General features: G+C 60.1%; 222 protein-coding genes, 5 tRNA genes, 1 other RNA gene, 12 pseudogenes and 1 riboswitch (1 of these 241 running past the window's edge). Of the genes and pseudogenes, 130 read left to right on the forward strand and 110 right to left on the reverse strand.

Annotation, left to right across the window (positions count from 1 at the left end):
- Positions 1-254 precede the first annotated feature (254 nt).
- From FEV16_RS07275 to FEV16_RS07295, 5 genes are all read left to right on the forward strand, one after another.
- A complete protein-coding gene (locus FEV16_RS07275) occupies positions 255-995 on the forward strand; it encodes a DUF268 domain-containing protein (RefSeq protein ID WP_138166969.1) in 741 nt (246 codons plus the stop codon).
- A gap of 39 nt (positions 996-1,034) precedes the next feature.
- On the forward strand, positions 1,035-1,781 hold the full coding sequence (locus FEV16_RS07280; RefSeq protein ID WP_138166970.1) for a class I SAM-dependent methyltransferase: 747 nt from the start codon (positions 1,035-1,037) through the stop codon (positions 1,779-1,781).
- A 3-nt stretch (positions 1,782-1,784) separates the two neighbouring features.
- Complete coding sequence (locus FEV16_RS07285) at positions 1,785-2,999, forward strand: glycosyltransferase (protein WP_138166971.1); 1,215 nt, start codon at positions 1,785-1,787, stop codon at positions 2,997-2,999.
- A 571-nt stretch (positions 3,000-3,570) separates the two neighbouring features.
- Positions 3,571-4,458: a glycosyltransferase family 2 protein gene (locus FEV16_RS07290; RefSeq protein ID WP_138166972.1), complete on the forward strand. Its 888-nt coding sequence runs from the start codon at positions 3,571-3,573 to the stop codon at positions 4,456-4,458.
- Positions 4,459-4,809: 351 nt separating this feature from the next.
- A complete protein-coding gene (locus FEV16_RS07295; protein ID WP_138166973.1) occupies positions 4,810-6,114 on the forward strand; it encodes a nucleotide sugar dehydrogenase in 1,305 nt (434 codons plus the stop codon).
- A 169-nt stretch (positions 6,115-6,283) separates the two neighbouring features.
- On the opposite strand, the pseudogene FEV16_RS17185 reads toward FEV16_RS07295, so the two are convergent.
- Positions 6,284-6,473: pseudogene (locus tag FEV16_RS17185) on the reverse strand (hypothetical protein); the annotation flags it as partial.
- A gap of 201 nt (positions 6,474-6,674) precedes the next feature.
- Between FEV16_RS17185 and FEV16_RS07300 the strand changes: the two are divergent.
- Both FEV16_RS07300 and FEV16_RS07305 read left to right on the forward strand, forming a co-directional pair.
- Positions 6,675-7,235 (forward strand): sugar transferase, encoded by a 561-nt coding sequence (locus FEV16_RS07300; RefSeq protein ID WP_138166974.1) that lies wholly within the window; start codon positions 6,675-6,677, stop codon positions 7,233-7,235.
- Positions 7,236-7,252: 17 nt separating this feature from the next.
- Positions 7,253-9,205 (forward strand): nucleoside-diphosphate sugar epimerase/dehydratase, encoded by a 1,953-nt coding sequence (locus FEV16_RS07305; RefSeq protein ID WP_138166975.1) that lies wholly within the window; start codon positions 7,253-7,255, stop codon positions 9,203-9,205.
- Between the two features lie 50 nt (positions 9,206-9,255).
- Here the strand turns inward: FEV16_RS07305 and FEV16_RS07310 are convergent, their stop codons facing one another.
- From FEV16_RS07310 to FEV16_RS07320, 3 genes and pseudogenes are all read right to left on the reverse strand, one after another.
- Positions 9,256-10,644, reverse strand: coding sequence for an O-antigen ligase family protein (locus tag FEV16_RS07310; RefSeq protein ID WP_138166976.1), 1,389 nt, complete (start codon positions 10,642-10,644; stop codon positions 9,256-9,258).
- A gap of 195 nt (positions 10,645-10,839) precedes the next feature.
- A pseudogene (locus FEV16_RS07315) lies at positions 10,840-11,849 on the reverse strand (IS3 family transposase).
- A gap of 90 nt (positions 11,850-11,939) precedes the next feature.
- Positions 11,940-12,788, reverse strand: a complete 849-nt coding sequence (locus tag FEV16_RS07320) for an NAD(P)-dependent oxidoreductase (RefSeq protein ID WP_210234869.1) — start codon at positions 12,786-12,788, stop codon at positions 11,940-11,942.
- Between the two features lie 410 nt (positions 12,789-13,198).
- Between FEV16_RS07320 and FEV16_RS07325 the strand changes: the two are divergent.
- Positions 13,199-13,414 (forward strand): annotated as a pseudogene (locus FEV16_RS07325) (ISKra4 family transposase); the annotation flags it as partial.
- Here FEV16_RS07325 and FEV16_RS07330 read toward each other — a convergent pair.
- The 8 genes and pseudogenes from FEV16_RS07330 to rfbB all read right to left on the reverse strand — a co-directional run.
- A pseudogene (locus FEV16_RS07330) lies at positions 13,405-13,601 on the reverse strand (transposase); the annotation flags it as partial. The pseudogenes FEV16_RS07325 and FEV16_RS07330 overlap by 10 nt on opposite strands.
- Positions 13,602-13,871: 270 nt before the next feature.
- Positions 13,872-14,744 carry a glucose-1-phosphate thymidylyltransferase RfbA gene (gene rfbA, locus FEV16_RS07335; RefSeq protein ID WP_138166979.1) on the reverse strand — a complete coding sequence of 291 codons (873 nt, stop codon included), beginning with the start codon at positions 14,742-14,744 and terminating at the stop codon, positions 13,872-13,874.
- Positions 14,745-14,751: 7 nt separating this feature from the next.
- Positions 14,752-15,009, reverse strand: coding sequence for a sugar nucleotide-binding protein (locus FEV16_RS17190; RefSeq protein ID WP_348639971.1), 258 nt, complete (start codon positions 15,007-15,009; stop codon positions 14,752-14,754).
- A pseudogene (locus FEV16_RS17195) lies at positions 14,987-15,169 on the reverse strand (sugar nucleotide-binding protein); the annotation flags it as partial. The gene FEV16_RS17190 and the pseudogene FEV16_RS17195, both read right to left, overlap by 23 nt.
- 10 nt (positions 15,170-15,179) lie before the next feature.
- Complete coding sequence (locus FEV16_RS17425; protein ID WP_348639976.1) at positions 15,180-15,371, reverse strand: sugar nucleotide-binding protein; 192 nt, start codon at positions 15,369-15,371, stop codon at positions 15,180-15,182.
- A gap of 109 nt (positions 15,372-15,480) precedes the next feature.
- Positions 15,481-15,555: pseudogene (locus tag FEV16_RS17430) on the reverse strand (hypothetical protein); the annotation flags it as partial.
- A gap of 92 nt (positions 15,556-15,647) precedes the next feature.
- A complete protein-coding gene (gene rfbC / locus FEV16_RS07345) occupies positions 15,648-16,202 on the reverse strand; it encodes a dTDP-4-dehydrorhamnose 3,5-epimerase (protein WP_138166980.1) in 555 nt (184 codons plus the stop codon).
- 19 nt (positions 16,203-16,221) lie between these two features.
- Positions 16,222-17,277 (reverse strand): dTDP-glucose 4,6-dehydratase, encoded by a 1,056-nt coding sequence (gene rfbB / locus FEV16_RS07350; protein WP_138166981.1) that lies wholly within the window; start codon positions 17,275-17,277, stop codon positions 16,222-16,224.
- A 945-nt stretch (positions 17,278-18,222) separates the two neighbouring features.
- Between rfbB and FEV16_RS17200 the strand changes: the two are divergent.
- Positions 18,223-18,459 (forward strand): annotated as a pseudogene (locus tag FEV16_RS17200) (IS630 family transposase); the annotation flags it as partial.
- A gap of 159 nt (positions 18,460-18,618) precedes the next feature.
- Here FEV16_RS17200 and FEV16_RS07365 read toward each other — a convergent pair.
- The 5 genes from FEV16_RS07365 to FEV16_RS07385 all read right to left on the reverse strand — a co-directional run bounded on the left by FEV16_RS07365 (position 18,619) and on the right by FEV16_RS07385 (position 21,673).
- Positions 18,619-18,694 (reverse strand) — tRNA-Lys (locus FEV16_RS07365).
- Between the two features lie 139 nt (positions 18,695-18,833).
- On the reverse strand, positions 18,834-19,070 hold the full coding sequence (locus FEV16_RS07370) for a DUF1467 family protein (RefSeq protein ID WP_138166984.1): 237 nt from the start codon (positions 19,068-19,070) through the stop codon (positions 18,834-18,836).
- Positions 19,070-19,474 carry a methylmalonyl-CoA epimerase gene (gene mce / locus FEV16_RS07375; protein ID WP_138166985.1) on the reverse strand — a complete coding sequence of 135 codons (405 nt, stop codon included), beginning with the start codon at positions 19,472-19,474 and terminating at the stop codon, positions 19,070-19,072. Before mce ends, FEV16_RS07370 begins: the two co-directional genes overlap by 1 nt.
- 55 nt (positions 19,475-19,529) lie before the next feature.
- Positions 19,530-20,846, reverse strand: coding sequence for a winged helix-turn-helix domain-containing protein (locus FEV16_RS07380; protein WP_138166986.1), 1,317 nt, complete (start codon positions 20,844-20,846; stop codon positions 19,530-19,532).
- A gap of 254 nt (positions 20,847-21,100) precedes the next feature.
- Positions 21,101-21,673, reverse strand: coding sequence for a hypothetical protein (locus FEV16_RS07385; RefSeq protein ID WP_138166987.1), 573 nt, complete (start codon positions 21,671-21,673; stop codon positions 21,101-21,103).
- Between the two features lie 143 nt (positions 21,674-21,816).
- Between FEV16_RS07385 and FEV16_RS07390 the strand changes: the two genes are divergently transcribed.
- The gene (locus FEV16_RS07390; RefSeq protein ID WP_138166988.1) at positions 21,817-22,164 is read left to right on the forward strand and encodes a hypothetical protein; all 348 of its coding nucleotides are present in this window, start codon (positions 21,817-21,819) and stop codon (positions 22,162-22,164) included.
- A 30-nt stretch (positions 22,165-22,194) separates the two neighbouring features.
- Positions 22,195-22,770 carry an NnrU family protein gene (locus tag FEV16_RS07395; RefSeq protein ID WP_138166989.1) on the forward strand — a complete coding sequence of 192 codons (576 nt, stop codon included), beginning with the start codon at positions 22,195-22,197 and terminating at the stop codon, positions 22,768-22,770.
- Between the two features lie 18 nt (positions 22,771-22,788).
- Here FEV16_RS07395 and FEV16_RS07400 read toward each other — a convergent pair whose 3' ends face one another.
- Both FEV16_RS07400 and gltX read right to left on the reverse strand, forming a co-directional pair.
- Entirely contained in the window at positions 22,789-23,181 is a 393-nt protein-coding gene (locus FEV16_RS07400) for a DUF1622 domain-containing protein (RefSeq protein WP_138166990.1), read from the reverse strand.
- A 13-nt stretch (positions 23,182-23,194) separates the two neighbouring features.
- A complete protein-coding gene (gene gltX / locus FEV16_RS07405; protein ID WP_138166991.1) occupies positions 23,195-24,547 on the reverse strand; it encodes a glutamate--tRNA ligase in 1,353 nt (450 codons plus the stop codon).
- A 244-nt stretch (positions 24,548-24,791) separates the two neighbouring features.
- On the opposite strand from gltX, the gene FEV16_RS07415 reads away from it, so the two are divergent.
- On the forward strand, positions 24,792-25,934 hold the full coding sequence (locus FEV16_RS07415) for a ceramide glucosyltransferase (protein WP_138166993.1): 1,143 nt from the start codon (positions 24,792-24,794) through the stop codon (positions 25,932-25,934).
- Positions 25,935-26,057: 123 nt separating this feature from the next.
- On the opposite strand, the gene FEV16_RS07420 is transcribed toward FEV16_RS07415, so the two are convergent.
- Positions 26,058-27,437: a 3-deoxy-7-phosphoheptulonate synthase class II gene (locus FEV16_RS07420; protein WP_138166994.1), complete on the reverse strand. Its 1,380-nt coding sequence runs from the start codon at positions 27,435-27,437 to the stop codon at positions 26,058-26,060.
- Positions 27,438-27,629: 192 nt separating this feature from the next.
- On the opposite strand from FEV16_RS07420, the gene FEV16_RS07425 reads away from it, so the two are divergent.
- On the forward strand, positions 27,630-28,844 hold the full coding sequence (locus tag FEV16_RS07425) for an acyltransferase (protein WP_138166995.1): 1,215 nt from the start codon (positions 27,630-27,632) through the stop codon (positions 28,842-28,844).
- On the opposite strand, the gene gor is transcribed toward FEV16_RS07425, so the two are convergent.
- From gor to FEV16_RS07440, 3 genes are read right to left on the reverse strand one after another with little or no spacing between them, the layout of a single operon-like run.
- Positions 28,841-30,214: a glutathione-disulfide reductase gene (gene gor / locus FEV16_RS07430; protein WP_138166996.1), complete on the reverse strand. Its 1,374-nt coding sequence runs from the start codon at positions 30,212-30,214 to the stop codon at positions 28,841-28,843. The two genes, FEV16_RS07425 and gor, sit on opposite strands and share 4 nt — an antisense overlap.
- A complete protein-coding gene (rpiA, locus tag FEV16_RS07435; RefSeq protein WP_138166997.1) occupies positions 30,211-30,933 on the reverse strand; it encodes a ribose-5-phosphate isomerase RpiA in 723 nt (240 codons plus the stop codon). The genes gor and rpiA overlap by 4 nt, the downstream gene beginning before the upstream one ends.
- A gap of 28 nt (positions 30,934-30,961) precedes the next feature.
- Positions 30,962-31,336, reverse strand: a complete 375-nt coding sequence (locus FEV16_RS07440; RefSeq protein ID WP_246657216.1) for a hypothetical protein — start codon at positions 31,334-31,336, stop codon at positions 30,962-30,964.
- A gap of 144 nt (positions 31,337-31,480) precedes the next feature.
- On the opposite strand from FEV16_RS07440, the gene FEV16_RS07445 reads away from it, so the two are divergent.
- From FEV16_RS07445 to FEV16_RS16855, 4 genes are all read left to right on the forward strand, one after another.
- Positions 31,481-32,185: an HAD-IA family hydrolase gene (locus FEV16_RS07445; RefSeq protein ID WP_138166999.1), complete on the forward strand. Its 705-nt coding sequence runs from the start codon at positions 31,481-31,483 to the stop codon at positions 32,183-32,185.
- Positions 32,186-32,248: 63 nt separating this feature from the next.
- The gene (locus tag FEV16_RS07450; protein ID WP_246657217.1) at positions 32,249-32,791 is read left to right on the forward strand and encodes a phosphohydrolase; all 543 of its coding nucleotides are present in this window, start codon (positions 32,249-32,251) and stop codon (positions 32,789-32,791) included.
- A gap of 102 nt (positions 32,792-32,893) precedes the next feature.
- Positions 32,894-32,968, forward strand: a tRNA-Val gene (locus FEV16_RS07455).
- A 153-nt stretch (positions 32,969-33,121) separates the two neighbouring features.
- Positions 33,122-33,298 carry a hypothetical protein gene (locus tag FEV16_RS16855; protein ID WP_171015161.1) on the forward strand — a complete coding sequence of 59 codons (177 nt, stop codon included), beginning with the start codon at positions 33,122-33,124 and terminating at the stop codon, positions 33,296-33,298.
- Between the two features lie 824 nt (positions 33,299-34,122).
- Here FEV16_RS16855 and FEV16_RS07460 read toward each other — a convergent pair.
- The 4 genes from FEV16_RS07460 to FEV16_RS07475 form a co-directional block, all read right to left on the reverse strand.
- The gene (locus FEV16_RS07460; RefSeq protein ID WP_138167001.1) at positions 34,123-34,782 is read right to left on the reverse strand and encodes a 3-oxoacid CoA-transferase subunit B; all 660 of its coding nucleotides are present in this window, start codon (positions 34,780-34,782) and stop codon (positions 34,123-34,125) included.
- Positions 34,782-35,435 (reverse strand): 3-oxoacid CoA-transferase subunit A, encoded by a 654-nt coding sequence (locus FEV16_RS07465; RefSeq protein WP_138167002.1) that lies wholly within the window; start codon positions 35,433-35,435, stop codon positions 34,782-34,784. Before FEV16_RS07465 ends, FEV16_RS07460 begins: the two co-directional genes overlap by 1 nt.
- Before the next feature lie 9 nt (positions 35,436-35,444).
- Entirely contained in the window at positions 35,445-36,281 is an 837-nt protein-coding gene (gene fabI / locus FEV16_RS07470; protein WP_171015162.1) for an enoyl-ACP reductase FabI, read from the reverse strand.
- Positions 36,282-36,381: 100 nt separating this feature from the next.
- Positions 36,382-37,170: a 3-hydroxybutyrate dehydrogenase gene (locus FEV16_RS07475; protein WP_171015175.1), complete on the reverse strand. Its 789-nt coding sequence runs from the start codon at positions 37,168-37,170 to the stop codon at positions 36,382-36,384.
- Between the two features lie 224 nt (positions 37,171-37,394).
- Between FEV16_RS07475 and FEV16_RS07480 the strand changes: the two genes are divergently transcribed.
- Genes FEV16_RS07480 through FEV16_RS07490 form a run of 3 tightly spaced genes read left to right on the forward strand, consistent with a single transcriptional unit; the run spans position 37,395 to position 42,396 of the window.
- Positions 37,395-38,819 (forward strand): bifunctional enoyl-CoA hydratase/phosphate acetyltransferase, encoded by a 1,425-nt coding sequence (locus FEV16_RS07480; RefSeq protein WP_138167004.1) that lies wholly within the window; start codon positions 37,395-37,397, stop codon positions 38,817-38,819.
- A 4-nt stretch (positions 38,820-38,823) separates the two neighbouring features.
- Complete coding sequence (locus FEV16_RS07485; RefSeq protein WP_138167005.1) at positions 38,824-40,011, forward strand: acetate/propionate family kinase; 1,188 nt, start codon at positions 38,824-38,826, stop codon at positions 40,009-40,011.
- Positions 40,012-40,026: 15 nt separating this feature from the next.
- A complete protein-coding gene (locus FEV16_RS07490; RefSeq protein ID WP_138167006.1) occupies positions 40,027-42,396 on the forward strand; it encodes a DUF3141 domain-containing protein in 2,370 nt (789 codons plus the stop codon).
- Between the two features lie 42 nt (positions 42,397-42,438).
- Here the strand turns inward: FEV16_RS07490 and FEV16_RS07495 are convergent, their stop codons facing one another.
- A complete protein-coding gene (locus FEV16_RS07495; RefSeq protein ID WP_138167007.1) occupies positions 42,439-44,022 on the reverse strand; it encodes a DHA2 family efflux MFS transporter permease subunit in 1,584 nt (527 codons plus the stop codon).
- A gap of 112 nt (positions 44,023-44,134) precedes the next feature.
- Positions 44,135-44,195: riboswitch (Fluoride riboswitch) on the reverse strand.
- 81 nt (positions 44,196-44,276) lie between these two features.
- Between FEV16_RS07495 and FEV16_RS07500 the strand changes: the two genes are divergently transcribed.
- From FEV16_RS07500 to FEV16_RS07510, 3 genes are all read left to right on the forward strand, one after another.
- A complete protein-coding gene (locus FEV16_RS07500; protein WP_138167008.1) occupies positions 44,277-45,452 on the forward strand; it encodes a cation:proton antiporter in 1,176 nt (391 codons plus the stop codon).
- Between the two features lie 20 nt (positions 45,453-45,472).
- Complete coding sequence (locus FEV16_RS07505) at positions 45,473-45,895, forward strand: universal stress protein (RefSeq protein WP_138167009.1); 423 nt, start codon at positions 45,473-45,475, stop codon at positions 45,893-45,895.
- Positions 45,896-46,069: 174 nt separating this feature from the next.
- Entirely contained in the window at positions 46,070-46,318 is a 249-nt protein-coding gene (locus FEV16_RS07510; protein ID WP_138167010.1) for a hypothetical protein, read from the forward strand.
- 52 nt (positions 46,319-46,370) lie between these two features.
- On the opposite strand, the gene FEV16_RS07515 is transcribed toward FEV16_RS07510, so the two are convergent.
- A complete protein-coding gene (locus FEV16_RS07515) occupies positions 46,371-47,939 on the reverse strand; it encodes an NAD(P)/FAD-dependent oxidoreductase (RefSeq protein ID WP_138167011.1) in 1,569 nt (522 codons plus the stop codon).
- 123 nt (positions 47,940-48,062) lie between these two features.
- Here FEV16_RS07515 and msrB point away from each other — a divergent pair, with 123 nt between their 5' ends.
- From msrB to FEV16_RS07590, 14 genes are all read left to right on the forward strand, one after another.
- Positions 48,063-48,464: a peptide-methionine (R)-S-oxide reductase MsrB gene (gene msrB / locus FEV16_RS07520; protein WP_138167012.1), complete on the forward strand. Its 402-nt coding sequence runs from the start codon at positions 48,063-48,065 to the stop codon at positions 48,462-48,464.
- Positions 48,465-49,148: 684 nt separating this feature from the next.
- Positions 49,149-50,882 carry a formate--tetrahydrofolate ligase gene (locus tag FEV16_RS07530; protein ID WP_138167013.1) on the forward strand — a complete coding sequence of 578 codons (1,734 nt, stop codon included), beginning with the start codon at positions 49,149-49,151 and terminating at the stop codon, positions 50,880-50,882.
- A 61-nt stretch (positions 50,883-50,943) separates the two neighbouring features.
- A complete protein-coding gene (locus tag FEV16_RS07535) occupies positions 50,944-52,137 on the forward strand; it encodes an aminotransferase class V-fold PLP-dependent enzyme (RefSeq protein ID WP_138167014.1) in 1,194 nt (397 codons plus the stop codon).
- Between the two features lie 99 nt (positions 52,138-52,236).
- Positions 52,237-53,178, forward strand: coding sequence for a D-2-hydroxyacid dehydrogenase (locus FEV16_RS07540; RefSeq protein WP_138167015.1), 942 nt, complete (start codon positions 52,237-52,239; stop codon positions 53,176-53,178).
- Positions 53,179-53,305: 127 nt separating this feature from the next.
- Positions 53,306-54,166, forward strand: coding sequence for an NADP-dependent methylenetetrahydromethanopterin/methylenetetrahydrofolate dehydrogenase (locus tag FEV16_RS07545; RefSeq protein WP_138167016.1), 861 nt, complete (start codon positions 53,306-53,308; stop codon positions 54,164-54,166).
- Between the two features lie 12 nt (positions 54,167-54,178).
- The gene (gene fchA, locus FEV16_RS07550) at positions 54,179-54,811 is read left to right on the forward strand and encodes a methenyltetrahydrofolate cyclohydrolase (protein ID WP_138167017.1); all 633 of its coding nucleotides are present in this window, start codon (positions 54,179-54,181) and stop codon (positions 54,809-54,811) included.
- Positions 54,812-54,846: 35 nt separating this feature from the next.
- Positions 54,847-56,019 carry a malate--CoA ligase subunit beta gene (locus tag FEV16_RS07555; protein WP_138167018.1) on the forward strand — a complete coding sequence of 391 codons (1,173 nt, stop codon included), beginning with the start codon at positions 54,847-54,849 and terminating at the stop codon, positions 56,017-56,019.
- Positions 56,020-56,036: 17 nt separating this feature from the next.
- Positions 56,037-56,924, forward strand: a complete 888-nt coding sequence (gene sucD / locus FEV16_RS07560; RefSeq protein ID WP_138167019.1) for a succinate--CoA ligase subunit alpha — start codon at positions 56,037-56,039, stop codon at positions 56,922-56,924.
- A gap of 79 nt (positions 56,925-57,003) precedes the next feature.
- On the forward strand, positions 57,004-59,757 hold the full coding sequence (locus tag FEV16_RS07565) for a phosphoenolpyruvate carboxylase (protein ID WP_138167020.1): 2,754 nt from the start codon (positions 57,004-57,006) through the stop codon (positions 59,755-59,757).
- 22 nt (positions 59,758-59,779) lie between these two features.
- Entirely contained in the window at positions 59,780-60,754 is a 975-nt protein-coding gene (locus tag FEV16_RS07570; protein ID WP_138167021.1) for a CoA ester lyase, read from the forward strand.
- A gap of 162 nt (positions 60,755-60,916) precedes the next feature.
- Positions 60,917-62,191, forward strand: a complete 1,275-nt coding sequence (locus tag FEV16_RS07575) for a glycerate kinase (protein ID WP_138167022.1) — start codon at positions 60,917-60,919, stop codon at positions 62,189-62,191.
- Between the two features lie 108 nt (positions 62,192-62,299).
- On the forward strand, positions 62,300-63,151 hold the full coding sequence (locus FEV16_RS07580) for an NADPH-dependent oxidoreductase (RefSeq protein WP_138167023.1): 852 nt from the start codon (positions 62,300-62,302) through the stop codon (positions 63,149-63,151).
- Positions 63,152-63,174: 23 nt separating this feature from the next.
- On the forward strand, positions 63,175-63,882 hold the full coding sequence (locus tag FEV16_RS07585; RefSeq protein WP_138167024.1) for a class I SAM-dependent methyltransferase: 708 nt from the start codon (positions 63,175-63,177) through the stop codon (positions 63,880-63,882).
- A 3-nt stretch (positions 63,883-63,885) separates the two neighbouring features.
- Positions 63,886-65,214, forward strand: coding sequence for an MFS transporter (locus FEV16_RS07590; protein WP_138167025.1), 1,329 nt, complete (start codon positions 63,886-63,888; stop codon positions 65,212-65,214).
- Here FEV16_RS07590 and FEV16_RS07595 read toward each other — a convergent pair.
- The gene (locus FEV16_RS07595; RefSeq protein WP_138167026.1) at positions 65,147-65,641 is read right to left on the reverse strand and encodes a VOC family protein; all 495 of its coding nucleotides are present in this window, start codon (positions 65,639-65,641) and stop codon (positions 65,147-65,149) included. The genes FEV16_RS07590 and FEV16_RS07595 overlap by 68 nt on opposite strands.
- A 73-nt stretch (positions 65,642-65,714) precedes the next feature.
- Positions 65,715-67,523, reverse strand: coding sequence for an ATP-binding cassette domain-containing protein (locus FEV16_RS07600; RefSeq protein ID WP_138167027.1), 1,809 nt, complete (start codon positions 67,521-67,523; stop codon positions 65,715-65,717).
- 99 nt (positions 67,524-67,622) lie between these two features.
- Between FEV16_RS07600 and FEV16_RS07605 the strand changes: the two genes are divergently transcribed.
- The gene (locus FEV16_RS07605; protein ID WP_138167028.1) at positions 67,623-68,297 is read left to right on the forward strand and encodes a class I SAM-dependent methyltransferase; all 675 of its coding nucleotides are present in this window, start codon (positions 67,623-67,625) and stop codon (positions 68,295-68,297) included.
- Here the strand turns inward: FEV16_RS07605 and FEV16_RS07610 are convergent.
- The 3 genes from FEV16_RS07610 to FEV16_RS07620 form a co-directional block, all read right to left on the reverse strand.
- A complete protein-coding gene (locus tag FEV16_RS07610; RefSeq protein ID WP_138167029.1) occupies positions 68,286-69,923 on the reverse strand; it encodes a L,D-transpeptidase family protein in 1,638 nt (545 codons plus the stop codon). The two genes, FEV16_RS07605 and FEV16_RS07610, sit on opposite strands and share 12 nt — an antisense overlap.
- 221 nt (positions 69,924-70,144) lie before the next feature.
- A complete protein-coding gene (locus FEV16_RS07615; protein ID WP_138167030.1) occupies positions 70,145-72,508 on the reverse strand; it encodes a UvrD-helicase domain-containing protein in 2,364 nt (787 codons plus the stop codon).
- An 82-nt stretch (positions 72,509-72,590) separates the two neighbouring features.
- Positions 72,591-73,586: an HAD family hydrolase gene (locus tag FEV16_RS07620; RefSeq protein WP_348639972.1), complete on the reverse strand. Its 996-nt coding sequence runs from the start codon at positions 73,584-73,586 to the stop codon at positions 72,591-72,593.
- A gap of 152 nt (positions 73,587-73,738) precedes the next feature.
- Here FEV16_RS07620 and FEV16_RS07625 point away from each other — a divergent pair, with 152 nt between their 5' ends.
- Positions 73,739-75,313, forward strand: a complete 1,575-nt coding sequence (locus tag FEV16_RS07625; protein WP_246657218.1) for an arylsulfatase — start codon at positions 73,739-73,741, stop codon at positions 75,311-75,313.
- A 121-nt stretch (positions 75,314-75,434) separates the two neighbouring features.
- Here the strand turns inward: FEV16_RS07625 and FEV16_RS16860 are convergent, their stop codons facing one another.
- The 7 genes from FEV16_RS16860 to FEV16_RS07660 all read right to left on the reverse strand — a co-directional run bounded on the left by FEV16_RS16860 (position 75,435) and on the right by FEV16_RS07660 (position 78,823).
- Positions 75,435-75,641 (reverse strand): ribbon-helix-helix domain-containing protein, encoded by a 207-nt coding sequence (locus FEV16_RS16860; protein WP_171015176.1) that lies wholly within the window; start codon positions 75,639-75,641, stop codon positions 75,435-75,437.
- Between the two features lie 150 nt (positions 75,642-75,791).
- The gene (locus FEV16_RS07635; protein WP_138167034.1) at positions 75,792-75,986 is read right to left on the reverse strand and encodes a DUF4169 family protein; all 195 of its coding nucleotides are present in this window, start codon (positions 75,984-75,986) and stop codon (positions 75,792-75,794) included.
- A complete protein-coding gene (locus FEV16_RS07640; RefSeq protein ID WP_138167035.1) occupies positions 75,986-76,600 on the reverse strand; it encodes a ClpXP protease specificity-enhancing factor SspB in 615 nt (204 codons plus the stop codon). Before FEV16_RS07640 ends, FEV16_RS07635 begins: the two co-directional genes overlap by 1 nt.
- A gap of 101 nt (positions 76,601-76,701) precedes the next feature.
- Positions 76,702-77,060: a transfer-messenger RNA gene (gene ssrA, locus FEV16_RS07645) on the reverse strand.
- An 84-nt stretch (positions 77,061-77,144) separates the two neighbouring features.
- Positions 77,145-77,366, reverse strand: coding sequence for a hypothetical protein (locus tag FEV16_RS07650; protein ID WP_138167036.1), 222 nt, complete (start codon positions 77,364-77,366; stop codon positions 77,145-77,147).
- 132 nt (positions 77,367-77,498) lie between these two features.
- Complete coding sequence (gene pth, locus FEV16_RS07655; RefSeq protein ID WP_138167037.1) at positions 77,499-78,104, reverse strand: aminoacyl-tRNA hydrolase; 606 nt, start codon at positions 78,102-78,104, stop codon at positions 77,499-77,501.
- Positions 78,105-78,169: 65 nt separating this feature from the next.
- Complete coding sequence (locus FEV16_RS07660; RefSeq protein ID WP_138167038.1) at positions 78,170-78,823, reverse strand: 50S ribosomal protein L25/general stress protein Ctc; 654 nt, start codon at positions 78,821-78,823, stop codon at positions 78,170-78,172.
- A 188-nt stretch (positions 78,824-79,011) separates the two neighbouring features.
- Between FEV16_RS07660 and FEV16_RS07665 the strand changes: the two genes are divergently transcribed.
- A complete protein-coding gene (locus tag FEV16_RS07665; protein ID WP_246657219.1) occupies positions 79,012-79,374 on the forward strand; it encodes a PepSY domain-containing protein in 363 nt (120 codons plus the stop codon).
- A 107-nt stretch (positions 79,375-79,481) separates the two neighbouring features.
- On the opposite strand, the gene aspS is transcribed toward FEV16_RS07665, so the two are convergent.
- Together aspS and FEV16_RS07675 are read right to left on the reverse strand one after the other, a co-directional pair.
- Positions 79,482-81,263: an aspartate--tRNA ligase gene (gene aspS, locus FEV16_RS07670; RefSeq protein ID WP_138167039.1), complete on the reverse strand. Its 1,782-nt coding sequence runs from the start codon at positions 81,261-81,263 to the stop codon at positions 79,482-79,484.
- A 117-nt stretch (positions 81,264-81,380) separates the two neighbouring features.
- Positions 81,381-81,572, reverse strand: coding sequence for a DUF1192 domain-containing protein (locus tag FEV16_RS07675; protein ID WP_138167040.1), 192 nt, complete (start codon positions 81,570-81,572; stop codon positions 81,381-81,383).
- A gap of 166 nt (positions 81,573-81,738) precedes the next feature.
- Here FEV16_RS07675 and ppdK point away from each other — a divergent pair, with 166 nt between their 5' ends.
- Positions 81,739-84,417 carry a pyruvate, phosphate dikinase gene (gene ppdK / locus FEV16_RS07680; protein WP_138167041.1) on the forward strand — a complete coding sequence of 893 codons (2,679 nt, stop codon included), beginning with the start codon at positions 81,739-81,741 and terminating at the stop codon, positions 84,415-84,417.
- A 157-nt stretch (positions 84,418-84,574) separates the two neighbouring features.
- Here ppdK and FEV16_RS07685 read toward each other — a convergent pair whose 3' ends face one another.
- Complete coding sequence (locus FEV16_RS07685) at positions 84,575-85,246, reverse strand: cyclic nucleotide-binding domain-containing protein (protein ID WP_138167042.1); 672 nt, start codon at positions 85,244-85,246, stop codon at positions 84,575-84,577.
- A gap of 109 nt (positions 85,247-85,355) precedes the next feature.
- Here FEV16_RS07685 and FEV16_RS07690 point away from each other — a divergent pair, with 109 nt between their 5' ends.
- Together FEV16_RS07690 and FEV16_RS07695 are read left to right on the forward strand one after the other, a co-directional pair.
- Positions 85,356-85,772, forward strand: a complete 417-nt coding sequence (locus tag FEV16_RS07690) for a secondary thiamine-phosphate synthase enzyme YjbQ (protein ID WP_138167043.1) — start codon at positions 85,356-85,358, stop codon at positions 85,770-85,772.
- Between the two features lie 159 nt (positions 85,773-85,931).
- Positions 85,932-87,194, forward strand: a complete 1,263-nt coding sequence (locus FEV16_RS07695) for a cell wall hydrolase (protein WP_246657236.1) — start codon at positions 85,932-85,934, stop codon at positions 87,192-87,194.
- A 192-nt stretch (positions 87,195-87,386) separates the two neighbouring features.
- On the opposite strand, the gene FEV16_RS07700 is transcribed toward FEV16_RS07695, so the two are convergent.
- From FEV16_RS07700 to FEV16_RS07715, 4 genes are all read right to left on the reverse strand, one after another.
- The gene (locus tag FEV16_RS07700; protein WP_138167045.1) at positions 87,387-87,959 is read right to left on the reverse strand and encodes a hypothetical protein; all 573 of its coding nucleotides are present in this window, start codon (positions 87,957-87,959) and stop codon (positions 87,387-87,389) included.
- A gap of 5 nt (positions 87,960-87,964) precedes the next feature.
- Complete coding sequence (locus tag FEV16_RS07705; RefSeq protein WP_138167046.1) at positions 87,965-88,435, reverse strand: hypothetical protein; 471 nt, start codon at positions 88,433-88,435, stop codon at positions 87,965-87,967.
- A gap of 204 nt (positions 88,436-88,639) precedes the next feature.
- Positions 88,640-89,305 (reverse strand): aminotransferase class IV, encoded by a 666-nt coding sequence (locus tag FEV16_RS07710; protein ID WP_138167047.1) that lies wholly within the window; start codon positions 89,303-89,305, stop codon positions 88,640-88,642.
- Positions 89,254-90,438: an aminodeoxychorismate synthase component I gene (locus FEV16_RS07715; protein ID WP_138167048.1), complete on the reverse strand. Its 1,185-nt coding sequence runs from the start codon at positions 90,436-90,438 to the stop codon at positions 89,254-89,256. Before FEV16_RS07715 ends, FEV16_RS07710 begins: the two co-directional genes overlap by 52 nt.
- 122 nt (positions 90,439-90,560) lie before the next feature.
- On the opposite strand from FEV16_RS07715, the gene FEV16_RS07720 reads away from it, so the two are divergent.
- Both FEV16_RS07720 and FEV16_RS07725 read left to right on the forward strand, forming a co-directional pair.
- Positions 90,561-91,403, forward strand: a complete 843-nt coding sequence (locus FEV16_RS07720; protein WP_138167049.1) for a TIGR00282 family metallophosphoesterase — start codon at positions 90,561-90,563, stop codon at positions 91,401-91,403.
- A gap of 94 nt (positions 91,404-91,497) precedes the next feature.
- Positions 91,498-92,394 carry a neutral zinc metallopeptidase gene (locus FEV16_RS07725; protein ID WP_138167050.1) on the forward strand — a complete coding sequence of 299 codons (897 nt, stop codon included), beginning with the start codon at positions 91,498-91,500 and terminating at the stop codon, positions 92,392-92,394.
- Between the two features lie 2 nt (positions 92,395-92,396).
- Here the strand turns inward: FEV16_RS07725 and FEV16_RS07730 are convergent, their stop codons facing one another.
- Entirely contained in the window at positions 92,397-92,912 is a 516-nt protein-coding gene (locus FEV16_RS07730) for a transposase (protein ID WP_138167051.1), read from the reverse strand.
- A 119-nt stretch (positions 92,913-93,031) separates the two neighbouring features.
- On the opposite strand from FEV16_RS07730, the gene FEV16_RS07735 reads away from it, so the two are divergent.
- The 3 genes from FEV16_RS07735 to FEV16_RS07745 all read left to right on the forward strand — a co-directional run bounded on the left by FEV16_RS07735 (position 93,032) and on the right by FEV16_RS07745 (position 97,072).
- Positions 93,032-94,570, forward strand: a complete 1,539-nt coding sequence (locus FEV16_RS07735; protein WP_138167052.1) for an NAD(P)H-hydrate dehydratase — start codon at positions 93,032-93,034, stop codon at positions 94,568-94,570.
- Between the two features lie 250 nt (positions 94,571-94,820).
- Entirely contained in the window at positions 94,821-95,462 is a 642-nt protein-coding gene (locus FEV16_RS07740; protein WP_138167053.1) for a carbonic anhydrase, read from the forward strand.
- Between the two features lie 44 nt (positions 95,463-95,506).
- The gene (locus tag FEV16_RS07745; RefSeq protein WP_138167054.1) at positions 95,507-97,072 is read left to right on the forward strand and encodes a SulP family inorganic anion transporter; all 1,566 of its coding nucleotides are present in this window, start codon (positions 95,507-95,509) and stop codon (positions 97,070-97,072) included.
- Between the two features lie 28 nt (positions 97,073-97,100).
- Here FEV16_RS07745 and FEV16_RS07750 read toward each other — a convergent pair whose 3' ends face one another.
- Positions 97,101-97,868 (reverse strand): glycerophosphodiester phosphodiesterase family protein, encoded by a 768-nt coding sequence (locus FEV16_RS07750; RefSeq protein ID WP_138167055.1) that lies wholly within the window; start codon positions 97,866-97,868, stop codon positions 97,101-97,103.
- Positions 97,865-98,344, reverse strand: coding sequence for a RidA family protein (locus FEV16_RS07755; protein WP_138167056.1), 480 nt, complete (start codon positions 98,342-98,344; stop codon positions 97,865-97,867). Before FEV16_RS07755 ends, FEV16_RS07750 begins: the two co-directional genes overlap by 4 nt.
- A 106-nt stretch (positions 98,345-98,450) precedes the next feature.
- Between FEV16_RS07755 and FEV16_RS07760 the strand changes: the two genes are divergently transcribed.
- The 9 genes from FEV16_RS07760 (at position 98,451) to FEV16_RS07800 (ending at position 109,738) form a co-directional block, all read left to right on the forward strand.
- Positions 98,451-99,272 carry a cell envelope integrity EipB family protein gene (locus FEV16_RS07760; RefSeq protein WP_138167057.1) on the forward strand — a complete coding sequence of 274 codons (822 nt, stop codon included), beginning with the start codon at positions 98,451-98,453 and terminating at the stop codon, positions 99,270-99,272.
- Between the two features lie 54 nt (positions 99,273-99,326).
- Complete coding sequence (locus FEV16_RS07765) at positions 99,327-99,896, forward strand: arginine decarboxylase, pyruvoyl-dependent (protein WP_138167058.1); 570 nt, start codon at positions 99,327-99,329, stop codon at positions 99,894-99,896.
- The gene (gene speB, locus FEV16_RS07770) at positions 99,893-100,801 is read left to right on the forward strand and encodes an agmatinase (protein ID WP_138167059.1); all 909 of its coding nucleotides are present in this window, start codon (positions 99,893-99,895) and stop codon (positions 100,799-100,801) included. Before FEV16_RS07765 ends, speB begins: the two co-directional genes overlap by 4 nt.
- Before the next feature lie 120 nt (positions 100,802-100,921).
- The gene (locus tag FEV16_RS07775) at positions 100,922-101,488 is read left to right on the forward strand and encodes a hypothetical protein (protein ID WP_138167060.1); all 567 of its coding nucleotides are present in this window, start codon (positions 100,922-100,924) and stop codon (positions 101,486-101,488) included.
- Between the two features lie 449 nt (positions 101,489-101,937).
- The gene (locus FEV16_RS07780) at positions 101,938-102,957 is read left to right on the forward strand and encodes an efflux RND transporter periplasmic adaptor subunit (RefSeq protein ID WP_246657220.1); all 1,020 of its coding nucleotides are present in this window, start codon (positions 101,938-101,940) and stop codon (positions 102,955-102,957) included.
- A complete protein-coding gene (locus FEV16_RS07785) occupies positions 102,950-106,114 on the forward strand; it encodes a CusA/CzcA family heavy metal efflux RND transporter (RefSeq protein ID WP_138167062.1) in 3,165 nt (1,054 codons plus the stop codon). The genes FEV16_RS07780 and FEV16_RS07785 overlap by 8 nt, the downstream gene beginning before the upstream one ends.
- A 10-nt stretch (positions 106,115-106,124) precedes the next feature.
- Positions 106,125-107,678, forward strand: a complete 1,554-nt coding sequence (locus FEV16_RS07790; RefSeq protein WP_138167063.1) for an efflux transporter outer membrane subunit — start codon at positions 106,125-106,127, stop codon at positions 107,676-107,678.
- A 39-nt stretch (positions 107,679-107,717) separates the two neighbouring features.
- Positions 107,718-109,169: a pyruvate kinase gene (locus FEV16_RS07795; RefSeq protein WP_246657221.1), complete on the forward strand. Its 1,452-nt coding sequence runs from the start codon at positions 107,718-107,720 to the stop codon at positions 109,167-109,169.
- Positions 109,170-109,258: 89 nt separating this feature from the next.
- Entirely contained in the window at positions 109,259-109,738 is a 480-nt protein-coding gene (locus FEV16_RS07800) for an NUDIX domain-containing protein (RefSeq protein ID WP_138167065.1), read from the forward strand.
- A gap of 291 nt (positions 109,739-110,029) precedes the next feature.
- Here the strand turns inward: FEV16_RS07800 and FEV16_RS07805 are convergent, their stop codons facing one another.
- Together FEV16_RS07805 and FEV16_RS07810 are read right to left on the reverse strand one after the other, a co-directional pair.
- Entirely contained in the window at positions 110,030-110,455 is a 426-nt protein-coding gene (locus FEV16_RS07805) for a hypothetical protein (RefSeq protein ID WP_138167066.1), read from the reverse strand.
- Between the two features lie 127 nt (positions 110,456-110,582).
- Positions 110,583-110,672: transfer RNA gene (locus FEV16_RS07810), tRNA-Ser, on the reverse strand.
- A 46-nt stretch (positions 110,673-110,718) separates the two neighbouring features.
- On the opposite strand from FEV16_RS07810, the gene FEV16_RS07815 reads away from it, so the two are divergent.
- Genes FEV16_RS07815 through FEV16_RS07830 form a run of 4 tightly spaced genes read left to right on the forward strand, consistent with a single transcriptional unit; the run spans position 110,719 to position 113,179 of the window.
- Positions 110,719-111,171, forward strand: a complete 453-nt coding sequence (locus FEV16_RS07815; protein ID WP_138167067.1) for a gamma-glutamylcyclotransferase family protein — start codon at positions 110,719-110,721, stop codon at positions 111,169-111,171.
- On the forward strand, positions 111,168-112,025 hold the full coding sequence (gene panC, locus FEV16_RS07820) for a pantoate--beta-alanine ligase (RefSeq protein WP_138167068.1): 858 nt from the start codon (positions 111,168-111,170) through the stop codon (positions 112,023-112,025). The genes FEV16_RS07815 and panC overlap by 4 nt, the downstream gene beginning before the upstream one ends.
- On the forward strand, positions 112,022-112,321 hold the full coding sequence (locus FEV16_RS07825) for an acylphosphatase (RefSeq protein WP_138167069.1): 300 nt from the start codon (positions 112,022-112,024) through the stop codon (positions 112,319-112,321). Before panC ends, FEV16_RS07825 begins: the two co-directional genes overlap by 4 nt.
- A gap of 15 nt (positions 112,322-112,336) precedes the next feature.
- Entirely contained in the window at positions 112,337-113,179 is an 843-nt protein-coding gene (locus tag FEV16_RS07830; RefSeq protein WP_138167070.1) for a shikimate dehydrogenase, read from the forward strand.
- A 54-nt stretch (positions 113,180-113,233) separates the two neighbouring features.
- On the opposite strand, the gene FEV16_RS07835 is transcribed toward FEV16_RS07830, so the two are convergent.
- Positions 113,234-113,689 (reverse strand): phasin family protein, encoded by a 456-nt coding sequence (locus FEV16_RS07835; protein WP_138167071.1) that lies wholly within the window; start codon positions 113,687-113,689, stop codon positions 113,234-113,236.
- A gap of 14 nt (positions 113,690-113,703) precedes the next feature.
- Positions 113,704-114,057: a phasin gene (locus tag FEV16_RS07840; RefSeq protein ID WP_138167072.1), complete on the reverse strand. Its 354-nt coding sequence runs from the start codon at positions 114,055-114,057 to the stop codon at positions 113,704-113,706.
- A gap of 312 nt (positions 114,058-114,369) precedes the next feature.
- Here FEV16_RS07840 and FEV16_RS17435 point away from each other — a divergent pair, with 312 nt between their 5' ends.
- From FEV16_RS17435 to FEV16_RS07860, 4 genes are all read left to right on the forward strand, one after another.
- Positions 114,370-116,622 (forward strand): ATP-binding protein, encoded by a 2,253-nt coding sequence (locus FEV16_RS17435; RefSeq protein WP_138167073.1) that lies wholly within the window; start codon positions 114,370-114,372, stop codon positions 116,620-116,622.
- Between the two features lie 453 nt (positions 116,623-117,075).
- The gene (locus FEV16_RS07850; RefSeq protein ID WP_138167074.1) at positions 117,076-117,852 is read left to right on the forward strand and encodes a 5-oxoprolinase subunit PxpA; all 777 of its coding nucleotides are present in this window, start codon (positions 117,076-117,078) and stop codon (positions 117,850-117,852) included.
- 5 nt (positions 117,853-117,857) lie between these two features.
- A complete protein-coding gene (locus FEV16_RS07855; protein ID WP_138167075.1) occupies positions 117,858-118,595 on the forward strand; it encodes an allophanate hydrolase subunit 1 in 738 nt (245 codons plus the stop codon).
- The gene (locus tag FEV16_RS07860; protein ID WP_138167076.1) at positions 118,592-119,590 is read left to right on the forward strand and encodes a biotin-dependent carboxyltransferase family protein; all 999 of its coding nucleotides are present in this window, start codon (positions 118,592-118,594) and stop codon (positions 119,588-119,590) included. The genes FEV16_RS07855 and FEV16_RS07860 overlap by 4 nt, the downstream gene beginning before the upstream one ends.
- Here FEV16_RS07860 and FEV16_RS07865 read toward each other — a convergent pair whose 3' ends face one another.
- The 3 genes from FEV16_RS07865 to gloB form a co-directional block, all read right to left on the reverse strand.
- The gene (locus FEV16_RS07865; protein WP_138167077.1) at positions 119,591-120,430 is read right to left on the reverse strand and encodes a DUF5765 domain-containing protein; all 840 of its coding nucleotides are present in this window, start codon (positions 120,428-120,430) and stop codon (positions 119,591-119,593) included.
- 85 nt (positions 120,431-120,515) lie between these two features.
- Entirely contained in the window at positions 120,516-120,953 is a 438-nt protein-coding gene (locus tag FEV16_RS07870; RefSeq protein ID WP_138167078.1) for a cupin domain-containing protein, read from the reverse strand.
- Positions 120,950-121,726 (reverse strand): hydroxyacylglutathione hydrolase, encoded by a 777-nt coding sequence (gene gloB, locus FEV16_RS07875; RefSeq protein WP_138167079.1) that lies wholly within the window; start codon positions 121,724-121,726, stop codon positions 120,950-120,952. Before gloB ends, FEV16_RS07870 begins: the two co-directional genes overlap by 4 nt.
- A gap of 109 nt (positions 121,727-121,835) precedes the next feature.
- Here gloB and FEV16_RS07880 point away from each other — a divergent pair, with 109 nt between their 5' ends.
- A complete protein-coding gene (locus FEV16_RS07880; RefSeq protein WP_138167080.1) occupies positions 121,836-122,591 on the forward strand; it encodes a methyltransferase domain-containing protein in 756 nt (251 codons plus the stop codon).
- A 644-nt stretch (positions 122,592-123,235) separates the two neighbouring features.
- Here FEV16_RS07880 and FEV16_RS07890 read toward each other — a convergent pair.
- Positions 123,236-123,919: a phospholipase gene (locus FEV16_RS07890; RefSeq protein ID WP_138167081.1), complete on the reverse strand. Its 684-nt coding sequence runs from the start codon at positions 123,917-123,919 to the stop codon at positions 123,236-123,238.
- 577 nt (positions 123,920-124,496) lie between these two features.
- On the opposite strand from FEV16_RS07890, the gene FEV16_RS07895 reads away from it, so the two are divergent.
- Complete coding sequence (locus FEV16_RS07895) at positions 124,497-124,697, forward strand: DUF2905 domain-containing protein (RefSeq protein ID WP_138167082.1); 201 nt, start codon at positions 124,497-124,499, stop codon at positions 124,695-124,697.
- A 57-nt stretch (positions 124,698-124,754) separates the two neighbouring features.
- The gene (locus FEV16_RS07900; protein ID WP_246657222.1) at positions 124,755-125,543 is read left to right on the forward strand and encodes a DUF4239 domain-containing protein; all 789 of its coding nucleotides are present in this window, start codon (positions 124,755-124,757) and stop codon (positions 125,541-125,543) included.
- Positions 125,544-125,549: 6 nt separating this feature from the next.
- Here FEV16_RS07900 and FEV16_RS07905 read toward each other — a convergent pair.
- Positions 125,550-125,626, reverse strand: a tRNA-Arg gene (locus FEV16_RS07905).
- A gap of 417 nt (positions 125,627-126,043) precedes the next feature.
- Between FEV16_RS07905 and FEV16_RS07910 the strand changes: the two genes are divergently transcribed.
- The 9 genes from FEV16_RS07910 (at position 126,044) to FEV16_RS16865 (ending at position 134,344) form a co-directional block, all read left to right on the forward strand.
- Entirely contained in the window at positions 126,044-126,943 is a 900-nt protein-coding gene (locus FEV16_RS07910) for a LysR family transcriptional regulator (protein WP_138167084.1), read from the forward strand.
- 126 nt (positions 126,944-127,069) lie between these two features.
- Positions 127,070-127,543 (forward strand): formate dehydrogenase subunit gamma, encoded by a 474-nt coding sequence (locus tag FEV16_RS07915; RefSeq protein WP_138167085.1) that lies wholly within the window; start codon positions 127,070-127,072, stop codon positions 127,541-127,543.
- The gene (locus tag FEV16_RS07920; protein ID WP_138167086.1) at positions 127,543-129,093 is read left to right on the forward strand and encodes an NADH-quinone oxidoreductase subunit NuoF; all 1,551 of its coding nucleotides are present in this window, start codon (positions 127,543-127,545) and stop codon (positions 129,091-129,093) included. The genes FEV16_RS07915 and FEV16_RS07920 overlap by 1 nt, the downstream gene beginning before the upstream one ends.
- Positions 129,094-129,103: 10 nt before the next feature.
- On the forward strand, positions 129,104-131,983 hold the full coding sequence (fdhF, locus tag FEV16_RS07925) for a formate dehydrogenase subunit alpha (RefSeq protein WP_138167087.1): 2,880 nt from the start codon (positions 129,104-129,106) through the stop codon (positions 131,981-131,983).
- Positions 131,980-132,807, forward strand: a complete 828-nt coding sequence (fdhD, locus tag FEV16_RS07930) for a formate dehydrogenase accessory sulfurtransferase FdhD (protein WP_138167088.1) — start codon at positions 131,980-131,982, stop codon at positions 132,805-132,807. Before fdhF ends, fdhD begins: the two co-directional genes overlap by 4 nt.
- Positions 132,797-133,069, forward strand: coding sequence for a formate dehydrogenase subunit delta (locus FEV16_RS07935; protein ID WP_138167089.1), 273 nt, complete (start codon positions 132,797-132,799; stop codon positions 133,067-133,069). Before fdhD ends, FEV16_RS07935 begins: the two co-directional genes overlap by 11 nt.
- A 27-nt stretch (positions 133,070-133,096) precedes the next feature.
- The gene (locus tag FEV16_RS07940) at positions 133,097-133,612 is read left to right on the forward strand and encodes a YchJ family protein (RefSeq protein ID WP_138167090.1); all 516 of its coding nucleotides are present in this window, start codon (positions 133,097-133,099) and stop codon (positions 133,610-133,612) included.
- Between the two features lie 120 nt (positions 133,613-133,732).
- Entirely contained in the window at positions 133,733-133,933 is a 201-nt protein-coding gene (locus tag FEV16_RS07945; RefSeq protein WP_138167091.1) for a CsbD family protein, read from the forward strand.
- Positions 133,934-134,173: 240 nt separating this feature from the next.
- Positions 134,174-134,344: a hypothetical protein gene (locus FEV16_RS16865; RefSeq protein ID WP_171015164.1), complete on the forward strand. Its 171-nt coding sequence runs from the start codon at positions 134,174-134,176 to the stop codon at positions 134,342-134,344.
- Positions 134,345-134,444: 100 nt separating this feature from the next.
- On the opposite strand, the gene FEV16_RS07950 is transcribed toward FEV16_RS16865, so the two are convergent.
- Positions 134,445-134,657 (reverse strand): hypothetical protein, encoded by a 213-nt coding sequence (locus FEV16_RS07950; protein WP_138167092.1) that lies wholly within the window; start codon positions 134,655-134,657, stop codon positions 134,445-134,447.
- A 178-nt stretch (positions 134,658-134,835) separates the two neighbouring features.
- Here FEV16_RS07950 and FEV16_RS07955 point away from each other — a divergent pair, with 178 nt between their 5' ends.
- Positions 134,836-135,642, forward strand: a complete 807-nt coding sequence (locus FEV16_RS07955; protein ID WP_138167093.1) for a Ku protein — start codon at positions 134,836-134,838, stop codon at positions 135,640-135,642.
- Here the strand turns inward: FEV16_RS07955 and ligD are convergent.
- From ligD to FEV16_RS08000, 9 genes are all read right to left on the reverse strand, one after another.
- The gene (gene ligD, locus FEV16_RS07960; RefSeq protein WP_138167094.1) at positions 135,639-138,197 is read right to left on the reverse strand and encodes a DNA ligase D; all 2,559 of its coding nucleotides are present in this window, start codon (positions 138,195-138,197) and stop codon (positions 135,639-135,641) included. The genes FEV16_RS07955 and ligD overlap by 4 nt on opposite strands.
- Positions 138,198-138,203: 6 nt before the next feature.
- Complete coding sequence (locus FEV16_RS07965; protein ID WP_138167095.1) at positions 138,204-139,061, reverse strand: Ku protein; 858 nt, start codon at positions 139,059-139,061, stop codon at positions 138,204-138,206.
- A 42-nt stretch (positions 139,062-139,103) separates the two neighbouring features.
- On the reverse strand, positions 139,104-139,601 hold the full coding sequence (locus tag FEV16_RS07970; protein ID WP_246657223.1) for a phage holin family protein: 498 nt from the start codon (positions 139,599-139,601) through the stop codon (positions 139,104-139,106).
- A gap of 9 nt (positions 139,602-139,610) precedes the next feature.
- Entirely contained in the window at positions 139,611-139,931 is a 321-nt protein-coding gene (locus FEV16_RS07975) for a hypothetical protein (protein WP_138167096.1), read from the reverse strand.
- Positions 139,932-140,262: 331 nt separating this feature from the next.
- Complete coding sequence (locus FEV16_RS07980; protein WP_138167097.1) at positions 140,263-140,649, reverse strand: CsbD family protein; 387 nt, start codon at positions 140,647-140,649, stop codon at positions 140,263-140,265.
- A 153-nt stretch (positions 140,650-140,802) separates the two neighbouring features.
- On the reverse strand, positions 140,803-141,360 hold the full coding sequence (locus tag FEV16_RS07985; RefSeq protein WP_138167098.1) for a carboxymuconolactone decarboxylase: 558 nt from the start codon (positions 141,358-141,360) through the stop codon (positions 140,803-140,805).
- Between the two features lie 10 nt (positions 141,361-141,370).
- A complete protein-coding gene (locus FEV16_RS07990; protein WP_138167099.1) occupies positions 141,371-143,095 on the reverse strand; it encodes a thiamine pyrophosphate-binding protein in 1,725 nt (574 codons plus the stop codon).
- Between the two features lie 225 nt (positions 143,096-143,320).
- Positions 143,321-144,109: an ethanolamine ammonia-lyase subunit EutC gene (gene eutC, locus FEV16_RS07995; protein ID WP_138167100.1), complete on the reverse strand. Its 789-nt coding sequence runs from the start codon at positions 144,107-144,109 to the stop codon at positions 143,321-143,323.
- Between the two features lie 3 nt (positions 144,110-144,112).
- Entirely contained in the window at positions 144,113-145,492 is a 1,380-nt protein-coding gene (locus FEV16_RS08000; RefSeq protein WP_138167101.1) for an ethanolamine ammonia-lyase subunit EutB, read from the reverse strand.
- Between the two features lie 160 nt (positions 145,493-145,652).
- On the opposite strand from FEV16_RS08000, the gene FEV16_RS08005 reads away from it, so the two are divergent.
- Both FEV16_RS08005 and FEV16_RS08010 read left to right on the forward strand, forming a co-directional pair.
- Positions 145,653-146,543, forward strand: coding sequence for a choline kinase family protein (locus tag FEV16_RS08005; protein WP_138167102.1), 891 nt, complete (start codon positions 145,653-145,655; stop codon positions 146,541-146,543).
- Entirely contained in the window at positions 146,540-148,987 is a 2,448-nt protein-coding gene (locus FEV16_RS08010) for an FAD-dependent oxidoreductase (protein ID WP_138167103.1), read from the forward strand. The genes FEV16_RS08005 and FEV16_RS08010 overlap by 4 nt, the downstream gene beginning before the upstream one ends.
- Before the next feature lie 9 nt (positions 148,988-148,996).
- On the opposite strand, the gene rocD is transcribed toward FEV16_RS08010, so the two are convergent.
- A complete protein-coding gene (gene rocD, locus FEV16_RS08015; RefSeq protein ID WP_246657224.1) occupies positions 148,997-150,241 on the reverse strand; it encodes an ornithine--oxo-acid transaminase in 1,245 nt (414 codons plus the stop codon).
- 127 nt (positions 150,242-150,368) lie between these two features.
- Between rocD and FEV16_RS08020 the strand changes: the two genes are divergently transcribed.
- The 10 genes from FEV16_RS08020 to FEV16_RS08065 all read left to right on the forward strand — a co-directional run bounded on the left by FEV16_RS08020 (position 150,369) and on the right by FEV16_RS08065 (position 164,818).
- Positions 150,369-151,907, forward strand: a complete 1,539-nt coding sequence (locus FEV16_RS08020) for an aldehyde dehydrogenase family protein (RefSeq protein ID WP_138167105.1) — start codon at positions 150,369-150,371, stop codon at positions 151,905-151,907.
- A gap of 78 nt (positions 151,908-151,985) precedes the next feature.
- Positions 151,986-153,437: a VOC family protein gene (locus tag FEV16_RS08025; RefSeq protein ID WP_138167106.1), complete on the forward strand. Its 1,452-nt coding sequence runs from the start codon at positions 151,986-151,988 to the stop codon at positions 153,435-153,437.
- Between the two features lie 47 nt (positions 153,438-153,484).
- Positions 153,485-154,477, forward strand: a complete 993-nt coding sequence (locus tag FEV16_RS08030; protein ID WP_138167107.1) for an NAD-dependent epimerase/dehydratase family protein — start codon at positions 153,485-153,487, stop codon at positions 154,475-154,477.
- Complete coding sequence (locus tag FEV16_RS08035) at positions 154,455-155,771, forward strand: aminotransferase class I/II-fold pyridoxal phosphate-dependent enzyme (RefSeq protein WP_138167108.1); 1,317 nt, start codon at positions 154,455-154,457, stop codon at positions 155,769-155,771. Before FEV16_RS08030 ends, FEV16_RS08035 begins: the two co-directional genes overlap by 23 nt.
- A gap of 2 nt (positions 155,772-155,773) precedes the next feature.
- Entirely contained in the window at positions 155,774-157,090 is a 1,317-nt protein-coding gene (locus FEV16_RS08040) for a cystathionine gamma-synthase family protein (protein ID WP_138167109.1), read from the forward strand.
- A gap of 76 nt (positions 157,091-157,166) precedes the next feature.
- Positions 157,167-157,499 (forward strand): STAS domain-containing protein, encoded by a 333-nt coding sequence (locus FEV16_RS08045; RefSeq protein WP_138167110.1) that lies wholly within the window; start codon positions 157,167-157,169, stop codon positions 157,497-157,499.
- 22 nt (positions 157,500-157,521) lie between these two features.
- Positions 157,522-157,947, forward strand: a complete 426-nt coding sequence (locus tag FEV16_RS08050) for an ATP-binding protein (protein WP_138167111.1) — start codon at positions 157,522-157,524, stop codon at positions 157,945-157,947.
- A gap of 109 nt (positions 157,948-158,056) precedes the next feature.
- Positions 158,057-161,371, forward strand: a complete 3,315-nt coding sequence (locus FEV16_RS08055; RefSeq protein ID WP_246657225.1) for an NAD-glutamate dehydrogenase domain-containing protein — start codon at positions 158,057-158,059, stop codon at positions 161,369-161,371.
- A gap of 4 nt (positions 161,372-161,375) precedes the next feature.
- Positions 161,376-163,973, forward strand: coding sequence for a PAS domain S-box protein (locus tag FEV16_RS08060; RefSeq protein WP_138167113.1), 2,598 nt, complete (start codon positions 161,376-161,378; stop codon positions 163,971-163,973).
- A 533-nt stretch (positions 163,974-164,506) separates the two neighbouring features.
- Entirely contained in the window at positions 164,507-164,818 is a 312-nt protein-coding gene (locus FEV16_RS08065; RefSeq protein ID WP_138167114.1) for a hypothetical protein, read from the forward strand.
- A 71-nt stretch (positions 164,819-164,889) separates the two neighbouring features.
- On the opposite strand, the gene FEV16_RS08070 is transcribed toward FEV16_RS08065, so the two are convergent.
- From FEV16_RS08070 to FEV16_RS08080, 3 genes are all read right to left on the reverse strand, one after another.
- Positions 164,890-165,783: an OmpA family protein gene (locus tag FEV16_RS08070; protein WP_138167115.1), complete on the reverse strand. Its 894-nt coding sequence runs from the start codon at positions 165,781-165,783 to the stop codon at positions 164,890-164,892.
- Between the two features lie 8 nt (positions 165,784-165,791).
- A complete protein-coding gene (locus tag FEV16_RS08075; RefSeq protein ID WP_138167116.1) occupies positions 165,792-166,613 on the reverse strand; it encodes a hypothetical protein in 822 nt (273 codons plus the stop codon).
- Between the two features lie 105 nt (positions 166,614-166,718).
- Entirely contained in the window at positions 166,719-167,183 is a 465-nt protein-coding gene (locus tag FEV16_RS08080; RefSeq protein ID WP_138167117.1) for a VOC family protein, read from the reverse strand.
- Positions 167,184-167,356: 173 nt separating this feature from the next.
- Between FEV16_RS08080 and FEV16_RS08085 the strand changes: the two genes are divergently transcribed.
- The 8 genes from FEV16_RS08085 (at position 167,357) to FEV16_RS08120 (ending at position 172,245) form a co-directional block, all read left to right on the forward strand.
- Positions 167,357-167,830 (forward strand): MarR family winged helix-turn-helix transcriptional regulator, encoded by a 474-nt coding sequence (locus FEV16_RS08085; RefSeq protein WP_138167118.1) that lies wholly within the window; start codon positions 167,357-167,359, stop codon positions 167,828-167,830.
- Entirely contained in the window at positions 167,827-168,315 is a 489-nt protein-coding gene (locus FEV16_RS08090; protein ID WP_138167119.1) for a VOC family protein, read from the forward strand. Before FEV16_RS08085 ends, FEV16_RS08090 begins: the two co-directional genes overlap by 4 nt.
- A gap of 208 nt (positions 168,316-168,523) precedes the next feature.
- Positions 168,524-169,567 carry a signal recognition particle-docking protein FtsY gene (gene ftsY, locus FEV16_RS08095; RefSeq protein WP_138167120.1) on the forward strand — a complete coding sequence of 348 codons (1,044 nt, stop codon included), beginning with the start codon at positions 168,524-168,526 and terminating at the stop codon, positions 169,565-169,567.
- A 6-nt stretch (positions 169,568-169,573) separates the two neighbouring features.
- Positions 169,574-170,176 carry a septation protein A gene (locus FEV16_RS08100; protein ID WP_138167121.1) on the forward strand — a complete coding sequence of 201 codons (603 nt, stop codon included), beginning with the start codon at positions 169,574-169,576 and terminating at the stop codon, positions 170,174-170,176.
- Between the two features lie 127 nt (positions 170,177-170,303).
- Positions 170,304-170,447: an oxidoreductase gene (locus FEV16_RS08105; RefSeq protein ID WP_138167122.1), complete on the forward strand. Its 144-nt coding sequence runs from the start codon at positions 170,304-170,306 to the stop codon at positions 170,445-170,447.
- A 49-nt stretch (positions 170,448-170,496) separates the two neighbouring features.
- Positions 170,497-171,450 carry a tyrosine recombinase gene (locus FEV16_RS08110; protein ID WP_138167123.1) on the forward strand — a complete coding sequence of 318 codons (954 nt, stop codon included), beginning with the start codon at positions 170,497-170,499 and terminating at the stop codon, positions 171,448-171,450.
- Positions 171,451-171,534: 84 nt separating this feature from the next.
- Positions 171,535-172,122, forward strand: a complete 588-nt coding sequence (locus FEV16_RS08115; protein ID WP_138167124.1) for a polymer-forming cytoskeletal protein — start codon at positions 171,535-171,537, stop codon at positions 172,120-172,122.
- Positions 172,123-172,169: 47 nt separating this feature from the next.
- Positions 172,170-172,245 (forward strand) — tRNA-Glu (locus tag FEV16_RS08120).
- Positions 172,246-172,536: 291 nt separating this feature from the next.
- On the opposite strand, the gene FEV16_RS08125 is transcribed toward FEV16_RS08120, so the two are convergent.
- A complete protein-coding gene (locus tag FEV16_RS08125) occupies positions 172,537-173,493 on the reverse strand; it encodes an outer membrane beta-barrel protein (protein WP_138167125.1) in 957 nt (318 codons plus the stop codon).
- 197 nt (positions 173,494-173,690) lie between these two features.
- Positions 173,691-173,912 carry a hypothetical protein gene (locus FEV16_RS08130; RefSeq protein ID WP_138167126.1) on the reverse strand — a complete coding sequence of 74 codons (222 nt, stop codon included), beginning with the start codon at positions 173,910-173,912 and terminating at the stop codon, positions 173,691-173,693.
- Positions 173,913-174,988: 1,076 nt separating this feature from the next.
- Here FEV16_RS08130 and FEV16_RS08135 point away from each other — a divergent pair.
- Positions 174,989-175,627 (forward strand): hypothetical protein, encoded by a 639-nt coding sequence (locus tag FEV16_RS08135; RefSeq protein ID WP_138167127.1) that lies wholly within the window; start codon positions 174,989-174,991, stop codon positions 175,625-175,627.
- Between the two features lie 332 nt (positions 175,628-175,959).
- Here the strand turns inward: FEV16_RS08135 and FEV16_RS08140 are convergent, their stop codons facing one another.
- A complete protein-coding gene (locus tag FEV16_RS08140) occupies positions 175,960-176,754 on the reverse strand; it encodes an outer membrane beta-barrel protein (RefSeq protein ID WP_138167128.1) in 795 nt (264 codons plus the stop codon).
- 80 nt (positions 176,755-176,834) lie between these two features.
- Between FEV16_RS08140 and FEV16_RS08145 the strand changes: the two genes are divergently transcribed.
- Positions 176,835-177,278, forward strand: a complete 444-nt coding sequence (locus FEV16_RS08145; RefSeq protein WP_138167129.1) for an SOS response-associated peptidase family protein — start codon at positions 176,835-176,837, stop codon at positions 177,276-177,278.
- Here FEV16_RS08145 and FEV16_RS16870 read toward each other — a convergent pair.
- The 3 genes from FEV16_RS16870 to FEV16_RS17220 form a co-directional block, all read right to left on the reverse strand.
- Positions 177,184-177,423 (reverse strand): hypothetical protein, encoded by a 240-nt coding sequence (locus FEV16_RS16870; RefSeq protein ID WP_171015150.1) that lies wholly within the window; start codon positions 177,421-177,423, stop codon positions 177,184-177,186. The two genes, FEV16_RS08145 and FEV16_RS16870, sit on opposite strands and share 95 nt — an antisense overlap.
- A 1,095-nt stretch (positions 177,424-178,518) precedes the next feature.
- A complete protein-coding gene (locus FEV16_RS17215) occupies positions 178,519-178,788 on the reverse strand; it encodes a thermonuclease family protein (protein ID WP_246657237.1) in 270 nt (89 codons plus the stop codon).
- The gene (locus FEV16_RS17220; RefSeq protein WP_246657238.1) at positions 178,730-179,020 is read right to left on the reverse strand and encodes a hypothetical protein; all 291 of its coding nucleotides are present in this window, start codon (positions 179,018-179,020) and stop codon (positions 178,730-178,732) included. Before FEV16_RS17220 ends, FEV16_RS17215 begins: the two co-directional genes overlap by 59 nt.
- Positions 179,021-179,100: 80 nt before the next feature.
- Here FEV16_RS17220 and FEV16_RS08155 point away from each other — a divergent pair, with 80 nt between their 5' ends.
- Positions 179,101-179,307, forward strand: coding sequence for a hypothetical protein (locus FEV16_RS08155; protein ID WP_138167130.1), 207 nt, complete (start codon positions 179,101-179,103; stop codon positions 179,305-179,307).
- 164 nt (positions 179,308-179,471) lie between these two features.
- On the opposite strand, the gene FEV16_RS08160 is transcribed toward FEV16_RS08155, so the two are convergent.
- Entirely contained in the window at positions 179,472-179,915 is a 444-nt protein-coding gene (locus FEV16_RS08160; RefSeq protein WP_138167131.1) for a hypothetical protein, read from the reverse strand.
- Positions 179,916-180,025: 110 nt separating this feature from the next.
- Here FEV16_RS08160 and FEV16_RS16875 point away from each other — a divergent pair, with 110 nt between their 5' ends.
- Positions 180,026-180,202, forward strand: coding sequence for a hypothetical protein (locus tag FEV16_RS16875; protein WP_171015165.1), 177 nt, complete (start codon positions 180,026-180,028; stop codon positions 180,200-180,202).
- A 133-nt stretch (positions 180,203-180,335) separates the two neighbouring features.
- On the opposite strand, the gene FEV16_RS16880 is transcribed toward FEV16_RS16875, so the two are convergent.
- From FEV16_RS16880 to FEV16_RS08175, 4 genes are all read right to left on the reverse strand, one after another.
- Entirely contained in the window at positions 180,336-180,482 is a 147-nt protein-coding gene (locus FEV16_RS16880; RefSeq protein WP_171015166.1) for a hypothetical protein, read from the reverse strand.
- Entirely contained in the window at positions 180,479-180,748 is a 270-nt protein-coding gene (locus FEV16_RS08165) for a hypothetical protein (protein WP_138167132.1), read from the reverse strand. Before FEV16_RS08165 ends, FEV16_RS16880 begins: the two co-directional genes overlap by 4 nt.
- On the reverse strand, positions 180,745-181,188 hold the full coding sequence (locus FEV16_RS08170) for a hypothetical protein (RefSeq protein WP_138167133.1): 444 nt from the start codon (positions 181,186-181,188) through the stop codon (positions 180,745-180,747). Before FEV16_RS08170 ends, FEV16_RS08165 begins: the two co-directional genes overlap by 4 nt.
- Before the next feature lie 90 nt (positions 181,189-181,278).
- Complete coding sequence (locus tag FEV16_RS08175; protein ID WP_138167134.1) at positions 181,279-181,548, reverse strand: hypothetical protein; 270 nt, start codon at positions 181,546-181,548, stop codon at positions 181,279-181,281.
- Positions 181,549-181,615: 67 nt separating this feature from the next.
- On the opposite strand from FEV16_RS08175, the gene FEV16_RS17510 reads away from it, so the two are divergent.
- The 6 genes from FEV16_RS17510 to FEV16_RS08205 all read left to right on the forward strand — a co-directional run bounded on the left by FEV16_RS17510 (position 181,616) and on the right by FEV16_RS08205 (position 185,123).
- Positions 181,616-181,894, forward strand: coding sequence for a helix-turn-helix transcriptional regulator (locus tag FEV16_RS17510; protein WP_348639973.1), 279 nt, complete (start codon positions 181,616-181,618; stop codon positions 181,892-181,894).
- A 159-nt stretch (positions 181,895-182,053) separates the two neighbouring features.
- Positions 182,054-182,632: a hypothetical protein gene (locus FEV16_RS08185; protein WP_138167135.1), complete on the forward strand. Its 579-nt coding sequence runs from the start codon at positions 182,054-182,056 to the stop codon at positions 182,630-182,632.
- Between the two features lie 212 nt (positions 182,633-182,844).
- The gene (locus tag FEV16_RS08190) at positions 182,845-183,105 is read left to right on the forward strand and encodes an SOS response-associated peptidase family protein (protein ID WP_138167136.1); all 261 of its coding nucleotides are present in this window, start codon (positions 182,845-182,847) and stop codon (positions 183,103-183,105) included.
- A 53-nt stretch (positions 183,106-183,158) separates the two neighbouring features.
- On the forward strand, positions 183,159-183,647 hold the full coding sequence (locus tag FEV16_RS08195) for a nucleoside deaminase (RefSeq protein ID WP_210234870.1): 489 nt from the start codon (positions 183,159-183,161) through the stop codon (positions 183,645-183,647).
- 179 nt (positions 183,648-183,826) lie between these two features.
- The gene (locus FEV16_RS08200; RefSeq protein ID WP_246657226.1) at positions 183,827-184,693 is read left to right on the forward strand and encodes a FecR family protein; all 867 of its coding nucleotides are present in this window, start codon (positions 183,827-183,829) and stop codon (positions 184,691-184,693) included.
- A gap of 136 nt (positions 184,694-184,829) precedes the next feature.
- Positions 184,830-185,123 (forward strand): hypothetical protein, encoded by a 294-nt coding sequence (locus tag FEV16_RS08205; protein WP_171015167.1) that lies wholly within the window; start codon positions 184,830-184,832, stop codon positions 185,121-185,123.
- Here the strand turns inward: FEV16_RS08205 and FEV16_RS08210 are convergent.
- Positions 185,120-185,476, reverse strand: a complete 357-nt coding sequence (locus tag FEV16_RS08210; RefSeq protein WP_138167138.1) for a hypothetical protein — start codon at positions 185,474-185,476, stop codon at positions 185,120-185,122. The two genes, FEV16_RS08205 and FEV16_RS08210, sit on opposite strands and share 4 nt — an antisense overlap.
- Positions 185,477-186,223: 747 nt before the next feature.
- Between FEV16_RS08210 and FEV16_RS16885 the strand changes: the two genes are divergently transcribed.
- Positions 186,224-186,385, forward strand: coding sequence for a hypothetical protein (locus FEV16_RS16885; RefSeq protein WP_171015168.1), 162 nt, complete (start codon positions 186,224-186,226; stop codon positions 186,383-186,385).
- Positions 186,386-186,496: 111 nt separating this feature from the next.
- On the opposite strand, the gene FEV16_RS08215 is transcribed toward FEV16_RS16885, so the two are convergent.
- Positions 186,497-186,832, reverse strand: a complete 336-nt coding sequence (locus tag FEV16_RS08215; protein WP_138167139.1) for a hypothetical protein — start codon at positions 186,830-186,832, stop codon at positions 186,497-186,499.
- A gap of 527 nt (positions 186,833-187,359) precedes the next feature.
- Between FEV16_RS08215 and FEV16_RS08220 the strand changes: the two genes are divergently transcribed.
- On the forward strand, positions 187,360-187,569 hold the full coding sequence (locus tag FEV16_RS08220) for a TOBE domain-containing protein (protein WP_138167140.1): 210 nt from the start codon (positions 187,360-187,362) through the stop codon (positions 187,567-187,569).
- A 164-nt stretch (positions 187,570-187,733) separates the two neighbouring features.
- Here FEV16_RS08220 and FEV16_RS08225 read toward each other — a convergent pair whose 3' ends face one another.
- Together FEV16_RS08225 and FEV16_RS08230 are read right to left on the reverse strand one after the other, a co-directional pair.
- Entirely contained in the window at positions 187,734-188,882 is a 1,149-nt protein-coding gene (locus tag FEV16_RS08225) for a cupin domain-containing protein (RefSeq protein ID WP_138167141.1), read from the reverse strand.
- Between the two features lie 173 nt (positions 188,883-189,055).
- The gene (locus tag FEV16_RS08230; protein ID WP_138167142.1) at positions 189,056-189,298 is read right to left on the reverse strand and encodes a hypothetical protein; all 243 of its coding nucleotides are present in this window, start codon (positions 189,296-189,298) and stop codon (positions 189,056-189,058) included.
- 536 nt (positions 189,299-189,834) lie between these two features.
- Here FEV16_RS08230 and FEV16_RS08235 point away from each other — a divergent pair.
- Positions 189,835-190,944 carry a hypothetical protein gene (locus FEV16_RS08235; RefSeq protein WP_171015169.1) on the forward strand — a complete coding sequence of 370 codons (1,110 nt, stop codon included), beginning with the start codon at positions 189,835-189,837 and terminating at the stop codon, positions 190,942-190,944.
- A 155-nt stretch (positions 190,945-191,099) separates the two neighbouring features.
- Here FEV16_RS08235 and FEV16_RS08240 read toward each other — a convergent pair whose 3' ends face one another.
- The gene (locus FEV16_RS08240; RefSeq protein WP_138167234.1) at positions 191,100-192,254 is read right to left on the reverse strand and encodes an AI-2E family transporter; all 1,155 of its coding nucleotides are present in this window, start codon (positions 192,252-192,254) and stop codon (positions 191,100-191,102) included.
- Positions 192,255-192,701: 447 nt separating this feature from the next.
- Here FEV16_RS08240 and FEV16_RS08245 point away from each other — a divergent pair, with 447 nt between their 5' ends.
- The 6 genes from FEV16_RS08245 to FEV16_RS08270 all read left to right on the forward strand — a co-directional run bounded on the left by FEV16_RS08245 (position 192,702) and on the right by FEV16_RS08270 (position 196,295).
- Entirely contained in the window at positions 192,702-193,121 is a 420-nt protein-coding gene (locus tag FEV16_RS08245) for a GcrA family cell cycle regulator (RefSeq protein WP_171015170.1), read from the forward strand.
- Positions 193,122-193,419: 298 nt separating this feature from the next.
- Positions 193,420-193,908 carry an invasion associated locus B family protein gene (locus tag FEV16_RS08250; RefSeq protein WP_210234871.1) on the forward strand — a complete coding sequence of 163 codons (489 nt, stop codon included), beginning with the start codon at positions 193,420-193,422 and terminating at the stop codon, positions 193,906-193,908.
- Between the two features lie 136 nt (positions 193,909-194,044).
- Positions 194,045-194,371 carry a hypothetical protein gene (locus tag FEV16_RS08255; RefSeq protein ID WP_138167146.1) on the forward strand — a complete coding sequence of 109 codons (327 nt, stop codon included), beginning with the start codon at positions 194,045-194,047 and terminating at the stop codon, positions 194,369-194,371.
- A gap of 195 nt (positions 194,372-194,566) precedes the next feature.
- A complete protein-coding gene (locus tag FEV16_RS08260; RefSeq protein WP_246657227.1) occupies positions 194,567-195,295 on the forward strand; it encodes an SOS response-associated peptidase in 729 nt (242 codons plus the stop codon).
- A 119-nt stretch (positions 195,296-195,414) separates the two neighbouring features.
- Positions 195,415-195,612 carry a hypothetical protein gene (locus FEV16_RS08265; RefSeq protein ID WP_138167147.1) on the forward strand — a complete coding sequence of 66 codons (198 nt, stop codon included), beginning with the start codon at positions 195,415-195,417 and terminating at the stop codon, positions 195,610-195,612.
- A gap of 503 nt (positions 195,613-196,115) precedes the next feature.
- Positions 196,116-196,295 (forward strand): hypothetical protein, encoded by a 180-nt coding sequence (locus FEV16_RS08270; RefSeq protein WP_138167148.1) that lies wholly within the window; start codon positions 196,116-196,118, stop codon positions 196,293-196,295.
- Between the two features lie 55 nt (positions 196,296-196,350).
- On the opposite strand, the gene FEV16_RS08275 is transcribed toward FEV16_RS08270, so the two are convergent.
- Positions 196,351-196,965 carry a ParB-like protein gene (locus tag FEV16_RS08275; protein WP_138167149.1) on the reverse strand — a complete coding sequence of 205 codons (615 nt, stop codon included), beginning with the start codon at positions 196,963-196,965 and terminating at the stop codon, positions 196,351-196,353.
- 232 nt (positions 196,966-197,197) lie between these two features.
- Positions 197,198-197,482: a hypothetical protein gene (locus FEV16_RS08280; protein ID WP_138167150.1), complete on the reverse strand. Its 285-nt coding sequence runs from the start codon at positions 197,480-197,482 to the stop codon at positions 197,198-197,200.
- A gap of 699 nt (positions 197,483-198,181) precedes the next feature.
- Here FEV16_RS08280 and FEV16_RS17225 point away from each other — a divergent pair.
- A pseudogene (locus FEV16_RS17225) lies at positions 198,182-198,280 on the forward strand (integrase core domain-containing protein); the annotation flags it as partial.
- Between the two features lie 210 nt (positions 198,281-198,490).
- Here FEV16_RS17225 and FEV16_RS08285 read toward each other — a convergent pair.
- Complete coding sequence (locus tag FEV16_RS08285) at positions 198,491-199,507, reverse strand: hypothetical protein (protein WP_138167151.1); 1,017 nt, start codon at positions 199,505-199,507, stop codon at positions 198,491-198,493.
- Between the two features lie 695 nt (positions 199,508-200,202).
- Here FEV16_RS08285 and smbP point away from each other — a divergent pair.
- A complete protein-coding gene (gene smbP / locus FEV16_RS08290) occupies positions 200,203-200,541 on the forward strand; it encodes a small metal-binding protein SmbP (protein WP_138167152.1) in 339 nt (112 codons plus the stop codon).
- 1,329 nt (positions 200,542-201,870) lie between these two features.
- Here the strand turns inward: smbP and FEV16_RS08295 are convergent.
- The 3 genes and pseudogenes from FEV16_RS08295 to FEV16_RS08305 all read right to left on the reverse strand — a co-directional run bounded on the left by FEV16_RS08295 (position 201,871) and on the right by FEV16_RS08305 (position 203,224).
- The gene (locus tag FEV16_RS08295) at positions 201,871-202,074 is read right to left on the reverse strand and encodes a hypothetical protein (protein WP_138167153.1); all 204 of its coding nucleotides are present in this window, start codon (positions 202,072-202,074) and stop codon (positions 201,871-201,873) included.
- Positions 202,074-202,991, reverse strand: a pseudogene (locus FEV16_RS08300) (IS1595 family transposase). The gene FEV16_RS08295 and the pseudogene FEV16_RS08300 overlap by 1 nt, the downstream one beginning before the upstream one ends.
- 35 nt (positions 202,992-203,026) lie before the next feature.
- On the reverse strand, positions 203,027-203,224 hold the full coding sequence (locus FEV16_RS08305; protein WP_138167154.1) for a hypothetical protein: 198 nt from the start codon (positions 203,222-203,224) through the stop codon (positions 203,027-203,029).
- A gap of 169 nt (positions 203,225-203,393) precedes the next feature.
- Here FEV16_RS08305 and FEV16_RS08310 point away from each other — a divergent pair, with 169 nt between their 5' ends.
- From FEV16_RS08310 to FEV16_RS08320, 3 genes are all read left to right on the forward strand, one after another.
- Positions 203,394-204,596 (forward strand): MFS transporter, encoded by a 1,203-nt coding sequence (locus tag FEV16_RS08310; protein ID WP_138167155.1) that lies wholly within the window; start codon positions 203,394-203,396, stop codon positions 204,594-204,596.
- A 195-nt stretch (positions 204,597-204,791) separates the two neighbouring features.
- Positions 204,792-205,028 carry a hypothetical protein gene (locus FEV16_RS08315; RefSeq protein WP_138167156.1) on the forward strand — a complete coding sequence of 79 codons (237 nt, stop codon included), beginning with the start codon at positions 204,792-204,794 and terminating at the stop codon, positions 205,026-205,028.
- Positions 205,028-205,234 (forward strand): hypothetical protein, encoded by a 207-nt coding sequence (locus tag FEV16_RS08320; protein ID WP_138167157.1) that lies wholly within the window; start codon positions 205,028-205,030, stop codon positions 205,232-205,234. Before FEV16_RS08315 ends, FEV16_RS08320 begins: the two co-directional genes overlap by 1 nt.
- Positions 205,235-205,264: 30 nt before the next feature.
- Here the strand turns inward: FEV16_RS08320 and FEV16_RS17050 are convergent, their stop codons facing one another.
- Positions 205,265-205,570 carry a hypothetical protein gene (locus FEV16_RS17050; protein WP_210234872.1) on the reverse strand — a complete coding sequence of 102 codons (306 nt, stop codon included), beginning with the start codon at positions 205,568-205,570 and terminating at the stop codon, positions 205,265-205,267.
- A 92-nt stretch (positions 205,571-205,662) separates the two neighbouring features.
- Between FEV16_RS17050 and FEV16_RS08325 the strand changes: the two genes are divergently transcribed.
- Positions 205,663-206,091 carry a hypothetical protein gene (locus FEV16_RS08325; RefSeq protein WP_138167158.1) on the forward strand — a complete coding sequence of 143 codons (429 nt, stop codon included), beginning with the start codon at positions 205,663-205,665 and terminating at the stop codon, positions 206,089-206,091.
- Positions 206,092-206,485: 394 nt separating this feature from the next.
- Here the strand turns inward: FEV16_RS08325 and FEV16_RS08330 are convergent, their stop codons facing one another.
- Complete coding sequence (locus tag FEV16_RS08330) at positions 206,486-207,061, reverse strand: NAD(P)H-dependent oxidoreductase (RefSeq protein WP_138167159.1); 576 nt, start codon at positions 207,059-207,061, stop codon at positions 206,486-206,488.
- A 581-nt stretch (positions 207,062-207,642) separates the two neighbouring features.
- Between FEV16_RS08330 and FEV16_RS08335 the strand changes: the two genes are divergently transcribed.
- Entirely contained in the window at positions 207,643-207,873 is a 231-nt protein-coding gene (locus FEV16_RS08335; protein WP_138167160.1) for a hypothetical protein, read from the forward strand.
- 118 nt (positions 207,874-207,991) lie between these two features.
- On the opposite strand, the pseudogene FEV16_RS08340 reads toward FEV16_RS08335, so the two are convergent.
- Both FEV16_RS08340 and FEV16_RS08345 read right to left on the reverse strand, forming a co-directional pair.
- Positions 207,992-208,120, reverse strand: a pseudogene (locus tag FEV16_RS08340) (IS1595 family transposase); the annotation flags it as partial.
- Positions 208,121-208,160: 40 nt separating this feature from the next.
- Positions 208,161-208,421, reverse strand: a complete 261-nt coding sequence (locus FEV16_RS08345; RefSeq protein ID WP_138167161.1) for a GlsB/YeaQ/YmgE family stress response membrane protein — start codon at positions 208,419-208,421, stop codon at positions 208,161-208,163.
- Positions 208,422-208,556: 135 nt separating this feature from the next.
- Here FEV16_RS08345 and FEV16_RS08350 point away from each other — a divergent pair, with 135 nt between their 5' ends.
- A complete protein-coding gene (locus FEV16_RS08350) occupies positions 208,557-208,832 on the forward strand; it encodes a hypothetical protein (RefSeq protein WP_138167162.1) in 276 nt (91 codons plus the stop codon).
- A gap of 236 nt (positions 208,833-209,068) precedes the next feature.
- Positions 209,069-209,182, forward strand: a pseudogene (locus FEV16_RS17230) (DNA primase); the annotation flags it as partial.
- Between the two features lie 99 nt (positions 209,183-209,281).
- Here the strand turns inward: FEV16_RS17230 and FEV16_RS08355 are convergent.
- From FEV16_RS08355 to acsA, 5 genes are read right to left on the reverse strand one after another with little or no spacing between them, the layout of a single operon-like run.
- Positions 209,282-209,548, reverse strand: a complete 267-nt coding sequence (locus tag FEV16_RS08355) for an acyl carrier protein (RefSeq protein WP_138167163.1) — start codon at positions 209,546-209,548, stop codon at positions 209,282-209,284.
- Positions 209,545-210,714 carry a dihydrolipoamide acetyltransferase family protein gene (locus FEV16_RS08360; protein WP_138167164.1) on the reverse strand — a complete coding sequence of 390 codons (1,170 nt, stop codon included), beginning with the start codon at positions 210,712-210,714 and terminating at the stop codon, positions 209,545-209,547. The genes FEV16_RS08355 and FEV16_RS08360 overlap by 4 nt, the downstream gene beginning before the upstream one ends.
- Positions 210,711-211,718 (reverse strand): alpha-ketoacid dehydrogenase subunit beta, encoded by a 1,008-nt coding sequence (locus FEV16_RS08365; protein WP_246657228.1) that lies wholly within the window; start codon positions 211,716-211,718, stop codon positions 210,711-210,713. Before FEV16_RS08365 ends, FEV16_RS08360 begins: the two co-directional genes overlap by 4 nt.
- Complete coding sequence (pdhA, locus tag FEV16_RS08370; protein WP_138167165.1) at positions 211,715-212,701, reverse strand: pyruvate dehydrogenase (acetyl-transferring) E1 component subunit alpha; 987 nt, start codon at positions 212,699-212,701, stop codon at positions 211,715-211,717. The genes FEV16_RS08365 and pdhA overlap by 4 nt, the downstream gene beginning before the upstream one ends.
- The gene (gene acsA, locus FEV16_RS08375) at positions 212,698-214,476 is read right to left on the reverse strand and encodes an acetate--CoA ligase (protein ID WP_138167166.1); all 1,779 of its coding nucleotides are present in this window, start codon (positions 214,474-214,476) and stop codon (positions 212,698-212,700) included. The genes pdhA and acsA overlap by 4 nt, the downstream gene beginning before the upstream one ends.
- Before the next feature lie 516 nt (positions 214,477-214,992).
- Here acsA and FEV16_RS08380 point away from each other — a divergent pair.
- Positions 214,993-215,811 (forward strand): ROK family protein, encoded by an 819-nt coding sequence (locus FEV16_RS08380; protein ID WP_138167167.1) that lies wholly within the window; start codon positions 214,993-214,995, stop codon positions 215,809-215,811.
- 15 nt (positions 215,812-215,826) lie between these two features.
- Here the strand turns inward: FEV16_RS08380 and FEV16_RS08385 are convergent, their stop codons facing one another.
- Both FEV16_RS08385 and FEV16_RS08390 read right to left on the reverse strand, forming a co-directional pair.
- Entirely contained in the window at positions 215,827-217,056 is a 1,230-nt protein-coding gene (locus tag FEV16_RS08385; protein ID WP_138167168.1) for a glycoside hydrolase family 15 protein, read from the reverse strand.
- A 301-nt stretch (positions 217,057-217,357) separates the two neighbouring features.
- Positions 217,358-219,127 (reverse strand): ABC transporter ATP-binding protein/permease, encoded by a 1,770-nt coding sequence (locus FEV16_RS08390; RefSeq protein ID WP_138167169.1) that lies wholly within the window; start codon positions 219,125-219,127, stop codon positions 217,358-217,360.
- A 260-nt stretch (positions 219,128-219,387) separates the two neighbouring features.
- Here FEV16_RS08390 and FEV16_RS08395 point away from each other — a divergent pair, with 260 nt between their 5' ends.
- The 3 genes and pseudogenes from FEV16_RS08395 to FEV16_RS17240 all read left to right on the forward strand — a co-directional run.
- The gene (locus FEV16_RS08395; RefSeq protein WP_246657229.1) at positions 219,388-221,289 is read left to right on the forward strand and encodes a glycoside hydrolase family 3 N-terminal domain-containing protein; all 1,902 of its coding nucleotides are present in this window, start codon (positions 219,388-219,390) and stop codon (positions 221,287-221,289) included.
- On the forward strand, positions 221,244-221,477 hold the full coding sequence (locus FEV16_RS17235) for a fibronectin type III-like domain-contianing protein (RefSeq protein WP_246657230.1): 234 nt from the start codon (positions 221,244-221,246) through the stop codon (positions 221,475-221,477). The genes FEV16_RS08395 and FEV16_RS17235 overlap by 46 nt, the downstream gene beginning before the upstream one ends.
- Before the next feature lie 276 nt (positions 221,478-221,753).
- A pseudogene (locus FEV16_RS17240) lies at positions 221,754-221,974 on the forward strand (SAM-dependent methyltransferase); the annotation flags it as partial.
- Between the two features lie 494 nt (positions 221,975-222,468).
- Here the strand turns inward: FEV16_RS17240 and FEV16_RS08405 are convergent.
- From FEV16_RS08405 to FEV16_RS08415, 3 genes are all read right to left on the reverse strand, one after another.
- A complete protein-coding gene (locus FEV16_RS08405; protein ID WP_138167170.1) occupies positions 222,469-222,654 on the reverse strand; it encodes a hypothetical protein in 186 nt (61 codons plus the stop codon).
- A gap of 585 nt (positions 222,655-223,239) precedes the next feature.
- Positions 223,240-223,755 (reverse strand): hypothetical protein, encoded by a 516-nt coding sequence (locus FEV16_RS08410; RefSeq protein ID WP_138167171.1) that lies wholly within the window; start codon positions 223,753-223,755, stop codon positions 223,240-223,242.
- 177 nt (positions 223,756-223,932) lie between these two features.
- On the reverse strand, positions 223,933-224,365 hold the 3' portion of the coding sequence (locus FEV16_RS08415; RefSeq protein ID WP_138167172.1) for a DUF3617 family protein. Its footprint extends 14 nt past the window's final position; only the last 433 of its 447 coding nucleotides appear in the window; its start codon lies off the right edge, out of view — the gene reads right to left on this strand; the stop codon is at positions 223,933-223,935.

Below are 224,365 nucleotides of genomic sequence, written 5' to 3' on the forward strand. Positions count from 1 at the left end.
ATCGTCGCTATTGATTGTCAGTTCAAATCAATAATTGTTCCGACATCGGAAATTGGACCATGTTCACATACGAAGACAACAGATGCGCACCCTTCGGACAAACCGTTTCAACAGTTGCGGCACACATTCGACGCAGCAACCGAGCCTGTTCGCCAATTCTGGCCCTGCGGATGAAGATCGATACGTATCAACAATGAGCTTTTCTTCGGTTGGTCGTCTCGCGCCGGACCCACAGTGAGGTCGATTGATTTGTGATGATGGATTTTGCCAAGCGCTGGGTCGGCGCGGTTGTGGACTGGCGCCGCCTGGTCTCGGTGCGATATCTGCCGCGCTATGTGTCGGACTGGCTGGCGTTTCGCCGATGTGCAGGATCGTGGTCGGTCGCAGTTGCCGACAGTTATCCCTGCCTCACGGACCAGCTGCCGACCACCCCGTTCGATCCGCATTACTTCTATCAGGGAAACTGGCTTGCCCGGCGGCTTGCGGAAGCCAAACCGCGACAACATATCGACATCGGGTCGAGCGTGCTGACCGTGGGCGTGCTCTCCGCCCATGTACCGACAATCTTCGTTGACTACCGGCCGCTGGTCGTCCGGCAAAGCGGGTTGAGCTGCGTGGCGGCGGATATCAATCGTCTGCCGTTTGCGGATCGGTCAGTGGCGAGTCTGTCTTGCCTGCACGTTATTGAGCACATCGGGCTGGGGCGATATGGCGACCCCATCAATGCCGACGGGGCCCGGCTGGCCGCTGAGGAGTTGCAGCGTTTGGTCGATCAAGGCGGAACGCTCTATCTGTCGACGCCGATCGGACGGGAACGGGTGTGCTTCAACGCGCATCGCGTGTTCGCGCCGCCGACGATCCTATCCTGGTTTTCGCAGCTGCAACTGAAAAATTTTTCCTTTGTGTCGGACGACGGTAAGCTGCATGAGGACGTGTCTCCCGCGCTGGTTCCGGAGCTCGACTACGGCTGCGGCTTTTTCGAATTTTGTCGGTAACGCTGGTCGCTTGCCGTCGGTCTCAGGTGTGTGCCTTCAATGTTATCAGGTCTACGACGCCTCTTCGCCGCCAGCGACCTACTTGCCTTCAATGTGCGCAATCGCGACAGGTGGATCGCGGAGCAGGCGGCGGGCGTGCCTGCCGGATCGAAGGTGCTCGATGTCGGGGCCGGATCGGCGCCCTATCGCTCGCTGTTTGCCCATTGCGAATACAAAACCCAGGATTTCGCGCAGCTAAAGGATGATCAGTTGCGGCACGGCGGCTATGCGCCCATCGATTTTGTTTCAGACGCGAACGCTATCCCCGTTTCCGATGCGAGTTTCGACGTAGTCCTCTGCACCGAAGTGCTCGAGCATGTTCCGGAGCCGATTGTCGTCGTCCGGGAATTCGGCCGCATCGTCGCGCCAGGCGGTCGCCTGATCCTGACTGCGCCGCTGGGTTCAGGCATTCATCAGGAGCCGTTCCATTTCTATGGTGGTTTCACGCCCTACTGGTACGAGCGTTTCCTCGCCGCCGCCGGGTTCGAGGCCATCACGATGACCGCGAACAATGGCACGCTACGCCATGTCGGCCAAGAAACCATCCGCTTCGCGCGCATGACGCGACCCTTTAGCTTCGCCGCGCCGGGATTGACGCACCTCGTGTGGCTGCCGGCGTGGCTCTTGCTCGCCCCCATTCTCCTGCTTGCTGTGCCGCTCGCGGCCAAATGGCTCGACGCGACTGATCGAGAGCGGCGCTTCACCGTCGGCTATCACGTCACTGCCACGCGGAAGGCCGAGCCCTGAGCCATGAAGGTGCTCTGTGTCCTCAGCCGCTATGCCTATGGCCTACCTGAGCGCGGCGAGAATTACGACTATATCCACTTCGTGCCGGCCTTCGCCCGGCTAGGGCATGAGGTTGAGCTGTTCGATTCCGGTGATCGCTCGCGCCATCGCGACTTCGCCGCGCTGAATCTCGCGCTGCTCGCAAAGGTGATCGCATTCCAGCCCGACGTCGTGTTCTGCGTACTGACGCATTACGAAATCTGGTTCGAAGCTCTCGACCTGATCCGTAATCGCAGTCCGGCGCTGATCGTGAACTGGGGAACTGATGATTCCTGGAAATTCGAGCAAGCGTCGCGCTTTTTCGCTGGCCATGTCGATCTCCATGTGACGACCGATCCCACTGCCGCGGCGGCGGCCGCCGCACGGGGGCAAGGCAATGTGTTTTTGTCGCAATGGGCGGCCTCAAGCGCCACTCTCGCCGCCCCCTGTCCAGCGTGCGATTGCCGCTACGACGTGAGCTTCGTCGGCAGCATCTATGGCGCGCGCGCGACCTGGATTTCGGCCCTGCGCGCGAGTGGTGTTAAGGTCTCGTGCTTTGGTCATGGCACGGAACGTGGTGTCGTTAGCGCCGACGAGATCCCCGAAATCTACCGGACTTCCCGTATCTCGCTGAATTTTTCCGGCTCCGGTCAGCGCAACGCGCGCGGGACTGGCGCGCATCAGATCAAGGCGCGAACTTTCGAAGTTCCGGGGGCGGGTGGCTTTCTGCTTACCGAAGAAGCTCCCGAGCTCGAGCGCTATTTCGGCGTAGACCGCGAGATCGTGACCTTCGCATCGCCAGAAGACCTTGTTATAAAGACGCGCTATTTTCTCGCTCACCCCGAGTTGCGTGACAGCATTGCGCGTGCTGGGCACTACCGCGTTCGCGCCGCTCACACATATGAACAACGCCTCGCGGAGATTCTCGATCGGTTGCGCGTGGTCGGTGACACGCGGACGGCGCAGCCGTGGCTGCTCTCGGTCGAGGCGCTGGCGGACGCCGTCGCGCGCCATCGCAGCAGAGCTTTCGTGAGTTTCATCCGCACGGCCCTCGTGGTTCCGTTTAGCCTCATGTTCGGCAGGCAACGTGGGCCGCGCGCTGCGCGGCGATTGCTCTATGAATTGTCATGGCGCCTGCTGGGGGCGGCGACGTACCAGGCGTGCGGCCTGCCGGGCCGTCTTTTCTATCGCGAGAGCTGACGTTGGCTGCGCAACCGAATGAGACACATAAAAGCAAGAGCGTTGCGTTGCGAGAGCGGTCATCCGCGTGTCTCCGTCATCACGGCTGTACGCCATAACGCCGCCACGTCGGCGCGGCGGCGTTATGGCAGAGACAAATTGTGCTGGATAGCGACGTGAGAGTGTACCAGTCGGGTTGGGAGAAAACGGCTGCGAAGCCCCCGTGTTTGTCTTTTTTCCGCGCACATTGGGGCGAGCATCGCGCCGGAGTGGTAGGAGCTGCTTCGCGATATCCCCGACGTCTGGGTAGACAAGCCCGCGAAGTTGCGGCAGAAGGATCGGGACGCGCGTCCGACTGTGAAGTTACCAAGGCCAAGCGGAGCGAGGACGGCTTAACTTTGATAGAGGTGGTGTCCGGGCGTTGAAGTCGGAGTAGACATTGCGGGACGGGCAACTCATCGCGTTCGACGACAGACTGATTGGGAACGGGGTGCGCGAGCGGCGGCGTACCGTACTTCTGATGCCTACAGGAGCGCGGGCGCACAGACATATCGCTGCAGGACTTCCAGGTCGCTTTTTTCGTGAAAACTGATTGTTCGAACTTATGATTGATGGACAGCCGCTTGTCTCGGTCATAATGGCGATGCGCAATGCGTCCGCAACTGTGCGCGATACGATTCGCTCCCTGCAATGGCAAACGTTGAGCGATTGGGAGCTTATTCTGCTCGACGATGGCTCTGTCGATAGCAGTGTAAGGGTCATCGAATCCTTCAATGATCCCCGAATTCGCTTGTTTGTCGACGGTCGGCGTATGGGGCTTGCGGCTCGTCTGAATCAGGCGGTTGGCACAGCGCGTGGTCGGTTCATCGCGCGAATGGATGCCGATGATGTCTGCTTTCCGCTACGTCTTGAAAAGCAGGTTGCATTTCTTGAGGCTCATCCTCAGATCGATCTGATGGCGTCGAGTGCCGTGGTATTTTCCGGTGATGAACAGGTTGGTCTGCTTCCCGTGAGTCTCAATCATGATGACATTGTCCGTCACCCATTTCGGGGGTTTTCCTTTCCTCACCCGACATGGTGTGGTCGCGCGGAATGGTTCCGAACGAACCCGTATGATGGGTCATTGGGAACAGCGGAAGATCAGGATCTGCTGCTACGCAGCTATGGACACAGCAAATTTGCCGGTATAGGCGATGTCTTGATCGGATATCGGCAGCCGCGGTTGGAAATCGGAAAACTCTTGCGTGGCCGATTGGTATTCAGTCGGTCTGTATGGCGCCATGCCGGGGCGATCGGGCCGTTTGTATCCGGGATCAATGGAATTTTGTCACAAGCTGTCAGGGCTACTGTGGATATTGTGACAATCGGGCTTGGCTTGAATCGATGGTCACAGCGACGGCGTCTTCACGCCGTTCCGCGTGACGTTTACGATGCCTGGCTAACACTCCGCGCCAGACTGCAATGCAATCAAGGGACCTAATTTCGGATGTGCGGAATCTCGGGTATCATTGAAACCTCTTGGTCGGGAAAACCGAGACGACAATTTGGAGTTCATCTCCAGTCCTGTCGCGTGGCGGCGGAGCCGCTTGTGCGAAACCATAGGGCTTCGTACGAAAGTGATCCGATCGATTGAACCCCTGCTTCCCTGAAGCATGAATGCAAAATGCTCATCTTTTTCAAGCGCTCCGCGTTTGAAGTCCCTCGTGAAACGCCGGCGAACGGTGCGTTATCTCGATGCAGCGGTGAAGTATGCGACTTCACCCGAATGGCGGGTAGCGTGGAAAAATAGTATTTTTGCCGCGTCGCTCTCGCAATAATAGAGGCTACTTAGGTGGAAGCTGATTTGTTAGAAAAACTGCGCGATAAACGCGCTGTTATAGGAATTATTGGTCTAGGATATGTGGGCCTGCCCTTGATGCTTCGTTATTGCGAGGTAGGCTACAAGGTTATCGGCTTTGACATCGATAAGGCAAAGATCAATGCCTTGTCGCAAGGCGCAAGTTATATAGAGCACATTCCAGCAGCCTCTATCAGGCGAGCGCTTGAAGCGGGTTTTGAGGCGACAAACGATTTTTCTCGCGCTTCCTATGTCGATGCCATAATTCTTTGTGTGCCAACTCCTCTAAATAAATCCCGTGAGCCAAATTTGGGTTTTGTATTAAATACAATGGATGCATTGCTTCCATTTTTGCGATCTGGTCAACTTGTCTCATTGGAAAGCACGACTTATCCCGGAACAACGGATGAAGAGCTCTTGCCGCGGATCGAGTCTTGTGGGCTCAAAGTAGGGCGCGACGCCTTTTTAGTTTTTTCTCCTGAGCGGGAAGACCCAGGAAATCCCAATTTTACCACTAAAACAATACCAAAAATCTGTGGTGGCTCGACAGAAGCTTGTCTGAAACATGGTATAGCGCTTTACGAACAGGTGATCGATGTTATTGTTCCTGTAAGCTCGACAAGAACAGCTGAGCTGACTAAGCTACTGGAAAATATACACCGAGCAGTAAATGTTGGCTTGGTAAATGAAATGAAAATCGTCGCCGATAAGATGGGTATAGATATTCATGAAGTTATCCGAGCTGCTGCAACTAAACCGTTTGGATTTGTGCCTTACTATCCTGGGCCTGGATTAGGAGGGCATTGCATTCCAATTGACCCATTTTATCTTACCTGGAAAGCGAGAGAGTATGGTGTTCACACCCGTTTTATAGAACTAGCGGGTGAAATTAACTCTTCGATGCCAGATTATGTCATTTCCAAGGTAGTATCAGCACTAAACTCGGTCAAAAAAGCAATCAATGGCAGCCGTATTCTAGTCTTAGGAATCGCTTACAAGAAGAACGTGGACGACATGCGAGAATCCCCTTCCGTCATTATAATGCAAAAACTACTTGAATTAGGCGGGGATGTCGCATACAGCGACCCACATATTGCTAAGTTTCCAAAAATACGCAATTATTCCTTTGGGCTTTTCAGCGTACAACTAACAAGAGAAAATATTCAAAAATATGACTGCTTGGTGTTAGCGACAGATCATGATAAATTCGACTACGAAATGATTAAGAATAACGCGGCGCTGATCGTTGATGCGCGCGGACGATACTTGGAGGCAGCCGCTAATATTATAAAGGCATAAGTATTAAAATGTAGAGACTACCGTTGCAGATAGAAGGGGTTAGTTTCGCGGTTATTGGGATACGGACGTATGGCCAAAAATCATGCTCCGTCTTGAATAGCACGCAAGCCGCGCGGAATAAGTTGGCAATTTGGAATATTTCAGCGAAAATTTTGGAAGCAAGCGCATTTCAAGATGCCCCTTGGAGACGGACCGCTGAAATCGTTGTTTTAACGATGTCGGGGGCATGGGTTCGCGCGATCTTTGAGAAGCTTGCCGGCGCTGTGGCGGTCCATTGGTAAAGGCTTCGATATCTTGTTATGGGCTTTGATGTAGCGACTGATGGCGTCTTCGAGATCCGCGACGGATTCGAAAACGCCGCACCGGTCGCCCGGTATCCATCGATGTTGGGCGCGGCGAATTGCGCGGACCCAGAGCGCCTTTGTCAAACTCGCCATGATCCGACTCACGACGCGCAGAATCGCAAGACTTTCAATTTCACCATGAAATCGCCGGACCGGCTCTCAGAAAACTCTGTAGTCAATCGTGAAGTCTTGGTCCAGACTCTGGAATATTAAAAAATGAACCGCTTGTGCAATCTTGGTATCGCAATCATCGCGACAATACTTTTATTTCTTCCCATTCTGGTGATTGGGATTTTTGTCAGAAGAACCTCGCCAGGGCCAGCTCTCTATTGGTCGGATCGTGTAGGATGTAATAACAAAATTTTCAAAATGCCCAAATTCCGTACGATGCGCGTCGGCACGCCGGCGGTCGCCACCCATATGTTGACAGATCCTGCGATTTTCCTCACTCCGATCGGCTCATTTCTACGCACGACCAGCCTCGACGAATTGCCTCAGCTCTGGAGCATTCTGAAAGGTGATATGAATTTCGTCGGTCCGCGCCCCGCGTTATTCAACCAGACCGATCTCATTGCCCTGCGCACCCTGCAGGGGGTACATAAACTCGTCCCGGGGCTGACCGGATGGGCGCAAGTAAATGGCCGAGACGAACTGCCGATCTTGGATAAGGTCAAGCTAGATGCCGAGTATTTGCGCCGACGTTCGTTCTGGTTTGACCTATGGGTCCTTTGGCTGACCTTCGTGAAAGTCCTCCATCGTGATGGAGTGTCCCACTAGCTCTCAATGGTGTTTGGATGCTTTTGAATAACTTGGCGTTACCGATATTGGCCCTGCCGCGCGCTGCCAAACGGCTAGTCGTTGCGGCAGTAGATTTCAGCCTTTGCGTGCTCACAATTTGGTTCGCCTTCTATCTCCGATTGGGAGAGTTTATCGAACTGAGCGGCCCATCCTTGTGGGCGGTGATGGCCTCTGTGTTGATCGCCCTGCCGATATTCGCGGTTTTCGGGCTTTATCGAGCAATTTTCCGCTATTCGGGTTGGCCGGCCTTAATGACAGTGACCAAGGCGATCGGAGTATATGGCCTAATCTTTGCGGCCATATTTACCGCCATCGGAGTACAGGATGTGCCGCGCACGATCGGTTTAATCCAACCGATTTTGTTGCTTTTGTCGGTAGGCGCCTCGCGAGCGGTTGCCCGTTTTTGGCTGGGCGGCTTGTATGAAAGACAGCTCAAGCTGGCGACTTTGCCTAAGGTGCTGATTTATGGTGCCGGAAGCGCCGGACGTCAGTTGGCGGCGGCGATGGCGAACAGCCATGAGATGAGAGTAATCGCATTTCTGGACGATGACGACCGTTTGCAAGGCCATGTGGTTAACGGCTTGCCCATCCATAGTCCGGATGATTTGTCTCATTTGGTGGAGACGCGTGACATCAGCACGGTATTGCTAGCATTGCCTTCGGCTGGTCGCAAACGGCGTAATGAAATCCTGAACCAGATGTTGCACGCCAAGGTGTCGTTGCGCACGTTACCGAGCTTCTCTGAGCTCGCGAAGGGCACGATCACAGTTTCGGATTTGCAGGACCTAGACATTGACGACCTATTGGGACGCGAACCGGTCATGCCTGATCATGCACTGCTCGAGAAAGACATCATAGGCAAAGTAGTTCTGGTCACAGGGGCAGGCGGCTCTATCGGCAGCGAATTGTGTCGCCAGATTATCCAAGTCGGGCCAGTTGCTCTCTTGCTGGTCGATCATAGCGAGTTCGCGCTCTATCAAATCCATCAGGAGTTGCAGGCAAAACTTGTGGGAACCGCGGTCAAGCTGGTTCCCTTGCTCGCTTCGGTGCGTGATGAGAGACGCACCAACGAGATCATGTCGACATGGAGGCCCCATACCGTCTATCACGCCGCCGCATACAAGCACGTGCCCTTGGTCGAGCATAACCCGTCAGAAGGCGTCAAGAACAATGTGTTTGGCACGTTGACGGCGGCAAAGACGGCTGCTGCGCAAGGTGTGGCGAATTTCGTGTTAATCAGCACAGACAAAGCGGTCCGGCCAACCAATATCATGGGCGCCAGCAAACGCTTAGCGGAGATGGTGTTGCAAGCGTTGGCGGCGGCCTCGCGAAACACAAAATTCTCGATGGTCCGCTTCGGCAATGTGCTGGGGTCGTCCGGTTCGGTCGTCCCCAAGTTTCGCCAGCAGATCCGGGATGGAGGACCGATTACCCTGACCCACCCGGACATCACCCGTTATTTCATGACAATCCCAGAAGCTACTCAGCTAGTCATCCAGGCCGGGGCGATGGCCATAGGGGGAGACGTGTTTGTGCTGGATATGGGACAATCAGTCAGAATCATGGATCTGGCGCGCCGAATGATCGAACTCTCTGGCCTAACGGTGAAGGATGAGATGGATCCGGATGGCGACATCGATATTGAAGTCGTTGGACTGCGACCTGGCGAGAAACTTTACGAGGAACTTTTGATTGGTGACAATCCTCGGCCCACACTGCACCCACGGATCATGAAGGCGCATGAAGACTTTTTGCCTTGGGCGGTCCTTGAGGAAAAGCTCAATGCCCTCGAGCATGCCCTGAATGTGAACGATATCGACCGCATACGCTTGATGCTGGAACAGTTGGTCTCAGGCTACACACCTGAAGACGAGATTGTGGACTGGGTACACATGGAGCATGAAGCAGGGGTAGCTGACGCGTTAGACGCCGCAACAGTTCCGAGTTGAGCCCCGCGAGGGAAGAACGGCGGTAAACAGGATCAAGCGTCGTGACGCAACTACAGTGATCCCAGAGTTTTCATGCTTCCAAGCGCTTTGGTTTGTCCCTTGCGCAGGGCGACATCGGACCCGATGCAGAGGCCGAAAGGGAGCCAGAACGTGACCCAGTACCAGTTTGCAAAAGACGTTTGAACTTCGTAATCGACCAATCCGGCGATGCTCAATGTCAAAAGAACGCACAACGGGGCTGGGTTCCCGCCGGCGCGATAGTAACTGAACGTCGAGCGCACACCGCCAAGAAGAAGCACCAACATTGCTAAGCCTGCGCCCAAGCCGCCGCGGATTTGAGCTGCCAAAACCATGTTGTGGGGATGAAGTATTCTTTCACCATTGCTGACCGGGACGCCGAATATGATCCTTTGTCCGTATCCGCTAAACGGCTGCTCTAAAGCCATCGGAATGAATTTACTCCAGATTTCCAATCGGAGCCCGTCACCCCTCCTCAGAGCCAGGTCACGAAAATGGGGGATAATTATAACTAAGAACGCAGTTATTGCGGCGAAAAGAATAATCGCCTGTCGTATGCGTCGTGACGATATTAGGGAATAAACGCACAAGCTGCCAACTGATCCGACAAGAGCGCCGCGCCCCTGCGTGAGCAGGATCGCTATGAAGAGGACAAGAGCTGAGAGGAGGAGCAGAACGCGTCTCCAGTTCGACTCTAGGATAGAGGCAGTCGCGACAGAGGCGACGAAAAACATCGCGTATGTCAGACTGGCGTTCGTCGGCCAAAAGGCGGTGGCAAGGCCGTAGGTTGGATAAAGCCGATTGTCGACGATTGATGCAAGATCAGGCAATCCTTTGACAAAAACAACCAAATTTGCGGCTGCGTTGAGCGCAACGGTCGGTGCCAGGATAGTGTAAAACGCATCGAAAAAATTATGATAATCGACTACCAGTCGTGCCGTTACGAGTAGAAAGAGCAGAACCGGAATCATGAGTAGCATTTGTTGTATAAACGATAGCACGTCAGGTTCGGGATGCACCCAAGAACTCGCCGTAATGCACACCGTATAAAGCACGGCCGCTCCAAACATGGGCGAGCGCGCCATATGCAGCGTGCGTGCGGTGTTCTGTGCAGATATGGCGATTGGCAAGGCCAGAGTCCGCCATCTGAACCGGAACTGCGCTATGTGAAAGGGTAGGAACGCTAACGGAAGAACCGCATACAGGAACAGCTCGTGCCCCAAAAAAAAATTATTCGATAGGAACATCGAAGCGATGAACACGATGTAGGCTGCAAAGAGATACGTTACATTAGCTGATCGCTCAGATGCCGGGTTCGGCGCAGCGCATGCTTCTTGCTGAGTTGCACCAGAAATAACGTCGATCAATCGCCGAATGACGGGCACAAAAGAAAATATAACATCTTCTTTAAAGCCTGACATATTGAAAGCCCCTGTGTCGGTTCACACCGATCGATTTTTCTCTATCGTTCATAGCTCGTGAACCGCCCCATCGAGTGGTCCACACTGAAGCTATGGACTGCGCCGTTCTGAAGCGCTTTTTGCATTACTGCCTTTTCCGTTCCGCCGCAACAGATCTGACTGGCCCCTAAGGAGTGGTCCGATTTCAATGTTAGTTCATAGCTGGCCACGCGATGAAGTCGGGCACGAATGTTTCCGGGCCGGGGCAGGGTAATTCAACGAGGCGTGCGGGCGCATCGTGTTAAAGTGACGCCGCCAGCTGTCGATGATGATCTGGGCCTTGCACAGTGTGTAGAATATTTCGCCGTCGAGCAGTTCGTCGCGTAAGCGAATTCCGGTCCATAGTCTGAACGCACATGGCCGGGAACGCCGCGACAGGATGAAGAGATCGGAGAGCATGTCGATGACATCGACGGATTTCAGCCTCCGATCGATTCTTATGGCCAGACATTCATGCGGGAACTCATCGACGATGTTCAGTATGCGGTATTTCCTTCCGTCATGCGTGCGGTCCTCGACGAAGTCGTAGGACCAGACGTGATTGCGGCGTTCCGCCCGCAGGCGCGCGCATGATCCGTCCGCGAGCCAGAGTCGCTCACGCTTGTGTTGCTTCGCAGGAACCTTCAATCCTTCGCGCCGCCAGATGCGCTCGACGCGTTTGTTGTTGACTCCCAGCCAGCTCGGCGCGGTAGTTCGGCGATCTCGCGATAGATGTAGTGGCCGTATTGACGAGCGAGTTCGACGGTGTCAGGGGTCAGCCGTTCCTCATCCTTAAACCCCCCGGCGCCTTTGCGCTGCGTCGATCGATGCTCTCCGAGCGCCGCACAGCGCCGCGACGCTCGGACACATGCAACGCAGACCGATCACCAGACGGCGGCGGGCGGGGCTTAAAAGTTTCCCTTGGCAGCCTCTGAAGGATCAACTTGCCGAGCGTCAGATCGGAAACCGCCCTGCGAAACCGGGCGTTGTCTTGCTCAAAGTCCCTCAGTCGTTTGAGTTGGTCACCCTTCAATCCGCCGTATTCTTGCTGCCACCGGTAGTAGGTCACTCTCGGTCACGCCAATCTGACGAACGGCGTCGGCAACGTTCTGCCCTTGCGAAAGCAGGAAATCGACTTGCCGCAACTTCGCGACGATCTCTTCCGGCTTGTGGATTTTCCTCGGGATTTTGGCCCTCCTCGTCATTTCAAAAGATATACATCAGGTCGGACCACTCCCTGGGGGCCAGTCAGTGCCGCGCCGCCAACGACCGGCGCGTCACAAGTCGGTTGCGCCGACGTCTTGGGCGGAGACGCGGAATGGGCGCGGACGAAAGTAAAGGTCCCTCTCGGCATCGGAATGGTCGAACACCATGTCCTGGTTCATGCGCTCCGCCATGCTCGGCGACCAGTGGCGGAAGCGTGGCAGGAGCTGAGCCAGTGCAACGCCAGCCCTGACGGCCGTCAACGGGACAGACACGAGCCGCTCTGTTCGATCCAAGGCCTTAAACACGCGGGATGCCATGTCGCGATAAGAAAGGACCTCGCCGCCCGAGATGTTGTAGGCGCGAACGACCGCCGCCGGAGCGGCAAGAGCGGCCACGCAGGCGGCGGCGACGTCTTCGACATGGACCGGCTGGCGCAGGCCGCAGGCCGAGCCGAGCACAGGGAAAAAACCAAAACGCCGGATAAACGCAGCCATTTCCGCGATGTTTCTGTCGCGGCCGCTGCCGTAAATTAGCGTAGGGCGCAGGATTGTACACGCGACATTTCTGCGGACGGCCCAGTCGGAGACCGTCTCTTCCGCCGCGGCCAAGCGTTTGGCGAGGATGCGCTCGTTGGAGTCCGAGGAGCCGATCTTAGTGAAGCGGCTTGTCGAGGAGAGTGCGACAATACGTCTTACGCCGTGGGCCTCGAGCATGCGAAGGCGGTCGGGGAGCACCCAGATAGGGGAGAGGAAGATCCAGGAAGTGATCGCAGTGTCGATCATGGTCAAGGGCAGTGGTGCGTCCGCGCATACCGGGGTCGGAAGAACACGCCAAGTCACATTACCATTGTTGTTACCGTAGCCGACGTGCTGACGGGAAAACGCGGTCACCTGCCAGCCGTCGGCGTTCAGCGCGTTCACAAGGCTGTCGCCTATAGGACTTCGTGCACCAACCACACCTACAATGCCCTTACTGCCTGAGGTTCGCATCCTTCCCCCTGCCCGCCGCGGGTCCCGACGGCATCGGCTTGGTAACCGGACTCGCTCAATTTATGTGCGTCGACCGCGGCTGTGGTTTCGGTGCAGCAATCCCACGCGAAATTCAAGTCTAGTTTGACTGACCTTGCCTCCAAAGCAAGTGACGATGCCGAGGCGCCACTCTTGATATGCCGGAAACACGGCCAAGAGTCATCAGCGCTATGGCCTTGCATCACCCTGGGCGGCCTTTGATGGGACCGTTGAATTAACTGGGGTATGCTTGTCCATGGACCCTTAACGCCCGTTAAGGAAAAGAGTTGCCGACTCAAAGGGAGACGGCGATGCGATGAACGATAACGATCGAAGGCACGGACGAATTGGGCGCTGCACATCTGTCTGAATTAGCGCTAGAAAAAATTTGAACAGACTGACGTCCGGATGCGTGGGTTTTTCCATCGCGGACAACGAGGCGATCATGGCTCACCTGCAGCAGGTCATCGTTAAACAGCAATACGAGGCCTATGTTCTGGGCGCGTCGTTCTTGCGCGGATTGCGGGCGCTTTCTGCGCGCCGCCGCGTCGAGCATCTGGTCGGCCAGCAGCTTCTTCAGGCCATCCAGCGGAACTTGACTTTCCAGTTGTGAAGCGTCGTCTCCGAAACCGCGTATTTACGCACAGGATCGGCAGCCTTCGCCGCCACCTCCTGCTCTCGCAAAATCCCGAGGATCCGATCGTCCGTAAACCGTTTCTTCTTCATCGTGTCCGACGTGCAATAGGCCGGACACTAATCGATGCTGGAGGAATTTCTCAGGGGCAGGCCAGCAGCGTGACAGTCGCCGTCTGATCGTAATTCACGTCCCCCGACGTCCGGCGCTCGTGAAGACTTCGATCCGTCGCGTCGGGGACAGTTCGATCTCCGACACGTGTTTATGCTCTGAAATCGACATGTGTCGGAGCCCTTCGTCGCTCCGATTATCGTCGCTGATGCTTCCAACCGCTCCACATATAAATCGGGGCATGAGAAGCTCTACTCGCGCTCCTTGAGTAGCGATGCTAGATACGCCCTGTAGGCGCTCTTGGCCATTCCGTTGATGATGCGCCTCAAATCCGAGTCAGATATCCAGCCCGCCGCCAAGGCGATCTCCTCGGGACAAGCGACGCTTTGGCCTTGGCGCGTTTCAATGGTCCTGATGAACTCTCCGGCTTCCATCAAGGAATCGGGAGTGCCGGTATCCAACCAAGCGAAGCCCCTACCCATCTTTTGGACGTATAATTCGCCGAGCGCAAGATAAGCATTGTTAAGGTCGGTGATCTCAAGCTCGCCCCGCGGAGAGGGGTTCAGTTTAGAGGCGAACTCGGGCGCTCGTCCATCGTAAAAATAGAGGCCTGTCACCGCCCAATTCGACCGCGGAGTTTTTGGCTTTTCTACTAATGTTCGCACACGATTGTTGTGGCCGAACTCGACAACGCCGTATCGCTCGGGATCTTTGACGTGGTACGCGAAAACTGTCGCGCCGGTTTTCGTCTCTGCGCCGGATTTCAAAAGATCTGGCAGACCATGACCATAGAATAAGTTGTCTCCTAAAATGAGGACGGAATTTTGGCCTCTCACGAAGTCGGCGCCAATGATGTAGGCTTGTGCTAATCCTTCCGGCTGAGATTGTTCGGCATATGTCAGCTTGATGCCCCACTGCGATCCGTCGCTGAGAAGCCGCTGGAAAAGTGGCCGGTCGCTCGGCGTGGAAATGATCAAAATCTCCCGAATATCAGCGAGCATCAAAGTCGACAATGGATAGTAGATCATCGGCTTATCATAAACAGGCAGAAGTTGTTTGGACACGACGTACGTCATCGGATGCAATCTGGAGCCGCTGCCGCCAGCCAATATAATGCCGCGCATGAGGTGTTCACCTATTTTTGAGCAATCGTGCGACGACGCCAGGAAGAGAACTTCGCCACGAAGGAAGAATGACACCGTATACGGTCGCGAGCTTATGTGTGTCGAGTCGCGAATTCGAGGGTCGTCCCGCGGGGGTTGGATATAGGCGTGTGGCTAGGGGCGTAACCGCGACTGGCCGGCGGCCGTGCTTGGCGGCCTTGGCGAAAGATCGCTTCGGCAAAATCCGCCCAATCCGCCGAGCCGCCCGCCAAGTGAAAAATTTCAAGAAGACGCTTGTCTCGGAGGTGGGCTCTCACCGCATAGCAAAAGTCGAAAATCGCGTCCGCGATGTCGAGAGCACTCATAGGCTTGCCTGTTTGTTCGGCCACGATGTTCACATTATCCCGTGTCTCGCCGAGGCGTAGCATGGTTCGTACAGAATTCATGCCGAATGAATCAGTTAGGCCCGTGAGTCCTGAGGGTCACATGGCGCAGGTGCGCAGCTTTTACCGCATGCTCCTCCAAGAGTTTGGATCGTCCGATATCCCAAAAGAGCGCCGTGGGGGCGTCCGCGCGATAAGGGTGATTGGAGCTTCCCTCGAATATGTAGTCCGTCGAGAGCTGATGATCGGAGCGCCCATACGAGATGTGGCGAAAGCCACGGTGCTGGCCCCATCGCTATCGATCCGTGTTGCGCAAGCCCCTCGCCTTCAGCCTTGTCTACAGCAATGTAAGCGCCGGCATTGACGACTACGTCGGGCGCGATGGATTCGATTGCGGGGATGAGAGATGTCGGTTCAGCGAGATCGAACTGCGGGCATGCAAGTGCCACTATTTCAACGCCATGCGTTGATGCGCTCAGGAAGCGATTGAGCAATTTGACCTTGCGATCCAGTGACGGCTACCCGCATATCAGTATATCAATTAAAAAATTGTCGGCAGATCAGCAAGGCATGGATGCTTGCGGTCCTTATCCGAAAGAATTGCTCGATTGGAGGCGATTCCCCAGTTTATGCAAAGCGCAGGATCATCCCAGGCGAGTCCGTGCTCGTACCTCGGCGCGTAATATTCGGTCACTTTATAAAGCACTTCAGTATCTGGTTCGAGAACCACATAGCCGTGGGCAAATCCGATCGGCACGAGGAGTTGTCTCCAGTTTTCAGCAGAAAGCTCTGTACCGACATGCATACCGAAGCTCGGCGATGATCTGCGCAAATCAACGGCGACGTCGAGGATGCGGCCGCGCGCCACGCGCACCAGCTTATGCTGGGCGAAAGGCGGTGATTGGAAATGAAGCCCACGTACCGTTCCAACGATAGCTGATAATGCGTGATTATCCTGAACGAAATCCAGATCAACGCCCGCTTCAACGTAGGAGCGGCGCGAATAAACTTCGGAGAAAAAACCCCGCTGATCCCCGAATTTCGTGGGCGTAATGATCTTGACGTCGGGGATGTCAGTCGCTTCTATCTTCAGCATTGTCCAACTATTCTTGCCACTAGACCGCCGCGCCCATCCGCTCGCCGTCATAGGAGCTCAAGCGGATCGCCTCCCACCAATCGCGATTGGCAAGGTACCATTCGACGGTCTTTCGTAAACCCGACTCAAAACTGTGTCTTGGTCGCCAGCCCAAATCGTCTCGGATCCTGCTCACGTCGATCGCATAGCGCTGATCGTGTCCTGGGCGATCGGCGACGAAAGTGATGAGCCTACGTCGAGATCCGCCATCGCTGCTTGGGGAAAGCTCATCCACGAGGTCGCAGATCGCTTCAACCACTTCGATGTTACGCCTTTCATTGCAGCCTCCTATATTGTAGTTCGCTCCCGGCGCTCCGTTCTGCGCAACCAGCAAAAGCGCTTCGGCATGATCCTCGACAAAGAGCCAGTCGCGGACATTGTCTCCGAGACCGTAAACGGGCAAAGGGCGTCCTTCGAAAGCGTTGATGATCGTCAGGGGAATCAATTTTTCTGGAAAGTGATAGGGCCCATAATTGTTCGAACAATTCGTCAGAACGGTCGGGAGCCCATAGGTATGGTGCCAAGCGCGCACCAAGTGGTCGGAGCTTGCTTTTGAAGCCGAATATGGCGAACTTGGAGCATAGGGCGTCTCTTCGGTGAAAAAGCCGGTCTCGCCAAGCGAACCATACACCTCGTCCGTCGAAATATGATGAAAACGAAATTTGTCGCGCCGATCAGCCGGCAGATTGCGCCAATATCCGAGCGCCGCCTGAAGGAGCACGTAGGTGCCGACCACATTAGTTTGAATAAATTCGCCGGGACCATCGATGGACCGATCGACGTGGCTCTCAGCCGCCAAATGCATGATGACGTCGGGTTGGAAATCAGACAGCGCGGCCGTCACCAAGCCTGCGTCGCAGATGTCGCCCTTTCGGAAGGAATAGCGGGAGTTTTGCGCGATAGACGAAAGAGAGGCGAGGTTCCCAGCATAGGTCAGCTTATCGAAAACCAGGGCTCGATGGCCGGTTTCATCAATAATCCTCCGAGAAACGGCGGACCCGATGAATCCGGCCCCTCCTGTCACCATAATGCGCATGGAGTTCACACTGAGCAATTTGAAAAGCCCCTATCACTTTAAAAGCAACTGAGCTCATCTTAAGGCAAGAACTGGCACATTATCGCGTCAGCTGCAATCGGAACAAGTAGGTCGCGGCGGCCCGGCTTGATCTCGCTAACGCGTTCGTAGCGATCGGGAAACCGACATGGAATGCGCACGCTTGGCGGGCGTGACGGGCATCTTAGTCGAGAACCCGTGTGGAGCGATTTAGTCCGGCCACGCCAGTGTCTGCGTTCGCGATCTTTCGAACGCAGCCTCGTTTGTCATAGGGCGGCGGGCGGGGCTACATGACGGACTTCTGATGACCCGACGGATGATCGGGAGATTTTTCTAATGTTGATGTTCTTCCGGAGCTGGCATTCGTCTGCACGGCCTCGGCCGTCTTTAGCATTTGTGGGATTCCGTATTCAGGCGTTGAACGAGGTCGAGTCCCGCTAGAGCGCGTTCGTTATTTTCGGATTCCGCAGGGATTCTCGAAATCGGTTGGTATCTGATTCCTTGGTTGCGAGAGCGACGGAGGAGGAGCATGGCGCGGGCGAAAGCCAGGATTTGCCTGACTGAGTGATCGACGAAGCGTTGGGGGATGCTGGCGTGCGTCACACGGCGGCGCACCCGGGGTTGGCGACGCTATGGCGATCGTATGGGTGCGACGCGCCTGTCAGACTGGCGGACGGACGCCGCGTTAGAAAAGCCAGCCACAAACTTCGAAGCTCGATCCGCGCCGCGATTAATCTGCTCGCGCTGATTGCGGCGATGCCGGAATTGACGATCGGCGAATTATTGGAGCGGCCACTGGCCGAGCGCGGGGTGATGGCAAGTCGTGCGACGCGGTGAACGTTTCTTGACCGCTACGGTCTCACGCTCAAAAAAAGACCGCCCATGCGAGCGAGCAGGACCGACCCGACATTGTGGGGCGATGTTAAATGGTTTAGCGGTCAGCTCGATCTCGACATCGAGAGGCTCGTCTTCATCGACGAGACTTGGGCGACGACAAACATGGAGCGCAAAAAAGGCCGCGTGCCCCAAAGGCGAGTGGCTGCGCGTCCGTCCTCATGGCCATTGGAAAACGACGATCTTTGTCGCCGGATTACCGCTGACCGGGGTGGCACGATGGTCCTCGATGGCCCGATCAGCAGCCTATGGTTCCGGGCCTATGTCGATTACTCGGCCGCGCCCTCACTCTCGCTTCCGCAGGCGATTCCATTGCGCCACGTGAAGCCGGAATCATCCCAAGAAAAATTTTGCGCAACAACTGGTCACCATGTGGTCACCAAGAGCCTGCGCGCGACGACATTCAAGACCGTATGTTATTGATTTATTTGGTGAGCGCGCCGGGGCTCGAACCCGGGACCCCCTGATTAAAAGTCAGGTGCTCTACCGACTGAGCTACGCGCTCGCTCCAGAAGCGGCGGGCGAGGCCGCCGAAGTCGACTGAGCGGGTCGGTCCGTTCGGCCGCGCGGGATCTATCCCCCGCGTCTTGCGATCAACTACCGGCGGGCGGGGAGCCGGTCAACCCCTGGCGGCCGCTCGGCGCCTACGCCGTCATCTTGGCGAAAAGCGCCACCGCGCCGAAGATTATCGCGGACACCACCGTTGTTATCGCCGCTTTTTTCAAGAGATCGGGCGAGGCTGGAGCGCCCCGATCGGCGCCTTCGGGAAGCTCTTCCTCGGCCTCTTCGGATGAGCGGACGCCGAGCGGCAGCACGGCGAACAGCACGATCCACCAGATCGTCAGATAGATCGCCGCGGCCAGCGGTAGTGAAAAGGGCATCAGGCCTGCTCGAGTTCGATCAGCGCGCCGGAGAAATCTTTTGGGTGCAGAAAGAGCACCGGCTTGCCGTGGGCGCCGATTCTTGGCTCGCCATCGCCGAGCACGCGCGCGCCGGAGGCCTTGAGCCGCTCGCGCGCCTCGAGGATGTCATCGACCTCGTAACAGATATGGTGAATGCCGCCCGATGGGTTTTTGGCGACGAAGCCCGCGATCGGCGAGTTTTCCCCGTAGGGCTCGAGGAGCTCAATCTTGGTGTTCGGCAATTCCACGAAAACGACCGTTACGCCATGCTGCGCCAGTCTCTCCGGCGCCGAGACCTTCGCCCCGAGAGCGTCGCGATAGACGGCGGAAGCCTTTTCGACGCTATCGACGGCGATGGCGACATGGTTCAGACGGCCGATCATTTTCACCTTCCGGAAGAATGCTGTGCAGCGCCAATAAGCGCAGAAGCGAGCAATTTCAACCGGAGGGGCGCACCTCGTCGGCCTGCTGCGTGCGGCCCATCCCGTCGATCGCGCTCCGCAAGGGAACGAAGCGTGGATCGAGACGGACGAAAGAGCTCCAAGGGCAGCCGTCGGCAATGCCTCGGCGAATGGCTTCGAGCGCTTCCGCGCGCTTGCCCAGAGCAAAAAAGGCGGCGGCGAGGAAGCACGGCGGCGCGTAAAGCTTGGCGTCCTCGGCGAGTCTCGCAATAAGCGCTTCGGCTTCCTCGTAGCGGCTGGCGCGCGCGAGCGCATAGGCGAGCACGGTCAGTTGGAAGGGATCGTCCGGGCTCCAGGAAACGGCGCGGCGCGCCGCGCTCACCGCCTCCTCGTGGAAGCCTTGAAGGCTATAGGCGATGGACATCACGAGATGGAGTGTGGCCGCGTCAGGCCTCAAATCGAGTCCGTCGCGCGCATAGCGGCGCGCCCGCTCAAGATCGCCGGCGCAGAGAATGAACCAGGAGCGCAACGAAAGCAGCGCCTGATCATGCGGCGAGTTGATGAGGCCCTCTTCGCAATCGACGAGCGCCTCTTCGAGGCGACCTGCAGCGGCGAACAGCCAACTGCGGTAGACGCGCGCCTTGCCATAAAGAGGATCATCGGCGACCGCCTCATCGAGAAAGCCGAGGCCCTCGGAAATCCTTCCTCTCAGAGCGCCGCGCGCCCAGCCGAGAACAGCGCGCGCCGGCGTATGATCGGGCGCGACGCCAAGCGCGCGGCCGGCGAAGTCTTCGATCATCGCCGCCGCTTCGGCGGGTCGCAGAAATCCGCGAACGGCCCTGCCAGCGGCGATGTCGGCGGCGAGCGACCACACCGACGGGTTGTTAGAGTCGAGCTGAGCGGCTGAAGCGATCGCCTCCTGCGCGCGGGCGAAGCCGTCCCTCGTCCGGTCGCCGGCAAGTTCATAGGCCGTCTGCCAGAGATCGAGGATATGCGGCTCTGTCGACGGCGCGAACCGCAGCGGTTGCGCTGCGACTTCGTCGACGATTTCCACCGAGGCGCGCAGCGACAATCCCCTGCCATAGGCGGTGGCGATCAATTCCTCGCCGCCGGCCTCCCGCAGCGGCTTTCTCAAAAGATAGGCGCAGCGGTCGATGGAATCGTCGGAAACGGCGCGACCTGGCCATAGTCGCGCCGCGATTTCGCTTTTGGTGACGAGAGTCCCCGACGATTCAAGCAGCATTTCAAGGAGTTGACGCGCTTGTGGGCCGAGATGGATGCGTTTGCCGTCGCGTTGTAGGCCGCCTTGGGCGCTGTAATTGAAGCCTGAAAATCGCCTAATCAACTCGCCCATGGTGGTCCCCTTGCCGATAATCGCAACACCATGCGATTTCGGCAAGGCCATAATATGGTTTAAGTATAAAAGATTACATGGTTTTTCGACGCGGTGGCTCCACGCGGCCACTCCTCGGGGCTGTAAAATAAAAAACGCCGGACGTACCTCCGGCCCGGCGTTTGAGCTTTCCAGATACGCAGAACGTCGGAAGGCTCCGCGCAGTCTATGCTCGTCGAAATTGACGCCCGCGTGACGACGACGGCGTCTTGCGCTCAGGCGCGGCGCGCGTTCTGCTCTTCCTTGCCCCAGGCGAAAAGCGTCAGCGCCAGCACGCCGGCCGCGGTGATCAGAAAGTAAGGCATTCGCGCAGAGAAGGGCCGGCCGCCGACGGTGAAGGGGAACCGCGACACCCAGTGCTCGCCGTTCGGCCCGTCGACGGTGACGATCCCGACAAACTCGCCGGGCTCCTTGAACACATGTTCGAAGTTGAGCGTCCCCCCCGGATAAACCCTTGGCGGCAGATAGGCGACCGTGATGGCGTCGAGGCGCTGTTGCTCCTGCTGCTCGCCGACGTCGCGGATGATGCGAAAGTCTGTCGACATTCCGCGCATCTCGTCCTGAGCGTAATCGAAAACGAAGATTGTATCGCCGACCGTAGGAATGTCGTCGCAGAACCTGTTTCGTGACGCCGCTGGCTGATAGCCGGAGAAATACATGACATCCGGCCCGATTTTCAGCGGACAAGCGTTTCGCTGGCGCTGATTATGCGCGAAGGCGCTCGATCCAAACCCACTGACGAGCGCGGCCGTCGCCAGCAAGCAAATTGCATTCGGGGACTTCGACATGCCGTCCTCCCTAATCAGAGGCTGGGCGACTCCACTTTGAGAAACTCAGCTTGCGTGTCTCGTCTTCGTTCAATACCGGTTCGTGGCGTCGTCCACGCGCGTGCGATAGGTTATCCAGAAAGAACGCGTTAGGAACGAAAAAGATGCGCGCCATATCTAAATTCCTCTTTGTAGGGCTGCCGCCGCTCCTCTGCGGTTCAGCCTGGGCTGCCGATCTCAACGATTATCCGACCGCCGCCCGCGCCGATTACGTCTTTGGCTGCATGAAGGCGAATGGCGATACGCGCCTCTCGCTGGACCAGTGCTCATGCTCCATAGACGTCATCGCGACCATTTTGCCTTATGAGCGCTATGTCGCTGCCGAAACGGTTGCGAGCGTCAATCAGCAGGCGGGGCAGGTGGGCGCGCTGATGCGCAACACGGACGCGGCGCGGGATGTGCTTCAGGAGTTGCGCCGCGCTCAGGCTGAGGCGCAGGTGCGGTGCTTTTAGAAGCCAATCGATGCAACAGCTGGAGAGGCCATGCTTATTCTTATTCTCGGCATTGTCGTTTTTCTTGGCGTCCATACGCTCACGGCGTTTCGCGAAACGCGCATGAGCCTGATCGAGCGCTATGGGCTGCAGACCTATAAGGGCGCCTATGCGCTGGTCGCCGCCATTGGTCTCGCGCTCATCGTCTACGGCTTCATTCGCTATCGCGCCGAGGGGCTCATCCAAATTTGGACGCCGCCCCTATGGATGCATTATCTCGCGCCGCCGCTCGTCTGGTTCGCCTTTGTCGCGATCGTGAGCCGTCGCGCGCCCCCAGGGCGCATTCGCGGCTGGCTGCGCCATCCAACGCTCGTCGCGGTGAAAAGCTGGGCGCTCGCCCATCTTCTCGTCAATGGCGATCTCGGCGGCATGATCCTGTTCGGATCTTTCCTCGCCTGGGGGGTCTTCGACCGCATCGCCGTTAAGAAGCGCGGCGACGAAGGCGCGCCGCGGATTTCGGAATTCACGCGGGGCGACGCCATCGCGGTCGGCGTCGGGACGGCGCTGTTCCTGATCGTGCTCTATTTGCACCCGTGGCTGTTCGGAGTGCCGGCCGTGCTTGCGTAAGGCGACCAAGCGCCTCGTCTATGACTGCGCAGATTCGTCCTCGCTTGGCGCTTGCATCTCCAGGGTTCGACCCTGCCATGGCCAGCGGCCTTCGAGCTCCACCTCCATCGTGAAGCTCATCGCCGTTCGGATCATCACGATCAGGCCGAGGACGAAGACGTTCTCAAGGCTTGGATGTTCGACCGAGACCGTTCGGATGATGTCGCCGCCGACGAGGAACTCCAGTCCGAGCAAAATCGATCGGCCGACGTCCCTTCGGTAGCCTCGATAGGTGAGAGCGTCCTTTCTCCAGCGCGCCAGATAGGCGAGAGTCGACAGGGTTGCGCCGATGACGATGATCAGCACGCCGGTTATGTCGAGGATCAGGCCCGCGATATTGATAATCTGATGGATGTTCGCGAGGTAAGGCACTAGCGACTCGCTTTCATCCGCCGGCGCCGACGAGTCGCGACAGTGCCTCGGCGTGGCCGATGAGCGGCAGCAACGCGGCGAGCTCCGGCCCGCTCTCGGCGCCGGTGAGCGCCAGCCGTAGCGGATGGAAAAGCGCTTTGCCCTTCCTGCCTGTGGCCGTCTTGATGTCGCTCGTCCAGGCTGACCATGTGGTCTCGTCCCATGGCTCCGACGGCAAAAGTTGCGCCGCGTCTTTTAAGAATGACTCGTCCTCGCGTATCGGCGCGATCTCGCCGTCGACGACGCGCCACCATGTCAGAATATCATCGAAACGCGCAAGATTGCCGCGCGCCGCGCGCCATAGGGGCTCCGCCTTGCGGCCGACAATCGTCAGAGCTTCGAGCCGCTCGCGCACGTCATCAAATTCATAGAGCGCAAGAGTCCGATGCGTCAGAGTCTCGAGATCCGCCGGATCGAACCGCGCCGGATTGCGCGAAACATGCGAGAGATTGAAGCTCTTTGCGAGCTCCTCCAGCGAGCATACGGCGTGGATGTTGTCGGAAGAGCCGGTCAGCGTCGCGAGGGCGGCGACGGCCATTGGCTCGTAACCTTCTTCGCGCAGCGAGGCGATCGAGAGCGATCCGGTTCGCTTTGACAAGGCCTCGCCGCTCGCGCCGATCAGAAGATTGTGGTGCGCGAAGGTCGGCGTCGGTGCCTGAGGCGCGAGCGCGCGGATGAGCTGTAGCTGAACGGCGGTGTTAGTGACGTGATCTTCGCCGCGGATGATGTGGGTGATCTTCATGTCGATGTCGTCGACGACCGATGGAAGCGTATAGAGAAAGCTGCCGTCCTCGCGGATGAGCACCGGGTCTGAGAGCGCCGAGCAGTCGATATGCGCCGGCCCGCGAACGAGATCGTTCCATTCGACGACCTCTGGCTCGAGCATGAAACGCCAGTGTGGCCGCCTGCCTTCGGCTTCGAGCGCCGCACGGTCAGATGCGTTAAGGCGCAGAGCCGCGCGATCATAGACCGGCGGCAACCCGCGCGCCTGCTGCATCTTGCGGCGCTTCTCCAGCTCTTCCTGAGTTTCGTAGCATGGGTAGAGACGGCCCGTTCCGCGCAGGCGGTCGGCGGCGTCCTCATAGAGCGCCACACGCTGCGACTGCCGGAAAACTGCGTCCGGAACGATGCCGAGCCAGGCGAGATCGACCTCGATTCCGTCCGCAAATTCCTCGCTAGATCTAGCGAAATCCGTGTCATCGAACCGTAGCGCGAATCGTCCATGGTGGGCGACGGCGAACAGGAAATTGAATAGCGCGACGCGCGCGTTGCCGATGTGAATGCGGCCGGTCGGCGAGGGCGCGAAACGAACGATCGGAGAGGTCATGAGGAAGCTTCGTAAGGAGTTTCGGGAAGGGGGGCAGCAGCAAGGCTTTCAGCAGCAGTTCTCCTCTGCCTCGCGCCGGGAGAAGATTCTCGCGCCACCGTCCTTTTGCCAAGAGGCTGCGTCTTTGTCAGGCGGAATATCGAAATGGCCGCGTCCCGGCGTTGCGCGCCGGAAGCCAGGCGATTCCGCCAGCGTCCGGCGTCGCGATTCTCTGCGTTACGACTCTTAGGAAAAAGCGCCATTCATGATCTTGGCCTATATCTGCGCCGGCTGGTGCGCCGTCATTCTCATCCTCAATTACACAAGCGTGGGCCTGATGTCCCGGAAATGCCGGGCAAGGGCGCGTAATCTGCCGCCGCCCGAAGACGCGCCGCCGGTGAGCATCGTGCGCCCGTTGCGGGGGCTCGAGACTTTCAGCGAGGAGACGCTCGGCGCGACCTTCGATCTCGATTATCCAAACTACGAGATCGTGTTTTGCGTGCAGTCGCCAAACGATCCGGTAATTCCTCTCGTCGAGCGGCTGATGGCGGCGCATCCGGAGCGAGAAGCGCGGCTGCTTGTCGGCGACGATTACGTCAGCGCCAATCCTAAGCTCAATAATTGCGTCAAAGGGTGGGAAGCGGCGCGGCATCATCATGTGATCCTGGCCGACTCCAACGCGCTGCCGCCACGCGACTATATCCAGACGATGCTCGCGGCTTTCCGCGACAATACGGCGATGAGCGTTTCAATGCCGATCGGCTCGCGGCCAGCAGGCTTTTGGGCGACGGTCGAATGCGCGATCCTCAACACCTTTCAGGCGCGCTGGCAATATGGCGCAGAGGCGATCGGAGCCGCCTTCGCTCAGGGCAAGAATATGATGTGGCGGCGGGACGTGCTCGATAGGGCGGGCGGCATTCGCGCGCTGGCGAGCGAAATCGCCGAGGACGCCGCGTCCACCAAGGTCATCCGCGCACAAGGCATGGACGTTCGCCTGGTCGACATGCCTTTCGAGCAGCCGCTGGGAAAACGCACCGCGCGCGAGGTGTATTCGCGGCATGTGCGCTGGGCGCGGCTGCGGCGGGCGACCTTTCCCGCGCATTACGTTCCAGAATTCATGAACGGCAGTTTCGCGGCGATCGTGCTCGGGGCCTATGCCGCCGTTCAGCTCGACGGATCGATTTCGACCGTCGCGCTGGTTACGACGCTGATTGTCTTCTCTCTGCATGGCGGCGAAATTTGGCTCGCGCGCGTCTGCGGCTTTCCGCTCGACTGGCGGACGCCTTTCGCGCTGATCGTGCGCGACCTCATGCTGCCGGTGATGTTTATCGACGCGCTGATATACGATGATTTCGTCTGGCACGGCGCCGAGATGACGGTGCGCGAGGCGGAAGAGACGACAGGCTAGAGCGCGGCTCGGCGAATAAAGTGGAGCCCGGCTTTTCGCATAGAGCGCGCTCGAAACTTTTGAGGTCGATCACGTTATCTGCATTTGGACTATTTCGCCCAAATGCAGCGTGATCTGCGCGTATCACTCCGCCGCGTGCTGCTCCGGCAGGCCGCGGGCGAGGCGTTCCGCCTTCAAGAGCTCGGCTACCAGGAAAGCCACTTCGATCGCCTGTTCAGCGTTGAGGCGCGGATCGCAATAGGTGTGATAGCGGTCGCGTAGATCGCTCTCCGAGATCGCCCGCGCGCCGCCCGTGCATTCAGTGACGTCCTTGCCGGTCATTTCGAGATGAATGCCGCCGGCGTAGGTCCCTTCCGACTGATGCACGGCGAAGAAGCTGCGAATCTCCGACATGATCCGATCAAACGGCCGCGTCTTATAGCCTCCGGCGCTGACCGTATTGCCGTGCATCGGGTCGCAGGACCAGACGATGTTGCGGCCCTCGCGCGTCACCGTCCGCACTAGGCCCGGCAGCGCATCGGCGATCTTGTCCGCGCCGAAGCGGCAGATCAGCGTGAGCCTGCCCGGTTCGTTCTCTGGATCCAGCGCGTCGATGAGGCGAAGAAGCGCGTCAGACTTCAGGCTCGGACCGCACTTCAATCCCAGCGGATTTTTGACGCCGCGCACGAATTCGATATGCGCGCCATCCTCCTGGCGGGTGCGGTCCCCGACCCAGAGCATATGGCCGGAAGTAGCGTAATAATCGCCTGTCGTTGAGTCGACTCGGGTGAGCGCCTGTTCGTAGCAGAGCAGCAACGCCTCATGCGAGGTGTAGAAGTCTGTGCCGCGCAACTCCGGGTGATGCTCCGGATTGAGGCCGATCGCGCGCATGAAGCCTAAGGTTTCAGTGATCTGATCGGCGAGCTTCTGGTAACGCTCAGACTGTGGGCTGCTTTTGACGAAGCCGAGCATCCAGCGATGGACGTTCTCAAGATTGGCGAAGCCGCCCGCCGCAAAAGCGCGGATGAGGTTCAGCGTCGCCGCCGACTGTCGATAGGCGAGGAGCTGGCGTTGCGGGTCCGGCTCGCGCGCCTTGGCGGTGAAGGCGAGGTCGTTGATGATGTCGCCGCGATAGCTCGGCAGTTCGAGGTCGCCCTGCTTTTCGACCGGAGAGGAACGCGGCTTGGCGAATTGGCCGGCGATACGCCCGACCTTCACCACAGGCGAAGCGGCGGCGTAAGTCAGCACGACAGCCATCTGGAGAAAGACGCGGAAGAAGTCGCGAATGTTGTCCGCCGAATGCTCCGAGAAGCTCTCGGCGCAGTCTCCGCCTTGCAGCAGGAAAGCCTTTCCTGCTGCGACATCGGCTAGCTGACGCTTCAGATTACGCGCTTCGCCGGCGAAGACCAGCGGAGGGAAGCCGGCGAGCTGACGCTCGACATCGGCGAGCGCCGCCTGGTCGCGATAGACCGGCGTCTGCTCAATCGGCAAATTCCTCCAGCTCCTCGGCGACCAACGTTCCACTTCATAAAACTCCGCAAAATCAACGCCTCGATGGGCGCTGGGGTCGTCTCGCAGCGACGCCAGCGGCGCTTATAGAGGATAATAGCCCTAAATGCGACCCTTCGGCCTATCCCGTGATTTGGCGAAGCCAGCGGCAACCGGCTATAAACTAGCGAGACACGAGCGCGACCGAGCGGGGGACAAATCGGGGCGATGCCGTTTATTTTATCGCAATTCCTCGAAGCATCTCGCTGGCTCGGCGCCCTTCTGGTGCTTGCCGTCCACACATCCAACCTCTTCATCAACATAGCAGACATCATGAGCGCGCCCCACGCGCCGCTTGCCTACGCCTGGTGGTTCTATGCGGCGTTCGAGCTGGGACATCAGGCGGTAGTCGCCTTCTTTGTGATGTCAGGCTATCTCGTTGGCGGCGCGGTGTTGGCGCATCTGCGCAAGAACCAGGACTTCCTGCGCGAATATTTCATTCATCGCATCTCCCGGATCTATCTGGTCGTGCCTGCCGCGGTCACGGTTACGCTCGTTCTGGATACGCTTGGTAGATCAATGTTTGCTAACAGCGGCGTTTACGATTGGCCGTTTTTCAAGGGCCATTTTTCCATGCTGCTGTTTTTTACAAGCCTTCTCAATCTGCAAGGCATCGCCTTCGACTATTTCGGAACCAACGGGCCCCTGTGGTCCCTCGCCTGCGAGTTCTGGTACTACGTCACCTTTCCGCTGCTGCTGCTCCCCTTCGCGCGCAATTACCCGCTCGCGATGCGCTGGGGAGGTTTCGCGCTTGGCGTGGCGCTGGTTCAGGCGCTCTCCACGCCGCCGAGCTGGTTTACATTTGGATTCATTCTTTGGGCCGCCGGCGCGTTCGCCACGCTGATTCCGCGCCCCCCTATTCAGTCGCGCTGGAGGGCGCTTCTCCTCTACGCCATCGTCGTTGCGATAATTCGCCTTGTCGTACGCGGATCGATCGTGCAGGCGCATCCCTGGCTTATGAACGCGGCGGATCTCGTCGGCGCAGGGCTTTTCCTCGTCGTGATGCTTGCCTTCCGCTACGGCCCGTCCGAAGGCTTTTCGCTGCTGCGTCCGAAATTCCACAAGACGCTCGCCGATTTTTCCTTCTCGCTTTACAGCATCCACATGCCGATCTTGATCTTCGCGCGCGCGGCGGTCAGCAGCCTAATGGGAGAAGACTGGGCGACGCAGCTGGCGACGCCAGGGAATTATGCGGTGGGCTTTTCGGTGATGGGGATCGCCATTGTCTCCGGCTATTTGTTCTCTCGCGTCACCGAGGCGAAAACAGGCGCCGCGCGTCGTAAACTGCGCGCCCTTCTGGACAAATGGTGGGCGCCGACCCCGCCCGTTCCGGCGCCGCAGCCGGTTCCGGCGCAACAGGCCCGTCAGCGCATCGAAGCTTAGGCCTGCGGCCTGAGCAGCCGCGACGGCGCGCGCATCGTTACGAGCTCTTCCGCCATTGTCGGATGCACAGCCATGGTGGCGTCGAAATCGCTCTTCGTCGCTCCCATGCGCAAGGCGATGGCGACAAGCTGCGCCATCTCGCCGGCCTCGGGACCGAGAATATGCGCGCCAAGCACGCGCCCATTCGAGTTGTCCACGATGAGCTTCATGTAAACGCGTTCGGCGCGCCCCGAGAGCGTCGCGCGCAGCGGACGGAATTGCGCTTCGTAGATATCCAGCGCCCCATGGCGTGCGAGCGCCTCGCATTCGGTCAGTCCGACCGTTCCAATTTCTGGCGTCGTGAAGACGGCGCTCGGCGTATGCTCATAATTGATCGTCGTCGGCGTCTCGCCGAAGACGCTGTCGGCGAATGCCTGACCTTCGCGAATGGCGACGGGCGTAAGATTGACGCGATCAGTGACGTCGCCGACTGCGTAGATGGACTCGACGCTGGCGCGCGAATGCGCATCGACCGCGACAGCGCCATTTTCCCGAAGATTCACGCCGACGGCCTCTAGTCCGAGATTCTGCGTCAATGGCCTGCGCCCCGTCGCCACAAGGACGCAGTCGACCGTAAGCGACGCGCCGTCGCTCATCTCGACCTCAAGACCCGCGGCGCCTTTCGTGATGCGCGTCGGCAGAACGCCAGCCCGGTGTTCGACGCCCGCCGTCTTGAGGGCATCGGCAAGGCGTGAGCGCAGATCATCGTCGAAGCCGCGCAGCGGCAGATCGGCGCGATAGGCGAGGCGCACCTTCGCGCCAAGCCGCGCGAACACGCTTGCGAATTCGACCGCGATATATCCGCCTCCGACGATCAGCAGCCTTTGCGGAAATTCCGGCAGATCGAAAATCTCGTTTGAGGATACGCCGAGTTCGATGCCTGGAATGTGCGGCGCGAGCACTGGCGCGCCGCCGGTGGCGATGAGAATATAGCGCGCGCGGGCGGTACGGCCGTTGGCGAAACGCACGCTATTAGGGTCGGTGAGCGTTGCACGCGCGCGGATAAGTTCGACGCCCGAACTCGCGAGCGCCGCCTCGTAAAATCCTGAAAGTCGCGTGATCTCTTTTTCCTTGGCCGCGACAAGCGTCGGCCAGTCGAATGCAACGTCGCCGACGCGCCAGCCGAAACCTGTGGCGTCCTCGAATTCGTCGCGGAAGCGGCTCGCGAGCACGTAAAGCTTTTTGGGGACGCAGCCGCGGATGACGCAAGTGCCGCCGACGCGAAACTCCTCGGCGATGGCGACTTTCGCGCCGTGACTGGCGGCGACGCGCGCCGCCCGCGCGCCGCCCGACCCTGCGCCGACGACGATAAGATCATAGTCGAAAGTCATAGGGGGTCGCCTGATATGTTTCCTAAGATGCGCACGCCCTCGGCGCCCGCGATGAAAATCGCGGTGGCTAGGCCGATGAACAGTCCGTGATCCACGACTCCGGGAATCGCCGAAAGCCGCTGAGCGAGCGTTTCAGGATCGTCGATCGCGCCAAACGCGCAATCGACGATGTAATGTCCGCCGTCGGTGACGAAGCGCTCGGCAGGCGCGACTTCGCGCAGCATCAGCGGTCCGATGAGTCCAAGCCCGCGCGCCATGCGTTCGATCTGCAGCATGGTGGAGCGCGCGCCAAAACGATCGATTTCAACGGGCAGGGGGAAGGCGCCAAGCGTCTCCACCTCCTTCGTTGCGTCCGCAATGACGAACATTCGCGTCGAGGCGGCAGCGACAATTTTCTCGCGCAGCAGCGCGCCGCCGCCGCCTTTGATCAGGCGAAGCGCGTGGTCGAATTCGTCGGCGCCGTCGACGGTGAGATCGAGCTGCGGCGTCTCGTCGAGAGTCGAGAGCGCTATTCCAAGGCCTTCGGCCTGAGCGCGCGTGCGCTCGGAGGTCGGCACGCAGACGACGTCGAGACCATCCTTGACGCGGGCGCCGAGAAGATCGACGAAATGCGCCGCGGTTGATCCTGTGCCGAGTCCTAACCGCATGCCATGCGTCACAGACTCTAGCGCGGCGCGCGCCGCGGCGCGTTTCATTCCTTCGGCTGAAAGTGCGCTCATGGACATTTGCTTTGTCGCGTCGCTCGGCCTATTTGGCCGGCGGCGTGCAGACCACCGCGGTTTCGTTCAGCACAAAGCAGATCGACATCAAGCCCGAACGCAAATCGACGCGGAACACCCCGCCTTCGCCCGTGTGCCGCGAGGCGACCAGCGCATATTCGCTGAAAGCGCCGGCGCGCGCGCCTTCGCCTGGCGGATAGCAGAGCGTCACGCCGACCGCTGCGCCTTCCTTCAGCCCATATTGGCAGGCGCCGACCTCGCCATTGGATCGATCCAGGCGAAACACGCGATTGAGGTCCGTCTGCGGCGCTGCAAGAAACTCGTAATTTCCGGCGGCCGCCGCCGACGCCCCAAGCTCGGCGAATAAAAGCGCGCCAGCTGTCAAAACTAAAATTCGCCGCATTTGGAAATGGCGCGTTCCACGCATAGTTGCGCTCCCTCTCGCGAATCGGTCGGCGCAGTCTACACGCAGAGCTTCGAGCGCGGAGCCGGTAAAATTGGCGGGGCGCCTTGATCCCGGCCGTTTGCGCGGCTACGCCGTCAAGCTATGGCGACTCGCGCTCCCGTTCTCATTTTTGACCTCGACGGCACATTGGCCGACACCGCCCATGATCTCATTGGCGCGCTCAATGTGCTGCTGATGCGCGAGGGTCTGGCGCCGCTCGCTCTAGAGGCTGCGCGGCCGCTCGTCGGGGGCGGGGCGCGGGCGCTGATCGAGCGCGGCTTCGCCCGTCGGGGGGAGCCGCTCGAACCTCTGCGCGCCGATGCGCTCGTGCGTGATTTTCTTATGCATTACGAGGCGCACATCGCCGACGAGAGCCGGCTTTTTCCTGGCGCCCTCGCGGCGCTCGATCGGTTCAGGGCGGCGGGGTTTCGACTCGCTGTCTGCACCAACAAATCCGAAGGGCTTGCGCGATTGCTGCTGCAAAAGCTCTCGGCGGCGGACCGCTTCGCAGCGATATGCGGCCGCGGCAGCTTTCCCATGCACAAACCCGATCCCCGCACGCTGTGGTTGACGATCGAGGCGGCCGACGGCGATCCGCGGCGCGCGGTGATGGTGGGGGATTCGAAAACAGATATCGACACCGCCCGCGCCGCCGGGGCGCCGACGGTGGCGGTGGATTTCGGTTATACCGACACCCCGGTCGCGGCGTTTTCGCCCGATCGCATTATCTCTCATTTCGACGAGCTATGGGATGCGGTGACGTCTCTTGAGGATGCGCTGTTTTCGGAGGCGCCGCTGACGACGTGATCTTTGGCGCCTTCGCCCGCGGCGTCCTTCATTATAGCTCACGAGGTCTTCGCTATGGAGAAAATGCATTTCACGCGAATGGACCGGGGAACCGATGAGGATTTCCAGATCCTCAAGAAAGTTCACGAGCACACGCTGAAAGAACTGCCCGACCGGCTCTTCGGACTGCTGCGCGATCTGAGCAAGGACACCGCTTACAACATCACCCGCTACGATCATTGTCTTCAATCGGCGACGCGCGCGCTGCGTGACGGCAAGGATGAAGAATATGTGGTCGTCGCTTTATTGCATGACGCTTGCGAAACGCTGGCGCCCTTTAATCATGGCGAAGTGATCGCCGCGATTTTGAAACCCTTCATCAGCCGCAACAATTATTGGATGCTGGCGCAGCACGGCCTGTTCCAAACCTATTTCTATGCCGCTCATTTTGGCCTGGACCCCAACGCCCGCGATAAATTCAAATCCGATCCGGCCTATGAGCAGACAGTCGAGTTCTGCGCCAAATACGACGAAGTGTCCTTTGATCCCGCTTACAAGAACGAGCCGCTCTCGACCTTCGAGCCGATGGTGCGCCGCGTTTTGTCGAAGCAGTGGACTCCACCGTGAACGGGCGCCAGCGGCGAGGCTTGAGCCTCTCCAAGACGCTCGGCCCGTCTTGACGGACGGCGCTGGGTTCTCCTACACGAGGAGATCGTTCGCCAAGGCGACGGGCGGCTAGCTCAGCGGGAGAGCACTCCCTTCACACGGGAGGGGTCACAGGTTCAATCCCTGTGCCGCCCACCATTAAACTACTGAAAATATTGACATCGGTGAAATGCATTTGCACTGAACTGTGCATGCCGGCGCAGAACGGCGTATGAAATGGCACATTCGACCCGTGGAAAATCCATGGAATTTGTTTTCCCTTAGTTCTTTGCGCGCCCTCGGGGCGGCGCCATGACCCGCGCGATCGACGTCGCTAACTGGCAGCGCCTCGCCTTAGTCCCGCAAGAGATATTCGACGACGAGTTGAAGCACTCTCCGCGCCCGACGACGAATGGGCTCATCAAGGCCGGAACAACCCCAAAGCCGAACCAAGTCGACCCAAAGGTCCTGTGGCTATGGTTCTATTGAGGGAATTTCTTGCATCATCTTCCACACTCGATTTTTTTGAGAAGGCATTGGCGGCAAATTCCTCGAATAATTATCCGGCAGCTTGCCAGTTTATTCGTTGTGGCGTCTTGCCGAGCGTCAACGAGTCTGACGTCGGCGATGATGATCCGATACTGATTGCGCCCGCTTAGAGTAACCTCAATTTGCACCGAAGCGCCTTACGACAACGCCCGCCATGCTTGGCGGGCGTCTTTAATGCGAATAGCCTGGGCGTTACTGGCAAACCCAAACCCATTGGCCTTGATCCCATACCCAGCAGGGACCGTGGACGTGGCCGCCGCCCCCACCGTAGTAGCCATAGCCGCCGCCGCTCCAATCGCGGTGCATGTGGCGGCCGTGCCCTCCGTAGTCCGGCAGATATCGACCGTCGCTCCATGCGCCGGCTTGCGCCAATGACGCCCATAACATCGCAGCTGTTAGAACTGCGCCAGAAGTTAGAATTTTGCGCATAGGGTCCTCCCTATTCTTCTGACGGAGAGCTATGGCGTCTGGGAGCGAATTAAAGGGGTCCGCGCCGGGCCGGCGATTTCACGTGAAGCGAAGCTTTGCCTAAGAAAAACGCCCCGCGGCATATCTACAGCGGGGCGTTTCGAGGCATTTCTTTCGTCGCGTAAACTGCCACGAAGAAAGCGGTCGCAGCATCATTGCTCAGTGTGTCAGCGACAAACCCATTCCCATCCCATCGCGGGGTCCTCCACGCCGTGAAGCGCTTGCTTCGCGGGTTGCGTGGCGTAAACGTTTAGCAGCTAGGCCTTATCGCCTCGCGCACGGGGCCGATAGCGAGATCAGTCGGCGATAAGAGCCATTTCGGGCACATGAGCAGGAATGGACAATTTCGCGCCCGTATTCGCGACGATTTCCTCGATCTCAACGCCTGGGGCCCGTTCGCGCAGCGCCAATCCGTCTTCGGCGGGCTCGATCACCGCTAATTCTGTGACGATCAAACTGACGCGGCGCGCTGCGGTTGGCGGCAACGTCAGTTCCTCGACGATCTTTGGAGCGCCCTTGGCGCTATGTTGCATGGCCACGATGACGCGTTTGGCGCCAGTGACGAGATCCATCGCGCCGCCCATGCCAGGCACGATTTTTCCGGGAACCATCCAGTTGGCGAGCCGCCCCTTTGAATCGACCTGGAGTCCGCCAAGGACCGTCATGTCGACGTGGCCGCCGCGAATGAGCGCGAAACTCGTCACGCTGTCGAACGCGATCGCGCCCGGCAATGCCGAGATGAAGCCGCCTCCAGCATCCGTCAGGTTGGGGTCTTCCATGCCTTGCGGCGGCGGCGCGCCAAAACCGATGATGCCGTTTTCGCTCTGAAACGCCACATGCATGCCGTCCGGTACGTAAGCGGCGACGAGAGTCGGCAGGCCGATGCCGAGATTTACCAGCATTCCGTCACGCAATTCGAGCGCGACGCGGCGAGTGATGACTTCCTTCGCGTCCATCAGCACGCTCTCCCCACAAGATGATTGACGAGCACGCCAGGGGTGCGGACGGCGTCCGGCGGAATCACGCCGACCGGCACGATGTGATCCGATTCGGCGATGACGCAGTCAGCGGCGAAAGCCATGACCGGATTGAAATTCGCCGCCGTCAGACGATAGGTGAGATTGCCGAAATAGTCCGCCTCATGTGCGTGCAGCAGCGCGAAATCGGCGCGAATCGGCGCTTCAAGAAGATAGTCCGCGCCGTCGATTTCAAGAACGCGCTTGTCTTCCGCCACGGTCGTTCCGACGCCAGTCGGCGTCAGCACGCCGTCGAGCCCGCTGCCGCCGGCGCGGATGCGCTCGGCGAGCGTGCCCTGCGGAACGAGCTCGACGTCGATTTCCCAGGCGATCATTTTTTTCTGCGTCGCGGGATTGGTGCCGATATGCGACGCTATGACTCGCGTCACGCATCCCGCGTCGATCAGCTTGCCGACGCCCACGCCTGGTCGCGCGGTGTCGTTGCCAATAATTGTGAGCCGTTTCACGCCGCGGGCCGCCAACGCGTCAAACAAGCGTTCGGGCGAGCCGACCCCCAAGAAACCCCCAAACATCACGCTGGTGCCGTCCGGAATGAGATCGGCGGCTTCCTTCACACTAATTGCTTTTCGCATGAGGCGCGCCTAGCCCATGTTGTGAAGGCCGGCGTCGACATAGATCGTGTCGCCGGTCATTCCGGAAGCGCCGCCGCCGACGAGGAAGGCGACGACACGGCCGACTTCGGCGATGTCGACCAATCGGTGTTCCGGACTCCGCGCAACCGCTGCGTCAACAAGCTCATCGAATTGAGCGATCCCGCTGGCGGCGCGAGTCTTCAGCGGGCCGGGAGACACGGCATAGACGCGGATGCCCTTGTCGCCGAGCTCGGCCGAAAGGTAGCGGACTGTCGCCTGGAGCGCCGCTTTCACCGGACCCATGACGTTGTAATGATTCACGACCTTGTCGGCGCCGTGATAACTCATGGTCAGTATCGCGCCGCCCTGCGTCATCAGCGGCTCGGCAAGGCGCGCCATCTCAATGAAGGAGTAGCAAGAGATATGCATTGCCTGCTGAAACCCGGCGAGCGAGCAGTCGACGACGCGGCCGTGGAGATCCGCGCGTGGCGCGAAAGCGATGGAATGAATAAGGAAATCCAGCGCGCCCCATTCGGCTCGGATTTGGCTGAACGCCGCTTCGAGCTCGCCTGGATGCTCGACGTTGAGCGGCATGATCAGGCTTGCCTGAATTTGCTCAGCGAGCGGCCGAACGTATTTTTCAGATTTTTCGTTCGCGTAGGTTATCGCGAGTTCCGCGCCGAAGGCCCGCAGCTTTGAAGCGCAACCAAAGGCGATGCTGTGCTCATTGGCGACGCCTACGACGAGGCCGCGTTTGCCGCGCAACATATCCCCAATACGGCTTTCCGGGTCCCACACTTTCGGGAGTGGGTCGACCGCTCGACGGGTCTCGTCGACAAGCGTCATCACGTCGTTCCTTGCATGCGGCTATTAAGCGTCGGCTTCTAGAGCTGCGTGGTGACGGCTTAATGAATGAGCCCCAAGATGGCGGATGCGCGAAGCGCTGTCAGTGAGCGGTCCAGCCGCCGTCCATTGCGAGAATCGCGCCGGTTATCGAGCTGGCGTCTTCCGACGCCAGGAAAACCGCAAGCGCCGCGACTTGCTCCGAAGTGACGAATTGTTTCGTCGGCTGCGCTTCAAGAAGCACGTCGTGAACGACTTCCTCGCGGCTCATGTGGCGCGCCTCCATTGTCGCTGGGATTTGTCGCTCAACGAGAGGAGTCCAGACGTAGCCGGGCGCGATCGCGTTTACCGTGATGCGGTCGCGCGCGAATTCGAGCGCGGCGGTTTTGGTCAGTCCCGCAATGCCATGCTTTGCCGCGACATAGGCGGATTTGAAAGGTGAAGCGACGAGCGCATGAGCCGAGGCGGTGTTGACGATGCGTCCCCAGTTGCGTCGTTTCATGCCGGGCGCTACAGCGCGGATCGTGTGGAAGGCCGCGGACAAATTGATCGCAATAATCGAATCCCATTTTTCAGGCGGGAACTCTTCCAAGGGCGCCACGTGCTGCACGCCGGCGTTGTTGACCAGAACATCAACGGACCCGAAGGCTTCTTCGGCCTCGGCGATCATATTGGCGATCGCCGCCGGCGACCCCAGATCCGCGGCGCAATAGATCGATTTGACGCCAAACTCGTGCTCAATTCCGAGGCGCTCCTCCTCAATGTCCTCGGCGGCGCCAAGACCGTTGATGACGACATTGGCGCCCTGCGCAGCAAATGCGCGAGCGATGGCGAGACCGATGCCGCTTGTCGAGCCCGTCACGAGCGCCGTCTTGCCCAGGATCATCTGAATGCCCACTGATAAAGTTTAGCACACGCTAGCGTAAACCGGCTGCTCAACTTCTATGTGAAGCTTTGATGATATTTCGGTGAAGAGTTCGAAATCGCCGTGACAGGCGCCGCGTTTTCATCTGGCTGTCAAAGGCGAGCGCCAAAATTACGGACGATGATCCAGCATACTGGATGCGGCTGCAGGCGCGATACGACCGGCTCGCAATCGCTTCATGCGGAGGCGGCATGGCGACAAACCACAATCCGATCCGCAACACCACTTGGGACGAGCTGCAGATTGGGGCAAGCGCGCGTATCGAGCGGTCGTGTACGACCGAGGACCTGATACTTTTCGCGCATGCCTCGGGCAATCTCAATCCGCTGATGCTGCCGGGCGGCGACGGCCATTCCGATGCGATCGCGCCGTCGCTGTGGGTCGGTTCGCTCGTTTCGGCGGTGCTCGGCAACCTTTTGCCTGGACCCGGCACGCTCTATCTCGCGCAGAATTTTCGTTTCAAAGAGCGCGTGCGGCCCGGCGAGAAACTCGTCGTGGAAGTGCGCTGCACGGAGAAGCGAGAGAGGCCCGTCGCATTGTTCGACGTGCGCGTAACCAAGAAAGATGGTTCGACAGCATGCGAAGGCCTCGCTGAAGTGGCGGCGCCGCTTGAGACAACCATTTCGCGACGCGAAGACTTGCCAGCGATTATCTTCGATCAGCACGACCACTTTTCTCGGTTGATCGATCGCGCCGGAGAGCTTGATCCGCTGCGCACAGCAGTCGTATGTCCCGACGAGCAGAATTCGCTCGCCGGCGCCGTTCTCGCCGCCGAGCGCCGGCTTATCGAGCCTCTATTGATCGGTTCGCGAGCAAAGATTCTCGACGTGGCGGCGACATCCGACATCTCGATCGACGAGAGTTGGATCATAGACGCAGCAAATGCGTATGAAGCTTGCCGTCGCGCCGTCGAACTAACGCAGCGCGGCGAAGCGCGCGCCATCATGAAGGGCAATGTGCATTCCGATGAAATCCTAGGCGCGATCGTCAAGAAAGACGCAGGTCTGCGAACCGCGCGGCGCATCAGTCATGTTTTTGCGATGGACGCGCCGACGCTCGATCGCCTGCTCTTCATTTCCGACGCCGCAGTGAATATCGCGCCTGACCTGTCGGTAAAGGTCGACATTGTTCAAAACGCCATCGACCTCGCTCACGCCTGCGGCGTCGAAACGCCGAAAGTCGGCGTGCTCTCCGCCGTTGAGACTGTCAACGTCGCCATTCCTTCGACGCTCGACGCCGCGATCCTGTCGAAAATGGCGGAACGTGGACAGATCAGGGGCGGGATCGTCGATGGTCCGCTGGCGATGGACAATGCTGTCGATATTGGGGCCGCGCGCACAAAGGGGATTACCTCTTTCGTCGCGGGGCGCGCCGATATTCTGATCGCGCCTAACATCGAAGCCGGCAACATGCTCGCCAAGGAGTTGACCTTCGTTGCGCGGGCCGAAGCCGCCGGCCTCGTGCTCGGCGCCAAAGTTCCCGTGATGCTCACGAGCCGCGCCGACAATGACCGCGCCAGGCTTGCTTCGAGCGCGCTCGCCGCGCTCTACGACCACTGGCGCGAGACCGGCGCCGTGATCTCTGCGTCGGAGTCGTTGCCCAAGGCCGCGGAGTAAGCTTTTGCGTCAACACGTTGTCACGTTAAACGCGGGATCCTCGTCGATAAAGTTCGCTTTGTTTCGCGTCGAGGCGGATAGACCGATCTTGATCGCCAATGGCCAGGCGGAAGGACTCGGCGCGACGCCGAGTTTTCGCGCGCGCATTGTGGGCGGCGACGATCATTCCGTGTCGCTTGCTGCGAGCGATCACGCGACCGCGACGCGCGCCATCGTCGACTGGATCGACGACGCCTTTCCCGACATCAGCGTCAGCGCGGTCGGGCACCGCATCGTTCATGGCGGCGTCGATTATGCCGCGCCAGTCCTTCTCGACGATCATATCGTCGCGGCGCTTCAGGCGCTCATCCCTCTCGCGCCGCTGCATCAGCCGCATAATCTCGCGGGAGTCGCCGCGGCGCGGACAGCCTTTCCAGGCGTGCCGCAGGTCGCCTGTTTCGACACCGCCTTTCATCGGGGCCATGATTTCGTCAATGAAGCCTATGCCCTGCCGCGCGCGCTTTACGACCGGGGTCTGCGCCGCTTCGGCTTTCATGGGCTTTCCTATGAGTTCATTGCGCGCCGCCTATGTGAGCTCGATTTCCAATGCGCCAAGGGACGCGTGATTGTCGCGCATCTCGGCAACGGCGCGTCGCTTTGCGCAATGAAGAATGCGCGGTCTGTCGCTTCGACAATGGGATTTTCGGCGCTTGAGGGCCTGCCTATGGGCACGCGCTGCGGCCAGATTGATCCCGGCCTTCTGCTCTATCTTCTGGAACACGACAAAATGTCGACGGCGGAGCTCTCCCGCTTGCTGTATCGCGAGTCGGGACTCTTGGGTCTTTCCGGCGTCTCTCAGGACATGCGCGCGCTGGAAGCGTCTGACGCCCGCTTCGCGCAGGACGCGATCGATTATTTCGTTCATCGCATCCAAATGGAAATCGGCGCGCTTGCGGCGACGATCGAAGGCGTTGACGCGCTCGTCTTCACCGGTGGCATTGGCGAGCATTCGGCGCGCGTGCGCGCCGGCGTTATCGGAAAACTCGGCTGGCTTGGCTTGGCTATCGACCGCGACGCCAATGAGGCCCACGCTCAACTGATCTCCGCGCCCTCTTCGTCAGCCTCAATCTATGTCCTCGCGACGGACGAGGAGGCGATGATCGCGCATCACGCGATAGAAGCCTTTGGCCTGATCCCCGCGGCCGCGGCTTGAATGGGAGCTAAGAGAATGGAGCCTACTTTCAGCCTCGTCGACTTCCCGACGCTCTTGGCCAAAGATCAGTCGATCGCTGGCCTGGAAGCGCAGCAGGTGATGACGGCGACCGCGCGCCATATCGAGAAAATGGCGCGTACGCATGGAGCCCGCACACAGGCTTTCTGGCGGGAATTCGCCGTGTTGAGCACCGCATTCACCGGCGCAAACGGCTCCAACCAGCTGCTGGACGACGCCACGTCCTATGCGAATGATTTCGCTCGACGCTCGCTTCTCACGCTCGATATTTTGCGCGAACGCGCGGACAATGACGCAGCGCACGAAGCGGCGGGCTCGCCGCCGGTCCTCTCCTATGACTCAGAAGTGGTTCTCGACGGCCGCAACCTGCCGCGCCCGGTCAATTATATTCTACTGCGCATCACGCCGCCGCGGCAGGTGCAGACATTCGACTGGAAGCGGCCCTATCTCATCATCGATCCGCGCGCAGGACACGGCGCCGGCATTGGCGGCTTCAAAGCCGACAGCCAAGTGGGCGTCGCGCTGCATGACGGCCACCCGGTCTATTTCCTCGTCTTCCGCCCGCATCCGGAGCGCGGACAGACGCTCGCCGACGTCATGCGGGCCCAAGCCGCCTTCGTGAAGGAAATTGCGCATCGTCACCCCAAATCGCCAAAGCCGATCATCGTCGGCAACTGCCAGGGCGGCTGGGCGGCTATGGTGCTTGCGGCCGCCAATCCGGACATTACCGGGCCGCTTGTGATCAATGGCTCGCCGCTCGCCTATTGGTCCGGGCGCATCGGCGAAAACCCGATGCGCTACAATGGCGGTCTCTTGGGCGGCCTCGCGGCCGTTCTATTCCTGGCGGATCTCGGTCACGGCGAATTCGACGGCGCGCATCTCGTATCGAATTTCGAGCTGCTCAATCCCGGCCGAAATTTTTTCGCGAAATATTACGATCTCTTTGCCGACGTCGAAAACGGCCGCGAGAAGTTTCTCGAATTCGAACGCTGGTGGGGCGGCTTCCATTATATGACGGAAGCGGAAATCCGCTGGATCGTCGAGCAGCTCTTCATCGGCAACAAACTATCGCGTGGAGAAGCGCGCATCGAACGCGGCCGTCGGCTCGATATCAAGACGATCCGCTCGCCCATAATCGTCTTCGCGAGTTGGGGCGACAATATCACGCCGCCGCAGCAAGCGCTGAATTGGATCGTCGACACTTACGCCGATGAGCATGAAATCAGGATCTGCGGCCAGCGCATTGTCTATATGATCCACGAGAAAGTAGGTCATCTCGGCATTTTCGTTTCGTCCTCGGTGGCCAAAAAGGAACATGCCGAAGTCACCTCAACCATGAAGACGATCGAAGCGCTTGCGCCAGGTCTCTATGAGATGAAGATCGAGGAGGAAACGGGCGAAGGGGTGCACAAGCGCTTCCGTGTGAGCTTTGCCGAGCGGCGCGTCACCGACATCCTCAAGATCGACGAAGACGATCGCAGCGAAGAGCCGGATTTTGCTGCTGTCATGCGCCTTTCTGAGCATAGCGCCGACGCCTATGATCTTTATCTGCGCCCTTTTGTGCAGTCCATGGTGACGCCCCAGACGGCGGACTTCGCTCGGAAGATTCATCCGGCGCGGATGCAACGCCAAGTCTTTTCCAGCGAAAATCCGGTGATGGCGTGGGTTTCCACCGCGGCCGAACAGGCGCGAAAGGAACTAACGAAAGCCACGCCGGATAACCCATTCGTGCTCGCGGAGCGCCTTTGGGCGAATAGCGTCGAGCAGACGATGGATCTCTGGCGTGACATGCGCGACTCCTGGTATGAAGCGGCCTTTTTGTCGATCTACGGTCAGCCCTTCATGCGCTGGGTCGGACGCCGACATGACTTCCAACGCACCCGGAAGGACCCGAGCGAATTGCGGCTCATGCCGGAAGCGCAGGTGGCTTTGCTCAATATTGGCCGTGGAGGCTTCGCGGAAGCCGTGATCCGCATGCTGCTGCTGCTCAGCGAAGCGCGCGGCTCGGTGCGCCGCGACCGCCTTGAGCGCTCGGCGCATATGCTGAGTTGCGATGAACCCTTCGCATCGCTTGGCGCGCAACACCGCGCGCAACTCATCCACGAGCAGTCGATCATCGTGGAGTTCGAGCGCGAGAAGGCCATCGAGACGCTGCCGCTCCTTCTTCTGACGTTTGACGAACGGGAGAAAGCCGTAGGCGCAATTGAATTCGTCGCCGGCGCTATCGAGGAGATGGAGCCACGCACCGTTCTAATGTTGCAGAAGATCCGCAAAGCGCTCGATCTCGCGCCCATCCAGACCAATCTTGCGAGCGTCGATCCGCTGAAAAGCGGGGAGCATAACAAAGAGGGCGAAGAAGCCGCCTGACCCGCGCCGTCATCGCCTGTTGCAGGGTCGCCTCCGCACGCCTCACGGCTGCTCCATCAGTTCCTCCGCCGAAAGTCGTTCGAGCGCCTGCTCGCGCTTCTTGGACGCGTAGCTCGGATAGGCGAACCAGATGATCCCCGCGAGGCAGATGAACGCCATCGCGCCGAGCAGAAAGGCGTCGTTCAGCGCAAGGATCGCCGCTTGCTGGCGGATGAGCTGCGCTGCTTGGCTGCGCGCCGCCTGCGGCGACATGCCCATCGCCTGCATACGATCCAGGAAAGACGTCAGCAGGTCGAGCGAGGCGAAGCGCCGTCCGCCGAAATGATCGGCGAGGTCGAGCTGATGGAACGGGGTTCGACGGAAAACGACAACGCCGAGCAGCGTAATGCCCATGGCGCCGAACACCGTGCGCAACATCGCGAGCTCCTCCGCCGCGCGGATCAGGCGCTCGCCAGCGAGACCGGCCATGGCGAGCGTCGCGAGCGGCGCGAAGAACATCGCGAGCGAAAAGCCGAAGAAGAACATCGGCGTCGCGACATTATCGAAAGAGGCGCTCTTGTCATATTGGCCGAGCCACACAAAGGTTACCGCAAGGCCGATGAAATTGAGGAACACGATGAGTCGCGCGTCGACGTTCCTGGTGAGTTCGTGCACCACTGCGGCGGCGGCCATGGCGAGAAAGATCATCGTCAGATAGACCATGCCGGCGAGCGAAGACGTGTAGCCAAGCAGCACCTGCAGTTGCACGACAAACACCGACAGTAGACCCTGAATGACCAGAAAGCCGATCAGCGAACAGAATGTCGCGATCGCGAAATTGCGGTGCAGGAACAGACGAAGGTCGAGGGCAGGCCGCCGTTCGCCGAATTCCCAGATGATGAACATTGGCAGCGTGAACACAACCACCAGAAGCAGCCATGCGAGCAAGGGTGATGCGAACCAGTCGAAATCATTGCCCATGTTGAGGATCGTTTGCACGCCGATGAGCGCCGTCGCGAGCAGAAAGAAGCCGATCGCGTCGAAGCGCGTCACGCGGCGCTCGACGTCGCGCCCATAGAACAGCGCCGCAATGACGGTCGCCGTAAGCAACACGACGGCGACGTTGGAATAAAACAGCCAACGCCAATTGAAATATTCGGCCCAGAAGCCGCCCATGAACACGCCGATGGTGAACGGCGCCATGCTCATGACGCCCCAGAAGCCGACTCCGACCGTGCGCTGGTCATCCGGATATTGTGCGAGCGTCACCGATTGGGCGAGAGGAAGCGCGACGCCGCCGGCGAGACCGAGGAGGAAGCGCATGGGCGCGAAAAACCAGATCGTCTCGCTCGCCGCACACATCAGTGAGAAGAGGGCATAGCCAACGAGCGCGCTAATGAGCACGCGATAGTCGCCAAACCGTCCAGAGAACCACCGTGACAACGGGAGTCCGAGGGCGATGCCGATCATATGGTCGGTCGTCGCCCAAGTGCCGTAACTCGGCGTCACGCCTTGAAGGCTCCCGGCGGCATAGGGCGCGAGCACCGTATAGCCCGGCACGTTCGCCAGCATGACGACATTCGCCGCTCCCGTCGCGCCGTTAAGCAGCAGGAAGCGCCAGCCGCCGATGCGCAACGGCCTTTTCATGGCGTCCGTCCCGCAGCTCGCCATCGCTCCTGTGAATCTCGACGCGCGGCCGTCAGCGGTTTCCCGGAAGGAGATGTCGGTTGGGGCATTGAACGGACTCCCGGCGACGTAACGCAGAACAGGAGTCATCAGCCAAAAGGCGGTTAAAGGCGAACTCCATCGCCAGCGACAAGCATAACCGAACCTGTCACAAACTTGTCAAGAGGCGCGCCGCCGCGTCATAGGAGTTGGGCGTCAGAAACGGAGGAGCCGACATGACGGGGATTTGGTCGCAGATCGCGCTGGTTTTCGCTCTCGCCCTCATCGCAGCGATGATCGCCAATCGCTTCCGAATCTCGACCGCGCTCACCGAAATCATCGTCGGCATGTTCGCCCGCATGATTTTGGCCTGGACGATCGGTGCCGATGCATTCGGCGCGCAAGAGCCCTGGGTGAAAACGCTTGCAGGCATCGGCGCAATAATGCTGACCTTTCTCGCCGGCGCAGAACTTGATCCAGATGTTTTCAAGCTCAAATGGAAGGAGGCCGCAGCGATCGGCGTTGCGAGCTTCCTTGTTCCCGCCGTCGGTTGCTGGGCGGTCGCCTATTATCTTCTGGGATGGGAGAACGCGCCGGCATTGCTGGCCGGCATTGCGCTCGCCGCGACTTCAGTCGCCGTCGTCTATACGGTGATGATGGAATATGGCTTCAACAGAACCGATTTCGGCAAGACGATTCTCGCCGCCTGTTTCGTCACCGATCTCGGCACGGTCATCACGCTCGGCCTGGTGTTCGCGCCCGTCACTTGGAAAACGGGTGCATTCATCGTTGTCCTCGCCGCCGCTTTCGTCGGAGCGCCGCGCGTGACGCCGATCGCTCTTGGCAAGTTCGGCGGGCGTCCATCGGAATTCGAGACGAAATTTCTCATATTCGCCCTAATGGCGCTCAGCGCGCTCGCCACCTGGGCCGGCAGCGAAGGAGTGTTGCCAGCCTATCTCATTGGCATGACGCTCGCCGGTTCGGTTGGGCGCGATCATGCGCTGGTTCGCCGGCTGCGCGCGATCACCATCGGCCTACTGACGCCCTTCTATTTCATTCGCGCCGGCTATTTCGTTTCGATTCCCGCGGTTCTCGCGGCGCCGCTCGGCGTCATCGCCTTTCTCGCCATCGAAATGGCGACGAAGGTCGCCAGCGTCTATCCAGTCGCCAGATTTTTCGGCTCGCCGCACAAGGACGCCATGTATACGACCCTCTTGATGGCCTCGGGTCTTACCTTCGGCACCATCTCCGCGCTTTTCGGCCTGTCGCACAATATCATCGACGAAAGTCAATATTCGACGCTGGTCGCGGCGATCGTCGCGACCGCCGTTACGCCCACCTTGATCGCGAACAGCCTCTACTTGCCGCGCCATCACTTGCCCGAGGAGGAGGTCGCGGCGAAGGCGCCGTAAACCGTCAAATCAAGAGGACTATGATGTTCAAGACGATCCTCAACGCCAATGACGGCTCCGAGCCGGCTTTCCGCGCTTTCGCGCTTGCGTTGAAGTTGGCCAAGCAGAATCAATCCGCGCTTCACATGATCTGCGTCGAAGAGCTCCCCAATCTGGCGGATTTCATCGAGGAGGTGAAGGATGCGACGGCGCTCGCGGAACGTCGCTTCGAGGTCGTGCGTCGTCGCGCGCTCGATCAGGCGGCCGCCGCAGACGTATCTGTGCAAATACATGTCGTCGTTGGCCATCCGGTACGCGACATCGTGCAATTCGCCAGTGACCTCAAGGCGGAATTGCTCGTCATCGGCGCGACCGGCCACTCGGCGTTCTATGAGCGCATGATCGGCAGCCGCGCCGACCGGATCATGCAGTTGGCGTCCTGCCCCGTAATGGTCGTAAAATAGCTCGGGAAATATGCCCAATTGCCCGCCGTTTTTAGGGACTCGTCAATAATCTGACTTGATTCGCAGCGGGCGCGATGTAATCAACGCCCCTTGTCGCTCGAGGGAGCGCGCCTGCTCAGCCGCGCGCCGACGGTACGCATAGCCTCGAAGCATAAAAAAGGAAGGACGATCTGAATGCGCATCTTTCTGAGGCTGTCGGCTCTGCTGGCGCTTTTTGCGTTCGCGCCGGCTTCCGCTCAAGGAACGGCCGAGCAGCGTGCAGCGTGCGAAGCCGACGCGAATCGCGTTTGCGAGGCCTATATTCCGGACGCCGTGGCCATCGAACGCTGCCTGAGAGCCAATGCGGGTTCGATCAGCTCCGCCTGCCGAGGGGAACTCGGCCTTGCCTCGGCCGCGAGCGGCGGCAAGCGGCGTAAGCACTGAGGATGCGAGGCGCAGCGAATCGCTTGCGCCGCCACTCCGCGCCTCTCATTAATCAGGTTGCGACGGCAAGCCGTCTTTCGGCGAGCCGCGCGGCCTCTGCGCCAGATAACATCGCGCCGTTGAAGCCATGTTCGCCGCCGAACGCCGATGCGAGATAGAGTCCGGCGATCGGCGTCTGCGGCGTGCGCGGAAATCCCATCAAGATCGGCGCTTCAGCGGGCAGCGCCGCAAAACCGTACACCGCGCCTTCCGGCGTGTTCAGGTAGCCTGCCATCGAATAGGCGTTGAGCAGCATTCGCGTCGTCACCAGAGCCGAGAAGCCCGGATAGTCGCGGTCGAGAGAGGCCTGTATGGCGTCGAGCCAACGTTCGCGCCGCGTGAGCGCTTCTTCGCGCGGCAGATCGCGCCAATTGTCGAGGCGATCGAGACCAAGCACGCTGACGAGAATCGGCGGCTCGTCCCAAAGCCCCGAGTCGACGGCGGTGAAATTGGCGATCGTATGGAGCGGCAACGCGCCCTTGGGATCCTCCGCCATCAAGCCCGCCCCGTCGCCATATTGATCGAAGCGCTGCATATCCGGCGGCATGACGACGGTCGTGAAGTCCGTCAGTCCGACGGTGGAAGGTTTCGCGCTCAGACCGAAATTCGCCGAAAACAGCGACGTCGAGAGCCGGCGAGACCCGAAAGCCTCTTCCATTGTCGCTCGCGCCGGAGCGTCCATCATCGCTGCGGCTTCTGAGGGCGCGCAATTCGCCATCACGACGCGCGCTTCGATGCGTTCTTCGCCCTCGCCGTCGCGCCGCGCCACATGGCGAATCGCGACGACCGCGCCGTCTGCATCGGTCTCGATGGCGTTGACGAGCCGGCCCAGGCGCACGACGCCGCCGGTCTTGGTGACCGCCTTCGCGAGCTTGAGGCTCAATTGCCGTGAGCCGCCTTTGATGTAGGCGCCGCCGGAAGCGATATAGCCGCCCTGGGCGAGCGCGTAGAAAATCCACCACAGCCGGCGCGGGTCGTCGCCGTAATAGGCGAGATTGGCCCCCAATGCGCATTTTAGGGCCTCGCAGCCGGCGAAATCGCGCTCCATGATCTCATGCAATGAGTTCTGCCATCCGGCTGCGGCCGGCGCGACTTCCCAAAGTCCGCGCGCGAATTTGGCGAAGGAGCTTTCCTCGCGCGCCTGTTTCAAGGTCCACAGCGCGTCGTGTATTTGCTCGACCTCGCCGAGAAATCTCTGGATGGCTGCGCGTTTGTCCGGGAAGCGTGTGGCAAGCGCCTCATAGGCTGGCCCAAAGCCGAAAGGCAGTTCAAAGGGCTCGCCGACGGGTCCGCCGCGCACCGTGTAGAGAGCCCCGGTGGGCAGCCATTCGAGTTCATCGAGAATGCCTAGGCGGCGCAAGATGTCGTGCTTCACGTCGCGAGGGTTGCGCGCGTCCGAAGTTTGATGGAGCGACGCTTCGACGGTCAGAGGCCCGACCTTGTAGACGGACGCCGCGCCACCCAGGCTGAAATTGCGTTCGAGCAGGCAGACGCTGTAGCCAGCGTGCGCGAGCAGCGCGCCCGCCGTCAATCCGCCCAGTCCCGAGCCGATCACCACGGCGTCGAATTTTTTGTCGTTCATTCTCGAATCGTCGTTTTCGCTGAGAGACGGCCACTCTATCCCGCTCCGACCCTCTGGCGAAAGCCGGCGGCTGACACAAGATAGGAACGCATGCCGAAGACCCTCTGGACAAGGCGCTGGCAAATGGCCGAAGAGACCTTTCCCGTAAACCACACTGACGCCGAATGGCGCGCGCTTCTCACTCCCGAGCAATATGACGTCATGCGCGGGCATGGGACGGAGCGCCCCGGAAGCTGCGCGCTCAATCACGAAAAGCGTCGCGGCGCATTCAATTGCGCCGGCTGCGGGCAGCCCTTGTTTCGCTCTGGGGAAAAGTTCGAAAGCGGCACGGGCTGGCCGAGCTTCTTCGATCCGCTTCCCGGCGCGCTTGGTTCGACCGTCGATCGCAGTTACGGCATGGTGCGCACGGAAGTGCACTGCAGCCGCTGCGGCTCCCATCTTGGGCATGTCTTCAACGATGGCCCGCCGCCGACGGGCATGCGCTATTGCATCAACGGGGTCGCGCTCGATTTCCAGCCGGAGTAGGCGCCAAGGACGATCGGCCTTCGTGATCACTCGATAGAGTCAAGGCTGCGACGCTGACTGCGACAAATTTTTTTCTGAGTGCGTCTCGGAAACGCTGAGCCCGCTCTCTTGCGGTTTCTTCGGATAGGCAAGGATAGGCCTCAGTCTCGCTCCGACGCACGCAAACCGCCTCCTGGCACCCGCTAGATCAGTTTTTCGGGGGTGTAGGGAACGAGACGATTTCTCAGGAGATCACGTAGGTTCATCGACGCAAAATGGAACCGCCACTGCCTATTCTATAGGATAGGCAAAGGATAGGTGATCGACCCGGCTTGTCGAATAAGCGACACGCCTCGCGCGGATTGTCGCGCGAGCGGGCGCCGCTCCAAAACGCTAGTAACAACGGGGCATCGTCAGAAGCTCGGCTGGCTTGACGAGCAATTTTGATTCCCGTCATACGGGATGTCCGCCAATGAATTTTTCAGTGAGCGGATTCACGCGCATCGGCTCGTAGCGGCGAACCGCGGGCCTTAACGCGCGGGATTGAACAACACTAGGTCGCAAATAAAGGCTGCAGCCTGACATCGGCAGGAGTTCAGCCCGGTCGACTGGGGGCGGGATCGGCGGCGCCGGCTCGTTTCTGGAGAACCGAATAAAAATGAATTCTGGGCTTGCGCGACGCAGGCCCGAGAGGGAGTGGACTGCATGTCAGAAAGGCCAGCCGCCGCGCCGGGCGCGAGCGGAAAAGACAATCAGCATCTTGCGCCGAAGTCCGACATCGAGATTTCGCAGGCCGCGAAGATGCGGCCGATTATCGACGTCGCCCGCGACAAGCTCGGCATCCCGGCCGAACATGTGCAGCCCTATGGTCACTACAAGGGCAAGATCTCACTCGACTATATCTCCTCTCTCGCCGGCCAGACCGACGGCAAGCTGATCCTCGTCACGGCGATTACGCCTACGCCCGCCGGCGAAGGCAAGACCACGACGACCGTCGGTCTTACCGATGGACTCAATTACATCGGCAAGAAAGCGCTCTGCTGTCTGCGCGAGCCGTCGCTTGGCCCCTGCTTCGGCGTGAAGGGCGGCGCCGCCGGCGGCGGCTATGCGCAGGTCGTGCCGATGGAGGACATCAATCTCCATTTCACCGGCGACTTCCACGCGATCGGAGCGGCCAACAATCTGCTCGCAGCGCTGATCGACAATCATATCTATTGGGGCGGCGAGCCCAAGATCGACTCGCGCCGCGTTTCCTGGCGGCGCGTCGTCGACATGAACGACCGCGCATTGCGCTCGGTCGTGTCGTCTCTCGGCGGCGTGTCGAACGGCTTTGCCCGCGAGGACGGATTCGACATCACTGTCGCTTCGGAAGTGATGGCGATCTTCTGCCTGGCTTCGGACTTCGCCGATCTGCAGCGGCGGCTGGGCGACATTATTGTCGGCCAGACCCGCGAGAAGAAAAGCGTGCGCGCCTCAGAGGTGAAAGCGGCGGGCTCGATGGCGGCGCTGCTCAAGGACGCAATCGCGCCCAATCTCGTGCAGACTCTGGAGAATAATCCAGCCATCATTCACGGCGGCCCCTTCGCCAATATCGCGCACGGCTGTAACTCTGTCATCGCGACGAAGGCTGGCCTGAAGCTCGCCGATTACGTGGTGACGGAGGCGGGCTTCGGCGCCGATCTCGGCGCGGAGAAGTTCTTCGACATCAAGTGTCGCAAGGCGGGCCTGAAGCCCGACATCACCGTGATCGTCGCGACGATCCGCGCGCTCAAGATGCATGGCGGCGTCGCCAAGGACGATCTGAAGGCCGAGAATGTCGCGGCGGTCGAAAAGGGCTTCGAGAATCTGAAGCGCCATATCGGGAACGTCCGCAAATTCGGCGTGCCGGTGCTTGTCTCGATCAACAAATTCTCGTCCGACACGGCGGCTGAGATGGCCGCGCTCGACAAGCTCTGCAAGGCGGAAGGCGTCGAATGCGTCGTCGCCGACAATTGGGGCTCCGGCGGCGCCGGCGCGGCGGATCTCGCCAAGGCGGTGGTCAAGACGATCGACACGCAGCCGTCGAACTTCAAGCCGCTTTATCCAGACGACATGCCGCTTGCCGAGAAGGTGCGCACGATCGCCAAGGAGCTCTATGGCGCCGCCGACATCTCCTACGATTCGAGCATCAAGGCGCGCTTCGCCGAACTGGAAAAGGAAGGCTTCGGCAACTTCCCGGTTTGCATCGCCAAGACGCAATATAGCTTCTCGACGGATCAGAACGCCAAGGGCGCGCCATCAGGCTTTACGATCCCGATTCGCGAACTGCGTCTGTCGGCGGGCGCCGAGTTCATCGTAGTGGTGTGCGGGGACATCATGACGATGCCGGGACTGCCGAAAGTCCCAGCCGCCAACAACATCTACGTTGACGACTCCGGCCGCATCGCCGGCCTGTTCTAGCGCATTCCGGCGCCATCCGCGCCGCGCCATCTGAAACCTGCCGCTCGAAAGGAGCTTGAGAATGTTGAATTCCAGAATTCCCGGCAAGAACTTCTTGTTTGTGCCGGGCCCGACCAATCTTCCCGACCGCATCGTGCGCGCGATGTCGGTGGCGTCCGAAGACCACCGCTCGCCGACGTTCCCCGATCTCGTGAAGCCGCTCTTTCCGGGCCTAAAGAAGATCTTCGGCACCGAGAAGGGCCATGCCTTCATCTTCCCGGCGTCTGGCACCGGCGGCTGGGAAGCCGCGATCACCAACACGCTGTCGCCCGGCGACAAGGTTCTGGCGCAGCGCTTCGGCCAGTTCTCCCATCTGTGGATTGACCTCTGTAAGCGTCAGGGCCTGGACGTCGTCGTGCAGGAGCGCGAGTGGGGCACCGGCAATGATCCGGAGCTGATCGAAGAGACGCTGAAGGCCGACAAGAACCACGAGATCAAGGCCGTTCTCGCCACCCATAACGAGACGGCGACGGGGGTCACCTCCGATATCGCCGCGGTGCGCAGGGCGATGAATAACGCCAAGCATCCGGCGATGCTCTTTGTCGACGGCGTCTCCTCCGTCGCCTCGCTCGAATTTAAGATGGACGAATGGGGAGTCGACGTGATCGTCTCCGGCTCGCAGAAGGGCTTCATGCTGCCTGCAGGCCTGTTGCTGATGGCGGCGAGCCCGAAAGCGATCGAAAAGGGCAAGACCAACAAGGGTCGCCGCGCTTACTTCGAATTCCAGGACATGATCGCCCAGAACGCGAACGGCTATTTCCCTTATACGCCGTCCGTGCCGCTGCTCTATGGCCTCAAGGAATCGCTCTCGATCCTGTTCGAGGAGGGCCTCGATCAGGTCTACAAGCGCCACCACCACCTCGCCGAGGGCTGTCGCGCCGCGGTCGCGGCCTGGGGCCTCAAGTGCTGCGCGAAGGAGCCGAAGTGGAATTCCGACACCGTCACCGCCATTGTGGTGCCGGAAGGCTATGACGCCGCCAAGGTCATCGAGACCGCCTACAAGCGTTACAATCTCGCGCTCGGCGCCGGCCTGTCGGAAGTCGCGGGCAAGGTGTTCCGCATCGGCCATCTCGGCGACTTGAACGAGCTGATGCTGCTCGGCGCCATCGCCGGCGCGGAAATGGCGATGCTCGACCATGGCATCAAGGTGACGCCCGGCTCCGGCGTCGCGGCGGCGCAGGCGGTCTATCGCGCCAATCCGCTGCTCAAGATGTAAAGCTGCATTAGCGGTCGGCGGTCGGAGCGTTCCGAATGCCGAAGCCGGATCGCCGACCGCTGAAAACAAAGAATTGAGAAAGAGGGGAAACTAAAGGCCATGTCGCACAAAATCGTCTTTCTCGATCGCGAAACGCTCGACGCCAACGTGCGCAAGCCGAATTTCCCTCACGAATACACGGAATATGCTCAGACGGCGCCCGATCAGATCGTTGAACGCCTGAACGGCGCGACGATCTGCATCACGAACAAAGTGCCGCTACGGGAAGCGACGTTAAAGCGGCTTCCGAGTCTCAAGCTCATCGCCGTCGCGGCGACCGGCACGGACGTGATCGACAAGGCCTATACGAGCGGCAATGGGATCGTCGTCTCCAACATCCGCAACTACGCCTTCAACACGCTGCCTGAACATGTGTTCGCGCTGCTGTTCGCGCTGCGCCGGAATCTGGTGAACTACTATAATTCCGTTCGGCAGGGACGCTGGGGCTACGCCAATCAGTTCTGCTACTTCGACTATCCGATCTATGACATCGCCGGCTCGACGCTCGGCATCGTCGGCTATGGCGCGCTCGGTAAGGAAATCGAAAAGCGGGCCATCGCGCTCGGCATGAAGGTTCTCATCAACGATGTGACCGACATTCCGAATAAGGTCGACGTCCCCACCATTCTGCGTGAAGCGGACGTCATCACGCTCAATCTGCCGCTCACCCCAGAGACGAAGAACATGATCGGCGTGAAAGAGCTCGCGTCGATGAAGAAGAGCGCTTGCATCATCAACACGGCGCGCGGCGGCATCGTCGATGAGGCGGCGCTCGCCGACGCTCTTCGTAAGGGAATCATCGCTGGCGCCGGCATGGACGTTTTGACTGTCGAGCCGCCCAAGAATGGCAATATCCTGCTTGATCCGACGATTCCCAATCTCATCATCACGCCGCATGTCGCCTGGGCGTCGAAAGAAGCGATGCAGGTTCTGGCCGATCAACTCGTCGACAATATCGACGCCTTTGTCGCCGGCAGCCCGCGCAATGTCGTGACGGCGTGAGGACGACGGCGATGCTTGTCGTCATTGCGAGGAGCGCAGCGACGAAGCAATCCAGGCCGTCGTCCGTTGCTCTGGATTGCTTCGCTTCGCTCGCAATGACGCTCTGTGCCTTCTCGAAGGGACTCCAATGACCAAGAAACTGCTTTTCCTGTTTGATACCGATCCCGTCCCAAGCGTTTTCGACACGGTCGTCGGCTATGACGGCGGCGCAGACCGCATCATCGGCTACGGCGCGGTGACGCCTGAAAACGTCGGCGCGCTGGTCGACGGCTGCATTTACACGCGTGGCCCGAAGGAAAAGCAATATACGGCGATCTTCGTCGGGGGCGGCAGCATGACGGCGGGCGAAGCGGTCTTCAAAGCCGTGAAGAAACGCTTCTTCTCGAATTTCCGCGTTTCGGCGATGCTCGATTCGAATGGCTCCAATACAACCGCCGCGGCAGGCGTCGCGCTGCTCGCGAAGGCAAGTTCACTCAAAGGAAAGAAGGCCGTCGTTCTCGCCGGCACGGGGCCGGTCGGCATGCGCGCGGCAGCGATGCTGAATATTGAAGGCGCTGAAGTCGCGATCACCTCGCGTCAGAAGTCGCGCGCCGAATCGGCGGCCAAAGCCATTCAGGAGCGTTTCGGCTTCACGCCCGCGGTGATCGAAGCCGCCGACAACGCCGCGCGCGCGCAAGCGATCAAGGGCGCTCAGATCGTTTTTGCGGCTGGCGCCATCGGCGTTCCGCTGCTCGATGAGAAAGATTGGCAGAACGATCCGACGATCGAGCTTATCGCCGATTGCAACGCGCAGCCGCCGCTCGGCGTCGGCGGCGTCGAAGCGACGGATAAGGCCAAGGAGCGCCACGGCAAGATCGTCATCGGCGCGCTCGGTCTCGGCGGACTCAAGCTCAAATTGCATCGCGAATGCGTCGGCAAGCTGTTTGACGCCGCAGACCAGGTGTTCGACTGCGAAAACATTTATGCGCAAGCCAAAGAGCTCGCCTGAGCGAGGAAAGATATGAGCGCCAAGAACGATACGATTGGGAAATTTCTCGACGAACTCGCAAGCGATGCGCCGACTCCGGGCGGCGGCGGCGCGGCGGCGCTGTCTGGCGCCATGGGCGCTGCGCTCGTGTCGATGGTGTGCAATCTCACCATCGGCAAAAAGAATTACGAAGCGGTTTCAGCCGATCTGCAGCAGACGCTCGCCAAGGCCGAGAAACTGCGCGCCGAACTGACTCATGGCGTCGACGAAGACGTCGTCGCGTTCAACGCGCTGATGGGCGCCTACGGCTTGCCGCGCAGCACGGATGAGGAGAAGGTGAAGCGCTCCGAGGCGATCCAGTCGGCGCTGAAAGAAGCGACACTCGCGCCGCTGAAGACGTGCAAGATCTGTTACGACGTCATCTCCCTGTCGAAAGAAGCCGCCGACAAGGGCAATCTCAACGTCATCAGCGACGCGGGAGTCGCGGTGCTTGCCGCCAACGCCGGTCTGCGCAGCTGCGCGCTCAACGTCTTCATCAACGCCAAGGCGATCAAGGACCGTGACTTCGCCGAGAAGCAACTCGCGGAAGTCAACGCGTTGCTCGCCAAGGCGGCCGCCGAGACGGAAGCGGTCTATGAGACGGTCAAAGCCAAGATAGGCGGCTGAGGAAGCCGCGCGGTAATTGCGAGGAGAGGACTGAAATGGACGTCCACGAGTATCAGGCCAAGGAAATTCTGGCGAGCCACGGCGTCGATATTCCGCCTGGCACGGTCGCCTTTAGCCCGGATCAGGCGGTCTATGCCGCAACTGAGCTCGGCGGTTCGCATTGGGTCGTGAAGGCGCAGATTCACGCTGGCGCGCGCGGCAAGGCGGGCGGCGTCAAGCTCTGCCGCACCTATCACGAAGTGCAGCAGGCGGCGCGCGATCTTCTCGGCAAGCGGCTCGTCACCGCACAGACCGGACCAGAGGGCAAGCCGGTGCAGCGCGTCTATGTCGAAGTCGCGGATCCTTTCGAGCGCGAGATTTATCTGGGCTACGTTCTCGACCGCAAATTGGAGCGCGTGCGCGTCATCGCTTCGAAACATGGCGGCATGGAGATCGAGGAGATCGCGAAGAATACGCCCGATGAACTTCTCCAGGTGATCGTCGAGCCGGCCGTCGGCCTGCAGCAGTTTCAGGCGCGCGAACTCGCCTTTCAGCTTGGATTGAACATCAAGCAGGTCTCGCGCGCGGTGAAGACGATCATGGGCGCCTATCGCGCCTTCCGCGACAATGACGCGACCATGCTCGAGATCAATCCGCTTGTCGTTACCAAAGACGACAAGGTGTTGGCGCTCGACGCGAAAATGTCTTTCGACGACAACGCTCTGTTCCGCCGACGCAACGTCGTCGACATGAATGACCCTTCGCAAAGCGATCCGCGCGAGGCGCAGGCGGCTGAACACAGCCTCAACTACATCGGCCTCGATGGCGAAATCGGCTGCATCGTCAACGGCGCCGGGCTCGCCATGGCGACGATGGACATGATCAAGCACGCTGGCGGCAATCCGGCGAACTTCCTCGACGTGGGCGGCGGCGCTTCGCCGGAGCGTGTCGCGACAGCCTTCCGCCTCGTGCTTTCGGATCGGCGCGTGAAAGTCGTGCTCGTCAACATTTTCGCCGGCATCAATCGATGCGACTGGGTCGCCCAGGGCGTCGTCGACGCGGTGCGCGCCGAAAAGATCGAGGGCGTGCCGCTGGTTGTGCGTCTCGCCGGCACCAATGTCGAAGCGGGCAAGAAGATCATCACCGAGAGCGGCATTCCGATCATCCAGGCCGATACGCTCGCCGAAGCCGCAGATAAGGCCGTCGCCGCCTATAAGGGCGCGAAGTAAGCGCCGGAGAACGACCCATGAGCATTCTCATTGACGAAAAGACGCCGATCCTCGTCCAAGGCATCACCGGCGACAAGGGCAGCTTTCACACGAAAGAGATGCTCGACTATGGCAGTAATGTCGTGGCCGGCGTCACGCCCGGAAAGGGCGGCAAGACTCATCACGGCGTGCCGGTGTTCAACACCGTGCGCGAAGCGGTGCGCGAAACCGGCGCGCAAGCGTCGATCACCTTCGTTGCGCCGGCCTTTTGCGCCGACGCGATTATGGAGGCCGCCGACTCCGGCGTCCGCCTGATCTGCTCGATCACGGACGGCATTCCGGCGCAGGACATGATGCGCGTGAAGCGCTACTTCCTGCGCTTCCCGAAGGATCGCCGGCCGATGATGGTCGGCCCGAACTGCGCCGGCATTATTTCGCCGGGCAAGGCGATGCTCGGCATCATGCCGGGCCACATTTACAAGCAGGGCTCGGTGGGGTTGATCTCGCGCTCCGGCACGCTTGGCTATGAAGCAGCGTCGCAGTTGAAGGCGCTTGGCCTCGGCATATCGACCTCCGTCGGCATCGGCGGCGATCCGATCAATGGCTCATCCTTCCTCGATCATCTCGTGCTCTTTGACAAAGATCCCGAGACCAAGGCGGTGCTCATCATCGGCGAGATCGGCGGTCCGCAGGAGGCGGAGGCCTCCGCCTGGATCAAGGAGAATTTCTCCAAACCGGTGATCGGCTTCGTCGCCGGCCTTACGGCGCCCAAGGGCCGCCGCATGGGCCATGCCGGCGCGATCATTTCAGCGTCCGGCGACAGCGCCGCTGAGAAAACTGAGATCATGAAGTCTTATGGGCTCACCGTTGCGCCGAGCCCGGCCGAATTCGGATCGACCGTCGCCAAAGTATTGCAGAGCGCCTGAGGATACAGCGGCGCTGCCGCCGTTCGCATGTGCGAAGCCGTCCTTCCCGGATGGTTTCGTGAGCTCCTAAGGAGTTTCGATGACCGCCGAGACCCAGACATTGAGGAGCCTGTCTTCGACCGGCCTGCCTTCTGCTTACGCGACTCGGTCGGTCACCGAAGCGTCCGCATTTCTGCGCGAACAATTGCTCACGGTCATTCGCCGCCACACGCCAGACATCGAGGCGGTCGTGCGCGACTCGAAAGCTGGCGCAGGCTTGGAGCCGCGCCAGATGGCGCGCGCGCTTCAGGCGCAGGGCATTCTGTTTCAGCTCGTCTCCATCGCGGAGCAGGCATATGCGATGCGCCGGCGCCGGCGACTCGAGCGTGAGAAAGGCCATGACAAGCTGCTCGGCACCTTCGACTATGTATTGTCGAGCGCCGCGGCCACGGCGGTCCCTGCCGATGAAATCCGCGCCCAACTGCACACGCTGCGAATCCGCCCGGTCATCACCGCGCATCCGACGGAAGCGAAGCGCGTTTCGATCCTAGAGAAATATCGTCGCATCTATCTGCTGCTGCGCGAACTCGAATCGACTCGTTGGACGGACCGTGAGCGTGAAGCGCTGGTGAAGTCGATCTATGATCAGATCGAACTTTTGTGGCTTACCGGCGAATTGCACCTCGAAAAACCCACTGTTGATCAAGAAGTCGCCTGGGGTCAGCACTTCTTTCACGAGAGCCTTTTCGATCTCGCGCCGGAGCTGCTGTCGTCCTGCGAACGCGCGCTACGACGCCACTATCCCAACGAAACTTTTGAGGTTGCGCCCTTCTTCCAGTTTGGCTCATGGATCGGGGGCGACCGCGACGGCAATCCTTTCGTGACGAATGACGTCACGCGCCGTACGATGCGCGAAAATGCATCGGCGAGCCTGAATTATTATCGAACGCGCTTCGTCGATCTCGCGCGTATGTTGTCGATCAGCCAGCGCGCGGCCGACATTCCTCAGTCTTTCCGGGAGGAATTGGCTGAACGCCTCGCGGCTTTGCCGGACAGCGCCGCGATCGAAGCGCGCAATCAGAATGAACCCTACCGCCAGTTCGTCACGACAATCCTGCGCAAGCTCGATCAGACATTGCGCGCGGTGAACGGCGAGCCGACGACGGGTCAACGTTATGGGAGCGCCGACGAACTCATCGCCGATTTGCTCGTGCTCGAAAAAGCGCTCGTTGAAGCCAAGAGCGGCGCGCTCGCGACGGATCTCGTGCGTCCGCTGCGCCGCGCCGTGGAAATCTTCCGCTTCAGCACGGTGCGCCTCGACATCCGCCAGAATACGACGCGCACGACTCAGGCGCTCGAAGAATTGTGGCGCGTCAAGACCGGCGGCGAGACGTTGCCAGACATCGATTCTCCGGAATGGCGTGAATGGTTGCTCGCCGAGCTTGCAAAGCCGCGCGTGGCGCCTATTCCGCGCGACAAGCTTTCCGCGGATACGCGCGACGTCATCGAGATGTTCGAAGTCGTCGCCGAGATGCGGGCGCAACTTGATCGAGAAGCCTTCGGCGGATTCATTTTGTCGATGACGCGCTCGGCGGTCGACGTCCTTGGCGTGTATCTCCTCGCCAAGGAGGCCGGACTTTTTCTCGACGAACCCGGCATTGAGATCCTGACGCTGCCGATCGTGCCGCTATTCGAGACGATCGGCGACCTGCGCGCCGCCCCGGCGATCATGCGCGATCTTTTGCAGGTTCCAGTCGTGCGCCGTTCGACACGCTGGCAGGGCAATCTGCAAGAGGTGATGATCGGCTATTCGGACTCGAATAAGGACGGCGGTTTTCTGTCGTCGAACTGGGAGCTGTTCAAGGCGCAGGCGCGTCTTGCTCAGGTCGGACGCGAGCATGGCGTCGCCATCGCCTTCTTTCATGGACGCGGCGGCTCGGTTTCGCGCGGTGGCGCGCCGACTGGCCACGCCATCGCGGCGCAGCCGGCGGGCTCCATCCGCGGTCGCTTCCGCGTCACTGAACAGGGCGAGGTCGTCTCGTTCAAATACGCCAATCGCGGAACGGCGGCCTATCAGATGGAGCTTTTGGCGTCGTCCGTATTCCAGCATGCGCTGAAGTCCGAGCGCGAGGAAGCGCTGGCGCCGCACGCGGAATTCGACGAGGCCCTCGAGGAGATTTCCGGCGCCTCATTCGCGGCCTACGCGAAATTCGTCGGCGATCCAGATCTCGTCGCCTATTTCCAGGCCGCGAGCCCGCTTGAAGAAATTTCGCTGCTTAATATCGGTTCGCGGCCGGCGCGACGCTTCGGCGCAAAAAGCCTCGCGGATTTACGGGCGATCCCCTGGGTCTTCGCCTGGGCGCAGAACCGTCACTCAATCACTGGCTGGTACGGCGTCGGCTCTGGATTGAAGAATTTCATCGACGTACGCGGCGACCGCGGTCTCGAGCTGTTGCGTCGGATGTTCGAAGATTCGCGGATGTTCCGGCTCATTATCGACGAAGTCGAGAAGACGCTCGCGCTCGTCGATCTCTCGATCGCCAAGCAATATGCCGGACTTGTCGCTGACGAAGCCGTGCGCACGAAAATCTTCAAGACGATCGAAGAGGAATTCGCGTTGACGCGCGAGATGGCGCTGCGTGTCACCGGCGGCGAAGAACTGGCTGATCGGTTCAAAGAATATCAGGCGAGGCTTTCGCATCGCCTGCAGACCATCAACGAGGTCAATCGCGAGCAGGTGGCGCTGCTTCGCCGGTTCCGCGAGGCAAAGGACGAAGCGGAAAAGGAGGCCGTCAAAGTGCCTCTGCTGCTTTCGATCAGCTGCGTCGCCGCCGGCCTCGGGGCCACAGGCTAATTCAACAGGAAGGGGTAAAGATATGAGCTTCACATTGATCGAGCAGGCGACGCCGCGTCTCCACCGCTCCGAGCTTGCCGTGCCGGGCTCTGCGCCGGGCATGTTCGAAAAGGCCGCGCAGTCAAAGGCCGATCAGATCTTCTTAGATCTTGAAGACGCCGTCGCCCCCGACGATAAGGAACAGGCGCGCAAGAACATCATCCAGGGCCTCAACGACATCGACTGGGGCAAGAAGGTGATGACTCTGCGCATCAACGGTCTCGACACGCAGTACTGCTATCGCGACGTCGTCGACGTTCTCGAGAACTGCCCGCGCCTCGACATCGTGCTCATTCCGAAGGTTGGCGTTCCAGCTGACGTCTATGCGATCGACATGATGATCACGCAGATCGAGCAGTATAAAAAGCGCACCAAGAGGATCGGCATCGAAATTCTGATCGAGACCGCGCTCGGCATGGCCAATGTCGAGGCCATCGCGCAATCGTCCAAGCGCCTCGAGGCTATGTCCTTCGGCGTCGCCGACTATGCGGCGTCGACCCGCGCCCGCACCACCGTTATCGGCGGCGTCAACCCGGATTATGGCGTGCTCACCGATAAGGACGGCAGCGGCCATCGCGAATATTACTGGGCCGATCAGTGGCATGCGGCGCAGACGCGCATGATGGTCGCCTGCCGCGCCTATGGGCTGCGTCCGATCGATGGTCCCTTCGGCGATTTCGGCGATCCGGACGGTTATATCGCCGCCGCCAAGCGCGCTGCGGTGCTTGGCTATGAGGGCAAGTGGGCGATCCATCCCTCGCAGATCGAGCTCGCCAATCAGGTCTTCACGCCGTCCGACGCCGAGGTGACGAAAGCGCGCCGCATTCTCGACGCGATGACCCAGGCCGCCAAGGAAGGCAAGGGCGCGGTCTCGCTCGACGGCCGCTTGATCGACATCGCCTCGATCCGCATGGCCGAGGCGCTGATCGAGAAGGCCGACGCGATGGCGGCGGCGTAAGGCGGCGCTTTCGCAAAAGGGGCGGAGAGGGGCCAGGCCATTTTGGCGTGGCCGCCCCTTCGCACTGCGCAATAGCGGCTTTCTTGAAGCTTCACTCATCCTCTTCCCGCACGCGGGGAGAGACGGATGGCGCCTCCATTAGCCCAATTCGGAAATTCAAAAATGTCTGACGACGCCCGCCAGCTCTTGCGCGCCATGTTTGACGCCGCCGTCGGCGCCGCGTCGCCTGCAGTGTGCCTGCCGCCGCATCTTGCGAAGATCGCGCCGCCGAAGGGCCGCACGATCGTCGTCGGCGCCGGCAAGGCGGCGGCCTCCATGGCGGCTGCGGTCGAAGCGCATTGGAGCGGCCCGCTCGAAGGGCTTGTCGTCACGCGCTATGAGCACGGCGCGCCGACGAAATACATCGAGGTCATCGAAGCTTCGCATCCTGTGCCGGACGCCGCTGGACGCGAAGCGGCGAAGCGCATTTTGCAGAGAGTGCAGGGGCTTTCCGAAGACGACCTCATTCTTGCGCTGATCTCTGGCGGCGGCTCGGCGCTGATGGCGTTGCCGGCCGAGGGCGTGACGCTTGAAGAAAAGCAGGCGGTGAACAAGGCGCTGTTGAGGAGCGGCGCAAACATCTCCGAGATGAATTGCGTGCGCAAGCATCTCTCGGCCATCAAGGGCGGGCGTCTAGCCCGCGCGGCGGCGCCGGCGCGCGTCGTGGCATTGATGATTTCCGACGTGCCGAATGATGATCTCTCGGTGATCGCCTCCGGCCCGACGGTTCCAGATCGGACGACGCGCGAAGACGCGCTGGCCGTGATCGCGAAATATAAGATCGACGCGTCGGCGGCGGTGCTCGCGCATCTGCAAAAGAGCGAATGCGAAACGCCGAAGCCCGGCGACGCCATTTTCAACAAGGTTCAGAACATTCTCATCGCCACGCCGCAGGGTTCGCTCGATGCGGCTGCGGCTGTCGCGAAGGCGGCGGGATTTACGCCCTGCATTCTCGGCGATCTTGAAGGCGAGTCGCGCGATGTGGCGCTCGTGCATGCCGGCATAGCGAAGCAGATCGCTATCCATGGCCAGCCCTTCCAGCCGCCCGTCGCAATCGTTTCCGGCGGCGAGACGACCGTCACCGTGCGCGGCAAGGGGCGCGGCGGACGCGACGCCGAGTTTTTGCTGGGGCTGACGCTCGCGCTCGAAGGTTTTGGCGGCATATCGGCGATCGCCTGTGACACCGACGGCATCGACGGCAGCGAAGATAATGCCGGCGCGATCATGACGGCAGATTCGTTCGAGCGCGCGAAGAAGTCAGGCGTCGATCTAAAAGCTCTCTTCGCCAACAACGACGCCTACACCGCGTTCGAGAAGCTCGGCGATCTCGTCGTGACCAAGCCGACGCGCACAAACGTCAATGACTTCCGCGCGATACTTGTGCCGAAGCGGGTATAAATCGTCTCGGGCAAAGCCCTTGGATCGTCGCGCGCAGCTTGTTAAACTGATACAAGAGCGGCGTGACAAGCTTGGCTTGCGGCGCATCCTTTCCCATTTTGGAAGACCATGAACAAGCCTGTGAGCCCGGAGCCTTTCGATTCGCGCGGCGCGGCGGCGATGTTTGAACGCTATCGTCGCGACGATTCGCCCAAGCCGAAGCAGTGGAACGACACGCTTGACCTTATTCTTGCGCATCGCTCGCACCGGAATTTCCTGCGTGAGCCGCTGCCCGAGGGCGCGTTGGAGATCATCGTGGCCGCCGCGCAGTCGGCGTCGACATCGTCAAATCTGCAAGTCTGGAGCGTCGTCGCCGTTCAGGATGAGGCGCGCAAGACGCGTCTCGCCGATCTCGCCGGCGGTCAGAAACACATCCATAACGCGCCGCTATTTCTCGTCTGGCTGTGCGATCTTGCACGGCTCGAGAATCTTGGGCGCGACAAGGGTCGCGATGCGGCAGGATTATCTTACTTCGAAATGTTCCTGACCGGCGTCGTCGACGCCGCGCTCGCCGCGCAGAACGCCGTCACCGCGCTCGAATCGATTGGTCTGGGCTGCTGCTATATCGGCGCAATGCGCAACAAACCGGAAGAGGTCGCCAAGGAATTAAACTTGCCGCCGAACGTCTTCGCCGTTTTTGGCATGGCGATCGGCGTTCCCGATCCCGCCGCCAACGCGGCCGTCAAACCTCGCCTCGGACAAGGCGCCGTGCTTCATCGCGAGCAGTATGAAGGGGGCGAAACGCAGCGCGAGGCGATCGAAACGCTCGATGCGAAGTTCAAGGAATTCCAGAAGGAGCAGGGGCTCCCTGATCAAGGCTGGATTCGCCAGGCGCTATCGCGCGTGCGTGGCCCTGAAGCGTTGAGCGGACGCGACCGCATCCGCGAAGCGCTCATCGCGTTGGGCTTCGGCCTCAAGTAATCAATGAGATGAAGGCTAGGGTCATGGACGCGCAAGTGACGAACGCGTACTCAGGCGAAATTTTTGATCTTTGGGACACCTATAAGAAAGTCGTCGTCAAAGATTTCATGTTTCACGCCGCGCTCAGCCAAGAGGTCGAGCGCGTCTTGCGCGCCCGCTTCCAGGGCGGCGACTTTTCCCTGCTCGATCTCGGTTGCGGAGATGCGCATGTCTTTGCGCCGATCCTGCGCCGCATCCCTCCAGCAAGCTACAAAGGCGTCGACCTTTCAGACACCGCGCTCGGCCTCGCCGCAGAGAATTTGCAGTCTCTACCGTGTCCGGTGCAGCTCGCGCATAGCGACATTCTGTCGGCTCTTTCCGACGGGGCTACTTACGACGTGATACACAGCAGTTTCGTTCTGCATCACCTTGCGACCGAGGACAAAGCGGAGTTCTTCCGCCGCGCATCTCGAGCGCTCGCGCCTGGCGGCTTGCTCTTGCTGGTCGATACGATGCGTCAGGAAGACGAAACACGTGGGGACTATTTGAAGCATTATTTCGATTGGATTGAGAAGGACTGGGCCGGACTTTCGCGCGCCGAGAAGGATGCGATCTTCGAGCATATTTCAACCAGCGACTACCCGGAGCCATTGTCGCTCCTGGAACAACAGGCGCGGGCGGCGGGTCTTAAGCGCTTGCCGGGCGATGTCCCGCATCGCTGGCACCATCTCATGCGCTTCGAGCGAGCTTAGCCGGTGTCGGAAGCGGCGGTCATAGCCGCCCAAGAGCCGCGCGCGCCGCGCGAGACCGTCGACGCCGACAGCGTCGTCGCTAAGGCGGCGCGGCGACTGATCCCCTTTCTCGTCACCGGCTTCATCGTCGCATATCTCGACCGCGTGAACATCGGTTTCGCGGCGCTGACGATGAATGGCGAACTCGGCTTCACGCCGGAATTTTTTGGCTGGGGCGCCGGCGTCTTCTTTATCGGCTATTGCCTGTTCGAAGCGCCGAGCAATTACATCATGCATCGCGTCGGCGCGCGCATGTGGATTGCGCGCATCATGGTGAGTTGGGGCGTCGTTTCGGCGCTCACCGCCTTCATCTGGAACGAGGCAAGCTTCGTTGTTTTGCGCCTGCTGCTCGGCGTGATGGAAGCTGGTTTTGCGCCCGGCGTCATCCTCTATCTCACATACTGGATTCCTGCCGCGCAACGCGCGCGCGTTCTCGCCGGCTTCCTCATTGCAGTTCCGGTGTCGAGTGCGATCGGTTCGCCGATCTCCGGGCTCATTCTCGCGGCAATGGATGGCGTCGGCGGAATCAGCGGCTGGCGCTGGCTATTCCTGATGGAGGCGACGCCATCGATCATTTTGGGAATTGTCTGCTTCTTCTATCTGCCTGACGGACCTCAGTCGGCGAAATGGCTGACGCCCGGCGAAATAGCGTCGCTGCAAGCGAAGCTTGAGAGCGAGGCGGAGCAGGACCATGGCGACCACTGGCGCGCGCTCAAGGATATGCGCGTTCTCATCCTCGGCATCGCCTATTTCGGGATCGTCATCGCCCTCTATGGCTTGAGCTTCTGGCTTCCGCAAATCATCAAATCCTTCGGATTTGGCGTCGTCGCCACGAGTTTGCTGGCGTCAATTCCCTATGTCTGCAGTGCGCTCGCAATGTGGGCGTGGAGCCGCAGTTCCGATCGTCGGCGCGAGACCGTGGGTCACACGGCGCTCGCCGGAGTCATCGGCGCTATGGGGTTGGCTTGCGCCGCCTATGCGCCGACGCCATTGCTGTCGATGATCGCGCTGTCCATCGCCGCCGTCGGCGCAATCGCGGCGCTGCCGACCTTCTGGTGCTTCACGACGCTGGCGCTCGGATCAGGCGACGCGGTGATCGGCGTCGCGGTGATCAATTCCATCGGCAACATCTCGGGTTTCGCTGGGCCTTACCTCGTCGGCCTCATCAAAGGCGCAACCGGCGAGTTTTCCGACGCGCTGCTCGCGCTGGCGCTGGGGCCGCTGGTCACGGCGCTCCTGCTTTTGCGGGCGCGGCGTTCAGCGAATAATAAATGTCGAGCGCGCGGCGTTTGAGCTCGTCGACAGAGATCTCTTCTTTGCGCGTCGAGAATACCCAGACATGGCCGAAGGGATCGCGCACCGTTCCGCTGCGATCGCCGTAAAACATATTTTGCGGCCCGCAGACCTTGGTCGCTCCGGCTTCGATCGCTTTGATAAAGATCGAATCAACGTCGGCCACATAGACATTGAGGCTGACTGACGAACCGCCGAGCGCTCTTGGCGGCGTCAATCCGCCCTCTTCATAAACATCGGCGAGCATGACGATCGAATCGCCGATCATTATCTCGGCATGGGCGATGAGACCGTTGGGAAGTTCGACGCGGACGCGCTCCTTGGCGCCGAAAGCGCCCTTATAGAAGTCGATCGCCTTCGCCGCGCCGGCGATGCAGAGATAGGGCGTCACTTTGGCGTAAGGCACCGGAACCGATTTGTCGGCCATGTTTCTTCCCTCGCTCTGTATCGCCGCCCTCTGTATTAAGGTAACGCGCTCAGGCTTAAGGCAAGAGGCGGATCTATCCTTCGATCGCCTCGCGTTTGATCTCCAGCTCCAGCCATTGTTCTTCGGCCGCTGCGAGTTCCGACTCCACCGTCGCGAACATCTCGCTCGCCTTTGCAAATTTCGGCGGATCCTTCGCGTAAAGCTCAGGATCGTCGAGCAGCGTCTGTAGCTTGGCGCGTCTCGCATTCAGCTCCTCGATCTTGCCGGGAAGGGTTGCGAGCGCATGCTGCTCTTTGAAGGATAGCTTCTGTTTCGCTGCCGCTTTTTCGCGTGGCGCGGGCCTTTCCTTTGTCTCCCCCGCCGTGGCGGTCGCGCCTCGCGCCTCGACGCCCTTGCCGCGCTGCGCGACCATGTCGCTATAGCCCCCGGCATATTCGATCCAGCGTCCTTCGCCTTCGCTCATCAATACGCTCGTCACGATGCGATCGAGAAAGTCGCGATCGTGGCTCACGACGATGAGCGTGCCGGGATAGTCGGCGAGCATTTCTTCCAGCAGATCGAGCGTTTCGAGATCGAGGTCGTTCGTCGGTTCGTCGAGCACGAGAAGATTGGACGGCTTCGCCAGCGCGCGCGCAAGCATCAGGCGTCCGCGCTCGCCGCCAGACAGTCTGCCGATGGGCGTGCGCGCCTGTTCCGGCTTAAACAGAAAATCCTTCATATAGCCGACGACGTGACGCCGCTCGCCATTGATTTCGATGGTGTCCGAGCCGCCGCCGGTCAGCGCATCCTGCAAGGTCGTTTCAGGATCGAGACTCGCGCGGCTTTGCTCGAGGGTCGCCATTTCGAGATTGGCGCCCAACCGCACTTTGCCCTGATCGGGCGCGAGCGCGCCTATCATAACATTCACGAGCGTGGTTTTGCCGGCGCCGTTCGCCCCGACGACGCCGAGGCGATCGCCGCGTAGAATGCGCGTCGTGAAATTCTCGACGATGACGCGGGCGCCGTATGATTTGCCGATTTTGATCGCTTCGATAACGAGCTTGCCGGAAAGCTGCGCTTCGCTTGCTTCGAGCTTCACGTCGCCCGTCGGCATGACGCGGTTGCGCCGCTCCGCGCGCAAATGATTCAGGCCCGCGAGTCGCTTCATATTGCGCTTGCGCCGACCGGAAACGCCGTGGCGAAGCCAATGTTCTTCGGCGACGATCTTGCGCGCCAATTTATGCTGTTGCTTTTCCTCTTCCTCCAATTCGCGGTCGCGCCAGGCTTCGAACTCCTTGAAGCCCTGCGCTAGGTGGCGCGTGCGGCCGCGGTCGATCCACAGCGTTTCCCGCGTCAGATCCTGAAGAAAGCGGCGATCATGGCTGATGAGCACGAGCGCCGATCGTAAACCCGCGAGCCTTTCTTCAAGCCACAGGATCGTCGGCAGATCGAGATGGTTCGTCGGTTCGTCCAAAAGCAGAATGTCGGGTTCAGGCGCCAGAACGCGCGCGAGCGCCGCGCGCCGCGCTTCGCCGCCCGACAGGAGCGCGGGGCGCTCGTCGCCTTGGAGCCCCAAATCATTGAGCAGCGTCCTGGCGACGTGCGAATCGTCCAGCGGGCCGAGCCCCGCTTCGACATAGGCGAGGGTGGTGGCGAAGTCCGAGAAGTCCGGCTCCTGCGGCAGATAGCGCAGCGACGCCCCCGGCTGCAGAAAGCGCGCGCCGCCGTCGGGTTCGATTTCGCCGGCGGCGATCTTGAGCAGCGTCGACTTCCCTGAGCCGTTGCGGCCGACGACGCAGAGCCGCGCGCCAGGCGCGACGGAGAGATCGGCGCCATCCAACAATGGCTTTCCGCCGAGGGTCAGCGTTACGCCTTGTAGAGCGAGGAGAGGCGGCGGGGGCATGGAAGCTTAGCAGCGTCTTATGGACATGAGATAAGCTTTTCCACGCGGCTGGGCCTTTTGTCACCCCCGGCGCTGTCGATAGTTCTTGGAGCAGGAGCAATGCCCGTTACGACCGAGCAAATCCACGCTGGACAGGCGATCTACACGCCAAAAATGCTCGCGATCTACGACGTGCTGGTGCTCGGCCTGTCCAATCGCTGGATCTGGAAATGTCCAACGCCCCGTCTGCTCGCCCATTACGACCGGCATGTCAGCGGCAATCATCTCGATGTCGGCGTCGGCACCGGCTATTTTCTTGATCGCTGCTGCTTTCCGACAGCAACGCCGCGCATCGCGTTGATGGATTTAAATCGCGACGCGCTGCAATTTGCGGCGCGACGGATCGCGCGCTGCCAACCCGAGACCTATGTACGCAATGTTATGGAGCCAATCGTCTTTGACGGCTCCAAATTCGATTCAGTCGGCGTCAATTATCTCTTCCATTGTCTGCCGGGGGACATGGCGACGAAGGCGCAAGCTTTCGATTTTCTGTCGCCGCTGATGTCTCCTAAAGCTGTCGTGTTCGGTTCGACGCTGCTGCAAGGCGGAGTGGAGCGCAGCTTCGCTGCGCGAAGGCTGATGGATTTCTATAATTCCAAGGACATATTTTCGAACACGCAGGATAATCTGGAGACGCTGACGCGCGAACTCGAAAAGCGCTTCAGCGCGGTCAGCGTCGAAACAGTCGGCTGCGCCGCGTTGTTTTCGGCGAGCGTGAAGGACTCAGGCGCCTAACCCCAACGCCTTTCGTACGCGCGCTGAATAGCCATAGAGATCGGGGCGCAGCACGATCCGCCCGCCTTCATCGACATAGGCCGTGAAATATTCGATGTGGATCGGTAGCGGCTTCAAGAGATTAATGTAGCGCTCCGAGCCGCCGATCAGCCGGCGCACGCGGCTTTCCGACCAGCCGCTGCCGGGGCCGAGCACCGCTTCGGCGAGCGCGAAAGGCGCGTCGACGCGCATACAGCCATGGCTGAAGGCGCGATGCGACGCGGAGAACAGGTTGCGCGACGGCGTATCGTGCAGATAGACCGAGAAGTCGTTCGGGAACATGAATTTGATGCGGCCGAGCGCATTGCGTTCGCCCGGGGGCTGGCGCACGACGAGCTTGCCGCCGCGATAGGACACGTTGAAGCCGCTCGCCGCAATGGCGGCGACGTCGCCATTGGCTTTCGGCAGCATCTCCTTATTCAGGATCGACGGCGGCACGTTCCAATAGGGATTGACGATGATGTATTGCAGCGCGTTGGAGAAGATCGGCGTCGGCGTCGTCTCTTTGCCGACGATGACGCGCGTGCGATGCGTCACCTCGCCGTCGCGCACCACAGCAAGTTCGAAGTCGGGGATATTCACCTCGACCCGCTCTTCGCCGAGGTCGCGCGGCAGCCAGCGCCAGCGTTCCATATTGGCGATGATTTCCGCCTCGATACGCGATGTCGAAGCCGTGGCCAGTGGAGCGGCGCCGTGGCGCTTGGACTTGCCTGCAGGCGGCAGGGCGTCGTTCTGCGACACGCCCTCGGCCGTCGCGTAACGGCCGCCGGAAGCCGGCGCGCTGGCGCGCTGCGCTTTCAGCTCGATCAGCTTTTCGCGCAGCTGCTGATAGCCGTAATGCGTGGGATTATAGGCCTGCAGCGCGCCGCCGGCGTTCTCGGCGGCGCCGGCGATTTCCGCCACGGCAATCGCTGGATCGGGAAGAGTCGTCTTCGATCCGATGAGTCGAGAGATGTTCGCGGGGTCGATCCGGGCGCCGCGCGCCTGTAGCGCATAGGCGGCTACGGCTTCCGACAGCGCGAGGTCGTCCGCCGCTGTCGGAGCCGCTTTCTCCGCGTTCGGCGCGGTATAGGCGCGGAGGTCGAGGCCGTCGTCCGCGGCAAGCGCGAGGCGCGCGCGAGCCGCTCTGGCGGACAAGCGCCATTCGCCATTCTCGATCCAGAAGGGCGCGAAGTTTCGAGCGGCGTAAGCGGCGGATAGCGCCGCGCGCAGACGGCGGCGCTCCGGCGCCGTGGCGGCGCCGCCGGATGTCGCCCAGGCATTGAGCGCCAAAGCGAGATCGCGGTTCTCCTCGGGCTGAAGGCTCCAGGCGAGGTCGAGCGGATCTGGCTTTGCTGGATTGGCGCGCGGCTCGACGTCGAGCAGGATTGCGGCAGGCGCGGCGTCTGCGACGGCGAAATCGGGGTTGTCCAACGGCGCGCGTGATGGGACTCGCTCAACGCCAAAGAGCGCGACGAGCGGCGGCGGATCAAAAAATTCGGCGCGACGCGGCGGATATTGACCCGCGACCGCAGGAGCCGCGAGCGCCGAAACGATCGCGCACGCAATAGCAGTGTGAAATCGCGCCGCTTTTTGGCCAGCAGTCATAGCTCATCCTCGCGTGAACCTCATTCCAGCGAGGTCTGAGCGCTTTTCCGGTTAAGTTCTGTGCGATAGCGCAAGCCCGCGGCGTTCCGCCATTGCTTCGCCTGAACAGTAACGTGTGACGTCAAACTTGTGAATCGGCGCAAGCGGGCGCATTCCAATGAGCCGCTGAAAAAGCCGGATTGTGGCGGCGACGCCACAATGGCGAGCGCGACCGCCGTTACTCACCCCGCCTCGACAAAACTCTCCAGCACCATCTTTCTGCCGGCCTTATCGAAATCGACCGTGAGCTTGTTGCCGTCGACAGCCGCCACCGAACCCGGCCCGAACTTCAAGTGAAACACCCGTGCGCCCACCGCGAAGCGCGAGCCGCCGGACGAGCGCGCGATCACTTCGCCGTCGATCGTCATTGGCCGTTTGGCGCGCGCGCCGCGCGACTCGCGCGTCGAGTCGCTGCGCGGGGAGTCGCTGCGCGCCGCCTGGGCGCGCTTCCATCCCGGCGTCGAATAGTCTGAGCCATAGACGTCGAGATTGGCGAAGCGCGAGACGCCATAGGAGCCATATTGTGAAGCGTTCGGGGCCTCTACCACTTCGACATTGTCGGACGGCAGATTGTCGATGAATCGCGAGGGCACTGTCGGCTGCCACAGTCCGTGAATGCGCCGGTTGCTGGCAAAGTAGATTTTGGCGCGGCGCTTGGCGCGCGTCAGGCCGACATAGGCGAGGCGGCGCTCCTCCTCGAGTCCGGCGCGTCCCTGTTCGTCGAGCGTGCGCTGGCTCGGAAACAGTCCTTCCTCCCAGCCGGGCAGATAGACGGTCTCGAACTCAAGGCCCTTCGCGCCATGCAGAGTCATGATCGACACGCGTTCTTGATCGACGGCGCTGTCGGCCTCCATGACGAGCGACACATGTTCGAGGAAGGCGTCGAGATCAGGAAAGGCCTCCATCGCCCGAACAAGCTCTTTCAAATTGTCGAGCCGGCCGGCGGCCTCGGGCGTCTTGTCCGCGCGCCACAGCTCGGTATAGCCGGATTCATCGAGCACCTGCTCGGCGAACTCATGCTGCGGCTTTGAGTCGATCAGCGCGCCCCAGCGGTCGAAATCGCCGATGAGGCTGCGCAGCGCGCCGCGGGGCTTTGGCTTCAGTTCCTCGCTTTCGACAAGGATGCGCGCCGCCTGCATCAGCGGAACCCGCTCGCGCCGCGCATATTCATGCAGCATTTGCAGCGTCGCGTCGCCGAGACCGCGTTTCGGCGTATTGATGATACGCTCGAAGGCGAGATCGTCGGCCGGCTGCGCGACGCAGCGCAGATAGGCGAGCGCGTCGCGGATTTCGAGACGCTCGTAAAAGCGCGGGCCGCCGATGACGCGATAGGGCAGGCCGATCTCCACGAAGCGCTCTTCGAATTCGCGCATCTGAAATGAGGCGCGCACGAGAATGGCGATCTCTTCGAGCGAATCGCCGTTGCGGCTCGACTGCTCGATGTCCTCGCCGATGACCCGCGCCTCTTCCTGGCTGTCCCAAACGCCGGTGAGCGTCGGCTTTTCGCCGTCGCCGCCGTCAGTGAACAACGTTTTGCCGAGCCGCCCGTCATTGTGGGAGATGAGATGCGAAGCGGCGGCGAGAATGTGCCCGGTCGAGCGGTAATTGCGCTCGAGGCGAATGACCTTAGCGCCAGGGAAATCCTGTTCGAAACGCAGGATGTTTTCGACTTCGGCGCCGCGCCAGCCATAGACGCTCTGATCGTCGTCGCCGACGCAGCAGATATTTTGTTGACCCGGCGCGCGTCCCTGCGAGATCAATCGCAGCCATAGATATTGCGCGACATTCGTGTCCTGATATTCGTCGACGAGAATATATTTGAAGCGCCGCTGATAGTCGGCGAGCACATCCGGATTGTCGCGAAAGAGCCGCAGGCTCTCCATCAAGAGATCGCCGAAGTCGACGGCGTTTAAGACCTTGAGCCGCTCCTGATAGAGCGCGTAAAGCGCCGCGCCCTTGCCATTGGCGAAGCTCTCGGCCTCGCCGGCAGGCACCTGCGCCGGCGTCAGCCCGCGGTTCTTCCAGCCGTCGATGCGCATGGCGAGCGCGCGCGCGGGCCAGCGCTTATCGTCGATATTCTCCGCATGCAGCACCTGCTTGAGGAGGCGTATCTGATCGTCCGTGTCGAGAATGGTGAAGTTCGTCTTCAGTCCGACGAGCTCGGCGTGACGGCGCAAAATCTTGGCGCTGATCGCGTGAAAAGTGCCGAGCCATTGCATCGCCTGCGCGCCTTCGCCGACGAGCGCCTCGACGCGCTGGCGCATCTCGCGCGCCGCTTTGTTCGTGAAGGTGACGGCGAGGATTTCATAGGCGCGCGCCTTGCCGAGGGCGAGGATGTGGGCGATGCGCGTCGTCAGAGCCCGCGTCTTGCCCGTGCCGGCGCCGGCGAGCACCAGCACCGGTCCGTCGAGCGTTTCGACAGCGGCGCGCTGCTCGGGATTGAGCGCGTCGAGATAACGCGGCCGCCCAGCCGCCGCGGCGCGCGCGGCGAGCCCGCCCGCCTGAGGCGCATAATCGTCGGACTTCGGCGACAGGCTGCTCTTCATGATTCTGCAATCATATAGGAGAACGGAACGCGAATCACGAGCTTGGGCAGCCAAAATCTCGGCTGCGGGCGCTCAGTGCCGCTTAGGGACCAGGTTTTGAAAAAATGGTTTTCCAGTCGTTCTTCATACTGACGACCATCCATCCGCGCGCCTGCGCCTCATTGAGACCCCGATCGAGGCGCCCGACAGAAGATTTGCGGTCATAAGCGGCCTCTCTTTCAGCGTCGTCGTGGTGAACAATGAGCCCAAAGCGCGCGCCTTTGCAGGCGGTGGTCCATTGCAGCATTTCGAAGTCGCCGTCGGAGTTGCCGAAGGCGGCGATTGGACGCCGACCGAGATATTCATTTATCCCGACGGGCTTTCCCGCCTTATCGTCGATGAAATTGATTTTTGGTTCTCGTAAGAGCATCGGTTCGCCATCCTTGACGACGAATTTCGTCACGATCGTCGAGCCGATCACCATCTCGGGCGGCACGCCATAGACGCGCTCGGCGAACGTTCTGATGAACTCCGCGCCGCCGCCTGAAACGATGTAGGTCTTGAAACCATTGGCGCGCAGATAGGACAGCAATTCGAGCATCGGCTGATAAACAAGATCGTCGTATCGCCGCTTGAAATAGGGGTGGATCGCGGTGGCAAGCCATTGCGCGACGGTCGCCTGGAATTCCTGTGGCGTATTGCCCGCATGCGTCGCGGTGACGAGTCGCAATGCAGTTTTTTCGCCCCCCGCAGCAAGAGTTTTGAAATCGTTCTCCAGCGCCGCCTTGAAGGGCTGTTCCTTGCGCCATTCGGGATGTTTGGGCGCAAGCGCCTTTACGCGATCCAGCGCGAAGAAGAGTTGAGAATAGGCTGGCCACTCGGTCCAGAGCGTTCCGTCATTGTCGAAAACCGCGATGCGATCCTCGGGCTTTACAAATTCTGGTCCGTCCTGGGCGGTCACCCGAGCGACAAAGGCGATGATCGCCTGTTTGGCGGCGCCGTCGTTCCAAGATGGAAGAGCGTCGAGCGCCAGCGCCGGCCGTATGAAAAGGACCGCCCATGTGAACGCGACCAAGACGAACAGCCTCGCTGTTCTCATTCCGGTCATTCGATCGGCAAGCCTGCAATTGATGCGGCGATTGGCGTTCAAGGAGTGGCGCTCACAGGTTCGATTTCAGGCTTGTCGAAGCCGAAGAGGAGGCTATCTGCGTGCGTATATAAGGAATTTATCTGATGGGAGGGAAGGCGCTGATGCGACTGACTGCGGTCTTAACGCTCGCGGGCGCGTTAGCAAGCGCTATCGCTGCTGCACAAGCCGAGACGACAAAAAAACCGCATATCGTGGTGATTTGGGGCGACGATATCGGACAGTCGAACATCAGCGCCTATACAAATGGACTCATGGGCTATCGCACGCCCAATATCGACTCGATCGCCCAGCAGGGAATGATCTTTACGGATTATTATGGCGAACAAAGCTGCACCGCAGGACGCGCCTCTTTCATTACAGGGCAGAGCGGATTGCGCACGGGTCTTACCAAGGTCGGCCTGCCAGGCGCAGACCTCGGATTGCGTAAGGAAGACCCGACCATCGCCGAACTTCTCAAGGCGCAAGGTTATGCGACAGGCCAATTCGGCAAAAACCATCTTGGCGACAAGGATGAGTTTCTGCCCACGGCGCATGGCTTCGATGAATTCTACGGAAACCTTTATCATTTAAATGCTGAGGAAGAGCCCGAACTGCCGGATTATCCAAAAGCCAACGATCCTGAATTTCCAAATTTTCGAAAAAACTACGGTCCGCGCGGCGTCATTCATAGCTTCGTGACCGCGAATGGCGGTCAGAAAGTCGAAGACACGGGGCCGCTAACCAGTGAGCGAATGGAAACCATCGATGACGACGTCGCCGCCAGGGTCGTCGATTTCCTCGAAAAGCAGGTGAAAGCCGGTAAACCTGTTTTTCTGTGGCTGAACTTCACCCACATGCATTTTCGCACGCATGCAAAACCGAAAAGCGTCGGCCAAGCAGGACGCTGGAACGGACCATATGCGGATGTGATGATTGATCACGACAAAAATGTCGGGACCGTTCTTCAAAAGATCAAAGATCTCGGGATTGAGGATGAGACGATCGTCTTCTATTCGACCGACAATGGTCCCCATATGAATTCCTGGCCGGATGCGGCGATGACGCCCTTCCGCAACGAGAAGAATTCCAACTGGGAAGGCGCTTATCGCGTGCCAGCGATGGTTCGTTGGCCTGGCAAGATCAAGTCAGGTTCGGTTTCCAACGAGATCATCTCGCATCTCGACTGGATGCCGACGCTTCTCGCAGCCGCAGGCGTGCCGGATATCAAGGAAAAATTGCTGAAAGGATACAAGATCGGAAAATCGAATTACAAAGTCCATTTGGACGGCTACAATCTATTGCCATATCTGACAGGTCAGGAAGAAAAGAGCCCGCGCAGGGAGTTCTTTTATATCTCCGACGATGGCGATCTGACGGGACTTCGGTTTGATAATTGGAAGTTTGTCTTTTCGGAACAAAGAGCGCCGGGCACTTTGCGAGTTTGGGCCGAGCCGTTGACCAGTCTTCGCGTGCCGCTGATCTTCAACCTCCGCATGGACCCCTATGAACGCGCCAACATCACGTCAAACACCTATTACGACTGGCTGTTGGATCATGCATTCATGCTGATCCCCGCGCAGACCTATGTCGGACAATATCTGGCGACGTTTAAAGACTACCCGCCTCGGCAAAAGGCCGCGACTTTCTCGATCGACCAGGCCTTGGAAAAGCTGAAACGACCGCTGCATCGTGATTGATATGAATCTGGTTGGTTCTCTCTCGTCCATTCCCACGGCCGTCCACAGGCTGTCGTTGCGACCCGAACCGCAATGCGGTTGCTCTCGATCCCGCTACTTTGGTCGGAGAATGCGGCGGAGCTTAAATGCGTCCCAGCGCTCGTTCCAACACGAACACTCTAAGGGCTGAGGACAGGTTCGCTTCGCCGCGCTCGGCGTCGACGCGGGCGATGAGCGCCGCGAGCGAGACACTCTCCTGCGTGGCGATCTCTTTCAGCGCCCGCCAGAAGGCGTCTTCAAGAGAGACGCTGGTGCGATGGCCGGCGATGACGACTGAATGTTTGACGATCCGGCGGGAACTGGCGTCTAGAGCGCGCTGCGAAAAAGTGGACGCCGGGTCTTCGTGCAAAGCGCGCTCTATGCTTTTGGAATCGATCATGTCATCTGCATGGGGCGATCCGCCCAAATGCAGCGTGACCTATTGGCGCTTGCGCCTTTCTCACGCTTGATCTTCCGCGTCGATCTCGCGTCTATGGCCGTCGAATCTGGCGTTTTCCAGCCGCTTCTGCGCGGCGGTCAGTTCACGTTCGGATTTGCTGCGCCCATGCGCGACGCGGTTCGTCTGCGCCGTCTTTTCCTGCTCGCGGCGGTCGCGCTGTTTGCGGGCGCGACGCAGATTGACGATCTCGCCCATCAGGGCTTTTTACGGAAGGCGTCGATCGAGACGATTTTCTCGTCACCTTCCTCCTTGGTTTCGACCGGCCTGAGTTTTCTCGGCTTGTCGGCCCCTGCCGTTTTGGAGGCATCCGACTTGGCCGGTTCAATTTTCGTAGGGGCGATCCTGGTGGGCTCGACTTTTGGCTTGAGCTCTTTCACAGGCTCCGGCTTCTTGGCGATGAGGCTTGGTCCTGCCGCAGGCGCTTCCTCCTCTGTCTCTTCAAGCGAGTCTTCGCCACTCTCGAAGCGCAGGCCGAATTCGACCGCAGGATCGAAGAAGCCGGTGACAGCGGAAAAGGGCACATAGAGACGCTCCGGAACCGAGCGAAACGACAAAGTGACGCCGAAGCCTTCGTCGTCGACTTCCAAATTTGAATATTGATGTTGCAGGATGATCGTCAGCTCATGCGGCCACTGCTCGGCGAGGCGGCGCGAAATCATGACGCCTGGCGCATCAGTGTGGAAGCTGATGGTGAAGTGGTGATCGCCCGGCAGATAGCCGTTCCCGGCAACGTCGCCGAGCACCTTGCGCATGACGCCGCGCATGGCGTCCTGGACGAGAAGATCGTAACGAATAATGTCTTTGGCCATTGCGTCGCGCCAGACTGCCATTTGCATGGTCGACCGGCTGCCGCTTCCGACCATTTGGTTGCCGCGCTTTGCATCACGGCGGCGCAGCGCGAAAAAGGTTAAGTGGAGGCTTCTGTTGCCAGGCGCCTCCGGACCCCGCCTAGAAGTGCAAACCCCTAGGACTTTGATCCCGGTATGGGCGCTGCATTACGCAGCGACGGCCACCGGAGCATAGTTGTCGTTGGCAACTATAAGGTTTGACCCGATAACGGCGGTATCATGCCGAGCGAAAAATCACCCTTTACGCCCTCGTCGATCCTATTTCGCCCCCGCCGAAGCCCGCCGCGCCGACGGGCTTTGGTGGAGGCGCCGGGTACCGCCCCCGGGTCCGAATGGTTTATTACGGTGTTCATTTATCGCCATAGCCGCCGCAAGCGACGGCGAAGTGAATATAGGCGTTTGCGGGATTTTGTGAAAGGGCGGACCTGTTACGCTGTGGAAAGGCCGCAGCGGCCTAATCTCGCCGCTGCGGCCATTTCTACTGCAGCTTCGAAAACCGCTCCGCTCACGATGCCTTATGTTTCGCGGGATGATGAACGTTCCTGCCGTAGTGCTTGCCCTGCTGCTTCGCGTGATGCTTGTGATGCTTCATGCTCTTGTGCTTGGCGGGCGGCTTGGTCGTTTCCGTCGCGCTCGGCTCGTTCGCATCGGTGGCCGCGTAAGCGGATTGGGTCATGATCGGCGCACAAAGAAGAGCCGCGACGGCGAGCATTGTGGTGAGTTTCATTGGTGAGTCTCCGTCTGGGGAAATGCGGAAATGCATCCCTTTGCCTTGCCCGTTCACCCCTACGACTCGTCCACTGAACAGGCGCTGAAGTCGCCGTTCATTCCGCCTTCATCAAATCAACGCAGCCCACCGCTATGGCTCGCCGACGCGCTTCACAGCGCCGAAGCCCTTTGCCTCCATGGCGAGATGCAGCCTGTTCTGCAGTCCGGCGTCGTCGCCCTTGACCAGCAAGGCGGCGTTGTCGGCGATCGCCTCGCAGAGCGCGCTCACCCAGGGCTCCTCGATTTTGGCGAAATCGCTCAGCACATAGGAATGAACGAGCGCCTTATCGCCGGGATGGCCGATGCCGAGCCGCAGCCGCTTATAGTCGTTGCCGATATGAGCGGTGATCGAGCGCAGCCCATTGTGTCCTGCGCCGCCGCCGCCGGTCTTAATCCGGCATTTGGCGGGCGCGAGATCGAGTTCGTCGTGAATGACGACGATCTCGTCGAGCCCAATTTTGTGAAAACGCGCGGCTTCGCCGACTGAACGGCCGCTGTCGTTCATATAGGTTTGCGGCTCCAGCAGCATGACGCGTTCGCCGCCTATGGTTCCTTCGCTGATGAGGCCCTGAAAGCGCGCCCGGGCCTGCGGAAAGCCTTGTCGCTTAGCGATCGCTTCGAGCGCCATGAAGCCGATATTGTGCCGGTTTTTGGCGTAGGCGCGTCCGGGATTGCCGAGTCCGACAAGGAGCAGCATGTGAGCCTCTGCATATAAAAATGGCCGGGCGAACCCGGCCATTATCACGGTAAGCTTAACCGCGCTTACTTCTTCTTTTCTTCCTTGGCCGGAGCGGCCGCAGGCGCAGGCGCCGCCGCTGCCGCCGCGGGAGCCTCTTCCTCGGCGCCGCCGCCAGCGGGCGGCGACAGGCTCGCCACAGTGAAATTCTTGTCCGGATTCGTCGGTCTGCAGCCCTCCGGCAGCGGGATCGCCGAAATATGCAGGGAGTCGTTGAAATCCATGCCCGTCAGGTCGGCGGTGATCGCTTCCGGGATATTATCGGCTGGCACCCACATCTCCACCGTGTGGTAGACGATGTTGAGCGCGCCGCCCCGCTTCAGGCCAGGCGCCACCTCGTGATTGGTGAAGTGCACCGGCACTTGCACGCGGAGCCGCGAACCTGGCTTCAGGCGCAGAAAGTCGACATGGATCGGCGTGTCCTTGACGACATCAAGCTGGTAGTCGCGCGGGATCGCGCGCTCCTTCTTGCCGTCGACGTCGAGTTCGAAGATCGTCGTGAGAAAGTGCCCTGCGAAGATGAGCTGGGTAACGCTCTTTTTATCGAGCGAGAGCGGCTGCGGCGCTTCGCCGCCTCCATAGAGCACTGCTGGAATGCGGCCTTCACGGCGAACGCTGCGGGCGGCCCCCTTGCCTGTCCCGCTGCGCACCGTGGCCGCGAGCTTCTTAGTCTCGGCCATGTCGGTGTCCTTAAGTCAAAAGAAAAGGCGCTGCTTCGCCTCCAGGGGTGTCGGAAACGCAAGCGCCGCGGCGCTTATAGGCGACTAGGCCACGCGAGGCAAGGCGAGGGGCGGAATCATTCGCAAGACCCCCTTTACGTTTGCGGCTGGCGCCTCATATGGCCGCAGTCGCTCGATTTTTGGGCGTCATGGCGCAGCCGCTGCTTCGTTCCGGCTGCAAGAGAAAGGGTTGCAACATGCGTACTCTGGCGACTTGCGTAGCGCTTCTCGGACTCGTCGGCTTGGCGGCGACTCCGGCTCAAGCTGATCGTCTTACCCGTCAGGAGAAATCAAGCCTTCGTACAGCGATGAAGGACGCGCAGTGCTCCGGCGGCAGAATGGAATCCCGAAAAGGGAACTTCGAAATTGATAATGCGCGCTGTCAAAACGGCAGGCGCTATGACCTCACGTTCGATCAGAACTTCAAGCTGATGAACAAGGAGCCGGAAGGCAGGTCCAGCCGGTTTTATGGCCGTCACAACAAGCGCGAAAACAGGCGCGGCATGGACTGACGCCGCCTCTGACAGCTAGAAACTGCGAACCGCGCCGCTCACCAAAGATCAATGGTGGGCGGCGTTATCCTGTTAGAGCGTCTATGGGAAGCGACGATGCCGCGCTCTTACGCCTTGGCCTCGGGCAAATTCAGCCTGATGTGCAATTCACGCAGATGCTTCATCGTGGGTTCCGACGGCGCGCCCATCAATAGATCCTCGGCGCGTTGATTCATCGGGAAGAGCGTCACCTCGCGTAAGTTTTCCTCTTCCGCGAGCAACATCACGATGCGGTCGACGCCCGGCGCGATGCCGCCATGCGGCGGCGCGCCATATTGGAAGGCCCGATACATGCCGCCAAATTTCTCGATGAGCACATCCTCGCCATAGCCGGCGATCTCGAAAGCGCGGCGCATTATGTCAGGGCGGTGGTTTCTGATCGCGCCGGACGAGAGCTCCACCCCATTGCAGACGATGTCGTATTGGAAGGCGAGAATGTCGAGCGGGTCCATGGTGTCGAGCGCGTCAAGCCCGCCCTGTGGCATGGAGAAGGGATTGTGCGAGAAATCGATCTTCTTCTCGTCCTCGTTCCATTCATACATCGGGAAGTCGACGATCCAGCAGAATTCGAACACGTCCTTCTTCGTTAGACCGAGTTCGTCGCCGATGCGCAGCCTCGCCATGCCGGCAAGTTTCGCGGCGGCGGTCTCTTCTCCAGCTGAGAAGAACACAGCGTCGCCCGCCTTGACGCCCGCCTTGGCGGCGATCGCGGCCTGTGCGTCCGCAGGAATGAATTTGGCGATTGGGCCTTTGCCGGCGAGCGCGCCGTCTTCTTCTTCGAAGATCACATAGCCGAGGCCGGGCGCGCCCTCGCTGCGCGCCCAGTCGTTCAGCTTGTCGAAAAAGCTTCTCGGTTGTGCTGCCGCGCCCAGTGCCGGAATGGCGCGCACCGTCTTGCCCTTAAACGCTTTAAAGCTCACGTCCTCGCGGCCGAATTCGTCGGACACGTCCGCGATGATCAGCGGATTGCGCAAATCCGGCTTGTCCGCGCCATATTTCAGCATCGCCTCTCGGAAGGAAATGCGCGGGAACTTCTGGGTGACGGTCTTTCCGTTGGCGAACTCTTCGAACAGTCCGCGCAGCACCGGCTCCATCGCCTCGAACACGTCGTCCTGCGTGACGAAGCTCATTTCGACGTCGAGCTGATAGAACTCGCCCGGCGAACGGTCGGCGCGCGCGTCTTCGTCGCGAAAGCAGGGCGCGATCTGGAAATAGCGGTCGAAGCCCGCGACCATGATGAGCTGCTTGAACTGCTGCGGCGCCTGAGGCAGCGCGTAGAATTTCCCTGGATGGAGGCGCGAGGGCACGAGAAAGTCGCGCGCGCCTTCGGGCGAGGAGGCGGTCAGGATCGGCGTCTGGAATTCGAAGAAGCCCGCCTGTTTCATGCGCGTGCGGATCGAGTCGACGATGCGGCCACGCAGCATGATGTTTCGATGCAGCTTCTCGCGACGCAGATCGATGAAGCGATATTTGAGGCGCGTGTCTTCTGGATAGGGTTGGTCGCCGAAAACCGGCACCGGCAATTCGGCGGCTGGGCCGAGGACCTCGATCTCGCTGACGTAAACCTCGACCTGTCCCGTCGGCATGTCGGGATTTTCGGTGCCGGGAGGCCGCTTGCGAATTTCGCCGTCGAGCCGCACGACCCATTCCGAGCGCAATTTCTCCGCCTGTGCAAAGGCGGGCGAATCCGGATCGACGACGCATTGCGTCAGGCCATAATGGTCGCGCAGGTCGATGAACAGCACGCCGCCGTGGTCGCGAATGCGATGACACCAGCCGGAGAGCCGGATTTTCTCGCCGACGAGCGTTTCGTTGGGTTCTCCACAATTATGCGAACGGTAGCGATGCAAGGGCCGGCTCATCAGAATTTGGGTTGGAGGGGACACTGCCCACGAATATCGGGCGTTTTCGCGCGCAGAAAGGGCATGGGCCGTCGCCGGCTGTCAAGTTGAGCGGCGCGGGGCGAACTATTTCTTGAAAAATGCGTCGGCGGCGGCGCTTGCCGCCTGTTTCGCCGCGCGGGCGGCTTCGAGCCGCGTGATCTCTTGCCGCAGCTTCTCGATGCGTTCCTCAAGTTCGGCGATCGAGAGTAGATCGAGCGGTTGGCCGATCTCGAAAGCCGCGGGGCGGCGCGGCGCCTCATCTTCCTCGCTTTTCATCGACGCGCGACCTCGGCTCGATTTCTTCAATCGACGACAAAAATAGCGCTGGAGGCATGGAGCGCCAACTTGTCGACGCGCGTCATTTGAGCGTAATTTCCGGCGCGCTTGATGGTCCGCGTAGGGCGGGGCGTCGGCGGCCGCTCGAGCGCCGGACGAAATACATATGACCAAGTGGGTTTACAGCTTCAGCGCCGGTCGCTCCGAAGGGTCGGCGTCGATGAAAGACCTTTTGGGCGGCAAGGGCGCCAATCTCGCTGAAATGGCGGCGCTCGGCCTGCCGGTGCCGCCGGGCTTCACCATCACCACCGAGGTTTGCGCCTATTTTTTCGCCAACGGCAAGAGCTTTCCCGCCGATCTCGCTCCCCAGGTTGACGAAGCGCTCGCAGAAATCGGCCGCGTCGCCGGACATGCTTTCGAGGACCCTCAGTGGCCGCTGCTCGTCTCCGTGCGTTCGGGCGCTCGCGCCTCGATGCCCGGAATGATGGACACCGTTCTCAATTTGGGCCTTAACGACGAGACGGTCGAAGCTGTCGCGCGCAACTCCGGCGACGAACGCTTCGCATGGGACTGTTACCGGCGCTTTATCGAAATGTATTCCTCCGTCGTGCTCGGCGTTGAACATCATGAGTTCGAGGAAGCGCTGGAGCACATGAAGGAAAGCAAGGGTTTCGCGCTCGACACGCAGCTCTCGGCCGACGATTGGCGCAAGGTCGCGGCGCAATATAAGGCGATCGTCGAAAATTTTGCAGGCAAGAGTTTCCCGCAAGATCCCCGCGAGCAATTGTGGGGCGCGATCAAGGCGGTGTTTTCGTCCTGGATGAACAATCGCGCTATCGTCTATCGCAGCCTGCACAACATTCCCGAGAATTGGGGCACCGCGGTCAATATCCAGGCGATGGTGTTTGGCAATATGGGCGCGCAGTCGGCGACCGGCGTCGCCTTCACGCGCAATCCTTCGACCGGCGTGCGCGAGCTCTATGGCGAATACCTCATCAACGCGCAGGGCGAAGACGTCGTCGCCGGCATTCGCACGCCGCAGCCCATCACCCAGTCCGCAAGCCACGCCTCCGGCTTCGAGAAAGTTTCGCTCGAAGCGGCGATGCCGGCGATCTTCGCCGAATTCAAGGGATATGCCGATAAGCTCGAACGCCACTTCCGCGACATGCAGGACATGGAGTTCACGGTCGAGCGCGGCAAATTATGGATGCTGCAGACGCGCGCGGGCAAACGAACCGCGCGCGCGGCGCTGAAACTCGCCGTCGACATGGCGCGCGAAGGTTTGATCGGCAAGGATGAGGCGATTGTGCGAGTCGAGCCGCAGTCGCTCGAACAATTGCTTCATCCGACGATCGATCCCACCGCGAAGCGCAATATTCTCGCGACAGGTTTGCCCGCTTCGCCTGGCGCGGCGGTCGGCGAAATTGTCTTCGATCCGGAAGAAGCCGCGAAGCTCGCATCGAACGGCCGCAAGATCATTCTCGTGCGCATCGAGACGAGTCCCGAAGACATCGGCGGCATGCATGCGGCGGAAGGCATTCTCACCGCGCGCGGCGGCATGACCTCGCACGCCGCCGTCGTGGCGCGCGGCATGGGCAAGCCCTGCGTCACCGGCGCCGGCGCGCTGCGCATCGACTATGAGGATCAGAGCTTTACCGTCGCCGGCAAGCGCTTCGCCAAGGGCGAGCGCATCACCATCGACGGATCGGCGGGCCAGGTCATCGCCGGCGAGGTGAAGATGCAGCGGCCGGAGCTCACTGGCGAATTCGCCGTGCTGATGTCCTGGGCGGATCAGAAACGGCGTCTGAAAATCCGCGCCAACGCCGAAACGCCCGCAGACGCGCGCGCCGCCCGCCGCTTCGGCGCCGAAGGCATCGGCCTCGCGCGCACCGAACATATGTTTTTCGAAGGCGAGCGCATCGTCGCGGTGCGCGAAATGATTCTCGCCGACGATATTGAGGGACGCCGCCACGCGCTGGCGAAGCTCCTGCCGATGCAGCGCGAGGATTTCAAGCAGCTCTTCGAGATCATGTCGGGCCTGCCGGTCACCATCCGTCTGCTCGATCCGCCGCTGCATGAGTTCCTGCCGCATTCGGATTCGGAAATCGCCGCCGTGGCGAAGGCGATGGGCGCCGATCCGGTGAAGCTGCGCCGCCGCGCCGCGCAGCTTTCCGAATTCAATCCGATGCTCGGCTTTCGCGGCGTGCGCCTCGCGGTGATTTTTCCCGAAATCGTCGACATGCAGGCGCGGGCGATTTTCGAGGCGGCGATCGAAGCCTCGCTCTCGACCGGCGAACCGGTCGACATCGAAATCATGGCGCCGCTCGTCTTCACCGGCGCCGAGCTCGATCTCGTCAAGTCGCGCGTCGCCGAGATGGCGAAGCTCGTTGAAGATGAAACCGGCATCAGGCCGAACTACCACGTCGGCACGATGATCGAACTGCCGCGCGCGGCGCTGCGCGCCGGCGACATCGCCGCTTCGGCGGATTTCTTCTCCTTCGGCACCAACGATCTGACGCAGACGACGCTCGGCATTTCGCGCGACGATTCAGGCTCTTTCCTCAACGCCTATGTCGAAAAGGGATTGCTGCCGGCCGACCCTTTCGTGACGATCGATCAGGAAGGCGTCGGCGAGCTTGTCGCGCTCGGCTGCAAACGCGCCCGCGCCGCGAATCCGACGATTACGCTCGGGGTCTGCGGCGAACATGGCGGCGACCCGGCTTCTGTCGCCTTCTTCGACAAGATCGGCTTCGACTATGTGTCCTGTTCGCCATTCCGCGTGCCGATCGCGCGGCTCGCGGCCGCTCAAGCGGCGCTCGGCGAAAAGGCGGTCAGCACCGCCTGATCTCGTCTAGAAATTCTCAAGCAGAAACGTCATGGCCGGGCTTGTCCCGGCCATCGATGCCGTCGTGCGCGGCAGCCTTACGTGGATGCCCGGCGCAAGGCCGGGCATGAAGCTTAGGGAGAGGCGTCGAGCGCTTTCCGTAGACGCAGCCGCGGCGCTAAGCGCTCTCCAGCTCTTCGTCGCGATGGTTCATCTCGAAGCGGCGCACGATCAGGCGCACGAGATAAAGGCCGAACTCGGGATTCTGAAAATAGAGCTGCTCGAACTGCTCATAGGTGATGACGAGCAGTCGTACGTCGCTCATGCAGCGCGCCGTCGCCGTGCGCTTGCCCGCATGTGTAAAAAGCGCCATCTCGCCGAAAATGTCGCCCGGCGAGAGAATTGCGCCGCGTTCGACGATTTCCACGCGTCCCTCGACGACGACGAAGGCTTCGTCGGCTTCGTCGCCCTTCCAGAAGATCCTTTCGCCAGCGCTGAGCGCGCGTGGATGCATGAAGGGCTTCAGCCATTCGATATTCAGATCGCCGTCATTGGCTTCGCGCACGCTGGCGATCAGCCGGTTCATTTCGCGCATTCGCGTGAAGTTGAGCGGCAGATTGATCGCATGTTTGGCGATCGTCGGCGGACTGGCGATGAGGAGTCCATAAGTCACGCCGAGCACATTGCCGAGCATCGCTGTGATGCGCAGCGGAATCATCCGCTTCATGTAAGCCGCGCCGACCACCGTCGACGCCTCGGCCCAGGCGAGCGCCGTCAGCGCCACGGCGCCGACCGTCTTTCCCGCGTCGGACGTGGCCCAGTTCGTTATCGCATCGATCAATTCGGACATTGCGGCTTCCACGGTTGCGCGCTGCGCTTAACCTTTGCGCCGCGCCCACACAAGCGCTCAAAGAGCTTGTGGGACTGGACTTTCCAATGCGCTTTCGCACATTCGCCCTATGCGACAAACGAGCCGGATGCTGCGGATCGAAACTTCGGGACGCGGATTTTACGAATTAACCGAGAATATTCGCGACTTTGCGCGCAGCGCGGGCATGACTCAGGGTTTGCTGACAGTTTTTTGCCGACACACCTCCGCCTCGCTGCTCATTCAGGAGAACGCCGACCCGACGGTGCTGCGCGATCTCGAAGCCGTCTTCGCGCGGCTCGCGCCCGAGGGCGCGGATTACGCGCATGACACGGAAGGCCCTGATGATATGCCGGCGCATATCCGCGTCGCGCTCACCCAGACGCAGCTCTCGATCCCGCTCATCGGCGGCGTTCTGTCGCTTGGGACCTGGCAGGGCGTTTTTCTCTTCGAGCACCGTCGGCGCGCCCACCGCCGCGAGATCGCGCTCCATCTGATCGGCGAATAGCTCCAACAGTTGCGTCATTCTGGCACGTCGCCTCAGGGCCGCCGGCAACGGTTCTGCAAGGCTAATGAACGATAAGATTTCTCGAAAGTTCGCATTCGGGGCGGGGCGGCGGAAGATCGCGGCGCCTTGCGGGATTCGCCGTCGCAAATGGGCCAGTCTATGCGTCGTCAGTCGAGAACGCGTTTTGCCCGCAGAGGCGTTGCTCCCTGGGTTTTTAGCGTAACTGCGCCATGGGCGCTCGGCGTCGGCATGTTGGTTTCCTTTACCGCCGCCGCGGGACAGGATCCGACCGCCGATTGGAAAGTTTCTCCGCTCGCGGCGCGCGCCCCCCGGGGCTTGACGGTGGGCTTTAGCGAGGCGGCCAGCGGCGACTACGGGTTATACGGCGAGACGCGCGCCCTAATCCAGCAGGCCAGGCTGATTGTTGGCGCAGCGGAGGAGAATGTGGCGGGCGCCGATGAGCGTGAGCCGCATGTCGATCTCAAGCCCGACGTGAAGCATTTTCCCCAGGTCGATCGGCGGCACAAAGGCGATCCGGTCGTCGCCATGCGGCCGGGGTTTGAGACGCGCCGTTCGCAGCCCGCGAATATTAGCCTGAACCACGCTCCGCCGCTTTCCTTCGGCGTCGACGGCAAATCGACGCCGCTCGCTCCGCGTGGCAGGACTCCGGGCGACGATGCGCTCGAAGAGGCGGACGCCAATTTACCGCCCGAGCCGGCGACGACACAAAAGTCGACGGCGGTAGCCTCGCCCTCTCAAAGCTCATCGATTGCGACGCCGATCGGCGCCGAGCCTTCGCGAGAGTCCGGAAAGGAGGCGCTGACCGAACGCGCCCTCCACGGCGCCACGCCGCAGACGCCGCGCGCCGTGGCGCTGGGATCATCGACGCCGGCGCAGCCGGACGCCGTGCCGATCGAAGTCTCGTCATTCCAAGGCGCGACGCTGGCGCTTTCTGTTCCCGGCAAGGATGACGCGGCGCGGCCGGATTATGCCGCCTCAATCGACCCAGAGAAGCTTGGGCGCGAAACTCGCTGTCTGGCGGAAGCGGTCTATTTCGAGGCGCGCAGCGAACCCGAGACCGGGCAGGCGGCCGTCGCGCAGGTCGTGCTCAATCGCGTCCAAAGCGGACTCTATCCTGCAAGCGTCTGCGGCGTCGTTTATCAGAACCGGCATCGCTATCGTGGATGCCAGTTCTCCTTCGCCTGCGAAGGCCGCTCGCTCCGCATCACCGAAGGCGACGCCTGGGAGCAAGCGGTGCGAATCGCGAATGAAGTGATGAATGGGCGGACCTATATTTCAGACGTCGGCCGTTCGACGCATTATCACGCCACTTATGTGCGGCCTCGCTGGTCGCGCGCGCTCACCAAAATGGACGCGATCGGACGCCATATTTTCTATCGCTTGAAGCCGGGCCAGACGTGATTTTTTATAGCGCGACAAATTGAATAGCGCTTGGCGACAGATCAAATCGCAACCAATTCCTCTTCACGCCTCGCTCGCGAGCCTCGCATATGGGGGCAAAACAGCTTGACGACGAGCTAGAAAAGTGCCCGGCCTTCCAGGCCAGACGCTCCCAAAGGGCCCAAAATGCCAAGGAGCCGAAAACTAGCTGCCTTATTTCACAAAGCGCTCAATTTCCAGCAGATAGCATAGCCCGCCGCGCGAACGGCGGTCCCTTGCATCCTTTGCAGCTTGCGTCTCCCTCGAAATTGTATCGAAAATCTTCCCAATTCCTTGCGCGAGGGCGTTCCCGAGGCCCCCGGTTACATACGCCGCTGTCAAGTATCCTCCGATCGCAACAGCGTCAGCTCCACGAACACTCCATGGACGGTTCGATTTCCTAAAATCCTCGCGCAACTCATTGAGTGCCGGTCTGATCTCCGTGTTAACAAAAAACTCGGTTTTCCGCTCGATTTCTTCGGTGTCCCCTTCACTTATCATGCCCGCGAGCTTCCCCGCATACTTCAGCATGCCGGCCCGAAACGTCTTGAGCTTTTCTCTGTTCTGTTCGCGAAAATCAATTAATTGTCCTGGTGTCATAGCTGACACCTCAGGTAGCACGAGCCTTGCACATTGGATCGCGAGCAACGACGAGAGAATTCCAACATCATCTTTCAACATCGCTCCGCCAGTCCCAGGAATTGGTAGTTCCTTCGCATCGTTGACCAGGGGGATGCCTGTTTTCACGGACTTTAGAATGGCGCCCCCAAATAATGATAATCTCCTGGATAAAGGATACACTCTTCACACCCAGGCAATGCTTTGGAGAAGTTGGAACGAATGTCGGGCACGAAGCCTTCTCGCGGCGGACCGTGTATTGAGTCGTAAATCCGACGGACCATGTCTTCAGGCGGGTTAATACGCTCTCTGAATGACCCATCCTTGTTTTTTTCAACAACACAAAATTCGCCTAGCGTCTTGGCGACCGGAACAAATCGTAACATTCCTATAATTTCGTAGGTATGCGCATCCTTGCGGTCCAGAGCTTCAAGGCGTCGTATCTCTTTATCCAGTTCAATGTCATCATAGTCGCCGATTGGCATGTAGACGCCTGGGAAATGAATTTGGTCGAAGACAACGCCTAGCATCGTCAGGACGTGACTGTTGCGCGGAATAGGCGCAGAGTAATAAATCGCCTCGAATGCCATCTGATTTTCGTTCAAAGAACGCTCCACCTTGTGGCGAGCACATCCCGCCGGATCGTTAGGGCCATTTCAGACCAGGGCTTACAAAATTACCTCTTATGGTCCGGCCCTTCTTTCGCGCCGGGCACGCGCCTCGCACAGTTCCCCCGCGTCCGTCCCTGTGTCGAATGGCCCCGACCGCAGGCACTGGCCATCCGGCCAAACCAATCGGGCGTCGGGCAGTCATTCGATAAGTCGGGCGCGGATGATGCCGCGCACCGAATTGCCGAGGAAAAATTCGGACTGCGAAATATCTTCAAGGCGCAGGATCGACTCGCGGGCGCGCCCCTGCGCGATGAGCGCGGCGCGCAGCGTGCCCGGCAGTAGTCCGCAGGAGAGCGGCGGAGTCAGCAAAATTTCGCCCTGTGGAACGAAGAGGTTGCAGCGCGCCGCTTCGCAAAGCTCGCCGCGCTCGTTTTGAAAGAGAACCTCGTCTGCACCGCAGCGCTGCGCAGCCTCAGTGAGCGAATCTTCATAAAGCGCGCGCCGCGTCGTCTTGTGCTGCAACAGCGGATCGGCCGAAGAAAAGCGCTGCCCGGCCATGGCGACGCGCCAGACAGTATCGCTCGGAATCGGTTCGATCGGCGTGACGCTTGTTTCGATCGCCCCGTCGCGCGAAAGAACCAGTCGCGCGCGCAGGCGCTCGCTCGCGGCATTCGCTACGGCCGCGTTCAGCGCATTGCGCACGCGCGCCTCGTCATAGGCGAAGCCGAGCGCGGCGCTCGAAGCGGCCAGCCGCGCGAGATGTTCAGTGAAGAGATGAAAGCCTTCGTCACGCGTCCATAACAGCGTTTCGATCAGGCCGAAGTCGTTCTCGCGCCCGTCAGAAAGCGCGCCTTGATCAGACATTCCTCATACTCTTCGCGCGCGCGTGAGTCGGCGACGACGGCGGAGCCGACATTGCAGATGAGCTCGCCATCTGGAAAAATGGTCAGGGTACGGATCGCGACATTAAAGCGGATGTCGCCATCGGGCGCGATGACGCCGAGCGATCCGCAATAGACGCCGCGCGCGGCGCATTCGAGATCGCGGATAATCTCCATCGCCCGGATCTTCGGGGCGCCGGTCACGGAGCCGCAAGGGAAAAGCCCAGTGAAGAGATCCTTCAAGGTCACGTCGTCGCGCAGCCGCGCCTCGATGCCAGACGTCATCTGATGCAACGTCGGATAGGTCTGGATGGTGAAGAGATCGGTCACTTTCACCGTGCCGACGATGGCGAGACGGGAGAGATCGTTTCTTAAGAGATCGACGATCATCAAATTCTCGGCGCGCGATTTTTCGTCTTCGACGAGATATTGTGCGCGCGCCATGTCTTCGGTCGGCAATACGCCACGCTGCGCCGTGCCCTTCATCGGGCGCGCGCGAATGGCGCGGCCCTGCGCCTCGAAGAACACTTCCGGCGAGAGCGAAACGACAGTCTCGTCCTCAAGCGCCACGACGCCGCCATAGGCGACAGGCTGTCGCTTGCGCAGACCGCGATAGAGCGCAAGCGGATCGCCGTCATAGCGCCCGCAAAGCGGGAAGGTCAGATTGATCTGATAGACGTCGCCAGCGAAAATATATTCGCGGCATTTATTAAATCGCGCTGTGTAGTCTTCCTGCGTCCAGGAGGGCGAAAGCGGAATATCGGGCGCCGCGACTTCCGCCGGCGGCAGCGACCATGGCCGCGGCGCGCGAAACGCGCCGAAGAGGAGCAGCGGAGTCCGCGCGGTAGGCGTAGCTTGCGTCGCGAATTTTGGCTCTAGCGCATATCCAAGCTCGTAGCCGGCGTAGCCGGCGAGATAGAGGCCGCGTTTCGTCGCCGCCTCCATGCGTTCGAAGGCGTCCGCGACATCATCGGGTGCGCGCGCGACGATGATCTCTTCCGGCTCGTCGAACAAAAGCGCCTGTCCGCCGCTGCGGCCGTCTTCGAAGACGACGTAAGGCCGCGCCAGCGCGTCGTTTTGCGTCAGGGCGACAGGGCGTTCGGCGGCGTCTTGCATTTCTGGCGGAGTTTCCAACGGAAGGGGATGTTATATCAGCCGGCTTCAGTTATGAAACGCCGCGCCCCCACGCAACTTCCGCTCCGCTTTGCTCTCGCTGCCTGCGCGGGCTATGACGGCCCATGTCGAAATCCGCGCCGCTCCGCCTTCTCTTCATCGGCGACGTGCTGGGCCGCTCAGGACGGGCGGCTTTATCGCGCTTCGTGCCGCGACTGCGCGAAAAATGGTCGCTCGACTTCATCGTCGCCAATGGCGAGAACGCCGCTGGCGGCTTCGGCATCACGGAAGCGATTTGCGACGAGATGCTCGGCCTTGGCGTCGATTGCGTCACACTTGGCAATCACGCCTTCGATCAGCGCGAGGCGCTCGTCTTCATAGAGCGCCAGCCGCGGCTATTGCGCCCGATCAATTATCCGCCGGGGACGCCAGGGCGCGGCGCTGGCCTCTACACGGCGGCGCGCGGGCAGCAAGTGCTCGTCCTCAACCCGATCGGCCGAGTCTTCATGGAGGCGCTCGATGATCCCTTCGCCGCGATCGAGCGTGAACTTGGCGCCTGTCAGCTTGGCTCGGGATGCGACGCCATCGTCATCGACATGCACGCCGAGGCGTCGAGCGAGAAAATGGCGATGGCGCATTTCGTCGACGGGCGCGCGTCTGTGGTGGTTGGGTCGCATACGCATACGCCGACCGCCGACGCGCAGATCCTGCCGGCGGGCACGGGCTATCAGACCGACGCCGGCATGACGGGCGACTATGATTCGGTCGTTGGAATGGACAAAGAGGAGCCGCTGCGTCGTTTCCTGCGCAAGACGCCTGGCGCGCGCTACGAGCCGGCAAACGGCGAAGCTACCTTCTGCGGCGTGGCGGCCGAGATCGGCGCCGACGGACTCGCGGCCATGATCGCGCCTGTGCGGCTTGGCGGTCGGCTGCGAGAAGAGTGGCCGAAAGAGTGGGGCGCGCCCTGAGCGGTATGCCGGCGGGCCGCTCTACTCAGAGCTCGTAAGCTTGCTTAAATAGCAGTCGCAGCGCCCTCAGGGCGCCGGTCGGAGCGCGTGAACTATGAAATGGGAAGATCTCCAGTCGTCCGAAAATATTGAGGATCGCCGCGGCGACGGCCCGATGATCGCGGGCGGACCGCGCATGGGCGCAGGGGGAATCGGGCTTGGCACGATCGTGATCCTTGGGCTCATCGGCTGGGCGCTTGGCATCAACCCAGCGATCCTCATCGGCGGCGCCGAGATGATCAGCAATATGCGCCAAGAGCGCGAGGCGGCTTTGCCTCGTCAGGAGGCGCCGCGCCAAAGCGCGCCGCCGACGGATCAGCTGGGGCGTTTCGTCGCAAAGGTGGTGGGCTCCAACGAGCAGGTCTGGTCGCAGGTGCTTCCGGAGCAAAAGGGCGTGCGCTTTCAGGCGCCGCGGCTCGTTCTCTATAGCGGATACACTCAGTCGCGCTGCGGCATGGCGCAGTCGGCGATGGGCCCGTTCTACTGTCCGCTGGACCAGCGCGTCTATCTCGACACCTCCTTCTTCCGCGACATGCAGAGGCGGTTCGGCGGCGGCGGCGATTTCGCTTACGCTTATGTGATCTCGCATGAGATGGGCCATCATATTCAGAACCTGCTCGGCATTCTGCCGAAGGTGCAGCGCGCGCAGCAGATGGCGGGCAGCCGCTCCGAAGCCAATGCGCTTTCAGTCCGGGCGGAGTTGATGGCGGATTGTCTCGCCGGCGTCTGGGCCAACAACGCCAACAAGCGAGAGCCTATTCTCGAAGAGGGCGACGTTGAGCAGGCGGTCGCCGCCGCGCAGGCAATCGGCGACGATCGCCAGCAAAGAGCCACCCGCGGCTATGTGGTGCCGGATAGTTTCACCCATGGCTCCTCGGCGCAGCGCACCCAATGGCTCCTGAAGGGCTTGCGCACGGGCAGCATCGACGCCTGCAACACTTTCGCTTACTGAAGCTAGAAGACTCGGCGAGCGCGGGTGATCAGATCAACGGCCCGCAATTCGCGCGCGAGCCGCGGCAAATCGGCGCTCCCGGCGGCTGCGAGCGCGCTCTTTGGCGCAATAAGTCCGACCGGACGCGTCAGGCCAGGCGCAAGTCGGGTCAATAAGGACTCGGGAGCCAGACGCAGCGTACGGGCGCGGCTCCTGTCGCCATAGGCAAAAAAATCCCGCGCCTCGTCGGAGAAGCCCCGCTCCACCGCAAATCCAGCAAGGAGAAGGAGGATGTGCTCGCGGCGTGTGGCTTTAATCGCCTGCGCCATGCCGTCGGCGTCGCGCGGCGTTTCAATCAGCGCGCAGCCGGCTTCATCAGCGACCCCTTCCATGCCTTGCGCCGCTTCGGCGACGATTACGGCGTCGGCGACGAGCCCCTGCACGCATGACTCGATGAGCGAGCCGAGGCTGCGCGCCACAGCCTCATGACGTAACGGCGCGCCAGGGGAATCGAAGGCGATGAGAACCGCGCTAAGCATTCCGCTGACATAGCGGAAGTGGACGCGCGGCGGAATGCGGCGCCATTTTTACGAGCGTTGCGATCATCTTATGAGCGGCGCCCATTGCGCGGGCGACGCCCTTCGGTCACCATCGCGCCATGCCCTCCACGTTCCCGCTCGAAATTCTCACGACGGATCAAATGGCTCGCGCCGATCGCCTGACGATCGAGAGCGGCGTGCCGGCCATGACGCTGATGGAGAGCGCCGCCGCTGCGATCGCGCGAACCACGAGCCAGATCCTGCAGCGCACCAGCGGGCGGCGGGTCTTGGTGCTCTGCGGCCCCGGCAACAACGGCGGCGACGGCTTTGTGGCGGCGCGGCTGCTCCGCGCGCAGCGCTACAAGGTGCGCGTCGCCTCCCTCACGCCGCTGGATCAATTACGCGGCGACGCGGCGCGGGCCGCCGCGGCCTGGCCCTGTCCGGTCGCTTCCGCGCTCAAGTGCAGCTTCGATGGAATCGATCTCGTCATCGACGCCCTGTTCGGCACGGGGCTGGCGCGCGACCTCGACGCCAATGCGTGCGACCTCGTTCGCCGCCTCAACCGCTGGCGTCGCGAAAGCGGGCAGAATGTCGTCGCCGTCGATATTCCGAGCGGCGTCGACGGCACGACGGGCGCAATCCGTGGCGCGGCGGTGGAGGCGGACGCGACGGTCACCTTCTTTCGCGTTAAAACCGGCCATCTTCTACTGCCCGGCCGTCTGCACTGTGGTCAGCTCACTTGCGCCCACATTGGCATTCGGCCTTCCGCGCTTGAGGCGCTCAAGGTCGCGACATTTGTGAATATGCCGCAACTCTGGCGCGCCGCGCTGCCGCTGCCGGCGGTCCACGGCCACAAATATTCGCGCGGCCATGCGCTGGTCGTCTCGGGCGGCGCTTCGTTTACGGGCGCCGCCCGGCTTTCGGCCGCCGCGGCGCTGCGCGCCGGCGCAGGCCTCGTGACGCTGGCGAGCCCAACGGAAGCGCTCGCCGTCAACGCCAGCGCGCTAACCTCGGTCATGGTTCGACCGGCGGACGGCGCAAAAGGACTCGCCAAAGTGCTCACGGATGAGCGCAAGAACGCGGTCGCCCTCGGTCCGGGGCTCGGCGTGAACCAGGAAAGCTGCGCACAAGTCGAAACCGCGCTCGCGCCCCAGGCTTACCGCCGCGCCGCGGTGCTCGACGCGGATGCGCTCTCGAGTTTCGCTGACGATCCCGAGCGTCTGTGGCGCGCGACGCGCGCGGCGCCGGGGCCCGTGGTGATGACGCCGCACGCGGGCGAATTCGCGCGGCTCTTTTCGGCTTGTATGAGCAACGGCGCCTATCCCTCCAAACTCGACAAGGCGCGCGCAGCTGCGAAGGCAAGCGGCGCGATCGTGCTGTTTAAAGGGCCGGATACGGTCGTCGCCGCGCCGGACGGTCGAGCGTCGATCCTTCCTTACGCGACGCCCTGGCTCGCTACCGCCGGCTCAGGCGACGTCTTGACGGGAATGGTCGCCGGCTTGCTCGCGCAGCAGATGGAAGGGTTTCTCGCCGCATCCTGCGCCGCCTGGATGCATGCGCGCGCAGCTGAGATTGTTGGACCCGGCCTGATCGCTGACGACATCATCGCCGCTCTGCCGGAAGTGTGGCGGGAGCTGTGCGCCGTCCAGCCCAAGTAGTCTCTTAAGAAGCCGCATTCGTGCAACATGGGCCAAAAAATCCCGGCTCGTGGCGCCATGTGAAGGCGCCCCAGCGGACTTGTCGTGGCCCAGAGACATCCCTAGAGTTTGCCTCGCTTGAGCGCGGGCGCCCTTGATAGGGATGCGAAATCGCTGTGGTTCGCGCTTCTGTTTCAAGCGGCTACCGTCGCTGTCATATTGCTGCCGCGGTCAGAACGCTTCTGAGCGCCGCTAGAGAAACGGGCGCCGGATGGAATCCTTCGAAAAACTGTTGCTTGAGAACAAAGCCTGGGCCGAGGAAGTCAAGGATCGCGACCCGACCTATTTCGATCGTCTTGCAGCGGCTCAGAAGCCGGAGTTCCTATGGATTGGCTGTTCGGATAGTCGCGTGCCGGCCGACATCATCGTCAATGCCCGACCAGGCGCCATCTTCGCGCATCGCAATATCGCCAATCAGGTGATCGCCACGGATTTTAACTGTCTTAGCGTGATCCAATACGCCGTGCAGGTGCTCAAAGTTCCGCATATCATCGTCTGCGGCCATTACAACTGCGGCGGCGTGCACGCCGCGCTCGACCGGCAGCGTCCCGATCTTGCGCTGCTCAATAAATGGCTCATGCATATTAAAGACACCTATCGGCTACATAGAGAAGAGATTGACGCGCTGAACTCTCAAACGGATAGAGCCAATCGGCTCGTGGAGCTCAACGTCATCGAGCAGGTGATCCGCTTATCGCAGTTCTCGATCGTGCAGACCGCCTGGAAAGAGGACCGGCGGCCGACGCTGCACGGCTGGGTGTTTGGGCTCGACGATGGAATATTGCATCAGCTGATCACGTTGCCGCCAGGCAGCGACGTCGACGTCATCTATCAGCAGCACGAGGACTTTTAGCCGGACGCTGACGAGGCAAACCGCCGACAAAGGAGTATTCAGGCGTGCTCAAGAGGCATCTCGACTACTATTACAGCTACCTCGATCACGACATTCCAGCGAGCGTGGTGGTGTTTCTGGTCGCGGTGCCGCTGTGCCTTGGCATTGCTGTCGCTTCCGGCGCGCCGCCCTTCTCCGGGGTTATTGCTGGGATCGTCGGCGGACTCGTCGTTTCCCTTCTTAGCGGTTCGCAGTTGAGCGTTTCGGGTCCGGCCGCGGGCTTAACGGTCATTGTCGCAACTGCAGTTGAAAAACTCGGCTTCGACGCCATGCTGCTTGCCGTGGCGCTGTCGGGGCTGATGCAATTAGGGATGGGCTTTCTGCGCGCGGGCGTCATCGGCGCGTTTTTTCCGTCGGCCGTCATCAAGGGCATGCTTGCGGCGATCGGCTTGATCCTGATCATGAAGCAGTTGCCGCACGCCATTGGCTACGACGCGGATGCGGAGGCCGATTTGTCGTTCCTCGAGGATGACAGCCACACGCGCCTCTCGTTTCTCTGGGACGCGTTTAGCTCCGTTTCGACGGGAGCGGTGATCGTCAGCCTTGTGTCGCTTGCGATTATGCTCCTTTGGGATACGTCCTATATCAAGAAGCATCGCGTCCTGTCGCTGGCGCCGGGTCCGCTCGTTGCGGTGCTGTTTGGCGTCGCCTACAACACAGTGGCGCAGGCTCTGTTTCCCTTCATTGCGATCGCTCCGCAGCACCTTGTCAACCTTCCAGCGATTTTCGGGCCGATGGATTTCGCGCGGGAGCTAAGCTTTCCGGATTTTGCTCGGCTGATCGATGTCCAGATCTATGTGACGGCCGCGACTTTGGCGCTCGTCGGCAGCCTTGAAACTTTGTTGAGTCTCGAAGCGGTCGATAAGCTCGATCCGCTCAAGCGCACCGCGCCGACGAATCGGGAATTAAAAGCTCAGGGCGTCGGCAATTTCTTGAGCGGCATGTTGGGCGGACTGCCGATCACGGCGGTGATCGTGCGCAGCTCCGCCAGTATCGACGCGGGCGCCCATACCAAGGCGGCGTCCTTTGTGCACGGCCTGTTGCTGTTGCTGAGCGCGATGTTTCTATCGAGCCTGCTCAATATGATTCCGCTCGCCTGCCTCGCGGCGGTGCTGATCTTGACCGGCTACAAGCTTGCGAAGCCGAAGCTCTTCATTCAGCAATACGAAAAGGGCTTCAACCAATTTGCGCCCTTCGCCGTGACGATCGGCGCGATACTTTCGACCGATCTCCTCAAGGGCATGGCCATCGGCATGGCCGTGGGCCTCTTCTTCGTATTGCGCACGAACTATCACTCGGCTTTTACGCTGACGCGCGACGGCCGAAACTACCTGCTGCGTCTGCAAAAAGACGTCTCGTTCCTTAATAAGGCGCAGCTGCGCAACCTTCTCGAGGACGTGGAAGAGAATAGCTGTCTCGTGATCGACGGCACGCGCGCCAGCTTTATCGATCAGGACATCATGGAAACGATCCAGGATTTCATAAAGGCCGCGAGCGATTACAACATCCGCGTCGAACTCAAGGAGATGCGCGGGCTGGAACCGGTCAACGGATTGGTTCCCGCAGAATAGAGCCTCAGTGATCGCCGTGCGCGGGTTTTTATGGCGTAAAGCCTTCAAAGACGATTTGATCGGTCCATTCTCGCGCCCGCGCCGCCATCTCAGGCGAGCGCACGGTCCAGGCCGTGACCGGAATTCTGAGCGCGTCGCGCATAAGCAAGGGAATCGCGTGCGGAAGATCGCCCACGCGCCAAGACAGGAAATCCGGCAGCGTGCGCTTATAGTGCAGGAAGTTGGTCAGCTCAGCCCGCTGCGCCGCGGACAATTGTGGCCAATCCTCTTCGCTGTAATGCGCTTCGCCGACTATGCCGAGCGGTCGATGCGCGATTCCGAGGGCGGCTGCTCGCGCGCGCAGAAAGGCGATCTGATCGGGATCAAAGCTTTCGACGGCGACAAGTCCCTCATAGCGCGCCAGCGCCAACGCCGTGCGATGGGAGACCGTCGTGTCGCTGTTGAAGGCGCTCTTGATCTCGACGACAATCGGCGTTCGCCCGTCGATCGCGCCGAGAAATTCGGAAAAGCTCGGAATGGAGTCATTCGCGCCGCGCAATTTCAGGCGACGCAACTCAGCCGCGCTGCGCCTGGCGACCACGCCGGAGCCGTCAGTCAATCGTTCGAGCGTCTCGTCGTGAAAAACGACAAGTTCGCCATCAGCTGTGAGCTGCACGTCGCATTCAACGCCAAAACCGGCGGCGACCGCGGCGCGGGCGGCCGAAATCGAATTTTCGATCACGCCCTTTGACGCGTCATGCAATCCGCGGTGCGCGATCGGCCGCGCCGTCAACCACGAAAAATCGCGTCCGTTCACGACAAAATCTCGAAGATTCCCTCGACTTCAACGGCGGCGTTAAGCGGCAGTTGCGCCACGCCGACGGCGAAACGCGCATGTTTGCCGTTCTCGCCCAAAACGGCGGCGACGAGATCGGAGGCGCCGTTGACAACTTGCGGGAGCGAGGCGAAGTCCGGCGCGCTGTTGACGTAGCCGCCAAGCCGAACGGCGCGCAGCTTGGAAAGGTCACCGACTGCGGCGTTGGCCTGGGCAAGAACATTGAGCGCCGCCTGGCGCGCCGCAGCTTGCCCGGCTTCGAGAGCAACCCCGACGCCGAGTTTGCCTTGATGCGCCGGATCGACGCCATTGGCGCCGATCGGCAGCTGTCCCGATATGAAGAGCAGTGCGCCCGCGCGCGCGAAAGGAACATAATTGGCGACAGGCGCCGCCGCAGGCGGCAGCGTCAGGCCCAGCTCCTTCAGCCGAGCAAGCGGGGTGTCGGACGATGCGGTCATGGCGCCTCAATAGAGAAAGTCGTTGCTCCCAATCAAGCGCGACCCTAGTTTCCTACTTCACACGACGCAATGGCGTCGCTGATGCGCTCACACGGAAAGAGGTGCGATGATTTGGTTACGCGTGCTGGCCGCCGCAATCAGCGTGGCGACGCCGATCGGTCAGGCGTTTGCCGAGCGCGCACTGCCGCTCGCGAACCATCGGGCCGTTTACGATTTGAGCCTCGCAAAAGCGAGCGGCGCAAAGGCGCCGGCGCAGGCTCGCGGCCGTATCGCCTTTGATTTCTCGGGTTCGGCATGCGACGGCTATGTGCAGAATTTCCGCCAGATCACCGAACTGCAGCCGTCCGAAGGCGCGGCCAAGCTCTCAGACATGCGCTCGGCGACCTTCGAGGGCGGCGACGGCGCCGATTTTCGATTCAAGGTGGAAACCAAGGTCGATAATTCTCGCACCGAGGAAGTCGACGGAAAGGCCAAGAAATCCAGCGAGGCCCTGCTTTCCATCGACCTTTCCAAGCCCAAGCGCGCGCGTCTGGAACTGACCGGCCCAATGCTGTTTCCGACCGAACATCTGCGCAAGATCGTGGCGTCGGCCGTCGCTGGCGAACGCCTGCTTGAAGCGCGGGTCTTTGACGGCACTGGGGACGGAGAAAAGGCCTTTGACACCTTAACGATCATCGGTGAGCCGAAGACTGAGCCGCCGCAGGAAAAGGCCGCGCGCGTGAACGCGCTCGATAATATTCGGCGCTGGCCGGTGGCGATCTCCTATTTCGACCTCGGCAAAAAGGACGGCCAGCCGATTTATGTGCTTTCCTTCGATCTTTATGAGAACGGCGTCTCGCGCGCGCTGAAGCTCGACTACGGCGACTTCGTCTTGCGCGGCGATATGACGGATCTCGTCGTACAGCCGACGCCAGCCTGCAATAAGTGAGAGGTCTTTTCACTATCCTGGACGGTCGCCACGAGTCGCCATGGAGGGCGTTGGATGTTTCCCATTCCGCAATGCGTCTTTCTTACGCGCGGCGTCGGCGTCCATCGCCATCGTCTGACGGCGTTCGAATATGCGCTGCGCGACGCCGACATCGAACAACAGAATCTCGTGGCGGTTTCGTCCATTCTGCCCGCGGGATGCGACGTTGTTCCGGTGGAGAGAGGCGTCGCGACGCTTCAACCCGGCGAAATCACTTTTACGGTGCTTGCGCGCGCCGAGACTGACGAGCCCGGCCGACGTATCACGGCGAGCATCGGCCTTGCGCGGCCAAAGGAGCCCACGCTCTACGGCTATATTTCGGAACATCACGGTCATGGCATGACGGAGCGCGAAAGCGGCGACTATGCTGAAGACCTCGCGGCAACGATGCTCGCTTCGACGCTCGGGATTGAATTCGATCCCGATGCCGCATGGAACGAGCGCAAGAAGGTCTATGAAACCAGCGAGCTCATCGTCGAAAGCCTTTCTCTGACCGCTGCGGCGGAAGGCGCGCGAGGCGGCGAGTGGACCTGCACGATCGCGGCGGCGGTGTTCCGCTTTACAAAACTGGAAGGCGCGCCATGAGCGGAACGCCGACCTTCTCCGCGAGGCCGACCTTTCTCGGCGCTGAGTCGCGCGCCGACGCGGCAGTTGCTGTCGCGGGCGTCCCTTTCGATATTGGAACGACCAACCGCAGCGGCGCGCGCTTCGGGCCGACGGCGATTCGTCATGCAAGCCGTATGCTGATCGACGGCGATCATCCCTCGCTGTGGACATCGCCGCTCAGTCTACCGCTCGCCGACATTGGGGATTTCGCCATAGCGCTCGGCGATATCGTCGCAACTTTGAAACTCATCGAGGAGCAGGCCTCATCCCATGCGCATCTCGTGACGCTTGGCGGCGATCATGGAATCACGCTGCCCTTGTTGCGCGCTTGCGCAAAAAAGCGCGGACCTCTGGCGCTGATCCATTTCGACGCCCACGTCGACACATGGCCCGAGAATTTCGGCCAGCCTTATGCGCATGGCTCGATGTTCTATCATGCGATCAACGAAGGCGTTGTCGACGCGCATCGCATGATCCAGATCGGCATACGCTCGCCGGTTCAACGCGAAGTCTACGACTGGACGCTTGGACGCGGCGTCACGGTGGTTGCTGCGCAGGACGTTCACGAGAGGGGCCCAGCGGCCGTCGCCGCGCGCATTATCGAGGTTGTCGGCGACGCCCCAGTCTATTTGACCTTCGACGTTGACGCGCTCGATCCGGCCTTTGCGCCTGGAACCGGCACGCCGGAAATCGGCGGCCTCGCGACTTGGCAGGCGCGGGCGATTATCCGCAAGCTTTCCGGTTTGAACTTCGTCGGAATGGATGTGGTTGAAGTCGCGCCTGCCTATGACGTCTCCGAGGTCACCGCGCTCGCCGGCGCGACGATGGCCTGGGAGTATCTTTGCCTTTTGGCGGCGTCCGCCACCGCCGCGCGGTCAGCCTAGCACGAGCTTCCCCGCCACCCATACGGCACTTGCCAAGGCCGCCCTTCGGCAGCACTCTCCGCCCTGAACGGCCGCCAACGCGGCAGTCTGGTTCGGCGTTTTGCGGGTGGGGAGGGCGGGATGACCAGGGTGGACGAATGGCGGGCGCGAGAAGTCGTCGGCGTTTTCGCGGACGGCTATGCGCTCGACAGCGCAATCGCTGAATTGCTGAATTCGGGCTTCGATCTCGGCGACGTCAGCCTGCTTGCGGGCGAAAAGGCCGTTGTCGCCAAACTTGGCCATAAATATGAGAAAGTCGAGGACATCGAAGATGATGGTGACGCGCCTCGTGTTGCTTATGTGCCGAAAGAATCTCGTAGCACGAAAAGCGGCGCCATCATCGGCGCCCTTGTCTATGTCGGCGCGGCCGCGGCGGCTGGCGCTGTGCTCGCGTCAGGCGGAGCGCTCGCAATGCTTCTCGTCAGCGGCGTCGTCGGAGCGGAAGTCGGCGGTCTGATCGGCGCCGTCCTCGGCGAGTTCATGGATGACCGCCACGCAAAATATCTCCAGGAACAACTGGACCACGGCGGCCTGCTGCTCTGGGTCAGAACACGAAATTCGGCGCTGGAAGAAACGGCCAAGCGAATTCTCGCAAAGCACTCGGGCCGCGATGTGCATGCGCATGACATGCCCGTCGCGGCTGCGTAATCGGGACTATTGTGATGCCGGGTCATTTATGCGGGCGAAGCGTCGAGGTCGACCCTTAGCTCCCTTGGCCAATGCCGCAGGTCCGGGCAGGCTGCGAGCGATGCGTTGACAGCAACATTTCAGAAACAAATCATTCACAGCTAAGATATCTGCATTCAGTTCGCTGTCACTATTCAGTCGCACTTCACAGTGCTTGGAGTAACCTCTTGATTATCCCGCCGCGCTCGTGAGAGTAAGCGTCGGATTTTGGCTTTCGTCCGCTAGGCGGCAATCTGGACGTGAAACAGGCGTTGGGTCTCGCGAGCCGCATCTCTTTGAGCCGACGCCAAATTGTCATTGCGGCGACGGTTTTTGGCGCTTTGGCCCTGGTCGGAGCTCTCGTTTATCGGTTGAGCCCGCAAGGGAGCTTTTTCCGAGACGAGACTGGGAGAGCGGCGGACGGGCGGCGCATGCCCCCGGTCGTGCGCAAGGGCAAGGCGATATTCATCCCTGATGGGTCGCCCTATCGCGCCCATATTGCCGTGGCCCCTGTCGAAACCCGGAACGTCAGCCTCAGTCGCGTCGTGCCCGGCACAGTCGAGGCCGATCCGGCCAGGACGGTTCGCGTGTTGGCGCCCGTCAATGGGCGCGTCAGCGAACTAAACGTCGAGCTTGGCGACAACGTCACGAAGGGCCAGCCGCTCGCGACTATTGATTCGGGCGATCTGGCGCAGGCCGTGGCCGACGCCGAAAAGGCCCGCGCTTCCGCAAAGCTTACCAAGAGCGCCTTGGATCGCGCCACTGGATTGAACAAGGCCGGCGGTCTTGCGCTTAGAGAACTTGAGCAAGCGCAGAACGACTTTCTGCAGGCGACGTCGGAATTGAAGCGCGCCGAAGCCCGGCTCGACGTGATTGGCGACAACAGCAAGGTCACCGGCCAGCGTAAGATCACCCTTAACGCGCCGATCGATGGCACGATCACGGCGCTCGATACCGCGCCCGGCGACTTTATCGACAACACAACATCGCCGATGATGACCATCTCCAACCTCGATCGCGTATGGGTCACCGCCAACGTGCAGGAGAAGGATCTCGCCTTTGTTCAAAAGGGCGAGCGGGTAGAAGTTTCGCTTGTCGCCTATCCACGGGAAGTATTTCCTGGCAAGGTCGAAATCATCAGCCAATTGCTTGAAGCGGATACGCGCCGCAACAAGGTGCGCATCGCTTTCGACAACCCGCACGGCATGTTCAAGCTGAACATGTTCGCGACGGTGCGCTTCTTCTCACCGCCGTCGCAACGCGTGGTGGTTCCAGCGTCAGCGCTTATGATGGTCAACGACGCATCCAGCGTTTTCGTCGAAGTCGCCCCTTGGACCTTCGAGCGAAGGCCGGTCCAGCCCGAAGCCGACATCGATAGCGTCACGGTCGTTTTGGGGGTGAACGCCGGCCAGCGGATCGTCGTGCGCGGCGGGATCCTCCTGAATGATTGAGCGCATCGTCGAGTTCTGCCTCAAGCACCGCGCCGGCGTAATTCTGGCCACAGCGCTCATCTTTGCGTTTGGCGTCTATTCGTGGACGCAACTCAAGATCGAAGCCTATCCAGAAATCGGCGATGTCACAGTTATTGTGACTACTCGGGCGATTGGCTTGGCCGCCGAGGAAGTCGAGCAGCAGATAACAGTCCCGCTTGAACGCGCGCTCGCGAGCACGCCGGGCCTCCTCACCATTCGCTCGACGAGCACTTTCGCGCTGTCGCTCATCACCATGGTGTTCAAGGACGGCGTCGAGGACTATTGGGCCCGCCAACGCGTGTTGGAACGCCTCGCGCTTGTCTCGCTGCCTGCCAATATTCAACCTGGGCTCGGTCCGCTTACCGGGCCGACAGGCGAAATTCTCAGATACACTCTGGAGTCCGACACCAAAAACATCGAAGACCTGTCGGAAATTCAGCGTTGGATCGTCATTCCGGCGCTTAATCAGGTCCCAGGCGTTGCAAGCGTCGCCAATTTTGGCGGCGTCACGCGTCAGTTCCAGCTCCAACTCGATCCAGTCGCGATGCAGCGCTACGGGCTTGGATTGACAGACGTCACCAACTCCATCGTCGCAAACAGCGCCAGCGCCGGCGGCAGCCGCATCACGCGGGGAGAGCAATCCTACGTCATTCGCAGCATCGGCCTTGTCCGCACCAAGGAGGATCTTGGAAATATCGTCATCGCTGAACATGGCGGCGTCCCCGTGCTGACCAAAGACGTCGGCACGCCGCGCTACAGCGCACAAGAGCGCGAAGGCATGCTCGGCAAGGATTACAATTCGAACGCCATTCAGGGCGTCGTGCAAATGCTAAAGGGCGACAACGCCACGGTCGTTTTGAAGGCGGTGCATGACAGAATTGATGAGCTGAATGCGCAACTCGCGCCGCAAGAGGTGAAAATCGTCCCCTACATGGACCGCAACGAACTCGTTCAACTCACGGTCTCGAAGGTGGCGCATACCGTCACGGAGGGCATTGTCCTCGTCGTCGTCGTCTTGATGCTTTTTCTCGGCAGCCCGCGCAGCTCGCTCGTCGTCGCGGCGACGATTCCGCTGTCTCTGGCCTTCGCCTTTATCCTGATGAATTTCACCAAGCTGCCGGCGAATCTTCTGTCCCTTGGGTCGATCGACTTCGGCATTATCGTCGATGGCGCGATCATCGTAACGGAATCGATTCTCAGACTGCGAGAGCACAACCCTGACCGCGAGCTTCAAGTCGTTGACGTTCAATTCGTCGTCGGCCAAGTGGTGCGGCCGATCTTCTTCGCCACCGTTATCATCATCGCCGGTTATGTGCCGCTCTTGGGATTGGAGCGCGTCGAGGCCAGACTCTTTGCGCCGGTCGCCTACACGATCGCCTACGCGCTCATCGGCGCCCTGCTGTGCACGCTGATGCTCGTGCCCGGCCTCGCCTATATGGCGCTACGCTATCCATCGAAGCCCTTTCACAATCGCGTGCTCGAATGGATGGAAAAGCGCTACAAGGAAGCGCTCTATCGCTGCCTTGAGCAGCCGGCGATCATCTACGTTACGACGGCGCTCGCGATTTGGGGCGTCGTCGTGGCCGGCGGAACGGTGGGCCGCGACTTTCTGCCAAATCTCGATGAAGGCTCGCTCTGGCTGCAGGTGCAGATGCCGAGCGGCATATCGTTCGAGAAAGCGTCCGATATGGCGAGCGATTTGCGCAAAGCCGTAATGGAGTTTCCAGAAGTCTCCTACGTCATCACCCAGATCGGCCGGAACGATGATCGCACGGATCCATGGACGACGAGTCATATCGAAGCGCCCATAGGCCTCAACCGCTACGATTCGTGGCCCGATCGTGAGACGAAGGAACAATTCATCACAAAGCTGACCAAGCGCCTCAGTCAGCTTCCAGGAATGGATATCGGCGTAAGCCAGCCGATCATCGACAACGTCAATGATCTCGTCAGCGGCGCTCATAGCGCGATGGTGGTCAAGATTTTTGGCGAGGACCTCAAGGAGACCCGTCGTATTGGCAATGAGGTCGTCGCCGCTCTGAAGACGGTGAAAGGCACGACTCAGACATCGATCGTACAGGAGCCGCCGATACCGCAGATTGCGTTCCATATCGATCGCGCTGCGGCAGCGCGTTACGGCATCAATGTTTCCGATGTTTCGAATATGATCCAGGTTGGCGTCGGAGGCGCCTCGATCGGCCAGATTTACGTGAACGATCGCAGCTACGACATGACGGTGCGCTTTCCTCTTCAATCGCGCAACAGTCCCGAAGAGCTCAGCGATCTTCTTGTGAAATCCTCCTCGGGGGCGCAAATTCCCTTATCGGCGATATCAAAAATCACGTTGCAGAATGGAGAAAGCGCCATTTCGCACGAAAAAACGAAACGCGTGCTTACCGTTCGCCTCGACTATGCCGACCGTGACCTCAGCTCATATCTCGCCGAGGCCCAAAAGAAGGTCGCCGAGACAGTTTCGTATGACAAGCAGGCCAACAGCATCGTCTGGAGCGGAAAATTTGAAAATCAGCAGCGCGCGCAGGCGCGGCTGACGATCATCGTCGGCGTCGTGCTGCTGCTGATGCTGCTGATCCTTTACATTGGCTTCGCCAAGCTAAGAAACGCGCTGCTGATCCTCGGCGTGGTGCCGCTCTCTGCGCTCGGCGGCCTGATCTTGCTGATCGTGACGCGCGAGACGCTCAATGTTGCGACAGGCGTGGGATTCTTGGCGCTTTTTGGCGTCGCCGTGCAAAATGGAATTATCATGGTGTCGCATCTCAATCGCGTTACTGCGGTGCATGTCGCCTCGGCGCGCGCGCGACGACCGGACATGGAGGCGGGCGATGAGATTGACGGCCATGAGCGCGCGAACTTTCGCGATCAAGTTCTTGAAGGCGCAGCGGAGCGCTTCCGCTCTGTGTTGATGACGTCCGCGGTGCCGATGGTGGGCATGCTGCCTGCGGCGCTCGCGACAGGCGTCGGCAGCGACGTTCAGCGCGGCCTCGGCACGGTGATCGTCGGGGGACTGTTAGCGGCGACCGGGTTGATCCTCTTCATTATTCCGACGCTGCATTTTGTCATAGAACGTTTTATGGAAAGGCGCATGAGCGGCAGCGCCAATGAGATCCTCCGAGTCTGACAGTTAGCTTATGAGCGAGAAGAGCCATAGATGCAGGCAAAAAGCCGGCGCCGCGCCAGTTTTGCGCGCGGCGGCGCTTGCAGGGCTCGCGGCGGCGCTCTCGGGCTGTTTGGTCGGTCCCGATTTTGTTCAACCGCCGGCGCCGGAGGCGCCGCATTTTACTCCGGAAAAAACAGCCTCCCCTGGTCTGGGCCAGCATTTTGCCGAGGGACGCGACATCCCGGAGGATTGGTGGACGCTCTTTCGGTCAAAGCCCCTCGACACGCTGGTTCGCGAGGCGCTCGATCGCAATCCTTCGCTCGAGGCGGCAGAGGGGGGGATTCGCATCGCCTATTTCACCGCCGAAGCGCAGAGGGGCGTGCTCCTGCCCCAGGTCGGGATCCTTGCCAACGAAAGCCAGAACCTGCAGTCGAACAATCGGGCGCTTGGCGCGATCAACCAGTCGCTTTTCAACCAGTTTTTCCCGAGTCCCTACAACATCGTCACTGGTCAAGCGACGCCAAGCCCGGCGACGGTTAATCCAAACGCGCCTTACGGCCTTTTCTTGAAACAGCTTTCGATCAGCTATGCGCCGGACATTTGGGGGCTGAACCGGCGGAATATCGAGTCGCTCGAGGCGCAAACCGAGCAGGCGGCGTTCCAGATGGAGGCGGCGCGGCTGGCGCTCACGTCCAATGTCGTCGTCGCGGCCATTCAGGAAGCTTCGATCCGCGGGCAGATCGAGGCGACAAAAAACATCATTGCGATCCTGAAGGACTCCCTTGAAATCCTGAGGCGACAATATTCCTTCGGCTCCATCGCCAAGGCGGATGTCGTCGCGCAGGAGGCGGCGCTCGCGCAGGCCGAGCAGGCCCTGCCGCCGCTCGAAAAGCAGCTCGCGCTGCAGCGCGACCTTCTGACCGCTCTGGCCGGCCGTCTTTCCTTCGAAGAGATCGAGCAGAAATTCAACCTCACGCAACTGAAGCTGCCGGTGACAGTTCCGGTGAGCGTGCCCTCGATGCTTGTCGAGCAACGTCCCGACATTCGCGCGGCTGAAGCCAATCTGCATGCCGCGACCGCCGCTGTCGGCGTCGCCCGCGCCGCTCGGCTGCCGAACATCACGCTCTCCGCCAATCTGGGCGTGAGCGCCTTTCATGTCGCGCAGCTCTTCGCCCCGGGAACAGGTTTGTACACGCTCGCCGCGAACGCCGCGCAGCCGCTTTTCGATGGCATGACGCTATTGAACAAGGAACGTTCGGCCGTCGCGGCTCTGGAGCAGGCTGATGCGCAATATCGCAGCACGGTCGTTAATGCGTTCCAGAATGTCACTGACGCGCTACGTTCCTTGCAGTCGGACGCCAAGGCGGTCGAAACCGCGCGTAAGAGCGAAGACGCCGCCAAACGCAGCCTTGATATCGTGCGCATGCAATTGAAGTATGGACAGGTCTCTCAGATCGCCGTCTTCACTGCGCAGCGACTCTATTTCTCAGCCTCGCTATTGCGCGTGCAGGCTGAAGCGACGCGTCTCGCCGACACGGCGGCGCTTTTCATGGCGCTTGGCGGCGGCTGGTGGAACCGCGAGTAAGACTTCGTGGCGGGATGCGCAACAAGAGCCGGTGATGAATTGAAAACCGAAGACGCGATAGTCGAGCTCCGCGAACTTCGAGATGACGTCGCGTCGCTGCGTGACGCTGTGTTGCGCCAAGGCGAGGCGCGCCTCCTGGAGTGGGGCGCGACAGGGGAGGGGGCGTCCAATCTGGCCTATTATCTCGCTCTCCGGAGCCACGATTTGTTGGCGCTTCAATTGCGCCTCGCCGCCTATGGCCTTTCCTCGCTCGGCCGCAGCGAAGCGGATGTCATGCCCGCTCTCGACGCGCTGCTGGCGACCCTTTGCAGACTGTGCGGCGAACAAGCTGAATATCCACCCCTCGCTGCGATGCGCGCCGGCGAGGATGCGCTGAATCGCTCCTGCGATCGGATGTTCGGTGAAAGCACAGCGGCGCGCCGGACTCGCATTATGGTGACATTGCCCAGCGAAGCCGCCGCGGATTTGGGCCTCGTCTCGGCCCTCCTTGATGCCGGTATGGATTGCGCCCGCATCAACTGTGCACATGATGACGCTGTCGCCTGGAGCCAGATGGTCGACAATGTCCGCGCCGCCTCGCGGCGTCTTGGCCGAACTTGTAAGGTCATGATGGATATTGCGGGGCCGAAGCTGCGAATAGAGGCCGTACACGCGCCGGAGAAATATCGCTTACATCTAGGAGAGCGCCTGCGTCTTGCTCCTCGTCTCGACCAGCGCAGCGGGCCCTTGGCTTTCTCGCTCAATTTTCCGCAGGTCATTGCGCAACTGCGTTGCGGCTCGGAGGTCTCTTTCGACGACGGCAAGGCCACCGGTCGGGTCGTCGCTGTTGATAAAGAGGGCGCGGAGCTCGAAATCATCGCGGCTCGGGCGAAGGGGCTGCGGCTGAAGCCTGCTAAAGGCGTGAATTTCCCTTCGATCGACCTTGAGCTCTCGTCGCTGACGTCCAAGGATTTGGGCGACCTCGACTTTGTCGCGCGTTCGGCGGATCTGGTCGGCTTTTCATTCGTTCAACGTGTTGAAGACGTCATGCAGCTGCAAGCGGAACTCGCCGCGCGGCGCGGGGAGAAACCTGCACAAACGCTTGTCCTCAAGATCGAAACGCCGCTTGCAATCCGTAACCTTCCACGCCTGATCGTCCAGTCTGCGGCCCGGCATCCGACAGCCGTGATGATCGCGCGTGGCGATCTTGCGGTCGAGGTCGGTTTCGCGCGCCTCTCTGAGATGCAGGAGGAAATTCTGTGGCTATGCGAGGCCGCGCATGCGCCCGTGATCTGGGCGACCCAGGTTCTTGACCAACTCGTGCATGAAGGCGTCGCCAGTCGAGCCGAGACCACCGACGCGGCGATGGCGCAGCGCGCAGATTGCGTCATGCTCAACAAAGGCGACTATCTGCCACAAGGCGTGCGATTCCTGCAGGACGTGCTCGTCCGTATGGAACGCCACCACTCCAAGAAATTCGCCCGGCTCGCAAAGCTTCATGCGTGGTCGTGAGGCCCCTATGTTTTCGTTCATCGTCACAAAGTCGCGGCAGCCTTAAAGATGCTTTCGTAAAGATTTGGAACCTGCGAGAGCGGTTTGAAATGACTAAGCGAAGCGCAGGCATTCTGCTATTCCGCCGTGTCCATGGTTTGGCGCAGGTTCTCCTGATCCATCCGGGCGGCCCCTATTGGCGGCGCAAGGACGAGGGCGCCTGGTCGATTCCGAAAGGACTATTTGAGGAGGGCGAGGAGCCTCTGTCGGCCGCCAAGCGCGAATTTCTGGAGGAAACTGGAACGACGCCCCAAGGCGTCTTCATCGAGCTCGGCGAATTTCGTCAGCCGAGCGGCAAGCTGCTGATCGTATGGGCGCTCGAGGGCGATTTCGATCTCGCGTCGTTCAAGAGCGACACATTCCGAATGGAGTGGCCGCCGAAGTCGGCGCGTTTCGAAGATTTCCCGGAGGCGGACTGCGCGGAATGGTTCGATGCTGATAAGGCTGCGCGTAAAATCACCAAAGGTCAGCGACCGATTCTCGACGCTCTGTTCCGGCAGCTCAGTTCAACGCCACGCGCGACGGTTTAATCGGCTGCCGCGAGCGGCGGCGTCTCTCATGCGCTCGCGGTTGATGGAACCGCGAGCCGGCTCAAGCGCCGCCAGCGCGTGATGGGCTCGACGATTATGTCTCCCTTCTCAATATGAAGGCTTTGTCAATTGCGAGGACGCGTAATTCGCGAGCGTTTGTCACCTATGCGGCATGGACGGTTAAGGGGCTGGGTCACTGCTCCACATCATCGTTGGCGCGTTCAGGCAATAGCCCCACTTGCCCTTGAACCTTTGATACGTGTTATCCGCAAAAGTGAGAGTAAAGCTGCCCTAATACCAGTATTCCTTGGCGGGAGTTTCGGGGCCAACCTCGTCTTTGTACGAGTGCTCGCATTTAAGGTTTGCGCGGGCTTCAAACCACGTGCCCGTAAGGATTAATGGATTATAGTGGCCCATTGGATCCATACCGACAGTTCCAACGACCTCGCCTGGGCCGGCAGGATCCGGAAATTTGTACTCCCCTCGAACGGGCTCAGGAGCGCCCAGCGGATTTAGAAAATGCAATGTCAGCGGTCCATTATAACTTTTCTTACTCGGGCCGACCAATATGGTATTGATCGTGGTATCGATCCTCGGCGTCGGCGCGCGCTGCTGCTCCTCTCCAAAAGCTCCTGCGGTGCCGAAGATTAAACAATAGGCCAGTGATACCTTCGCAATTAACGCTATTGCTATGACCTCTCTCGCTGCGGTGCGCATCTGCAATCCTCTAAGTCTTGCGATCAGATCTCGACTTTGGCAACCAACGGCGGATCGCGATCGCTCATCCACAATCAAAAATATGCCCGGTGTAGAAATGGCGGCCGAGCACCGTATATCGTCGAACTGGCGGAAGGGGTGGGATTCGAACCCACGGTGGAGTTGCCCCCACGCCGGTTTTCAAGACCGGTGCCTTAAACCGCTCGGCCACCCTTCCGCGTCGGACGTGATATAGCACGCGTCGCACTTTTCGCGACCGGGATTTGCGCGTGCCGCTCTATTTCGCCTATGGCTCAAACATGGACGCCTCTGCAATGGCGGCGCGCTGCCCGCGCTCTCGCCTCATCGGGCGCGGACGGCTTGCGGGTTATAGGACGATTCTCATGGCTTCGGGCTTTGTCAGCGTAGCGCCGGACCGGCGCATGAGCGTTCATGGCGTGCTGTGGGACGTCGCGGTCGGCGATGTCGCGGCGCTCGATCGCTACGAAGATGTCGCTCGCGGACTTTACGCCAAGAAAAACTTTGCCATCCTGCGCGAACCCGTCGGCTCGGTCCATGCGCTGACCTATGTCGGCGGGAGGCCGGATCTCGGGGCGGCGCCCCGCGGCTATTTCGATGGCGTCATCGCCGCGGCGCGCGCGCAGGCGCTGCCCGGCGATTATATTGACTATCTCTCCGGTCTGCCCTCCATCCACCAATCAGGGCGCCGTCCATGAATGTGCAAGTTCCTGTCATCGGCGCGATCGACGAACTGCGCCGTTACGTTCGCGCGCATCGCGTTGCCGGCGAGCGTATCGGACTTGTGCCGACGATGGGCGCGCTCCATGCAGGTCATTTGTCGCTTGTGGAGGCGGCGCGTCGCGTGGCTGACCGCGTCATCGTCACCATCTTTGTCAACCCGGCGCAGTTCGGCCCGAATGAAGATTTCGCGCGCTATCCCCGCACGCTTGCGGCCGATGTCGAGAAGCTTTCGAGCGTTGTCGCTGATCTCGTCTTCGCGCCTTCGGTCGAAGAAATCTATCCGCCGGGATTTGCGACGAAGGTTGTGTTGGACGGGCCTGCGCGCGCCGACCTCGAAGACCGATTTCGGCCGACGCATTTTTCTGGCGTCGCGACGGTGGTGACGAAACTGCTCAACCAAGCGCAGGCCGACGTCGCGGTCTTTGGCGAGAAGGACTATCAGCAGCTCCTAGTGATCAAGCGGCTCGCGCGCGATCTCGACATCGCGACTGAAATTCTCGGCGCGCCGACGTTGCGCGAGGCGGACGGCCTCGCGATGTCTTCGCGCAACATCTACCTCTCGCCCGAGGAGCGCGAGCGCGCAAAGGAACTTTGCGCCGCGTTGAGAGAAGCGGCGCGTCGCATCCTTAACGGCGACGACATGGGCGCGGCGACGGGCGCGGCGCGCGCCGCGCTTGCCGGAGCGGGTTTTGATGTCGACTATCTCGAAGCGCGCAATGCGGAGACGCTCGCCCCCGTCGAAACTCTCGACGACGGTCCAATTCGTCTGCTCGCGGCGGCGACGCTCGGCGCCACGCGGCTTATCGATAACATTGCGGTTGAACCATGAGCGATCGGGAAATCATCCGACTCTTCATTGAAGGCCGCGTGCAGGGCGTCGGCTATCGCGCCTTTCTTGTTCGCGAGGCCCTTTTACTCGATCTCACGGGCTGGGCGCGCAACAGGCGTGACGGCGCCGTGGAGGCGGTCGCCTCAGGTCCGCGTCCGGCGCTCGAAGCGTTGATCTCGGCGGCGCGGCGTGGTCCAAGGCTTGCGCGAGTCGACGCAGTGCGAGAAGAGCTGGCTGACGAAGCGGCGCTCGTCGAATTCTGCGGCGCCGGATTTTCCGTCGCTCCTGACGCGTGATCGGGAGATGATGACGTGACCAACAGCCGCCGCTTTGTTCTCGCCGGAGTTATGGGCTGGCCGATCGCGCATTCGCGCTCGCCGAAGATTCATAATTACTGGTTCGCGCAATATGGCGTCGAAGGCTGCTATGCGCCGCTGCCGGTCGAACCCGGACGGCTCGAGGCGGCGTTGCGCGCTATGCCAGCGCTCGGTTTCGCCGGCTGCAATCTCACGATTCCGCACAAGGAGACGGCGCTTCAGTTTCTCGATCGTGTGGACGAGTCGGCGGCGCGAATCGGCGCCGTCAATTGCGTCGTTGTCGAAAAGAACGGCGCCCTGATCGGCCGTAACTACGACGGCTATGGCTTCGTCGCTTCTTTACGCGAGGCTGCGCCATTTTGGCGGGTCGAAAGCGCGCCTTGCGTCATCATTGGGGCTGGCGGCGGCGCGCGCGCGATCGTCGACGGGTTGCTCGAGGCGGGCGCGCGAGAGATTCGTTTGTTCAACCGCACTTTGGCGCGGGCCGAAATTCTTGCCGCCGACTTCGGGCCGCGCGTGGCGGCGCTTCCGTGGGACGAACGTGAAGCGGGACTCGCGGGGGCAGGACTTGTCGTCAACGCGACCAGTCAGGGAATGGTCGGCCAGCCGCCGCTCGATCTATCTCTCGCCGAATTGCCGACATCGGCGCTCGTCGCCGATATTGTTTATGCGCCTTTGGAGACGCCGTTATTGGCGGCCGCCCGTAAACATGGCGCAACGCCCGTCGACGGGCTTGGCATGCTGCTTCATCAGGCGCGCCCGGCGTTTCGGGATTGGACCGGCGTCATGCCGGAAGTCACGCCGGAGTTGCGCGCCATGATCGTAGAGACGCTGTAAAAGGATAGAGCGTCGCGGTTCTCGCCGCGACGCTCTTCACGTGACTATTAACGCTTACGCAGCACGCGCGCCGTAGAGCGGCGCGAGGGAGACAGTGAACATACGTTGCGTGAGCGAGAGTAGTTCGTTCGAATGACGCAGCAGCGTATCGAACCGTTCGCTCATGAAATGCGACTGAAGATTTGTAACTTCGTCGAGCGTTTTGGCCTTGGCGAGCCGTTCCGCGAAGTCGAGAACTGCGGTGGCGTTCTCGGCCCAAAGGTCGATGGACTTCTGCGACCAGAGCGCCGGGTCGAATTCCTCGGCTCCCGCCGACTTTATTTCTACGGCGACCGCAAGGGCCGTTGACGGCGCCGACGCAATCGACGGCTTCTGCGCTTCGATTATAACCGGCGCGGGCTCGGCGCTGACAGCTCCGCTCGCCTGGGGGGCCGCGTCCGTCTCCACAGAAGCCACGCGTTTGGTTTCCGGAAGCTTGGACTTGGGGGGACTGTTCTGCGGATTGGCCATTGAACTTCTCCCAGTTAGGACTTCGTCGAGCGCTGGAAGGACGCGCCAAGCTCCTTGGTCTGCTCTTGGATCGTCTTTAGCTGCGCCTGCACGAACTCCGACTGAAGCTTGAAGACTTCCTGCGGATCCTTGGCGTGGACGAGTTTCTGAGCGAGATCGAAGGCCGCGTTGACGTTGGCTTCGGCGAAGGACAGGGCCTTTACGCTGACGTCCTTAGCGCTCTGCAGCCCAAACGGAACATCAGCTGAAGTGTCGAGCGCCTTCTGCGCCGCTCCGGCGAAACCTTCAAAAGCCTTGCGCGCCTGTTCGACGCTTTTTTCAGCGAAATCGCGGACTTCAGTAGGAATTTGGTAGATCGATTCGACCATGGCGCACCTCCGTGCCGTGAAAAAGAAACTGTCGCCGCACTAAACCACATCACCACTCGCGGAGCGCCCAGCCCAAACGACGATCCGGCGAGTCGAGCCATCCTGCCTCATTTTATGCTGCAATGCAACAAATTTGTGCGCCGCAGCAGGAGCAATTCACCCTTTATCGGAGAAATGCGTCGAAATCCGTTCAACGCTCATAGACCTCGTGTAAGGCCGCGATTAACTTGATGGCGTTTCCGTGAGCGTTGAGCCGACGAGACGCCTAACGGCGCGCCGCGAGCGAGACCGTCAGGCAGAGGCGGTAGGCAAATGGGCGATTCGCAGCAGGAGCTCGAAGAGGGGGCGCGCGCAGCTGCTTGCGTCGCTGCGGACCCCGTATTTTCCGCCCTCGACGCCTCCGGCGCGCCCGTCATCGTCGCTGATGGCGATCCGCGCCGCGTCGCTTTTATGAACGATCAGGCTCGCGTCCTCTTTGGCGAAGACGCTGCACGGATGAGCGATCTCCTGTTTCGCGGCGATGATCCGGGCTCTCGGCGACTGGTCGAGGTTATCTCTGCGCTGAGTGAGAGCTCCGCCCTACGCCTTGAGCGTTTGCGCATGCGCTTTTTGGGGCAGGCGCAGATAGTCACCGTTCTTTGCCGGACCCTCGGGGAAGAAAGCGGCGGCTGTTTTCTCATCGCCGCGCTGGGAGTGCGGCCGGATGCGCCTGCGGATGATCAGCGCCCGAGTGCGGTCACGGGCGCCATCAGCGAAGAAACGGCGGACCTTCGGCGTCGTCTTGCGGCCCGACACGGCGCCCGTGCGCCGCGATTTCTTTGGAGGACTGATGCGGAGGGGCGCTTCATCGACGTGAGCCACGCGCTCGCCGACGCGCTCGGCGAAGCCGCCGCCGACATCTTAGGCCGCTCAGTGAAGGATGCGTCTCAGGCGCTCGCTCTCGATCCAGCGTTTGCGCGCGCTGTCGCCTCGCACCGAGCATGGAGCGGGGTAGAGGTCGAGTGGCCGTTAGAAGGTGGAAGCGTGCCGACGACTCTCGGCGCTCTGCCGCTGAGGGATTCGGCGCAACGGTTTTTCGGTTATCAGGGATATGGCGTCCTGCATCTCGACCGCGCTCGCGTGGCGGCGCCAGCGGCGGTAGCCGGGTCTCAGCGCGAGAACCCCCGGGGCTCACTGGCTGATAACGTCATTATGTTGCGCGCGCCTTCGCCCACGCGCGTCGCTTCCGATGCGGCGGAAGCCCTCAGCTCAAGCGAACGCCTGGCTTTCGATGAAATCGCGCGTGCGCTCAAGGAAGGCAGTTCTGTCCTTTCCCAAGCGGACGCCGCCGGGAATTCAACGCCGGTTCCTGCCGACGGCCAACCGGCGACGACGTTCGGGAGCAACCACGAACTTATCGCGCGGGGTCCGGAGCAAAGCGCTTTGGCGCTCGCCCGAGCGCTTGAAGAAAAACTTGCGCGAACGAAATCGGAGAATGCGCTGCTTAGCGGGGCCTTCGATCTTTCTCGCGCGCCGCTGGCGATTATGGCCGTGGATGCGACGATCATCAGGGCCAACGCTCAGTTCGCGGCCTGCTTTGGCGCCGATGCAAGAACGCTTGCGAACCGCAACCTCGTGTCTGTTCTTAGCCCGTCCGACGCGCAAACCTTGGCGCAGCATCTTACCGCTTTTCGCCAGGACGCGAGCGCGCGGCTTCCGCTAATAATGTCGCCGCGGGGCGGCGGCTTTCCCGTCGACCTCACGCTGCGCCAGCTTCCGGTTGAAGGAAAGCCGACGCTTCTTATTTCCGTCGAGCCCCGAGAGGACGCTTCTTCAGACGAGCGCGCGATTGAAGCGGCGCGGCTCGCCGCCGAAAGCGCGAATGCGGCGAAATCAGATTTTCTCACCCGCGTCTCGCACGAGATTCGCACGCCGCTGAACGCAATCATCGGCTTTGCCGAAGTAATGATCGAGGAACGTCTCGGGCCGCTCGGCTCTCCGCGTTACAAGGAATATTTGAAGGACATGCACGCCTCTGGCGCGCATGTCCTGTCGCTCGTTAACGATCTTCTAGATCTTTCCAAGATCGAAGCGGGGAAGATGGAGCTTTCCTTCGCGCGCGTCGACGCCAATGCAGTCATCGCCGAATGCGCATCGATTATGCAGGCGCAGGCCAATCAGGGGCGCGTCGTCATACGGCTCGCGCTTGCGCCGGGACTGCCGTCGCTGTGCGCCGACGCGCGCTCACTGAAGCAGATCCTTCTCAATCTTTTGTCGAACGCAGTAAAGTTCAACGAGCCGGGCGGGCAGGTCATCGTTTCAAGCGCGCTGAACGACGCCGGCTCTGTCATCATTCGGGTCAAGGACACCGGCATCGGCATGTCGGAGGAGGATGTCGCAACCGCCTTGGAGCCATTCCGACAGGTGGACGCTTCGCGCGGGGCGAGCGGCACGGGGCTTGGATTGCCGCTAACGAAGGCTCTTATCGAGGCGAACCACGCCTCCTTCAGCATCAAGAGCCGTCACAATGAAGGCACGCTGATCGAAATCGCTTTCCCGCCGCCGCAGGTTCTCGCGGCGGAGTAAGCCGACCGTTCTATGGATCAGGAAATATTGTCGCCGCTCGGCGAAAGAAGAGCTGAAGCTGATCAGCTCAGTCCGTTGGCGCAATAACGCCAGCGTTTACGCTAGGCTGCTGCCCGCCAACGGACCGTATTGGACGTAAATGTCCTGATTTCTTGAACTTACTTCATCCGCATCGCGACGAGAGCGCCGCCGATGACGATAGCGAGCATGAGTCCCGGGATCAGATACTGCATATTTTCCTCCCACATTGCGCCAGCCAGTGGCTCTTTTTTCCGGCTTCGCCGCGATACAGCTTCACCAAAGGGGACAGTCTTTGTCAAGCGCCGCTACGCCCTATTTGTGCGGGTTTGCGCCGATATTGGCTGGGCCGGATCGGTTGAGCGCCGCGCATTGCCGACACGGCGCAGTTGCTCCAATCTGACGGGCCACGATGAGAGGCGACTCGCATTCTGTATGACCCCCGTGTCCCGCGCCATCGATCTTAACGCCGATCTCGGGGAAGGCTTCGGCCATTGGCGCATGGGCGATGATGACGCCATGCTCGATATTGTGACGAGCGCGAATGTCGCCTGCGGTTTCCACGCCGGCGACCCCGACATCATGGCGACGACATTTGCACGCGCCAAGGAAAAGCGAGTCGCCGTCGGCGCCCATGTCGCCTTTCCTGATCTCGCGGGGTTTGGCCGGCGCGCATTGCCGATGAATGCACGGGAGATCGAGCGCGCCGTCGCCTATCAGCTCGGGGCGGCGCAGGCGCTCGCCGTTCTGAGCGGACATCGGATCACGCATGTGAAGGCGCATGGGGCGCTCGCCAATATCGCCGAGCGCGACGCTGATGTGGCGAACGCCATCGCCCGGGCCGTCGGCGGCGTCGACTCGTCGCTCGCATTGTTGGCGATCGCGCTGTCCGAGCAGACGCGCGCCGGCGAGCGCGCAGGCTTGCGCGTCGTCAACGAAATCTTCGCCGACCGCGCCTATATGGATGACGGACGCCTCCAGCCGAGATCGCAGGAGGGCGCGATTATCGAGGACATCGAAAGAGCCTGCGCGCGCGTCGGCGACATGCTCGCGAATGGCGGTCTGAGGACTGTCAGCGGCAAGCTCCTGCCGACGGCGATCGATTCGATCTGCGTCCATGGCGACGCGCCGCTCGCCGTTGAAATGGCGCGGCGTTTGCGGGGGTCGCTTGAACGCGAGGGCTGGAAGTTGCGCGCCTTCGCCGGAGCCTAACCACAATGGAATATGAGGCGCCGCGCTTTCTCGACTGCGGCGAGGCGGCGCTGTCAGTCGAATTTGGCGACAGTGTCGATCCCGCAATCAATGCGCGCGTGTTGGCGCTCGACGAATGTCTTCGCGCCGCTATGCCGGCGGGCCTGCGCGAAACGACGCCTACCTATCGCGCACTTTTCCTGCTCTACGAACCGCTCGAGATTTCGCGGGACGCGCTGATCGCGGCGATCGAAGGTCTTCTCGGGCCTGCGCGCATCGAGGCGCGGGCGTCGCAGCCGGCCGTGCGCTGGACCATTCCCTGCTGCTACGATGCTGAATTCGCAGAGGATATCGGCGAGGCTGCGGGGCTGCTCGGGCGCTCCGCGCAATCGCTCGCGCAGTTGCACGCCGGCGCAGACTATCGCGCTTACATGTATGGGTTCGCGCCGGGCTGGTGTTATCTCGGCGGACTGCCCGACGCGCTCGCGATTCCGCGGCGCACGAGCCCGCGTGGATTGACTCCGCAGGGCGCGACGCTGATCGGCGGCGCGCTTTCCCTGATCGCCGCCAATCCCATGCCTACCGGCTGGTATGTCATCGGGCGCACCCCCGAACGCATGTTCGCGTTGGACCGCGACCCGCCTTTTCTTATTGCGCCGGGCGACGCTGTGCGCTTCGAGCTGATCGACGCCGAGACATTCCGGACGCTCGATGCGAGGGCCTTGGCAGGCGAGACGGTGGCGCGCCGCGAGACTCTAAAATGAGCGCGCGGCTTCTTGTTGAAGCCGCCGGACCCGGCGTCACCATTCAGGACGAGGGTCGCTTCGGACTGTCGCGTTACGGCGTTACGCCTGCGGGGCCGATGGATATTGGCGCTTATCTCGCTGCGACGCGCGCCGCGGGCGCCGACAGCGCGATCGAAATTTCGCTCGGCGGCGCGGCGTTTCGGGCGGAAGGCGCGACGCTTTGCGTGGCGGTCGCTGGAGGCGATTTCGACATCCGTCTCGACGGAAGACCGCTGCCGTCGGCTTGCCTGTTGCCGCTTGCCGAGGGCGCGCGGCTCACGCTACGCGCAGGTTCATCGGGGGCGTGGTGCTATGTCGCCGTCGGCGGAAGGCTCGACTTGGCCCCAACGCTCGGCTCGCGCGCTACGCATGCCCGTTCAGGGCTTGGCCCAAAGCCGCTCGCCGTCGGCGACGCCTTGCCGCTCGCCGAGGCCGCCCCGCCGCCTCTTGAGCCGTCGGCGCTTGCGGCGCCTTGGCTCGCTTCGAGCGACGCGCCGATCCGGCTGCTTCTCGGGCCTCAGGACGATTATTTCGCGCTGGAGGAGATTGAGGTCTTTCTGAACGCGCGCTGGCGCATCGGCGCGCGCAGCGACCGCATGGCCTATCGGCTCGAAGGTCCGGCGATCCGTCATCGACAGGGACACGACATTGTCTCGGACGGCGTCGCCATGGGCGCGATCCAAATTCCAGGCGATGGCGCGCCGCTGGCGCTCATGGCCGACCGTCAGCCAACCGGCGGCTATCCGAAAATTGCGACGGTGATCGGCGCCGATCTTGGCCGGCTGGCGCAACTACGTCCCGGCGAAAATCCGTCCTTTCGCGCCGTGAGTTGGGACGAGGCGGTCGCCACCCGTCGCGCTTATTTCGCAGCGATCCAAGCCGGCGTAAAACGCGAGCCTCTCTCCGCCGAGCCGACCACCGAGTCGTTGCTCGCCGAAAATCTCGTCGGCGGCGTCGTCAACGCAAAAGATTGACTATTCCGCGGGCTCTTTGATCTCGGCGATGAGCGCAGCCGGTTTCGCGGTCAGGGCGGGCGCTGCGGCGACGGCCGTCTTTGCGGCCGCTTTTCTTCGCTTCCACCACTTATAGAGCATCATCCACCAGGGGTCGCCGACATGCAGGTGATAACGCAGCGGCGTCTTGATGATGGCCAACACTAGTCCGATCGAGAACAGGCACCAGACCGCGGGCCATTCATTGATGTTGCCTGTCGTCAGGCTCGCGAGAAACGGCCCCGCGACCCATGAGAAGAGGATGAAGCGCCAGCTGCCGTAAAGCGAAGGGATGTAGAAGGCCATCAGCGGATATTCGATGTAGCCGCGCCCGAGATAGGCATTGTTCGCCATCGAGTTGCCGAGTCCGTTCGTCGGCAGCAGCCAGGCGATGTGCCATTCGCCGCGCACCGTGCAGAGCACGTCGCCGCAGAGCGGCCTTCCCAAGGCGCAGTGACCCGCCCAGGAGAAGGGATAGAGCTGGAGCAGCATGGCGATGGCCGCGACGAAACAGCCGAAATAGGCCCAGGGCGCGATGATGCGGGCGCTGTCCTTGGGCATGAAATAAAGCGCGACGGCGTTAATGAAGAAAGGCTGGAACGTTATGTGGAGATAACCAAACATGGTCATCAACTGATTTAGCGGCGAGTCGCATTGGTTTAAGACGGAATAGGCGACCGCCTGAAGCGATTCCATGCTGGCGAAATAGAGAAGGCAGACCCAGAGGGCGAGCGGTTCCGGGTCCTTCTTCAGCGCCGAATAGGCTGCGCCGGCGATCCCCGTCGCCGCCAACACCGTCGACGCCTCTCCACTCCAGCACATTCGGGCATTTCCTCTTTTCTTGTCTGCGACCCGATACACTATCCGCCGGGCGGGTCAAAGCCCCAAAGGCCGAAAGCCTTTGCGTTCAAGCCGAAGCGTCAGGCGAAAAATCCGCCGGCGCCAGCTCGAAGCCGGAGAATTCGAAGCCTGGCGCGACGGTGCAGCCGACGAGGCTCCATTCATGCGGTCCTCGACCGAGGCTTTTCGCCGACTGCCACACGCCTGAAGCAACCACGGCTTGCGGCCGCTCGCCGGCCGCGAGCGCCGGGCCGAGGCGCACGACCTCAGTTCCAATCTTAAGCTCCAGCGGAGCCCCGGCGTAGAAGTGCCAGACTTCGGCGGCGTCGACGCGATGCCAGTGAGACACGCCGCCGCCCGGAAGCAAATAGTAGATCGCCGTCGAGGCGGCGCGGCCGCCGGTCGACGAGGAATCGCGAAAGGTCTGCCGATAGAAGCCGCCCTCGGGATGCGGTGCGAGATCGAGAACCCGCACGATCTCCTCAGTCGAAAGCGCACCTGTCATGCGGTGAAATTGTTCTTGCGCTCGCGCATCGTCGCGAAGACGGCGGAAGGATCAGCGCCCCGCATGCCCATCCTAGCCATTACGCTTGGGTCCTCGACCCGCAGAAACGGATTTGTGGCGTTCTCGAGCGCGATCGTCGTCGGCAGGGTAAACTTTCCTGCCTTGCGTAGGTCGGCGACGGTTTGCGCCCGCGCGCGCAGCACCGAATTGTCCGGGTCGACGGTGAGCGCGAATTTGGCGTTGGCCTGCGTATATTCATGGCCGCAATAGACCTGCGTTTCGCCTGGCAGGTCGGCGAGCATTTCGAGAGTGAGATGCATCATCTCCATGGTGCCCTCAAAAACGCGGCCGCAGCCGAGCGAAAACAGCGTGTCGCCAACAAACAGGATTTCATCGTCTTCAAAGTAATAGGCGATGTGTCCGAGCGTGTGGCCGGGCGTCTCGATAACTCGAGCGCGCGCTTCGCCAACCTCCACCACGTCGCCTTCTGAAACCGCGCGATCGAGCGGGGGAAGACGATACGCATCCTTGGCGGCGCCGATGACCTTCATATGCGGATAGCGCGCCTTGAGCGTCTGCGTTCCTTGCACATGATCCGTGTGATGATGCGTCAGCAGCAGATGCGTCAGGGGCCAGCCCCGCCGATCGGCTTCGTTGGCGATCGCTTCGCCGTCCGGCGCGTCGACGCTCGCGGTCGCGCCGAGCTCCGGCTCATGCCCGAGCAGGCCGAAATTGTCGTTAAGGCAAATGAACTGCGCGACCTCCAAAGCCATGTGGCGTCGTCTCCTTATGGGGTCGCTATCATAAACGCTCTTCGTCGAAAAATGCGACAGCCGAGACTGAACCGATCGTTCCGCCTTGCGTGGTCGATCGATTGCCCCGATGATTAAATTCATGCTCGACGTCGTCGATTTGCGCGCCTTTTACGATACCGCGCTGGGTGGGGTCGCCCGCCGCCTCGTGTCGCGGCTGGTGCGCGCGCGCTGGCAGGACCATGCGGGGCTGCGCGTGCTCGGCCTTGGCTACGCCACGCCCTATCTCGACGATTTTCGCGAGAAGGCGCAGCGCGTTCTCGCCTTCATGCCGGCCACGCAGGGCGTCGTTCACTGGCCGCTCGATGGGCGCTCCGCCTCAGCTCTCGTGGAGCCGTCGATGACGCCGCTACCCGACGCGAGCATGGATCGCATCCTGATTGTGCATGCGCTCGAGACGGACGATCATCCGCATGATCTGCTTGAGGAGATCTGGCGCATTCTGGCGCCCGGCGGCCGCGTGCTGATCGTCGCGCCGAGCCGCACCGGACTTTGGGCGCGCGTCGACACGACGCCCTTCGGACAGGGCCATCCTTATTCGCGCGGCCAGCTGCAGCAATTGTTGCAGGAGGCGCAGTTCCTGCCGCTCTATTGGGACGAGGCGCTTTACGTGCCGCCGTTCCAGCGCGCGTCGCTGCTGCGCTCGGCGCCCGCTTTTGAGCGCATCGCCGGCCGCTTCTCGCTGCCAGGCGGCGGGGTGCATATCGTCGAGGCGACAAAGCAACTCTATCGGCCGATCACGCGCCGCGCCGTGCGCCGCGCCCCGCTCGAACTCGAACCGGCGATGGAGCCTGCTGGCGCCGAGCCGGGGCTCGAAGGAGTATAAGTTTAGAGCGTTGTACTACTCGCGGAGCTATTTTCGGATGCGTCGCGAAACGGCATAGTGACAGGCGTCGCCTGCGCGCGCGATCGGCCCTTGGAAGCGATCCACCGCAAAAATCTCACCCACAAGGACCATTTTCGGATCGAGGGCGCTTGACCGAGCGAGGCTTGCGCCTGAGCGAGCGAATCCTCAAGCAACGCATCGTGCAAGGGACGATAGAAGACCGGCCAAGACAACAGGGCCGGGCCATGCGCAAGCATCTCCAGAGTGTGTCGAAGGACGCACCTCTGCGCGTCAATGCCGATGACTTCGTAACCGTGATGGCCATCGAACCCTGTTGGTCCGGTGAATTGAAATCTGATGCTCCGCCCTGGGGCATACGCCTGCACGACATAGCGAATTGGCCCGTGTCCGCCGACTGCGCCGACTTGCAGGGGGCGATCAAACTCCATGCGAGGCCAGTTTTCGCCCGGCCAGAGAGCGTCTTCCTGCAAGGATAATGTATTGATGAGCGCGCCTGCCTGCTCTGAGGGCGCCAACAGTTCTCGCTCGTGTATGTTGAGAACCTTCACCACCCAGATCCTGCTTGTACGAGACGCAGACCGTGAGCTGATTAAACTCGGCGGCTTTTTCCATAGCTTCGCGTGTCACCGCCGACCGAATTCGACCCTCACGCCGAACGACTGCGCCAGGAACAAGGCGCCGTGGATCAGTCCAGTTTCGTCGATGCCGTGGCCGAGCCGCGCCGAGAGATGCCATTGGGTCGGCACGCCTGAGTCCGCGAGCGCATTGGCGGACATGAGCAGCGCCTCGACGGGGATCATTTCGTCTTCTTCGCCATGCGCCAAGAGAACCGCCGGCGGTTTCTCGTAAGCTGTCGGCTCTTCGCCGGCCTCCGCCGGCCCAAGCACATAGACCCCCGAATAGCCAAGGATCGCCCGCGGCGCGCGCACCCTGCGCAATCCTGTATGCAGCGCCATCATCGTGCCCTGGCTGAATCCGACAAGGGCGAGCGCTCTGTCATCAAATCCGCGCTTGGCGAGCTCTTGGTCGAGAAACGCGTCGAGAGTCGAACGCGCAGCGACGCAGCCGCGCCAGCGTTCTTCCGGATCGCGCATGGTCAGCGGAAACCATTGTCGGCCGGTCGGCGATGCGGCGCATCGCTCAGGCGCATTCGGCGCGACAAAATCAGCGTCGGGAAGGAAGGCGCGCCATTGACGGCCGATCTCGATAAGATCGGCGCCGTCTGCGCCATAGCCATGAAGGAAGATGACAAGCTGCTTCGGCTTGCCGGAACGCGCCTGTACCCTTGGACCGTCAATCGCCGCCATATGCCCGCGCCCTTCCGTCGCTTCGATGCGCTGGAAGGTTTATGCGCGAAGGGCGGCGCCGGCGCAACGGCGTGCAATGTTAGTAGGTTTTTACCAGAAACGAGACGATCTTGAACGCGTAAATGCAAGCGACTGCGAGCGTGCTGTGCTTTACCATGGTCATGGCGAGATAGATGTGATCAGGCCTCATCAAAATCCTCATAGTCGCACGCAACCGCTGCGCGCCGGCGATCGCATCAGGAGCGACATTCAATCGAGACGGTTGCTTTGCGAAACGTCGCGCGGCCTGCGTCTCCAACAGGCTCCCGCAAGAGGCGCGCCACGCGCCGTCGGCTCGATTGCGTCGGTTCGCCGCAGGCAAACCCGAATGTGTTCGATCGAACCCTTCGCGGGCAGGTAACGTTCGACGAGGCGCTGGGTCAAGCAAACCGAACTGAGAATTGCCGCTTCGCGACAATATGTCACCGAAGCGACATCGTTGAACGACAGGCAAAAAAACGGCTGGCGAATTTGCCAAAATGCGCCAGATGGCAATGACTAAACCCATCGACCACGGGGGCAAAAGGAAGCTTACGCTATGGCCAAGTTTCTCATCATCGCGGGGCTCGTGATGATCGGCGTTGGCGTCCTGTGGATGGTGGGCGAGCGGTTTGGCCTCGGGCGTCTGCCCGGCGACATCATGGTCGAACGCGGCAATTTCCGTTTTTATTTTCCGCTTGCGACGTCGCTCATTTTGAGCGTCGTCATCAGCCTGCTTTTGTGGCTGTTCAACCGGTGACGGCCTTTGACAATTTGACGCAGTCGCCTCCTAATGCCGACGCGAAAGGAGGCGCCCGTGCCCGAATTGTTCAAGCATCTGTCGGTAGGCCAAATGGCCGCGCTGTTCTGCCTCGGCTCACTTGGCGTGACCTGGCTGGGCGTCCTTCTTTTTCAACGGCTCGTGCACAGATGGATACATGGACGCCGCAACGCCAACGAAATGATTGGGCTAATATTGGCGTCGTTCTCGACGCTATACGGCATCCTACTCGGACTGATTGCGGTCGAGGCTTATCAAGACTTCTCCGCTGTCGGCGATGTCGTCTCCAAGGAGGCGCTAGCGATCGCCGCGCTTCACCAAGATTTCGAAGGCTTTCCGCAACCGACGCGCGGCGAGCTTCAGGAGAAACTGCGCGCCTATGCCCGCGAGGCGATCGACGCTGTGCACCCGCCGCCCGACGTTGCGCAAAATCCTCATTCGTCCTCGCCCGCATTGACCGGACTATTCGCACAGGTGATGAGTTTTCAAGCCAAGCTCAAGAGCGAGGAGATTGTCCAGGCGGAGACGTTCACTCGTCTGAACACGCTTGTCGAGCATCGCCGCTATCTTATCGCCGCCGGCGACGGCGGCATTCCGAAAGAGCTCTGGTGGGTGGTCTGTCTGGGCGGCTTTCTATTGATTGGACTTCTGTGCATCTTCGACATGGAGCTCCATGTCCATCTGATCCTCAGCAGCGCGATGGCGCTGTTCATGGGCTCGGTGGTGTTTCTCATCGCCGCGCTCGACAATCCCTTCAACGGCGGATTGACGGTCGATTCGGCGCCGATCGAAGCGGTGTTGCAGACCTTTCCGATGGTCCGTTGAGAGGCGTGGCGGTCCCGAAGGGATTCGAACCCCTGACCTTCGGTTTAGGAAACCGCTGCTCTATCCTGCTGAGCTACGGGACCGCGCGCGCATCTGTTTAGCACAGCGCGCTTCTTAAAAAAATTCCGTTGCGCGCTGTTCGGCGGCGAACTCGCGCGACGTCGTCGCTGATGGAGAGACTTCCGGCAATGCGGCGATACGTTCGCGGACGCCGACAATGCCGTGGCGATGTCGCCCCTTATGTTTCGATGGCGCGATGCGTCGATCATCACCCTCCCGTTGTGAGCGTGAGACATGGGAGTTGGAAGAAGCGTTAATGAGCGCTGCGCCTTCCAGGGATAGACCGGGCAAGTCGCCCGGCTTCGCCAGCAGGTTTGAAATCCTTGAAATATTCGGCGCGCCCGGAGCGGATATGCTAATGTGAAGCCCGTGCGGGGTCGCTGATTTTGTGGGCTAGGGTATGCGGCTCTAGCAGTTCCGTACGCCTATGGACCCGGCTCGTGATCGAAAAGCTCGAATTCCTGATCGCCGTCGCAAAAGAGAAGAGCTTCTCGCGCGCGGCGGAGATTTGCGGCGTCACTCAGCCCACGCTTTCGGCCGGCATAAAACACCTTGAAGACTCGCTTGGCGTATTGCTCGTCAATCGTTCGTCGCGCTTTCACGGCCTTACGGCCGAAGGCGAGCGCGTGCTCGACTGGGCGAAGAGGATCGTCGGCGACGCGCGGGCGATGAGGCAGGAAGTCCGAACCCTCAAGGAAGGCCTTACCGGCCAGTTGAAGATTGCGGTGATACCGACGGCGCTGGGCATCGTCTCGGCGCTGACCACGCCCTATCGCGAGAAACATCCAGGCGTTCGTTTTTCCGTGATTTCCGCCTCGTCGAGCGAAGTGCTGACGATGCTCGACAATCTTGAGATCGACGCCGGGATTACTTATCTCGACAACGAGCCGCTCGGGCGCGTGCGCACGGTGCCGCTGTGCTCGGAGCGCTATCGGCTCTTGACCTTCGCAGACAATCCGCTTGGCGACAGGGAGCGGGTGACCTGGGCCGACGTTGGCCGCATCGATCTCTGTCTGCTCACGCCGGATATGCAAAACCGTCGCATCATCGAACGGCTCATCCGCAAGGGCGGCACAGAGCCCGCGCCGATCCTGGAATCGAACGACGTGATCTTGCTTTTCGATCATGTGAAATCCGGCCGCTGGGCGACTGTGCTGCCGGAAAAGCTTGTGAAGACGTTGAACGTGACGGCCCCGCTGCGATCAATCCCCATCGTCGAGCCGGAGGAGGTTCATGAAATCGGCCTTGTGGCGCCGCAGCGCGAGCCGGTGATCCCTCTGGTGGCCGCCCTGGTCTCCGAGGCGAAGAAGCTCGCGGAAAGGCAAGCGCTTGGAGATTAATAGATTCGACCTATCGCGTCACGAAGGGTCGCTATTGATCACGCCCTGGATTTCCGGCACTGTTCTCGGAATTAATCTAAAAAGGGCGGTCGTATAAGCGTAACGCCCGGGACTGAAAGGGAAGAAATGGCTGGCGCTGCTCAGTATAGCGACGAGCGTGCGCGGGAGATCATCGCCGCCCATATGGGTCTTCAAGGACCCGCGATGCCTATTCTGCACGCGCTTCAAAAAGAATTCGGCTATGTGCCGGACGCCGCCGTTAAGCAAATGGCCGAGGCGCTTAATATCTCGCGCGCCGAAATGCATGGCGTGGTCACCTTTTATCACGATTTCCATCGCGCCCCGCATGGTCGCCACACGTTGAAGATCTGCCGCGCCGAATCCTGCCAGTCGATGGGCGCCGAACGACAGGCGCGGGCGTTTCTCGACAAGTTGAAGCTCGACTGGGGCGGCACGACGCCGGACGGCGCGTTGACCGTCGAGCCGGTCTATTGTCTGGGCCTGTGCGCGCACAGCCCTTCTGCGCTTTACGACGGAGAGCCGATCGGCTGCGTCGATTCTGAAAAGCTCGACGAAATCGCCGCGGAGGCGCGCGACTGATGGCCAAGGTATACATCCCGCTGGATATGGCCGCCGTCGCGATGGGCGCCGACAAACTGGCCGCCGCCGTCACAAAAGAGGCCGCGGCCCGCGGCGAAAACATCGAGATCGTCAGAAACGGCTCGCGTGGAATGCTCTGGCTCGAACCCCTGATCGAGGTGGAGACTCCCGCGGGCCGTGTCGGTTATGGGCCGGCGAAGGTCAAGGACGTCGCGTCGCTGTTCGATGCCGGCTTCCTCGCCGGCGGCGCGCATGCGCTGAACATCGGGATCGTTGACGAACATCCCTGGATGAAGAAGCAGAACCGCGTCACCTTCGTGCGCTGCGGCGTGATCGATCCGCTGTCGGTCGCCGAATATGAGGCGCATGACGGGTTCAAGGGCCTCAAACGCGCCTTCGAGGTCGGGCCCGCGGCCGTCGTGGAGGAAGTCGCCAAGTCGGGCCTGCGCGGCCGCGGCGGCGCGGGCTTTCCGACCGGCATCAAATGGAAGACGGTGGCGGAGTGCCCGCCCGGCGAGAAATATGTGGTGGTCAACGCCGACGAAGGCGATTCCGGCACTTTCGCCGACCGCATGATCATGGAGGGCGATCCGCTCTCGCTGATCGAAGGCATGCTGATTTGTGGATACGCCGTTGGCGCTTCCAAGGGCTATGTCTATCTGCGCTCGGAATATCCCATCGTCGCCAAGGTCTTCCAGGCGGCGATCGAGACGGCGCAAGAGTCGGGCTGGCTCGGCAAGAACATCAGGGGTTCGGGCTTCGACTTCGACGTCGAATTGCGCATTGGGGCGGGGGCCTATGTCTGCGGCGAAGAGACCTCGCTGCTCGAATCTCTCGAAGGCAAGCGCGGCATCGTCCGCGCCAAACCGCCGCTGCCGGCTCATGTCGGCCTCTTCGGCAAGCCGACGGTCATCAACAATGTGCTCTCCATGGCCACGATACCGATGATCATGGAGAAGGGCGCCAAGCATTACGCCGATCTCGGCGTCGGCCGCTCGCGCGGCACCATGCCGCTGCAGATCGCCGGCAACGTCAAATATGGCGGTCTCTTCGAGACGGACTTCGGGATTCCGCTTGGCGTGGTCGTCAACGAGATCGCCGGCGGCACCCGCTCTGGTCGTCCGGTCCGCGCGGTCCAGGTCGGCGGCCCGCTGGGCGCCTATGTTCCGGTGTCGCTTTTCGACCTTCCGATCGACTACGAGGCGTTCGCCGCCAAGGACAGCCTGATCGGCCATGGCGGCCTCGTGGTTTTCGACGACACCGTCGACATGTCCTGGATGGCGCGCTTCGGCATGGAGTTCTGCGCCATTGAAAGCTGCGGCAAATGCACGCCCTGCAGGCTCGGCTCGACGCGCGGCGTCGAGACGATCGACAAAATTCGCGATGGCCTGAACGTCGACGCGAACATCGAGCTCCTAAAGGATCTCTGCCACACGATGAGGTTTGGCTCGCTCTGTGCATTGGGCGGCTTTGCGCCCTATCCGGTCGAGAGTGCGCTTCGCCATTTTCCTGAGGACTTCCGCAAGCCGGCCCTTGAAGCCGCTGAGTGAGGTAGCCGCCATGACGCTCATTAAGGAAATCGATTACGGCACGCCCGAATCAAAATCCGAGAAACTTGTCACGCTGACCATCGACGGGAAGAGCGTCACCGTGCCCGAGGGCACGTCGATCATGCGCGCGGCGATGGAGATCGGCACGGAGATCCCCAAGCTCTGCGCGACCGACAGCATCCAAGCCTTCGGCTCTTGCCGACTCTGCGTCATCGAGATCGAGGGCCGTAACGGCACGCCGGCCTCCTGCACCACGCCGGTCGCGCCGGGCATTTCCGTCAAGACGCAGACGCCGCGACTCGCCGCCATCCGTCGCGGCGTGATGGAGCTTTATATTTCCGACCATCCGCTCGACTGTCTGACCTGCGCCGCCAATGGCGACTGCGAGCTGCAGGACATGGCCGGCGCGGTCGGTCTGCGGGACGTCCGCTACGGCTATGACGGCGCCAATCACGTTTTCGCGCGCAATAGTGGCGAAGCGAATTTCAACTGGAAGCCAAAGGACGAGTCGAACCCCTATTTCAGTTACGATCCGTCCAAGTGCATCGTTTGTAATCGTTGCGTGCGCGCCTGCGAAGAAGTGCAGGGCACCTTCGCGCTGACGATTTCCGGCCGCGGTTTCGACTCGCGCGTTTCGCCGGGCATGGACGAAGCCTTCATGGAATCGGAATGCGTGTCCTGCGGCGCCTGCGTGCAGGCCTGTCCGACAGCGACGCTGATCGAGAAGTCGGTCATCTCCGTCGGTCAGCCCGAGCATTCCGAAGTGACGACTTGCGCCTATTGCGGCGTTGGCTGCACCTTCAAAGCCGAAATGCGCGGCGAGGAAGTCGTCCGCATGATTCCTTGGAAGGACGGCAAGGCGAATCACGGCCACAGCTGCATTAAAGGCCGCTTCGCCTATGGCTACGCCCATCACGGCGAGCGCGTCCTCAACCCGATGATCCGCGAGTCGATCAATGAGCCGTGGCGTGTTGTCTCGTGGGACGAAGCGATCAGCTTCGCCGCCGACCGGCTGAAAGCCGCGCAAGAGAAATACGGAAAGAATTCTGTCGGCGTGATCACCTCGTCGCGCTGCACGAATGAGGAGAGTTACCTCGTCCAGAAGCTCGCGCGCCAAGGCTTTAAGAACAACAACACCGACACCTGCGCGCGCGTCTGCCATTCGCCGACGGGCTATGGCCTAGCGCAGGCGTTTGGCACGTCAGCCGGCACGCAGGATTTCGACTCGGTTGATGACGCCGACGTTATTCTCGTCATGGGCGCCAATCCGACTGACGCGCATCCGGTGTTCGGCTCGCGTATGAAGAAGCGTTTGCGCGAGGGCGCTAAGCTGATCGTCATCGATCCGCGCCGCATTGACCTCGTGAAGTCTCCGCATGTCGAGGCGGACTATCACCTGCCGCTCAAGCCCGGCACCAATGTCGCGATGATCACGGCGCTGGCGCATGTCATCGTGACCGAAAATCTCGTCAATCTCGATTTCGTGAAGTCGCGTTGCGACTGGGACGAATATCAGGACTGGGCCGCCTTCGTCGCGCAGCCGCAATATAGCCCGGAATCGCTCGAAAGCGTGCTGGGCGTGCCGGCCGCCGACATTCGCGGGGCCGCGCGTCTCTACGCGACGGGCGGCAATGGCGCGATCTACTATGGCCTCGGCGTGACGGAGCATTCGCAAGGCTCCACCACCGTTATGGGCATCGCCAATCTCGCCATGGCGACCGGCAATCTCGGCCGGCGCGGCGTCGGCGTAAATCCGTTGCGCGGCCAGAACAATGTGCAGGGCTCCTGCGATATGGGCTCGTTCCCGCATGAGCTGCCGGGCTATCGCCACATCTCTAACGATGCGGCGCGTCAGGCGTTCGAAAAGGATTGGGGCGTTTCGCTCGATCCGGAGCCCGGTCTGCGCATCCCGAACATGTTCGACGCGGCGATCGAAGGCACGTTCAAAGGACTCTATGTCCAGGGCGAGGACATTCTGCAGTCCGACCCCGATACGAGCCATGTGTCGCGCGCGCTCGCGAATATGGACATCGTCATCGTGCAGGATCTCTTCCTGGTCGAGACGGCGAATTACGCGCATGTCTTCCTGCCGGGCGCGACATTCCTCGAGAAGGACGGCACCTTCACCAATGCCGAGCGTCGCATTCAGCGCGTCACCAAAGTAATGTCGCCGAAGAATGGCTACGCCGATTGGGAAGTGACCCAGCTTCTCGCCAATAAGCTCGGGCTCAATTGGAACTACGCCAACGCCAGCCAGATCATGGACGAAATCGCGCGCCTGACGCCGTCCTTCGCCGGGGTGTCGTTCAAGCGACTCGAAGAAGTCGGTTCGCTACAATGGCCGGTCAACGCCGACTCGCCGGACGGCATGCCGATCATGCACATCAACGGCTTCGCGCGCGGCAAGGGCAAATTCGTCATCACCGAATATGTCCCGACCGATGAGAAAGTGGGGCCGCGTTTCCCGCTGCTGCTCACGACCGGGCGTATCCTGTCGCAGTACAATGTCGGCGCGCAGACAAGGCGAACCGAGAACACCCAGTGGCATCCTGAGGACGTTCTCGAAATTCATCCGCATGACGCGGAAGATCGCGGCGTGCGTGACGGCGACTGGGTGAAGATCGCGAGCCGCGCCGGCGAGACGACGCTGCGCGCCAAGATCACGGATCGCGTCGCGCCGGGCGTCGTCTATACGACGTTCCATCATCCGACCACTCAGGCCAATGTTGTCACGACCGATAATTCCGACTGGGCGACCAATTGTCCGGAATATAAGGTCACGGCCGTTCAGGTCTCGACCACGAATGGGCCGACCGATTGGCAGCATCAGTATCGCGAGCTGACGGAGCAGAGCCGTCGCATCGCGAGCGCGATCGACGCGGCGGAATGACAGAAACGCCATCGCCGACCCTTCGAGTGGAATGCCTGGCGCGCCGTCACGATGTGACGGCGCGTTCTTCTCGCGTGATCCCCGAGGAGACGCCGATCGCCTTCACCTATGGCGGCGCCACGCATGCGGTGATGATGGCGACGCCGGCGGACTTGGAGGATTTTGCGATCGGCTTCGCGCTGACCGAGGGGCTGATTGATTCGCCGGAGCAGGCCGGCGACGTCGAGATTATCGTCTCCGACGCCGGCATTGAGCTGCGCGCCTGGCTCAAGGGCGGACGGCAGGAAGCCTATGCCGAACGTCGCCGTTCGATGGCGGGACCGACAGGGTGCGGTCTCTGCGGCATAGAGAGTCTGGAGGCGGCGACCCGCGTTCTGCCTATGCTTGACAATGCTTTAGAAGTGCGCGCCGACGCTTTGATCGAGGCGATGGAGCGTCTTCCCTCAGCTCAGAAATACAATCAGGACACTCGCGCCATCCACGCCGCGGCCTTCTGGAACCCGGCTTCCGGCGCGCTGATCGCACGCGAGGACGTTGGCCGACACAATGCTCTCGACAAGCTCGCCGGCGCCTTGACGCGTCAAGCGATCGCCGCGACGCAGGGCGTCGTGTTGATGACAAGCCGCGTTTCTGTTGAACTCGTGCAGAAGGCCGCGCGTATGGGCGCGCCAATCATCGCCGCCGTCTCCGCGCCGACCGCGCTCGCCGTACGCAACGCGCAACACTGCGGCATGACGCTCGTCGCGGTCATGCGCGGCCGAGACTTCGAAATCTTCACCCATCCGGGACGCATCCTCGAACAGGTTTCCGCACATGTCGCATGATTCGGTCGATAAGCTCGTCAAAATGGCTAACCAGATTGGCAAGTTCTTCGTGGCGCAGAAGCACCCCGAAGGCGTTGCGAGCATGACGGATCATTTGAAGAAATTCTGGGACCCGCGCATGCGCGACGCGATTATCGCTCATGTCGATCACGGCGGCGTTGGGCTTGATCCGATCGCGATCGAGGCGGTGAAGCGCCTCAGACATCGAGCGGGCGCCGCCGCTTCGGGATTGCGCCCCGGCGAGGGCGGCGCCGACGGCTGAACAAATCATTCTTACGCTGATTGACCAATGACCGATCAAATCTGTCCCTGCCGCGCAATGGACGCGCAACAGCTCTCCTATTCAGTCTGTTGCGCCCCTTATATCGAGCAAGGAGCGCCGCCGCCCACCGCCGAAGCGGTGATGCGCTCGCGCTACACCGCCTTCGTTGTCGGCGACATCGATTATCTTATCGATACCTTGGCGCCGGAGTCGCGTCACGACTTCGATCGCAAGGCGATCACCCATTGGTCGCGCAGCTCGCAGTGGCTCGGACTTGAAATTCTCTCAACAGAGCAAGGACAGCCGGGCGATGAAACCGGCTATGTCGAGTTCGTCGCGCATTTCACTAGCGAAGGCGAACGCTATGCGCATCGCGAGCGATCTTTGTTCCGACACGATGCGCAGGATGGCCGCTGGTATTTTCTTGAAGAGGCTAATCGGAAGAATGCGCCGATCGTTAAGGGAAAACAGACAGGGCGCAACGATCCTTGTCCTTGCGGCTCCGGCAAAAAATTTAAGAAATGCTGCGCCGCCGCCGCGTGAAGCCACGACCGCATTTCCTTCGATGTAGCCCATCAAATCCCCCATCCCCAAGGCCTGGAACAAAGCGGCTCCGCCCGCGTTTTGTCGGCGTGAAACATTCCTAACCTCGGAGAATGGGCGATGGATTGGAATCGCGTCGAAGGCAATTGGAAACAGTTCAGGGGCAAGGTGCGGGAGAAGTGGGCTGAGTTGACCGACGACGATCTCGCTCGCATGGACGGCAAGCGCGAGCAATTCGAAGGCATTCTTCAGGAGCGTTATGGCGAGGGGCGGGATCGCATCCGCGAAGAAGTCAATACTTGGCTCAAGACCCTCAACTAAGCGCCAACTTTCAAAGCGTCGCGGGCTTAGGCGCGTGATGCTTCTCCGCCGACCTCTCGACTGCCCGAACCTCAGGTTCGGGCTTTTTGCGCACGCTCGGATCTTTGCTTGGGTTTCTCATGCGCCCAAGCGCTTTATCCTTCCCGGAGAAGCAACAAAACGCCGAGCTATCTGGAAGTCGGAACATTCTCGGAGAGGGAGAGTTGTTTTCCTGTCCGTCTCCGATGAAAGGAGAGCGAAATGAGTTGGAAGCCTAAACTTGGAGTGAACTGGCGACAGTTTGTCGTTGGAGCAGCCGGCGCGATCGTCCGGGCGTTGTTCATTGGCCCCGAGTTTCTGCGCGAGCGTCGCATTCTTGTTCGTGAACCGGGTCGAGCGGAGATCGAATATTGGCTACGCAATCGAAATTGAACCGCTAGCGATTGCCTGTTGTTCGACAGGCAATCTTTTTTTTGCCGCGGTTTAGATTTTTTTAGCTACTATCCGCCCACGCGCTTAATCAGTAGGCGTCCTACTCGGCTGGCCGAGATAGTCGCGGCGCAAGCAGGTCCTGCACCTTATCCGGTATGGGTTCGCAGAGACTGTCCTCATACAGCTGGCGCAGTTCCACCATCAATTGGGCGGTGAATCCGAGCAGCGACAGATGGGACGCTGTGTCCTTTCTCTGCTCGGTTAGCGTTCGCCGTCGCCGTCCCGGCGTGTCATGTTCAACCTTCTTTTCCATTTCGAAGTCCTGGCGGGGGGCGGATGTGGGAGTCGGCAATTCAACAGGAGGTGAAGGTTCAACAATATGAGCGGCCAAAATGTTCCCGCCACGGCCAAACTTGTTCTTTATTCGGCGGAAGCGGAACGAGGCGCTCAAACAGACGTTATTCCAGACGTCCACGTTTTAGGGGGTCGGGATGGCGCCGCGGTCCTTCTGGAAGGGCTATTTGAAGCTTTCGCTGGTGACCTGCCCGGTCGCGATGACGCCGGCCACTACGGAAGGCGAAAAGGTCCGCTTCCATATCCTTAATCGAAACACGGGCAATCGAGTCGTCAGCCAATATGTCGACTCGGTGAGCGGCGCGCCGATCGGCGAAGACGACGCCGTGAAAGGCTATCCGCGCAGCGAAAACGATTACGTGCTGCTTGAAGATGAAGAGCTCGACGCCCTCAGTCTGGAGAGCACGCGGACGATCGACATCGACACCTTTGCTCCAGCGTCAAGCATCGACTGGATCTGGTTCGACAAGCCGCATTATCTCATCCCCGATGATCCGATTGGCGTCGAGGCCTTTTCCGTCATTCGCGATGCGATGAAGGCGACTGGCACGGTCGGCGTCTCTCGGCTCGTAATGTATCGGCGCGAGCGCGCCGTGATGGTCGAACCGCGCGACAAGGGTCTGGTCTTATGGACGCTGCGCTTCGCCGATGAAGTGCGTGATCCTAAGGACTATCTTGACAAAATCCGCGCTGAGACGCCGAACGCGAAAGCGCTTGGTCTGATTTCGAAATTGATCGAGGAACGCAAGAGTCATTGGGACCCCGCGATGGTTCAGGATCCCGTTCAAGCTCAGTTGCTCGACATCATTTCCGGAAAGAAGAAGGAGCACAGCCCGGCTCGCGCCAAGAAGCAGGCGCCCGCGACGCCGAGCAACGTCGTCAACATCATGGATGCGCTTCGCAAGAGCATCGACGCGGAAAAGCGTAGCTCGAAGCGCCGTTAGACTTTCTTTTTGCGCGGCTTAGGCGTTTCGATTGGCGCCGCCGCCTGTCGAAAGTCGGCCCAGGGATCGCTCTTCAGAGAATCAAGGCGCGCCAGAGTCTTGGCGATCGTGAAATAGGCAGGTCCAATCGCCGGACTGAGTTCGTCCCAGGCGAGCGGAACCGATACGGCCGCGCCGGGCCGCGCGCGCGTGGAGTAGGGGGCCACCGCCGTCGCGCCGCGCTGATTGCGCAGATAATCGACCAGTATCTTTCCCTGGCGCTTCGACTTCGTGATTGTTGAGACAAATTTGCCGGGGCTGTCATTCGCCATTGCGTCGGCGATGCTTTTGGTGAACGATTTCACCTGCGGCCATTCCGCTTTGGGCTTAACGGGCGCCATCACATGGAGGCCTTTTCCGCCCGATGTCTTTACGAAGGCGGCGAGTCCGAGGTCTTGAAGTCGGGCCTTCGTCTCTTCAGCCGCCGCAATGACGGCATCCCATTCGACCTGCTCGCCGGGATCGAGATCCATGATGATGACGTCGGGACGCTCCCAGTCCGACGCCGTCGATCCCCAGGGGTGAATTTCCAAAGTAGCAGACTGAACCAGCGCGATCAGACCGTTGAGATCCTTGATGCTGAGCAAGGGCTCTTCTTCGGACTCCTTCGGATCGTCGATGAGCACGATGTTGGGATCGATGCCTTTCCAGGCGTGTTTCTGGAAGAATTTCTCTCCGTCGACGCCGTTTGGGCAGCGCAGAAGCGCGAGCGGACGATTGACGATGAACGGCGCGATATAGCGCCAGACTTCGGCGTAATAATCTGCGAGCCCCTGCTTGGTTATGCCCTGATCGGGCCAATAAAGCCGATCTGGATGGGTGAGCGTCACGGCGCTTTTCTCCACGCGCGCCGCCGCCGGCCGCTCGACTGGCGGCGCCTTCTCGCGGACAACGTCGCGCGCTTGCTTGTCTTCACGCAAACCGCGGAAAGAAGCGTGGCGAAGAACCTGATCCGCCGTCCAACCGCGAAATTCGACCTCAGCCACCAATTCGGGACGCACATAACGGACGTTGCGCGCGGCCTCCGTGCTGAGGCGCGCGCCAAAAGGGCTCGAGGGCGTGCACAGGGGATCGAGCTTCAAGAAAAGCTCATGCGCCATATCGGTCGTGAAACCCGTTCCGACACGGCCGACATGGCATAAAACCCCATGCTGATAAACGCCGAGCACGAGCGCGCCGGTCGCCTTCCGCGACACTGTCGAAGGCGTATAGCCCGCAATCACAAATTCCTGCCGCCCAAAGCATTTGGCCTTCACCCAACTCTTCACGCGTCCGGAGCGATAAGGCGAGTCGCGCAGCTTCGACACCACGCCTTCAAGACCAAGTCGGCACGCATGCGACAACACGACCGCGCCGCTATCTTCGAAATGAGCGCTGAGGCGAACTTTATCGCCGTTCTCACCGCCAAGGAGCTTTTCCAGCAACGCCTTGCGTTCAAGCAAGGCGGCGGCGCGCAGATCGTAGCCGTCGAGATAGAGAAGATCGAAAATCCAGTAAACGAAACGGTCGCTGCGCCCTGCGCTGAGATCGGCTTGAAGCGCTGAGAAATCTGACGCGCCGGAGTTCGTCTCGACAACGATTTCACCGTCGATGAGAGCGGAACCCATAGGCAGCGCGCGCAGCGCCGAGACGATCTCGTCCCCAAACTTCTTCGTCCAGTCGAGGCCACCACGCGAAAGCAGACGCACGCGGCCCGCTTCAACGCGCGCTTGTACTCTATAGCCGTCGAATTTGATTTCGTGAATCCATTCCTTGCCGGCCGGCGCTGCGCCGGCGCTCGCCTGCATCGGGCCGACAAAATTTGGCAGCTGAGCCTTTTTTGCGCCTTTTACGCGCGATGGTTCTAGGTCCCTCGCCGGAGCCTGCTTCCTTGTGACGGCGCCTGTCTTGACCGACTGGGATGACGCGGCCTGCTTTGGCGCGGCGCTTTTCTTTGAGGGCCGCTTTGACTGACCATCGGCGACATCGCCGATCGTGCGTCCGGTTTTTACCGAGCGCGGCATTTCCTCGAGAATGTCTTCGTCTTTAGGGGATCGCGCAAATTCATCTTCGCTTTTGATGAGAAGCCAGTTGTCGTGCTTCCCGCACGGCCTTCGCGCCATTCGCACGAGATGCCAACGCCCCCCGAGCTTCTTGCCCCGCAATTCGAAATTAAGATGGCCCTTTGCATAGCCCTTGTGCGGGTCGCCCTCTGGAATCCAAACGCCCTTATCCCAAACGATCACTTCGCCCGCGCCATATTGGCCTTCCGGAATAACGCCTTCGAAATTGCGATAGTCGAGAGGATGGTCTTCGACATGGACGGCGAGCCGCTTTTCGCCCGGCACAAGGCTTGGACCTCTCGTGACGGCCCAGCTTTTCAGAACGCCGTCCATCTCCAGGCGAAGGTCGTAATGCAGACGCCTCGCGGCATGTTTCTGGATCACAAAGCTGTGGCCGGTCTTTCGGCCGCCTCGCCCCTGCGGCTCACGGGTCGTGGAGAAGTCACGCTTCTTGCGATAGTCGGCGAGGGACATGCGAGGTCAACTCGCTTTTCGGCGGGTCGCGGTTGTCTTTGTCTTGCGCGCCGGCGTCGCCCGCTTCTTGGCAGGCTTGCCGCTCTGGTCCGATAGAGCCGCGCTTTCGCGGAACGCCTCGAGCAGATTGATGACCTTGCCTTCACGCGCCTTGCGGGGCGGCGCAATGGGCTTTCCTTCGAGCTTCGCCTTCACGAATTCGGCGAGCGCCTGTTCATAACGGTCTTCGAACTTAGACGGATCGAAGGCTCCTCTCTTTGTGTCGATGATATGCTTGGCGAGTTGAAGCATCTCGCCCTGTATCTTGACGTCGGGCACTTCGTCGAACGCCTGTTGCGCGGATCGCACCTCGTAGTCGAAACTTAAGGTGAACGCGAGAAGACCCTCGCCATAGGCGCTAATCAGAACTGTGCGGGAGCGCCTGAAGAGCACCGCTTTGGCGATGGCAGCGACCTTATTCTTGCGCAGGCCTTCCCGTATCAGAACGAAAAGTTCGTTCGCGTCGCTTTGTGACGGCGAGAGATAGTAAGGCTTGTCGAAATAGACGTTGTCGATTTCGTCCAAGTCCAAAAAGGCGTCAATCGTTAGAGCCTTGTCGCTCTGGGGTCTCGCCTGCGCGATCTCCTCGGGCTCTAGAGTGACGTATTCGTTTTTGTCGACCTCATAGCCTTTGATTTGATCGCCTGATTCAACCTGCTTTCCAGTCTCGCTGTCGATAAAGGTTCGTCGCACGCGATGGCCAGTCGCCCGATTAATCGTATGAAAGGCGATCCTGTCGGATGTCGAAGTCGCGGAATAGAGCGCCACCGGACAGGTGAGCTCAGCGATCTTGAGAGAGCCCTTCCAATTCGCTCTCGGGAGCAACGCACACCTCGTACGCTCGCGCCGTTGGCCACGGCCAGGGCATTACGCTTCTGGAGCCCCTGTCCTGTCAAGCTTTTCTGCAAGTTTGGAGGCGATCATCAAGCCTAATGCAGCGCCGATGATCAGATGAAGATTAGGTCCGACTCGCTCGGCGACGGCCTTGGCCGCGACCGGCGCCAGCGACCCGATGGATTTAACCATGTCGCTATTCGACTTTAGAAATTGGTCGGCCAGCGCCATGGCTGAGAGGCCTTGCGCTTCGAATTCGGCAGCCTCAGTCCGGGTTTCATCAGGGCCGGTTCGCCGGCTCGCGGTTGCGAAATAGACAATGATGGCAAGAAAAATGAAGACTCCGGCGATCACGAGATTTCCCGCGATCTCGCCCCAGATCTCCGTCGCATAAGCATGGGCGGCCGCTGTCGCGAAGCCGAGAGCGAACAGAGCGAGGATGACAACAATCGCGAAACGCGACGCCCCTCGCGTCGCGTTCTCGATGGTTTCGTCAACCCGGCGGAATATCGGATCGAGGAACATGTTCATCGCGCGAGATTAGCTCCGGCTCTTCCACATCGTTCCGACCAAGAATCCGCCGGCGATCGCAAGCAACAGTGCGGCTAAGGGCTGCTCGCGCACGGTAGCTTCAACGGTCGTCTTAAAACTTTCGGTCGCGGTTCTCGCCTTCTCCGCGATTTCGCGAGACTGTTGCGTCACTGTCGCCAGCGCAGCGTCGGCCTTATCCATCGTTTCGTCCATTTTGGCGCTCACGTCTTCGGCAATCGAGGAGGCCTTAGCGGCGGCGTTTACGGACGCCTTGTTGATAGCGTCCTGCGCTTCTTGAACCTTATTCGTGACCTGCGATGTTACGCTCATGTCCTCTTCTCCGCTCTTACCGCCGCGCTGGGCGTATACTGAACTTGCGGATTGTTTGATTTGTTCCTCTACAGGCTGCGCTTTCGCTGGCATTATTCCGGAAGATGGATTTCGTGCTGCGCGAACAAAATGGATGGACCGAAGACCGAGCGTAGCTTCCTGTTAAAGAAGGCCAACAGCTCGGGCGCGCGCGATGCCAGCGACTGATCTTCAATCGTATGCATCTGCAAGTTAAGCGCCGATGAAGCAGGGCAATTTGACGCCGACGTAACTTGGCAGGAATAGCCAATACTCCATCGCCGGCCGGAGGCCGCCGGCAAGGCGTGAGTTGCTACAGTTCTCGAAAGATGTCTTGTCCACCCTCAGCGAGCTTCGCCTCGCCGATTGATTTTTGAAATTCTCCAACAACGATCTGCGCCAGCCCGGCGAGCGCGAGACTGGGCGACTGCGTGGCCATGCCGAGAGTCAACTTGGTCTTGCCCATGGCTTGATTAGCGTAGCCGCGCATCTGATCCGTGGCCCCCGACTGCACGATGCTGTCGAGAGCCTCCCGCATCGAATCCTTGACTTGAGCGACCGAGTAACGCGCCCGCGCCGGTGGGTCGATATCGCTTGGATTTTCCGGGGACAGCGCCGATGAATTCAAGGCCTCGCCGCTACTGAATTTTTCGCTTGGGCAGACAGGATGGTCGCTGCCTGCGTCAGTAAATGCAACCATTGATTACGCACTCCCAAAACTCAATTCCGGCGTCCGGCCACGCTGGGCGCCGGAATAACAACCGATGGGAGAGTTCTAATGTTCCGAGCGATGAGCCTATTGCGCAGCTCGAGGCTAAAGAAAAAACGTTAAGAATGGAACGCAACTCGCGCTTTACTTGAATGGATTGTCGACATTGGGCGGCAGCGCGATGTGGAAACCCTGATTGATCGCCGAAAACATTTGGTAAAAGCCAGATAGCACGACGAGTTCGACAAAGCCCTTGACGCCGAATGCCTTGATCGCTTCGTCCTGAATGCGCTGCGGAATGTTTTGCCAGGACAATGTTGAAGCCAGCACTTGGGCGACAACGTCATAAGGCGCAGTCGCGACCGCGCTCACATCTTCGCCGCGTTGCAGCGCCCCGATGAGAGCGGATGGAACGCCCGCCGCTTCGGCGTGCTCAATGTGGTCAACCCATTCGAAGGCCGCGCCCGTTCGTCGAGCCACGGACAGCACGACGAATTGATAGACATCGCGCGGCAGATGGCCCTCGAACTTCAGGTAATAGCCGAGATCTTCGATCTTTTCGCAAAGCTGCGGATGATTCATCAGCGCGGCGTAGGGGCCGCCGAAGCCTGCGCCTTGGGATTTCCGCCTCGCGACCATGCGGTCGTAGCGCAAGCGATCTTCGGGCGAAAGCGTTGAAGGATCGAAAGGCAGCTGAGCCATCGGCGCACTCTCACTCGTGATAGGAATAGGCCGCGATGGCCTCCGCCCAATCCTTGACCGGCGTTGTGAAGGCCTTGTCGGCTTTAACGTCGATGAGGCAGGGGCCCTCGCCCTGTAGCGCTCGTTCGAAAGCGTCGGCGAGATCGTTAGGAGCGCGCACAGTTTCCGCGCGCGACCCCAAGGCTCGCGCAAAACCGGCCCAGTCGTGGTCAGGCAATCGGGTCAGTTCGTCGGGCGTTGGTCCCAGTCCATGGGCGCGCAGCCAGACATTGCCAAGCGCCGCATTGTTGATGACGACGTAGATCACCGGCAGTTGGTAGCGCGCGGCGGTAGCGATTTCCATGCCGCCCATGCGCATGCAGCCGTCGCCTGTAATGACCGCTACGCGGCGGCGCGGCTGTGCGCACTGGACGCCGATCGCCGATCCGATCGCCCAGCCCATCGGGCCGAGATTGGTTGCGGAAACATAGGTTCTCGGTTCGTAAGCTTCCCAGTAATGGCCGGCGAAAGCGCGATGCGCGCCAGAGTCCACCACCAGAACGCCGTCGCGCGGGAACGCCTTCCTCAACTCGCGAATAATGCGCACCGGATGAATCGGAACGGCGTCGCTCTCGCAGTTTTCCGGGTCCTGCAGGCGGGGCCTGGAGCGAATTTCAGAAACCCAAGCTTCGCGCGCGGAGAGCGTCGGCTCGAGAGAGACGCCCAACTTATCGCTTTGGTCGAGAAGAAAGCGAAGATAGGCGCCGCAACTGCCGACGATCCCGCCATCATGGACATGCGTTCCGATCGCGGAGGGAAGCAAATTCACGCAAATCGACGCATCGGGTTTCACCTGCAGCGCCCAATGCATCGTGTCGCGCTCATTCAGTCCCGATCCCAAGATGATCAGGAGATCGAGCGACGGGTCCGTCAGGGCGGCGCGCGCGTGGTGTGTCCCCGCATAGCCGAAGACGCCCAGCGAAAGAGGATGATCCTCCGGAAAGACGCCTTTGCCGCGCAGCGTCGTCGCGACGGGAATGCGCCAAAGCTCGGCGAATTCCTTCAGCGCGCTGGCGGCGTTTGAATGTTCGACTCCGGCCCCGGCAAAAATTGCGATCTTTACGGGCGGCTTGCCGTCGGGTCCGGCTAAAAAATGCTTTAGCGATGCCTCGGCGGCGGCCATCGACAGCGCATTATAGTCGACCAGCGCCCGATCGATGGGAGAATGGCTGACGGAAAGCTCTTCAGCGAGACAGTCTCCTGGCAATGAGAGATGCACTGGCGCGGCCGGCCGGGTCCGAAGCTGCAGCAGCGCGTGTTGGAAGAGATGCGGCATATTCCTCGGATTGTCGATCGAAGAGGAATAGCGCGTCAGCGGCTTCATGATCGCGACGTCGTCCAGCGTTTGCGGGCTTGCGTCCTGAAACACGCCTAACCCCTCGATGACGGTCGCCACCTCGCCGCTCATCAGGAGAAGCGGCGAGCCGTCCGACTGCGCGGTCGCCACCGCGGTGACCGTATTGGTCAGGCCGGGTCCGCCGATGCAGAGCGCGGCGCCGAAATTTCCGCTCGCCCGCGCATAGCCGTCAGCCATATAGGCGGCGCCGCCTTCCTGCGCGGCCACGATTGGCGTAAGCGCCTTCTGCCTTCCCAACGCTGGCAGAAAGGGATCGACGAGCCCGCCCGGCACCATGAACAAATGGTTGAGTCCTTCGCTCGCCAGCGCCTCGAGGATGAAATCGACCCCTAGCGGCATTCTATGCTCCAGTTCCGGATCAGCGCGCCGCCGTGGGGCGGACGGTCTTTTCGCTGGCAAGCATATAGTCGAGCGAAAGCTTCGCGATCAATGGACGATTTGAGTCTTGGAAGCCGCTGAGTTCTAAAAGCGCGACCACAGCCCGCGACCGCTTAGGTGAATAGTTCGATCGAGTTGGGTCGAAATGACTAGGCTCCCAGCGGATGACCCACCAAGGGACGACGCTCAGCTTTCTTTTTCGTCGATCGTGCGCAACTGCCCCGACGCAAGCGTCTCGGCTTCTTCTTTGAGTTCAACGCCGGTCAATTGGCGGCGGCGGGCTTCGCTGCAAAGATAGAGCAGCTTTCGAGCCGCTTCGTCATAAGTGAGTCCCTGCGGACGAATATTCGAGAGGCAGTTGCGCTCGGCGTCGGTGCGGCCGACGCGGGGCGCAAAAGTGAGATAGACGCCCAGACTGTCTGGCGAGGAGAGCCCGGGCCGTTCGCCGATGAGAACCGCCACTAGTCGTGCGCCAAGCGTTTCGCCGATGTCATCGCCGAGCGCGACGCGACCTTGTTCGGCGAGGATGATTGGCGCGATTTTCCACGATGTCCGGTCGAGGGAATGCAGCGTCTTTTCGAGGAGAGGAATAGCGTGCCGATCAATGGCGCGGGCGGATAGGCCTTCGGCGATGACGAAGGCAAGATCATAGTCCCCCCCTGCAGATTTCAGCCGCTCGCGGGACTCATCGTCCAGTCTTCGGCCAAGATCCGGGCGCAGCAGAAAGCTGCGCCGATCGCGCGCAGCGCTTCTTACGCAAACAACCTTTAGCCCGCGTGAACTCATGTCGCCAAAGAGGGATTCGGCATTGAGCCGCTCTTCAACCGCGTCTCTTGCCTCGGCGTGCGCCAGTTGAAAGTCCAAAGTAGCACGCGTGGTCAGCGCCGCACCGGCGCGCGGCAGGAAAATTCTCGCGGGCGTCGCCGAACGCAGTTTCGAGATCATGTCGAGAGGCGTCGGGCGATTGTCGACCATCGCTCAGGCCCTCTCGAGAAGCGGCGCAAATGACGCGGGAACCGCCTGCCGCTGCATTTCGCCCTGCGTGTCCGTCAGGCCAACATCGGCGAGCCACTGCGCGAACTCTGGAGCGGGCGCCAGATCGAGCATGCGCCGCACGGCGAGCACGTCATGATAAGAGGTGCTTTGGTAATTCAGCATCACGTCGTCCGCTCCAGGCACGCCCATGACATAATTGACGCCAGCGACAGCGAGAAGAGTCAGCAGATCATCCATATCGTTCTGGTCGGCTTCCGCGTGGTTGGTGTAACAAACGTCGCAGCCCATTGGCAGTCCCAGCAGCTTGCCGCAGAAGTGATCTTCGAGCGCCGCCCGCGTGATCTGCTTGCCGTCGAAGAGATATTCCGGCCCGATAAATCCCACGACCGTATTGATCAACAGAGGATCGAACATCCGCGCAACCCCATAGGCGCGCGCTTCGAGCGTCTGCTGATCGCAATTCCAGTGGGCGTTCGCCGAAAGCGCGCTTCCTTGGCCGGTTTCAAAATACATGACATTGTCGCCGATCGTTCCGCGGTTTAACGCGAGCGCCGCCTCGCGCGATTCGCGCAATAAGGCAAGGTTGACCCCGAAGCTTGAATTGGCGGCTTGCGTTCCGCCAATCGACTGGAAAACCAAATCGACGGGCGCTTGCCGCGCCATGAGCTGCAGCGTCGTTGTGACATGAGCGAGGACGCAGGATTGCGTCGGAATGTTCAATGTCTCGCGCAAATCGTCGAGAAGGCGCAAGAGCTCGTAGCATTGCTCCGGACTGTCAGACGCTGGATTGACGCCGATAACCGCATCGCCGTTGCCAAGGAGAAGTCCGTCTATTGCGCTTGCGAGAACGCCGCGCGCGTCGTCGGTCGGATGGTTTGGCTGAATGCGGGACGAAAGTCGGCCGCGTAGGCCCAGCGTATTGCGAAACCCGGTGACGACGCGCCGTTTGGCGGCGATGAGGATCAAGTCCTGGTTGCGGCAGATTTTGGAGACCGCCGCCGCCATTTCTGACGTCAATCCGAAGGTCAAAGCCCTGAGCGATTCCTCATCGGCCGCGTCTGACAGAAGCCAGTCGCGAAATTCGCCGACAGTCAGCGAAGCGATCGGCGCAAAGGCGTTTCGGTCATGGCTGTCGAGGATTAGTCGCGTGACCTCGTCTTCTTCATAGGGAACGAGCGCCTCGTTCAAGAATGTGCTGAGAGGCAAGTCCGCAAGGGCCATCTGCGCGGCGACCCGCTCGGCGGCGCTCGTGGCCGCGATGCCGGCGAGGCAATCCCCTGAACGCAAGGGCGTCGCCTTGGCCATCAGCGTCTTAAGGTCGGGGAACCTATAGCTCGTTCCGCGAATCGTCGTCGCATACATCGGTTGACCTCATACGACCCATTCAGGCTAAGCCGCCTAAGCGAACATGTCACTTTGCGCCCGTAAGGTTTTCCCCAGCGCCTATACAAACCATGGCCTTTGCGCGCCAGCCGCATATACTAGCTCAGTCAGAGTTTGTTTTTGTTGCGCCACGGAGCCGATGTCAGCCCTTACCGCCGACCCAGAAACTCTGATACGCGCTCTTCCGCTTTGGCGTGGGCCGATCGATATTGCGCCATTGCTCGGCGGCATCACGAACAAAAATTATATCGTAACGGATGGCGATCGGAAGGTCGTCATTCGTCTTGGCGGCGACATCCCCGTTCACGGGGTCATGCGCTTCAACGAGCTCGCGGCGAGCAAGGCTGCGGGAGCGGCCGGCGTTTCGCCGAAAGTTCTTTGCGCCGCGCCCATGGCGATGGCGCTTGAATATGTTCCCGGCCAAACCTATGAGCCGGAGGACGTGCGGAAGAACCGCAGGCGCTGTGTCGATCTTGTCAAGCGCGTTCATCGCGAGGTCGCGCAGCATTTACGCGGGCCGACCCTCGCTTTCAATGTCTTTCATATCATCCGCGACTACGCTCACACGCTCGTCGAGGATCGAAGCCGAATATCGCAACAATTGCCCGGCCTGCTCGCGGCGAGCGAAATTCTGGAAACGGCCACTGGCCCAATCGATCTTGTTTTCGGCCACAATGATCTCCTCGCCGCCAATTTCATCGACGACGGGCAGCGCCTCTGGCTCGTCGATTGGGACTATGCGGGTTGGAACACGCCGCTGTTCGATCTTGGCGGACTTTCTTCGAACAATGGTTTCGACGCCGCCGAGGATGAGGCGCTGCTCGAAGACTATTTCGAAGTTGCGCCCACGGACGTGCTGCGCCGCCGTTTCAAGGCGATGCTCTGCGCCTCGCTCTTGCGCGAGGCGTTGTGGAGTTTTGTCTCGGAAAGTCGATCGGCGATCGATTTCGACTACGTCGCTTACTCTGATCAAAACATGTTGCGCTTCGATGACGCCTGGGCGGCGTTCCGGCAGATGGAAAAAGCATGACAGACCTCCCGCGAAGCGCCCAGATCGTCGTCGTCGGAGGTGGCATCGTCGGGTGCTCGGTCGCCTATCATCTCGCCAAGCGCGGCGTAGAGACGCTGCTGCTTGAACGCCATCAACTGACGTCGGGTTCGACCTGGCATGCCGCCGGACTGATCGGGCAGCTGCGGACCAACGCTAACATCACCAAGCTCCTCGGCTATTCTGTAGAGCTCTATAATCGGCTTGAGGAAGAGACGGGCTATGCGACGGGCTGGCGACGCAATGGCGGTCTGCGCCTCGCCTGCAACGCCGATCGATGGCTAGAGGTCAAGCGGCAGGCCACTTCCGCACGGAGCTTCGGACTGGAGATGCAGCTCCTGAACGCCAAGGAGGCGCAAGCGCTCTGGCCGTTGATGAATGTTGATGACGTCGTTGGCGCGGCCTTTCTGCCGACCGACGGACAGGCGAATCCATCCGACATCACGCAGGCGCTTGCGAAAGGCGCGCGACTTGCCGGCGCGAAGCTGATCGAGCACGTCGCCGTCATAAATTTCATTGTTGAAAATGATCGCGTGCAAGGAGTCGTTACGGATCGCGGCGCGATCGCCTGCGAGAAGCTCGTTCTTTGCGCAGGCCTCTGGACCCAGCCGCTCGCCGCGCGCGCCGGCGTCGCCGTTCCGCTGTCGGCGGTGCACCACCAATATATCGTGACCGAGAAAATCAACGGCGTGACGAGCGATCTGCCCACGCTGCGCGATCCGGATCGGCTGACCTATTATAAGGAGGAAGTCGGCGGTCTCGTCATGGGCGGCTACGAGCCCAATCCCGTGCCTTGGTCATCGGGCGCCGTGCCGGAGGATTTCGCCTTCCGGCTTCTCGAAGACGATTGGGATCATTTCGGACCGATCATGGATCTTGCGCTTGGGCGTGTGCCGGCGCTCGCCGAGGCGGGCGTCAAGCAGATGATCAACGGCCTCGAAAGCTTCACGCCCGACGGAAATTGGATGATCGGCGAAGCGCCGGAAGTGCGCAACTTCTTCGTCGGCGCTGGTTTTAACGCTTTCGGCATCGCGTCGGCAGGCGGCGCCGGAATGGCGCTCGCGGAATGGGCGGCTGACGGCGAACAGCCGTTCGATCTCTGGCCCGTCGATATCCGCCGCTTCGGCGCGCCACATAGGGATCCTTCTTGGGTGCGCGTGCGAACGCTCGAAGCTTACGCACGCCATTACAGCATCGCCTGGCCTTTCGAGGAGTTTACGTCAGGCCGGCCGCTGCGGCGTTCGCCGCTCTATGAGCGGCTTAAAGCGAAAGGCGCATGCTTTGGTGAAAAGATGGGCTTCGAACGGCCCAACTGGTTTGCGGATTTAAACGCCGGAGAAGAGCCGCGGGATCGTTACTCGTTCGGCAGACCTGGCTGGTTCGACGCGGTTGGACGAGAGCATCGCGCATGCCGGGAGGCGGCGGCTCTTTTTGATCAGACGAGCTTCGCCAAGGCGCTCGTTATCGGCAAAGACGCCGAGGCGGCGCTGTCCTGGATCGCCGCCAATAATGTCGCCAAGCCGCCGGGGGCCGTCACCTATACCCAGTTACTGAACCGCAGGGGCGGCATCGAATGTGACCTGACCATCACGCGATTGGCCAAGGATCGCTTTTATGTGGTGACTGGCACGGCATTCGGAACGCATGACTTCGATTGGATCAGGCGGTCGATTCCTCAGGGAATGGGCGCAACCCTGATCGACGTCACTTCGGCGAATTCGGTGCTGGCGTTGATGGGACCGCGCGCGCGAGAGATACTTGTATCCTGCTGCGACGATGATTTTTCGAATGCGGCCTTTCCTTTCATGAGCGCCCAAGAAATTCGTTTGGCGGGCGCGCCAGTGCTGGCGATCCGCGTCACTTATGTGGGCGAACTCGGCTGGGAGCTTCACGTCCCTGTCGATTTCGCCGCATCGGTCTATGACGCGCTATGTGAGGCGGGCGCGCCCTTCGGACTCGTCGACGCAGGTTACAGAGCCATCGAATCTCTTCGTCTGGAGAAGGGCTACCGCGCCTGGGGCTCCGATATTGGTCCAGATCATACGCCGCTTATGGCGGGTTTAGGTTGGGCCGTAAAAATGAAATCTGGCGCGCCATTTCAAGGGAGAGAAGCGCTCATCGAGGCCGCTGGCGCTCCCTTGCCCCGCCTTCTTGCGGGCTTCACCATCGATGAACCTGACGCTGTTCTGCTCGGGCGCGAAACGATCTATCGCAATGGCGTGCGCGCCGGTTGGCTGTCGAGCGGCGGATATGGCTATTCGATCGGCAAAGCGATCGGCTACGGTTATATTCGCAATGCCGATGGCGTCGATCCGACATTCGTGCTGTCAGGCGAATATCAACTCGAAATTGCTGGCGAACGTCGGCCGGCAAGCGCCTCTCTTTCGCCGTTCTACGATCCGAAAGGCGAACGCATTCGGGCGTAAAGGTTGCGACTATGCTTCGAGGTGTTGGTCCGCGCCCGCGACAGAGTCGCTGACATCGCGCGGCGTCTTAAACGTCGCGATGGTTTCTTGAACGGCGTCGAGCGCGAGATCGAGGTCGTCTTGAGAAATGACGAAAGGCGGGGCCAGGCGAACGACCGTGTCATGAGTCGAGGTCGTCAGCACGCCCTTGGCGATCAAACCTTCGCATACGTCTCGCGCGTTGGCGTAGCGTGGGTCCATCTCGACGCCCGCCCATAGTCCCCGCCCGCGAACGTCTTTGATCGCGGGCATGCGCATCCCGTGCAGGCGTTGCATCATTCTCGCGCCAAGCTCTTTACTGCGCTCAACCAGCCGCTCGTCACGAATGACGTGAAGCGCTTCGAGCCCGATGGCGGCGGCGAGAGCGTTGCCGCCGAAGGTCGATCCATGCGAACCCGGCGTGAACACGTCCATCACTTCGCGTTTCGCCACGAAGGCGGAAACCGGCAACACCCCGCCGCCGAGCGCCTTTCCAAGCGTGACGCCGTCGGGAACGATATTTTCATGCTGGAAGGCGAACCATGTCCCGCTACGTCCCAGCCCGGATTGGACCTCGTCGAGCAGCAGCAAAATTCCGCGCTTGTCGCACAGTCGGCGCAACCCAGCGAGCCAACCATCGGGCGGCACGATAACGCCTGCCTCGCCCTGGATCGGCTCTACGAGAATGGCGGCAGTGTTTGGGGTAACGGCGGCTTCGAACGCCGCGAGATCGCCAAATGGCGCTGCGCGAAACCCCGGCGTGAAAGGGCCAAATCCGTCCCGATACTCGTTCTTGGAAGAGAAGCTGATGATCGTCGTTGTGCGGCCGTGAAAGTTGCCTTCGGCGACGATGATCTCTGGATTGGCGATCCCTTTTACTCGGTTGCCCCAGCGACGCGCCGCTTTGATCGCCGTCTCTACGGCCTCCGCGCCGGTGTTCATCGGCAGGGCGACGTCGAGCCCCGTCAGATCACAGAGTTCCTCGAGGAACGAGGCAAGGCGGTCATTGCAAAAAGCGCGGGAAGGCACGGCGAGCCGTTGCGCCTGCTCCGTGAGTACTGAAAGAATTCGCGGGTGAGCGTGACCGAGGCTGACAGCGGAATAGGCGCTCATCATATCGATGTACCGCCGACCTTCCACATCCCACAGATAGGCTCCCTGTCCGCGCGTAAGCATGACGGGCAGGGGATCGTAGTTCCGAGCGACGTGTGGGTTCCTGAACTCCGAGCTGTCCATATCCGAGAGCTTTTTGCGCGCATCCGCATTAGATTGATGCGTGCACGCATTTGCGTGATTATGCATACATAGGCGGATGCAACGACGGCGCCAGCCGCGTAAGCATAGGTGAACAACGGGAGTTGAAATGGAGGCGCGCGTTCTGCAGGCCGAAATTGCCGCTGAAACCGCGGCTCTTCTCCCTTTTTTCGGGTTGGAATCGCAGACGTTTGAGAACGGGTCGCTGACGACGCGTTCGCCGATCACTGGCGAAACAATTGCGCGGGTCGAGAGCGCCAATTCGGGGATGGTTCAGCAGACCATCGCACGCGCCGAGGATGCGTTTCGCGTCTGGCGCAACATTCCAGCGCCGCGCCGAGGCGAATTCGTGCGCTTGCTGGGAGAAGAGCTGCGAGCGGCCAAGGCCGAGCTCGCGCGTCTTGTCACGATCGAGGCTGGCAAGATTACAACGGAGGGTCTCGGTGAAGTCCAGGAGATGATCGACATCTGCGACTTCGCTGTAGGTCTGTCGCGTCAACTTCACGGACTGACGATCGCCACCGAACGCCGTGGTCACAGGATGATGGAGACCTGGCGCCCGCTCGGCGTCACGGGCGCGATCACAAGCTTCAATTTTCCCGTGGCCGTCTGGGCCTGGAACGCGGCGCTTGCTCTCGTTTGCGGAAATTCGCTCATCTGGAAGCCTTCGGAAAAGACTCCGCTTGTTGCGCTCGCGACCCAAGCGTTGGTCGAACGGGTCGCTAAGCGTTTCGACGATGCGCCGGAAGGGCTCTCAAATCTGCTCATCGGCGGCCGTGAAATCGGCGAAGCGCTTGTCGAAGATGCGCGGGTTCAACTCGTTTCCGCGACAGGTTCGACGGCGATGGGCCGCGCTGTCGCGCCGCGCCTCGCGCGTCGCTTTGCAAAGTCTATCCTGGAGCTTGGCGGCAACAATGCCGCTGTCGTTTGCGCCTCAGCGTCTCTCGATCTTGCCGTTCGCGCAATCGCCTTCGCTGCGATGGGCACGGCGGGCCAGCGGTGCACCACGTTGCGTCGGCTGATCGTCCATGAAGACGTCTATGAAGAGCTTCTCGGCCGATTGCGGCGCGCCTACGCCTCAGTTCCGGTCGGCGATCCCCGAGACGGCGCCTCACTCGTTGGCCCGCTCATCGACCAAAGCGCCTATACGGCCATGTGCGGCGCGCTCGATGAAGCGCGCGGCGCAGGGGGCGTGATTCAGGGCGGCGAACGCGTGCGTGCTGAATTATATCCTGACGCCTTTTACGTGCGCCCTGCGCTGGTGGAAATGCCGGGCCAAACGGAAGTCGTGCGGCGGGAAACATTTGCCCCGATCCTCTACGTGCTGAAGTTCCGCAGTCTCGACGAAGCGATCCAGCTGAATAACGATGTTGCTCAGGGCCTCGCGTCGTCAATCTTCACGTCGCGCCTGGATGAGGCCGAACGGTTCATGGCCGCCGACGGATCGGATTGCGGAATCGTGAACGTGAATATCGGACCGTCCGGCGCTGAAATCGGCGGCGCCTTCGGAGGCGAGAAGGATACGGGCGGCGGCCGCGAAGCGGGCTCCGACTGCTGGAAGGCCTACATGCGCCGCGCCACCAATACGATCAATTATTCGGGCGAACTGCCGCTGGCGCAAGGCGTTAAATTCGATTTGGAGACTTAGCCTCTGCTTCGTTTCGCAATGATTTTCTTGCGTGGACGAGCTACATAAGGGAACGACCATCGATCGCTCAGAGCTGCGATGAACAAGTCTCTAGTTTCCGCTGACGCCATTCGGGCGATGTTCGCCTCGGCGATGTCGGACATGTATCAGGCCGAAGCGCCGCAATACTGCGCGATGAAAGCGCTCGTCGCAGACATTAATCGGCAAACGCTCGCCAACGACCCGCAGCTCGAGCGGCGCCTTGCTGAGAGCGGGGAACTCGAACGACTCGACGTCGAGCGCCACGGCGCCATACGTGTTGGGACGGCCGAGGAGCTGTCGACGCTGCGCCGACTCTTCGCGGTAATGGGCATGGCGCCCGTGGGTTACTACGACCTATCGGTTGCCGGGATTCCGGTGCATTCGACCGCATTCCGTCCGATTGGCGAAAACGCATTGCGGGCCAGCCCATTCCGCATCTTCACCTCGCTTCTCAGACCGGATCTTATCTCTGACGTGAAAGCGCGCGAGATCGCAACGAAGATTCTCGTTCAGCGCGATATTTTTACGCCGCGCTGTCTGGAACTGATCGATCTCTTTGAAAGACGCGGGTTCGACGATGAAGAGGCGCGCGAATTCGTCGTTGAAGCGGCGAAGACCTTCCGTTGGAACGGTCAGGCGACGGTCTCATCAAAGGTCTACCAGAAGCTCTATGCGAGGCATCCGCTGCTTGCTGATATTGTTTGCTTCAAAGGGCCGCATATCAACCATCTCACCTTGCACGCGCTCGATATCGACGGCGCGCACCACGCGATGGCGGCGCGCGGTCTGAGTCCGAAATCGATTGTCGAAGGGCCGCCGCGTCGTCGCTGTCCGATTCTCTTGCGCCAGACGAGCTTTAAGGCGCGGCCCGAGCCTGTCGAATTTATCGAGGAAGACGGCCGGCGTGTGCCAGGCGCCCACGCCGCGCGTTTCGGCGAAATCGAGCAAAGAGGCGCGGCGCTGACTGCCGAAGGACGCGCGCTTTACGACAAGCTTCTGGCTGAAACTCAGTCCGCAGTTCCACTGGCGGCAGACGGCGCCAATGCGCAGGCGTTTAACGAGGAATTGGCGCGACGCTTTACGAAATTCCCCGACGATTATGAGACTCTACGACGTGAGAAGCTCGCTTTCTTCCGCTATTCGGCCGATCCGCGCGCCAGAGCAGGGGAGCCTATGTTTCCTCTTTCATTGGACGATCTCCTGCGGACCCGGGCTCTGCGCGCTGAGCCAATCCTTTACGAGGATTTCCTGCCGGTCAGCGCCGCCGGGATCTTTCGCTCGAATCTTGGGGAGCAAGGCGGAGAAGAATTCAGTGCGGACGCCGACCGGCACGCCTTCGAGGCGGCGCTCGGCGCGCCGGTTCTCGACGAAATCGCGATCTATGAGGAAGCGGAGACGCAGTCATTGGCTGCGAGCCTCAAGGCGGTCGGCCTCGAAAGCGTCGCTTCTCTTCAACCGGCAAAATCGGCTGACGCCCATATTGGCGCGGCGGACGCCAGCCATAACTGAGGAATAGGTCGGCGCTCAGGCGGAGCCGCCGCGTTATCGGAAGGCGCATGCGAGGCATTCTCGTCACCGGCGCGCTTGGCCAGATCGGCGCCGAGCTGACGCCGGCATTACGCGAGCGATATGGCGCGACGCGCGTCGTCGCCTCGGATCTCTCCGAGGCGCAGCCAGCAGACGACTCCTACGAGCGCCTCGACTGCGCCCAGGCGGAGGCGGTCGCCGATTTAATCGAGCGACGCGAAATTGGCGTCATTTACCACCTCGCAGCGCTTCTTTCGGCAGTCGCCGAGGAGAGGCCTCAGGCCGCCTGGAGCGTCAATATGAACGGTCTCTATAATGTGTTGGAGGCCGCCCGGCACTTTGGCTGCCAGGTATTTTTTCCAAGCTCGATTGCGGCGTTCGGTCCCTCGACGCCACGTCGTGGCACGCCGCAGGCGACAATCCAAAGGCCAACGACGATTTACGGCGTCACCAAGGTCGCTGGCGAATTGCTCTGCGACTATTACGCGATCCGTTTCGGCGTAGACGCGCGCGGGCTGCGCTTGCCAGGCCTTGTTTCTTGGGCGGCGCCGCCGGGCGGCGGCACGACCGACTATGCCGTCGAAATGTTTCACGCCGCTGCTCGGCGCAAGCCCTACTCCTGCTTTCTCGCCGCAGAGACGCGGCTCGACATGATGTATATGCCGGACGCCGTCCGCGCCATCATCGAACTCATGGAAGCTGATCCTCAGCGTCTGCGATATCAGAATGCGTATAATGTCACCGGCATGAGCGTTACGCCGCACGAAATTGCCGCCCAAATTCGCCAACACGTTCCGTCATTCGCCGTGGATTACCGCATCGATCCATTGCGGCAGGCGATCGCCGATTCGTGGCCGCAGTCGCTCGACTCCAGTGCGGCGCGGGAGGATTGGGGATTTAGCCCACGCTTCGATCTCGTCGCCATGACGCGGGACATGCTCGCGCGTCTTGGCGAGACGACAGGTCCATTTGAGGATCCAATTTCAAATGAGGTTGAAAATGCCAACGCACGGTTTGGCTAGGGCGCTTGCTGCGCAGCTCAATGAACTTTCGGATGCAGGGTTGCTTAAACGCGCGGAAAGCGTCCTCCGCGGAGTTATTGCGCCGCGCGACGGCTATGGTCCACGCTTTCTCATTGAAGGCGAAGGCGAAAAGCCGTTTCTGCGCATGAACGCCAATAATTATCTGGGCATGTCTTTGCGTGCAGAGGTGATTGCCGCCGAAGAAGAAGCGGCAGCGAAATTTGGCGCCGGGCCCGGCGCCGTGCGCTTCATCAGCGGAACCTGGTCGCCTCATGTTGCGCTGGAGCGTCGGCTCGCCGATTTTCACTCCCGTCCGGCTGCGATAATTTTTTCCTCCGCCTATGCCGCGATCATGGGCCTCATCCCCCAACTTGTCGGCAAGAAGACTGCTGTCATTAGCGATGAGCTCAATCACAATTGCATCATCAATGCGATCTCTCTGGCGGCGCCTGAGGAAAAGCGAATCTACAAACATCTCGACATGGGCGAACTCGAGCGATGTCTCGACGAGGCGGCAAAATCATGCAACCGCGCCATCATCGTGACTGACGGCGTGTTCAGCATGCGGGGCGATCACGCGCCGCTGGACCGTGTCATGTTGCTGGCGCGCAGTCGCGATAACGCTTTTCGGGAGGGGGCGATCGTCGTCGTCGATGATTCACATGGCGTTGGCGCTCTCGGGGCGACTGGGCGCGGCGCGGAAGAATATACGCATGCCGGCCCCGTCGATATTCTGGTGGCGACGCTTGGCAAGGCTTTCGGCGTCAACGGCGGCTATGTCGTAGGCGACGAAATCCTCATTCGCTACTTGCGCGAGCGCTCGCCCTTTTACGTCTATTCTAATCCGATCACGCCAGCCGAGGCCGCCGCGGCGCACCAAGCGATCAATGTTCTGGACAGCTCTCAGGGCCTGTCTTTGCTTAAGCATCTGCGGGCGATGACCGCGCGCTTCAAGGCGGGGCTGATCAGGCTCGGCTTCGAGACGCTGCCCGGGGAGCATCCAGTCGTGCCGCTGGTCACGCGCGACAGCGCTCGCACATTGGCGATCGTCGCCCATTTGCGTCGCCGAGGCGTTTTAGTGACCGGCCTGACCTATCCCGTCGTGCCAAAGGGGGACGAGGAGATCCGATTCCAGATCTGCGCGGACCACACAGCCGCCGATATCGACGCCGCCCTGGAGACGTTGGCCGAGATGGCGGAGTCAAAAGCCTCGCCGCGAGCAACTGAGCTTCAGCGCTCTATTTCTACTGTGGCGGCGCCGCCTGGTCGCTCCCAGGGAGATTCAAGGACGTGACAATGGATAGCACGCGTTATCATAAGGCCAGCATTGGCAACCGCGTGCTTCAGCCGGAAACGCTGATGTTGGGCTACGGCTACGACCCGGCGCTGTCTGAAGGGTCGGTCAAGCCGCCCGTATTTCTGACCTCAACTTTCGTGTTTCGAACGGCGGAAGACGGGCGCGACTTCTTCGACTATATGGCCGGCCGTCGTGCGCCGCCCAAAGGCGAAGAAACCGGTCTCGTCTATTCGCGCTTTAATCATCCCAATCTAGAGATTGTCGAGGACCGTCTGGCGATCTACGAGCATGCGGAGTGCGGTCTCGTCTTTTCGTCGGGCATGTCGGCCATCGTTACGACGATTCTCGCATTCGTGCGTCCGGGAGAAACGATTTTACGCAGTCGTCCGCTCTACGGGGGAACGGAGGTTCTTATTGATAAAACTCTGGCGCCCTTCGGAATAACTGGCGTCGGCTTCACCGACGGGCTCGATAAAGAAAACATTCGAGCGGCTGCAAAGCGAGCGATGGATATCGGGCGCATCGCACTGATTTTTATCGAGACGCCGTCCAATCCGATGAACAGCCTCGTTGATATCGCGCTCGTGAAGCGAATTGGCGATGAGATTGCGACAAGGCAAGGTTCTGAACCGATCATTTGTTGCGACAACACGCTTCTGGGTCCCGTCTTTCAATCCCCGCTGCGTCACGGCGCTGATTTGTCGCTCTATTCACTCACCAAATATGTTGGCGGACACAGCGATCTTATCGGCGGCGCCGTCGTCGGCTCTTGCGCATATCTCAAAATAATTCGGGCGATGCGCAGCGCCATCGGCACACAGCTCGACGCGCATTCCTGCTGGATGCTCGGCCGCTCGCTCGAGACCTTGTCTTTGCGCATGAACAGGGCTGTGGAGAACGCCGGGATCATCGCGAATTTTCTCGCGGGCCATCCGAGAGTGGCGCGCGTTCACTACCCTCCACTGCTTCCGCCCGGTCATCCTCAGCGCTTGTTGATGGAGCGCCAGTCGACTTCGGCTGGCTCAACCTTCTCCTTTGAGCTCTTCGGCGGACAGGCCGAAGCCTTCGCCTTTCTCAATCGACTGCAGATCTTCAAACTCGCCGTCAGCTTGGGCGGCACCGAGTCCCTGATTTGCCACCCGGCGACGACAGTGCATTCGGGACTGACCGAAGAGGCCCGCCAGGAGATCGGGATCACGCCGGCGCTTGTTCGCGCTTCGATTGGCATTGAACATCCAGACGATCTGATCGCCGATCTGAAGCAAGCTTTGGTTGAAAGAGCGCCGGCGCGGCTAAAAGCGGAAGCGTCACGGTAGGCCCTGTTAAACGCGGCGGTGTAGACTTATTTATTCAATCGTCTTTTATGGTCCGAAATCGAGCTGAGGCTTGGCAATGAGAGTAGTCAAAGAAGTGCGAGACGACCGGACGGTTTTGAGCGTCCAGGAAGATCGTATCGATGCCCACAATTCCGGCGACCTCAAGAATGTGGTTCTGAAAACGCTCGAAGGCGGCGCGCAAAACGTGGTGATTGATCTCGCGAGAGTGCAGTTCATCGACAGCTCGGGTCTGGGCGCTCTGCTCTCCGGCTATAAGAACGCAAATTTGCGTTCCAGCGGGTTTGCTTTGGCGGGTCTACAGCCGCGCGTCAGGTCGATGTTTGAGCTGACGAGGTTGCACAGAGTTTTCGACATTTATCCAAGCCTGCAGCTGGCGCTGAGCGCCTGAATGGGGAGGGGCGGCGATCGAAATGTGCGAGACGGTGGTCAATCTGGACATCGTCGTTCCCAATCAAACGCGATATCTGCGTTTTGTTGGCGCGATCGCCGAGCAGCTCGCCAAGGAATTAGACGTTCAGGAGGATAAACGCGACACTCTCGCTTACCATTTAAATCTTGCGCTGACTGAGGCTGTCGCCAACGCGATTCAATATAGTTCCGCAGTGAATGCGAAGGACTCAGTCCGGATCTGTCTTTCCGTCGAAGACGCCTATCTTTCTGTACGTGTTTTCGACCATGGCAGAGGCTTCGATCTCGCTGCTGTGCCGACGCCTGACCTTGACGAGCTTCGCGAACGCGGCCGCGGCATATTCTTCATCCGTTCCGTGATGGACTCTGTCCAATATCGCAAGACGGATTCGGGGAATGTGCTCGAGATGCGCAAGAAAATCGCTTAGCTGATTGCCTCCCGTGCTGCACTCTCCGGAAATATTGGCGCCTGAGATACCTCGTCCCGCTGATTGGGATGCGGCGGCGGATCGCTTTCTGCGTCGCGCAAGTCGCCGAGTGGGGTTTGAGTTGCCCACCGACATGCTGCGCGCGCTGCCGAAATCCTATCGCTATCTCGTTCCCGCTGCTCGGGCCGCTCGCGATATCGCACTCATTGCGCTTAACGAAGACGCCGAGCGCGAGATCGTTGAACTTCGCCCGCTGCGTGGCCCACGACCCGGCGAGGCGGCCTACGAAATTCGGTTGATCGGCAGGAAGGAGCGCGCACTCGACGAACTCCTGCCGATGCTGCAGAACATGGGACTGCGGGTGGCGGATCAATTACTTTTTAAGCTCAATCTCAGAGTAGGGGCGTGGTTCATACGAAGTTTTATCGTTGAACCCGCAACGTCGAGCATGGCGAGCATGGCGCGATCTCGCGCTCGACTGTTGGAGGCGCTCAAAGCAACCCTCTCAGCAAAGGTTGAGAGCGATGCCCTGAATGGTTTGGTCTTGGGCGCTCAGCTCGATTGGCGTCAAATTGATCTCTTTCGCGCCTATTGTAACTACTATCAGCAGCTCGGCGTGAGGGTCGAGCGCGCCCGCATCTATCGCGCGCTGTTGCGCAGTCCGGCGTCCGTCGAGCTTCTATACCGCTATTTTGAAGCGCGGTTTACCCCGGATCGGGGTGGGCGCGACTCGTTCCAGACCGAGCTCGAAGTCCTTACGCCCATCAGGGCGCAACTCGTCGACGTTCTGGATAAGGTTGTCGACAGTAGCGACGATCGCATTCTGCGCGACCTCTTCAACCTCATTGACGCGACGGTGCGCACAAATTTCTATTTCTCCGGCGATTGGGCGCGCAACTTCATTGCTCTGAAAATCAGTAGTCTGGGCGTATTCAACATGCCGCCGCCAAAGCCCATGGCGGAAATCTACGTTCACTCCCCGTCGATGGAAGGGATACATCTGCGCGGCGCGAAGGTTGCGCGCGGCGGCGTTCGCTGGTCGGACAGACCAGAGGACTTTCGCAGCGAAATACTCGCGTTGATGCAAACGCAGATGATCAAGAACGCTCTCATTGTGCCGCAGGGCGCAAAGGGCGGCTTTGTTCTGAAACTATCTTATGCGGACGTAGCGCAGCGACAGCGACTGGGCGAAGAAGCCTATTGCCAGTTTCTGCACGGTCTTCTCGATCTCACCGACAATTTGAAGCATACAAAAATCGTTCGGCCTCCCGAGCTCGTTGCTTACGATGACGCCGATCCTTATCTCGTCGTCGCGGCCGACAAGGGCACGGCCACCTGGGCTGACATCGCCAACCAAATATCCCAGTCGTACGGCTTCTGGCTCGGCGACGCCTTCGCCAGTGGCGGCGCGCATGGCTATCACCACAAGCGATTGGGCATTACTGCGCGCGGCGCTTGGGTCTGCGTCAGGCGCCACTTTCGCGAACTCGGTCGCAACATAGATGCCGAGCCATTCACCGTGGTCGGAGTGGGCTCTATGGATGGCGATGTCTTCGGCAATGGAATGTTGCATACGCGAAACATTAGGTTGCTTGGCGCCTTTGACGGTCAGTACATTTTTCTGGATCCGAACCCTGATCCGCTGGCGTCCTTCGGCGAGCGGCGCCGCCTGTTTGAACTGCCGCAGTCGACATGGCGCGACTACAACCCAGCGTTAATCTCTCAAGGCGGAGGCGTTTATCGGCGCGACGCCAAGGATATCTCGCTAAGTCCAGAGGTGCGGGCCTGGCTCGGCGTGCGGCATAGCACGACGGATGGCGAAGCGCTTGTTCGCTGGCTTTTAACGGCGCCCGTTGACCTTTTGTGGATGGGCGGCGTTGGCACTTACGTCAAGGCGAGTTCAGAGACGAATGAGAGCGTCGGCGATCGCGTCAACGACGACGCCCGCGTTGATGCGCTGCAGCTTCGCGCCAAAGTCGTCGGGGAGGGCGCTAACCTCGCGTTCACCCAACGGGCGCGCATCGAATATGCGTTGAAGGGCGGCCGCATCAACACTGATGCGGTCGACAATTCGGCCGGCGTCGATCTCTCTGATCACGAAGTGAATTTGAAAACATTGCTGCGTGCGCGGCCGGATGAAAACGCGCCAAAACTTAATGACGCCAACGGTCTTCTCGAATCTCTGACCGAGGAAGTTTGTGCGTCCGTATTGCAGGACAATGACCAACAGAGTCTTTGCCTGTCGTTGGATCGTGTGCGTTGTCGCGTCAATTTGGATCCATTTATGGATCTTGCCGAACAACTGGAGAACGCTGGCTATATCAATGCGTCGGCAGAAGCGTTTCCCACGCGCAAGGACGTATCTGCCCGCGAGACGAAGGAATTGACGCGGCCGGAACTCGCTTTGCTCATGGCGAATTCGAAGCTCGCGCTGAAGCAGAGGCTGCTCGAAGACGAATCCTTCCTGCAAGGATCCTGGGCCAATGATTTTCTCGCCAGCTATTTTCCTGAGTATGTGCGGTCGCATTTTCCAGAGCAGGTCAGAAGCCATTCGCTCGCACGGGAAATTGCCGTCACGGTGATATGCAACAAGGTGATCGATGAGGCCGGCGTTCGTTTTCTTCTGCTCGGCGAGGGATTGATTCCCACTCTATTGAGCTACGCCGTGAAACTCTATCTCTCCTTTGATGAAATTTTTGAGGGCGATAGATGGCGTGCAGCCTTTCGCGCACGGAACGATTTAGAGGCCGCGCGCGAGTATGGTCTGTTCCTCCAGCTCCAAGACGCTTTGGCCTACATGTGTCACTGGGCTATGCGGCGCGGATATCGCCTGAGTCCAGACGATGAGGAGATCGAGCAGTGGCGTTCCGATCTCCGTAACTATCGTGAGCGCCTTGAGGCAGGCGAACCCAATCGCGAGCAGTCCCTGGAGGAGCCCTATTTCGATCGGCTGGGAAATTTTCCGTTCCTTGTCGCGCTCACCCGCGAGTCTGGAGAGGACATGCGCGTGGCTGGCGCTTATTTCGATCAGGCCGCGAATCTTTTCGGATTGCAGAAGCTCACCGTCTTTTTAGAGGATGTGAAGCCAAGAGACCGCTGGGAGCAGCAGTTGCAGTCCGCGCTTGATGCGCGGATGAGGGATGCGTCCGCACGCATTGCGTCTATGCAATTGCTCAACGGGGTCAGCGACGCTCGAACATTGTTCCGTAACGTTGGCCTTGAATTTCGTCTTGCTGGGCTTGAGCGGCTGGCGTTCAAACTCGAAGCCGCGCCATTTACGACGCTGACGCCTATCGCGGCCTTCGTCGCCGAGTTGAACGCGCTTGTTGACGCATGCGACGCCGCCTACCGCAACCATTCCGGCGAGGGCGCGGAGGGAGCGCGAAACGGCCGGCGCATCTCGGCGCAAGCAGGAGCTTCGTAGCGCGATGGAAACGCTCGCCGCAGATCGCGCTATTCTCGACGCTTTCGATGAGGCGCTTTGCGTGCTGGAGTCCTCAGGCGCCATACGATCGATGAACCACGCCGCCGAGCGTTTGACGGGCTATTTCGAGAGCGAGCTGCGCGGACGGTCGTTCTTTTCACAACTTGTCGCGCACGACGGCGGCAACTGCGAACCTTCGTGGCCAACGCATGCCCGCGAGCGGTTGTCCTTGCGTATTCGGCGCAAGGACAAAACGATGCTCGACGTGCGCTGCGAGATTGATCCGCTTGCTGGCGACGGCGGCGGCTCGCTACTCAAACTACGTACGGTCGACGAAGGACTGAGCGAGACGGACGCGCTCGAAGACATCAAGGAAAAGCTCGAAACAATCTTCGGCGGCATGGTCGGGGGTCTCGTGGTGATTAACGAGGCCGGCGATATTTTGCTTTTCAGCAAGGGCGCGGAGAGACTCTTTGGCTACCGCGCCGATGAAACGCTCGGAAGAAACGTTAAAATGTTAATGCCTTCGCCCTATCGCGAGGCGCATGACAGCTATCTCGCCGCCTATAGGGAAACCGGGGTCAAAAAGATCATCGGCGTCGGCCGCGAAGTCATGGGGCGGCGAAAGAACGGCACAACCTTTCCGATGTATCTGTCGATCGGCGAAATTTGGCTCAAAGGAAAGCGCTATTTCGTCGGCGTGACCTATAATCTGACCCGGCTTAAACGCGCTGAGGATCAGCTGCTGACGCTTTCCGCCGCCGTCGACCAAAGTCCGATCGCGGTGATGATCACCAATAAGGATGGCGAAATTGAGTATGTGAATAGTCGCTTCGCGACCCTTACCGGTTATCCGCCGCATGAACTCATCGGCCAAAACCCGCGCATGCTGCAATCAAAGCGGACCGAGAACGACCAGTATCGGCGCCTTTGGGAAAGCATTCACGCCGGCGTCGAATGGCGCGGACAGATTCAGGATCGCAGAAAGGACGGCAAGCTTTATTGGGCCTCGGAAATCATTTCGCCGCTGCGCGACGCGAATGGCGAGATTACCCATTACCTTGCGATCCAACAGGACATCACCGAACAGAAGCGCGACAAGGAGGCGCTGTTTGAGAGCGAGCAGCGCTTCCGGCAGATCGCCGACATGGCCGGCGAATGGCTGTGGGAGCAGGATAAAGACGGCCGCTACACATACAGCAGCAGCGCGGTTGAGGACGTGTTGGGGATGACGCCCCAAGAGGTCCTCGGCAAAAGCTATGTTGATCTCTTTGCTAAGGAGCCTGCAAGCGACGCCGTCGCGAACAAGGGGCGGAGCTCCATCGCTTCGCGCCGGCCGTTCCACCGGGTCGTGAACCACTACCGCCATAAGAACGGCGGCGACGTCTATACCGAATCGACCGGGGCGCCGGTTTTCGACGAAGGCGGCCGGCTCGTCAAATGGCGCGGCGTCGACCACGACATGACGGCGCGCAAAAAGTTCGAGGATGAGCTGCGCGTGCGCAACCGCGCCGTCGAAGCCGTCCCCATCGGCATCGCCATTTGGGATGCGCAGGCGCCGGGCGTTCCCAACATCTATGTCAATCCGGCGCTGAGCCGGATTACCGGTTTCAGCCGCGAGGAGCTCCTCGGACACAGCCTGCATCTATTGCGCGGGCCGGAGACGGACCCAGCGGCGCTCGAAGAAGTCCGCGCCGCCATCCTCGAGCGCCGAAGCTGTCAGGTGACGGTGAAATTCTACCGCAAGGACGGCTCCCCTTTCTGGGACGAACTCCTCATCTCGCCGGTCGCCAATGAGGCGGGACGAATCACCCATTTCGTCAGCGTTCACGCCGACATTTCCGATCGGCGCCGCGTCGAAGAGAGTCGTCACGAACTCGAAATCGCCAAACACATTCAGCTGTCGCTGTTGCCGAGCGCGCCGCTGCGCACGCCGCATATGGAGGTCGCTGGAATCTGCGTGCCGGCGACGCATGTCGGCGGCGACTATTTCGACTATTTCGAGAATTCCGGCGTGGCCGACATCGTCATCGCCGACGTTTCCGGCCATAGCGTCGGCGCCGCGCTGATCATGACCGAAGTGCGCAGCACGCTGCGCGCCGAGACGCGACGCGCGACCAACGGCCTCAGCGGGCCGGCGGAGCTGTTGCGCGACCTCAACGCGCTGCTGCATGAGGATTTGTTTGCAGCGGATCTTTTCATCACCATGTTCTATTGCCGCTTCCTGCCGCAGACGCGCATGCTGCAATACGCCAACGCCGGCCAGAATCCGCCGCTGCTGTTGCGCGCCGGGCGCTCGGACTGCGTGCAGCTTGACGCCGATGGTCTGGTGCTCGGCGTCAAGCGCGACGTCGTTTTCGAGGAGCGCAGCGTCGAACTCGCGCCAGGCGACAAATTGATGCTCTACACCGATGGAATCACCGAGAGGCAAAATCGCCAGGGCGAATTCTTCGGACTCGAACGCCTTGGCGCCGCGTTCAGGCAGTATCGCGATCTGCCGCCTGAAGCGCTCATCAGAGCGGTGCTCGCCGACGTGCGCGCCTTCCGCGGCGCAGCGCCCGCAACGGACGACGTCGCTATGGTGGTGATGGAAGTGCGCTGAAGGAAGAGCGGGACAAAAGGCGGGCGCGCGAAGATTTCCCGCCGCCGTGAGGCGCGGGGGCGAGCGGTCCGGGACGCCCCGGCCATCGCTTGGCCGCAGCGCAAAGAAATGTCTTTCGCATGCTTCGAGACGGTGCCTTCGGCGCCTCCTCAGCACGAGGGCGCGAGTTGGGATGGCCCCTCCAGTGTCATTCCCGACAGGCCGGAGGCCTGATCGGGAATCCAGAGCAAATTCGCGAATGATCGGCTTTCTGGATTCCCGATCGCGCGCTGCGCGCGCGTGGGGAATGACAGGGCTGCTTGCGCGAGCGTCGGGAGTGATAGGACTGCTCGTGCGCGCCTCGCGAATGACATCAAGGCTTATCCCTAAGCGCGCGCGTCGGCAATGACAGGGGCGCTTCCGCGGCGCGCGTGTCAGAAAATACAGGCTCGTTCGCCACGTCGAATGACAGCGAAGGTCTTGCTGCGCCTCTTGACGCGCGGCTGGCGCAACCAATTTCATCTCTATGCCCCAGCGCTAGCGAGGGTAAGACAATGGCAATTTATCGCGTTCGTGAAGTCAAATTCATTGAGACCGAAGGCGGACACGTCAAGCTGAAGCCGCTGCGCGAGTATGAGCGGGAGTCATCAGACGCCGCCAGCGTCATCGCCGAAGTCAGCCGCTTTTTCGAAATGGAGCTCTCCAGCCCGAAGGCGCTTGACGTTGTCGATTTCGACGAGGTGATCGTTCTCGACGAAAAAGGCGTCGCCATCGCGCGCTTCGGCGTCGCCGATTTCTGGGAAAAGGAATGGAACGCCGTCGCCGCTAAAGGCGATGCCGCCCACCCCCTGGCGCGCTCGGCTTAATTCGGCGCGCCGCGAGACGCCGCTTTGAGCGCCACCACGCAACAGCGGCGGCGCTAGTGGTCAGTGATCGACTAGCTTCGCCCACATGTATTGATGACGACCTCGACGCGGCGGTTCTTCGCGCGTCCTAGCGGATTGTCGGAGCCGTCGGCGTTCTGATTCGGCGCGACCGGTCTGCTCTCGCCATAGCCCTGAGTCGCGAGACTATCGGGCGCAAGGCCACGGCCGACGAGCGCATTGCGGACCGCCGAGGCGCGGCGTTCGCTGAGCTTCTGATTGTAGCCGTCGGAGCCGACAGAGTCGGTATGGCCTTCGACCGTCGCCTTTTTTCCCGCAGCCGTTATCCGTTGCTGAAGTTCAGCGAGCGCAGGGGCCGCTTCAGCCCGCAAATCCGCGCGGTCGAAATCGAAGAGGAAGTCCGATCCGACGCGAAGGCGCTCCTCGCATTTCGACGTAATGACCTCCACCGCTCGCTGTGGCGGCTCGGACGAAGCGGCCTTCACGCCCGCCATCGCCGGACAGGCTTGGTCTTTCGCTGAAGGGAAGGTGGAGCCGCCCATCAACACGCAAAAGGCGCCGGTCTCTTCGCCTTCGACGGTGACGCGAAGGATGCGGCGTCCGGTCGAATCGATCGGAAAGCTTTTCGTCGTTTCGTCCTTCGCGCCAGACGCCGCGCGCACGAAGGTCGACGCCGCGACCGCGCCGGAAGCGTCCAGCAGTTCCAGCGTCAACCGACGCTCGCCCTTTTCACGTCCGGCGATCAGGAGCTGCGTCAAGAGATCGCCCGGCGCGAGGTCGAGCACGACATAATAGGAGCGCGGGCCACTGGCGCCGGGCAGATTGCCGGAGATCGCGCCGGTTGGAACCGTGGGCCGCATGATGGACGTGGAAAGCTCTTCACCGAGGGCGGCGGAGAGCGAGCCAGCGACGCCGAGCGCCGCGATTGAAGCGATGAGTCTGCGCATGGGGGCGTTCACTTCGCCGCCAGGGCGTCGCCGCCAAATTCGATCTTATAGGCGTTCGTCTCGACGCCTTGCACGGTGAGACGCAAGACATGCCTGCCGGAGCGGTCGATGGCGAAGTTCTTCGTCGCGTCGGCGCTCGCGTCGGTGCGCGACAGATGATACTCCTGATCGACGCGTCCCTGATCGTTAAGCAACTCCAGAGACGCCCATTTCATCGCGCCGGGGCGGCCCGTCAGCGTGATCTGCGTCATCAGCTGTCCGGCTTTCAAATCGCCGGCGAAATAATAATAGGACGAGGCGGCGCCGCCCGGAAATTTGCCACTGACGACTCCATTCGCGGGGATTGGCGTTGGATCGAGAAATGATTTTGAATTGCCGGAACCAGTCTCCGCGGGTTGCCGGTCTGGCAAGGCCGAGCCGCCGAGCGCGACGTGGAAAGCGCTTGCCTCAGGCCCTTCCGGCGTGACGCGGATGATATAGCGGCCGCCAGAGTCGATCGAAAACACATGCGTCGCTTCTCTGCCGTCGTCGCTCGCAGTGATGTAATAGGAGTCAATCTTGGCGCCGGCGCCGTCGAGCAGAGCGAGCGTGAGCGTCTTATATTTGCCGCCGCCCTGCGCCGAAATCTGACTTGCAAAGGCGCCGGGCTTAAGATCGACGGCGAAATAGTAGTTCGCCTGCCCGCCGCCGGTTGGATAGTTTCCGGTAACGACGCCATTCGCCGGCAGAGCCGCGGGATTTAGGACCGACGTCGAAAAATTTTCCGCATGCGCAGTTACGGGAAGCAGCGCGCTCAACAGAAACGCTGCGGCGAACTTGCGTCCGGTCATCTTCATCTCCTCGGATTGCGCCCTTTTAGAGCCCAAGCGGGAGTCCATAGGCCGGATGGCAAATCGCGAGATGTGCGATCGAACACAGATGCGTGATTGCGCGGGCTATCGCCCCTCAAACGCCTTCTCGACAGCGGCGACATCGATCTTCACCATGCCGAGCATCGCTTGAAAGGCGCGCTCGGCGGCGGCGCGATCTTCATGCATAAACATTCGCGGCAAGGCTTCCGGCACGATCTGCCAGCAGATTCCGAAGCGGTCTTTCAGCCAGCTGCATTGGATCGCCGCGCCCCCATTGGCGAGCAGCTTCTCCCAAATCTCGTCGGTCTCGCGTTGATCCTTGGTCATCACCGAGATCGAAAAGGCTTCATTGTGGATCGTCTCGCGACCCATGTTGAGCGCCTGATAGGGCGTCCCGGCGAGGGTGAAGGAAACCATTATCGCCGGCCCGTTCGGCTCGCGGCGGAAGGCGCCTTCGAAAACCGAATCGGGAATGACCGAGACATAGAAGCGCGCAGCTTCCTCGGCTTGATCCTTGAAGGCGAGACAGGTTCTGACTTTCGGATTCATGGCTGCTCCTTGTAGTTGGCTTGTTCCTATCATTCCCGACGCGTCGCTTTGGCGAAGGTTTCCTCACCCTGAGGAGCGTGCAGAGCACGCGTCTCGAAGGACGAGGGCGAGGGTGGCGATGACGCAAAAGACTCGACAACGGCCATAAATGTTGATATCAACATAATAGCGCCATGTCAAAGAAGCTGCCGATCGAGGTCGTTCATGAGGTCCGCGACTGTTGTCTCTGTCTTGCGACTCAACGCGCGGCGCGCAGGCTGGCGCGGCGCTTCGATCGCGCTTTCGCGCCGCTCGGACTCACCAATGGGCAATTCTCGCTGATGATGTCGCTCAATGCGCCGCAGGCGCCGACCCTCGGACGTCTCGCGGACGCGCTCGCCATGGATCGCACGACGCTCACCGCCGCGCTGAAATCCTTGGAGCGGCGCGGGCTCGTCGAAACGCGTCTCGATGAGAAGGACCGCCGCGCGCGCAGATTGTTTTTGACCAATGCGGGCAGCGATCTCCTCGCCGCCGCATTGCCGATCTGGCGACGCGAACATGTCGCGCTCGACGCCGAATTGTCGCAAAGCGAAGGACAAAAGCTTCGCAAAGCGCTGCGAAAGTTAGGGGCTGAAACACAAACCGAAGGAAAGGCTAAAGCATGAACGCCAATGTTGAGAAAAATCCGCCGTGCTTGCGTTCGATCACGCCGCATCTCATCTGCGCCGGCGCGTCCGACGCGATCGAATTTTATAAGAAAGCCTTCGGCGCCGAGGAGATGTTCCGCATGCCAGGCCCTGACGGAAAATTGATGCACGCCTCGGTGAGGATCGGCGACTCCTCGGTGATGCTTGTCGACGAAATGCCGGAATGGGGCGCGCTCGGGCCGAAGGCGCTCAAAGGCTCGCCCGTTACGATCCATCTCATGGTCGACAATGTCGACGAGGTTTACGCGCGCGCCGTCGCAGCCGGCGCGACGGCGAAAATGCCCGTGGCCGACATGTTCTGGGGCGACCGCTACGGCCAGGTCGTCGATCCCTTCGGGCATGTTTGGTCGATCGCGACGCATGTCCGCGACCTGACGCCGGAAGAGATCATGGCGGCGGGGCGCGAGGCGATGTCGAAGGGTTGCGCCGAGGCGACGGCTTAAACAGCTTAAACAAAGAAGCGGGCCGAAAAGCCGGCCCGCTTCATTGCAGTTAAACTGGCGCGCTTAATCATCTTCAAGCTGGAAACAAGAAAAGTCGCGACGCCGGCGCATCGCGCGAACACGTCTGGCGCGAAGCACGGTAAAAAGGTCCATCCGCTGGCCCTTTCGGCGCAACTCGTGTAGGGCATGCCCCAAGTTCGGGGAGCGTATGAGCCAGGAAGCGGAAGGCAAGAAGCGCGGCATGTTTTCGCGCCTATTTGGCGGCGGCCAGAGCGAACCCGCGCCCGAAGCGGCGCCCCCGGCGGAGGAGGAAGGGCGTTCTTGGTGGTCCCGCCTGTCCGGCGGGCTGTCCCGAACCTCGCAAGCAATCACCCAGGGCGTCGCTGACGTCTTCACCAAGCGTAAGCTTGACGCGCTGACCCTCGAAGAGCTCGAAGACGTATTGCTGCGGGCCGACCTTGGCGTTGGCGCCGCGACCCGCATCACGGAGGCGGTCGGCAAGGCGCGCTATGAGCGCGACATTGACCCTGAGGAGGTGCGCGAAATCCTCGCCCGCGAAGTCGAGCGCGCGCTGGCGCCGGTCGCCGAGCCGCTTGTTGTCGACGACAGCAAAAAGCCCTTCATCATCCTCGTCGTCGGCGTCAACGGCTCTGGCAAGACCACGACGATCGCCAAGCTCGCCGCAAAGTGGACCGGCGAGGGCAAGTCGGTGGTCCTAGCGGCAGGCGACACATTCCGCGCCGCTGCGGTCGAGCAGCTCAAGGTCTGGGGCGCGCGGCTCGGCGCCGAAGTCGTTTCAGGCGCGGAAGGGGCCGATGCGGCGGGCCTCGCCTTCGACGCGATCAAGCGGGCGAAGGAGCAGGGCGCCGACATTCTGCTCATGGATACGGCAGGGCGGCTTCAGAATCGCGCCGAACTGATGGCCGAGCTTGAAAAAATCGTTCGCGTGATGAAAAAAGCGGAAGCCGAGGCGCCGCACGCCGTGCTGCTCGTTCTGGACGCCACCGTCGGACAGAACGCGCTGCAGCAAGTGGATGTCTTCGAACGCGTCGCTGGCGTCACCGGGCTCGTGATGACCAAGCTCGACGGCACGGCGCGGGGCGGAATTCTCGTCGCCATCGCCGAGACTTACGGCCTGCCGATCCATTTTATTGGGGTTGGCGAAAGCGCCGAGGACCTGGAGCCGTTTGCGGCGCGCGACTTTGCGCGGGCGATTGCGGGGCTTGACGAGACGTCAGAGGCGGAAAGCTAGAGAGAGATGACTCAAGGAACGGCCGTCGCGGCAAAAAGAAAGCTCAATCCCTGGCTGAAGCTCGCACTGGAATTAGGGCCGCTCCTCCTTTTCTTCGTCGTCAACTCCAAATACGGCATTTTCGCCGCGACCGGCGTTCTGATGGCCGGCGTCGTGCTTACACTCGCCGTCTCCTGGGCGATCACGCGACATTTGCCGGCGATGCCGGTCGTCACCGCCGTTCTGGTGTTGGTTTTTGGCTCACTGACTTATTTTCTGCATGACGAAACCTTCATCAAGCTGAAGGTCACGATCCTCTACACGCTCTTCGGCGCAGGTCTGATCGGCGCGCTTTATTTCGGCAAGCTGCTGCTGCCGATCGTCTTCGACATGGCGATCCATATCGACGACGCCGGCTGGCGCAAGCTCACCTGGCGCTGGGGGCTTTTCTTCTTCGCGCTCGCCGGGCTCAACGAAATCCTGCGGCGCATTCTGACGACCGACGACTGGGTAAATTTCAAAGTCTTCGGCATATTGCCGCTGACGCTCATCTTCGCGCTGACCCAGGCGCCGCTGATTATGCGTCATGAAATCCGCCCCGAGGACGAAGATCCGGAAGCGCATTTTTGAGGTCTGGCGTCGCGCCGGCATTCGGCAAGGTTTTTCGCGCCCGCAGGCTGTCAATTGTGCCTGGGTTGCAATCCACGCCCGTTCGGGCGAATAGAGTCCCAGTCTTATAGGGGGCTGAGTCGAATCCTTGCCCAGTCTTATCCGTTTTTTGATCGTCGTCGCCGCCGTCGTCGCCATCGTCTATGGGGCCATGATTGCGCTCGTCTCCTATGTGACGCCGCAGCCGCGCCAGATGACCTATACGATACCCGCGCAGCGGCTGAATAAATGAAGTAGTCATCTCCGACGCGTGGGCGGAATGACGTTGCGGAGTTGAGCGCATGAAAGCCGGCGCCGCCCGCCAGCTGGACGCCTTTCTCGACATGCTCGCCGCGGAGCGCGGCGCGGCGCGCAATACGCAGGACGCCTACCGGCGCGACCTTTCCGATTACATCGCCCATCTTTCTGCGGGCGGCGGAGATCCTGGCGGCGCCACGACGGAAGACGTTCGCGCCTATCTCGCGTCCTTGGAGCCGCGCGGCATGTCTGCGGCGACGGTGGCGCGGCGCATTTCGGCGATTCGCCAGTTCCACAAATTTCTCTATGTCGATCGTCATCGCGGCGACGATCCGGCGGCGTCGCTGGAAGGACCGCGAAGGCGGCGCAGCGCGCCGGGCGTGTTCTCCACGGCGGAAATCGATCGCCTGCTTACCGTCGCGAGCGAAGGACTTGACGACGAGACTCGGCCGGTTGGCGAGCGTCTGCGCGTGGCGCGCCTTTATGCGCTGCTCGAAACGCTTTACGCCACTGGCCTGCGCGTCTCCGAACTCGTTTCGCTGCCAAAAAGCGCGGCGCATTCGCGCGATCCTTTCCTCACCATCCGCGGCAAGGGCGGGCGCGAGCGCCTCACGCCGCTGACGGATCGCGCGCGCCGTGCGTTGCTCGCCTACCGCAAGTTGCTCGAAGCGACGGCGCCCGGGCGCGCCGGCTCGAACTTTCTTTTCCCTGCCGACAGCGACAGCGGCCATCTCACGCGCCAGGCTTTCGCCCGCGATCTCAAGGCGCTTGCGAGCGCCGCCGGACTGCGTGCGGCCGACATGCGCCCGCATGCGCTGCGTCACGCCTTTGCAAGCCATCTGCTGCAGAATGGCGCCGATCTTCGTGTGGTGCAGGAGCTTCTGGGTCATGCGGACATTTCGACGACGCAGATCTACACCCATGTGCTCGACGAGCGCATGCGGGCGATGGTGCGCGATCTGCATCCGCTGTCGGAGGCGACGGAGAAACCGCGCTGAGCCTTCGCATGCCTTTTTCTCATTGAATGTTGGGACACGCACAACGTAAGCTTTTCCGTGCATCAACGACCGAGGAGACTGGCGATGGCCAAGAACGCAATGGACTTTCGACCTGAAGAAGAGAATGTCGCCTATATCGGCGCCGGCGTGACGCTCAAGGGCGAAATCTCGGCGTCCGATCTCATCATCGTCGACGGCGCGATCGAGGGCGACGTTTCCGCGCGGGTTATCCGGGTCGGGCAGGGCGGCGTCATTCGTGGCAATGTCAGCGCCACGGAAGCCGATGTCAGCGGCTGGATTTCCGATCATATCGAGATCAAGCAGTTGCTCGTCGTTCGCGCCAGTGGACGCGTCGAAGGCAAGGTGACCTATGGCGAGATCGAGTTGGAGAAGGGCGCCGTCATCGCCGGCGACGTGACAGCTCTCGAAGATTATCGCGCCGCGAAGCCCGTGGCGGCGGCGAAGGCGGTCGGCGCGCGCGCCGAACGCGTGGATGTCGCAGCCGCGCTGCCGAAGCCCTCGACCTCGTCGATCGACCGCATCAATGAGGCGGTGCGCAGCGCCACAGGCGCCAAGGGCGCTAAGGGGGCTTTGTATCTCGCCGCTGGCGGCGAGGGAAAGCGCGTCCCAACGCGGGCGCTCATCGGCCGGAAAGCTTCGGCGGGCGCCTGAGGGCGGTTGCTCGGCAGGCGCCGGCGGTCTATAGAACGCTCCTTCCCGCTCCCTTCGTCTAGCGGTCTAGGACGTCGCCCTCTCACGGCGAAAACAGGGGTTCGAGTCCCCTAGGGAGCGCCAGAAAAATCAATTAATTACGATCGTGATCCGCTCCCATTGGCTCTTCGTGCCCAACATTTGCCCGATAAGCGTCGGCGAACGGCAGCGGACTTTGGTAAGCTTTCGCCATGTGCCCCACCCCTCCAACAATCGCTGACCTTCGCGCCGAACGCGTGCAGGGCACCCGCGTGTGGTGCTTAACCCGCACCTGCCAGCAATGGCGTCGTGACGCTGAAAAGGATGGCGCTCCCGCACGAAAAAGCCCAGTCGTCGCCGGCCGGGCTGGAATTCGTTGTTGAGGTGAACTTAAGGTTAGTATTTGGCGACGACCGGAGGCGCGCCCCAATTGAAGTGATAGTTTACGCCCGCGCGAACAATGTTGCCATTGTAATTTGCGCGCGCTTGTGTCGCGTTCAGCCATTTCAAGCCCGCGGGAGATCCGCCGAAACTGCCGTCATAAAGTTGGGCGGTCGAGCCAGTGGCCATCTGAAGCGACCCGAGATTGTAGTAGAGGTACTCAATTTTGGCGCTCCAATTCGGCATGAACATCCACTCCAGGCCGCCGCCGGCCGTCCATCCGACGCGCGCATCGGAATATGAGACGCCTCCAAAACCAATTGTGGGCCAGGCAGCAACCGTAGGAACTACGCTCTGGAAGCCACTGACGTTCAAATTGACGCCGCCGTAGGCCAAACCGCCTGTCCCGTAAACGAGAAGCGTTGGGGTGAAAAGATAGCCGATTCGCCCGCGCACGGTGCCCAAGTAATCCAGGTTCTTGCGAGCGGATACGGCCGTCACGATCGAATGGTTCAGGATGTTGCCTCCCGTGACAGGAATCGTGGTCCAGGATCCGTTGTGGCCGCCGCCATTCGTAATGCCTTGGATGTCAGCCTCGATGCCGTAGACGAAGGAATTCCCTCCGAAGCCAAATTGCCAATTGTAGCCAATTTGCCCGCCTCCGATGAAACCGGCTGCATTCCTCGACGAGATGACGCCTGACGCGCCAAGGGCAGCCGTCAAAGAGTAATCTGCCGGACTGGACAGGTTCGGGCCAGGATTGTCTCCCGTCACCCAGATCGGAGACGAGCCAATCCAAATGCTGTTGTTGCTTGACCAAGTTCCGCCGGCGTTCAGGCCGACATAGAAACCCGTCCATAGTGGTGGCGGCGGCGGCGGGGTCGGTGGCGCCTTGTAGGACGGAAGGTCGGCCGCCATCGCCGATCCGGTAGTCAGTGCAAAGGACAAAGCGGCGATAACTGCCTTATTCACTTGTCTCTCCCAAATTAGATTGAGCGTTCCCTCAAAGGTGATGGAAATCCGCCAGCACTTGCTTAGTCAAACCGAATGAGAGCTATTCAGCCAACCCACGATCCGTTTCCGGTGTTACTGTGGCAGCGGCACCACACAACAAAACGCCCCGCCATGGATGCGCTGGCGGGGCGTTTTGCATTCGGTGCATCATCGGCTCAGCGACAAACCCACTCCCATCCCGCGACAGGGTCCCACTCCCAACAGATGTTATGCACGTGACCACGTCCCTGAGTGTCGCTCCAATCGCGGTGCCCGTGTCGCGCGTGGCCGCCAATATGCTGCATTGCGCTATGTCTCTCGTGCTCTTCGTTTTGCGCGATTGCAGGCAGTGTTGTGGCGACCAGCGTCGCGGCGACTACTAACAGGACTTTGCTCATTTGATTCTCCCTTCAACCTTACAAGCCCCTTTTTGATTGTCTCCATTGGGACTTTGAAGTGTCGTGAGTGAAATTAGCGCGGCCCGGAAAGTCAACAATTATCAAGACCGACGTAGGCTCCCCCAACGAAAAACGCACCGTCGCTACATCCGCGCTCTGGCCTGCTATTGTCGAAGCCATGTGCGGCCGGTTCACAAAGCATCTCTCTTGGGAAGAGCTTCAGTGGCTCTCCGATCTCGTCGGCCAGCCGCATAGATCCATTCGCAAAGCTACGATGATGTTACCAGACGAGCCGATCGGTGCGGGGTCGTCAAGAGGACGCCAATGCGAAGGCCGTCGCGCAGACCATCGCGCGGGCGCTGACGGAGAGCGCCAGCGAAGTGAAGCTTTGAACCGCTCAACGCCACTTCTTGGCGGCGTCTCCTATTGGGGCCTTGTCGATCGTCGCCCAAACCGAGCTGACAGACACAGACGAAATCTTAGGCTTATCCTTCTTCGGCTTTTTTGGTTCGCGATTGCTGTGTTGCTCTCTTTTCGCCATGGCCGATCCCCCTCAATTCTAATCGGATCTCGTGAGGCCGATATGGCGCGTTCGAGACGGCGGGAAAGAACGCGCACAAACAAAAAACGCCCCGCGCGGACGCCCTTGCTTCAACGTCTCCAAGCTTGCCGGTGACACCGGGGGTTAAAACTCTCTTCACGACTAGGTGACAGCCATAGAGCGGGCTGGGGCCGTTGGGGAGCTTAATCGCATGATTAGGACAACACGCTCACGCCGGATCGCCCATATTTACATGACGTATGCGCTCCGGCGTCTAATCGGTCTGCCCAATATGCTGGCCGACGCAATCGAGAAGCGCGCGCTTCAGCATTAGCGAAACAAAAACGCCCTGGCCGTCCTTCCGGGCTCGGGGCGTTCTTTGCGACGGCGCCTTTGAATAGCTGCGCTTGGAAATCATGCAGCGGCCCCCAACATCGCTGGCATGAAATGGAAGAACCGCCCCGCGCGGGAACGGGGGAAAGCGTCCGCCGGGCTTTGCCCCCAGCCGAGCCTGCGCGCCTTTCAAGCGGGACCAATGACGGCGTCGATCTTCGTCGCGCCCTACTGGCCGTTTTTCAGGTCCGGCGAGCGCCGCCGCTTCGACTATTCTTCTGCCGATGGATCCTTACCGCCGATCTCGTCCGTTTTCTCCTATGACGCCGTCACCGACTCGATGGCCTATGACAACTTCGACGAGCACGGAACCTGGAAGAATCGTTGGCTATATCGATATCGACCTGGCTTTGGCGTCGCCGAATGGCGTGACGATTCTCCGCTCGACGGCGTGCTCGCAAATATCTTCCAAGAGCACAAGAAAGTTGTGTTCTCGGAGCCGATCGGCTGGGGCGAGTTCGCGCGCATCGGCGAGACCTATGTGAACTATCCGCGCAAAGACCCGTTTGGTTCGACGCCGCCGATGATTGGGGCCGGCAAGCAGGTCGTTCTCTTCGAAGAATTGCGCGAGACCTTTAGCACGCGCCATGGCGATCTTTATCGCCAGGTGCTTGTCTTCAAATACATGCAGACATTCGGCGGGAAGACGGTTGGCGGACGCTATTTCTGCGCCCTTGGGGTCGGTCCAGTCGCAATCGAATGGATCGGCGCGTTGCCGTCTGGCGAGATCATCACGACCTCGCGCATCGATGCGAGCGTCACTGTCGAAGGCGTCGCTTAGCGATGCCTTGCACGCGCATGGCCCTCGCCCAATAGCGCGCGTGGCGCTTAAACCCCGCTTGCCAGCACTATGGAGTCGTGACCTTCGACGCTATCGGCACGCCTGCAGGATTCACGTTTATTCATCTTCCGAAGACGGGTCGCTTCGTCTGCCGGGAATGCGGCCCACTTGGTGCCGGCATATACGACCTCAAGCATCCTCGCAGCCGACTGATTCAAGCACACTCTATGCTTACTCGGCGCTCCAATGCGCAGAAAGCGTCTTCTGGACACAAGAAAAACCCGGCCTCGAGGGCCGGGCTTCGCTAAGATCGATCTGGCTCGAACAATCGATCAATATTTCGCCAACACCGGTGCCGGAGAGCCGAAGTTGAAGTGATAGTTCACGCCAGCGCGGATCGTGTGGAAGCGCGTGCGGTTGTTCGGGCTGTTGAGGCCCCAGCTGCCCCACCAGCCGCCGTTGCCGGTGCCGCTGATCTGCGTGTACAGATACTCGGCCTTGGCGGACCAGTTCGGCATGAACATGTATTCGGCGCCGCCGCCAGCGGTCCAGCCGGTCTGCACCGCGCTGTTCTGGTTCCACCAGCCGTTGCGCTGCACTTCGCCATAGGCGAAGCCGCCCGTGCCGTAGAGCAGCAGCTGCGGGCTCAGCAGCGTGATGCCCACGCGGCCGCGAACCGTGCCGAACCAGTTGATGCGCGCGGTGTCAATCGTGCCGCCGCCGAAGACGAAGAGCGGCACGCCGGGGAAGAGCGCGGGGCCGATCACGGCCGGGAAGAGCCAGCCGTTGTTGTTGCCGCCGCCCGAGCCGATGCTCGTGCCCTGGAAGTCGGTCTCCACGCCCACGACGAACATCGGCGTGACCTGGAAGTTGTAGCCGATCTGGCCGCCGCCGACGACGCCGCCGCGACCGCCGCTGCCGCCGCCCCAACCCCAGTTCAACACGTTGGAGGAGGAGCGATCCTGCCAGCCGCCGCCGAGGTTAAGACCGGCATAGAAGCCGGTCCAGGTCATGACCGGTGGCGGGGGAATGTAAGGCGGGGGCGCTTTGTGGGATGGAAGGTCGGCGGCTATCGACGACCCCGCTGTCAGCGCCAAGGCCAAAGCGGCGAAAACTGCCCTGTTCATTTACACTCTCCTAAATCAGACTGAACATTGCCTCGAACCTCAGCGAGTAAATTTAACAAACACTTGCACGGTCGAAAGAAATGAGAGTTATTCGACCTCTCACCATACGGTTTCTTCGCCACTGTGGCAGGGGTGCCACACAACAAAACGCCCCGGCAAGCTGCTATGCTCCCGTCAGCGGTCGCTTCACGCAGCATCTGTCTTGGGAAGAGCTTCACCGGCTTGCCGGCTTGATCGGCCAGCCGCGCAACCTCGCGCCGCGCTATAACATCGCCCCTACAACGAGGATAAAGGTCATCCGCCCTGCGGCAGGCGGCACTGAACTCGTTCCAATGCGGTGGGGGCTGGCGCCACTCTGGTGGAAAAAGCCGCTCAATGAGCTGCCGGCGACTTCGCCGGGTCCAGTGAAGCCCAGTTTAGCCGCGAAGCTTAATGTCCTCCTCCTACTGTCTCGAGAAAGGCGACGACGGCGGCTAACAACGCCTTTTCGTGCTCTGCAGGTCCTATTTCTTGATAAGTTTTAAGAGCATTCTTCGTCGCCTCTTCAGGCGGATGCGCGGCCAGAGCAAGCATAACGCGGCGCGCTCGCTGCTCTCCCTCAACTCCTCTATATCTTATGTGATCAAACAAAGATGCCGCGTCGATAACACTTTGATGTAACTTGCTCATTTTAATGCATCCAGCTAACAAGTTCGCTTGAAGCCGCATAATCTCTTTTAGAGTAGCGCAGAGTAAAAGTGAAGGTCATTTCCCGCAAACGTGGCCCGCCCTACGCCCTTGCGGATTCCGCAAACGCGGCGAGTCCATCATCGTCGAAGACGCCGGCGGGATCGCGCTCGCCTATGTCTACTTCGAAGACGAGCCGACCAGGCGGTGACTCGTTGGTCGCCTCTCTGGAGCCGACGCCAAGGCCGTCGAGCAGACGATTGCGCGGGCGATGACGGTAGCGACAAAGTCGAGCAACTAAAATTTTACGGAAGCGGCAGACGATCATTCGTGGCCTAACGAGCGCCAAAAATGGGCGCAACGCGGTCAAACGGAGTCGCCTATGCAACGCATTGTTTCCACCTATAGAGCCCTCGCTGCGTCGTCTGCGATTGGCGTCTTTAGACAATTGCCGGCGCGTGTATTCCGGCGAGTCATGGGTGCTCCGACAGCATTCATTAACGTCATTGAGCGTTTCGCGATGAAATATTAGGCATGCACACGGAAAAACGCCCCGTCGTTATATCCACCGTCGGGGCGTTCTTGGGTGACGGCTAACGAACGCTGTCAGCCTGCTCTCAGCGTAGGCGACAGATTCGGCGACTACTGCGGCGCGAAGTCATCACCGACGATCGCGTTGGCGGGCGACCCCAGAAAGGGAACTACGGGCCGCGCGGGCACGCGGTTGGTTCAACCATCGTTCAGAACTGGGCTGCGTGTCATCGCGTGAGAGGACGCGGCCATCTATGGAATTGCGAACGTGTCAGCGGAGAACAGCGTTAACGTCCGCTCTTCCAGCTTGCGCACTTGCCGCTCGCAGTTCGGTATCCCGGACCGCCACGACATCCACACCCAGAGCACGCGAACGCTTCCGTCACGAATGAGAGGGTTATCGCGAGTATGACGCAGGACCGAATTATGCTGCGGGCGTGAAAAGTCATTTTGCCCCCAAAATCGCGTAAAAACGGAGTAGTCGCCAACTATGCAACACAAAAAATACTAGAGCAACATCACGCGACCATTGGATCGTTGACGGGCTCGCCTACTGGCTGACGCAGGCTACAGGCCGCCTCGGTGATCTTTTCGCCATTCCCAAGGCGGTTGGGCATGACCTGCCCATATGCCGCGATGGTTGTTCCTGGCCTCCTGTTCAGCGCCGATGTAGTCCGACGAATAGCGTCGATACGCGAAGGCATGGCCGCTTCTGACCAGCCAAAGCTCAACATCCTCGCCCCGGACCATACAGTCAGCGACGGTTCTTCCGTAGCGGTCAACATCCCTCTCTCGACACGACACGGGCGACTGTCCGATAAATTCGTCGAGAGCCATCGCTGCTTTTTTGTCCACAGCGGTAGGGCTGGTTCGCGGCGTCAAAACACGGCTGCCCCTTCTCAGGCGCGTCGACGCCGTGGAGGCGGATGCGCTGACCATGGATTTCGATCGTATCGCCGTCGACGACCGAGGCTCGCCCCATGATGTCCGCTAGGCAGACGCCAGAGAACATTGCCGTCAATGCAATGATGAGCGGACGCGCCAGCATGCCAATTTCCACCCTCTTCATGAAGCGCGTAGGTGTAGACGACTATCGGCTTCGGAAACGAGTCGGAATCGATCTAATCGCAGATGACACGGAACTGCGCCATGTTCAAATGGCTTCATCGTCGCAAGCCGGCCGACCCCTTGGTCGAGTCCGACGCGCAGGCTCTTATCGAGCGTTTCGGAAAAGGCGCGCATCTTGAGGCGCACATTCGCCAGCGCGAAGCCAAGCACGCGATCGGTGGCAACCGGCCGCCGGGCCATTGGGAGCGGGTCAAGGCAGCGATCCAAACATTGCAAAATGGGCGCTAGCGACAGGCCGACCGGGCGCGTCACAGCGGGGGCATCACGCACTGGCTGGAAACGGGCACGGGTGGCGGGACGGTTGTAGGGCGCACGCAGCGTCTCGCCTGTTGTGATGAGACATTTAATCCCGGCTTCGTCCGATCCCGAAGCATTGGCCGCAGATATTTTTGTCATTTAGGGGCAGGTAGCGTCTCTCCGCCAATTCTTCTGGCAATTGGGGTGCCAACATTGATTCCGGACAGATTAAAGCTGCCTGCATAATATTCGCATTGCGTGTTTGCTCCTATTGTTAAATACATATATCCGTCAAATCCTGATTTTATGGGCTCTCCCGCCCTAGGCACCGGAATTTCTCGAGATTTATACAATACAATCAGCAAATCAATGCTTCCTGCCACTTGATAAAACTCGAGGTGCCTAAAATTGAACTCGCGCGTGTGAGAGGCGGAGTGCCAGCATCTCATTTTACATAGCGGCGCATCACTTCTCTGATCAGATTCAGGATTCAATACGCAGTCAACCACAAGCGCGGGAGTTGCTTCGTTGGCCGCTGCGCTGGCACACAAGACAAAAATATACATAAGACTTACTATGATTGTTGCAGGGCGATTCATCGAACGCATCGAAAAACTTGAAAGACATGGGGCCATCTCGAAAAATCTCCACTTTTAGGACGCCTGGGAGCGCTGCGCGCATCCAGGGCGACTGGCAGGCGCGGGCTATCATGGCAGGCGCTTGGATGGCGACAAAGCGCGACGCCCAGTCCCGCAGCCGTGGTGGATCGTCCGCCGGCGGCGACGGTGGCGGCGGCTCAACGACGTTCGGGGCTTTCACCAGCCTGACCTCGGTCGGCGTCGACAGTGCCGGCGTCGCGTCTGTGACGCTCACGTGGGATGAATGAAATCGAAAAGGGCTCCGATTAACTACACCTCATTCGCTGTTGCGGAGCAGACGTCGCTAGTGCTTGGCGATCGATGACAGCAGCGGCGTTCCTTGCGCTGGAAACGAATTTCGGCGCTCGCGTGATGTAGGTCTCAAAGCCGTCGCTTCAAATCCTCGGGCAAGAACCAATCGGCGAGATCGTTGAAGGGCCGCGAGCTACGCATGGCCCAACGCGCGAGCCGGATGCGCCAGATGCGGACGAAGAGCGCCCGGACGTTCGCATTGGCGGGGGCGGTCATGCCAAACCCCTTTCCGCGTGGCGCAGTTCAAACTCTGCAGCGAACGCCGCATAAACCGCTTCCATCTGGTCACTAATATCGAGCGAAAGCTGAGACAGCGCGTCGGCGGAATTGTCGCCGATTTCATCGCGAACTCCGCAGATGGCGAGATGCAGCGCATAGATTCGTCTTTTCATGTCCGACAATTGGTCGCAATGGGTGTTATCCATAAGGCGACCTTGCACGGGCGGCTCGGCTGGATGCAGTTTCTTGCGCCTCTTGCTCATGACTGCGCCTCCCGTTGGATTACCGCAAGCGCATTGTGAACTGCGCCAAGCAATGGTTCGGGATAGTCCTCCCCCGGATCGCTATGCGGCCCTTCAAGATGCTCGGCGAGGAAGGCGAGCAGCGCCAATGCGCCTGCGAACGTCATCGGCCGTGTCGATAGGGCGGCTATCTCTGCGTCGAAATATGCCTTGTTCTTTTCGCTGAAAGCGTCCTCGGCTTCCTCTATGGCGTCTTGCGCTGCGTCCTCTTCGATTATGCGAATGCAGGCCACGAGCGCTTCGTCGGCAAGCGCATTGCAGCGGCGTTGCTCGGCAATGGCGGCGAAGATCGGATCATCGCTCGCGACCGTGCCAGCGATGACGGGAAGTCCGGCGACCGGCGCAGCGGCGAGTCCGGCGAGCATGGCCCGCCGCGATGGTGTAATTGGTTTCTCAGCCATGATGCGAAGTCCTCTTTGCGTTGTGGTTAGGCCGGGAGGGGGCTTGCCGCATACCTCGCCCGGCCGCTTGTCGGCGGTCCCTCTTGAAGATCAGGCCGCGAACGATCCGGCGAGACGGCCGGAATGCGTGGTGTAGAGGCGGCAAAGCGGAAGGCGCTGCTGCTGGCCATCCGCAAAGCAGGTGCGCACCGGAAGCCCGATGTTGCTTTCATTGCGCAGGCGAGCCGCCTTGGCTTTCTTCCATTCAGCGGCAAGCGCCTTGGCGAACCATTGCCGATAGGAGCCGCCAACGCTTTGAACGCGCCAGCGGGCAGTGAAATGAGCGGCCTTCATGATGGCGGAGCGGTCGAAGCTGGTCATTGCAGGCGGCTCCTTTTGCGTGATACATATAGGATCATATTATGTGATACAAAAGGTGTCAAGCAAAATGATCCGAAAGGTTTCAGAGACGCCGTCAGCGCTGCTATCTGTTGCTCAATTGCGCGGCGCGCGGGGACTGTTAGGCTGGTCGCAATCTCAACTTGCCGAAGCGGCCGGTCTATCGCTGCCGACAATCAAGAGAACGGAGCTTGAGACAGTGAATGTCTCGGTTGATGCACGCGAAAAGCTGCGCGCCGCCCTTGAAAAGGCTGGCGTCGAGTTCATCGCCGAGAACGGCGGCGGACCGGGCGTTAGGCTCAAGAAGAAAAAAGCGAAATCAAAATAGGTGCTGCCCGGTGACTTGAGCCAGGTAGTGTCCTTATTAGCGCGCCGCTCCCAAGCGCTCACAAATTCGTGTGCATGCGGAAGACATTGATTTTGAAATTGCTTGTACGTTGGCAGGTTTTGTGGCAACTTCCCCAATGATTTAGATTGGGGCTCGGCCATGCTTTGGGAAAACAGGATCGATAGCTATGTCTCCAAGACCGGCTTCCCGCGTAGTCTTTTTGCTTCAGAGGATGGGCGCGTTGTCGGCACCTGGATTATGGGCAACGACTACCGCGTTAAATCGGAATATTACGGCGGCTATCCCGCCGGATATTTGAAGCGCATGAAGGCTCTATTCCCAGACAAGAAGCGCGTGTTGCACCTATTTAGCGGCAAGGTCGATATCGGTGTTTTTCCTGGGGATACTGTCGACATCAATCCGGCGCTGAAGCCGACGTACGTTGACGACGCACAGAAGCTAGAGCGCGTTCCACTAGCGAAATATGACCTTGTCCTCGCCGACCCGCCTTACAGCATCGAAGATTGCGAACACTACGGAACGAGCATGGTGAAACGCAACACTGTCATGCGCGCGCTACAGCGGCTTCCCGAAGGCGCGCATGTTGTTTGGCTTGACCAAGTGCTGCCGATGTATCGGAAGGATCGCTTCGCCTTGGAGGCAACCATCGGTATGTGGAAAAGCACTAACCACCGATTCCGCGGCATTTCCATTTTTCGTCGAGCAGACCAGCAGTGAAGCCTAAATCTTCAATCGCTCGCGAAACGAACGCAAGAATGCTTTTTTGAGCCTACTCTGGAAGCCGCCGCCCTTCGAATCCCAAGTCATGTATCGGAACAATTCTCCGATATGCGCATCATCGAATTTGACGACGCCACTGTGGCAGGGGCGCCACACAACAAAACGCCTCGCTGCTACATCCATAGTCGGCAAGCTGCTATGCTCCCGTCATGTGCGGCCGCTTCACGCAGCATCTGTCTTGGGACGAACTCCACTGGCTTGCCGGTTTGATCGGGCAACCGCGCAACCTGGCACTACGCTACAGCATCGCGCCGACGACGAGGATAGAAGTCATTCGCCCTGCGGCAGGTGGTAATGAGCTCGTTCCGATGCGCTGGCTCGTGCCAGCTTGGTGGAAGAAGCCGATTAGCGCTTCCCTCGCGCCCTTAGGCGGCATCTCAGGAGAAGATGTCAAATGTCAATTGGGGTAGACGGCTGGGTCCTCATGCTCCCATGACGTAATAGCCGAGAGAAGAGAATTGCAATGAAGGATATCGCTATGCCAGTGCATCAGCAGGTCCTCAAAAATCTGAGGACTGCCAATGAGGTCGCCAAGGAAGCGCTGGAATCTGGTCATCCGCCCTTTGGCGCAGTGCTTGTGGCGCCGGATGGCGAGACGGTGCTGATGAAACAGGGAAACGTGAGTTTGATGGACCACGCCGAAACAGTGATAGCACGGCAGGCATTTGTTAAGTACGACCCCGACTACTTATGGAAATGTACTCTTGTGACGACGGTCGAACCTTGCGCCATGTGCGCCGGAAACATCTATTGGGCCAACATCGGAAACGTGGTTTATGGCATTGATGAAATCACATTGAAGAAACTGACCGGTGCCGACATGAGAAACCCCACGATGAACCTGCCATCTCGCACAGTCTTCACGGCAGGGCAGAAGCCCATCAAGGTAGTGGGCCCCGTTCCGGAACTTGAAGACGAACTGCTCGCGCCCCACAGGGCCTACTGGAAATGAAGCAGACTGAAGGGCAGAGATGAGTCATTCTGTCGCCTTCGCGAAGGCCAGCGCGCGCGTTGCGGCCTCAATCTGCCGGTTTCCAGCAAACCATCCATTCTGATATCCTCGATCGGGCGGTTTCGATAATTTCGATTAGCTCAGGAGCGCTGAAGATCGCCAGCCGTTGGGAGGCTTACGTGGACACGCGCAGATCAAAGGCGCTAATCTCCGGCGCGCTTATCGCCGCAGCCATAGCGTTCCCCGAGTCGGCACTGGCGGAAACTGTCGGCAATGTGGGCGCGGTTAATCAAACAGCGCATGGCACGCCACCTGGCGCCGCACGGCGTGCGTTGTCACTCGGTCTCGGCGTGCAGAAGCGCGAGCGCATTGAAACGAGCCAGGAAGGAAGCGCGCAGATTGTCTTCAATGACACCTCGACGATGACTGTCGGCCGCAGTAGCTCCGTGACGATCGACGATTTCGTCTATAGCGGCGGCGGCGGGCGCCAGGGCGTTTCACTGGCGAAGGGCGTGATGCGCTTTGTCGGCGGCGGCGTCAGCCATGGTTCCGGCGCGCAGCTTCGGACCCCCACGGCGTCTATCGGCGTGCGCGGGGGAACGGCGATGGTGCAAGTTGGTCCATCCGGCACACTGGTCGTGCATCAATATGGCGTCACCGAAGTGGGAGGACAGACCCTCACCCAAGCCGGATATGGCGCGTTCGTTTCAAACAACGGGCAAGTGTCAGAGCCTTTCCTTGTGCCGCCTGAAACGATTGCTAAAATGATCGCGGCCTTGGAGAGCGGCAAAAACCAGCATGGCGGCGCGGAGCGGGAGCCGACAAGCGAGGACGCGAATCTCATGCTCGGTGGAGCGCCTCCCCAAAACGTCGTGAGTCCGCCGGGGCTGGATGCGCTCAATCCATTCTGGGCCGGCAACGCGTTGGTGCAGAGCCAAACCAACGTACAGAATCAGCCTAACCCGTCGCCTCCCCCAGCCGAAAAGCCTTCCCCCGCCCCCGAGACGGTAACGGCGCCGCGGACATCAACTGGGCGCACGGACTGAGCGTTAACGATCAATACATCATCAAGACTGCTCGTCACGGACTATCGCGGCGGAGCCGCCGAACGGTCGATTGCGAGACCTTTGCACGGCGATGCTTTGACAGCATGTGTTTGGAAGCCACGCTCGCTGAAATATGATGGCTAACGCACCCGCCCTGCACGCAGACTACCGAACAGCATTGTGTCGCGCGTCCTGTCAGGAATGGACCGATCTGCCCTTTGCAGTCGCGCTCTTCGTCGGCAATGCGGCGAGCGTCCTGCTGCTCAATTGTCTCGTGCCTAGGATCAGCGGCCAGTTCGCTTGGTGGCTTCAGCCCGAGGGCTTGCAGGCGTCGAAGACGGATTTCGCCGAAGCGGCGCTGTTTGGCAACGCTCTACGCCGTGATGATCGTCCTCTTCTGGCGCCTGTTTTGACGGGCAGAACAGGCTAGTCCGCTTTTGAGCAAAGTCCACTGATCGAACGACTGACTTTGCGTGCGGCTTTGTTTAACGCGTAGAGATAGACAGCTCCGTTCGCCCGATCGATATTGCCGCCCTGAGTCTTCGGGCCATTTTTGAACACATAAAATTTCGTGTCCTTTTGAATCAGAGAAAATTTACTCTCAAAACTGTCAACGCCGTCCAATGTCACAGATTTATCGTTTATATCAATCCCGAATGGCTCAATGCGTGAATCGCTGGTCAGGCTCTTTCCTTCGCATCGAAGTCTCACCAGAGCGTCTTGCGCCATAGCAGATCCCGACACAAGGATGAAAGCAGCCGCTCCGAGTCTCACCGCTCTCATTCCCGTTCCCTCCTATTTTTGATGCGCTCTCATGTCGGTCGTTTGTGTCGAAAAGCCGGATCGCTCGTAACCATTTGTCATCATAAGCCCAAAACATACAACCGCGTCAGCCGGCGCAGCTCAATGAAAAGGGTTTCCAGAAAAAACATGCACAAATTGGCCAGCCTCGTTCCTCGGCGGTGCCGCGCGGGCAAGAGAGGATGAGATTCATGAGCTCGGCGCAAAAGCGACTTTCACTGCTCTACAGGAGCGCTGAGTGAAGAATATCGCGCTCGCGATTTGGTCCTTCCTTCAGACGGCCATGGCGCTAGCGCGACTTAAGCAGACGTCGACAGCTGCGATGGCACGGAGACCTTCGGAGCACCCAAGCGACACACTTGCCGACCGCACATCCCGCAGCTTCGGTTGCATGATTATTCACAGAAATGTCGAGACGATGCTCGCGCCATCATGGACAAGCTGTCGGCTAACATGCTATAGATACGTTGTTTTTAACACCGACAACCTTGGCGCCCCGTCGGCTCTCAGGCCGACGGGTTTTTCGTGCGCGCGCGCCACGCTTGCGCCATCGAGCGTTGTGGAGCTAATTGGCCGGCGACGCCTCTAGAAGCGACACAGCCTTACCTTGCCCGCGGCGTCTCTGCTGTGGGTTTTTTTTCAACCGCACGCCGGGGAATGGATTGTGTCACCGCGGGTGAACCGATCTGGCGTCGCCGACGATGATCCTGCGCTTATCCAGGCGGTCGCGTGACTGTGACAGCGTCTTACGCCCTGCCGCTGCGCGTGCGCAAGATCGGCGAATCCTATGTCGTCGCCGACCTAAACGGCATTGCGCTCGCCTATGTTTATTTCGAAGATGAACCGACACGACGCGTGATCGCCAAGCGCCCCTCTAGCGCCGACGCCTAGGCGGTCGCGCAGACACTGAGACCGTGAGCGAGAAACCGATGTTTCGCTCGGCGTTCAAATCCCGCCGCAAATCAAGAAAGTGACAGCGACCGAATTCGAACAAACTCAGCCTTAACGATCTTGCAGGTTAATCGGGATGAGATTGGTTTTTGCGTTTTCCCAAACCTCTAGATAGGGAACAGTGGCTGCGGGTCTGATCTGATAAGTGTTGTCGGGATACAGTAAGAAAGCGAGCTCTATCGGCGGTTTTTTTCCGGCGCGTTGGCCCATCAGCATCATGATAAAACCTCTGGGGTCTTCACGCCTCATAACTATATTCTTCTGAAACCCCATGGGATGGTAGACTACATCTATATCCGATCCTTCTTCGCCCCACCTACTAACGGAGATTTGCACTTTCGCCGTTGCCTCCTCGACGAAGTTCTCAATCCTTATAGTGCTAGTCATGATCAAACTCCTTCGTAATTCAAAACACATACGATTGTTAGGGATGAAACGGACATAGCAAAACCTGTCTACCCATTTATGTCAACCGCTCCACTCTTCACTTGTGGTGCACCGCCGCAGGATCGAGCCCTCGGAATTCCTAGAGTATTGTGGGGACGCGCCGCTCAATCCGAAAGTCGGTTGAAGAGCTAATCATATGGCGCTTGCGTCCCATGGCTCGGCGCACAGTCCGGCGGTTTGCGCTTCGATGGAGACGACAGCGTTTTTATCCGCCTTCACGTTCTGGAATGCTGCATCTTCAGCGATCAATTCCTTCCCCGTCTTTTTTTGGCCGCGCGTCGTTGTCTACAACCCCGCGCAAGGATTTCTTTCCCTCATCAAAACGCCCCGACCGTACATCCGGGCTCGGGGCGTCCCGAATTTAGGCTACTGCTGCTTTCCCGTCCCTTTTTCGTTCTTAGCGTGTGCAATAGGTGAACGGCGTCTGAAGCGATATCCGCTTTGACGCTGAGACTGAGGCAAGAGCTATGAAAAAAATTTCAGCCCGAAACGTGTTCGAAGGCGCCGTCAAGGAGATAAACGAGGGAGCCACGACTTCGCACGTGCTGATCGACGTGAATGGCAACACCATCACAACGTCAATCACCAACGAGTCTGTCGAGGAACTCGGCCTACAGGTGGGCAAGAAGGTATACGCCGTCATCAAATCTTCCGAAGTGATGGTCGCTGTCGACTGAACAAGCATGCGAGATAAGGCTGCGCGCCGAGCGCCGCGCCGGCGAACTACTTAAGGATTTGCAAAAGGCTGTTGGCGGGAGACTAAAGAAAAACACCCCAACGTGGGGAGAGTCTCTCAAAAGGCGAGCAAGTAGCGTCACTCGGCGTATCGAAGAAGCGGGCTTCAATCGGGCTCCGAGGCTAACGACACAAAACCGTTGGTAAGAAGCGTACGCATGAGGTCGATCTTCGCCTCGTTCTCCAGCTCGCCTGGAGCTGCGTCGATACGATAGAGCTGTTGCGTTAACGCGAATTCGAGCGTCGGTAACGCCTTCACCACAAAGCAAATCTGGCGATTGCGTCCGGTCAAGGTGATCGCCGTCGGTTCGACATCAATCGTGAAAAGGTTGTCCGGATCCGCCGCGAGCCAATCTCGCGAGGTGAGAACCTTCGCCTGCTCGAAGCGTTGACGAGACCCTTCTGTGGTTGCTGGTCGTTCTGAAACGAGCCTGCGAATGATCGAATCCAGGGCGTTGTCAAAGGAAGCCGACGCCGCGAAAAGCTCGATCAGTCTACGAAATTCATCCCGCAGGCCGCTTTGCCGACTGCAAAAGCCCGGTGGCAGCGCACGGCGAAAATCGGAATTTGTCGCAAACACGTTCTTCAACGCGACGTCGAGCGCGTCGGCCCAAGTGTAAGGAAAGCTTGCGAGACTGACGTGAAGCGACGGCTCATCGAGCGCGTCGACCAGATGAGGGAAACCGCGCGGTATATAGAGCAGATCACCCGCATGCAACGTAAAGTCGCCGATTAATTCGGCGTTCTCGATCGCTTCGGCACAGTGCTCATTGCGAAGGGGCAGCTCAATTTCTGGCGCGTAGATGCGCCAGCGTTTCGATCCCGATATTTGCAGCGCAAATACGTCGCAGGCATCGTAATGAATCGGAAAGCTGCGACCGCCTGGCGGCGACCAATAAACGTTTGCATCAAAGGGATGATTGAGGGCCTTCTCAGCCGAACGGCACAAGGAACGCAGGCCCGGAAAGTCTTCACGAACATCACGAAAGACGATGGTGGCGCCCTGATCAAAAAAGCTGAAAAGGCGTTCACAATCTATCTCGCCTCTGGCGTTGGTGAATCGAGGGGCCTCGATTTCCTGCTTCTCTTCTATTGGAAAAACTCTTTCATAAGATGGACGCGCAACTTCAAGATACCGCTCCATTTCGTCGAGCGATATGAGCGCTTGATGATAGTCGGCTTTGTTGCGCGACAGAAAAAGTGGCCTCTCTTCAAAGTGGCCGTTTACGAAGCGTTCGATGCCAAGCGGCGCCATTGCGTCCTTAAAGCTCAACGGCTCACAAGCGATAGGAGGGAAGGTGGTGGAATTGGAACGCAGAATCTGGTTCAGGATAAGCCTCGTGAAGCGAATTAAAGTGTTGCTTGCGAAAATCTTCGCCTCGCGCCCGATACCTTACGACATCGGGCGCGCGGCTCAACAATGACATCTTATGGATGGCGCACTATGCCCAAAATGCGACGGCAGCAATAGGGCGGCCGTCCATGGTAGCCCGGCGGACAGTGCTTGATGATGCCCGGAAAGACGATGCGGGCCTGCTCGACGCCGTGGCTTGCTTTCTGATTCCAGATTGTCTGGAGGTCATGCATCTGCGATGCAGCCAAAGCGCTGCTCGCCGTTGCGGTCAAGCTGACCGTCGCGAGCGCAACGACTGACAATGTTGCCTTATTCATCGTAATGATCCTCTGGCAAGTGTTTCGGTTGCAATCGATTTCGACTTGCGCGAACTCAGCCCGATCGGAGGCGGGCGTGGCTGCGAAACTCGATATTGCCGTTCGTGACATACCCGGATCAATGGTTCATTGCATTTAGGCCGCAGATGAAAGCGGCAGATCCACGGGGAATCGTCCGGCGAGCAAGCAAATGCAATTTTCTTCGGCAAATTGTTATCAGCGCAGACTTTGCGTAACTTCATCTTTCACTATCAACCCCTTTATGAAATGCCGGCCAAGAGTTGGGCCCCAGTAGTCACGTCTCAAAGAATATTAATTGACAGAGTTGGGAGAACGCGAAAGGCTCAATTTGGTTCCGTGGACAAGACCATATTCTCGCTGCACAGGCTGCCATGGCGTGCGCCGGTGCGCGAAGAAGCTTCCTGAACGAATGTCTTATACGTTGATCACTATACGGCGCATCATTTAAATTGATGGTGACGATCGACGGACGATTGATGCAAGAAAGCGCTTTCATCGGAGAATTGGAGAAAAATATGCAACCAACCCAAAACAGAGCGGTGGCGATTTATACGTCTCGTTGTTCGCATCTTCTCCTCATAAGAGCCCTCTTTGGAGCGCTTTCTTTATGCTTCTTCCTGCAATCTTTTTCCGCGCGGGGCGAAAATCTCGCCTGGACCCCACAGCAACGAGTCAATGGCGTTGGCACGTCCAACGGGCCGTCACTGGCGGTATTCAAAGGCCGACTTTTTGCCGCCTGGAAGGGCGTGCACGATGATCAGGGCATCTACTGGTCAAGCTTCAATGGACAAGGCTGGGCGCCGCAACAGCGCATCGGGGGCGTTGGCACATCCTTCGGGCCGTCGCTCGCGGTGTTCGAGGGTCGTCTGTTCGCTGCCTGGAAAGGTGTTCATGACGATCAAGGCATCTATTGGTCGAGCTTCGACGGCGCAAACTGGACCCCCCAGCAGAAAATCGGTGGAGTTGGTTCGTCACAGGGTCCTTCGCTGGCGGTGTTTGAAGGGAGACTCTTTGCTTCGTGGAAAGGCGTCCACGACGATCAGGGCATTTATTGGTCGAGCTTCGACGGCGTTAGCTGGGCCCCGCAACAGAAAATCGGAGGCGTGGGCTCGTCAAACGGTCCTTCGCTGGCGGTTTTCGAAAATAGGCTTTTCGCGTCATGGAAGGGCGTGCACGACGATCAAGGAATCTATTGGTCCAGCTTCAACGGACAGGGCTGGGCGCCTCAGCAAAAGGTGGCTGGCGTCGGAACCTCGCATGGTCCGTCAATACACCTCTTCACGGGACAGCTGTTTTCGTCATGGAAAGGCGTGCATGACGATCAGGGTATCTATTGGTCAAGTTTTAACGGTCAACATTGGGATGCACAGGGACGCATAAGTGGCGTCGGCACGTCGCAAGGCCCTTCGCTCGCAGTGTTTGAAAGCCGTCTGTTCGCTGCGTGGAAAGGCGTCCATGACGATCAGGGCATCTATTGGTCGTCTGCCGTAACCGCGCCGCCGGCCCCGCAAAGCTGTGCGCATTGCAACGACGGCAGCTGCCAGTGTGGGCAAGGTTCAGGCGCGCAGCTCTGTTCCGGGCATGGTGGCAATGATCCAAGCATCGGCTGTATCCAGCAACCATGACAACGCAGAGGAAGCAGTGAACCGGCCTCTCTCTTGTGAGGATGGGCGAGTTTACAGCTTGACGTCTGTCAGTGGCTGCCATCACGTGTGACGCTCCGAGATCGTCGATCGCTGCCATTGTCCGTCGAGCTAGCTCGAGTGATCGCTCGATTTACTTAAGAGTTCGAGCGGCTGGAAAGATCGAATGAGGAATTTCGATCAGTGGCAGGGGCAGCTAGCTCTCGCCACAGGAGCGTCAATGCGGCCATTATCTCAGGCCCCAAGAAAAGGCCCAAAAGTTGAAAGCGTTCGATGCCTCCAAGAATACCTAGCAAAACCCAAAGAAACGGGAGCTTCGTGGTCCCTCCAATCAGCCTGGGCCTCACGAAGTGATCAGCTAGGAAGATAACGGCAAAGCCGGCCAAAGCGACAATTATTGCCGGTCCAAGTCCCTCCACTCCAAGCAATATGATAGCTGCGACACCCACTGCGATGCCCGCGGCGAACAGAATCATCGCAGCTACAGTCGTAGCCATCGCAAATAGAATTGGGTGAGGCAATTTGGTGAAGAAATAAACGACGCCTATCAGCACGCCTTCTCCAATCGCCACAAAGGCGAGTCCAGCAACGGTTCCATGCACGGACGCCGCCATCTGTAAGGCGACGCGTTCACCTTGCTCACCAAACAGCTTCTGTGAGGCGGTGCGGCATTGCGCCGATATGCTTTCGCCATGACGAAACAAAAAGAACAGCGTCAGCAGGGATACGCCAAAGATGATTCCACGATGCAGCACATTGGCGCCTAAGTTCGCTCCCAGCTCACGAAGCCACGATGTGTTTACTTTTGCAATGAGCTCCTTCGCCCATCCCGCATGTGATAAATGTTCGCGCCACCAGTTAGTGACCCATTCGCCGACATATGGAAGGTGTGTGATAAAATCGGGTGTCGCAATTCCAGATCGCTCCGCTTGCCGCCCGTAGTCGATCAGGTCACGCAGCTCACAGGCGAGGTCAACCACAAGAGTCGCTACGGATATAAAGACTGCCAACCCGACGACGGCAGTGAAGAAAACAGGCAAAATATTCTTGCCTGCCCTAGGCGACAATTTTCCCCGCACTTGATCATAGAGAGGCCAAAGAGCCACCGCCAGGACGAGGGCCCACGCCAACGCACGCAGATAATTCGCCAGTAAGTAGAGGCCCAAGACAACGAGTGCTGCGGAAAGAAATAGCCGCGCAACGGTCGCCCGCCACGAAAGCGCTTCTATCGTGCCCAACCGGTGAGCGTCTTCTTTTTCCCGCACCTCAGGCAGCTTTCGATCCGCTTCCATGATCTTCACGCAGCTTCGCCGAGTCGAGCGTGCATCAAGCAGACCCATGGATGATTGAATTCGCAGGCTTGGCGCCTCGGAGTCAGCTTCGCGCCAAAAGCAGTCACCGATCCCTTCGAATGCACCGTCCGGTGGCGAACGTGATCAGCAAACTTCAATTTGCGCCCCGTCGAAACAGCGCACCTCGTTCGGGACGAGGGGGCGGAGGTTCGAATCCTCTCGCTCCGACCACTCATCCGACTTTATCGCACAATATCATATACCTGACGGACGGCACTCACGCGACGTCCTACAATTGAGCGGCGCTTGATGCGAATGTGAACGGATACTCGCATACGCTCAGCTGGCGGAAATTGGACAACCAGGGGCGGGCGTGTGATGGTCCCCGCCTGCACGCCCAAGCACGTGACCCTCCCCGTCACTCCCCTACAGGGGGCAGCATTGCTCATGAACTTTTTGCCGGCCGCGCCGCACTCGCGCGCCGCATCGATATTATTCTCCGACCAACGAAAGGGTTACGAAAGCGAAATGACCAAGCCGAAGAAGGAGACTAACCAGCCCGCGCCCGCCGATCTGATCGAAAAGCAAGACCCCGACCGCCAACACATCAGCAATCAAAGGCAAAGTAGCAACTCGAAGCCATTGCTCACGTCGGTTCCTATTCAGTTCATGCAGATTCAGAATGGAAAGTGCCGCTGGCCAATTGGCGATCCGCACCATTTCGACTCGTTGCGGTTCTGCGGATGCGCATGCGCACCAGAAGCCATTTATTGCGATACACACAAGAATATGGCTTTTGCTCCGAACCGGGCTAGGACATTCATTCCAGGAAGAGCCGTTACACTGACGGCGACCAAAGTTTCCTGATGAAAACCGGTGTTCTGCTAAGTGCGCAGGTCGAGAATTTCGATGGGTCGGCTCGTCCTGCGCGCCATTTGATGACGAGCAGCTAGGCCTTCCTCGAAGCGATCGGCGCGCGTGCGTGTTTCTCGTTCATCGATTTTCCGAAGACGCAGCGCTTTGTCTGCATAGAATGCGGCACCAGGAACGTGCAAGTCACACCGCACTGGCCGCCGTATCGATCGAGCGTTTATTAGTGCGAGCTAAGGCGGGCGCGTCGGGCATGAGAATATCAGGGCACTCGAATGCAATGCGTAGAAGGTCATTGGGCAGTGTTTTCGCCTGTCTGTCGTTCGCCTATTCTTTAGCGGGCGCCGCGCTAGCGCAGCAGCCTGAAACATCAAAATTTGGCGCTTGGGAAACGCAGTGCTCGCCGTCGACAAATAACGTCAAGCTATGCGCGTTAGTCCAAAAGGCGATGTCGGAAGAACAGCCGAATGTCGGTTTGATGGTTGCGGTCAGAAAAGCGGCCGGCATGCCCAACGGAGTGATTCAAGTTTTCGCGCCGCTGGGAACTTTCTTGCTGGAAGGCGTGGGGGTCAAAGTCGACGAGGCTGAATTCCCGAAGCTGCCATTCTTTAGGTGCACTCAGATTACCTGTGCTGCGGAAGGCGCGATCAGCAACAACCTGATGAGCAAGATGCTCAACGGAAAAAATTTGCTAATAACAATCTACGCTAATCCCGGCGAGGGACTTCGCCACATACTCGCTCTCGATGGCTTTAAAGACGGCTACAATGCGCTGCCGCAGTGAAAGCCGAAAAACGCGAGGGGGCCACTTGCCTTCACAATGACGTGCTCAATCTATCGGGGCTCGATCGGCGGCGGCGCAGAACAATAGCTTAGGCAGTGTTTGGCGCTTGCCGCGCGTCAAGATCACGGAGCCGAACATGCGTAAGTTCGCCAAGGCTTGTGCGCTCGGAATCATTTGCGGCACAGCAGCGCTCGGGGGTTCAGTCAACCAGTCCAATGCTGGGGTAATGAGCATAGCGGGCAAAGAAACGCTGAGTCTCTCTTCGCCCCTCGAAAGCGTGCATTATCGATGCTGTCGCCATCGCCATTACTGGCGACATGCATATTGGCGTCACCGTCACTACCGCTACTATGGCTACTATCCCTGGTACAATCCAGCCGGCGCCATTGCGGGTGCAGCGGTAGGACTCGCGACGGCCCCATTCTGGGCTCTCGGTGGGTACTACGGTTACTACCGCTACTGAGTTACCTTTTGTGCGCGAGACGTGGTGGCGTATGGGGGGATTAGGCCAGCGCCAATCCGGCCGAGGGGGGCGACGCCTCCGCGCATGGCAAGCTGTCGCATTGGCGTCGAACGCAGCAAAACCTATGTAGGCGTCAACATCATTCCTCCCAAGAAACTAGCCCGGCCTTGTGCCGGGCTTTTTCGTTTCGAGCCAATGAAGGCGCAAGGCCGTGGCGCATCGGCGCTCGCGCCTGTTATGCTTCCGCCCATGTGCGGACGCTTCACGCAACACCTTTCATGGGAAGAGCTTCACCGGCTCGCCGACCTGATCGGCCAGCCGCGCAATCTCGCGCCCCGCTATAACATTGCCCCCATGACGCAGGTCGAGGTCATTCGCCTCGGCCCGCAAGGCAAAGAGCTGGCGCCGATGCGATGGGGCCTTGTGCCGCTCTGGTGGAAGGACCCGCTGAACAAGCTCCCGGCGACCTTCAACGCCCGCGCCGAGACGGTGTCGACAAAGCCAATGTTCCGCTCGGCGTTCAAGTCGCGTCGCTGCATCATTCCCGCCTCGGGCTTCTATGAATGGACCGGCTCCAAAGGCGCAAAAACACCCCACTACTTCTCGGCTCCAGACAGTCGACCGCTCGCCTTTGCCGGACTGTGGGAGAGCTTCGCCGATCCGCAAACGCGGGAAATGAAGGACTCGGCGACGATCATCGTCGGGCCGGCGAATGAATGGATGAGCCGCTTTCATGACCGCATGCCGGTTATTCTCGATTGGGGCGATATCGGCCTGTGGATGGCTGGCGGCGATCCGGGCGCGCTGTTGCATCCGTCGCCCGAGGATGCGCTGCAGGAATGGATCGTTTCGGCGGGGGTCAACAAGTCTGACGTCGGCGATGACGATCCAACGCTGATTGAGCGGGCGATTGTCGCCGGGTGACAGGTTGCGCCGTGGCGCGAGATTTGCGCTTGGCGATACTAACACTTTATTTTTTTTAGCATTTTCGCGGAACAATCCGACTGCGAGGAGGGTTCCCCTTCTTCAAGGGAGTATGCGTCATGCCGGGCAAAGCACCGGACGGCTGGCAGAACCTCACTGCCAGAGAACTTGATGCGCAATTCGCCATGTCGCTTCAAAAGATCGGCGAGCGCCTAACCAAATACGACAGCATCGCCGGAGCGCCGCTGCCAGAACGGATGACGGCGCTGTTGGGCGAACTGCGGCGGCGGCGCGCTCGCAACCATGATGGGCGCTAGGCAGTGCCGAGCGTTGCTAGCGGAGAAAATCATGAAAAAAGACCCGGATCATTCCTTCGATCCGGGTCGAATATCGAGCCGCGAGTTTGTGGGCGGAAGGCGGGCTCGTGATTCGGAAGCGTAGGCATTGAGCGCGCAAGGATCAAGGCGGGCTGGCGACTTTCCCCAAGCGTCTTTTCAAAAAGCCGCCGCGCGCCTATCTCGCGGCGATCTTAGGATTTTCCCTCGACAAAGCTGCGGCCAGGACGCTCGATCACGGATGCACTGGCGGCCGTCTTTGTTTTTGGGCGCGGCCCCAAAGCAAAAGACGCCCGCCTCCGTTAGGAGTGCGAGCGTCTGTCAGAGCTTATGAATGAGGCGTCTTCCCTCCCACTCCCGCCGCTGCGCTCTTTTTTGGTCTGGCGCATTCTCGGCACTCTGCGTTGTTGCGTTTAGCTCGGCTTCGGTTTGGCTTCAATAGAAATCGCCGCCGCTGCGCATCCGCAAGAGCGGCGAATCCTATCGTGGAAGACGCGAACGGGATCGCGCTCGCCTACATTTATTTCGAAGACGATCCGACTCGGCGCGGGCTTGTTAAGCGACTGTCGGCCGAGGACGCAAAATGCGTCGCGCAGACGATCGCCAGGCAGCTGACGAAAGCGGTGGCGCTGGGTGAATCGCATTCCGCCGAAGGGGCTCCTTAAAAGCTGAGCGATCGTGAGGGAGCAACGCAGGAGCGACACTCACCCTTCTAGGCGCCTATGAAACCGCTTCTTCCCTGCAGCGGCATTTGGCACACGGGTCTTTGCACCAGGCGTCTCGGATGAGCCTTTTGGCTCCTGCGATCGCGAGGGCAGGCTCACTTCGCTGTGAATCGAGTCTGAGATGGGCGCGTAAGAAATCGGCCCAGCGGAATTCGGCGAAGGGCGCCTGATCCTTGGGGCATCCACAGTCTCGGCGCAGGCTGGCTGTGAGGGTTCGAAACGGATCGTCCGCTAAATCCTGGAGCGCACGCGGCAACTCCGAAAGCGTCTGCGGCGCTCCGCTAGGGCAAATCAGGCCACGCTCTTGTAGAGCGAGGAAAAACCGACTTGCATCGAGGTCCGACAGATCTTCGATTTGACATATTGAGACCTCGTCGACGCCCTCCTGGAGGAGTGCGAAAGCCAAATGGTGACCATCGACGATGAAATATTTCGCCCCAGGCCCGTAGATCGCTGGAAAAGGATGAGACGCGAGAAAATCGCGCTTTACTTCAGCCGACAAGGCTCTCCACTTCGAGCGCTTGTCGCGCACCTCGCCGTATCCAACGGCCCTCTGGGTGGGCTGTAGTTCAGCAAGCCTTACTGTACGGGTTTTCCGGGCAGTGTGCATTCTCGGGAACTACTCTGACGCGGGACTTTGAACATCGCCGCCCATGCTCAACTCGTGTGCATGGGACACAAAGAATGTGAGAAAAAAAGCCCGGAGCGAGCCGGGCAAGTTTTAGTCGTAGAGGAGGTTCGGCAAACATTGGCCGGAGACGGCCATGTGCTGCAATGTGGTCGTTTGACGCGCCAGGGTGTCGCGTTGAGTGTCTTTTGCGGCGCCACACAAATTGCTTGGCTTACTCCGGAGCAGGTTTCTCCTGGCAATCTGAGGCGTCACTCAAGCACTCAGCCGCGAAGCAGGCGAGCACGATCTTCAGGTCATCTGCATATTTTTGTGCGCCCATCTCCTGAAACCTTGCTACATCCGCGAGGATCAATCGGCGCACTGTATCCACGCCTCGATCGAGGTTCAGCTTGTAGCTTGACAACAGGCGGCACTGCGCTCCCGAGGGAGCGATATGCAGCAGCTTCTCCTCATACGACCACCCGACACAGGAGGAGCACTTGGTCTCGTCGCGCAAACTCGACCTCCATTACGCGGTCCGCGGCGCGGCTACCTAGCAAAAAGCTTGCCCGCAATTGTTTCAAAGCGAACGATGTCGCCTGACCCGCGAGCGAAACGGCGCGCCTCATTCGGCGTTCCAGTTCGATTCCACGCCACGCCGAATTGGCTCGCGGCGATGTAGCGATTAAAAAAGACGCCCAGCGCTCCGCCCGCTAATGCGCCTACAACGGCTGCGGCGATGGTTTTGGGAATGCCGCCGAGGGCTGCAAGGCGAGACCGCCCAAAATGACAGCGCCAATGCCCGCGAAGATATAGGTGTTGGTCGTGATTTCCCACTGTCGTTCGCCAGATGGCCGTGGATTGCGTTATGCAAACGATATTTGCACAAGGCGGCGCAGTTTGCCGGTCATGTCGTTTCGATCAAAACGTCCGCTTCAGGTCAGGAGCCGACCTCTGCCCCGCGACGCGGAATGTCCGCGATGATTTTATGTGAGATATTGGTGGCTAATGCGCGGAATTTCACGCGACAGCCCCGCACAGACGTGGACGACTGACCTAGCTCGCTGAACCCGACGCGCGAAAATGCCATGATTCGACATAGGTCATCGATTTTGCGTCGCTCCCGGCCTGGGTGTCGTCCCGGTTTAGCTGGGCGCTCCCAGCGAACATCACCCGCACGCGAATGTTGCGGACAAAACATGTAGGTTAGGGAACACAATTACCCCCCTCGCTTAAGGAAGCGCGGATCGTCATCGAAAGCTGGCGGCGTCATTACAATGAACTGGGGTCACATTTGTCATTGGGATATCGGCCGCGCCAGCCCCCGCGGTTCTCCCGGCCGCGCAACCCCAGCCAGCTTCGCCGGGCGCTCAGCGCTGGTCCAAATGCCAATCTGAAACTAACATTCGAACTGGATCACCCCATGGGGGCCGACCACCCGCAGGCCGACAATGCACTAACATTCCAATTTGACCGTCACTGGGGGCCTATCAGTCATCGTGACAATTCTGTTAATCCAACTGTTTCATTTTTCAAATATCGATGAAATTTGTCTTGGAAGTCGCCGCAAATCTGTTGAAAATTGCTTCGCAAAGCCGCTGAAAACGCGGCCAATTACCGTAGTGCCACTGCTCTCTCGTGGCCTTTTGGATTGGGCAGCGGTCTTATGTTTTACAACGTTGACGGTATTTTCAATTTTATCACCGCCACCTGCGGCCGGATTTGGGTTACCAAGAGGCTCTCTTTCAGAGGCGCCTAGAGGTTGAGAGTTCGTCGAAGCAAAGTCGGTGAGGGGGGTTCTTACCGCAACATTAGTTGCCGTTATATGCTGAGAAAACCCATCTTGGGTTGAACCAGAAATTTCCATCGTAGACTTCTGTTTGTCGACAGTCGCCGGTTCCGTTATGAGGTTCTCCTCGATAACTGTTTGACGACTTTCAATCTCTCCGAGAGTCGTTGCTTGAGAGGGTATGTGGTTTTTGACCACATCCGTTGTCTCAACCGCTCCTGATTGAGCAAGGGGTCTTGATACTTCATGCGCTCCCGGCATTTTATCTGCTACTGAAGGAACGGCGGGCGCTGACTTTAATTTTTCAATCGACGCAATCTTCTTTGAAGATATGGAATTTGACGCCATGCCGTCATAGGCATGTTTTCCGGTTAGCGCCGCTAGCGCGATGATCAAGGCCGCTATCGCAGCAAATCGTGGCGACTTGCGAACCGGCGCATACGGTCCCACCGTCGTCGAGACAAATTCACCATCGATACATTCAATTACAATGAGGCTTTGTGTTGCTCCTACCTCTCCAAATCTATTTTTCCTAAACTCTGCATTACGATACTGACTTTGAGCCGGCAAATGGCACCGGCTCTGCTCAAGCGCGCCGGAGCGGTATTCAATAGCGCCATTTGCAATAATTTCACTTGCAATTGCTGGCTTAACAGCCAAGGTTTTCTTCATAACAGGTTTCCAAAACGCCTCTGCGGCATAGCGCAATTTCCCGACAACCCTGAAAGGCCATGCTCTAAACGGGTTTTTCATTGATTGTTTCCAAATTCGAGACTGATTTAGGATCGAAGAGATCTTGTGCAGAGTTTTCCTGTCCCTTCGGCGCTGCGCCCGATCCTTCATCCCCAGATTTCATTTACCAATATAGAAATTTTTAGGCGAATTTGCGGTAGCGCCCCATTCGCAACGGCTGTCACGCACGCAGCTGTCGGGGCGTAGCCGCCGTCGCCTTAATGATCTTCGTCGCTCCACGCCGCTTCGCTCGCCGCCGAACGTCGATCTTTTCAAAACGGTCTTTGATCGTGTGCCGATTGAGCGGCTCAAATCCCGGCGGTGTGGCAGCTCGTCAGCACTTCGCGAACTATCCGCGAGAATGGCGATCGGGTCGGCTTTAAACCTCGCCATATCATCCTCGGCGCCGGACGGTCGCCCGCTCGCCTTTGCAGGATTGTGGGAAAGCGCGTGCCATCCCGAAACAACCAGTAGATGGGCTCGGCGACCATCATCGTGGGGCCCGCGAACAAATGGATGCGCCACGATCATGACCGCGCGCCCGTGATTTTCGACTGGCGTGTCGCCGGCCTCTGGATAGTCGGGAGCGATCCGGTGGCGTTGGTCGCCCGACCTTGGTGCCAGGCTGTCAAATTCATCCGTCAGTCATCAAGAGTTGTGGATTATCTGCCCGCTCCGTTCCCTTACGGGGAATGGGCTCACAGGAGGATATTCTTATGAACCGCAGAATTTTCGCGCTTTGCATCGGGCTCGGCGTCGCGGCGTTACTCGCGCCGCGCGTGGCGTTCGCTGAAGACCACCTCGCCGAGGCGATCAGCCACACCAAGGAAGCAATCGATGAGGGCAAGCAAGGCCATGCAGACAAGCTGGTGACGCACGCCGTCGCCGCGCTCAAACACGCCGAAGCGGCTGAAAAGGCGAAGAAGAACGAGCACACGAAGCAAGGGATTACGCATCTGAAGGCGTCGATTGCGGAAGGCAAGAAAAAGGACGCCACGGCGGCGACGGGACACGCCGACGAAGCGTTAACGCACCTCGAAGCGGCTCAGAAGTAACGAAAAACGCCCGGCCGTTACATCGCGGTCCGGGCGTTCTGATGCGCCCATCACGCGCGAAAAAGTCCGGTCCGTCCTGGGCTATCCACTACGGCATCGCCTGAGCATATTGATGCCAATAATCTGCTGTGCTGCAGGATTTATTTGAGAGCAACTTGTGCGGTTAGCCGTGGGGCGAAGCGCGTGCGATCTTCGGCTATGTGATCGGTCACACCGGCGCGTGGGTATGGAATCGCTTACATTCATGAGGGGAACGGCCCGCGCCTTTGCGCAACTTTGATTTGCTGATCGGTCCGGCTGCGGGTTCCGCGCAGCCGAAGTATGTTCAAAGAACGGTGCCGCAATTAGACTCCACCTTCGATCCAACTTTGATCCAATCTAGCCCTTCAATCTTGAATCGTTCCACCATCCAATCAACCAGAGATACCGAAGGTCGTCCCGAGGGCACCGAGGGACAAGAGCCATTCGACAACTGACACAATCAAGTTCCGCTAATGGACATCATTGTTTGAAATCTGGCGGTTGAAATCTGGCGGTTGGTAATGACGACTCAGGAGGCGCCTCAAGCGTTTGCCTTTGGACAGCTTTCGGCGCATCGCGGACCGACGCGAATGGCAGTTCATGACCCAGAGTAGACGTTAGGTGAGACGCGGCGTTATTCGCATATTCGCATCATTTATTCGCATTCCCATTCCCAACGACCGTCAATTGGATCCCATTCCCAGCACACACTGGTATTAGGATGGCTAGGCGTGCTCCAGTAGCGATGCAAGTATCGCCAGTGCCCCCCATAGCGCTGGACGTCACCCTCCCCGGGATGCCTTGCCACATCCTGAGCTAGAGCAAATGAAACTGGCATTAGAAGCGTCGCGACTATTGCGATCACGAACTGTTTCATAATCATGTCCTCCCTTGAGCTGTATGCTCCCAGCTTTGTTCTTACCGGAGTGCGGTGCAAGCAAGTGCTCTGCTGTCGTTAGTGCCCCGGCATTATGCAGTCCAACTAGGATGCATGGCTAAGCTCTCAAGGCCGATCAGGGCCTTGCCGTACTGCGCTACGACGGACTTCTTCGGGAATTTGGTGGCGCGGATGACGCGCTTGCGCCCAGCCGCTCAGCGCGTCGCAAGGACAATCAGCGCGACCGTTGCTCGCCATCAGCTGTGCCTCGCAATCGCCAAAGCGACCGGCAAGCGTTGGGTATAGGCGGACCCCGCCCCACCCGGACTGACGGCTAGGCGGGGTTGTCGGGACTTTCAGGCCCTGGGGCAAATCGCTATCATCCGCTTCAAGTTCAGCGGTCATCCGGGCACCTCCTGACCTTGCCCCTTCTAACGCCGACGTGAACCGTTATTCGCAATCACGCCATCCGAACGGGGCGTCACTTTCTCGAAAGCCTCGTCAAAGTCATTAGCATCAGTAGAAGCTTCAATATCGCGTGCCACATCGACGAATCGCTTGTGGCGTTCTGCGTCTGTCAACTTCGGCTTAGGTTTTGCCCTCGCCTTTGGCTTTCTGGTCACCGCTTTTGCCATTAGGCCTCGCACTGACGAGTCGTTTCATAGGTGAGCCGCTTGCCCTTGACGCCGAGAAGCGCAGCGTTGGCTCGCCGAACGTCGTCGAAGCGTAGTTTTTCGCGATGGTTTTGCCTGAAATCGAGCTCGGCGAGATAGCGAGGCAAATGGCGTTTATCGACGTGCTGATAGACGCCGATGAGCCCGCGCCTGAAGATCGAAAGAAGCCTTCAAGGGTGTTGGTATGGGCCTCGCCGCGCGTATTCGTGCTTCGAATGGTCGACGGTTTCGTGCTGACCGACGGGCATGAAATTCCGATAATGCGCAGCCATATCGGTCATCAGGCGGCTGTTGCGGTCCAGGTGCTTCCACAGATGCGGGCGCACGCCACGATGATCGAGGATGATTGAGCGGGTTGGTCCTGAGCGATCGACAAGGCTGAAAACCACGGTGTGCGGTTTTTTGCGCTCCGGACCGCGCTTGGTCTTTTGCGAATTGGTGAGCGCGGTTTCATCGGCCTCGCCAATTTTTCCGAGGCCACCGATTGGAGTGGACGAGCCGGGGTCCATCGCGTGCCGGATGCGGTGAGTGAGAAACCACGCGGTTTTCATGCTGCATTGGAGCATCCGCTGGATTTGTCGAGTCGAAATGCCCTTTTTGCTGGCGCACATCAGATGGATGACTTGAAGCCAGAGATGCAGCGCTAGGTGCGAAGACTCGAAAATAGTCCCCATGCGCACAGTGAACGGCTTGCTGCATTCGTAGCACTTGATGAGACCCTTGCGGGTGGTTTTGCCCTGCATCCGGTGGAGCCGATCGCCGTCCGCGTTGCCACAGTGGGGGCAGACGGGACCATTCGGCCAAAGCCGCGCCTCGACATAGGCGAAAGCGGCATCTTCATTCTGGAAATGTGGGGCGTTAAGAACCGAGACGGCCATGACAAGCACCTAATAGATTGATTGTGGGCGCCAGCTTACCGGGTTGGCGCGTAATGCATGTGAGCATTCAAAGCGCGCTCCAATTGAGCAACCAGATGACGAGCAACATCAGACGTCATCCGAACCTCAAGAACGTTTTCTGGGTCAACCGCGGAAGACATCACAACGACGGCGATGTTGTCTTCAACTTTTACGACGGTGTTTCCCGATTCAAATTTGTTGATTTTTTCCATTGCCGACCCCTTGACGCTTGAAATCTACATCTTGAGGCTTGGTATGTCAAGTGTAACGCTGCTCTCGCAGTTCCATAATCGCCGAATCAACCTGTCAATCCTTTTCAAAGGGCACCCCCCAAGGTGGAGCGCTCTATAACGACATGTGCAACACTTGCGAGGGCTCGCCATGGCTTCCACCACCACCCGGCAAATCTTTTCGGGCCTCTCTCGCAACACGTTCCTTCTGGCCTTCGCCAGCTTGTTCGCCGATATTTCGACGGAGATGCTCTACCCCATTCTGCCTGTCTTTTTGACACAGTCGCTGCACGCGACCGGCAGCATTGTCGGTCTCGTCGAGGGCTTCGCCCAAGCCGCGCAAAACGTCGTCCAAGGCTTCTCTGGCGCGCTGTCAGACAAGCTGCAAAAAAGAAAGCCGATTGCGCTTCTTGGCTACTTCATGGCCGCGATTGGCAAGCCGCTTATGGGGGTCGCTACGGTATGGCCAGCCGTATTTGGCGCGCGCTCACTCGACCGGCTGGGCTCCGGCATTCGCTCCGCGCCGCGCGACGCGCTAATTGCGTCCTCAGTTGACGACAAGAACCGAGGCAGAGCCTTTGGTCTCGAAGGCATCGGCGATAATGCAGGGGCATTCTTGGGGCCGATCTTGGCCGCCATTCTCCTCTACTCCCTGCATGTTGATATGCGCACGATTTTCTATGTGGCGCTGATTCCCGGCCTCCTCGCCTTCTTTATGGTTCTCTTGGTGACGGAACGGCCCGCCGCCGTCGCCGCGAAATCGAAAATCGACGCCAGCATCTGGCAATTTCCCAAGCGCTACTGGACCTATTTGTTGGTCACCGCCTTGTTCAATCTCGGCAATTCCAGCAACTCTTTTCTCATCCTGCGCACGCAGGATTTTGGGGTGTCCCTCGAGACCACCATTCTCATTTATGCGGGGTTTAATCTGATCGCCGCGCTGATTTCCTATCCGGCGGGGGCTCTTTCCGACCGCTTGGGCAGAAAGAATATCCTACTTGCCTCTTTCATCATTTTTGGAGTCGCTTACCTCGGTTTTGCTCTAGCGACCGGTATTCTGATGATCGCGGGACTGTTCGTATTCTACGGGCTTTACGAGGGTGTCTTCCGCTCCGTTGGCAAGGCGTTCGCGTCCGACTTCGTCCCCGAGCATCTGCGGGCCGGAGGCATCGGCTGGTTCAGCACGACCGTAGGCCTGCTGCAACTTATCGCCAGCCTTGTCGCGGGGCTGCTTTGGGACAAGGTCGCCCACGCCGCCGTGTTCTATTATGGGTTCGGTTCTGCCGTCCTCGGCAGCCTCGCCCTTTTCTTGCTGGTTCCGGCCCAAATCCGAGCGGCTAAAAGAGCAGAGTGAATCCGCAACTGCAACCGAAACGACCGCAGCGGATTTTCAACGGGTCGCAGCGTGCAAAAGATAGGGGTGAATGTCGAGCGCCATTGTTACCGAGACAGCGGGCTGGTCAAATGACCGCTTTGGGTCACAAGCGGACGCATCTAAAGGAATGGCGACATAGAACGAGGACCGCGTGCGCCTGCTATCCTGCCGCGCATGACGCACGCGCCGCCCTACGTCTTCCCTCTCCGCATCCGCAAGAGCGGCGAATCCTACTTCGTGGAAGACGCGCACAGGATCACGCTCGCCTATGTCTACTTCGAAGACGAGCCAACTCGGCGCGGGCTGGTCAATCGGCTCTCCAGCGAAGACGCCAAGGCCCTGGTGCAGACGATCGCGAGAGCGCTGACGGCCGAGGCGGAAGGGAAACGCATAGGCGAGGAGCGCCCTTGATGCTCAATTGGCTTCGTCGCCGCTCGATCTCCCGCGCGCTTGTCGAATCCGATGCGCATGCTCTAATCGAGCGCTTCGGCGAAGACGCATACCTCGAAGCGCGGCTTCGCCAGCACAACGACGAGCGAGTGATCGATGGCAATCGGCCGCTCGGGCATTGGGAGCGCGTCAAGGAAGCGATCCGTAAGCGGCGGGAGCGGCGTTAATATCGACCGCTCCCTGCTGTCGTCATGCAATCATCTCGGCGCAATCCTTTGAGCCGCCGCGACGATCTTTTCGCCAATCCCAGGCGCTTGCGTATACCCTGCCCAAATGCCGCGACGATTGTTTTTGGCCTCCTGCTCCGCGCCAATGTAGACGCCGCTGTAGCGTCGGGCGGAGCTGTTGACGAATGTTTCCCGCTGAAAGATGCTTCGAATCGCTTGTTTGAAGATTTTAGGAGTTTGGAATATGGACAGAATTTCGAACTTCGTGCGAGGCAAAGCGTGGCTTGCAAGCGCGTTGGGCGTTGCGCTGACGTTGTTTGGTACGGACGCGGCCATGGCACACTCCAGCGCTGCTGGCGTCAGGGGGCGTTGTTTACATTCCGTTGCCATCTACGACCGTTGCCGCGGAGCCGGACCTGGCAGGTATCGTGCGATATGATGTGTTGGTGCCATTTACGATCGCCGACCCTTTTGGCAATGTGCAATGCGCTGGAAACTTGCAGAACCGTGTAGTGAAATCGAAGCTGACCGGCGAGTATCACTTCTACTATCGCATCCGTAACACTTGGGGCGTTGGGGGGATCGGGGGAATTGCCACGTCTTCCTTCGGCGACGTTTCGCACTTCGTCGCGTTCCGCATAGACGGACTCGGAACGGTTCATCCTCTATTTGTCCGACACACCCCAGTACCGGGCGAGATAGAATTTTCGGGGCTTAATGTTGACTGCCGCAAGCATCAAGAGTCGCAATTCATCCTGATTAAGAGACCATGGACAACAACTGCCTATGCGGGCGGTGTGACGCGAATTTTCTCAAGCAATGGATACGAAGTATCGGTTCCTACCGTCCAACCCTGACAGGGTGCAAGCCATACGTGCAGTGGTGAACGACTCAAGTCGCTGGCTTGACCACCCCGCCGCTACATCCACGGTCGGGGCGCTATAGCAGCTACGCGCCATAGTCGGTTCTTGACATGCCTCGCGCAACCTTCGTCACGCGACCTTCTGCGATGGCCGCATCAATCGCGGCGCGCACATCTTCGGTCGGGCGTTTTGAGAATGGCATGAGAAGCGGCTCCGCCTCTCCGCGCGCGATTGCTTTTGCGCGTCGCTGTCGTCGCGCGCTTTGTGCGATGGCACGCCATTGGCGATCTCGCTGTTTCGCAACAGACGCCTTTGTGCCGGGAGCCAACACGCGCGACAATGTTAAGCCGCATATAGAATCGACCGCTCGCGCGGAGCTTGCTTCTTCTCAGGCCGCCTGCCGTCCCAATTTTCTTGCGGTCTCCAAAAACTGAGACATTTGCTCGGGAGACGCCTCTTTTGCTCTGTACAGCGCAAGGCGTTTCACCGGATTGAGCCCGCAATGCCGGAGCACGGCGCGAGATATCCAGCGCCAGAACAAATCTCCGCGAAATAGCCAACCGACGATCCAGGGCGAGTTCTGGGTATAGATCGCGCGCGCGGATCGCCCGCCAAGGAGCGGTTCCACGTAAGGGAAGCGGGCGTGGTAGCGCATGGCAAATTCAGGTAGGAAAACGCGATCGATATAGCCTTTGAGCAGGGCGGGAGCAACCCACCACCAGTTCGTGGACACCACGACGAGATGCTCGCACCAGCGAATGAGCTCTTGCTGTTGCGCGATATCAGGTTCGAGCGGCTTCGTGCTGTAAAAGCCGCCGCGCAACACCAAGTCGAATTGCAGCTCGCGGAGAGCGACGATCCGCAATTCGTGTCCTCCGCTCCAAGCACCTTCGGCATATGCCGCCAGGGCAGCGTCGGAAAAACTGCCTTCATCTGGATGGGCGTTGAGAACGAGTATTCGCATGATCGCCGCCTTATGCCTGTCGCGCCAACGCTCCTGTCGTCAAAACACTGGGTAAGTTGTATAGCTGTGCGTTCGGCCCTCTAACAATCGCCGATCTCGCTGCTGAACGCGTTCAAGTTGGCACGCGTATGGTGCTTAAACAACACCTGCCGCCATTATTGAGTCGCGCCGTTCAAAGCGATGGGCGCGCCGTTGGTTTTCCTGTTATCGATCTTCCGAAGACGTGGCGCTTCGTTTGCCGGGAATGCCAAAATCGATGGGCTGCGGATGCAGCTGCCGCTGCTCCTTCCCCACGCTCGATACTCGATTCAATTCCGCCGAACGTCGCGGGGGGCATGAACGAGATGCGACAAAGCGTCCTCGCGGCTAAATCTCGACCAGACGTATTCCGGCCCTATGTCACCCTGTTGTGGCAATGTGGGCCCATGCCGAACTATGCATGTCGGCACTTTTCACGTCCAGCGCCCGCCAAATCGAAAAGAGAGGTCAAAATGCGTAAGCCTCTGAAATCAGCTCTTGCCGTTGCGTTGTGCGCCTCTACTGCCTTTGCAGCCCTACCGGTCGAAGCGTGGGCAGGCCCCATGAGCGCAGCGAGTCCAACGAGCATCGGGCTAAGCGCATCGGTCGAGAAGGCGCATTATCGGCGCTATTACCGCCATTACCGGCGTTACGGCTACGATCCGAGTGGAGCGATTTTCGCAGGCGCTGCGCTCGGGCTTATGGCTGCGGGAATCGCAGCCGCTTCACGTCCGCATTACGTTTATTATGGGTATCCGGTCTATTACGGCTACCCGGTCTATTACGGCTGGTGAACTAAGTCGGGAGTCTTCAGATGTGCGGTGCGATTTTGTTGTGCCGCTCAGCGCCCGATGTTCCCGCCAGTTGGGTCGCACGTCGATGGCCCTCACTACTCTTTCGCGACCCGCGCCTCCATTGGCGCGACACCGGACGCGCAAGCGCCGCGTTAGCGACCATCAGATATTGCTCGGCGTTCGAAACGCGGCGGTGATCCTCGTGCCAAGCCATTTCGCGGCTATAGGCGGCAAGATCGCCTTGGACGCATACAGGCTGCGCGTTTACTATGGATGCGACGATCACTTCACACGGCCCGGATCACACGAACTAGCACTAGCAAAACGATCGCGCCGACTGTGGCGTTGAAGATGGCCAGTGCGAGACCGGCTCCTAAGTGGATACCTAGCCGGGGCAGCAGCCAATCTCCGATAAAAGCGCCAATGACTCCGACAATCACGTCGCCAGCGATTCCCATTCCATGTTTTGTCACGACCTTCGCGGCAATCCATCCGGCAACGAGGCCGACCAACAGCATGACGGCGAGGGTTTGATAGGGCACATACATGCGATTCTCCGGTCGAGGCTTTCGCGATCGGTTACTACGATTTTCTAAACGTTCATTTACGATTCATTTTGGAGACCGAAAATCACCTCGCCATCGGATTCGCCCCAAGAAGGCGCGAAGCTCTCGGAGACCTCGATGAAGAACATTCTCACCGCAACTCTCGCCGGGTTCGCGCTCGGCGTCACCTCTCTCACGCCTATGGCCCCGGCCCATGCAGACTCTACCGGCGCGGCGGTCGCCGCTGGGATCGGCGGTCTGGCGGTTGGCGCGATCGTTGGCAGCGCTCTGTCCCGCCCGGCGCCGCCAGTCTATGTCGAAGCTCCGCCACCACGTTGCTGGGTCGAGCCGCGTCCCGTCTTCGATGAATACGGCGAAGTGATCGGCTCCCGCCCTCGGCGTGTTTGCGAATAGGGACCTTCGAGAATGCGCACCGCCAACGGAGTGTATTGAGCCCTCCCCTTCTCTTCCTTGAGCATGCCGATCCGCGGGTCGCTCGCTGGCCATGCGAGGGCACAGCACGCCTACTCTTTGGCTGTCGGGAATGCGGCGCTAGGGAGGCCCAGATTATGCCGGATTGGCCGCCGTATAGGGCGAAGCGTCTGTTAGTGCGAGGCTAAGGCGCGCCGCGTCACGCAAGAGGCTGAGGGGTCTGTCGCCGGTGTTTATCGAGCGGTCGCCACTCAGGCCACTACTGGCTCGTCGGCGACATCAATAATACGCTTGGCCACTCGCTCTTTGTGCGCTTAAGGGCCGACTCCCGCCGTACCTGAACAAGGCTCCGCACGCGCAAAAGACGCGCCAGCGACGACAAACTCACGAAGCGATACATCCTCCCTCTCCCTGCGAAGACGAGAAAATTTCTATCGGGCTCGCGCCGCCGAACGCGCGAGCGCCTCGCCCACATAGGCGGTCGCTCCGCCCAAGGTGAAGAGCTTGTTATAGTCAGCCTCGGGAATGGCGATCTTTGTGCGGTCGTGGATCGCCACGATGAGATTGGCGAAATCCATTGAATCGAGATCGAAGATTTCGCGCAGGTCGTCCTGATCGCGCGCTGACGCCGGATCGACCTCTGGCGCGATGTCGCAGATCAGCTCCAATATGAGCGCTCGAATTTCGGCGTCCGTCATAGTTTTTCCGGCTCCTGCAAGAGACGCGCGACTGCGGCGAGATACAAGCCGCCGAGATGGCCGTCGGTGACCCTGTGATCCGCCGCGAGGGTGACGGTGACGAGAGGGCGGCTCTCGACGCGTCCCTTGACCGCCCAGGGTCGCGTCGCCACGCGCCCGAAACCGACGATGGCGACCTGAGGCGGATAGATCACGCCGGTCACCGACTCGGCGCCACGATCGCCGACGCTTGTGACGGTGATCGTGGGCGAAGTGAGTTCGGAGCTGCGAAGATTTCCGCGACGCGCGCGTTCGACGAGGTCACGCATGGCGGCCATCAATTCAGCGAGCGTCTTTTTGTCCGTATCGCGGATGGCGGGGGCGATCAGGCCGCCGCCACGCAGCGCAATCGCCCAGCCGACGTGGATGCCGGCGGCGGGAAGGAAAACGCCGTTCTCGTATGCGCCGTTGAGTTTAGACTGCTCACGCAAGGCGAGCGCCGCCGCTTTGAGAAATAGTACGGCCGGCAGAATGCGTTCGATGGGCGGTCTGTCGGCGTTGAAGGCCTCGAGCCAAGTCAAGGAGAGGTGAAGGTCCACCGTTTCCGCAAGATAGTAGTGCGGGATTTCTCGCTTCGAGCGGCTCATCGCGGCTGCGATCGCCTGGCGCATCTGAGAAAGGTCGAGGCCTCTCCTGGTTAAGGGCGGCGCGGGCCTTGCGACGCTTGCGCCGGCTTCGACATCAGCGAGCCGGATCGATCCTTCGACGCCTGTCCCCTTCAAGATCGTCTCGAGATCGAGGTTTAACGCCGCCGCACGACGCCGGGCTGCGGGAGTAATCTTTCGCCGCGAAACTTGCGGCGCAACTGTGGGTCTTGGCGGCGCCTCCGCCAACGCCTGCAGCGCCGGCTTTGGCGCGACGATGGCAGGTTCAACGGGGGGCGGGGCGACCCCCGCGCCGTCGATCTGCGCAAGAACGGTCCCCACCGGGACGCGCTCGCCAACTGGAATGAGAATGTCGGAGACGACGCCTTCAGCAAAGACCTCAACTTCTATCGCGCCCTTTTGCGTCTCGACCACCGCGATAACGTCGCCGGACTTGACGCGATCGCCCGGCTTCACGAGCCACTCGACAAGCGTGCCCGCTTCCATGTCGGCGCCGAGCGCGGGCATCTTGAAATCACTCATGACGGGCGGACAAGTTCGCGGGCCACGGCGACGATCGTAGCCGCTTGTGGCAGGCATGCGTCTTCGAGATGCGCTGCATAGGGTATCGGCGCCTCGCGCGAACAGACGCGCCGCAACGGCGCGTCGAGTTCAAAGAAAGCTTCCTCGGCGATGCGCATGCCCACTTCGGCGGAAATCGAACCGCTGCGCCAGCCTTCATCAATGATGACGCAGCGTCTGGTTCTTGCGACGGAGTCGATGATCGTCTTCGTATCGAGCGGCCTCAGCGTTCGCAGGTCGATGACTTCAGCGTCAATTCCTTCGGACGAAAGCGCGTCGGCCGCCTGCAATGCCTTGAACAGGCTGCCGCCATAAGTGATGAGACTTACGTCTCGTCCGGCGCGATGCACTTTCGCACGCGCAATATCGACCTCCTTCATGTCCGATGGAAAATCGCCCTCCATATTGTAGAGCATGACATGTTCGAAAATGATCACGGGATTGGGGTCGGCGAGCGCGCTCTTCAACATGAAGCGCGCATCCTCGACCGTGGCCGGCGTCAGGACGCGCAGTCCAGGGATATGCGCATACCAGCCCTCGAGGCTGCGCGAATGCTGCGCGGCGACACGTCGCCCGCCGCCGGTGGCCATGCGAATGACGAGGGGGATTGCGAACTGGCCGCCCGACATATGCGGAATGGTGACCGCGTTGTTGAGAATCTGATCGAGCGCCAACAAGCTGAAGTTCACCGTCATGATTTCGACGATCGGCCGCATCCCCGCCATGGCGGCGCCGACGCCGGCGCCGACGAAAGCGCTTTCGGACAGCGGCGTGTCGCGAATGCGCTCTTCGCCGAACTCTTCCAACAGCCCCTTCGTCACCGCATAGCAGCCGCCGTAGCGGCCGATGTCCTCCCCCATCAAAAAGACGCGTGGATCGGAGAGCAGCGCCTCGCGAAGCGCCTGCTTGCAGGCTTCGCGATAGGTCATGCGGTTGGGGGTAAAGGTCGGTTCGGGCGCGTTCACGCTGGAACCTCGTCCATCGTAACGAAGCGCTCAAGTTCCGAAATCGGTTCAAGACCGCCCGCTTCGGCGTAAGCTACCGCCTCGGCGATCTCGAAGTCGATCTCTTTCTCCATCGCCGCGATTTCCTCTGGCTTGATCAGGCGATTGGCTTCGAGCCACGTCTGAAAGCGGAGGATTGGTCCTTTCTTGCGCCAGGCCTCCACTTCTTCTTTCGAACGATAGAGCTGTGCGTCGAACATCGAATGCGCCCGAAAGCGATAGGTTCGGCACTCGAGAAAATAGGGGTCGTTTTCGCTGCGAATTCTGTCAATGGCGTTTCTCGCGGCGCTTTCGACGGCGACCACGTCCATGCCGTCCACCTTCTCGCCAGCGACTCGGTAGCCCGATGCTTTGTGCACGAAGTCGATGTCGGCCTCCGCGCGCTCGACCGCCATGCCCATGGAGTAAAGATTATTCTCGCAGACGAACAAAATCGGAAGCCGCCAGAGTTTGGCCAAGTTGAGCGTCTCGTGGAACTCGCCTTCGTCCACTGCTCCTTCGCCAAAGAAGCAGGCCGTCACGGCGGATCGTCGCTGCATTTTGTCGGCGAGCGCAACGCCGAGCGCCAGCGGCAGGCCTCCGCCGACGATGGCGTTGCCGCCATAGAAGCGACGTTTACGATCGAAAAAATGCATGGAGCCGCCGCGTCCGCGGCAGCATCCATTGAGCTTTCCCATCATCTCCGCCATGAGGCATTTTGGATCGACGCCGCGCGCGAGCGCCTGCCCGTGCTCGCGATAAGTGGCGATGATGGCGTCCTCTGGCGTCAGCGCTTCCATCACGCCGACCGAGACCGCCTCCTCGCCGTCATAGAGGTGGAGAAAGCCGAGAATCTTTTGCGCCTGATAGAGCTCGACACATTTGGCCTCGAAATGGCGGATGCGGATCATCGCCTTCAGGAGATGAAGCAAATGGGCGTGGTCGAGATAAACTTTCTTGGTCATCGCTCATCGCTCTCCAGCGTGGAAAGATCGCCCTCCGGCAGTCCGAGTTCGCGCGCCTTGAGCAAGCGGCGCATGATCTTGCCGCTGCGCGTTTTCGGAAGATTGCCGCGAAACTCGATTTCCTTGGGCGCCACGGCGGCGCCTAGTCTTTTGCGCGCATGGCCGAGCAAGTCCTTGCGCATGAGTTCGTCCGCCTCAAAGCCGAGCTTTAGCGCCACGAAAGCTTTGACGATCTCCCCGGCGATCGGATCCGGCTTGCCGATGACGGCGGCTTCCGCCACTGCGGGATGCTCCATCAGTGCGCTTTCGACTTCGAACGGGCCGATAAGATGCCCCGACGACTTGATCACGTCGTCGGCCCGGCCAACGAACCAAAAGTAGCCGTCGCTGTCGTACCGCGCGAGGTCGCCGGTGAGATACCATTCGCCGACAAAACATTTCCGGTAGCGCGCCTCTTCATGAAGATAGCCGCGCATCATGGATGGCCAGCCACTTTTTAGAGCGAGTTCGCCCTCTTCGCCGGCGCCGAGCGTTTCGATGCCGCCATTGGCTTTGCGTCTGAGGATCTCGGCTTCGACGCCTGGCAATGGCCGGCCCATCGAACCTGGCTTGATGTCCATGGAGGCGAAATTCGCGATCATGATGCCGCCCGTTTCAGTCTGCCACCAATTGTCATGGAAGGGCAGGCCAAAGGCTTCCACGCCCCATACGACCGCTTCCGCGTTCAGTGGTTCGCCGACGCTGGCGGCGAACCGCAGGGCGGAAAGATCGTAATCCTTAACGGCGTCGGCGCCGAGCTTCATCATCATGCGGATGGCGGTGGGCGCCGTGTACCACACAGTGACTCGTTCCTGCGCCAGCACGCCATACCAACTCGGCGCGTCAAATTCCGCCTCGACGACGATATTGGTGACGCCGTGCGTGAGCGGCGCGATGACGCCATAGCTCGTGCCGGTGACCCAACCCGGGTCCGCCGTGCACCAGAAGCGATCACCGTCATGCAGATCAAGCGCATAGCGCCCGGTAGCATAATGGGTAACCACGGCCTCGTGCACATGAATAACGCCCTTGGGACGGCCAGTGGTGCCACTGGTGAAATGCAAGAGCGCCGTCTCCCGCGGGTCGGTCGGGGCGATATTGAAGATTTCCTGCGCCGCTTGCATCAGCTTGCGCCAGGAGCGCGTTCGCTCACTATCTTCTTCCGCGTCGATGAGGATGACGCATTCAAGCTTGGGCAGCCGCTCGCGTAACGCTTCGACCTTGCGTCTATAGAGCGCTTCGGTGGTGACCAATACACGCGCGTCGCCGATTTCCATGCGGGTCGCGATTGGTTCTGGCCCAAAAGCGGAGAACAGCGGCGAAACAACGCATTTTAGTTTCAGCGCGCCGAGCATGCCGACGTAAAGCTCTGGGACGCGACCAAGTAGAATGAAGACGCTGTCGCCAGCTTTGACGCCCACGGACTGTAGGGCGTTTGCGAAACGATTGGTCGATATGGCCAGCTCGCCGTAAGTGTAGTCGCGACGCTCTCCCGCCTTGCCGATCCAGCGCAAGGCGACCCGGTTCGCGCGTGGCCCTCGCGCATGACGATCAACCGCTTCGTAAGCGATGTTTAGTCCGTCGCCTCCCGGTAACCCGCTTAGCGCCGCGCGCGCCTGTTCCCAGCTGAAAGCTGAGCGAGCGGCTTCATAGTCCGCGAGGTTTGGAGAAACCACAAAGGATCGCGGGTCCTTGAGGATCGTCGCGTAGCGGTCTGCGTCGTCTGGATACCTCATATTCGTCTCCAACCGAAGCGGCGCAGGGAGTTGATTGGCGATGATTGCGCCTCACGTGCTAGTCTAGGTTGTCTTCATTTGTTGAGAGCTGCATTTCTTACCTGATCATCAGAGCATTTCTCAGCACTGTCGCCGACCGCCAACACACTGCGCATTTACAACCACGCTCGGGGGTTCAGAGACAGGACGAAACGAAACTACGCCCACGCCAAGAAATTGACCAAAGGGACGGCGGCGTCCCCGTCGCGCATAGTATCCGCCATGAAAATAGGGCGCGTCAGCATAGGTCGAAAAGCTCGTTGCTGCTTTATGCTTATTGGCGCACGTTCTTGCCAATCAAATTGAAGTGGCGATAATCCACACGGCGGGGCGCGCCAGCGGCATTTTCAACGGATTAACTCTCCGAAAAAACGCCACGCCATATTCACCCGCGGCGGGCTCTGCAACGCCTTACGCGACCTCGAAGGCGGGTGCGTGGAGGTTAGGCGGTAGCGGCAAATAGACTTGGACGGTGACATGTTCATCGTGGTGGATATTGGCGGCACCAAGACGCGGGTTGCGCGATCCCGCGACCTTGAAGCCTTGGACCAAACCGTCATCGTCGCTACGCCCCACGATTATCGATCCGGACGCGACCGACTCATCGCCCTTGCACAGGAGCTCGGCGGCGGCGAGCGCGTGGAAGCGCTCGCGATCGGGGCGCCGGGGGTCATTTCACGCAACAGACGCACGCTCATGCATGCGCCGAATCTTGCCGGCTGGGACGGCGCGGCGCTGGTCGACGATCTGCAACACGTCCTTGGCGCGCCCGTAATACTTGAAAATGACACCGCCATGGTTGGGCTCGGCGAGGCGACAGTCGGTGCCGGCAGAGGCGCTACGATCCTCGCTTATGTGACGGTGTCGACCGGCGTCAATGGCGCGCGCATCGTCGATGGCGTCATTGACCGCGCAATATTCAATTTCGAGATAGGCGAACAGATTCTCGGAACCGTTCTCGATGCGCCAACTCTCGAAGACCTCGTGTCCGGACATTCGATCGGCGAGCGCTTCGGCGCGCCGCCGGAGAGTTTGGCGAAGGATCATCCCATTTGGGACGAGCTGGCGCGGATCGTCGCCATCGGATTGCACAATACGGTGGCCTATTGGTCGCCTGACCGCTTCGTTATTGGCGGCTCAATGATGAAGGAGATCGGCGTTTCGATTGACCGAATTCGAAGCGCGCTGCTTCTATTGCGGCGGAAAAACCCGACGATTCCCGATATTGTTCACGCATCGCTTGGCGATCTCGGGGGCCTGTGGGGCGGCCTCGCGCGGCTACGAAACAAGAGATGAAGAGCGTCAGTGCGCCTAACGGCAATTGTCGATGGCGCGCGACGCAGCATTTCGACCAGCATGGGCCGTGATAAATGCTGCGTAGCTCCAGGCGAGGTTTTTCGCTGATGTCTGGACGCCGTCGTCGCGACTGAACTGCTCCGCCAATTCGCCGGTCGGCGGCGTATATCTTCTGACAGTGGCCATAAACATTTCGCCGCGCTTCAACGCTGCTTCCGCGAGTTTTCGCCGACCTCCCGGCGTGTTGAACGCTTGCCCTGGTATCGCGTCGAACATGCCGGCGAACATCTCGCGCAGCTCCAGAGAAATCTCAATCGCCGGGAGCCGCGCCAGGCTTTCAGCGAGCAGGTAGTAAAACTGCGCGACGCCGAGCGTCGAAAAGTAATAGGCGCCGCCGCTGAAATAGACGTCGCCGCAATAGCGGCCCATTGCCGGCCCCCAATCGGCGGCGCGATCCTGATTGATCTTGTATTCCGACATGAAGAGGCGCTCGAGCCGAAGAAGCGTCGAGAGCACCTTAGGGTCGAGCACGCCATGCCGGTCGCCGGAACGCGCGGCATGAATCACGCCGAGTACGACGGCGATGTCGAGACGGCGCGTGTCAGGAATTGTCGAGGGCTGGACGAGATCGGAAAGGAAAGCGCGATAAAAGCTCGCATCCTTATCCAAATGCGCGTCAAGGCATCGCGAAATGTCATCGGCGGCGGCTCTGAAGGCGCGCGATCTGGCGGCGTCTCCTTTCTGTTCAAGCCATTCGGCACCCTCAACGAGCGCCGCAAGCTGGAGCAGACGCGTATAATAATGATGGCCGCGAATTTCCTCCCAGAGATCGAAACAGGCGTCGCGCCAATGATTGAAGGTATAGTCGAGGTCCACTTCGAGAAGTTGTTCGGCGACGCCTAAATCCGCGCGTTGACGAAACGCTTCCAGACGCCACGCCCGCAGCGCCGTCAACGCGCGCAGCGCCGGACCGTCATTCTGGGGACGCGCCCACCCTAATATGTCGAGCGTTCCGTCGGGATTGTAACGCACTTCGCCAAGCACGCGGTCGCCAGTCACCTGACGAAGTTCCTCTTTCGAACGAACATGACGCAGGAAATCGGCGCTCACATTTCGGCGAAAATCGCCTCTCTCCGCCACGACGCGGCCATCCAGCCGACAAAGGTCGAGGCTGAATTGCATGAAGTCGGAAATACGATCGAGCGCGTCAGGGCCGAGCGTTCTGTCCTCATAGAGACCGCGCAACGCGTCGATGACGATCGCCGTATCTCGCAGCTAGGGAAAAAATAATCTGGATCGGGATCGTAGGCCGCGATTTCGGGAGACGCGAGAACCGAGCCGCGCGCAGGACGGATTTGTTGGCCAAGATGCGCGCGAATCTTGACGAGGTGCGTTGCGGAAATCGCACGAAGCATCGCCTTCGCTGAGAAGGCGCTTTGATGCGTCATCCAGTCAAGGAGACTATCGGCGCTCGAACTCATGCCACGCCACTCCGAGAAGAGATCGCTCTACTGCGATCCTTGTTTGGTCCACGCCGTCGCCGCTATCAGATAGGTCGGGCAAGCCGCTGACCAGACACATCCAGCTTGAGGTTCACGACACGTCGGAAAAAGTCGCCCATCGCAGAAACGTCACTGATCGAGATCAACGCCGAATCCGGCAGTTCCTTTTGGAAATTGGCCATAAATGTTCGCCTCGCTTCTGGCGCGAGCGTTTCGAGAGCGGCGTCGATGATCACCCACCGCGGCTTGTGAAGAAAGAGCCTTGCGAAGGCGAGCGCCTGTTGCTCGGGCGCCGTCAGCTCGTGATCCCAACGCGCCACCACGTCGAGAGAGGGAACAAGCTGCGTCAAACCAAGCTGCTCAAGCGCCGAAATGAACTCCTGATTCGAATATTTCGACGATGGATCGGGGTAGCCGAGCGCGTCGCGCAGCGAACCATCGGGAATGTAGGGACGCTTGGGCACATAGCTGATCGAACCCAGCGGGAGGCTGATTTGCCCCGCGCCCCAGGGCCAGACGCCGGCAAACGCACGAAACAGGCTGGTCTTCCCACATCCCGGCGCGCCGGCGATCAGCACATGTTGCCCCGGCGCGATGTCGACATGGGCTTCGCTCAGAACACTGGCGCCCGCTGGGGAAAGAACTTTCACGTTGTCGAGGACCAGCGTTTCCTCGGCGCCGCTTTCGAGCGCGATGCGTCCGATCCCTCTTTGGACCCCGTCCATATCCAGCAGCGCCTCCCGGAAGGCGGCGACGCGGGTCAGCGTCGCTCGCCAGTCCGCGATCGGACCGGCGTTGTCGACGAACCACCGCAGCGATTGTTGGACCTGCGTGAAGGCGCCCGCCGCCATCAGCAATCCGCCGAAAGTAAGGTTTCCTCCAAAATATGCGGGAGTTGCGACGAGAATTGGCGCAATGATCGTGAACCATCCATAGCCGGCCGTGACCCAAGTGAGGCGAGTCGTCGCGCTGACGAGCTTTCTCACGACTGCGAGGAGCCGTTCGAACTCGCTTTGCAACTTGGCTTCCTCCCTGGCTTCGCCGCGATAAACCGCAATGGCTTCGCTGTGCTCATTAACGTCGACAAGCGCGAAGCGAAGATCGGATTCGCGTGCGTAGCGTTCCGCGTTGATCCTGACGAGGGGACGGCCGACGCGCCAACTGATCAGCGAAGCGATTCCCGCGTAGAGAAGCGCGCTCCAGAACATGTAACCGGGAATGACGACGTCTTTTCCGTCGAACGGAAGGATCACATTCTCCGACAGAGTCCAGAGCACGCCCGCGAAACTGACGAAAAGCAGCAGCGCCTGAAACAGGCCGATGCCGAGATCGGTCGACAGTTCTGATAAGTGTCGCGCGTCTTCGTGAATGCGCTGATCGGGATTGACGCCTATTTCCCCCGCGCTGGAGAGCATGAAGGCGCGCTTGGGCGCGAGCCAGTGGGCGAAAAGATCGCGCGTTAGTCCTTCGCGAAGCTTCAGCTTCATCATTTGGTTCAGCCAGGCTTGGGCGACGTTCAGGACCAGTAGAGCGCCAGCGATGATGCCGTAGACACCCAGCTGCCGCCCGACCCCAGAAAGGTCCTTGCGGTTGATTGCATCGTAAAATGGCTGGTTCCAGGCGTTTAGTTCGATCTGCGCATAGGCTGTCGCGCCGACGACGACAACTAATCCGAGAGACAGCCAGACAATTGCGCTTCGCTGAGGCGAGACAAGCAGCACATGCGCCATCGCACGGAACTGTGAAATGAGTCCTGGCTCCACGATCGTCGCGTCGCCGACTTTCTGTTTCTCTCGCTCTTCTTGTTCGTTCATTGGCAGCGCCCTCGTGGAAATCAATAAATCGCCGAGTCGAAGTGTGTTTGACCAAACATGCGCGGCGGCGGCGCTGGCGACAACAATAAACTCGACTACACCGAAAAGAACGGCCGGCTGCCGCCGGAACGCGACGCTTGGCCGCGTTTGGTTCGCAGCGCCAAGAATCGGGTATGCTTTTGATGTTGAGCCATTCGGTCCGAATGAGAGAGCGCTGCGACTGGGTCGCGATGGATAGAATAGAAGCGCTTCTTGCGCGAATGACCCTGGATGAAAAGGTCGGCCAGCTCAATCTGGTGACGGCGGGGCAGACCGTGACCGGGCCTCAAGGCTCCGGTGACGTGATGGCGAGCATCCGCGGGGGAAACGTCGGCGGAGTGTTCAATGTCTGGGGTCGCGCGGCGATCGCCGAAATGCAGAAGTGCGCGGTCGAGGAAACGCGACTTGGCGTTCCGCTGTTTTTTGCCCTCGACGTGCTTCACGGGCACAAGACGATTTTTCCTATTCCGCTCGCCGAGGCCTGCGCTTTCGACCCGTGTCTGTGGGAGCGAACGGCGCGCGCGGCGGCGGGCGAGGCCTCAGGCGACGGGATTGATCTTACCTTCGCGCCTATGCTCGACGTGACGCGAGATCCCCGTTGGGGACGGATTGCCGAAGGCCCTGGCGAAGATCCCTTCGTCGCGACGAAATTCGCGGAAGCGAAAGTCCGGGGCTTTCAGGGCGCCGATCTTGGGAACGCCATGGCGATAGCCGCCACTGCCAAACACTTTTGCGGCGGCGGGGCGGCCACGGCCGGCCGCGACTATGCGCCAGTCGATATTTCCGAACGGACTTTGCGTGAAGTTTATCTGCCGCCTTTTGAGGCGGCCGTGGCCGCAGGATGCGCCGCGATCATGCCGGCGTTCAACAGCGTCGCCGGAATTCCGATGACGGCCGCGACAAAGCTGCTGCGCGACTATGTCAGGGGTGAACTCGGTTTCGAAGGAGTGGTTGTCAGCGACTACACCGCCATCCCGAAATTGATCGAACATGGCGTCGCCGCTGATGTCGTCGAGGCAGCGGCGCTCGCTCTTAGAGCCGGCGTCGACATGGATATGGTGAGCGGCGCCTTTTTTCGTTTGCCGGAGGCGCTGGCGCGCGGACTGGTGTCGATTGCCGACATCGACGCCTCTGCGCGTCGCGTTCTCGCACTCAAACAGAAGCTTGGCCTGTTGGACGATCCCTATCGACGTGTATCGATATCGGCTGTCCCACAATTCGAAGCAGAGAATTTGGCGCTGGAAGCGGCGCGGCGCGCAATCGTGCTTCTCACCAATGACGGTACTTTACCTCTTTCGCCAAAAGCGAAACGGATCGCAGTCATCGGGCCACTCGCAGAGATGCGCTCCGAAATGCTGGGGCCATGGGCGGCGGCTGGCGACCCCGACAAGGGCATTACAATTCTTGACGGGCTTCGCGCATTGCTTCGCGATTGCGACATTCTGCATGAATCAGGCGGCGGAATTGACCGTGCCGATTCTGGCGCAATCCGTGCGGCTTGCACGTTATGCGAACAGGCGGAGTTGATCATCCTTTGTGTTGGAGAAGCGTCCTGGATGAGCGGCGAGGCTGCGAATCGCGTGTCGCTTGATCTACCGGGTCGACAGCGAGAGCTCGCGGAACGCGTTCTCTCGCTTGGGAAGCCAGTCGTCGCCATTCTTTGTTCTGGACGTCCATTGACCGCGCCATGGCTGGTTGAGCATGCGCAAGCCGTGTTGGCGACATGGTTTCTCGGCCACATGGCGGGCGCCGCCATCGCAGACGTCTTGACCGGGCGGTTCAATCCTACCGGGCGTCTAGCCGTGACGTGGTCTCGGGACGTTGGCCAAATCCCGATATCATACAGTGAACGCCCGTCGGGCCGGCCTTTCGATCCTTCCAATCCCTTCACGTGCAGATATCTCGATCTTTCAAGCGAACCACTCTTTTCCTTTGATCACGGCCTTTCCTATGCGCATGTCGTTTTGAGCAATCTGCGCGTGGAGCCCAGAACCTTCAGGCTGGAAGATGCAGTCCGGATTTGCGTGGACGCCCGCAATGAGGGCGACGTCGCCGCTGAAAGCACGATTTTCTCTTCGTGCGCGACCGCGTTGCCACAGTCGCGCGGCCTGCGCTCGAACTGAAGAACTGGAGCAAGGTTTTGCTCGACGCGAAAGAGACCAAGAGGGTCACGCTTACCCTATCGACGAGCGAACTCCGCTACCTTTCCGAGAACTTCACTTGGGTGGTTGAAGCAGGTGAATTCGAGATCTGCGTTGGCCTTGATGCGCAACGAAGCTCGATCTTGACCCAGAAAGTGGTTCTTTTGTGAACCTTGCGCTGTTTCACTTCGTGGACGAACATCCCGTGATCAGAATAGAAATGAGCCAGCGCACCATTTTGTGCGCCATTCCGACATGAGGGGTCCCGCCATTTCTGACTGCGCTGATTGCGATACGGTCTCTTTGAAGTCCTTCTCCTTCATCGCGTCTTACGGTTTCGGCCTCCTTTCGCTCAAGCCATTAGTCGCTGCCGTGGCTTATGGCTTCTATCTCTTGAGATTCGGCTTTTGCGCGTTTTGCGACGGCGCGCGCTGTCGTCCGATTGTCGCCGGTCACTCAAGCCAGGCGGCTATGTCATTATCGGAACGTTCGCGCTCGATGGCCCGGAAAGTGCAGCGGCCTTCCGGTAGCGCGGCACAGCACCGAAAGCCTTTCAACCCTTCTGGGCGCCGACTTCGCGCTGATCGCCAGTCGCCGCCATCAGCATGAAACGCCGTGGCAGGCTGTGCAGAATTTTCAGTTCAGCGCCTTCCGGCGCGCTGCATAAGTCCAGGCTGACCCTAAAGAAAGTGGCTTCGGAAAAGAGGTCCAGCCACAGCGTACTTTCGCGCTCTCTAACGCGCACCGTCATAGCGCCACGGCGAAGCAATATTGCCCATCTTCATCGACTGCGGCGCGCCACTTCGGAACAAAACTGGGAACGCCAATTCCCGCCGTTTTCCCGCCTGACGGGGACAAGAGCGCGCAGCAAGCCACTCTTCTGGCCAATGATGCGGACTTCCCGCTCGTCGACCTCGACGCGCTGGGCGAGTGCGCGCAGATGGTCGCGACGGTAGCCACCTTTGGCGTCACGCATCCGCTTTCTGGCCTGCCGGGCGAAGGTGGCCAGAGCTTGGGGGCGTGAGCGTCGGACCGGCCCTTTCGGTTCCCGCCGCCGCACGGTCAGCATCGATGCGCGGCTGATCACGGATGGCCGTCAGCTCTGACACACGGTCCTTGAGTCTTGGATCGGCAAGATCGGCGACGCCGTTATCGATCGCCTCAGAGCCGCATCAGCTTTGCGTCCGCCTCAGCCGCGCGTTTGCGAAGCTCCGCGATGTGCTCTGATCGGCGTGCCGCGCGCGCCGCGCGGCGGTGGAGAACCGAGGACAGGATGGATTCCAAACGCTCCGGCTTCAACAGCCTGCGCTCGAGATGATTGGCGACGAGAGCGTCGAGCTTCTCCATGGGGACGGTGCGCCCCTTGCAGCCGTCTCGCTGATTAAGCTCCTCCCAGGACAGATGTTGGGTGAAGCGGCCACATATTACGAAGTCACTAAGAGGTCGACTTCTCCGTTGCGTCCTTGATGCACTTCTTCGTGAGGCTCGTATTGGTTGCGCCCGCCAACTTTTGCTCAACAGCGGCGGCTTCGCAGGACGACACGGCGGCCTCCCTTTCGCATTTTTTTCATGAAGCTGTTCAGCGCGACGCCAAGCAATTTCTTTTCGGTCACCCGAGTCGCGAATCGAGGAAAGCCGCCGCCGTTTGAGCTAAGGCAGCATCTCATCGTGTGGCCTTGCATCATTAGCACCTCGAACTGCCGGAGTTTCGAGATGATCTCTTCGGGTTGGTGACGGCTATGCAGGACAGCGAAGCTATCCCGGCGCCAATTTGAATGTAGCCAATTTCTTTTTTGTCGCGCAACGACAAGGCCCGGTCGCTTAACGACTTGGATGCTTCACCCAACTACACAGCCTGCGGGAGGTGACCTGAGAGTCATTTGTATCAGTAGCGAAACGCAGCGCCAACCTTCGTCAGGTCATCGTCTGGGTTTATATCGCAATTTCAATAACATATGTGTTCGCATCTTTATCCCGACCGGCGCGCCATTTGCGTATAAAACTGCGAACGTCCTTGCCGATTTGTTCTCCGGCAATGACGGCCTGTTCCAGGCTGGCCTTCGAGCCGTGGATGCGGATGACCTTGTCGTCCACCTCGATCGCGTCGACGATCGAACGCAGATAGGCCTTCCGGAACGTCGTGTCGCCGGTCGTTATCCGCTCCCTCATGAAAGCGCCGAAGCGCTCGACGTGATCCGGCTCCAGCGTGACCTCAGGCGCAAGCTGAACCTTTATGCGCTCCAATGCGGCCTTGGCGCGGTCCCCTTCCGATTTGAGCGCGGCGAGCCGATCCGCCAGTGACTCGTCGATGTCTGTGACGCCGTCCTCGACCATTTTATAGAGACGGCGCAGCTTTTCATCTGCCTGCGCGATCTCCTGTTGCAGGACACGCGCCCGCTCCTGTACTTCGGCGTCGCCCGATGCCCGCTTTTCGGCTGGCGACGTCAAAAGGCCTGCCCGGGACGCTCCCATACTCAATGGCGCGATCGCAAAAATGCGTCTAGCAAGTCGCCGAGAAAAGTCTCCACAATATAAAATGTCTACAGGCGAACGATGGATGGCGCGCAAGATCGCAATTGAGCGGTCATCCGAAATTGAAAACGGCGCCGCGTTGTCTTGACGCTTTCAGTCGCGCTTTTCCGGCGAAGGCGTTTTTCTCGCGCAGCGTTCGGACAGAAACTTCGCGTCGATCGTAAACCCCGAGCGATTTTCCTTCGCCGTGATCCTCGACTGCGCGCGATACCAGTTCTGGAAGTCGCCGGTGAACAGCAGGCTGGTGACTTCCCGTGAATCCTTCGGACCGCATTCGATCGTGACGATGATCTGGTCGTTCGCACGTGTAACGGACAGCTTCGTGCAACTTTCGTCCTGAGCGCTGATGATGCTGTCGCCTTCTTCGATGCAAACGTCATTGGTCTGCAAGCCGACTTCCGGCGAGATCGTCGAAATGCGCCACAAGCCGGGACGGCGTTTTGGAAGTTCATCTTCCGCCGCTATTGCAGGCGCACCTGCGCGCGCGAATAGCGAGAGAGCGAAGACGAGGCGGAAGAGTGTGAGT

This window comes from Methylocystis sp. B8 (assembly GCF_005771425.1).
Lineage (GTDB): Bacteria > Pseudomonadota > Alphaproteobacteria > Rhizobiales > Beijerinckiaceae > Methylocystis.

Coding starts and splice junctions, on each gene's coding strand:
- FEV16_RS07275 (WP_138166969.1), top strand. CDS start 255: ATGATGGATTTTGCCAAGCGCTGGGTCGGCGCGGTTGTGGACTGGCGC.
- FEV16_RS07280 (WP_138166970.1), top strand. CDS start 1,035: ATGTTATCAGGTCTACGACGCCTCTTCGCCGCCAGCGACCTACTTGCC.
- FEV16_RS07285 (WP_138166971.1), top strand. CDS start 1,785: ATGAAGGTGCTCTGTGTCCTCAGCCGCTATGCCTATGGCCTACCTGAG.
- FEV16_RS07300 (WP_138166974.1), top strand. CDS start 6,675: ATGAACCGCTTGTGCAATCTTGGTATCGCAATCATCGCGACAATACTT.
- FEV16_RS07305 (WP_138166975.1), top strand. CDS start 7,253: ATGCTTTTGAATAACTTGGCGTTACCGATATTGGCCCTGCCGCGCGCT.
- FEV16_RS07310 (WP_138166976.1), bottom strand. CDS start 10,644: ATGTCAGGCTTTAAAGAAGATGTTATATTTTCTTTTGTGCCCGTCATT.
- rfbA (WP_138166979.1), bottom strand. CDS start 14,744: ATGCGCGGCATTATATTGGCTGGCGGCAGCGGCTCCAGATTGCATCCG.
- rfbC (WP_138166980.1), bottom strand. CDS start 16,202: ATGCTGAAGATAGAAGCGACTGACATCCCCGACGTCAAGATCATTACG.
- rfbB (WP_138166981.1), bottom strand. CDS start 17,277: ATGCGCATTATGGTGACAGGAGGGGCCGGATTCATCGGGTCCGCCGTT.
- FEV16_RS07370 (WP_138166984.1), bottom strand. CDS start 19,070: ATGCCCTTTTCACTACCGCTGGCCGCGGCGATCTATCTGACGATCTGG.
- mce (WP_138166985.1), bottom strand. CDS start 19,474: ATGATCGGCCGTCTGAACCATGTCGCCATCGCCGTCGATAGCGTCGAA.
- FEV16_RS07380 (WP_138166986.1), bottom strand. CDS start 20,846: ATGGGCGAGTTGATTAGGCGATTTTCAGGCTTCAATTACAGCGCCCAA.
- FEV16_RS07385 (WP_138166987.1), bottom strand. CDS start 21,673: ATGTCGAAGTCCCCGAATGCAATTTGCTTGCTGGCGACGGCCGCGCTC.
- FEV16_RS07390 (WP_138166988.1), top strand. CDS start 21,817: ATGCGCGCCATATCTAAATTCCTCTTTGTAGGGCTGCCGCCGCTCCTC.
- FEV16_RS07395 (WP_138166989.1), top strand. CDS start 22,195: ATGCTTATTCTTATTCTCGGCATTGTCGTTTTTCTTGGCGTCCATACG.
- gltX (WP_138166991.1), bottom strand. CDS start 24,547: ATGACCTCTCCGATCGTTCGTTTCGCGCCCTCGCCGACCGGCCGCATT.
- FEV16_RS07415 (WP_138166993.1), top strand. CDS start 24,792: ATGATCTTGGCCTATATCTGCGCCGGCTGGTGCGCCGTCATTCTCATC.
- FEV16_RS07425 (WP_138166995.1), top strand. CDS start 27,630: ATGCCGTTTATTTTATCGCAATTCCTCGAAGCATCTCGCTGGCTCGGC.
- gor (WP_138166996.1), bottom strand. CDS start 30,214: ATGACTTTCGACTATGATCTTATCGTCGTCGGCGCAGGGTCGGGCGGC.
- rpiA (WP_138166997.1), bottom strand. CDS start 30,933: ATGAGCGCACTTTCAGCCGAAGGAATGAAACGCGCCGCGGCGCGCGCC.
- FEV16_RS07440 (WP_246657216.1), bottom strand. CDS start 31,336: ATGCGGCGAATTTTAGTTTTGACAGCTGGCGCGCTTTTATTCGCCGAG.
- FEV16_RS07445 (WP_138166999.1), top strand. CDS start 31,481: ATGGCGACTCGCGCTCCCGTTCTCATTTTTGACCTCGACGGCACATTG.
- FEV16_RS07450 (WP_246657217.1), top strand. CDS start 32,249: ATGCATTTCACGCGAATGGACCGGGGAACCGATGAGGATTTCCAGATC.
- FEV16_RS16855 (WP_171015161.1), top strand. CDS start 33,122: ATGACCCGCGCGATCGACGTCGCTAACTGGCAGCGCCTCGCCTTAGTC.
- FEV16_RS07460 (WP_138167001.1), bottom strand. CDS start 34,782: ATGGACGCGAAGGAAGTCATCACTCGCCGCGTCGCGCTCGAATTGCGT.
- FEV16_RS07465 (WP_138167002.1), bottom strand. CDS start 35,435: ATGCGAAAAGCAATTAGTGTGAAGGAAGCCGCCGATCTCATTCCGGAC.
- fabI (WP_171015162.1), bottom strand. CDS start 36,281: ATGACGCTTGTCGACGAGACCCGTCGAGCGGTCGACCCACTCCCGAAA.
- FEV16_RS07480 (WP_138167004.1), top strand. CDS start 37,395: ATGGCGACAAACCACAATCCGATCCGCAACACCACTTGGGACGAGCTG.
- FEV16_RS07490 (WP_138167006.1), top strand. CDS start 40,027: ATGGAGCCTACTTTCAGCCTCGTCGACTTCCCGACGCTCTTGGCCAAA.
- FEV16_RS07495 (WP_138167007.1), bottom strand. CDS start 44,022: ATGAAAAGGCCGTTGCGCATCGGCGGCTGGCGCTTCCTGCTGCTTAAC.
- FEV16_RS07500 (WP_138167008.1), top strand. CDS start 44,277: ATGACGGGGATTTGGTCGCAGATCGCGCTGGTTTTCGCTCTCGCCCTC.
- FEV16_RS07505 (WP_138167009.1), top strand. CDS start 45,473: ATGATGTTCAAGACGATCCTCAACGCCAATGACGGCTCCGAGCCGGCT.
- FEV16_RS07510 (WP_138167010.1), top strand. CDS start 46,070: ATGCGCATCTTTCTGAGGCTGTCGGCTCTGCTGGCGCTTTTTGCGTTC.
- FEV16_RS07515 (WP_138167011.1), bottom strand. CDS start 47,939: ATGAACGACAAAAAATTCGACGCCGTGGTGATCGGCTCGGGACTGGGC.
- msrB (WP_138167012.1), top strand. CDS start 48,063: ATGGCCGAAGAGACCTTTCCCGTAAACCACACTGACGCCGAATGGCGC.
- FEV16_RS07530 (WP_138167013.1), top strand. CDS start 49,149: ATGTCAGAAAGGCCAGCCGCCGCGCCGGGCGCGAGCGGAAAAGACAAT.
- FEV16_RS07535 (WP_138167014.1), top strand. CDS start 50,944: ATGTTGAATTCCAGAATTCCCGGCAAGAACTTCTTGTTTGTGCCGGGC.
- FEV16_RS07540 (WP_138167015.1), top strand. CDS start 52,237: ATGTCGCACAAAATCGTCTTTCTCGATCGCGAAACGCTCGACGCCAAC.
- FEV16_RS07545 (WP_138167016.1), top strand. CDS start 53,306: ATGACCAAGAAACTGCTTTTCCTGTTTGATACCGATCCCGTCCCAAGC.
- fchA (WP_138167017.1), top strand. CDS start 54,179: ATGAGCGCCAAGAACGATACGATTGGGAAATTTCTCGACGAACTCGCA.
- FEV16_RS07555 (WP_138167018.1), top strand. CDS start 54,847: ATGGACGTCCACGAGTATCAGGCCAAGGAAATTCTGGCGAGCCACGGC.
- sucD (WP_138167019.1), top strand. CDS start 56,037: ATGAGCATTCTCATTGACGAAAAGACGCCGATCCTCGTCCAAGGCATC.
- FEV16_RS07565 (WP_138167020.1), top strand. CDS start 57,004: ATGACCGCCGAGACCCAGACATTGAGGAGCCTGTCTTCGACCGGCCTG.
- FEV16_RS07570 (WP_138167021.1), top strand. CDS start 59,780: ATGAGCTTCACATTGATCGAGCAGGCGACGCCGCGTCTCCACCGCTCC.
- FEV16_RS07575 (WP_138167022.1), top strand. CDS start 60,917: ATGTCTGACGACGCCCGCCAGCTCTTGCGCGCCATGTTTGACGCCGCC.
- FEV16_RS07580 (WP_138167023.1), top strand. CDS start 62,300: ATGAACAAGCCTGTGAGCCCGGAGCCTTTCGATTCGCGCGGCGCGGCG.
- FEV16_RS07585 (WP_138167024.1), top strand. CDS start 63,175: ATGGACGCGCAAGTGACGAACGCGTACTCAGGCGAAATTTTTGATCTT.
- FEV16_RS07595 (WP_138167026.1), bottom strand. CDS start 65,641: ATGGCCGACAAATCGGTTCCGGTGCCTTACGCCAAAGTGACGCCCTAT.
- FEV16_RS07600 (WP_138167027.1), bottom strand. CDS start 67,523: ATGCCCCCGCCGCCTCTCCTCGCTCTACAAGGCGTAACGCTGACCCTC.
- FEV16_RS07605 (WP_138167028.1), top strand. CDS start 67,623: ATGCCCGTTACGACCGAGCAAATCCACGCTGGACAGGCGATCTACACG.
- FEV16_RS07610 (WP_138167029.1), bottom strand. CDS start 69,923: ATGACTGCTGGCCAAAAAGCGGCGCGATTTCACACTGCTATTGCGTGC.
- FEV16_RS07615 (WP_138167030.1), bottom strand. CDS start 72,508: ATGAAGAGCAGCCTGTCGCCGAAGTCCGACGATTATGCGCCTCAGGCG.
- FEV16_RS07620 (WP_348639972.1), bottom strand. CDS start 73,586: ATGAGAACAGCGAGGCTGTTCGTCTTGGTCGCGTTCACATGGGCGGTC.
- FEV16_RS07625 (WP_246657218.1), top strand. CDS start 73,739: ATGCGACTGACTGCGGTCTTAACGCTCGCGGGCGCGTTAGCAAGCGCT.
- FEV16_RS07635 (WP_138167034.1), bottom strand. CDS start 75,986: ATGGGCGAGATCGTCAATCTGCGTCGCGCCCGCAAACAGCGCGACCGC.
- FEV16_RS07640 (WP_138167035.1), bottom strand. CDS start 76,600: ATGGCCAAAGACATTATTCGTTACGATCTTCTCGTCCAGGACGCCATG.
- FEV16_RS07650 (WP_138167036.1), bottom strand. CDS start 77,366: ATGAAACTCACCACAATGCTCGCCGTCGCGGCTCTTCTTTGTGCGCCG.
- pth (WP_138167037.1), bottom strand. CDS start 78,104: ATGCTGCTCCTTGTCGGACTCGGCAATCCCGGACGCGCCTACGCCAAA.
- FEV16_RS07660 (WP_138167038.1), bottom strand. CDS start 78,823: ATGGCCGAGACTAAGAAGCTCGCGGCCACGGTGCGCAGCGGGACAGGC.
- FEV16_RS07665 (WP_246657219.1), top strand. CDS start 79,012: ATGGCGCAGCCGCTGCTTCGTTCCGGCTGCAAGAGAAAGGGTTGCAAC.
- FEV16_RS07675 (WP_138167040.1), bottom strand. CDS start 81,572: ATGAAAAGCGAGGAAGATGAGGCGCCGCGCCGCCCCGCGGCTTTCGAG.
- ppdK (WP_138167041.1), top strand. CDS start 81,739: ATGACCAAGTGGGTTTACAGCTTCAGCGCCGGTCGCTCCGAAGGGTCG.
- FEV16_RS07685 (WP_138167042.1), bottom strand. CDS start 85,246: ATGTCCGAATTGATCGATGCGATAACGAACTGGGCCACGTCCGACGCG.
- FEV16_RS07690 (WP_138167043.1), top strand. CDS start 85,356: ATGCGACAAACGAGCCGGATGCTGCGGATCGAAACTTCGGGACGCGGA.
- FEV16_RS07695 (WP_246657236.1), top strand. CDS start 85,932: ATGCGTCGTCAGTCGAGAACGCGTTTTGCCCGCAGAGGCGTTGCTCCC.
- FEV16_RS07710 (WP_138167047.1), bottom strand. CDS start 89,305: ATGTCTGATCAAGGCGCGCTTTCTGACGGGCGCGAGAACGACTTCGGC.
- FEV16_RS07715 (WP_138167048.1), bottom strand. CDS start 90,438: ATGCAAGACGCCGCCGAACGCCCTGTCGCCCTGACGCAAAACGACGCG.
- FEV16_RS07720 (WP_138167049.1), top strand. CDS start 90,561: ATGTCGAAATCCGCGCCGCTCCGCCTTCTCTTCATCGGCGACGTGCTG.
- FEV16_RS07725 (WP_138167050.1), top strand. CDS start 91,498: ATGAAATGGGAAGATCTCCAGTCGTCCGAAAATATTGAGGATCGCCGC.
- FEV16_RS07730 (WP_138167051.1), bottom strand. CDS start 92,912: ATGCTTAGCGCGGTTCTCATCGCCTTCGATTCCCCTGGCGCGCCGTTA.
- FEV16_RS07735 (WP_138167052.1), top strand. CDS start 93,032: ATGCCCTCCACGTTCCCGCTCGAAATTCTCACGACGGATCAAATGGCT.
- FEV16_RS07740 (WP_138167053.1), top strand. CDS start 94,821: ATGGAATCCTTCGAAAAACTGTTGCTTGAGAACAAAGCCTGGGCCGAG.
- FEV16_RS07755 (WP_138167056.1), bottom strand. CDS start 98,344: ATGACCGCATCGTCCGACACCCCGCTTGCTCGGCTGAAGGAGCTGGGC.
- FEV16_RS07760 (WP_138167057.1), top strand. CDS start 98,451: ATGATTTGGTTACGCGTGCTGGCCGCCGCAATCAGCGTGGCGACGCCG.
- FEV16_RS07765 (WP_138167058.1), top strand. CDS start 99,327: ATGTTTCCCATTCCGCAATGCGTCTTTCTTACGCGCGGCGTCGGCGTC.
- speB (WP_138167059.1), top strand. CDS start 99,893: ATGAGCGGAACGCCGACCTTCTCCGCGAGGCCGACCTTTCTCGGCGCT.
- FEV16_RS07775 (WP_138167060.1), top strand. CDS start 100,922: ATGACCAGGGTGGACGAATGGCGGGCGCGAGAAGTCGTCGGCGTTTTC.
- FEV16_RS07780 (WP_246657220.1), top strand. CDS start 101,938: ATGCCCCCGGTCGTGCGCAAGGGCAAGGCGATATTCATCCCTGATGGG.
- FEV16_RS07785 (WP_138167062.1), top strand. CDS start 102,950: ATGATTGAGCGCATCGTCGAGTTCTGCCTCAAGCACCGCGCCGGCGTA.
- FEV16_RS07790 (WP_138167063.1), top strand. CDS start 106,125: ATGAGCGAGAAGAGCCATAGATGCAGGCAAAAAGCCGGCGCCGCGCCA.
- FEV16_RS07800 (WP_138167065.1), top strand. CDS start 109,259: ATGACTAAGCGAAGCGCAGGCATTCTGCTATTCCGCCGTGTCCATGGT.
- FEV16_RS07805 (WP_138167066.1), bottom strand. CDS start 110,455: ATGCGCACCGCAGCGAGAGAGGTCATAGCAATAGCGTTAATTGCGAAG.
- panC (WP_138167068.1), top strand. CDS start 111,168: ATGAATGTGCAAGTTCCTGTCATCGGCGCGATCGACGAACTGCGCCGT.
- FEV16_RS07825 (WP_138167069.1), top strand. CDS start 112,022: ATGAGCGATCGGGAAATCATCCGACTCTTCATTGAAGGCCGCGTGCAG.
- FEV16_RS07835 (WP_138167071.1), bottom strand. CDS start 113,689: ATGGCCAATCCGCAGAACAGTCCCCCCAAGTCCAAGCTTCCGGAAACC.
- FEV16_RS07840 (WP_138167072.1), bottom strand. CDS start 114,057: ATGGTCGAATCGATCTACCAAATTCCTACTGAAGTCCGCGATTTCGCT.
- FEV16_RS17435 (WP_138167073.1), top strand. CDS start 114,370: ATGGGCGATTCGCAGCAGGAGCTCGAAGAGGGGGCGCGCGCAGCTGCT.
- FEV16_RS07850 (WP_138167074.1), top strand. CDS start 117,076: ATGACCCCCGTGTCCCGCGCCATCGATCTTAACGCCGATCTCGGGGAA.
- FEV16_RS07855 (WP_138167075.1), top strand. CDS start 117,858: ATGGAATATGAGGCGCCGCGCTTTCTCGACTGCGGCGAGGCGGCGCTG.
- FEV16_RS07860 (WP_138167076.1), top strand. CDS start 118,592: ATGAGCGCGCGGCTTCTTGTTGAAGCCGCCGGACCCGGCGTCACCATT.
- FEV16_RS07865 (WP_138167077.1), bottom strand. CDS start 120,430: ATGTGCTGGAGTGGAGAGGCGTCGACGGTGTTGGCGGCGACGGGGATC.
- FEV16_RS07870 (WP_138167078.1), bottom strand. CDS start 120,953: ATGACAGGTGCGCTTTCGACTGAGGAGATCGTGCGGGTTCTCGATCTC.
- gloB (WP_138167079.1), bottom strand. CDS start 121,726: ATGGCTTTGGAGGTCGCGCAGTTCATTTGCCTTAACGACAATTTCGGC.
- FEV16_RS07880 (WP_138167080.1), top strand. CDS start 121,836: ATGATTAAATTCATGCTCGACGTCGTCGATTTGCGCGCCTTTTACGAT.
- FEV16_RS07890 (WP_138167081.1), bottom strand. CDS start 123,919: ATGGCGGCGATTGACGGTCCAAGGGTACAGGCGCGTTCCGGCAAGCCG.
- FEV16_RS07895 (WP_138167082.1), top strand. CDS start 124,497: ATGGCCAAGTTTCTCATCATCGCGGGGCTCGTGATGATCGGCGTTGGC.
- FEV16_RS07915 (WP_138167085.1), top strand. CDS start 127,070: ATGGCTGGCGCTGCTCAGTATAGCGACGAGCGTGCGCGGGAGATCATC.
- FEV16_RS07920 (WP_138167086.1), top strand. CDS start 127,543: ATGGCCAAGGTATACATCCCGCTGGATATGGCCGCCGTCGCGATGGGC.
- fdhF (WP_138167087.1), top strand. CDS start 129,104: ATGACGCTCATTAAGGAAATCGATTACGGCACGCCCGAATCAAAATCC.
- fdhD (WP_138167088.1), top strand. CDS start 131,980: ATGACAGAAACGCCATCGCCGACCCTTCGAGTGGAATGCCTGGCGCGC.
- FEV16_RS07935 (WP_138167089.1), top strand. CDS start 132,797: ATGTCGCATGATTCGGTCGATAAGCTCGTCAAAATGGCTAACCAGATT.
- FEV16_RS07940 (WP_138167090.1), top strand. CDS start 133,097: ATGACCGATCAAATCTGTCCCTGCCGCGCAATGGACGCGCAACAGCTC.
- FEV16_RS07945 (WP_138167091.1), top strand. CDS start 133,733: ATGGATTGGAATCGCGTCGAAGGCAATTGGAAACAGTTCAGGGGCAAG.
- FEV16_RS16865 (WP_171015164.1), top strand. CDS start 134,174: ATGAGTTGGAAGCCTAAACTTGGAGTGAACTGGCGACAGTTTGTCGTT.
- FEV16_RS07950 (WP_138167092.1), bottom strand. CDS start 134,657: ATGGAAAAGAAGGTTGAACATGACACGCCGGGACGGCGACGGCGAACG.
- FEV16_RS07955 (WP_138167093.1), top strand. CDS start 134,836: ATGGCGCCGCGGTCCTTCTGGAAGGGCTATTTGAAGCTTTCGCTGGTG.
- ligD (WP_138167094.1), bottom strand. CDS start 138,197: ATGTCCCTCGCCGACTATCGCAAGAAGCGTGACTTCTCCACGACCCGT.
- FEV16_RS07970 (WP_246657223.1), bottom strand. CDS start 139,601: ATGAACATGTTCCTCGATCCGATATTCCGCCGGGTTGACGAAACCATC.
- FEV16_RS07975 (WP_138167096.1), bottom strand. CDS start 139,931: ATGAGCGTAACATCGCAGGTCACGAATAAGGTTCAAGAAGCGCAGGAC.
- FEV16_RS07980 (WP_138167097.1), bottom strand. CDS start 140,649: ATGGTTGCATTTACTGACGCAGGCAGCGACCATCCTGTCTGCCCAAGC.
- FEV16_RS07985 (WP_138167098.1), bottom strand. CDS start 141,360: ATGGCTCAGCTGCCTTTCGATCCTTCAACGCTTTCGCCCGAAGATCGC.
- FEV16_RS07990 (WP_138167099.1), bottom strand. CDS start 143,095: ATGCCGCTAGGGGTCGATTTCATCCTCGAGGCGCTGGCGAGCGAAGGA.
- eutC (WP_138167100.1), bottom strand. CDS start 144,109: ATGGTCGACAATCGCCCGACGCCTCTCGACATGATCTCGAAACTGCGT.
- FEV16_RS08000 (WP_138167101.1), bottom strand. CDS start 145,492: ATGTATGCGACGACGATTCGCGGAACGAGCTATAGGTTCCCCGACCTT.
- FEV16_RS08005 (WP_138167102.1), top strand. CDS start 145,653: ATGTCAGCCCTTACCGCCGACCCAGAAACTCTGATACGCGCTCTTCCG.
- FEV16_RS08010 (WP_138167103.1), top strand. CDS start 146,540: ATGACAGACCTCCCGCGAAGCGCCCAGATCGTCGTCGTCGGAGGTGGC.
- rocD (WP_246657224.1), bottom strand. CDS start 150,241: ATGGACAGCTCGGAGTTCAGGAACCCACACGTCGCTCGGAACTACGAT.
- FEV16_RS08020 (WP_138167105.1), top strand. CDS start 150,369: ATGGAGGCGCGCGTTCTGCAGGCCGAAATTGCCGCTGAAACCGCGGCT.
- FEV16_RS08025 (WP_138167106.1), top strand. CDS start 151,986: ATGAACAAGTCTCTAGTTTCCGCTGACGCCATTCGGGCGATGTTCGCC.
- FEV16_RS08030 (WP_138167107.1), top strand. CDS start 153,485: ATGCGAGGCATTCTCGTCACCGGCGCGCTTGGCCAGATCGGCGCCGAG.
- FEV16_RS08035 (WP_138167108.1), top strand. CDS start 154,455: ATGCCAACGCACGGTTTGGCTAGGGCGCTTGCTGCGCAGCTCAATGAA.
- FEV16_RS08040 (WP_138167109.1), top strand. CDS start 155,774: ATGGATAGCACGCGTTATCATAAGGCCAGCATTGGCAACCGCGTGCTT.
- FEV16_RS08045 (WP_138167110.1), top strand. CDS start 157,167: ATGAGAGTAGTCAAAGAAGTGCGAGACGACCGGACGGTTTTGAGCGTC.
- FEV16_RS08050 (WP_138167111.1), top strand. CDS start 157,522: ATGTGCGAGACGGTGGTCAATCTGGACATCGTCGTTCCCAATCAAACG.
- FEV16_RS08060 (WP_138167113.1), top strand. CDS start 161,376: ATGGAAACGCTCGCCGCAGATCGCGCTATTCTCGACGCTTTCGATGAG.
- FEV16_RS08065 (WP_138167114.1), top strand. CDS start 164,507: ATGGCAATTTATCGCGTTCGTGAAGTCAAATTCATTGAGACCGAAGGC.
- FEV16_RS08070 (WP_138167115.1), bottom strand. CDS start 165,783: ATGCGCAGACTCATCGCTTCAATCGCGGCGCTCGGCGTCGCTGGCTCG.
- FEV16_RS08075 (WP_138167116.1), bottom strand. CDS start 166,613: ATGACCGGACGCAAGTTCGCCGCAGCGTTTCTGTTGAGCGCGCTGCTT.
- FEV16_RS08080 (WP_138167117.1), bottom strand. CDS start 167,183: ATGAATCCGAAAGTCAGAACCTGTCTCGCCTTCAAGGATCAAGCCGAG.
- FEV16_RS08085 (WP_138167118.1), top strand. CDS start 167,357: ATGTCAAAGAAGCTGCCGATCGAGGTCGTTCATGAGGTCCGCGACTGT.
- FEV16_RS08090 (WP_138167119.1), top strand. CDS start 167,827: ATGAACGCCAATGTTGAGAAAAATCCGCCGTGCTTGCGTTCGATCACG.
- ftsY (WP_138167120.1), top strand. CDS start 168,524: ATGAGCCAGGAAGCGGAAGGCAAGAAGCGCGGCATGTTTTCGCGCCTA.
- FEV16_RS08100 (WP_138167121.1), top strand. CDS start 169,574: ATGACTCAAGGAACGGCCGTCGCGGCAAAAAGAAAGCTCAATCCCTGG.
- FEV16_RS08110 (WP_138167123.1), top strand. CDS start 170,497: ATGAAAGCCGGCGCCGCCCGCCAGCTGGACGCCTTTCTCGACATGCTC.
- FEV16_RS08115 (WP_138167124.1), top strand. CDS start 171,535: ATGGCCAAGAACGCAATGGACTTTCGACCTGAAGAAGAGAATGTCGCC.
- FEV16_RS08130 (WP_138167126.1), bottom strand. CDS start 173,912: ATGAGCAAAGTCCTGTTAGTAGTCGCCGCGACGCTGGTCGCCACAACA.
- FEV16_RS08135 (WP_138167127.1), top strand. CDS start 174,989: ATGACGGCGTCGATCTTCGTCGCGCCCTACTGGCCGTTTTTCAGGTCC.
- FEV16_RS08140 (WP_138167128.1), bottom strand. CDS start 176,754: ATGAACAGGGCAGTTTTCGCCGCTTTGGCCTTGGCGCTGACAGCGGGG.
- FEV16_RS08145 (WP_138167129.1), top strand. CDS start 176,835: ATGAGAGTTATTCGACCTCTCACCATACGGTTTCTTCGCCACTGTGGC.
- FEV16_RS16870 (WP_171015150.1), bottom strand. CDS start 177,423: ATGAGCAAGTTACATCAAAGTGTTATCGACGCGGCATCTTTGTTTGAT.
- FEV16_RS17215 (WP_246657237.1), bottom strand. CDS start 178,788: ATGGCTCTCGACGAATTTATCGGACAGTCGCCCGTGTCGTGTCGAGAG.
- FEV16_RS17220 (WP_246657238.1), bottom strand. CDS start 179,020: ATGAAGAGGGTGGAAATTGGCATGCTGGCGCGTCCGCTCATCATTGCA.
- FEV16_RS08155 (WP_138167130.1), top strand. CDS start 179,101: ATGTTCAAATGGCTTCATCGTCGCAAGCCGGCCGACCCCTTGGTCGAG.
- FEV16_RS08160 (WP_138167131.1), bottom strand. CDS start 179,915: ATGAATCGCCCTGCAACAATCATAGTAAGTCTTATGTATATTTTTGTC.
- FEV16_RS16875 (WP_171015165.1), top strand. CDS start 180,026: ATGGCAGGCGCTTGGATGGCGACAAAGCGCGACGCCCAGTCCCGCAGC.
- FEV16_RS16880 (WP_171015166.1), bottom strand. CDS start 180,482: ATGACCGCCCCCGCCAATGCGAACGTCCGGGCGCTCTTCGTCCGCATC.
- FEV16_RS08165 (WP_138167132.1), bottom strand. CDS start 180,748: ATGAGCAAGAGGCGCAAGAAACTGCATCCAGCCGAGCCGCCCGTGCAA.
- FEV16_RS08170 (WP_138167133.1), bottom strand. CDS start 181,188: ATGGCTGAGAAACCAATTACACCATCGCGGCGGGCCATGCTCGCCGGA.
- FEV16_RS08175 (WP_138167134.1), bottom strand. CDS start 181,548: ATGACCAGCTTCGACCGCTCCGCCATCATGAAGGCCGCTCATTTCACT.
- FEV16_RS17510 (WP_348639973.1), top strand. CDS start 181,616: ATGATCCGAAAGGTTTCAGAGACGCCGTCAGCGCTGCTATCTGTTGCT.
- FEV16_RS08185 (WP_138167135.1), top strand. CDS start 182,054: ATGCTTTGGGAAAACAGGATCGATAGCTATGTCTCCAAGACCGGCTTC.
- FEV16_RS08190 (WP_138167136.1), top strand. CDS start 182,845: ATGTGCGGCCGCTTCACGCAGCATCTGTCTTGGGACGAACTCCACTGG.
- FEV16_RS08195 (WP_210234870.1), top strand. CDS start 183,159: ATGAAGGATATCGCTATGCCAGTGCATCAGCAGGTCCTCAAAAATCTG.
- FEV16_RS08205 (WP_171015167.1), top strand. CDS start 184,830: ATGGCTAACGCACCCGCCCTGCACGCAGACTACCGAACAGCATTGTGT.
- FEV16_RS08210 (WP_138167138.1), bottom strand. CDS start 185,476: ATGAGAGCGGTGAGACTCGGAGCGGCTGCTTTCATCCTTGTGTCGGGA.
- FEV16_RS08215 (WP_138167139.1), bottom strand. CDS start 186,832: ATGACTAGCACTATAAGGATTGAGAACTTCGTCGAGGAGGCAACGGCG.
- FEV16_RS08220 (WP_138167140.1), top strand. CDS start 187,360: ATGAAAAAAATTTCAGCCCGAAACGTGTTCGAAGGCGCCGTCAAGGAG.
- FEV16_RS08225 (WP_138167141.1), bottom strand. CDS start 188,882: ATGGCGCCGCTTGGCATCGAACGCTTCGTAAACGGCCACTTTGAAGAG.
- FEV16_RS08230 (WP_138167142.1), bottom strand. CDS start 189,298: ATGAATAAGGCAACATTGTCAGTCGTTGCGCTCGCGACGGTCAGCTTG.
- FEV16_RS08235 (WP_171015169.1), top strand. CDS start 189,835: ATGCAACCAACCCAAAACAGAGCGGTGGCGATTTATACGTCTCGTTGT.
- FEV16_RS08240 (WP_138167234.1), bottom strand. CDS start 192,254: ATGGAAGCGGATCGAAAGCTGCCTGAGGTGCGGGAAAAAGAAGACGCT.
- FEV16_RS08245 (WP_171015170.1), top strand. CDS start 192,702: ATGAACTTTTTGCCGGCCGCGCCGCACTCGCGCGCCGCATCGATATTA.
- FEV16_RS08255 (WP_138167146.1), top strand. CDS start 194,045: ATGCGTAAGTTCGCCAAGGCTTGTGCGCTCGGAATCATTTGCGGCACA.
- FEV16_RS08260 (WP_246657227.1), top strand. CDS start 194,567: ATGAAGGCGCAAGGCCGTGGCGCATCGGCGCTCGCGCCTGTTATGCTT.
- FEV16_RS08265 (WP_138167147.1), top strand. CDS start 195,415: ATGCCGGGCAAAGCACCGGACGGCTGGCAGAACCTCACTGCCAGAGAA.
- FEV16_RS08275 (WP_138167149.1), bottom strand. CDS start 196,965: ATGCACACTGCCCGGAAAACCCGTACAGTAAGGCTTGCTGAACTACAG.
- FEV16_RS08285 (WP_138167151.1), bottom strand. CDS start 199,507: ATGAAAAACCCGTTTAGAGCATGGCCTTTCAGGGTTGTCGGGAAATTG.
- smbP (WP_138167152.1), top strand. CDS start 200,203: ATGAACCGCAGAATTTTCGCGCTTTGCATCGGGCTCGGCGTCGCGGCG.
- FEV16_RS08295 (WP_138167153.1), bottom strand. CDS start 202,074: ATGGCAAAAGCGGTGACCAGAAAGCCAAAGGCGAGGGCAAAACCTAAG.
- FEV16_RS08305 (WP_138167154.1), bottom strand. CDS start 203,224: ATGGAAAAAATCAACAAATTTGAATCGGGAAACACCGTCGTAAAAGTT.
- FEV16_RS08310 (WP_138167155.1), top strand. CDS start 203,394: ATGGCTTCCACCACCACCCGGCAAATCTTTTCGGGCCTCTCTCGCAAC.
- FEV16_RS08315 (WP_138167156.1), top strand. CDS start 204,792: ATGACGCACGCGCCGCCCTACGTCTTCCCTCTCCGCATCCGCAAGAGC.
- FEV16_RS08320 (WP_138167157.1), top strand. CDS start 205,028: ATGCTCAATTGGCTTCGTCGCCGCTCGATCTCCCGCGCGCTTGTCGAA.
- FEV16_RS17050 (WP_210234872.1), bottom strand. CDS start 205,570: ATGGCCGCGTCCGTACCAAACAACGTCAGCGCAACGCCCAACGCGCTT.
- FEV16_RS08330 (WP_138167159.1), bottom strand. CDS start 207,061: ATGCGAATACTCGTTCTCAACGCCCATCCAGATGAAGGCAGTTTTTCC.
- FEV16_RS08335 (WP_138167160.1), top strand. CDS start 207,643: ATGAGCGCAGCGAGTCCAACGAGCATCGGGCTAAGCGCATCGGTCGAG.
- FEV16_RS08345 (WP_138167161.1), bottom strand. CDS start 208,421: ATGTATGTGCCCTATCAAACCCTCGCCGTCATGCTGTTGGTCGGCCTC.
- FEV16_RS08350 (WP_138167162.1), top strand. CDS start 208,557: ATGAAGAACATTCTCACCGCAACTCTCGCCGGGTTCGCGCTCGGCGTC.
- FEV16_RS08355 (WP_138167163.1), bottom strand. CDS start 209,548: ATGACGGACGCCGAAATTCGAGCGCTCATATTGGAGCTGATCTGCGAC.
- FEV16_RS08360 (WP_138167164.1), bottom strand. CDS start 210,714: ATGAGTGATTTCAAGATGCCCGCGCTCGGCGCCGACATGGAAGCGGGC.
- pdhA (WP_138167165.1), bottom strand. CDS start 212,701: ATGACCAAGAAAGTTTATCTCGACCACGCCCATTTGCTTCATCTCCTG.
- acsA (WP_138167166.1), bottom strand. CDS start 214,476: ATGAGGTATCCAGACGACGCAGACCGCTACGCGACGATCCTCAAGGAC.
- FEV16_RS08380 (WP_138167167.1), top strand. CDS start 214,993: ATGTTCATCGTGGTGGATATTGGCGGCACCAAGACGCGGGTTGCGCGA.
- FEV16_RS08390 (WP_138167169.1), bottom strand. CDS start 219,127: ATGAACGAACAAGAAGAGCGAGAGAAACAGAAAGTCGGCGACGCGACG.
- FEV16_RS08395 (WP_246657229.1), top strand. CDS start 219,388: ATGACCCTGGATGAAAAGGTCGGCCAGCTCAATCTGGTGACGGCGGGG.
- FEV16_RS08405 (WP_138167170.1), bottom strand. CDS start 222,654: ATGGAGAAGCTCGACGCTCTCGTCGCCAATCATCTCGAGCGCAGGCTG.